At 44.0% G+C, this 230,686-nt stretch carries 197 protein-coding genes, 6 pseudogenes and 1 riboswitch (2 of these 204 cut by a window edge); of the genes and pseudogenes, 172 read left to right on the plus strand and 31 right to left on the minus strand.

All coding sequences use genetic code 11. From position 1 onward, the window contains the following. The 5 genes and pseudogenes from ACTNEW_RS01095 to ACTNEW_RS01115 all read left to right on the plus strand — a co-directional run. Nucleotides 1-220, plus strand: partial view of an AAA domain-containing protein gene (locus ACTNEW_RS01095; protein WP_441056929.1) — the end only. The gene continues 2,984 nt to the left of window position 1, outside the view; the window shows 220 of its 3,204 coding nt (coding positions 2,985-3,204); its start codon lies beyond the left edge, outside the window; its stop codon occupies nt 218-220. 25 nt (nt 221-245) lie between these two features. Further along, nucleotides 246-1,073, plus strand: a complete 828-nt coding sequence (locus ACTNEW_RS01100) for a DNA/RNA non-specific endonuclease (RefSeq protein ID WP_441056931.1) — start codon at nt 246-248, stop codon at nt 1,071-1,073. Between the two features lie 52 nt (nt 1,074-1,125). After that, the gene (locus ACTNEW_RS01105; RefSeq protein WP_441056933.1) at nt 1,126-1,527 is read left to right on the plus strand and encodes a hypothetical protein; all 402 of its coding nucleotides are present in this window, start codon (nt 1,126-1,128) and stop codon (nt 1,525-1,527) included. Next, a pseudogene (locus tag ACTNEW_RS01110) lies at nt 1,517-1,708 on the plus strand (IS4 family transposase); the annotation flags it as partial. The gene ACTNEW_RS01105 and the pseudogene ACTNEW_RS01110, both read left to right, overlap by 11 nt. A gap of 282 nt (nt 1,709-1,990) precedes the next feature. Next, entirely contained in the window at nt 1,991-2,938 is a 948-nt protein-coding gene (locus ACTNEW_RS01115; protein WP_441056935.1) for a hypothetical protein, read from the plus strand. A gap of 184 nt (nt 2,939-3,122) precedes the next feature. Here the strand turns inward: ACTNEW_RS01115 and ACTNEW_RS01120 are convergent, their stop codons facing one another. Then, on the minus strand, nt 3,123-3,566 hold the full coding sequence (locus tag ACTNEW_RS01120; protein WP_441056937.1) for an AraC family transcriptional regulator: 444 nt from the start codon (nt 3,564-3,566) through the stop codon (nt 3,123-3,125). Between the two features lie 75 nt (nt 3,567-3,641). Here ACTNEW_RS01120 and ACTNEW_RS01125 point away from each other — a divergent pair, with 75 nt between their 5' ends. From ACTNEW_RS01125 to ACTNEW_RS01155, 7 genes are all read left to right on the plus strand, one after another. Further along, nucleotides 3,642-3,833 (plus strand): hypothetical protein, encoded by a 192-nt coding sequence (locus ACTNEW_RS01125; RefSeq protein WP_441056939.1) that lies wholly within the window; start codon nt 3,642-3,644, stop codon nt 3,831-3,833. Further along, entirely contained in the window at nt 3,818-4,456 is a 639-nt protein-coding gene (locus ACTNEW_RS01130) for a uroporphyrinogen decarboxylase family protein (protein ID WP_441056941.1), read from the plus strand. Before ACTNEW_RS01125 ends, ACTNEW_RS01130 begins: the two co-directional genes overlap by 16 nt. After that, nucleotides 4,422-5,243, plus strand: a complete 822-nt coding sequence (locus ACTNEW_RS01135; RefSeq protein WP_441056943.1) for a hypothetical protein — start codon at nt 4,422-4,424, stop codon at nt 5,241-5,243. The genes ACTNEW_RS01130 and ACTNEW_RS01135 overlap by 35 nt, the downstream gene beginning before the upstream one ends. Nucleotides 5,244-5,507: 264 nt before the next feature. Continuing rightward, nucleotides 5,508-6,869, plus strand: coding sequence for a uroporphyrinogen decarboxylase family protein (locus tag ACTNEW_RS01140; protein ID WP_441056945.1), 1,362 nt, complete (start codon nt 5,508-5,510; stop codon nt 6,867-6,869). Nucleotides 6,870-7,210: 341 nt separating this feature from the next. Continuing rightward, complete coding sequence (locus ACTNEW_RS01145) at nt 7,211-8,215, plus strand: uroporphyrinogen decarboxylase family protein (protein WP_441056946.1); 1,005 nt, start codon at nt 7,211-7,213, stop codon at nt 8,213-8,215. 26 nt (nt 8,216-8,241) lie between these two features. Beyond that, nucleotides 8,242-9,168: a CobW family GTP-binding protein gene (locus ACTNEW_RS01150; protein ID WP_441056948.1), complete on the plus strand. Its 927-nt coding sequence runs from the start codon at nt 8,242-8,244 to the stop codon at nt 9,166-9,168. A 13-nt stretch (nt 9,169-9,181) separates the two neighbouring features. Beyond that, nucleotides 9,182-9,760: a DUF5714 domain-containing protein gene (locus ACTNEW_RS01155; RefSeq protein ID WP_441056950.1), complete on the plus strand. Its 579-nt coding sequence runs from the start codon at nt 9,182-9,184 to the stop codon at nt 9,758-9,760. A 187-nt stretch (nt 9,761-9,947) separates the two neighbouring features. Here the strand turns inward: ACTNEW_RS01155 and ACTNEW_RS01160 are convergent, their stop codons facing one another. Next, nucleotides 9,948-11,198 carry a PocR ligand-binding domain-containing protein gene (locus ACTNEW_RS01160; protein ID WP_441056952.1) on the minus strand — a complete coding sequence of 417 codons (1,251 nt, stop codon included), beginning with the start codon at nt 11,196-11,198 and terminating at the stop codon, nt 9,948-9,950. A gap of 418 nt (nt 11,199-11,616) precedes the next feature. Between ACTNEW_RS01160 and ACTNEW_RS01165 the strand changes: the two genes are divergently transcribed. From ACTNEW_RS01165 to thrS, 25 genes are all read left to right on the plus strand, one after another. After that, nucleotides 11,617-13,944 carry an ASKHA domain-containing protein gene (locus ACTNEW_RS01165; protein ID WP_441056954.1) on the plus strand — a complete coding sequence of 776 codons (2,328 nt, stop codon included), beginning with the start codon at nt 11,617-11,619 and terminating at the stop codon, nt 13,942-13,944. A gap of 266 nt (nt 13,945-14,210) precedes the next feature. Then, nucleotides 14,211-14,402 carry a hypothetical protein gene (locus ACTNEW_RS01170; RefSeq protein WP_441056956.1) on the plus strand — a complete coding sequence of 64 codons (192 nt, stop codon included), beginning with the start codon at nt 14,211-14,213 and terminating at the stop codon, nt 14,400-14,402. A 102-nt stretch (nt 14,403-14,504) separates the two neighbouring features. Beyond that, entirely contained in the window at nt 14,505-16,247 is a 1,743-nt protein-coding gene (locus tag ACTNEW_RS01175) for a beta-N-acetylhexosaminidase (RefSeq protein WP_441056958.1), read from the plus strand. A 135-nt stretch (nt 16,248-16,382) separates the two neighbouring features. Next, nucleotides 16,383-17,273 carry an aldose 1-epimerase family protein gene (locus tag ACTNEW_RS01180; protein WP_441056960.1) on the plus strand — a complete coding sequence of 297 codons (891 nt, stop codon included), beginning with the start codon at nt 16,383-16,385 and terminating at the stop codon, nt 17,271-17,273. Between the two features lie 178 nt (nt 17,274-17,451). Then, nucleotides 17,452-19,395, plus strand: coding sequence for an EAL domain-containing protein (locus ACTNEW_RS01185; protein ID WP_441056961.1), 1,944 nt, complete (start codon nt 17,452-17,454; stop codon nt 19,393-19,395). Between the two features lie 253 nt (nt 19,396-19,648). After that, the gene (locus tag ACTNEW_RS01190; protein ID WP_441056963.1) at nt 19,649-23,206 is read left to right on the plus strand and encodes a DUF5717 family protein; all 3,558 of its coding nucleotides are present in this window, start codon (nt 19,649-19,651) and stop codon (nt 23,204-23,206) included. Further along, on the plus strand, nt 23,190-24,437 hold the full coding sequence (locus ACTNEW_RS01195; RefSeq protein ID WP_441056965.1) for a DUF5716 family protein: 1,248 nt from the start codon (nt 23,190-23,192) through the stop codon (nt 24,435-24,437). The genes ACTNEW_RS01190 and ACTNEW_RS01195 overlap by 17 nt, the downstream gene beginning before the upstream one ends. Before the next feature lie 13 nt (nt 24,438-24,450). Further along, on the plus strand, nt 24,451-25,233 hold the full coding sequence (locus tag ACTNEW_RS01200; RefSeq protein WP_441056967.1) for a hypothetical protein: 783 nt from the start codon (nt 24,451-24,453) through the stop codon (nt 25,231-25,233). 205 nt (nt 25,234-25,438) lie between these two features. After that, entirely contained in the window at nt 25,439-26,230 is a 792-nt protein-coding gene (locus ACTNEW_RS01205) for a transporter substrate-binding domain-containing protein (RefSeq protein ID WP_441056969.1), read from the plus strand. A gap of 304 nt (nt 26,231-26,534) precedes the next feature. Further along, nucleotides 26,535-27,221, plus strand: a complete 687-nt coding sequence (locus ACTNEW_RS01210) for an amino acid ABC transporter permease (RefSeq protein ID WP_441056971.1) — start codon at nt 26,535-26,537, stop codon at nt 27,219-27,221. An 11-nt stretch (nt 27,222-27,232) separates the two neighbouring features. After that, on the plus strand, nt 27,233-28,018 hold the full coding sequence (locus tag ACTNEW_RS01215; RefSeq protein WP_441056973.1) for an amino acid ABC transporter ATP-binding protein: 786 nt from the start codon (nt 27,233-27,235) through the stop codon (nt 28,016-28,018). Nucleotides 28,019-28,294: 276 nt separating this feature from the next. Beyond that, complete coding sequence (purB, locus tag ACTNEW_RS01220) at nt 28,295-29,728, plus strand: adenylosuccinate lyase (protein WP_441056975.1); 1,434 nt, start codon at nt 28,295-28,297, stop codon at nt 29,726-29,728. Nucleotides 29,729-29,808: 80 nt separating this feature from the next. Continuing rightward, on the plus strand, nt 29,809-31,089 hold the full coding sequence (locus ACTNEW_RS01225) for an adenylosuccinate synthase (protein ID WP_441056976.1): 1,281 nt from the start codon (nt 29,809-29,811) through the stop codon (nt 31,087-31,089). A 217-nt stretch (nt 31,090-31,306) separates the two neighbouring features. Beyond that, complete coding sequence (locus tag ACTNEW_RS01230) at nt 31,307-32,155, plus strand: HAD family hydrolase (protein ID WP_441056978.1); 849 nt, start codon at nt 31,307-31,309, stop codon at nt 32,153-32,155. A 408-nt stretch (nt 32,156-32,563) separates the two neighbouring features. After that, nucleotides 32,564-32,893, plus strand: coding sequence for a sporulation initiation factor Spo0A C-terminal domain-containing protein (locus ACTNEW_RS01235; protein ID WP_441056980.1), 330 nt, complete (start codon nt 32,564-32,566; stop codon nt 32,891-32,893). 69 nt (nt 32,894-32,962) lie between these two features. Beyond that, on the plus strand, nt 32,963-33,643 hold the full coding sequence (locus ACTNEW_RS01240; RefSeq protein ID WP_441056982.1) for a response regulator transcription factor: 681 nt from the start codon (nt 32,963-32,965) through the stop codon (nt 33,641-33,643). Nucleotides 33,644-34,253: 610 nt separating this feature from the next. Then, nucleotides 34,254-35,537, plus strand: coding sequence for a group II intron reverse transcriptase/maturase (gene ltrA, locus ACTNEW_RS01245; protein ID WP_441056984.1), 1,284 nt, complete (start codon nt 34,254-34,256; stop codon nt 35,535-35,537). Nucleotides 35,538-35,818: 281 nt separating this feature from the next. Beyond that, nucleotides 35,819-37,771, plus strand: coding sequence for an alpha-amylase family glycosyl hydrolase (locus ACTNEW_RS01250; protein ID WP_441056986.1), 1,953 nt, complete (start codon nt 35,819-35,821; stop codon nt 37,769-37,771). Between the two features lie 122 nt (nt 37,772-37,893). After that, nucleotides 37,894-39,735 carry a TIR domain-containing protein gene (locus ACTNEW_RS01255; protein WP_441056988.1) on the plus strand — a complete coding sequence of 614 codons (1,842 nt, stop codon included), beginning with the start codon at nt 37,894-37,896 and terminating at the stop codon, nt 39,733-39,735. Between the two features lie 123 nt (nt 39,736-39,858). After that, nucleotides 39,859-40,197 carry a hypothetical protein gene (locus tag ACTNEW_RS01260; RefSeq protein ID WP_441056990.1) on the plus strand — a complete coding sequence of 113 codons (339 nt, stop codon included), beginning with the start codon at nt 39,859-39,861 and terminating at the stop codon, nt 40,195-40,197. 1 nt (nt 40,198) lies between these two features. Then, nucleotides 40,199-41,485, plus strand: coding sequence for a M56 family metallopeptidase (locus tag ACTNEW_RS01265; RefSeq protein WP_441056992.1), 1,287 nt, complete (start codon nt 40,199-40,201; stop codon nt 41,483-41,485). A gap of 259 nt (nt 41,486-41,744) precedes the next feature. Further along, nucleotides 41,745-42,572, plus strand: a complete 828-nt coding sequence (locus tag ACTNEW_RS01270) for an Rpn family recombination-promoting nuclease/putative transposase (protein WP_441056994.1) — start codon at nt 41,745-41,747, stop codon at nt 42,570-42,572. A gap of 1,039 nt (nt 42,573-43,611) precedes the next feature. Next, entirely contained in the window at nt 43,612-44,121 is a 510-nt protein-coding gene (locus ACTNEW_RS01275; RefSeq protein ID WP_441056996.1) for an SEC-C metal-binding domain-containing protein, read from the plus strand. A gap of 162 nt (nt 44,122-44,283) precedes the next feature. Beyond that, nucleotides 44,284-45,030: a YdcF family protein gene (locus ACTNEW_RS01280; protein WP_441056998.1), complete on the plus strand. Its 747-nt coding sequence runs from the start codon at nt 44,284-44,286 to the stop codon at nt 45,028-45,030. Between the two features lie 411 nt (nt 45,031-45,441). Next, nucleotides 45,442-47,403: a threonine--tRNA ligase gene (gene thrS / locus ACTNEW_RS01285; RefSeq protein ID WP_441057000.1), complete on the plus strand. Its 1,962-nt coding sequence runs from the start codon at nt 45,442-45,444 to the stop codon at nt 47,401-47,403. Between the two features lie 152 nt (nt 47,404-47,555). Here thrS and ACTNEW_RS01290 read toward each other — a convergent pair whose 3' ends face one another. Next, the gene (locus ACTNEW_RS01290) at nt 47,556-48,428 is read right to left on the minus strand and encodes a shikimate dehydrogenase (protein WP_441057002.1); all 873 of its coding nucleotides are present in this window, start codon (nt 48,426-48,428) and stop codon (nt 47,556-47,558) included. A 104-nt stretch (nt 48,429-48,532) separates the two neighbouring features. Between ACTNEW_RS01290 and aroD the strand changes: the two genes are divergently transcribed. From aroD to sigE, 3 genes are all read left to right on the plus strand, one after another. After that, nucleotides 48,533-49,309: a type I 3-dehydroquinate dehydratase gene (aroD, locus tag ACTNEW_RS01295; RefSeq protein WP_441057004.1), complete on the plus strand. Its 777-nt coding sequence runs from the start codon at nt 48,533-48,535 to the stop codon at nt 49,307-49,309. A gap of 215 nt (nt 49,310-49,524) precedes the next feature. Next, a complete protein-coding gene (locus ACTNEW_RS01300) occupies nt 49,525-50,376 on the plus strand; it encodes a sigma-E processing peptidase SpoIIGA (RefSeq protein WP_441057006.1) in 852 nt (283 codons plus the stop codon). A gap of 12 nt (nt 50,377-50,388) precedes the next feature. Further along, complete coding sequence (sigE, locus tag ACTNEW_RS01305; protein WP_441057008.1) at nt 50,389-51,114, plus strand: RNA polymerase sporulation sigma factor SigE; 726 nt, start codon at nt 50,389-50,391, stop codon at nt 51,112-51,114. Nucleotides 51,115-51,291: 177 nt separating this feature from the next. Here sigE and ACTNEW_RS01310 read toward each other — a convergent pair whose 3' ends face one another. Further along, nucleotides 51,292-52,188, minus strand: coding sequence for an AraC family transcriptional regulator (locus ACTNEW_RS01310; RefSeq protein WP_441057010.1), 897 nt, complete (start codon nt 52,186-52,188; stop codon nt 51,292-51,294). Between the two features lie 165 nt (nt 52,189-52,353). Between ACTNEW_RS01310 and ACTNEW_RS01315 the strand changes: the two genes are divergently transcribed. From ACTNEW_RS01315 to ACTNEW_RS01425, 23 genes are all read left to right on the plus strand, one after another. After that, a complete protein-coding gene (locus ACTNEW_RS01315; protein WP_441057012.1) occupies nt 52,354-54,345 on the plus strand; it encodes a TIM-barrel domain-containing protein in 1,992 nt (663 codons plus the stop codon). Nucleotides 54,346-54,450: 105 nt separating this feature from the next. Then, nucleotides 54,451-54,984: a prolyl-tRNA synthetase associated domain-containing protein gene (locus ACTNEW_RS01320; protein ID WP_441057014.1), complete on the plus strand. Its 534-nt coding sequence runs from the start codon at nt 54,451-54,453 to the stop codon at nt 54,982-54,984. 191 nt (nt 54,985-55,175) lie between these two features. Then, a complete protein-coding gene (locus ACTNEW_RS01325) occupies nt 55,176-56,483 on the plus strand; it encodes a phenylacetate--CoA ligase family protein (protein ID WP_441057016.1) in 1,308 nt (435 codons plus the stop codon). Nucleotides 56,484-56,596: 113 nt separating this feature from the next. Beyond that, nucleotides 56,597-57,028: an ACT domain-containing protein gene (locus tag ACTNEW_RS01330; RefSeq protein WP_441057018.1), complete on the plus strand. Its 432-nt coding sequence runs from the start codon at nt 56,597-56,599 to the stop codon at nt 57,026-57,028. 268 nt (nt 57,029-57,296) lie between these two features. Next, entirely contained in the window at nt 57,297-58,322 is a 1,026-nt protein-coding gene (locus ACTNEW_RS01335) for a zinc-dependent alcohol dehydrogenase (RefSeq protein ID WP_441057020.1), read from the plus strand. Between the two features lie 135 nt (nt 58,323-58,457). Continuing rightward, entirely contained in the window at nt 58,458-61,103 is a 2,646-nt protein-coding gene (locus ACTNEW_RS01340; RefSeq protein WP_441057022.1) for a family 78 glycoside hydrolase catalytic domain, read from the plus strand. A gap of 153 nt (nt 61,104-61,256) precedes the next feature. After that, a complete protein-coding gene (locus ACTNEW_RS01345) occupies nt 61,257-62,261 on the plus strand; it encodes a LacI family DNA-binding transcriptional regulator (protein ID WP_441057024.1) in 1,005 nt (334 codons plus the stop codon). A 598-nt stretch (nt 62,262-62,859) separates the two neighbouring features. Then, a complete protein-coding gene (locus ACTNEW_RS01350; protein WP_441057026.1) occupies nt 62,860-64,260 on the plus strand; it encodes an L-fucose/L-arabinose isomerase family protein in 1,401 nt (466 codons plus the stop codon). Between the two features lie 244 nt (nt 64,261-64,504). Continuing rightward, complete coding sequence (locus ACTNEW_RS01355) at nt 64,505-65,338, plus strand: transketolase (RefSeq protein WP_441057028.1); 834 nt, start codon at nt 64,505-64,507, stop codon at nt 65,336-65,338. After that, on the plus strand, nt 65,331-66,263 hold the full coding sequence (locus ACTNEW_RS01360; RefSeq protein WP_441057030.1) for a transketolase family protein: 933 nt from the start codon (nt 65,331-65,333) through the stop codon (nt 66,261-66,263). Before ACTNEW_RS01355 ends, ACTNEW_RS01360 begins: the two co-directional genes overlap by 8 nt. Before the next feature lies 1 nt (nt 66,264). Continuing rightward, complete coding sequence (gene glpK / locus ACTNEW_RS01365) at nt 66,265-67,743, plus strand: glycerol kinase GlpK (RefSeq protein ID WP_441057032.1); 1,479 nt, start codon at nt 66,265-66,267, stop codon at nt 67,741-67,743. A 166-nt stretch (nt 67,744-67,909) separates the two neighbouring features. Continuing rightward, on the plus strand, nt 67,910-69,484 hold the full coding sequence (locus ACTNEW_RS01370; protein WP_441057033.1) for an alpha-L-rhamnosidase-related protein: 1,575 nt from the start codon (nt 67,910-67,912) through the stop codon (nt 69,482-69,484). Between the two features lie 259 nt (nt 69,485-69,743). Then, nucleotides 69,744-70,922, plus strand: coding sequence for an SH3 domain-containing protein (locus tag ACTNEW_RS01375; protein ID WP_441057035.1), 1,179 nt, complete (start codon nt 69,744-69,746; stop codon nt 70,920-70,922). Further along, a complete protein-coding gene (locus tag ACTNEW_RS01380) occupies nt 70,912-71,886 on the plus strand; it encodes a radical SAM protein (RefSeq protein ID WP_441057037.1) in 975 nt (324 codons plus the stop codon). The genes ACTNEW_RS01375 and ACTNEW_RS01380 overlap by 11 nt, the downstream gene beginning before the upstream one ends. Nucleotides 71,887-72,224: 338 nt before the next feature. Beyond that, on the plus strand, nt 72,225-74,009 hold the full coding sequence (locus tag ACTNEW_RS01385) for a sensor histidine kinase (RefSeq protein WP_441057039.1): 1,785 nt from the start codon (nt 72,225-72,227) through the stop codon (nt 74,007-74,009). Continuing rightward, the gene (locus ACTNEW_RS01390) at nt 74,006-74,791 is read left to right on the plus strand and encodes a response regulator (RefSeq protein ID WP_441057041.1); all 786 of its coding nucleotides are present in this window, start codon (nt 74,006-74,008) and stop codon (nt 74,789-74,791) included. Before ACTNEW_RS01385 ends, ACTNEW_RS01390 begins: the two co-directional genes overlap by 4 nt. A gap of 186 nt (nt 74,792-74,977) precedes the next feature. Next, complete coding sequence (locus ACTNEW_RS01395; RefSeq protein WP_441057043.1) at nt 74,978-93,130, plus strand: SpaA isopeptide-forming pilin-related protein; 18,153 nt, start codon at nt 74,978-74,980, stop codon at nt 93,128-93,130. A 59-nt stretch (nt 93,131-93,189) separates the two neighbouring features. Then, on the plus strand, nt 93,190-93,411 hold the full coding sequence (locus ACTNEW_RS01400; protein WP_441057045.1) for a hypothetical protein: 222 nt from the start codon (nt 93,190-93,192) through the stop codon (nt 93,409-93,411). Then, nucleotides 93,401-93,955, plus strand: a complete 555-nt coding sequence (gene lepB / locus ACTNEW_RS01405) for a signal peptidase I (RefSeq protein ID WP_441057047.1) — start codon at nt 93,401-93,403, stop codon at nt 93,953-93,955. Before ACTNEW_RS01400 ends, lepB begins: the two co-directional genes overlap by 11 nt. Before the next feature lie 103 nt (nt 93,956-94,058). After that, entirely contained in the window at nt 94,059-95,420 is a 1,362-nt protein-coding gene (locus tag ACTNEW_RS01410) for a DUF7601 domain-containing protein (protein ID WP_441057049.1), read from the plus strand. 4 nt (nt 95,421-95,424) lie between these two features. Beyond that, a complete protein-coding gene (gene srtB / locus ACTNEW_RS01415) occupies nt 95,425-96,468 on the plus strand; it encodes a class B sortase (RefSeq protein WP_441057051.1) in 1,044 nt (347 codons plus the stop codon). Nucleotides 96,469-96,618: 150 nt separating this feature from the next. Further along, the gene (gene srtB, locus ACTNEW_RS01420; protein WP_441057052.1) at nt 96,619-97,353 is read left to right on the plus strand and encodes a class B sortase; all 735 of its coding nucleotides are present in this window, start codon (nt 96,619-96,621) and stop codon (nt 97,351-97,353) included. A gap of 281 nt (nt 97,354-97,634) precedes the next feature. Continuing rightward, a complete protein-coding gene (locus tag ACTNEW_RS01425; protein WP_441057054.1) occupies nt 97,635-100,190 on the plus strand; it encodes a PEP/pyruvate-binding domain-containing protein in 2,556 nt (851 codons plus the stop codon). Between the two features lie 205 nt (nt 100,191-100,395). On the opposite strand, the gene ACTNEW_RS01430 is transcribed toward ACTNEW_RS01425, so the two are convergent. Together ACTNEW_RS01430 and trkA are read right to left on the minus strand one after the other, a co-directional pair. Continuing rightward, a complete protein-coding gene (locus tag ACTNEW_RS01430; RefSeq protein WP_441057056.1) occupies nt 100,396-101,835 on the minus strand; it encodes a TrkH family potassium uptake protein in 1,440 nt (479 codons plus the stop codon). A 12-nt stretch (nt 101,836-101,847) separates the two neighbouring features. Continuing rightward, on the minus strand, nt 101,848-103,206 hold the full coding sequence (gene trkA / locus ACTNEW_RS01435; protein WP_441057058.1) for a Trk system potassium transporter TrkA: 1,359 nt from the start codon (nt 103,204-103,206) through the stop codon (nt 101,848-101,850). Nucleotides 103,207-103,469: 263 nt separating this feature from the next. On the opposite strand from trkA, the gene ACTNEW_RS01440 reads away from it, so the two are divergent. The 6 genes from ACTNEW_RS01440 to ACTNEW_RS01465 all read left to right on the plus strand — a co-directional run bounded on the left by ACTNEW_RS01440 (nt 103,470) and on the right by ACTNEW_RS01465 (nt 108,456). Next, nucleotides 103,470-104,807: an MATE family efflux transporter gene (locus ACTNEW_RS01440; RefSeq protein WP_441057059.1), complete on the plus strand. Its 1,338-nt coding sequence runs from the start codon at nt 103,470-103,472 to the stop codon at nt 104,805-104,807. After that, nucleotides 104,794-105,630, plus strand: a complete 837-nt coding sequence (locus ACTNEW_RS01445; protein ID WP_441057061.1) for a MerR family transcriptional regulator — start codon at nt 104,794-104,796, stop codon at nt 105,628-105,630. Before ACTNEW_RS01440 ends, ACTNEW_RS01445 begins: the two co-directional genes overlap by 14 nt. A gap of 109 nt (nt 105,631-105,739) precedes the next feature. After that, a complete protein-coding gene (locus ACTNEW_RS01450; protein ID WP_441057063.1) occupies nt 105,740-106,633 on the plus strand; it encodes a mechanosensitive ion channel family protein in 894 nt (297 codons plus the stop codon). 169 nt (nt 106,634-106,802) lie between these two features. Next, the gene (gene mscL, locus ACTNEW_RS01455) at nt 106,803-107,198 is read left to right on the plus strand and encodes a large conductance mechanosensitive channel protein MscL (RefSeq protein ID WP_441057065.1); all 396 of its coding nucleotides are present in this window, start codon (nt 106,803-106,805) and stop codon (nt 107,196-107,198) included. 247 nt (nt 107,199-107,445) lie between these two features. Further along, on the plus strand, nt 107,446-108,003 hold the full coding sequence (locus tag ACTNEW_RS01460; RefSeq protein ID WP_441057067.1) for a biotin transporter BioY: 558 nt from the start codon (nt 107,446-107,448) through the stop codon (nt 108,001-108,003). 18 nt (nt 108,004-108,021) lie between these two features. Further along, entirely contained in the window at nt 108,022-108,456 is a 435-nt protein-coding gene (locus ACTNEW_RS01465) for a DUF1284 domain-containing protein (protein ID WP_441058078.1), read from the plus strand. A 63-nt stretch (nt 108,457-108,519) separates the two neighbouring features. On the opposite strand, the gene ACTNEW_RS01470 is transcribed toward ACTNEW_RS01465, so the two are convergent. Next, a complete protein-coding gene (locus tag ACTNEW_RS01470) occupies nt 108,520-109,386 on the minus strand; it encodes a helix-turn-helix domain-containing protein (RefSeq protein WP_441057069.1) in 867 nt (288 codons plus the stop codon). A 284-nt stretch (nt 109,387-109,670) separates the two neighbouring features. Between ACTNEW_RS01470 and uxuA the strand changes: the two genes are divergently transcribed. After that, a complete protein-coding gene (gene uxuA / locus ACTNEW_RS01475; protein WP_441057071.1) occupies nt 109,671-110,741 on the plus strand; it encodes a mannonate dehydratase in 1,071 nt (356 codons plus the stop codon). Further along, nucleotides 110,738-112,351, plus strand: coding sequence for a mannitol dehydrogenase family protein (locus tag ACTNEW_RS01480; protein ID WP_441057073.1), 1,614 nt, complete (start codon nt 110,738-110,740; stop codon nt 112,349-112,351). Before uxuA ends, ACTNEW_RS01480 begins: the two co-directional genes overlap by 4 nt. Before the next feature lie 179 nt (nt 112,352-112,530). Here ACTNEW_RS01480 and ACTNEW_RS01485 read toward each other — a convergent pair whose 3' ends face one another. Next, a complete protein-coding gene (locus tag ACTNEW_RS01485; protein ID WP_441057075.1) occupies nt 112,531-113,805 on the minus strand; it encodes an MFS transporter in 1,275 nt (424 codons plus the stop codon). A gap of 393 nt (nt 113,806-114,198) precedes the next feature. Between ACTNEW_RS01485 and ACTNEW_RS01490 the strand changes: the two genes are divergently transcribed. From ACTNEW_RS01490 to ACTNEW_RS01500, 3 genes are all read left to right on the plus strand, one after another. Next, nucleotides 114,199-115,401 carry an MFS transporter gene (locus ACTNEW_RS01490; protein ID WP_441057077.1) on the plus strand — a complete coding sequence of 401 codons (1,203 nt, stop codon included), beginning with the start codon at nt 114,199-114,201 and terminating at the stop codon, nt 115,399-115,401. 144 nt (nt 115,402-115,545) lie between these two features. Then, nucleotides 115,546-115,983 (plus strand): GatB/YqeY domain-containing protein, encoded by a 438-nt coding sequence (locus ACTNEW_RS01495; RefSeq protein WP_441057079.1) that lies wholly within the window; start codon nt 115,546-115,548, stop codon nt 115,981-115,983. A gap of 1 nt (nt 115,984) precedes the next feature. Continuing rightward, complete coding sequence (locus ACTNEW_RS01500; protein WP_441057081.1) at nt 115,985-116,803, plus strand: HAD family hydrolase; 819 nt, start codon at nt 115,985-115,987, stop codon at nt 116,801-116,803. 39 nt (nt 116,804-116,842) lie between these two features. Here ACTNEW_RS01500 and ACTNEW_RS01505 read toward each other — a convergent pair whose 3' ends face one another. Beyond that, the gene (locus tag ACTNEW_RS01505; protein WP_441057083.1) at nt 116,843-117,730 is read right to left on the minus strand and encodes an AraC family transcriptional regulator; all 888 of its coding nucleotides are present in this window, start codon (nt 117,728-117,730) and stop codon (nt 116,843-116,845) included. Nucleotides 117,731-117,993: 263 nt separating this feature from the next. Here ACTNEW_RS01505 and ACTNEW_RS01510 point away from each other — a divergent pair, with 263 nt between their 5' ends. The 4 genes from ACTNEW_RS01510 to ACTNEW_RS01525 all read left to right on the plus strand — a co-directional run bounded on the left by ACTNEW_RS01510 (nt 117,994) and on the right by ACTNEW_RS01525 (nt 122,985). Continuing rightward, nucleotides 117,994-119,277: a galactokinase gene (locus ACTNEW_RS01510; protein WP_441057085.1), complete on the plus strand. Its 1,284-nt coding sequence runs from the start codon at nt 117,994-117,996 to the stop codon at nt 119,275-119,277. A 40-nt stretch (nt 119,278-119,317) separates the two neighbouring features. Then, the gene (gene galE, locus ACTNEW_RS01515; protein WP_441057087.1) at nt 119,318-120,334 is read left to right on the plus strand and encodes a UDP-glucose 4-epimerase GalE; all 1,017 of its coding nucleotides are present in this window, start codon (nt 119,318-119,320) and stop codon (nt 120,332-120,334) included. A 304-nt stretch (nt 120,335-120,638) separates the two neighbouring features. Next, a complete protein-coding gene (locus ACTNEW_RS01520) occupies nt 120,639-122,150 on the plus strand; it encodes a Na+/H+ antiporter NhaC family protein (protein WP_441057089.1) in 1,512 nt (503 codons plus the stop codon). Nucleotides 122,151-122,370: 220 nt separating this feature from the next. Next, nucleotides 122,371-122,985: a C39 family peptidase gene (locus tag ACTNEW_RS01525; RefSeq protein WP_441057091.1), complete on the plus strand. Its 615-nt coding sequence runs from the start codon at nt 122,371-122,373 to the stop codon at nt 122,983-122,985. 78 nt (nt 122,986-123,063) lie between these two features. Here ACTNEW_RS01525 and hydE read toward each other — a convergent pair whose 3' ends face one another. Then, on the minus strand, nt 123,064-124,116 hold the full coding sequence (gene hydE, locus ACTNEW_RS01530) for a [FeFe] hydrogenase H-cluster radical SAM maturase HydE (RefSeq protein WP_441057093.1): 1,053 nt from the start codon (nt 124,114-124,116) through the stop codon (nt 123,064-123,066). A gap of 148 nt (nt 124,117-124,264) precedes the next feature. Then, the gene (gene mgtE / locus ACTNEW_RS01535; RefSeq protein ID WP_441057095.1) at nt 124,265-125,704 is read right to left on the minus strand and encodes a magnesium transporter; all 1,440 of its coding nucleotides are present in this window, start codon (nt 125,702-125,704) and stop codon (nt 124,265-124,267) included. A 679-nt stretch (nt 125,705-126,383) separates the two neighbouring features. Between mgtE and ACTNEW_RS01540 the strand changes: the two genes are divergently transcribed. Both ACTNEW_RS01540 and ACTNEW_RS01545 read left to right on the plus strand, forming a co-directional pair. After that, nucleotides 126,384-126,890 (plus strand): DNA-deoxyinosine glycosylase, encoded by a 507-nt coding sequence (locus ACTNEW_RS01540; protein ID WP_441057097.1) that lies wholly within the window; start codon nt 126,384-126,386, stop codon nt 126,888-126,890. A 113-nt stretch (nt 126,891-127,003) separates the two neighbouring features. Next, nucleotides 127,004-128,017 carry a helix-turn-helix domain-containing protein gene (locus ACTNEW_RS01545; RefSeq protein WP_441057099.1) on the plus strand — a complete coding sequence of 338 codons (1,014 nt, stop codon included), beginning with the start codon at nt 127,004-127,006 and terminating at the stop codon, nt 128,015-128,017. 284 nt (nt 128,018-128,301) lie between these two features. Here the strand turns inward: ACTNEW_RS01545 and ACTNEW_RS01550 are convergent, their stop codons facing one another. Further along, nucleotides 128,302-129,108 (minus strand): MBL fold metallo-hydrolase, encoded by an 807-nt coding sequence (locus ACTNEW_RS01550; RefSeq protein WP_441057101.1) that lies wholly within the window; start codon nt 129,106-129,108, stop codon nt 128,302-128,304. Nucleotides 129,109-129,326: 218 nt separating this feature from the next. On the opposite strand from ACTNEW_RS01550, the gene ACTNEW_RS01555 reads away from it, so the two are divergent. Then, nucleotides 129,327-130,559, plus strand: coding sequence for a glycerate kinase type-2 family protein (locus ACTNEW_RS01555; protein WP_441057103.1), 1,233 nt, complete (start codon nt 129,327-129,329; stop codon nt 130,557-130,559). A gap of 138 nt (nt 130,560-130,697) precedes the next feature. Here ACTNEW_RS01555 and ACTNEW_RS01560 read toward each other — a convergent pair. Further along, a pseudogene (locus ACTNEW_RS01560) lies at nt 130,698-130,946 on the minus strand (manganese catalase family protein); the annotation flags it as partial. 27 nt (nt 130,947-130,973) lie between these two features. Next, nucleotides 130,974-132,575 carry a recombinase family protein gene (locus ACTNEW_RS01565; protein WP_441057105.1) on the minus strand — a complete coding sequence of 534 codons (1,602 nt, stop codon included), beginning with the start codon at nt 132,573-132,575 and terminating at the stop codon, nt 130,974-130,976. A 624-nt stretch (nt 132,576-133,199) separates the two neighbouring features. Here ACTNEW_RS01565 and ACTNEW_RS01570 point away from each other — a divergent pair. The 14 genes from ACTNEW_RS01570 to ACTNEW_RS01635 all read left to right on the plus strand — a co-directional run bounded on the left by ACTNEW_RS01570 (nt 133,200) and on the right by ACTNEW_RS01635 (nt 144,802). Continuing rightward, the gene (locus ACTNEW_RS01570; protein WP_441057107.1) at nt 133,200-133,457 is read left to right on the plus strand and encodes a TM1266 family iron-only hydrogenase system putative regulator; all 258 of its coding nucleotides are present in this window, start codon (nt 133,200-133,202) and stop codon (nt 133,455-133,457) included. Nucleotides 133,458-133,489: 32 nt separating this feature from the next. Further along, on the plus strand, nt 133,490-134,257 hold the full coding sequence (locus ACTNEW_RS01575; RefSeq protein WP_441057109.1) for an ABC transporter permease: 768 nt from the start codon (nt 133,490-133,492) through the stop codon (nt 134,255-134,257). Continuing rightward, the gene (locus ACTNEW_RS01580) at nt 134,247-134,960 is read left to right on the plus strand and encodes an ABC transporter ATP-binding protein (protein ID WP_441057111.1); all 714 of its coding nucleotides are present in this window, start codon (nt 134,247-134,249) and stop codon (nt 134,958-134,960) included. Before ACTNEW_RS01575 ends, ACTNEW_RS01580 begins: the two co-directional genes overlap by 11 nt. Nucleotides 134,961-134,975: 15 nt before the next feature. After that, nucleotides 134,976-135,935, plus strand: a complete 960-nt coding sequence (locus ACTNEW_RS01585) for an ABC transporter substrate-binding protein (RefSeq protein ID WP_441057113.1) — start codon at nt 134,976-134,978, stop codon at nt 135,933-135,935. Nucleotides 135,936-136,259: 324 nt separating this feature from the next. Further along, nucleotides 136,260-137,231 (plus strand): leucine-rich repeat protein, encoded by a 972-nt coding sequence (locus tag ACTNEW_RS01590; protein WP_441057115.1) that lies wholly within the window; start codon nt 136,260-136,262, stop codon nt 137,229-137,231. Then, nucleotides 137,228-138,583, plus strand: coding sequence for a vWA domain-containing protein (locus tag ACTNEW_RS01595; protein WP_441057117.1), 1,356 nt, complete (start codon nt 137,228-137,230; stop codon nt 138,581-138,583). Before ACTNEW_RS01590 ends, ACTNEW_RS01595 begins: the two co-directional genes overlap by 4 nt. Next, nucleotides 138,573-140,075 carry an ATP-binding protein gene (locus tag ACTNEW_RS01600; protein WP_441057119.1) on the plus strand — a complete coding sequence of 501 codons (1,503 nt, stop codon included), beginning with the start codon at nt 138,573-138,575 and terminating at the stop codon, nt 140,073-140,075. The genes ACTNEW_RS01595 and ACTNEW_RS01600 overlap by 11 nt, the downstream gene beginning before the upstream one ends. Before the next feature lie 33 nt (nt 140,076-140,108). Further along, nucleotides 140,109-140,891 carry a ZIP family metal transporter gene (locus ACTNEW_RS01605; protein WP_441057121.1) on the plus strand — a complete coding sequence of 261 codons (783 nt, stop codon included), beginning with the start codon at nt 140,109-140,111 and terminating at the stop codon, nt 140,889-140,891. Nucleotides 140,892-141,141: 250 nt separating this feature from the next. Then, the gene (locus ACTNEW_RS01610) at nt 141,142-141,576 is read left to right on the plus strand and encodes an acyl-CoA thioesterase (protein ID WP_441058080.1); all 435 of its coding nucleotides are present in this window, start codon (nt 141,142-141,144) and stop codon (nt 141,574-141,576) included. Nucleotides 141,577-141,583: 7 nt separating this feature from the next. Beyond that, complete coding sequence (locus ACTNEW_RS01615) at nt 141,584-141,796, plus strand: hypothetical protein (RefSeq protein WP_441058082.1); 213 nt, start codon at nt 141,584-141,586, stop codon at nt 141,794-141,796. After that, a riboswitch (TPP riboswitch) is annotated at nt 141,757-141,868 on the plus strand. Its footprint overlaps the gene before it by 40 nt. Nucleotides 141,869-142,012: 144 nt before the next feature. Beyond that, a complete protein-coding gene (locus ACTNEW_RS01620; RefSeq protein ID WP_441057123.1) occupies nt 142,013-142,315 on the plus strand; it encodes a thiamine-binding protein in 303 nt (100 codons plus the stop codon). After that, a complete protein-coding gene (locus ACTNEW_RS01625; protein WP_441057125.1) occupies nt 142,278-143,048 on the plus strand; it encodes an ABC transporter permease in 771 nt (256 codons plus the stop codon). The genes ACTNEW_RS01620 and ACTNEW_RS01625 overlap by 38 nt, the downstream gene beginning before the upstream one ends. 34 nt (nt 143,049-143,082) lie before the next feature. After that, nucleotides 143,083-144,039, plus strand: a complete 957-nt coding sequence (locus ACTNEW_RS01630; RefSeq protein WP_441058084.1) for an ABC transporter substrate-binding protein — start codon at nt 143,083-143,085, stop codon at nt 144,037-144,039. A gap of 25 nt (nt 144,040-144,064) precedes the next feature. After that, a complete protein-coding gene (locus ACTNEW_RS01635; protein WP_441057127.1) occupies nt 144,065-144,802 on the plus strand; it encodes an ABC transporter ATP-binding protein in 738 nt (245 codons plus the stop codon). Nucleotides 144,803-144,894: 92 nt separating this feature from the next. On the opposite strand, the pseudogene ACTNEW_RS01640 reads toward ACTNEW_RS01635, so the two are convergent. Beyond that, nucleotides 144,895-145,215 (minus strand): annotated as a pseudogene (locus ACTNEW_RS01640) (manganese catalase family protein); the annotation flags it as partial. 128 nt (nt 145,216-145,343) lie between these two features. On the opposite strand from ACTNEW_RS01640, the gene sdaAB reads away from it, so the two are divergent. Then, the gene (gene sdaAB, locus ACTNEW_RS01645; RefSeq protein WP_441057129.1) at nt 145,344-146,012 is read left to right on the plus strand and encodes an L-serine ammonia-lyase, iron-sulfur-dependent subunit beta; all 669 of its coding nucleotides are present in this window, start codon (nt 145,344-145,346) and stop codon (nt 146,010-146,012) included. Continuing rightward, nucleotides 146,013-146,882, plus strand: coding sequence for an L-serine ammonia-lyase, iron-sulfur-dependent, subunit alpha (gene sdaAA, locus ACTNEW_RS01650; RefSeq protein ID WP_441057131.1), 870 nt, complete (start codon nt 146,013-146,015; stop codon nt 146,880-146,882). A 22-nt stretch (nt 146,883-146,904) separates the two neighbouring features. Here the strand turns inward: sdaAA and ACTNEW_RS01655 are convergent, their stop codons facing one another. The 4 genes from ACTNEW_RS01655 to ACTNEW_RS01670 form a co-directional block, all read right to left on the minus strand. Then, complete coding sequence (locus ACTNEW_RS01655) at nt 146,905-148,347, minus strand: recombinase family protein (RefSeq protein WP_441057133.1); 1,443 nt, start codon at nt 148,345-148,347, stop codon at nt 146,905-146,907. Between the two features lie 169 nt (nt 148,348-148,516). After that, nucleotides 148,517-149,062: a Uma2 family endonuclease gene (locus ACTNEW_RS01660; RefSeq protein ID WP_441057135.1), complete on the minus strand. Its 546-nt coding sequence runs from the start codon at nt 149,060-149,062 to the stop codon at nt 148,517-148,519. Between the two features lie 4 nt (nt 149,063-149,066). Beyond that, on the minus strand, nt 149,067-149,555 hold the full coding sequence (locus ACTNEW_RS01665; RefSeq protein ID WP_441057137.1) for a hypothetical protein: 489 nt from the start codon (nt 149,553-149,555) through the stop codon (nt 149,067-149,069). 4 nt (nt 149,556-149,559) lie between these two features. Beyond that, nucleotides 149,560-150,093 carry a helix-turn-helix domain-containing protein gene (locus tag ACTNEW_RS01670; protein WP_441057139.1) on the minus strand — a complete coding sequence of 178 codons (534 nt, stop codon included), beginning with the start codon at nt 150,091-150,093 and terminating at the stop codon, nt 149,560-149,562. A 141-nt stretch (nt 150,094-150,234) separates the two neighbouring features. On the opposite strand from ACTNEW_RS01670, the gene ACTNEW_RS01675 reads away from it, so the two are divergent. Both ACTNEW_RS01675 and ACTNEW_RS01680 read left to right on the plus strand, forming a co-directional pair. Then, entirely contained in the window at nt 150,235-150,816 is a 582-nt protein-coding gene (locus tag ACTNEW_RS01675; protein WP_441057141.1) for an antA/AntB antirepressor family protein, read from the plus strand. Nucleotides 150,817-150,876: 60 nt separating this feature from the next. Beyond that, complete coding sequence (locus ACTNEW_RS01680) at nt 150,877-151,341, plus strand: hypothetical protein (protein ID WP_441057143.1); 465 nt, start codon at nt 150,877-150,879, stop codon at nt 151,339-151,341. 157 nt (nt 151,342-151,498) lie between these two features. On the opposite strand, the gene ACTNEW_RS01685 is transcribed toward ACTNEW_RS01680, so the two are convergent. Then, entirely contained in the window at nt 151,499-151,870 is a 372-nt protein-coding gene (locus tag ACTNEW_RS01685; protein ID WP_441057145.1) for a hypothetical protein, read from the minus strand. 142 nt (nt 151,871-152,012) lie between these two features. On the opposite strand from ACTNEW_RS01685, the gene ACTNEW_RS01690 reads away from it, so the two are divergent. The 5 genes from ACTNEW_RS01690 to ACTNEW_RS01710 all read left to right on the plus strand — a co-directional run bounded on the left by ACTNEW_RS01690 (nt 152,013) and on the right by ACTNEW_RS01710 (nt 154,088). Further along, nucleotides 152,013-152,165 carry a hypothetical protein gene (locus ACTNEW_RS01690; protein ID WP_441057147.1) on the plus strand — a complete coding sequence of 51 codons (153 nt, stop codon included), beginning with the start codon at nt 152,013-152,015 and terminating at the stop codon, nt 152,163-152,165. A 21-nt stretch (nt 152,166-152,186) separates the two neighbouring features. Continuing rightward, entirely contained in the window at nt 152,187-152,360 is a 174-nt protein-coding gene (locus tag ACTNEW_RS01695) for a hypothetical protein (protein WP_441057149.1), read from the plus strand. Continuing rightward, the gene (locus ACTNEW_RS01700) at nt 152,341-152,664 is read left to right on the plus strand and encodes a sporulation initiation factor Spo0A C-terminal domain-containing protein (RefSeq protein WP_441057151.1); all 324 of its coding nucleotides are present in this window, start codon (nt 152,341-152,343) and stop codon (nt 152,662-152,664) included. Before ACTNEW_RS01695 ends, ACTNEW_RS01700 begins: the two co-directional genes overlap by 20 nt. 5 nt (nt 152,665-152,669) lie before the next feature. Continuing rightward, on the plus strand, nt 152,670-152,852 hold the full coding sequence (locus ACTNEW_RS01705) for a hypothetical protein (protein ID WP_441057153.1): 183 nt from the start codon (nt 152,670-152,672) through the stop codon (nt 152,850-152,852). 294 nt (nt 152,853-153,146) lie between these two features. Beyond that, on the plus strand, nt 153,147-154,088 hold the full coding sequence (locus ACTNEW_RS01710) for an SPOR domain-containing protein (protein WP_441057155.1): 942 nt from the start codon (nt 153,147-153,149) through the stop codon (nt 154,086-154,088). Between the two features lie 165 nt (nt 154,089-154,253). On the opposite strand, the pseudogene ACTNEW_RS01715 reads toward ACTNEW_RS01710, so the two are convergent. The 3 genes and pseudogenes from ACTNEW_RS01715 to ACTNEW_RS01725 form a co-directional block, all read right to left on the minus strand. Then, nucleotides 154,254-154,349 (minus strand): annotated as a pseudogene (locus ACTNEW_RS01715) (manganese catalase family protein); the annotation flags it as partial. Next, nucleotides 154,350-154,634: a spore coat protein CotJB gene (locus tag ACTNEW_RS01720; RefSeq protein ID WP_441057157.1), complete on the minus strand. Its 285-nt coding sequence runs from the start codon at nt 154,632-154,634 to the stop codon at nt 154,350-154,352. Beyond that, on the minus strand, nt 154,631-154,945 hold the full coding sequence (locus ACTNEW_RS01725) for a spore coat associated protein CotJA (RefSeq protein ID WP_441057159.1): 315 nt from the start codon (nt 154,943-154,945) through the stop codon (nt 154,631-154,633). Before ACTNEW_RS01725 ends, ACTNEW_RS01720 begins: the two co-directional genes overlap by 4 nt. Before the next feature lie 259 nt (nt 154,946-155,204). Between ACTNEW_RS01725 and ACTNEW_RS01730 the strand changes: the two genes are divergently transcribed. From ACTNEW_RS01730 to xerD, 39 genes are all read left to right on the plus strand, one after another. Continuing rightward, nucleotides 155,205-156,428 carry an FtsW/RodA/SpoVE family cell cycle protein gene (locus ACTNEW_RS01730; protein WP_441057161.1) on the plus strand — a complete coding sequence of 408 codons (1,224 nt, stop codon included), beginning with the start codon at nt 155,205-155,207 and terminating at the stop codon, nt 156,426-156,428. Nucleotides 156,429-156,551: 123 nt separating this feature from the next. Next, nucleotides 156,552-156,785, plus strand: a complete 234-nt coding sequence (gene acpP / locus ACTNEW_RS01735) for an acyl carrier protein (protein WP_441057163.1) — start codon at nt 156,552-156,554, stop codon at nt 156,783-156,785. Between the two features lie 261 nt (nt 156,786-157,046). After that, nucleotides 157,047-158,498: a glutamate--tRNA ligase gene (gltX, locus tag ACTNEW_RS01740; protein WP_441057165.1), complete on the plus strand. Its 1,452-nt coding sequence runs from the start codon at nt 157,047-157,049 to the stop codon at nt 158,496-158,498. Between the two features lie 13 nt (nt 158,499-158,511). Then, a complete protein-coding gene (locus tag ACTNEW_RS01745; RefSeq protein ID WP_441057167.1) occupies nt 158,512-160,338 on the plus strand; it encodes an ATP-dependent helicase in 1,827 nt (608 codons plus the stop codon). Then, nucleotides 160,335-160,886 (plus strand): 4'-phosphopantetheinyl transferase family protein, encoded by a 552-nt coding sequence (locus tag ACTNEW_RS01750; RefSeq protein WP_441057169.1) that lies wholly within the window; start codon nt 160,335-160,337, stop codon nt 160,884-160,886. The genes ACTNEW_RS01745 and ACTNEW_RS01750 overlap by 4 nt, the downstream gene beginning before the upstream one ends. 80 nt (nt 160,887-160,966) lie before the next feature. Further along, on the plus strand, nt 160,967-161,887 hold the full coding sequence (spoIIIAA, locus tag ACTNEW_RS01755; RefSeq protein ID WP_441058086.1) for a stage III sporulation protein AA: 921 nt from the start codon (nt 160,967-160,969) through the stop codon (nt 161,885-161,887). Then, complete coding sequence (locus ACTNEW_RS01760; protein WP_441057171.1) at nt 161,881-162,399, plus strand: stage III sporulation protein AB; 519 nt, start codon at nt 161,881-161,883, stop codon at nt 162,397-162,399. The genes spoIIIAA and ACTNEW_RS01760 overlap by 7 nt, the downstream gene beginning before the upstream one ends. A 24-nt stretch (nt 162,400-162,423) precedes the next feature. Next, nucleotides 162,424-162,618, plus strand: a complete 195-nt coding sequence (spoIIIAC, locus tag ACTNEW_RS01765) for a stage III sporulation protein AC (protein ID WP_441057173.1) — start codon at nt 162,424-162,426, stop codon at nt 162,616-162,618. Between the two features lie 159 nt (nt 162,619-162,777). Then, complete coding sequence (locus ACTNEW_RS01770) at nt 162,778-163,164, plus strand: SpoIIIAC/SpoIIIAD family protein (protein WP_441057175.1); 387 nt, start codon at nt 162,778-162,780, stop codon at nt 163,162-163,164. Beyond that, nucleotides 163,161-164,303 (plus strand): stage III sporulation protein AE, encoded by a 1,143-nt coding sequence (locus ACTNEW_RS01775; RefSeq protein ID WP_441057177.1) that lies wholly within the window; start codon nt 163,161-163,163, stop codon nt 164,301-164,303. The genes ACTNEW_RS01770 and ACTNEW_RS01775 overlap by 4 nt, the downstream gene beginning before the upstream one ends. Further along, nucleotides 164,300-164,866 (plus strand): stage III sporulation protein AF, encoded by a 567-nt coding sequence (locus ACTNEW_RS01780; protein WP_441057179.1) that lies wholly within the window; start codon nt 164,300-164,302, stop codon nt 164,864-164,866. The genes ACTNEW_RS01775 and ACTNEW_RS01780 overlap by 4 nt, the downstream gene beginning before the upstream one ends. Then, nucleotides 164,850-165,179, plus strand: a complete 330-nt coding sequence (locus ACTNEW_RS01785) for a hypothetical protein (RefSeq protein ID WP_441057181.1) — start codon at nt 164,850-164,852, stop codon at nt 165,177-165,179. Before ACTNEW_RS01780 ends, ACTNEW_RS01785 begins: the two co-directional genes overlap by 17 nt. An 11-nt stretch (nt 165,180-165,190) precedes the next feature. Beyond that, nucleotides 165,191-166,015 (plus strand): SpoIIIAH-like family protein, encoded by an 825-nt coding sequence (locus tag ACTNEW_RS01790; RefSeq protein WP_441057183.1) that lies wholly within the window; start codon nt 165,191-165,193, stop codon nt 166,013-166,015. A 154-nt stretch (nt 166,016-166,169) separates the two neighbouring features. Next, nucleotides 166,170-167,759, plus strand: a complete 1,590-nt coding sequence (locus ACTNEW_RS01795) for a peptide chain release factor 3 (RefSeq protein WP_441057185.1) — start codon at nt 166,170-166,172, stop codon at nt 167,757-167,759. A gap of 111 nt (nt 167,760-167,870) precedes the next feature. Continuing rightward, nucleotides 167,871-168,257 carry an Asp23/Gls24 family envelope stress response protein gene (locus ACTNEW_RS01800; protein WP_441057187.1) on the plus strand — a complete coding sequence of 129 codons (387 nt, stop codon included), beginning with the start codon at nt 167,871-167,873 and terminating at the stop codon, nt 168,255-168,257. Nucleotides 168,258-168,288: 31 nt separating this feature from the next. Further along, complete coding sequence (gene nusB / locus ACTNEW_RS01805; RefSeq protein ID WP_441057189.1) at nt 168,289-168,813, plus strand: transcription antitermination factor NusB; 525 nt, start codon at nt 168,289-168,291, stop codon at nt 168,811-168,813. Next, nucleotides 168,810-170,015, plus strand: a complete 1,206-nt coding sequence (gene xseA / locus ACTNEW_RS01810) for an exodeoxyribonuclease VII large subunit (RefSeq protein WP_441057191.1) — start codon at nt 168,810-168,812, stop codon at nt 170,013-170,015. Before nusB ends, xseA begins: the two co-directional genes overlap by 4 nt. 2 nt (nt 170,016-170,017) lie before the next feature. Then, a complete protein-coding gene (gene xseB / locus ACTNEW_RS01815) occupies nt 170,018-170,251 on the plus strand; it encodes an exodeoxyribonuclease VII small subunit (protein WP_441057193.1) in 234 nt (77 codons plus the stop codon). Next, entirely contained in the window at nt 170,235-171,122 is an 888-nt protein-coding gene (locus tag ACTNEW_RS01820; protein WP_441057195.1) for a polyprenyl synthetase family protein, read from the plus strand. Before xseB ends, ACTNEW_RS01820 begins: the two co-directional genes overlap by 17 nt. A gap of 13 nt (nt 171,123-171,135) precedes the next feature. Then, the gene (gene dxs / locus ACTNEW_RS01825; RefSeq protein ID WP_441057197.1) at nt 171,136-172,995 is read left to right on the plus strand and encodes a 1-deoxy-D-xylulose-5-phosphate synthase; all 1,860 of its coding nucleotides are present in this window, start codon (nt 171,136-171,138) and stop codon (nt 172,993-172,995) included. A gap of 1 nt (nt 172,996) precedes the next feature. Then, nucleotides 172,997-173,806: a TlyA family RNA methyltransferase gene (locus ACTNEW_RS01830; RefSeq protein WP_441057199.1), complete on the plus strand. Its 810-nt coding sequence runs from the start codon at nt 172,997-172,999 to the stop codon at nt 173,804-173,806. A 13-nt stretch (nt 173,807-173,819) separates the two neighbouring features. Further along, the gene (locus tag ACTNEW_RS01835) at nt 173,820-174,680 is read left to right on the plus strand and encodes an NAD(+)/NADH kinase (RefSeq protein WP_441057201.1); all 861 of its coding nucleotides are present in this window, start codon (nt 173,820-173,822) and stop codon (nt 174,678-174,680) included. 11 nt (nt 174,681-174,691) lie between these two features. Then, the gene (gene argR / locus ACTNEW_RS01840) at nt 174,692-175,144 is read left to right on the plus strand and encodes an arginine repressor (RefSeq protein WP_441057203.1); all 453 of its coding nucleotides are present in this window, start codon (nt 174,692-174,694) and stop codon (nt 175,142-175,144) included. Nucleotides 175,145-175,207: 63 nt separating this feature from the next. Beyond that, a complete protein-coding gene (recN, locus tag ACTNEW_RS01845; RefSeq protein ID WP_441057205.1) occupies nt 175,208-176,899 on the plus strand; it encodes a DNA repair protein RecN in 1,692 nt (563 codons plus the stop codon). Between the two features lie 193 nt (nt 176,900-177,092). Beyond that, nucleotides 177,093-178,313, plus strand: coding sequence for a SpoIVB peptidase (gene spoIVB, locus ACTNEW_RS01850; RefSeq protein ID WP_441057207.1), 1,221 nt, complete (start codon nt 177,093-177,095; stop codon nt 178,311-178,313). Beyond that, nucleotides 178,288-178,587 carry a hypothetical protein gene (locus ACTNEW_RS01855; protein WP_441057209.1) on the plus strand — a complete coding sequence of 100 codons (300 nt, stop codon included), beginning with the start codon at nt 178,288-178,290 and terminating at the stop codon, nt 178,585-178,587. Before spoIVB ends, ACTNEW_RS01855 begins: the two co-directional genes overlap by 26 nt. Nucleotides 178,588-178,813: 226 nt before the next feature. Beyond that, nucleotides 178,814-179,317, plus strand: a complete 504-nt coding sequence (locus ACTNEW_RS01860; protein ID WP_441057210.1) for a hypothetical protein — start codon at nt 178,814-178,816, stop codon at nt 179,315-179,317. Nucleotides 179,318-179,454: 137 nt separating this feature from the next. Continuing rightward, complete coding sequence (locus ACTNEW_RS01865) at nt 179,455-179,610, plus strand: helix-turn-helix domain-containing protein (protein WP_441057212.1); 156 nt, start codon at nt 179,455-179,457, stop codon at nt 179,608-179,610. A 111-nt stretch (nt 179,611-179,721) separates the two neighbouring features. Further along, a complete protein-coding gene (locus ACTNEW_RS01870) occupies nt 179,722-180,159 on the plus strand; it encodes a type II toxin-antitoxin system death-on-curing family toxin (protein WP_441057214.1) in 438 nt (145 codons plus the stop codon). Nucleotides 180,160-180,265: 106 nt separating this feature from the next. Further along, nucleotides 180,266-180,991 carry an MBL fold metallo-hydrolase gene (locus tag ACTNEW_RS01875; RefSeq protein WP_441057216.1) on the plus strand — a complete coding sequence of 242 codons (726 nt, stop codon included), beginning with the start codon at nt 180,266-180,268 and terminating at the stop codon, nt 180,989-180,991. A gap of 375 nt (nt 180,992-181,366) precedes the next feature. Beyond that, the gene (gene spo0A / locus ACTNEW_RS01880) at nt 181,367-182,176 is read left to right on the plus strand and encodes a sporulation transcription factor Spo0A (RefSeq protein ID WP_441057218.1); all 810 of its coding nucleotides are present in this window, start codon (nt 181,367-181,369) and stop codon (nt 182,174-182,176) included. Nucleotides 182,177-182,270: 94 nt separating this feature from the next. Next, the gene (glgA, locus tag ACTNEW_RS01885; RefSeq protein ID WP_441057220.1) at nt 182,271-183,716 is read left to right on the plus strand and encodes a glycogen synthase GlgA; all 1,446 of its coding nucleotides are present in this window, start codon (nt 182,271-182,273) and stop codon (nt 183,714-183,716) included. A 293-nt stretch (nt 183,717-184,009) separates the two neighbouring features. Further along, nucleotides 184,010-184,195, plus strand: coding sequence for a hypothetical protein (locus ACTNEW_RS01890; RefSeq protein ID WP_441057222.1), 186 nt, complete (start codon nt 184,010-184,012; stop codon nt 184,193-184,195). Nucleotides 184,196-184,205: 10 nt separating this feature from the next. Continuing rightward, nucleotides 184,206-184,454 carry a spore coat protein gene (locus tag ACTNEW_RS01895; RefSeq protein ID WP_441057224.1) on the plus strand — a complete coding sequence of 83 codons (249 nt, stop codon included), beginning with the start codon at nt 184,206-184,208 and terminating at the stop codon, nt 184,452-184,454. A 454-nt stretch (nt 184,455-184,908) separates the two neighbouring features. Continuing rightward, the gene (gene recA, locus ACTNEW_RS01900; RefSeq protein WP_441057226.1) at nt 184,909-186,027 is read left to right on the plus strand and encodes a recombinase RecA; all 1,119 of its coding nucleotides are present in this window, start codon (nt 184,909-184,911) and stop codon (nt 186,025-186,027) included. 6 nt (nt 186,028-186,033) lie between these two features. Continuing rightward, nucleotides 186,034-186,534, plus strand: a complete 501-nt coding sequence (locus ACTNEW_RS01905; protein WP_441057228.1) for a regulatory protein RecX — start codon at nt 186,034-186,036, stop codon at nt 186,532-186,534. Between the two features lie 82 nt (nt 186,535-186,616). Next, nucleotides 186,617-188,179 carry a ribonuclease Y gene (rny, locus tag ACTNEW_RS01910; protein WP_441057230.1) on the plus strand — a complete coding sequence of 521 codons (1,563 nt, stop codon included), beginning with the start codon at nt 186,617-186,619 and terminating at the stop codon, nt 188,177-188,179. A gap of 184 nt (nt 188,180-188,363) precedes the next feature. After that, nucleotides 188,364-188,981 (plus strand): stage II sporulation protein M, encoded by a 618-nt coding sequence (locus ACTNEW_RS01915; RefSeq protein ID WP_441057232.1) that lies wholly within the window; start codon nt 188,364-188,366, stop codon nt 188,979-188,981. A gap of 234 nt (nt 188,982-189,215) precedes the next feature. Continuing rightward, nucleotides 189,216-190,100 (plus strand): site-specific tyrosine recombinase XerD, encoded by an 885-nt coding sequence (gene xerD, locus ACTNEW_RS01920; RefSeq protein WP_441057234.1) that lies wholly within the window; start codon nt 189,216-189,218, stop codon nt 190,098-190,100. Between the two features lie 211 nt (nt 190,101-190,311). Here xerD and ACTNEW_RS01925 read toward each other — a convergent pair whose 3' ends face one another. After that, on the minus strand, nt 190,312-191,361 hold the full coding sequence (locus ACTNEW_RS01925; RefSeq protein WP_441057235.1) for a 3-deoxy-7-phosphoheptulonate synthase: 1,050 nt from the start codon (nt 191,359-191,361) through the stop codon (nt 190,312-190,314). 222 nt (nt 191,362-191,583) lie between these two features. Beyond that, nucleotides 191,584-192,972, minus strand: a complete 1,389-nt coding sequence (locus ACTNEW_RS01930) for an oligosaccharide flippase family protein (protein WP_441057237.1) — start codon at nt 192,970-192,972, stop codon at nt 191,584-191,586. Between the two features lie 95 nt (nt 192,973-193,067). Between ACTNEW_RS01930 and ACTNEW_RS01935 the strand changes: the two genes are divergently transcribed. From ACTNEW_RS01935 to ACTNEW_RS01955, 5 genes are all read left to right on the plus strand, one after another. Further along, the gene (locus ACTNEW_RS01935; RefSeq protein ID WP_441057239.1) at nt 193,068-193,541 is read left to right on the plus strand and encodes an RrF2 family transcriptional regulator; all 474 of its coding nucleotides are present in this window, start codon (nt 193,068-193,070) and stop codon (nt 193,539-193,541) included. Between the two features lie 75 nt (nt 193,542-193,616). Beyond that, a complete protein-coding gene (gene nifS / locus ACTNEW_RS01940; RefSeq protein ID WP_441057241.1) occupies nt 193,617-194,801 on the plus strand; it encodes a cysteine desulfurase NifS in 1,185 nt (394 codons plus the stop codon). 32 nt (nt 194,802-194,833) lie between these two features. After that, nucleotides 194,834-195,280 (plus strand): Fe-S cluster assembly scaffold protein NifU, encoded by a 447-nt coding sequence (gene nifU / locus ACTNEW_RS01945; RefSeq protein WP_441057243.1) that lies wholly within the window; start codon nt 194,834-194,836, stop codon nt 195,278-195,280. After that, nucleotides 195,280-196,353 (plus strand): tRNA 2-thiouridine(34) synthase MnmA, encoded by a 1,074-nt coding sequence (gene mnmA / locus ACTNEW_RS01950; protein ID WP_441057245.1) that lies wholly within the window; start codon nt 195,280-195,282, stop codon nt 196,351-196,353. Before nifU ends, mnmA begins: the two co-directional genes overlap by 1 nt. A 14-nt stretch (nt 196,354-196,367) precedes the next feature. Next, complete coding sequence (locus ACTNEW_RS01955; RefSeq protein ID WP_441057247.1) at nt 196,368-198,827, plus strand: HAD-IC family P-type ATPase; 2,460 nt, start codon at nt 196,368-196,370, stop codon at nt 198,825-198,827. A gap of 142 nt (nt 198,828-198,969) precedes the next feature. On the opposite strand, the gene ACTNEW_RS01960 is transcribed toward ACTNEW_RS01955, so the two are convergent. Continuing rightward, nucleotides 198,970-199,788 carry a histidinol-phosphatase HisJ family protein gene (locus tag ACTNEW_RS01960; protein WP_441057249.1) on the minus strand — a complete coding sequence of 273 codons (819 nt, stop codon included), beginning with the start codon at nt 199,786-199,788 and terminating at the stop codon, nt 198,970-198,972. Between the two features lie 199 nt (nt 199,789-199,987). Here ACTNEW_RS01960 and gap point away from each other — a divergent pair, with 199 nt between their 5' ends. From gap to ACTNEW_RS02000, 8 genes are all read left to right on the plus strand, one after another. After that, complete coding sequence (gap, locus tag ACTNEW_RS01965; protein WP_441057251.1) at nt 199,988-201,007, plus strand: type I glyceraldehyde-3-phosphate dehydrogenase; 1,020 nt, start codon at nt 199,988-199,990, stop codon at nt 201,005-201,007. Nucleotides 201,008-201,146: 139 nt separating this feature from the next. Continuing rightward, the gene (locus ACTNEW_RS01970) at nt 201,147-202,355 is read left to right on the plus strand and encodes a phosphoglycerate kinase (RefSeq protein ID WP_441057253.1); all 1,209 of its coding nucleotides are present in this window, start codon (nt 201,147-201,149) and stop codon (nt 202,353-202,355) included. 104 nt (nt 202,356-202,459) lie between these two features. Beyond that, complete coding sequence (gene tpiA / locus ACTNEW_RS01975) at nt 202,460-203,209, plus strand: triose-phosphate isomerase (RefSeq protein WP_441057255.1); 750 nt, start codon at nt 202,460-202,462, stop codon at nt 203,207-203,209. Between the two features lie 360 nt (nt 203,210-203,569). After that, entirely contained in the window at nt 203,570-204,865 is a 1,296-nt protein-coding gene (locus ACTNEW_RS01980) for a homoserine dehydrogenase (RefSeq protein ID WP_441057257.1), read from the plus strand. A gap of 223 nt (nt 204,866-205,088) precedes the next feature. Beyond that, nucleotides 205,089-206,630 carry a 2,3-bisphosphoglycerate-independent phosphoglycerate mutase gene (gene gpmI / locus ACTNEW_RS01985; RefSeq protein ID WP_441057259.1) on the plus strand — a complete coding sequence of 514 codons (1,542 nt, stop codon included), beginning with the start codon at nt 205,089-205,091 and terminating at the stop codon, nt 206,628-206,630. A gap of 257 nt (nt 206,631-206,887) precedes the next feature. After that, complete coding sequence (locus ACTNEW_RS01990; RefSeq protein WP_441057261.1) at nt 206,888-208,249, plus strand: MATE family efflux transporter; 1,362 nt, start codon at nt 206,888-206,890, stop codon at nt 208,247-208,249. Between the two features lie 230 nt (nt 208,250-208,479). Beyond that, nucleotides 208,480-210,510, plus strand: coding sequence for a L,D-transpeptidase family protein (locus tag ACTNEW_RS01995; protein WP_441057263.1), 2,031 nt, complete (start codon nt 208,480-208,482; stop codon nt 210,508-210,510). A 21-nt stretch (nt 210,511-210,531) separates the two neighbouring features. Next, nucleotides 210,532-210,831, plus strand: a complete 300-nt coding sequence (locus tag ACTNEW_RS02000) for a DUF3784 domain-containing protein (RefSeq protein WP_441057265.1) — start codon at nt 210,532-210,534, stop codon at nt 210,829-210,831. Nucleotides 210,832-210,966: 135 nt separating this feature from the next. Here ACTNEW_RS02000 and ACTNEW_RS02005 read toward each other — a convergent pair whose 3' ends face one another. Then, nucleotides 210,967-211,620 carry an HAD family hydrolase gene (locus ACTNEW_RS02005; protein WP_441057267.1) on the minus strand — a complete coding sequence of 218 codons (654 nt, stop codon included), beginning with the start codon at nt 211,618-211,620 and terminating at the stop codon, nt 210,967-210,969. Nucleotides 211,621-211,736: 116 nt separating this feature from the next. Here ACTNEW_RS02005 and sfsA point away from each other — a divergent pair, with 116 nt between their 5' ends. The 3 genes from sfsA (at nt 211,737) to ACTNEW_RS02020 (ending at nt 214,611) form a co-directional block, all read left to right on the plus strand. Beyond that, nucleotides 211,737-212,435, plus strand: a complete 699-nt coding sequence (gene sfsA / locus ACTNEW_RS02010; protein WP_441057269.1) for a DNA/RNA nuclease SfsA — start codon at nt 211,737-211,739, stop codon at nt 212,433-212,435. Nucleotides 212,436-212,522: 87 nt separating this feature from the next. After that, a complete protein-coding gene (mutY, locus tag ACTNEW_RS02015) occupies nt 212,523-213,629 on the plus strand; it encodes an A/G-specific adenine glycosylase (protein ID WP_441058088.1) in 1,107 nt (368 codons plus the stop codon). After that, entirely contained in the window at nt 213,595-214,611 is a 1,017-nt protein-coding gene (locus ACTNEW_RS02020; RefSeq protein WP_441057271.1) for a glycosyltransferase family 2 protein, read from the plus strand. The genes mutY and ACTNEW_RS02020 overlap by 35 nt, the downstream gene beginning before the upstream one ends. Before the next feature lie 193 nt (nt 214,612-214,804). On the opposite strand, the gene ACTNEW_RS02025 is transcribed toward ACTNEW_RS02020, so the two are convergent. Continuing rightward, complete coding sequence (locus ACTNEW_RS02025) at nt 214,805-215,494, minus strand: phosphatase PAP2 family protein (RefSeq protein ID WP_441057273.1); 690 nt, start codon at nt 215,492-215,494, stop codon at nt 214,805-214,807. A 434-nt stretch (nt 215,495-215,928) separates the two neighbouring features. On the opposite strand from ACTNEW_RS02025, the gene ACTNEW_RS02030 reads away from it, so the two are divergent. The 8 genes from ACTNEW_RS02030 to ACTNEW_RS02065 all read left to right on the plus strand — a co-directional run bounded on the left by ACTNEW_RS02030 (nt 215,929) and on the right by ACTNEW_RS02065 (nt 227,490). Then, nucleotides 215,929-216,906: a LacI family DNA-binding transcriptional regulator gene (locus ACTNEW_RS02030; protein ID WP_441057275.1), complete on the plus strand. Its 978-nt coding sequence runs from the start codon at nt 215,929-215,931 to the stop codon at nt 216,904-216,906. A gap of 526 nt (nt 216,907-217,432) precedes the next feature. Beyond that, nucleotides 217,433-218,695, plus strand: a complete 1,263-nt coding sequence (locus ACTNEW_RS02035) for an ABC transporter substrate-binding protein (RefSeq protein WP_441057277.1) — start codon at nt 217,433-217,435, stop codon at nt 218,693-218,695. Between the two features lie 128 nt (nt 218,696-218,823). After that, nucleotides 218,824-219,705, plus strand: coding sequence for a carbohydrate ABC transporter permease (locus ACTNEW_RS02040; RefSeq protein WP_441057279.1), 882 nt, complete (start codon nt 218,824-218,826; stop codon nt 219,703-219,705). Further along, entirely contained in the window at nt 219,705-220,565 is an 861-nt protein-coding gene (locus tag ACTNEW_RS02045) for a carbohydrate ABC transporter permease (RefSeq protein WP_441057281.1), read from the plus strand. The genes ACTNEW_RS02040 and ACTNEW_RS02045 overlap by 1 nt, the downstream gene beginning before the upstream one ends. Before the next feature lie 313 nt (nt 220,566-220,878). Further along, entirely contained in the window at nt 220,879-222,714 is a 1,836-nt protein-coding gene (locus tag ACTNEW_RS02050) for an alpha-amylase family glycosyl hydrolase (protein ID WP_441058090.1), read from the plus strand. A 23-nt stretch (nt 222,715-222,737) separates the two neighbouring features. Next, complete coding sequence (locus ACTNEW_RS02055) at nt 222,738-224,237, plus strand: glycoside hydrolase family 32 protein (protein ID WP_441057283.1); 1,500 nt, start codon at nt 222,738-222,740, stop codon at nt 224,235-224,237. Nucleotides 224,238-224,455: 218 nt separating this feature from the next. Then, nucleotides 224,456-226,651 carry a DNA topoisomerase III gene (locus ACTNEW_RS02060; protein ID WP_441057284.1) on the plus strand — a complete coding sequence of 732 codons (2,196 nt, stop codon included), beginning with the start codon at nt 224,456-224,458 and terminating at the stop codon, nt 226,649-226,651. A 164-nt stretch (nt 226,652-226,815) separates the two neighbouring features. Beyond that, nucleotides 226,816-227,490, plus strand: coding sequence for a YkgJ family cysteine cluster protein (locus tag ACTNEW_RS02065; protein WP_441057286.1), 675 nt, complete (start codon nt 226,816-226,818; stop codon nt 227,488-227,490). Here ACTNEW_RS02065 and ACTNEW_RS02070 read toward each other — a convergent pair. Then, nucleotides 227,439-227,570, minus strand: a pseudogene (locus ACTNEW_RS02070) (DUF6783 domain-containing protein); the annotation flags it as partial. The gene ACTNEW_RS02065 and the pseudogene ACTNEW_RS02070 overlap by 52 nt on opposite strands. Between ACTNEW_RS02070 and ACTNEW_RS02075 the strand changes: the two are divergent. Then, a pseudogene (locus tag ACTNEW_RS02075) lies at nt 227,547-227,630 on the plus strand (DUF6783 domain-containing protein); the annotation flags it as partial. The pseudogenes ACTNEW_RS02070 and ACTNEW_RS02075 sit on opposite strands and share 24 nt — an antisense overlap. A gap of 86 nt (nt 227,631-227,716) precedes the next feature. Here the strand turns inward: ACTNEW_RS02075 and ACTNEW_RS02080 are convergent. After that, the gene (locus tag ACTNEW_RS02080; RefSeq protein ID WP_441057288.1) at nt 227,717-227,995 is read right to left on the minus strand and encodes a helix-turn-helix domain-containing protein; all 279 of its coding nucleotides are present in this window, start codon (nt 227,993-227,995) and stop codon (nt 227,717-227,719) included. 163 nt (nt 227,996-228,158) lie between these two features. On the opposite strand from ACTNEW_RS02080, the gene ACTNEW_RS02085 reads away from it, so the two are divergent. The 3 genes from ACTNEW_RS02085 to ACTNEW_RS02095 all read left to right on the plus strand — a co-directional run bounded on the left by ACTNEW_RS02085 (nt 228,159) and on the right by ACTNEW_RS02095 (nt 228,842). Next, nucleotides 228,159-228,293: a hypothetical protein gene (locus ACTNEW_RS02085; protein ID WP_441057290.1), complete on the plus strand. Its 135-nt coding sequence runs from the start codon at nt 228,159-228,161 to the stop codon at nt 228,291-228,293. Continuing rightward, complete coding sequence (locus tag ACTNEW_RS02090) at nt 228,290-228,574, plus strand: DUF1294 domain-containing protein (RefSeq protein WP_441057292.1); 285 nt, start codon at nt 228,290-228,292, stop codon at nt 228,572-228,574. The genes ACTNEW_RS02085 and ACTNEW_RS02090 overlap by 4 nt, the downstream gene beginning before the upstream one ends. Before the next feature lie 88 nt (nt 228,575-228,662). Then, the gene (locus ACTNEW_RS02095) at nt 228,663-228,842 is read left to right on the plus strand and encodes a DUF6783 domain-containing protein (protein ID WP_441057294.1); all 180 of its coding nucleotides are present in this window, start codon (nt 228,663-228,665) and stop codon (nt 228,840-228,842) included. 85 nt (nt 228,843-228,927) lie between these two features. Here the strand turns inward: ACTNEW_RS02095 and ACTNEW_RS02100 are convergent, their stop codons facing one another. Then, complete coding sequence (locus ACTNEW_RS02100; protein ID WP_441057296.1) at nt 228,928-230,058, minus strand: ROK family transcriptional regulator; 1,131 nt, start codon at nt 230,056-230,058, stop codon at nt 228,928-228,930. 340 nt (nt 230,059-230,398) lie between these two features. Between ACTNEW_RS02100 and ACTNEW_RS02105 the strand changes: the two genes are divergently transcribed. Then, nucleotides 230,399-230,686, plus strand: the start of a protein-coding gene (locus ACTNEW_RS02105) for an SDR family oxidoreductase (protein WP_441057298.1). 489 nt of this gene lie beyond the right edge of the window; the window shows 288 of its 777 coding nt (coding positions 1-288); the start codon lies at nt 230,399-230,401; its stop codon lies off the right edge, out of view.

Raw genomic sequence — 230,686 nt, forward strand, 5'->3', positions numbered from 1 at the left:
CGCTATGAAGTTATTGCGTAGTCGTGCTGGGAAAGTGTTTCTGAAGTGTCCTTCTTGTGCAAATATGGAGTATTTAACTCCGGACTTTACAAATTGGTACATCAGTAAGAATTACATTCGATGTCCTAAGTGCAATAGCGGATTAAGGGCATGCCTTGGAAGCTATGGAATATATGTAAAATGTGATAACGGTCATTTTATTAAACCAGATGAAATTTAAAACTATGGATTTGGAGGAGGAAATTGTGAAAGTCTATACAAGAATAGAAAAATACAAAGACCGCTCCAAACCCGTAGATGAACCCCTTTATTATGAGATTGAGTCACCGAAGAAGCGCCATTGGGGAATCATTACTCTATCTCTGCTAATCGTAATAACGATTATAGCTGGCCTTTATTTTGTATTGTCTAACGTAAATACAGTTTCAGAACAGACAGTAAGAAAAGAGATATCACAAAGCATTGTCCAATCTAATCCAGAGTTGATTCCTGAATTCAATGGATTTGATTATGTTGAGTTAAATGATAACCAACCAGGATTCTCGGTGGATGATTATGAGCTAATTAGTGGAGAATACTATTCCTCACTTGATTTTCTGGGCAGGTGCGGGGTTGTATATGCCAATATCGATGCCTCTATGAGACCTACAGAGGAACGAGGCTCCATAGGTATGATTAAACCATCTGGTTGGAATCAGGCAAAATATGAAGGATATGTTGATTCAAAACCTCCATATCTGTTTAATCGATGCCACTTGATTGCATATGCTTTAACCGGCCAGAATGCGAATGAACAGAACTTAATCACCGGAACCCGGTATTTTAACGTTACCTCAATGCTGCCGTTTGAAGAGCAAGTAATGCGCTATCTTGATAAGTCGAACAATCATGTTCTTTATCGAGTAACTCCTTATTTCAAAGGGACGGAACTCGTTGCCAGAGGCGTTGAAATGGAAGCATATTCTATCGAAGATAATGGAGCTGGCGTTTGTTTTCATGTGTTTGTTTATAACTATCAGCCTGGAATAGAAATTGATTATAGAACTGGAGACAGTTGGGTGAAAATGGACTAATAGTGTTTTGGACCAGAGACATGTAAAAGAAAGAAAAAGGGGGTTGTGCATAATGAAATATCAAATTGCAGATATCAGAGGAAAGAATTATATCAAAGTCGGTGCATCAGAAGAATTTTTTGAGAGTCAATCAGAAGAAGATGATTTCCGAGCCAGAGAAAATCTCAAAAAAATTATAGAGCCGTGGCTAAGTGCTGCGTTGCAAACGGATCATCTATCAATGTTAATAGGAGCTGGATTTACAACAGCTGTCTGTCAGATTGCATCTGTAAGCTCTTCTTCAATGAGTACTGCAGACTTTGGAGCATTTGATAGCAAAATAAACTCATATGCTGATAAAGCAGCAACCCGTCTTGGAAGAGGCAAAGCCAATATTGAAGACCAGATAAGGACTGCGATTTCCCTGTTGCAAGGTTACGAAATTGATGGAGGTGAAGACAATCTTCCTTGTTGATGAAATGGCAGACATTACTTTTAGCAGATCACTTGGCATCCTGATGGATGCCTTAATGGCAAGCTTTCAGGAAATCTTAAAGCTCAGCGATGAGCAATTGACAGCTTTTACTGCTGATTTCGAAGCAAGACTACCGAAATATCTGCGTAATGCACTCCATCCAGAGGCTGTGGTGGCATAAATCGCTATTTTGTTAGCTGAAGTATTGAATTTTCAAGGTGCGAAGCCCATTTTAGGTATGGGAAGTCTTAGTCATTTATTATAACGAACGATATTCTTTAGAAAGATTTCATAAATCTCCACCACATTTCGACAAAAATTTTGCATGACATTTTTTATACTGATTGCATCAACGATGGCAAATCGACTATAATAAAAGAAAGGATGCAATCATTAAGTATTTGGATGACTGGAAACTTGATGGCTGCAAAAGGAATTAATGCCTATGCAGGATGAGATCAGAATGAACAAGAAGCACAAGGACCGGCTGTTCCGCAAAATTTTTGAAAAGAAAGAGGATCTGCTTTCTCTGTATAATGCACTGAATGGAAGTGATTATACAGCTCCGGAGGAACTTGAGATCTACACAATGGATAGTTTTGTGTACATGGGAATGAGAAACGACCTTTCCTTCCTCATTGATATGACTCTGAATGTTTATGAGCACCAGAGTACATATAATCCAAACATGCCGCTGCGTGGATTTTTCTATATGAGTTCCGCATATCAGAAATATGTGGCATTGAATAAGCTGGATATTTATTCCAGTAAACGGATCCCGCTTCCTTTGCCGAAGTATTATGTATTTTACAATGGAACAAGGAAAATGCCGGATGAATCCACACTGTTTCTTACAGACAGCATGCCTGGAACGGATGCAGCGGAAAAATCCAGTGCACAGTTTGCAGCCCATATGATCAATGTCAATGCCGGACACAACAGCGGGATTATGAAAAAATGCCCGAAACTTTATCAGTATTCTCTCTTCATAGAGGAGATCCGAATGAACCAGAAGAAGAAAATGGCATTAAAAGAAGCTGTGGAACAGGCAGTAGACAGTTGTATCAAAAAGGGGATTCTGACAGACATCCTGCTTGGAAACAAAGCGGAGGTGACGGATATGATCTTGGAAGAATATGATGAGAATCTGCATATCTCAAACGAAAAAGAAATCAGCTACCAGGAAGGCCTGGAGCAGGGGCGTAAGGAAGAACAGGAGAATACTCTGAGGGAAAAACAAAGGGCAGATCAGGCAAGTCAACAGGCAAAGGAAGCAAGTCAACAGGCAAAAGAAGCCAATCAGCGTGCAGCAGTATTCCAGCTGAAGCTTCAGGGAAAGACAGAAAAAGAGATAGCGGAAGCTATGAATCTGCCTTTTGAAAGAGTGCAGGAGATTCTGAATTTTAAATAAGCATGTGGAACAGGCAGCAGATATCTGTATCAAAAAGGAAATCCTGAATTCTAATGATTATTTGTATGAAAATATCAGAACCGTTATAAGAAGACGTAAGTGCCTTTTTATAACGGTTCTTTAAGTATCCGAATCCTTTTGGCAGATTTCAGTACATCGAAACTGAAACAACGGATACATCTGATCAGATATTTGTTTTCCGATGTACCAGATACTCTCTGGGTGAATACATCGTATATTGTTTAAACACGGTAGAAAAGTAGGTGCTGCTGTTAAATCCCAGCTGCATGGCGATATCAGTAACGGACATTCTGTTCAGGAGCCGGGGTTTGGCTGCCTCTATTTTTTGCTGGTTGATAAATCGTCTTGGAGAAATTCCCATTTGTTTTTTGAATTTCTGCTTGTATTGAGAGCAGGAAAGATTCACAAGAGCAGCCAGTTCCTCCAGGGAAAATTCGCTGGCAATGTGTTCCTGAATATACTGCAGAGTGACCGCTATATCAGAGGATACAGCAGAATGTTCTTTCTGCGAATGGGAAATCAACAGATGAAGGAACAATTGCAGGTAGGAAGCTGTCAGCTGCGGAGTTTCACCTGAATGGGCACATTGAAACGCATTGTGAAGCATGGTCTGTAATTCTGTTTTTTTCGCCTGAATGTGTATTATAAGATGTCAACAATATAAATAAAGGAGAAAAAATGCATGGAAGGACTGAAAAGAGAAGACATCATCCGTGTTATTGAGGGGAAAGGCGCGGCAGAAAGAGTCCCTCTGCTGATGGATATCTGGATCTATGACAATGTGTTTGAGAATGATCCAAATATCTTCTTGGCCGCTGGTTGTATTGCCTGTTTGAGCGGCTATGGTCACTTCGGGGAATGGAAAATGCACTGACGGATTTTTATCTTTATCCGGAAGAAATACATAAATTATTTCGCTATCTGACAGATTTTTATATGCGGGCAATGGAGCGGGCAAAGGACGAACTGGGAGTTGACGGATTCTTTGTTTCGGATGATATTGGAACACAGAAGGGGCCGTTCTTTTCCCTGGATATTTTCCGGGAATTTTTTAAACCTTATTACAAAGAAATCATTGATAAAGCCCATGAACTGGGAACGCATTTCTGGCTTCACAGCTGTGGAAACATTGAACTGTTTCTGCCGGATCTTATCAAGATCGGGCTGGATGTGATTCACCCCATACAGAAATACACCATGGATGAACGGCAGATTTCTGAAAAATATAGAGATAAAATCTGTATCCTTGCCGGATTTGATGTACAGAATACCATTCCTTTCGGAAGTGATGAGGATGTACAGAAGGAAGTACGTTTTTTGAAACAGGCTTATGAGAGACCGGAAGGACGTTTCATGCTGACTATGGGAAACGGTTCTACGACAGACTGGAAAATACACAGCCTGGATGCCTTGTACCATGCTGCTCTGGAAACAAGAATAGACGTGATGGAGGAAAACGAAAATGAATCCGATTATTTTCAGACAGGGAGTCTGTGACCCTCATATACATGTTTTTCAGGATGATGACGGCAGTGCGTACCTGATCGTCGGGGAATGCAGACTTCCGGCACCTTGTAACTGCTATTTTATTGCACGTCTGAATGACGATATGGTAAGTCTGGCAGAGCCTTTGAGACCAATCGAATACAGGGGGAATCCCTGCCCGGAAGACAAACCTTCCATTCATAAATACGGAGGCAGATATTACCTGACACACTCTTCGTTTTATGCCATCTCTGACAGCGTTTACGGCCCTTATCATTATGTGGGAAATACTGGATGCAACATTGATCATGGAAGCTTTTTTACCTATCATAATCAGACATATTTTGCTTCCGGCGGCATGGATAATCCCAACCGGTATCTGAGAGCTTCCTATCTGGCACCCTGTCATTATCGTGCAGGCGGAGGGATTGTCATTGATCAGAAAATCATGGAATATGGATGCGGACAGTATGATGCGGCATGGGATAAAATTAAAGCAGAATGGTACTTTTCTGCATCCCGCGAATGCAAAAAAGAGCTTGCTGACAGAAGTTTTGCAGTGGAACTGAAGAAAGGGGAAAACCTTAGTTTTCCGAATATAGCGAATGTAGAAAAGAATACAAAAATTCAGTTTTGCGGAAGCGCACAGATGCCAGGAAAGGCTTCAGTAATCGAAATCAGGGAGAATGATGCAGAGGGAGAAATTCTTGGAATCTGCGAAATCGGATATGCCGGACCAGAAACGAAAACAGGAATTTACGAATGTAATCTGTCTGCGCAAGGCAGGGAAAGAAGATAAAGGAATCTTTGTGGATTCGTTTGCGGTTGTTCCTAAAAAAATTAAAGTCACCCAAAATAAATACAAAAATCCAGATAAAGCCCGGTGGAATCTTATTAGACCTTGTCTAAGGATTCCTGCTTTTGGAAGTATTTATTGAATTTTAGAACGGAATTTGTCATCTTGTCGGATACTATTGACGATTATAAAATAAAATTTATAATAGAATTATCCGTTAAATCGAGAATAATTACAAAAAGAATTCCAAAAGAAAGGACATAAAAAATGACACCAAAAGAACTTATTTTAGCAACATTAAGACATGAAGAAACCCCTCAGGTCGCATGGGTTCCTTTTGCAGGAGTACATGCAGGACAGCTGATCGGCTGCAATGCGAGAGAAATTCTTTCCAACGGAGATCATCTGTACAATGCACTGATGGAAGTACATAAAATGTACAAACCATCCGGAATGCCCATTATCTTTGACCTGCAGGTGGAGGCAGAATGTCTGGGATGCGAACTCACCTGGGCCGACGATGCTCCGCCATCTGTATCCGCTCATCCGATGGAAGACGACGAAGATCTGGTAACACCCTGTGAATGCACCATTCCGACAAAAGAAGATGGACGTATCCCAATGATTCTGGATGTCATGAGGAGAGTGAAAGAATCTGTTGGTGACGAAACTGCATTGTATGGTCTGATCTGCGGTCCGTTCACTCTTTCCGCCCATCTCCGCGGCAACAATATCTTCATGGATATGTTTGATGATCCGGAAGCAGTGGAAGATTTTCTGGATTATTGCTGTAAGGTTGCAATGCATATGGCAGACTATTACATTGAAGCGGGTATGGATGTGATTGCAGTGGTTGACCCTCTGATTTCCCAGATTTCCTCCAATCATTTTGAAGAATTTATGATGAAACCGTTTACGGAACTGTTTGCACATATCCGTGAAAAAGGTGCATATTCTTCATTCTTTGTATGCGGTGATGCGACCCGAAATATTGAAGTCATGTGCCAGACAAAACCGGATGGAATATCTGTGGATGAAAATGTGAATCTGCTTGCAGCAAAGAAAATTACAGATAAATATAATGTATGTATCGGAGGAAATATACCGCTTACTACTGTCATGCTGCACGGAACACAGCAGGATAATATGAAGTATGTCATTGATCTTCTGGACAGCATGGAAGATAAGAGAAACTTCATTCTTTCTCCGGGATGTGATATGCCTTACGCAGTTCCTGTTGAGAATACGATCGGTGCGGTTCAGGCAGTCACGCAGTCGGATGAAGTAAGAGAAATGGTGAAAAATTATGTAGCTGTGGATGAAGATATTGAGGTAGAACTGCCGGATTATGAACATCTTGAGAAGCCATTTGTGGAAGTCTTTACACTGGATTCTGCCACCTGTGCAGCATGTACCTATATGATGGGCGCAGCCAATGAAGCAAAGGCAGCCTATGGGGATAAAATTGATATGGTAGAGTATAAATTTACCGTGAAAGAAAACATTGCAAGATGCAAAAAAATGGGCGTAAAAAATCTCCCGTCGATTTATATTAACGGCAAATTGAAATTCAGTTCAATTGTGCCTGCCAAAGAAGAGCTGGAAGCTGCGATTAACGAAGTACTGTAAAGCATTTTTCGACCACGCTCTAAGAAAGTCATCCGGCGACGCCTGTTCAGAAATGATTTTATGTAATGTTTTTACAGATGACAAAAAAAGTACAAATAATAAATAAAAAATCATAGAAAAAATATTGGATGCTTCCTATAATGGTTTTATTCTATTAGACAAAGTCTAATAAAAGCGATATGACCTTATAGGGAGCATTTTTTGTATCATAGGAAAGTGCTTTGCATTTTTCCTATGATACAAAAAAGACCTCCGGTATTACAGAAGGAAACTTCGTTTTTCTTAAGAAACAATGAAAATATAATCATAAACTCACCAAAACAGAAAGGAAGAAACAGTCAATGAAACGAAATATGAATGAATGGATGAACGAATATCTTCAGGGCAAAAACCATAAACCATTACCGATCCTCTCTTTTCCGGGAACACAGCTGATCGGAAAAAATGTGGAAGAACTGGTAAGAAGCGGGCACAATCAGGCACTCTGCATGGAGGCAATTGCCAACAAATTTGATACAGGAGCAGCTTTCAGTCTGATGGATCTTTCGGTAGAAGCAGAAGCATTCGGAAGCCCGATTATTTACAGCAAAGACGACATTCCGACTCTGCATGGCGCTTTGATTCATGATGAAGAAGAAGCGGAAGCTCTTCAGATTCCGGAGGTAGGTGCAGGGCGAACAGGAGAGTGCGTTCAGGGAATCAGGGAGGCCAGTGAAAAAATTACAGACCGTCCGGTACTGGCAGGAATTATCGGTCCGTATTCCCTTGCCGGCCGTCTTCTGGATATGACAGAAATCATGATTTTATGCTACGAAGAACCGGAACTGGTAGAAACCGTACTGGAAAAAGCAACCCAGTTTTTGATAGCATATGCAAAAGCTTTCAAGGCAGCAGGAGCAAATGGCATTGCGATGGCAGAGCCTGCCGCAGGACTTCTGTCACCGACACTGATCAGAGAATTTTCCAATCCATACGTAAAGCGTGTCCAGGAAGCAGTGGAAGATGAGAACTTCCTGTTTTTGTATCATAACTGCGGCACCGTCACACCGCTGATGAAAGAACTGGAAGAACTGAATGTACACGCATACAGCTTTGGAAACGCAATTGATCTGGAGGATGCGTTAAAAACACTTCCGTCTGACCGTCTGATTATAGGAAATATTGATCCGGCAGGTGTTATCAGAAATGGAACTCCGGAACTGATCGAGCAGGAAACCAGGGCACTGCTGGAAAAATGCAGCAAATATCCGAACTTTGTACTGGCCAGCGGATGTGATATTCCGCCTCAGACTTCCATGGAAAATCTAGAGGCATTTTTCCGCACAGCAGAGCAGTTCTATCGCTAAAAAAGAAGCTGGAGGAAGAGAAGAAGATGTCAGAATTATATCTGATTACTGGCTTTCTCGGAGCCGGAAAAACGACATTTCTTAAAAATTTCATCCGCCTTTTTGAGGGAAAACGGATGCATATAATTGTAAATGAATACGGGAAAGAAGGCATTGACGGACAGCTTCTGAAGGAGCTTGGAACTGTTCTGGATGAAATCAATAATGGCTCTATTTTCTGTTCCTGCAGACTGGATAAATTTGAAGAAGTGCTGCAAAAGGCACTTCTTGGAAAACCGGATGTCATCATCATTGAAGCTTCCGGATTGTCCAATCCCACCAACGTGCGCAAAATCATGGCACAGGAAGAAAAATTCCCGGGACTGGAGTATATGGGCAGCATTTGTCTTCTGGATGCCGGAAGATTTCATAAGGTTTATAAAACTGCCACAGTTGTCAAAAAACAGATCAGTATCAGCGACATTATTCTGATCAATAAAACAGATTTGGCGACAGAAGAAGAACTGGATTTTGTACGAAAAACGGTGCAGGAACATCGGCCGGATATCCCGATTTTTGAGACCAGCTACGGGGAAATCTGCGATGAGTGGCTGGAAAAGATGAAACAGCCTGTACTGCTGGCAGAAAAACCGGAAATGCAGACAAGAGATATTACTTTGAGAAGTTATATCCTGAAAATTGCAGACACTTTTACGGTATATGAACTGGGAAAATTTGTGGAAATGTTTCTGGAAGATACTTACCGTGTCAAAGGTTTTGTATATCTGGAAGAAAAAAACTGGTTCCTGGATTGTGTGGGAAATCTGTTCAAACTGACCCCCTACGAAAAAGAAGTGCCAGCTCTGAATGAAATCGTAGTCCTCGCGGGAAATGGACTGCCGGCTGCGAAAAGTATCAAAGAAGCTATAAAATGGTATCCGGATAAGATCATAAACTTTGAAACGGCGAAATAAGAGGTGACAGAAAATGGATTATTATGCAGCAATCCGTGAAAAATGTCTTTCATTTTTCCGGGAAAAAGAAGAGAAAAATATCTGGGAGATGGCAATGGCGTGCATGGATCTGGAGGGACTTCCCATGCACTGTCCTCCCCATCATCTGCTGGTTCCGGCAGTGCTTCTGACTGCATGTGCCTGTAAAGAAGGCAAAACAGAAGAGGAACTGGAGAAGATGCTCGCAGAAGCAGACAAGCGTTCCAAAAAGGTTCTGGGCGGTTTCTGCGGCAATTACGGGAACTGCGGGGCTGGCGTAGGTGTGGGTATTTTCCTGAGCATTTATACAAAAACAAGCCCATTATCGGATGTGACCTGGCAGTGGGTAAACGAAGCAACCGGACGGTCTCTTCTGAAAATTGCATCTGTGGAAGGACCACGCTGCTGTAAACGAAATGCGTTTCTGGCATTTGATGAGGCAGTGAAAATCATAAAAGAACGCCTCGGACTGACTCTGGAAAGACCGGAAAAAATCCTCTGTCACTATTATCCAAATAATAAAGAATGCAAAAAGGAGAAATGTCCTTTTTATCCTGGAGAATCGTTGGAATAATCTACAGTTCATGGACACAGAGGGAAAACAGTGTCTGAGCAACTGGAAAAAGACTTTGGATTTTAAGAACAGTATCAGTAAAATAAAAAACGGTACATGAATGGCAGGATGTTTCATTCCTGCCATCTGCATTTGTTGGAAAGCAACTTTCAAACACGTTCTGGTAAAAGGGAATGGATGGAATCATTTACCGGTACTGCTTCGGCGTAAGCCCCGTATATTTCTTAAATACTTTAGAGAAATAACTTTGATCTTCGAACCCTGTTGCAAGAGCAATATCAATGATGGAATGATCGGTATTGGCAAGAAGACGCTTGCTTTCTTCTACGCGGACCATGTTCAGATATTCTTTAAAGGTAGAACCGGTGGACTGCTTGAACAGTGTGGAAAAATACGCCGGATTCAGGTGCACATGGTTGGCAACCTCCTCCAAAGACAGATTATGCGTAAAATTCTTGGAAATATAACGGATGGCCTTTTTGGTGATCTCGTTGCTTTTGCTTGGAATGTAATTAAACATGCTTTCCGTAAAAACGTCGATGGTTTCCTGAAGCTTGTAGCACAGATCATCCAGAGTCCTGATGTTCTGAAGTTCCATGAGGAACTGATTGTTGATTCTCAGGATACTGTCACTTGTGGCACCGCCCTCGATAGCGGCGCGGGAAAGGAGCGAGGAAAGCTCCATCGCCCGGGATTTTACGACTTCCAGATTGTTGCCCTCTGCAAAAAAAACATATCCGAGAAGATCATTCAGAAGCGCTTTGGACTTTTCGGTATCTCCGGTTTTCAGCTTGGTGATCAGCGCCTTTTCTTTTTCGTAAGGATAACTTTTGCTGTTGACGTGAGTAGAAGCTTTATACATCTGGATCGATTCATTGATTTTGGACTGCTGATAAAGCTTATTATGATTCATTACAAACTGATTTTTGCTGTCAGTGACCAGACCGGAACACATATAATAAAGCATCCGGCTGATATAAGTGACTTTGGGGGGTTCAAAAACGGGGAGCGTTCCGGCTTCCTCATACATTTCCAGAATACTTACGGTTGGAATATTATACTTCTTGGAAATGTCCGAAAGCAGCAGGGAATCTGGTGCATCCATAATAAAGGGTCCGGCCAGTATGGAGCCCAGAAGAACATTATTATTCGCCAGCGGAAATACGATATGATTCAGGTTGGAGTGGCAGGAAAAAATGTACGTTTCTCCGAGACTCATCGCAAGCTTGCTGGCATTGGAATGCATTTTGGTGCAGGAATCAGATTTGGGCAGAAAACGCTTGAAAATTTTGCAGTAGCTGTGCGCATCGCCAAACTGATCCAGGATTTCTCCGTTTTCATCCAGAACCTGAATAGGCAGTCCGATACATTGATAAAAAGTCTCCAGAAGCTCGTGGAGAGATTGTTTCTTGATGATAGAATATAAAAGCGGTTCCATAAAACGATCTCCTTATTTCTAAAAAAAATACGAAATAATAATATTTATACATTAATAATACACAAAAAATGGAAAAAATCAAATATATTTTATGAAATTAAAACCGGGAAATGGAGAGTGTAAAACAGATATGGTAATCAAAGAAAACGAAAGTTCTGGAGTGTGTTTGAAATTTGAAAACACACGAGCATCCGAAAAATATATAATTCTCCCAATTTAACTGAAAAAATTACAAACAACATCGCCCGTTATCCTGTATCCTGGGAAATATACAAAAAAACACATAAATTTTCTAAAAAAAACACGGACTGATTTTGTAAATAATTATATAATAATAAGCAGGAAGGTCTGCTGCGAAAGACTTTTACAGCAGCTACTCAGATAAAAAATGCGGAGGAAACCATACAGGAGGAAAAGAATGGAAAATTTTTATGAAATAGATCACCTTGTGCCGAAACTGGACAGGGATTCGGTACTGAAAGCAATGGACTGTTATGAAGACAGTCCTGTATATGAAGAGGTCGTTGACGAATACGAAGAAATCTGTGAGGATATGCTGAAACTGGCAGAACCGGTGGGGATTCTGGGATTTGGCACACTTTCGGAGTCGATTGAAACAAAGCAGTATAAAGCCGGAACACCTGTCATCTATGCAGTTCTCAGTATCGGTGACGGAATCAAGCAGTGCAGTACAAAAGCTTTTCAGGAGGGCGATTATGTCAAAGGAATGCTCTGCGATGCCATTGCGGATGACCTCCTGTTTTCCCTGGAAGGACGTATGATGGAAAAGCTGAAGGAATCTTGTGCAGAACATAAAATGGGGATTCTCAAGCGTCTGGAGGCACCTCATGATATATCCATGGAATCGCAGAGAGTTGCTTGGGAGCATCTGGAATTACAGAGAAGATTCGGCATTGGAATCAGCAGCGGCTATATGTTTGACCCGGTAAAAACATCCTGTCAGGTATTTATTCTGACAGAAGATGAGTCGGTATTTCAGGCACATCATGACTGCAGAAAATGTCCGAATATCCACTGCAAAATGAGAAACATTCCGAAGACAGAAGTAGAAGTCATCCGTGGAAACGAAACACGGCGGATTGTGATGGCAGAAGGTGAATTTATGATGGACGCCCTGATCAGGGAAGGTTTTTATCTCAGCGCGCCATGCGGAGGAAAAGGCCGGTGCGGCAAATGCGGTGTACAGGTTCTGGAGGGCGATGCCTGGATTACACCGGAAGATGAGAAGACTTTTACGAAAGACCAGCTGAATGCAGGGTGGAGATTGTCCTGCAGATTGTATCCCACAGAAGATCTGAAAATCGCATTTACCTTGAACGATGAATCGGTATTTGAGATCCTTGGAGATACTCTGGAGGAAAGAGAGGATTCATCAGCAAACAGCAGGGATGGACATTTGGAAAAGACAGAAGAGGATGAGGCGTCTGTTTCTGGTAAAACTGGGAAATTCGCTGTCTGTAAGAATACTTCCGTCAGTGAGATGGAGGAAAGCGGCTATGAAATCGCGGTGGATATCGGTACCACAACCATAGCCATGGAGCTTCTTGGAAAAGACAGTGGGAAAAAATTACATACCGTAACATGCATCAATGAACAGCGTGCCTATGGAGCTGATGTGATTTCCAGAATTCAAGCCTCTGTAGACGGCAAAAAAGAAGAATTAAAAAACTGTATCCGTCAGATTCTGAGACAGGGAATCCGCAGACTTACCGCAGAAAACGGAATCTCCATGGGAAAAATAGAGAGAATATCCATTGCGGGAAATACAACCATGGAACATCTTCTTATGGGATATGATTGCGATACGCTGGGGGTATATCCGTTTACCCCGGTAAATATTGATTTGACAAAAGGCAGTTATGAAGAAATTCTGGGAACTGCAGGACATCCGACCGTTCAGAATCATGCAGAATGCACGGCGGAGGTGGAATTGCTTCCGGGAATTTCTACGTATGTAGGCGGCGATATTGTGTCCGGATTATACGCCTGTGGAGTTGACAGCAGCGAAGAAATCTGCCTGCTGGTAGACCTTGGCACCAATGGAGAAATGGCGCTTGGAAACAAAGACCGGATTCTGGTGACATCCACAGCGGCAGGACCGGCTTTTGAAGGCGGCAACATCACATGGGGAATCGGAAGTGTGGCAGGTGCCATTTGTTCCGTAGAAATCCACGACCAAAAGGCTGCAGTAAAGACCATTTTGAATCAGCCGCCAGTCGGTATCTGCGGAACCGGCGTGGTGGAAACTGCCACGGAACTGGTAAGAAACGAGCTTGTGGACGAGACGGGGCTGATGGATGAGGACTACTTTGAGGATGGTTTTCCTCTGGCTGAAACAGAGGATGGCAGAACAATCGCCTTTACCAGAAAAGATGTCCGGGAAATACAGCTTGCAAAGGCAGCGGTCCGTGCAGGCGCGGAAACCCTGATTCTTCGCTATGGAATAAGCAAGGACCAGATTTCCAGAGTGTATCTGGCAGGCGGATTTGGCTATAAGCTTGATAAAGAAAAAGCGCTTGCCATCGGTCTTCTTCCTCCGGAACTTGGTGACCGGATTGAAGCAGTGGGAAACAGTTCTCTTTCCGGAGCTGCAAAATACTTAAGAGATCCAGAGGGAGAAAAGAAACTGAAACATCTGGTTGAAATTTCGCAGGAAGTGAGTTTGTCCACAGATAAAGAATTTAATGAATTTTATATGGATTATATGATGTTTGACGGAGAGTAGCCGTTTACAAAATCTGCTTTATCTGATACAATCTTATAAAGCAAAAATTTCTTACAATTTCTACTTATTCAGAGTGCATGAAGCATCTCTTCGAATGTCAGATAAAATCATATCGCATACAGAGAATCTGCTCTGTTTCTTTTAGAAAATTCTTGCTTTAATCCCATAAGTCAGCAGGACTTTTCGATAAGAATCCTCCTGCTATTCCCAAAATAGTAAGGAGGAATGCAATTGGATTATGGAACAAAGGAACCGGAAGTCTTTCAGTGGTATCCGGAAGATATCCTGTAAAATTAATCCGGCATTTGAGAATGGAGCGGGGATATCAGATTGAAAAGGCAGACGAGGGAATTTATTATGTAAAGGGAGATTTCTTCCCGATTCAGATACTTGTCACCAGACTTCTTTCGAAGAAAGAAAATCTGTGGCTCAGAAGCCTGACCAATCATCCGGAATGAAAAAGATATCAATATGCTCAAATCATATAACAAAAAAGCAGCATCCGCCAGTTCAGTTGACGAATTCAGGACGCTTATTGGAAAATAACCGGGGAAAATAAGATGACACAAAACAAGATGACACAAAACAAGAAGATACAAAACAAGAAGATACAAAACTATGGATTCCAGCATTTTGGAACAATGCTGGACTGTTCCAGAAATGCTGTGATGAATGTAAAAAGCATCAAAAAATGGATTGATATCACATGCGATCTGGGCTATAATACCCTTCTTTTGTATACAGAAGACACCTATGAGGTGGATGAAAATCCTTATTTTGGCTATATGCGCGGGCGGTACAGCCAGGAAGAACTGATGGAAATTGACCAATATGCGTCAGAAAGGGGAATGGAACTGATTCCATGTATTCAGACCCTGGCGCATCTGAACGCTATCGTAAGATGGCCTGCGTATGCAGAACATGTGGATACCGATGATATTCTGCTGGCGGGAGATGAGGCAGTATATCAGCTGATCGATCAGATGTTTGCAGCGATTTCCAGATGCTTTACCAGCCGTACCGTAAATATCGGAATGGATGAAGCACATATGATCGGTCGGGGGAAATACTATGATCAGCATGGGGATCATAACCGTTACGAGATATTGCTGGAGCATTTGAAAAAGGTTTCAGATATCGGAAGAAAATACGGATTTACGCTTATCATGTGGTCAGATATGTTTTTCCGGCTTGCAGGAGGAGATTATTACAACAGCGAAGCAGAAATCAATCACAGTGTCAGAGAGGAAATCCCGGATAATGTGAAGCTTGTTTACTGGGATTATTATTCCACACAAAAAGAACATTATGACCGTATGCTTGCTGCTCATAAGAACTTGAAAGAGGATACCTGGTTTGCGGGTGGTCTGTGGAGCTGGACCGGAATGGCACCTCATAACGGGTTCAGTATGAATGCCGCAGATGCCGCGCTGAAAAGCTGCCGGGAAAATGGGATTACCAATGTGATCATGACCCTGTGGGGAGACAACGGCGGAGAATGTTCCAAATTTGCATTGCTGCCTGCGCTGTTTTATGCATCGGAAATTGCGAAAGGAAACACGGACAGGGAAGAGATTCAGAAAAAATTTATGGAGAAATACGGAATTTCCTTTGAAGATTTCATGCTTCTTGACCTCCCTGGAACGCCAGGTGTGTCAGCAGATCAGATCTGCAATGCGGATAAATATCTGTTTTATAATGACTGTTTTACAGGTCTGATGAATTCCACCCTGACAGGCGATGAGAACGAAGAATATGCTTTGTGTGCGAAAAAACTGGAACAGACAGAAAAGAAAGAGCCATGGGGCTATCTCTTTGAAACCGGTCAGGCGCTTTGCGAGTTTCTTTCCATAAAAGCCTGCCTTGGAATAAAGACCCGGGAAGTATACACCAGCTGGAAACAGGAGAGAACAAAAACGGTAAATGCTGAAAATGTAAGTCAGAAATATGCAGAAGACCTGAACATGGAAAACCAGGTACAGGAAACATTAAGATCCCTGATCAGCGATTACCAGATGGCAGTGGAAAAACTGGAAATTTTCTATAAAAAATATAAAACCCAATGGTTTACAGAAAACAAACCGCATGGCTTTGACGTGCAGGACATCCGGATCGGCGGTCTGCTTACCCGTATCCGAAGCTGCCAGGAGCGTCTGCAGCATCTTTATGACGGAGAAATTGACGTGATTGAAGAACTGGAAGAACAGCCGCTGGATCTCGCAGGAAATGGAAAACAGTTTACCCGTAAGCCAATGAACTTTAATGACTGGTCCAGAACTGTCACAGCCAATGTAATTGCCTGATATAGAAGGATACTGAAAACCAAAAGTTACAGCCAGACAGAAAGATACTGCCCAAAAAGTCACAACCTGTCTAAGTGAAATGAAAAAAACTGTAATAATCACACAGAAAAGATAACCGGAAAGGAACAGATGAACATGGAACGCTATACCGTACATACGATTGAGAATGATTACCTGAGAGTTACCGCTTCCGAAAAAGGCGGAGAACTCAAGTCCGTATATGACAAAAAGGCACAGCGCGAGCTGCTCTGGCAGGGGGATGACAGATACTGGGGAGACAGCGCCCCGAATCTTTTCCCGTATATTGCCAGACTGACAGAGGGAAAATACACCTATCAGGGCCAGAGCTATGAGATGAAAATCCATGGTTTCGTGATGTATTCCGTTCTGACATGTACAGAAACGGAACAGGAATTGTGCTTTGAACTGAAATCCAATGAAACGACAAGACAGGAATATCCATTTGAATTCGTATACAGGGTTAGATATCAGCTGAACGATGCAGATCTGAAAGTAATCTATGAAGTGGAAAATCAGGATAGCAAAAAAATGTATTTCGGCATCGGTGGACATCCGGGATTCCAGGTACCTTTTGTGGACGGGACGGAATTTGAAGATTATTATCTGGAATTCGGGAACGATGTCAAACCGCTGAGAGTCCAGTTTTCCAATGACTGCTTTGTACTGGGAAAAGAAGAATATCAGGAGCTTGCAGACGGCGCCCTTTCTCTGAAGCATAACCTTTTTGATGAGGATGCGATCGTTCTGGAGCAGACCGGAGGACATGTGGCACTGAAATGCAGAAAATCACCGGCATCCATTTCCGTGAAATACGAGAATATGAGATATGTGGGATTCTGGCACTGCCCGCGGACAGAAGCACCTTATGTGTGTATTGAGCCGTGGTCTTCCCTTCCGTCACGCAAAAATATTGTAGAAGATCTGGAAAGACAGGAAGACCTGAACAGCCTGATGCCGGGAGAAACCTATCAGAATACATTTTGTATTACGATTCATTCCGCATAAATGCAAGATGTTTTTTTGGTGAAAGCAGGAGACTCGTCTATAGAAAATAAGATGTCTTTTTGTGAAAATAAGATGTCCGCATATAGAAAACAAGATTTCGGTTTGCGGAAATCATGATTGCTTTACTTTGAAATGTGTGCTAGAGTGTAATAAAAAGACAGTATAAAGAGGAATAATTATGGATTTCTCAGTGATGTTGGAAATAGTGGCAGCGCTGATCATTGTTTTGCTGCTGTTATATAGCTTTGACGAAGGAAGCACAGCAAACATCGGAAATCAGAGATTTCGTTTCTGCCTGTACGTGACTCTTCTGGCAATCATGCTGGATGTTCTTTCCGTATATGGCATCCGGGAGTATGAAACATTTCCGGTCTGGGTGAATATGCTGATTTCCAGTTTGAATTATCTGGTTGCCAGTCTGAATTCGGTAGTAATTGCCAGTTATCTTTCTCATCAGATTTTTGAGCATTTTCCGAAACATTTTTGCAGAAAAAAAATAACAATCGTCATCTGGTCTCTGTATGGAATCGTGGTTGCATCAGTAGCGGTAAATCTGTTTAACAATTGTCTGTTCTCATTCGGAGATCAGGGATACATCCGGGGGCCGCTGAACCTTCTGGGATACCTGGTGGTCATGTTTGAAGTAGTGATGGTGGGCTTGTGTTACCTGAAGAACAGTGACATTGCCAGCAGATCCATGCGTAAGGCCATGCGTTCGATTCCTTATGTGGTATGCGGAATCCTGATCTGGCAGCTGATTTGCCGTGACACCATGATGAACGGACTGATCGCGGCAATGGTGGATCTGATTCTGTTTATCAGTTTCCAGAGCAGGCGGAATAATACCGATTATCTTACCAATCTGGGCAACCGGGGAGTTTTCGTGGAGGATCTGGGGGTTTTGTGTGAATCTCAGAAACGGCTTCATATCATTATGCTGTATCTGAATAAATTTGGTCGTGTGAACAGAGAATTCGGGCAGAAGAACGGTGATGAATTTCTGTACGCAGTTGCCCGGTATCTGGACAATCTTTCGCCGGCAGCAAGAGCCTACCGGCTGGGAAGTCTGGAATTCGCCATCATCTGCCGGGAAGAAGAGGATGCCTTGTATTTGTGTACAGTGAATGATATCAGAGAACGATTTGCCAAACCCTGGGAGATTGGTGATATGAAAGCCACCCTTTCCGTATCTGTCTCAGACCTTTATCTGTATGGCACAGCTGAGTCAGGTCAGGAGAGCAGGGAAGCTGATAATACCCGGATCATTGAGCAGCTGGAATACGCCATGCGCCTTGCAAAAGCAGAGGGAGAGAATGGATGGGTTCCTTTTGACAGAAAAGTCCGTATGATGATGGAGAGGCAGAAATCCATCATTGAGCAAATGAGGGAAACCATCGCAAACAAAAGCTTTTCTGTTTATTATCAGCCGATTTACTGCTGGAAGGACGGGCTGTTCTGCTCGGCGGAAGCGCTTGCGCGTATGTCAGATAAGGAGGGAAATCCGATTCCTCCGTCAGAGTTCATTACACTTGCGGAATCCACAGGAATGATCAATGAACTGAACTGGATCATTGTGGAAAAAGTATGTGCGTTTGTGGGAAGCCATCCGGAACTGAAGCTGAAGGGAATTGCGATCAATATGTCCATCCGTCAGTTTATGGAAGAGGGAATGAAGGAAAAGCTGGACCGGATTCTGGACAAATATGGTGTCAGTCATGAGATACTCAAGATTGAAATCACAGAAAGAGTGATTTCCGAGAACCCGGTCAAAGCCAGAGAAATCATGGAGTCCCTGACTGCGGAGGGCATTCGTTTCTACCTGGATGATTTTGGCATGGGATATTCCAATTTTGCCAGTGTGCTTTCTCTGCCGTTTGATACAATTAAGCTGGATAAAACCCTGACGGACAAGGCACTTGGAACACCGAAAGAGCGCCAGATATTCCACTCGCTTGTGGAAATGTTTCTGAAGGCACGTTACAGCATTGTAGCAGAAGGTGCAGAGACAGAAGAAATGGTGGAAGAGCTGAAACGTCTCCAGGTGGATCGGATACAGGGATATTATTATTCAAAACCACTGCCGGAAGAGGAATATCTCCAGTTTATGGAAGATCAAAAATAGAAGGGCTGTGACAGTCCTTCTATTTTTTTGATCAATCAGTCTGGATTCCATCGCCCCTTCCTTGCACTGGCGGAAGTTGTGGTGTATAATTGTTGCTATTAGCAAAGAATATTAGCGAAATATGCCGGGAAAACGAATACATACAGTGCTCATTTCCTGTTTCTGTCAGAAGCGGAATCGCTTCAGGAATCGCATTTTGTCAGGAAACCTCCACCACCTTCCGGCGTATTTCAGAACGATAAGGGGAACTGCTTTGAAGAAAAAGATAGAACAATTGTTAAGTGGGAAATTTGAATATGAAAATCCGGCGCTTTTGTTTTCGCAGGAACGGATCTCCGTCAGACTTAAGGCAGGAGAGACCTTCCGGGGAGACCTGTATTTTGGGACAGAGAACAACGAGCGCATCCGGGGATATGTGACCTCCTCCAGCAGAAGAATGGTTTCGGGAATCGGCAAATTTTCGGGAACCACCATCTGCCTGCCCTACGGCGTGGATGCCACAGGCATGCAGCCCGGCGAAACCATAAGCGGATGGCTGTGCTTTACCACGAACATCGGAGAATACCGCCTTCCGTTTTCCATTGAGACAGAAAAAGAAGAAATCCGAAGCTACGCAGGGGAACTTCATGATACAGAAGCATTCCATGAAATCGCGCGGAAAGATTTCCGGGAAGCATACCGCTTGTTCAAGGACAAGTCATTTTCCGGAATTATGGAGAACCGCAGTCAGAAAGAAAAAGCCCTGTATGCGGGACTTTCCGTCCAGCCTGTCACCTACCAGCATCTGGAAGAATTCCTCATCAGCATGGGATACAAGGAACCGGTCACCATTTCCCTCAAGCAGTCCGGCGGGGAATTTTATGATGTCAGTGAGACCATGCAGGAATCCTTTGATGTCCATAAGACCGGCTGGGGACACCTTCGTCTGGACATCGAAGCCCGCGGAGATTTCCTGGAAGTGGAGCATCATGTAGTGACCGATGAAGATTTCATTGGCAGCAGCTATCAGGTGGAATACGTGATTCGTAAGGATAAACTGGGCAAAGGCAGACAGTTCGGTGAGATCGTGATCAAAAGCCCGTACCAGGAACTGGTATACCCGGTCATTGCATCAAGAGACGGGAAGACCACCGTGGATATCAGTGCCATAGAGAAAAAACACAGACTATCCCTGATGCGCGACTATATCGAATACCGCTGCGGCATCATGGACTTCAAGACCTGGGCAGGAAGTGTCCGCTTTGAGCTGAACCAGCTGCGGGAAGCCGGATGCTGCTATCCGGAATATCAGCTTCTGGAAGCCTACCTTCTTCATAAAGAAGACAATAATCCGGGAGCCATTGAGATCCTGAAACAATTCCGTGACAAATCCTACTCCAGTGAAGATCTGGAATTTGCCGGTGTCTATCTGTATCTGTGCAGCCTTACCGGAATCTACCGTGACAGCGTACAGGCGCTCCGCAGAGTACAGAATTTCTATATGCAGAAAGAAGACAGCCTGATCCTGATGTGGATACAGCTTCAGCTGGACAGCGCATATCGCCGTACTCCGTCCAAGGCCGTATTCCTTCTGGAAGAACAGTTTGACCGCGGATGCAGAAGCCCGCTTCTTTATCTGGAAGCATGGAATTACATCAGTGCAGACATGACCCTCCTTCACCGGATCAGCCGGTTCTGGGTGCAGGTCTTCCTTTTTGCAGGCAAAAAAGGCCTGCTGACAGAAGAACTGGTCATGCGTTTTTCCTATCTGTCCGGCTATGAGAAAAGCTTCAACAGAAGCCTCTACCGGGCCCTGGAACTGGGCTACGAGGCATTTCCGACAGACGATACCCTGGAAGCCATCTGCCGGTATATTATGATCGAAAACCCAAGAAAACCGGAATATTTCCGCTGGTTTTCCCTTGCAGTGGAGCACGGTCTGCGCCTTACAAGACTTTATGAATACTATGTGGAGACCATGGACACTTCTTACCAGAGAGAACTGCCCAAGACCCTTCTGATGTATTTTACCTATAATGACAATACACTGGGGGATTCCCGGAAAGCCTACCTCTACGCCAATGTCATCGCCTACAAAGACAAAGAACCCGGCGTATACGAAAGCTATCGGGAGCATATCCGCAAATTTGCCCGTCAGAAACTGGCGGAAGGCAGGATCAACGAGAATTATGCCGCCATTTACCAGGAATTCTGCATGGATCCCTCCAATGCAAAAGAAGCCCAGGCAGCAGCACGTCTGATGTTTGCCTGCCGTTTATACTGCGATGACAAAAAAGTCCGTCAGGTAATCGTCCGCCACAGCCAGATGGCAAGAGAAGAAGCTTACCCCTGTGTACAGGGCGTGGCATATCCGCGTATTTACACAGAAGACGCCGTGATTTTGTTCCAGGATGAGAAACAGCGCCGCTATGCATCCACCGTGGATTATAATGTGACCAAATTGATCGATGAACGGGAACTTCTCCCCCGCGTTCTGGAAAAAGGCGTGCGGGAACCGGGAACCCTGCTTCACTATTGCGAAAATACAGAACTGAACCGTGAAAACATGGAACTTTTCCAGTACCTGGCAGATTCCGACGCCTACACCGATGCCTACCGGAAAGCCACACGCAGGAAAATCCTGAACTATCTGGCAGCCCATGCGCAGGAAGAAAATCTGGACGAGTATCTGGAAAACCTGAACCTGCGGGAATACACCATGGTAGACCGCAGCACCCTCCTGGAAGTCCTGGTTTCCAGAAGAATGTTTGACAGAGCCATGTATGTGATCCAGGAATTTGGCTACGAAGGCGTGGAATGGGGCAGCCTTCTGAAGCTTACCAGCCGCATGATCCTGCGCAGCGAAATGGCAGAAGACGAGGAGCTTCTGGCACTTGCCAGCGAAGTTTATCGTGCAGGCAAATACGATGAAGTGATCCTTCATTACCTGATGCAGTACCGTTTCGGTCCCACAGACGAGCTGCTGGCAATCTGGAAAAGCGCCCGCGGTTTTGACATGGACACCTACGATCTGGAAGAAAAAATCCTGAACATCCTGATGTTCACCTCCGATTACCGCAAAGAAGGCGAGAACGTCCTGGAAGCCTACGTAAAACAGGCAGGCAAAGAACGGATCATCGGTGCCTACCTGACCCAGCTTTCCTACGGTGTATTTGTCCGCGAATACCCCATGAGCCCGTTTGTCCGGGAATGCCTGGAGCATGCTTTTGAGCGCAAATGGCCGGTGGACGAGGTCTGCCGCATGGCACTTCTCAAGGCTCTGGCAAAAGAAAAAGTGACCGATGCCAGACATCTGGAAATGGAACGGGAGCTTTTGAAGGACTGCGTCGGAGAGGGAAGGGCATTTGCTTTTTACCGGAAACTTCCGCCGGAACTTCTGAGCCCCTATCAGCTGGATGACAAGACTTACGTGGAATATCATGCAAGCCCCATGGCAAAGGTGACCTTATTCTATGCTTTGGATACCGGGCTTGGAATCGGGAAAGAATATAAGAGCGAACCGCTGAAAAATGTTTATGAGGGAATTTTTACCAAAACCTTTACCCTGTTTTACGGAGAAACCCTGCATTATTATTTCCGTATCGAAGAGGACGGCAAAATCCATACCACATCCGAACGTGTTCTTGCCATGAACCGCGTGGATGGAACCCCCATGAGCAAATATCAGCTCCTGAATCAGATGCTGTCCGCACGTAAACTGGACAAAGAACAGGAAGTGACCAGGAGAATGAAGCAGTATCTTCGTCAGGAACAATATGTAAAAGAAATGTTTACCATAGAAAAGGAAACGGAAGATGAACGAAATTCGTGACTTGATGATAGGAATTGATTTTGGGGAAAAATTTTCCCAGATATGTTATTACGACCGCAAAGCGGATGAGGCAAGATCCATCAGCATGAAGGTGGGAAGCAGTCAATATGAGGCACCCAGCTGTCTCTGCCGCAGGATCGAGCAGGGAGATTACTGCATAGGTCTGGAGGCCGAGTACTTTGCCAGAGAAAAAAACGGCATCATGCTGGATAACCTTTATGAACTGTCCGGAAGCACAGAGCGCATCCAGCTGGCAGGAGAAGAGCATGAACCATGGGAATTTCTGTCCATTTTCCTTAAGGGAATGCTGAAATTTCTGGGAATCCTGGACATCGTCAAAAACACCAGATGCATGGTGATCACCACCCCTTCCCTGACACCGGAACGGGTAAAAAACTTCCAGAAAGCATGCGCAGACATTGGTTTTCCGGAAGAGAAATTCATGCTGCTGGACTATGGCGAGAGCTTTTATTACTACATGCTTTCCCAGAAACGGGATACCTGGAACCGGAATGTGGCATGGTATGCGTTCACTCCGGAAAAAGTCACTTTCCGCAAAATGTCCATGACCTCCGCTACAAGACCGGTTCTGGTGCGACTGGAGGAGCCGCAGGAAACCGCTCTCAGTGAAGAGAAGGAAGTAAGAGATTCCGATTTCTGCCAGTTTATCCAGAAAACGTTAGGCATGGAACTTTATTCCAGCATTCAGATCACGGGCAACGGATTTGACACTGAATGGGCGAAACAGTCGGTGAAATCCCTCTGCTACCAGAAACGCAAGGTGTTCTATGGAAACAATCTGTTTGCCAAAGGTGCCTGCGCAGCGGCTGTGGAACGCCTGGAAAAAAAGAACTTCAAAGGCTACCGCTACATGAGCGAGTCTCTGGTTCTGGCAGATGTGGGCATGGATATGAGAGTGATGGGCTCTCCGGCCTATTATCCGCTCATTGAGGCAGGCAATAACTGGTATGACTGCAAAGCCTGGTGCGAGCTGATCCTGGATGATACCGAAGAACTGATATTTACCGTAGCCACCATGGAAAAACCCGAAAAACGCCGTGTGGCCATGAGTCTTCCGGGACTGCCGAAACGGCCGAACAAGACCACCAGACTTCGCGTGGAACTTAATTATGTATCTCCGAAAGAATGCGAGATCACCGTAAAAGACCTGGGCTTTGGCGACCTGTTCCCGGGCAGCGGCAAAGTCTGGAAAGAAACGGCCGCATGGTAAAAGGGGGACGGACATGAGCGGATATATTTTATGCCAGACAAAAAAGGCAGAAACACCATATTTTATCGAGAATATCAGCACAAACATCTATACAATGGAGGAATTGTGCTACTATCTTTATCATAATCTGTATCTGGTGGATGATACAATTATCAATGAGGGGCTGTGCAGCTGGCTTTCCGGGGAACTGGACCTTCCGAAGCTGGCAGCGAAGCTCCGCCCGCATCTTGGCAAATTTGCGGCAGTGGAGGATATCCTGTATCCGATTTTTAAGGAAATCAATTACCTGACTTATGAAGAACTACGCGTTCTTGGCATGCAGCTTCAGAAGCTGAACATCCAGCCGCCTGCCATCCGTGAAAAAGAAAAAGGAGACGCCCTGGTGGAAAACGGCATGTACGTCAATGCCATCCGTGTTTACCAGAAGCTTCTGGAACGGGAGGATCTGGAAGAAGCGAGAGAAGGTCTGACAGAAAGCATTTACCACAACCTTGGCTGTGCCTGCAGTTACCTGTTCCAGATGGAAAAAGCAGTGGAGTGCTTCTGGAAAGCATACGAACAGGGACATGACCGTGCAGCACTGAAATGCTATCTCCTTGCGTTCCGCAGCATCCGGACGCCAAACGAATACGAGAGCAGGCTGACGGAACTGCATGTATCCGGAGAAATCCGTGCAGAAATCAAAGAAACCCTGGATCAGTTCGCGAAGAAACCGGAAAAACAGGTAGATTCCCATCAGGTGGATGAACTGCTGGAGAAATTCACTCAGGAATATCACCGCAGCACCGGGTCATGACAGGATGATTGCCGTGTGAATGATGTGGAAAAAGCATATGCAGATATAAAAAAAGGAATGGTCATATGTTTTTGTACGAAAACAGGCATGAAAATGACAAAAAAGATGAAAGAAAATGATTTTTAAGGTTGACTTTCGCGTGGTAAATTGTTAATATTGTACCGTAATCACCCAAAACAAATAATAAGCGAGGAGATCAACCGATATGAAAAAATTAATTGCAATGTTATTGACATCATCTATGATTTTTTCCATGACAGCCACAGCTTTTGCATCCACAGACGAGAGTGATGCAGCCTATGTAAAAGAGAACGGCAAGCTGGTAGTTGGTATTACCGATTTCGCACCGATGGATTATAAAGAAGAAGGAAGCGATGAATGGGTCGGATTTGACGCTGACATGGCAGCTGCTTTTGCAGAAAGCCTTGGTGTGGAAGTAGAATTCGTAGAAATCGACTGGGATAATAAGATTATGGAACTGGAAGGCAAGACCATTGACTGCGTATGGAATGGTATGACACTGACCGATGAAGTAACCAGCTCCATGGAATGCTCCAATGCATACTGCAACAACGCACAGGTTGTTGTTGTTCCGGAAGACAAGGCAGATCAGTATCAGGATGTTGACAGCCTGGCAGATCTGAACTTTGCAGTAGAAGCAGGAAGCGCAGGAGAAGCAGAAATCAGCGCACTTGGACTGAACTACACAGCAGTAAAAGCACAGTCTGACGCTCTGATGGAAGTATCTGCAGGAACCTCTGATGCAGCCGTAATCGACCTTCTGATGGCAGCAGCCATGATCGGTGAGGGAACCGGATACGAAAGCCTGACTCACACCGTAGAACTCAACAGCGAAGAATACGGCGTAGGATTCCGCAAAGGCTCCGACCTTGCAGAAGCACTGAATGAATTCTTTGCTGCCAGCTACGAGGACGGCAGCATGCTGGAATGTGCTGAGAAATATGGCGTACAGGATGCAGTGATCGAGCAGAAATAATACTGACAGACGAATCATACGAAGATGTATCATATAAAGATAAACCACACAAGGATGATTCATATTCATGTGAACAGAAATAGATAAAAGCATATTTTTAGAGAATAGTTTGTATGATTTGCTATGCCGGACATCAAGAACATCACAACAAAATCAGAAAGAGCGGTTTTTACCGCTCTTTTCTAGCGTTATTCATACTGACAGTTTTATGAAAAAGTATTGAGAAAGACGGACATTTCATAATTAAGAAGACAATAAAACAATAATCAGGCAGTTAGAAAGAAATTAGAAAGCAGGATATGTTATGGAACAGATTATGGAACAGATGCCGATTGTTATCCGCTCGCTGAACATCGGTTTTCTTCAGACATTAAAATTATTTTTCGTAACCCTGATCGGAGCCTTTCCCCTGGGACTGCTCATGGCCCTGGGCTCTACATCACGGTTCAAGCCGCTGAGCTGGGTTATCAAGCTTGTGATCTGGATCATAAGGGGAACCCCGCTGATGATCCAGCTTCTGATCATTTACTATTTCCCCGGACTGGTACTGCACAATCCCATCTGGGGCGGCGGAGAAGGCGGCCGTTTCCTGGCTGCATCCTTTTCCTTCATCCTGAATTACTCCTGTTATTTTTCGGAAATCTACCGCGGAGGCATTCAGGGAGTTCCGGTGGGACAGGAAGAGGCAGGACTGGTGCTGGGCATGACCAAAACCCAGATCTTTTTCCGCATCAAACTTCTTCAGGTAATCAAACGTATTGTGCCGCCTATGTCCAATGAAATCATAACTTTGGTAAAGGATACCTCCCTTGCCCGCATCATTGCACTGCAGGAGATCATCTGGGCAGGGCAGGCGTTTATGAAAGGCTCTCAGGGCATTTCCGGAGCCATCTGGCCGCTGTTTTTTACAGCCGTTTATTATCTGATCTTTAATGGAATCCTGACCATTCTCCTGGGAAGACTGGAGAAAAAACTGGATTATTTCAGGTAGGAGGAGCAAACATGGCAATTTTAGAAGTAGAACATATATGCAAATCGTTTAACCGTACCGAGATACTGAAGGACATCAGCTTTTCCCTGGATAAGGGACAGGTGGTCTCTATTATCGGTTCCTCCGGAAGCGGAAAAACCACACTCCTGCGGTGCCTGAATTTTCTGGAAACACCGGACAGAGGAGTGATCCGTGTCAACAATGAGACACTATTTGATTCCGCGGATCCTTCTACGCAGAGGGAATCCACCATCCGCAAAAAACGGCTCCATTTTGGCCTTGTCTTTCAGTCTTTCAACCTTTTTCCACAGTATACCGCTCTGGAAAATGTGATGCTTGCCAAAGAACTGCTTGCCAAAGAACGGCCGGATTACAAAAGTCGCAAAAAAGAAATCCATGGAGAAATCCGTATACAGGCAGAGGGACTTCTGAAACAGATGGGCCTGGAAAAACGCATGAACAACTATCCCCATCAGCTTTCGGGAGGACAGTGCCAGAGAGTGGCGATTGCCCGGGCACTGGCGCTGCAGCCGGATATTCTCTGCTTTGATGAACCGACTTCTGCACTGGATCCGGAGCTCACCGGAGAGGTGCTGAAAGTCATCAAAGAACTGGCAGACCAGAACACCACCATGATTATTGTGACTCATGAGATGGCATTTGCCAGAGATGTGGCCAATCAGGTAATCTTTATGGATGACGGCTACATTCTGGAGCAGGGCGACCCGAAACAGGTGTTTGAAAACCCGAGAGAAGAGCGTACGAAACAGTTCCTTTCCCGGTTTACACAGGGATGACAGTCCTTATTAACAGCATATGTAACTGTTTTGTATTTTTACAGTTACGAGCAAAAAAAATATTGGGAATTTGGCACAATATGGATCAAAATTCCAGTACGGTCAATGTACGGGAATGATGCATCGGAAAATTCTTCTCAGGATATTCCAGTGAACAGTAACATTTCATCTATCTGTTATAATCCTGCAATTATTTTAGGTTGCTTTTGAGATTTGATTGGTATATAATTTCTACGATACAATGTATACAATAAACGCAAGATCAGGAGAGTGAAGATGAGTACAGACAGATATGTAAGTCCTTTATCAGAACGTTATGCAAGCAAGGAAATGCAGTACATCTTTTCCCCGGATATGAAATTCCGTACCTGGAGGAAATTATGGATCGCCCTTGCAGAAACAGAGAAGGAGCTGGGACTGAACATTACCCAGGAGCAGATCGATGAACTGAAAGCACACGCAGACGATATCAACTACGACGTGGCGAAAGAACGTGAGCGCCAGGTACGTCACGATGTTATGTCCCATGTGTACGCATACGGCGTACAGTGCCCGAAGGCTAAGGGAATCATCCATCTGGGAGCAACCTCCTGCTATGTAGGAGACAACACCGATATTATCGTTATGACAGAAGCGCTGAAGCTGGTTCGCAAGAAACTGGTAAACGTCATCGCAGAACTGTCTAAATTCGCAGATAAATATAAAGCACAGCCGACACTGGCATTCACCCATTTCCAGCCGGCACAGCCGACAACCGTAGGCAAGCGCGCCACACTGTGGACACAGGAATTCCTTCTGGATCTGGAAGACCTGGAGTACGTACTTGGCACCATGAAGCTTCTCGGCTCCAAGGGAACCACAGGAACCCAGGCAAGCTTCCTGGAGCTCTTTGACGGAGATCAGGAGACCATCGACAAGATCGATCCGATGATCGCAGAGAAGATGGGATTTAAAGAATGCTATCCGGTATCCGGACAGACCTATTCCCGCAAGGTGGACACCCGTGTCCTGAACGTACTTGCAGGCATTGCGGCAAGTGCACACAAGATGTCCAATGACATCCGTCTCCTTCAGCATCTGAAGGAAGTGGAAGAGCCGTTTGAGAAATCCCAGATCGGTTCCTCCGCAATGGCATACAAGAGAAACCCGATGAGGAGTGAGCGTATTGCTTCCCTTTCCAGATACGTGATGGTCGATGCACTGAACCCGGCTATCACATCCGCAACCCAGTGGTTTGAGAGAACCCTGGATGACTCTGCTAACAAGAGACTGAGCATTCCGGAAGGCTTCCTCGCGATCGACGGTATCCTGGATCTCTGCCTGAACGTGGTAGACGGTCTGGTCGTATACCCGAAAGTAATCGAGAAACGCCTGATGTCTGAGCTGCCGTTCATGGCTACCGAGAACATCATGATGGATGCGGTCAAAGCCGGCGGAGATCGTCAGGAACTGCATGAGCGCATCCGTGAACTTTCCATGGAGGCAGGCCGCAATGTGAAGGTAGAAGGCAAGGACAACAACCTTCTGGAACTGATCGCTGCAGACCCTGCATTCAACCTGACTCTGGAAGAACTTCAGAAGACCATGGATCCGACCAAATACGTAGGACGTGCCAAAGAACAGACAGAAGCATTCCTTGCCAAAGTAGTGAATCCTGTTCTGGAAGCCCACAAAGACATGCTGGGCGTAAAGGCAGAAATCAACGTGTAAGAGTCCGCGTGCAGAATCAATCAGAAATCTATGCACAGATAGTTAAGTAGTAATCAACACGCAAGGAGGAATATTGTGTTATGATCACAGCAGTAGTGGGAGCGAACTGGGGAGACGAGGGAAAAGGGAAGATTACCGACATGCTCGCTCAGGAAGCAGATATTATCGTAAGATTTCAGGGAGGTGCCAATGCGGGCCACACCATCGTCAACGACTATGGTAAATTTGCCCTTCATACACTCCCGTCCGGTGTGTTCTATGATCACACCACAAGCATCATCGGCAACGGCGTGGCACTGAACATCCCTGTGTTTTTTAAAGAGTATAACGAAGTAGTCAGCAGAGGCGTACCGGCTCCGAAGATCATGATCTCCGACAGAGCACAGATGGTAATGCCGTATCACATCCTGTTTGACCAGTATGAAGAAGAACGTCTGGGCGGCAAGTCCTTCGGCTCTACCAAATCCGGTATTGCCCCGTTCTATTCTGACAAATATGCCAAAATCGGTTTCCAGGTAAGTGAACTCTTTGATGAGGAAGCACTCCATGAGAAACTGGTTCGTGTATGTGAGACCAAGAATGTTCTTCTGGAGCATCTGTATCACAAACCGCTTCTGGATCCGGATAAATTGATGAAAGAACTGATGGAATACAAGAAAATGGTAGAACCGTATGTAGGAGATGTATCTCTCTATCTCTGGAACGCACTGAAAGAAGGCAAACAGATTCTTCTTGAGGGACAGCTTGGCTCCCTGAAGGATCCTGATCACGGAATATATCCTATGGTTACTTCTTCTTCCACCCTCGCTGCTTACGGCGCGATTGGTGCAGGCGTACCTCCCTACGAGATTAAGAAAATCGTTACTGTATGCAAGGCATACTCCAGCGCAGTAGGCGCAGGTGCTTTTGTTTCCGAAATCTTCGGTGAGGAGGCAGACGAGCTTCGCAGAAGAGGCGGAGACGGCGGAGAATACGGCGCAACCACAGGACGTCCGAGACGTATGGGATGGTTTGACTGTGTCGCTTCCAAATACGGCTGCCGTATGCAGGGAACCACAGATGTAGCTTTCACCGTACTGGATGTACTGGGATATCTGGATGAGATTCCGGTATGTACCGGATATGAGATCGATGGCAAAGTCACCACAGACTTCCCGACCACCGGCCTTCTGGAAAAAGCCAAACCGGTTCTGGAAGTACTTCCGGGATGGAAGAGCGATATCCGCGGAATCAGGAATTATGAAGACCTTCCGGAAAACTGCCGCAAATACATTGAGTTCGTAGAAGAGAAGATCGGCTTCCCGATCACCATGATCTCCAACGGCCCGGGAAGAAACGATATTATCTACAGAAATAAATAATTGGCTGGTGTATGGCACTGGGGCATTGCAGAAACGTACATGTGCCATAAAAAATGTTTTTCAGGAAAAAATCAGACAGAAAAGGTGTACACGCCGGGGAATTCCTCCGGCGTGTTTTGCGGCAGCAACAAATCTCAGTGAAAAATGAGGAAATGCTCTGTGATGGAAACAAAAAGCAGTTTCCTGAAGAAAACAGAAAATATGAAGAGAGGATATTATGAAAAACTGGAAACGAATAGCCGCCTTTGCAGCGGTAGTACTGTTACTGATTATATTCTGCCTCCCCATGGTCTTCGCTTTCGGCACGGATGGAGGCTCGCAGTCCGCGTTTCGCGCTTCCCTTGCGGCAGCCATCATGGTGCCGGTTATGGCATACATCTTCCTGCTGGGATACAAGTTCTTTGGCAAGAAGAAACCGGAATCAGAAAAAACAGGAGATTCCAGAGGAGGGAAAGAGCGGATGATCGAAAATATCATTTTTGATGTAGGAAAAGTCCTGGTGGAATTCGACTGGCAGGGTTACCTGAGAAGCTACGGTTTCCCCGAAGAGAAATACGAAAAGATTGCAGATGCCGTTTTCCGCAGCAAAGTCTGGGACGAACGGGACAGGGGACTGTATGACGAAGAGGAATATCTCCGTCAGTTCATTGCCCAGGCACCGGAATATGCAGACGATATCCGTGAGGTCATGCGCAGGAGTCCGGAAACCATCCGCCATTACGACTATGCGGAGACCTGGGTAAAATACCTGAAAAGCCAGGGATATCACCTGTATATCCTGTCCAATTACAGCCGGTATATGCTGGATCACACAATGAAAACAGAAATGCCGTTCCTGAAATACATGGACGGAGCCGTTTTCTCCTGTGAAGTGAATGAAATGAAGCCGGAACCTGCCATCTACCGCAAACTTCTGAAAACCTATGGCTTGGATCCGGAGAAATCTGTCTTTCTGGATGACCGGCCGGAGAACTGTAAGGGAGCAGAGGCAGTGGGAATCCACGCCATCCAGTTCCGGAATTTTAAGCAGGCGGCGAAAGAACTGGAAAAATTACAGGTTGTATAGCGATAGTCAGGCCCCCCCGGTTATTCTCATCTCAGTAAAAGTTGTGGATGGATTGGATCAGGCAATTTGTGCAGACACATAAACGTTAATTCAGGATTTGTTACCCAATATAGTATGTTGCAGAAGGGCTAAGACCGATGTAAAATAAAAGTAACTGGTGTGAAATGATATTTATTGGAAATAAAAAATAGAACAATTTGCGATGTACTGGTTTCCATGAGTGTATTTCGTGGCAGACATCAGTTGCTTTTTACGAAAATTTTACCAATATTTTTACAAAATCTTTACATTCTTCTTTACCGGATTTTTGAGTTTATGGATTATATTCAGAAAGTAGTAAACGATATTCCAGACAAGTTCTGGCTGATAAAAAATGCTCAATAGGGTAAGAAAGGAGAACATAAGAGAATGAAAAAAATATATGGAATCATCAGAAAACTTGGAGTTACTTCCCATTACAAGGGTTACTTTTTTGTTGCAGATGCGATTCGGCTGGCAATGGATTCTCAGGATAAGCCCCTGAGGATTACCAAGGATATCTATCCATATCTTGCAAGAAAATATAAAACTACAACCCTGAGTATTGAACATGATATACGTACTGTGATTAACGTATGCTGGGAAATGAACAGGAAAGGAATGGCTGATATTGCCGGCTATCCTCTGGTTTACAAGCCGACAAACAGTGAATTTATAGATATGGTTGCCTATTATCTCTTATCTGCACAGGAAAGATAAGTCCCTGTAAATGTCGAAGGAAAGTTCAGTATTCACATTGAGATAAATACTTTATTTTTGAGGTGAGTTATGGCAACAATAGCTGTAATTGAAGATAATGTATTAACTGGAGACATGGTAGAAGAGATTTTAGTGGAGGAGGGTTTCCGTGTGATCCGGGCATATTCCGGAACGGAAGCGTTGTATCTGCTGAAACATGAGAAACCTGATTTGATACTTCTGGATTTGATACTTCCGGGTCTTGGAGGTGAAGGAGTATTGGAACATATTAAGGATATTCCTGTTATTATACTGAGTTCAAAAACGGATGTAGAGGATAAGATAAATCTCCTGAACGAGGGTGCCTGCGACTATATAACCAAACCATTTCATAAAAAAGAATTGATCGCCCGTATTCTGGTGCAGCTGCGCAAAGGGCAAATTCCTCGTAATTATGCAGAGGAATCTATCGTATCATTTGGTGATTTAACATTGGATCCCCTGTTGTTGGATGTGACTGTTCAGTCACGGACCGTTAAGCTGACAAAAACGGAATGTGTGATCCTCAAACTGTTGATGAATCATTCCAGGTATATCATTTCCAGAGATTTACTCCTGGATAGTATCAGCTATGAAACACCGGATTGTACGGAGAAGTCTTTGAAACAGCATATTTACAATTTACGGAAGAAGCTGAATAGTATTGACAGTAGTATTCAGATTGAGACTGTGCGGGGCGTTGGATTTAAATTATCCAAGAACAGGGAGTAGTCCTGGAAACAGTCCTGTTCCACCTTATTTGAGGGAGCCATCGGAGGGGAACATTGAGTTCAGGGACAAGAAAAAACAGTTTATGGGAAAGCATCTCGGAAAATCCGGGGTGCTTTTTTCAGTTTGCGCGCCATGGGCGCGCTCTAATGGGTGCAAGTCCCGAACATGCCCAGGTAGTGGGAAATGTATAGCCGAACAGCAAGGGTGTCCACCGTGAGGTGGAATCTGAAGGAAGCTGTAAGCAAATCTCTGGTCCGACGGACAGAAATCGCATATAAGGCTAGGCTACGAGAGATAAGTTGGCTGAAAACAACGAAGTCTAATAACTACCACATTTGTAGTAGCAGAGTAAATGCGGCGGATATATGGAGAGAAAGAGCGCACACCTTAAGCGTGGAGGTCTCACAGAGGTTTCATTTGCCTAGTAACAACGAACTGTGAGAAGTCAGCAGAGCCCATAGTAGCGAAGAAGTCTCGGTAATGGTGATGGAGCAAAGGGGCGAACAATCAATAAGTTTGAGTATGTCTCGTATTGCAGAGATGGCAACATCTGCCGTAACCAATCGGGTAAAAGATGGTCAAATCAAGCGAGACGGAAAGGAAAGAACGCATGGACACAAGTAGTCTAATGGAGCAGATTATATCTAGCGACAATCTCAACAGAGCATATCTGCAAGTCGTACGAAATAAAGGTGCAGAGGGAGTGGACGGAATGAAGTACACGGAACTCAAAGAACATCTAGAAAAGAACGGCGAAACCATCAAGGAACAGTTGAGGACAAGAAAGTATAAACCTCAACCAGTACGAAGAGTGGAGATACCAAAGCCTGATGGAGGTGTCAGAAACTTGGGAGTACCAACAGTAACAGACAGATTTGTACAACAGGCCATTGCACAGGTGTTAACACCAATCTATGAAGAGCAGTTCCATGACCATAGTTATGGATTCAGACCGAATAGATGTGCACAGCAGGCAATCCTAACGGCATTAGATATGATGAATGACGGCAATGATTGGATTGTTGACATTGACTTGGAAAAGTTCTTCGACACAGTGAATCACGACAAGCTCATGACTACAATAGGCAGAACTATTAAAGACGGAGATGTTATCTCTATTATAAGGAAATACCTTGTCAGCGGAATCATGATTGACGATGAATATGAGGATTCTATTGTGGGAACACCGCAAGGAGGAAATCTCTCGCCGTTGTTGGCGAACATCATGCTCAATGAACTTGATAAGGAAATGGAAAAGCGAGGGCTTAACTTTGTACGCTATGCGGACGACTGCATTATTATGGTCGGAAGTGAAATGTCTGCAAACAGAGTCATGAGAAATATTTCACGATTCATTGAAGAGAAACTAGGGCTTAAGGTCAACATGACCAAGAGCAAAGTAGACAGACCAAGCGGACTGAAATACCTTGGATTTGGATTCTACTTTGACACAAGAGCACATCAGTTTAAGGCGAAACCACATGCAAAGTCGGTAGCTAAGTTCAAGAAGAGAATGAGAGAACTCACTTGCCGTAGTTGGGGCGTTAGCAACAGCTACAAGGTAGAGAAACTCAATCAGCTTATTAGAGGCTGGATTAACTACTTCAAGATAGGAAGTATGAGAACACTTTGTAAGGAACTGGATTCTCGAATACGTTTCCGCTTACGAATGTGTATATGGAAACAATGGAAAACTCCACAGAACAGAGCAAAGAATTTGATGAAACTTGGGATTAGCAAGAAGTTTGCATGGTCAACAGCTTATTACGGAGCTCATATAGCACACGTGTGCCAAGGAGGTGCAATGAATATGGCTGTTACAAAAGAGAGACTAACCCGATTTGGATTAGTCTCAATGTTAGATTACTACACCGAAAAGAGTGTTGCTTGTTAAGTTGGTTGAACCGCCGTGTACCGAACGGTACGCACGGTGGTGTGAGAGGTCGGGAAATTTATTTAAATTTCCCTCCTACTCGATTGACTATTTTAGATTTTTCTCACTTCTTTCGGAGAAGAGATTTGATTCTCAAATGCTTGTCTGGCGGTAAATAATATGATAAGATAAAAACGCTTCAAAAGTGGAAACCCGGAATTGATGAATCTGACGGTTCAATGCTTAGAAGAAATTCAGAAAAATCGATATGAAAATACATGAATGACAAGGAAATGGAAATTATGGAAATTTTTGAAAAACGTTTACAGAAGCTGGAAAAAGAACTGCGTAGTCTATACTTTTCTCTCTATGATTCGGAAGAATCCTACAATGAACTGATTAACTCCATGAGAGAAGCCTATCGCGTGAGAAAACCGGAATTGAAAGAACAGGATCTTGTCCGTGAAAAGAATCCGAAATGGTTTTTGGATGAGCGTATGTTCGGTATGACCATGTACCCGACTCATTTCGCAGATGGAATCAATGGAATACGTGAACATCTGGATTATCTTTCGGATCTGGGAATTACCTATCTTCATCTGATGCCGCTGCTGAAAATGCCTTATCCTGATAATGACGGCGGATATGCCATCGAAGATTTTCGTCAGGTAGACCCGAAAATCGGAACTAATGAAGAGCTGGAAGCACTGGCAGATGAGCTTCGCGCCCGCGGCATCAGTCTCTGTCTTGATTTTGTCATGAATCATACCGCTGATACTCATGAATGGGCGATGCGGGCAAAAGCCGGAGAAAAGGAATATCAGGATTATTATTATTGCTACGATACCAGAGAAATTCCGGATAAATTTGAACAGAATCTTCATGAGATTCTGCCTGCAGATGCCCCCGGCAACTTTGTTTATTCCGAAGAAATGGGTAAGTGGGTGATGTCCCGTTTTTATCCATTTCAGTGGGATCTTAACTACCACAACCCAAAAGTTATGCAGGAGAGAATTGAAACAGCTCTTTTCCTGGCTAACCTGGGTGCTGATGCTATCCGTCTGGATGCTGCAACCGGTATCTGGAAAGACACGGAAAATTACACAAGCACTCTGGAACCGGCTTACACGATTATTCGAATTATGCACATTGCTGCGGAGCTTGTATGTCCGTCTCTGATTTTTAAAGGCGAAGTTCTGGTGGTACCATGGCAGGTTCCTAATTTCTTCGGCACTCCGGATCATCAGCGCTGTCAGCTGCTTTATGGCGCCAATGGAATGGCTAATTTGTGGAATGCACTGGCAACGCAGGACACCCGTATGATGAAAATTTTGATGGATCAGTTCCATAGCCTGCCGGATAACTGCAATTTTGTTAATTATATTCGCTGCCACGATGATCTGGGCTGGGCGCTGGATCCGGAAGTCGAGCGTTCTCTGCTGATGGATCCTCAGCTTCACAAAGAATTCCTTTATCACTTCTATGAAGGAAGCATTCCGGGAAGCTGGTCCAGAGGATCCCTGTTCAATTATGATCCGGTGACCAGAGATGCCCGCAGCAATGGCCGTGCTGCAAGTCTCTGCGGAATTGAAACCGCTCTGGAAGCACATGACGAACAGAAAATCCAGGCTGGTATTTCACGACTCCTGCTGCTTAATGCTGCCGGTATGAGTTTTCGCGGCTTTTTGATGATTTATTCCGGTGACGAAGTCGCTCAGCTTAACGATTATACGTTTGAAAAAGATCCGCAGCTGGCAAAGGAAAACCGGAACATTCACCGCAATCCTTTTGACTGGGATTGGGCAGCAAAACGAACCGAACCGGGTACCATTCAGCAAAAGGTTTATGATGGAATGCGCCGGATGGCTGCGATTCGCAAACAGCATCCCTGCTTTGGTGCCGATGCTTATGTTTCCACCTGGGATGCCCGCATTCTGCCGGGAAGAAAGGGATATGATCCGGAAACTCCGTGGATTCAGCCGGTATTTGCCATTTACAGGGAATATAATGGGGAAACCGATAGTGAAAATAGCAGAGAAAACAATGTAGACTGCAGCAGCGTAAACGGCAGAGATAATCACGCAGGTAATATTAGAGAAAAAATGTACTGCCTGTCCAATTTTGCGGACAGAGAAGTGGAAGTTCAGTTGCCGACGGTAACCGGCGTATGGCAGGATCTTTTTACAGGTGAAACCATTGATCCGGACAGGATTTACATGGCACCGTGGCAGTATCGCTGGATTATTTTGCGATGATAAACGAAACGGAAATGTAGGCTTACGCAGACATCACCAATAATAAAAGTATAAATCAGTGAAAAAGTAAGAAACGAAGAGGCAAAGTGGTCGCAGAAGATTCGGAGGAAGGTGAATCATTTATGAATCTTGTCAAATGTGAAAAGGGTCATTTTCAAAAAACGGACAGGCCATATGTATTTATCAGCTATTCGCACAAAAATAATATTCAGAAAGCCGCTGTCTGTAACAAACTTTCAGAAAATCAGATACGTTACTGGTTTGATGATGGACTTCATTCCGGGGATGACTGGAACATGATGATTGCAGAATCTCTGCGCAAAGCCTCTGTATGTCTGCTGCTTTTGTCAGAAGATTCTGCATCTTCGGAATATGTAAAAAATGAATTGAACTTTGCTATGAATCACAGAATTCCGATTCATGTTTTGTTGTTGGAGGAGTTTGTATTTCCATCGGATATTGAGATGATGCTTGGAAGAATACAGATGGTTTTTTTCGAAGAGGGATATATTGAAAAACTGGTTCGTTCATTCCCGCCGGAAGTTCAGATACAAAACTGTGGTCCGGCTGCGGAGGCTGTATCAGAACATCCGCTTTTTGACAGGAAAGGGTTATTATTTGAGTGTCAGGGAACTTCCACTTATCTTGCGGTACATCGGACGTTGGGATACGAGTGCCTCCTGATGGAGGAAAATACAGGAGCTTATTCTCAGAAGGAAATTATCAGTCAGGCAAAAATTGCCGCGAAATTGAAACATCCTCTTTTTCCGGACATCTATGATATCAAATGCACAGGAAATCAGGTTCTTACCTGGCAGGAAAAAAGAAATGAGCAGTTTCTGAGTGAATATCTGAAAGAGCATGTTCTGTCTCAGGAAGAAATTCTTTATTATGCTGAACATATGACAGAAGGTATGAATTATTTATACAAATGCAATCTGGCACTGAAGGATTTTCCAAGGGGAAGTGTTGTCGTACTTGATGGAAAAGACATCGGTCTGTTTCGTATGCAGAATCCTTATTATGGACCGGTAAAGATGTCGGTTGAGAACCGGGAATATTATTTCGAAAAGATGCTTGAGAATCTTGCCATTTTTATATATCAGCTTTGTACAGGGGAAGAACCGGTATTGCCGATCGGAATAGTTCAGTCTGAAAACCTGGAAAAACTTTTTGCCAGAAAAATGAATCTGATTATTCAGAAAATGGTTCGTGAAAATAAGCATACGCGGTACTTGTCATTTGAGGAAGTGTTATCTGATCTGAAGAAAAACAGGATTACACTTTCAGAAGAGATGTTTTTGCGGAAACGCGAAAAGAAATTAAAAGAATATCAGGAACTGAGAGAAAAACGCAAAATGATTTTTACTGAAGCTGCAGAAGAAAAGCTTAATTCCCTTTGGAATTCGAATTCGATAGAGAAAGGAGAAAAACGTAGTCTCCTTTGGAATTCAAGCCCGATAGAAAAAGGAGAAAAACGTAGTCCTTTTTGGAATTCGAATTCGATAGAGAAGGATGGAATGATTCTGGAAATAAATCCGAAAGATTTAGAGCTTTATTCTGAGAAGGGTTTGCCGAATCTGGAAGAACAGTTTGGCTTTGACAGTACGGTAGTACTGTCCAGGCAAGAGGAAAATAAACCAGGATCTGTGGAAGGAAATCCTTCTTTTTCCATTCTCATTTGCGCTACAGGAGAAGTCAGACATTTCCGGAAGGAAAGCATTCTGATCGGAAAATCGAAAGAAAAATGTGATCTGTGTATCAACCAGCCCGCGCTCAGCCGGATTCACGCAAAAATCGAATGCAGAGAAGATGGAACATACAGAGTGACGGATATGGATTCCGTGAATGGGGTGTATTATACGGAGAAGGAAACAGGTGAAAAAAGGAAAATTCAACGGGAGGCGGTTGTTGAGGCCGGGACAGTGATCTGGATGGGGGAGATTGCGGTGAAGGTGATGTAATGAAATTTCGTATATATTAGATTTGAAAAAAGTCAGTTATTGACAATGAACGTTTTAATATAGTAAAATGTATTGACAGAATAATAAATTGTTCATTCGATTTGCGTTAGGGGAAATATTATTTTGAAGAAAAAACTTTATTTCACAATTACGGTGATACTATCCGTATTGTTGTGTGTAGGCCTGGTTTATAATCTTATAGCAGGCGCACCTGTGGGACGTGAAGCTGCTATCAGATATATCATCTGTGCAATAGGTTTTTCTATTATTGTTTCAGGGTTGTCTGGTTACTCTATATACAGAATTTTTAACATCAAAGTGGCAGATGATGATAAAGAAACTGTAAACAAAGCATATCAAGGTTCATTACTGGAATTAGTCAGTGCATTTGAGGAGGAAAATAAAATATCTAAATCAGAAATTGACGACATACGTAAATATCTTGATGATTTGGAGGAATAACATGATTTTGCTGTGGATGTCTATAGCAGGCTCGATTCCTCTGATTGTGTTTCTGATAACATGGTTTATACAGAAAAGCAGCTTTAATTATTCTCTTGGTAAAAGCTTATTATTCATGAGTATGGTATTTTATTTGATACCAGTACAATTGCTTACAAGACTTTTGCCAAACAAACTGTATTACAGCACGGTCATTGAGAAAATCAGAAGCATGAATAGCCTGGATTTTCACTTTGAATATGGCAATTCCACATATGTTGCAATTGATGAGGGCATTTTGTGGATTCCAAATATAGTGCTGTATATTTTGGCAATTTGGTTCGTAATTGTTTTATTCTTTGCGGTATATGAAGTAATCAAGTACAGAAAAACAGTCAGGTATTTGCTGGAAGATTCCGTGGAAAAGAAATATTACATAAACGGAACAGGGAATACGAATATTCTGGTCAGCAGCAATACCAACATACGAACTCCATACACAATTGGATTTATTCATTCAAAAATCATCTTTCCAGAGTTGATATTGGAATCAGAACATTGTGAGTATATTTACAACCATGAAAGAGCACACGAAAGGAATCACGACGCTCTTGTGAAACTCATTTGCCTGATGATTATATGTCTTCACTGGTTTAATCCTTTGACATTTTTGCTTTTGTATTCGTATAGTTACCTGTGTGAATATATAAGTGATGACTATGCTACCAGGGGTTTCACTTTCGAGGAAAGAAAAGTTTATGCAAATCTGCTCTTGGCCGTAGCTGAATCAAACGTAATGCCGATTGTGTGGAGAAGTAACTTTTTTAGCACGAGATTTCTAATCCAAAGGAGAATAACGTATATTATGAAGAAAAGATTTAGTAAATTACAGAAAATGATGACGGTTGTTGTGTCGGCTGTAGCACTGGTAGTTAGTGCAGTGACGGTGTTTGCGTATGAACCGTTGCAGTCGAGTACGGAGGATTGTGTAAAGGACCTTTTTGATGGAGATTCTATGGGATTTTCATTTGAAGATAATGCTGGTATGATAGATGATATTGATATGAAAGGTCATGATGGGTTGTTTGTCACAGAGGACGGCGAAAGTATTGTTCCGGATAATAATTCATCCTATGCAATTTGCAATCATAGCTTCAAGAGTGGAACATATTATAAGCATATTAACGATGGAAATGGTGGATGTACTGTAAAGCTTTATAACGCAGAAATTTGTACCAAGTGTAATTATATAAAACTTGGGACACTGAAAAATATAGTTACATATGCTGTTTGTCCACATAATAATTAATTGATGAAATTGGTGTTGTTTGCCAAGGTATTTGTTTGAACTTAGACAATTCAGATTTTGGATAGTTTTTGTGAGGTAAGAAACCTGAAGGGGAATTATGAGGGTCTGGTGTAAGCTAGATCCTTTATGGTGGAGAAATGTTTTAAAAGAGTCTGTTTTTATCTAGAGATAATCTGAATCCCGGTTGTATTTTCCATAACACTCCGATATAATGGATTTATGCAGAATGCATTCCTGCCATGCAGATTAAGGAGTACTTATGGCAGGGAAGAAATTTAAAGATCTGAATTTAAAAGATGCTTTTCTTTTTGCGGCGGCATTGCAGGATGCGGAGACGTGTCAGATGATTCTTGAGATAATCTTTGGAAAAAAGCTTCCGAAGGTGAATGTCCATGTGGAACATGGTGTGTTTTTCAGCTCTGATTTTCGGAGCATTCGATTGGATGTGTATGCCAGCGATGCGACGGAGATTACCTATAATCTGGAAATGGAGAATTGGGATAAGGAGAGCCTTCCGAAGCGGAGCCGTTATCATCAGTCAGAAATGGATGTCACATGCCTGGAACCGGGAAGGGACTATACAGATTTCAAACCCAGTTATGTGATTTTTATCTGTACATTTGATCCATTTGAGCAGGGATTGTACAGGTATCGGTTTGAGAATCGGTGTCTAGAACGGGATTTTGGACTGGGAGATGAAGCGTACAAGATTTTTCTGAACACTCGCGGAAACAATGATGAGGAAGTGCCGAAACTTCTGGTGGATTTTCTCCATTATGTTGAGAAAAGTAATGACGAATATGTGGAGACAGTGTCAGAAGCAAAGATCGGACAGCTTCATGAAAAAATCCGTAAGCTGAAGGAGAGCAGAGAATGGGAGGCAAGGTATATGACATTTGAGAGGCTTCTTCAGAGAACAGAGGAAAAGGGTTGGCAGGAAGGTTTACAGGAAGGTCGGCAAGTAGAACGGCAGAAAATGTTAAAGCTGATGGAATATATGGTTGCAGCCGGAGAAGCAGAAAAACTTCCTGAACTTACAAAAGATGAAACATTTTTGGAAGAGATGTTGAAAAAATACAATTTATGAGAAAAGTCTATAAAAATCTTTAGTCAGCCGCAAAAAAAAGCGGCTGGCTGTCACCAAATAATCCCATATATTATAAAAGGTATGGCAGATGCATTCTGCAGTTTACAATAAGAAGTGTGCAATTCTGTAATACTTGCGGAATTTATGTATGTATTTTGTCTCAGAGAAAAAGATTCAGATTTCCACTATGGAGACTGCAAGAGCGATTTCACTTATGCAGATAACATTGTCGAAGGTGTGAAGAGGGCTATGCAGGGAGCTCCGGAGAAGAATAACAGAGAAGTTTTGAGGAAGTGTTTAAGTGAAAATAAAGACAGTAATGATACCGATCATATTTTCCTGGAACCAGTATAATCCGCGATAAATACCCATATGTTTCGCCGGTCTGCTTTCCCGATAGTACAGTTGTAAAAGCCTCAGCGTAGCCCGCTACGCCTGCGTTTTTACAACTGTGCTATCGAAAAAGCATCCTCACCGAAACATATGGTTATTTATCGTGGCTTATACTGGTTGCCGAGGCGATTGGAGTAACGGAGTAGTTGTTGAGTCGTTTTCAGATAAATTAGGCCGAAATATTTGCTCAAGGCCGAAGGGGAATGAGCAACAAGAACCTCCGCAGGCATACACCATTGTACATCCGCGGAGGTTATAAGGGGAGGATATAAGTATTTCTACATTTATCTTCGGTAATTGTTCGATTGAAGGGGGTTCCAATGAACATTAGTAGTATGTCCGGCGGGAAAGTTTTTATACAACTATTCAAAAAATAATAATTGGAAATTTCATAAAGCATACTCAGAATCAGGAATATAATCAAAAACTCCTCAGAACAGAAATACAATCAGAAACTCCTCAGAACAGGAATATAATCAAAACCCCTCAGAACAGGAATATAATCAGAAATTTCTCAGAATAGGATTTGTCTTTTGCCGGAAAAGGTGTTATAATGATGCAGAACTGTCGGAAACGGTGTGTTTCCGGTACACTCCGGCAGGAACTGACCGGACAGAAACGAATTTTGGAAAAGAGGAAGAAACAGATGAGTGATAAAACTATCTTAGAGCAGTGGCGTTCCATCGCTTACGATCAGCAGGCTGACCGCAATAAACTCCAGCAGTTCTGGGCTAATTATTTTAACATTGAAAAAGGAATTTATGAGCAGCTTCTTACTGATCCGGATGAAGTAGTAACCGGAACCGTGAAGGAACTGGCTGAGAAATATGGACAGGAAGTTCTGACTATGGTTGGTTTCCTGGATGGTATCAATGACAGTCTGAAGGTGCCGAACCCGATTGAGACCATGGATGAGAATACGGTTGTCAATCTCGGATTTGACAAAGAGCTTCTTTACAAGAACATGGTAGATGCAAGAGCAGACTGGCTGTATGAACTTCCGCAGTGGGATGCAATTTTCACCGAGGAAAAACGGAAAGAACTCTATCTTGAGCAGAAGAAATCCGGTACAGTTGTGAAGGCTAAGAAAATCGGCCGTAACGATCCATGCCCGTGCGGAAGCGGAAAGAAATACAAATTCTGCTGCGGCAGATAATTGCTCACAGACACAGTGGACTGTCGATATATGCGGCAGTCCGTTTTTTTATATTACAGGAAAGTGCTCCGCATTTTCCTGTAATATAAAAAAGCCCTCCGGGCAGAATCGTACGTCGGCGGAGCGGAATTATATAGCTAAAGCAATGAAGGAGGAATGCGGATGCAGGCAGTTTGCATCACATTGAGTATTTTGTGCCTGAGTTATTATCTGGTGCTGGTGATTTATGCGGGAATTACGGCGGATTTTGCCTGGATCTGGATACTGGCGGCAGTGATGCTTGGAGGCACTGGAGGATGCCTGGCATATGGCAAAACACATCCCGGTTTTTTCCCTGTATGGCTGCGTGATACTGGATATACGGTGCTGGCAGTGGGATGCGCGGTATTTCTGTTTCTCTGTGTACAGATTTTTCGTGGAATGACATGGAGCGGAAGCGAAAATCTGGATTATGTGGTGGTTCTGGGTGCGCAGGTAAAAGGCACTGTCCCATCCAGAGCATTGAAGAAACGTCTGCAGAAGGCATTGGAATATGCGCAGAAAAATCAAGATACCATTCTGATTTTATCCGGCGGACAGGGCTCCGGTGAGGAAATCACAGAAGCGGAGTGCATGAGACAGTATCTTGTTGATTGCGGAATCGGTGAAGAACGGCTGATACTGGAAGAAACATCCACCGATACGAAAGAAAACCTGGAGTTTTCCAACCGGCTGACTGGATGTGCAGATGCCCGGACAGGTGTGCTTTCCAACAATTTTCATGTTTATCGCGCAGTAAAACTGGCGCAGAAACTGGGGTACCGGCAGGCAGAGGGAATTGCTGCGCCTTCCGACCCGGTGATGCAGGTACACTATGTAGTGCGGGAAATTTTTGCACTTGTAAAAGAAAAATTAAAAGGGCAAATTTGACCATAAAAATAACATAACAAAAAGTTTTTGATAAAAATCTGTGTTTTTTGTCATGCCTTTCCATGAAATTCTTTGATTCTTGTCATTGACAAACCAGTTTTAGGAATATATAATGGGGTGCATAGCAAAGAACACGATGACGAGACGAGTAAACTGCGGAACGTTCCAGAGAGAGACACAGATGCTGGAAGTGCCTTATCGGGAAACAGTTGAAGACTACCTCTGAGTGGCCCCAATCCGGTCCGGTGATTCCGTTATCATCAAAAGAGTGGCTGAATTATTTCATACACGTTCAGAATGAAAGATTCAGCAAGCAGGGTGGAACCGCGAGCATAAGATAACTCGTCCCTTACAGTGCAGTACGCATTGTAAGGGATTTTTTATGTTAATATTTAAGGAGGATAAAGAATCATGATTATCACATTGAAAGATGGATCCCAAAAAGAATATTCGGAAGCAAAATCAGTGATCGATATTGCTTATGATATCAGTGAAGGACTTGCCCGTGCAGCATGTGCAGGCGAGGTAAACGGAGAGGTTGTAGATCTCCGTACGGTTGTGGACAGCGATTGTGAAGTGAACATTCTTACGGCTAAGGACGAAAAAGGTCTTGCAGCACTTCGCCATACCGCTTCCCACGTTCTTGCAGAAGCAGTACAGCATTTGTATCCGGACGCAAAAGTTGCGATCGGACCATCCATTGACACCGGATTTTATTATGATTTCCAGTGTCCGCCATTCTCCCGTGAGGATCTGGATGAGATCGAAAAAGAGATGAAAAAAATCATCAAAAAAGGTGCAAAAATCGAGCGTTATACCAGATCCAGAGAAGAGGCAATCGCATTCTTCAAGGAGAAAAATGAACCATATAAAGTGGAACTGATCGAAGATCTTCCGGAAGATGCAGAGATTTCCTTCTATTCTCAGGGAGACTGGGTAGATCTTTGTGCAGGCCCTCATCTGATGAGCACCAAGGGTGTCAAAGCGTTCAAACTTCTTTCTTCTTCCGGTGCATACTGGAGAGGAAGCGAAAAGAACCAGATGCTGACCCGTGTTTACGGAACTGCCTATGCATCCAAGGATGAACTGAAAGAACATCTGGAGCAGATGGAAGAAGCCAAGAAGCGTGACCACAACAAGCTTGGCCGTGAAATGAAGCTTTTCACAACCGTAGATGTGATCGGTCAGGGCCTTCCTCTGATTATGCCGAACGGTGTAATTATGATGCAGGAACTGCAGCGCTGGATTGAAGATGAGGAAGCAAAACGCGGATACATCAGAACCAAAACACCTCTGATGGCCAAGAGTGATCTGTATAAGATTTCCGGACACTGGGATCACTACAAGGATGGAATGTTTGTCCTTGGAGATGAGGAAAAAGACAAAGAAGTCTATGCGCTTCGCCCGATGACCTGTCCGTTCCAGTATTATGTATACAAAGCAGAACAGCACAGCTACCGCGATCTGCCTCTGCGCTACGGTGAAACCTCCACTTTGTTCCGTAATGAGGATTCCGGTGAAATGCATGGTCTGACTCGTGTCCGCCAGTTCACGATTTCCGAAGGCCACCTGATCGTCAGACCGGATCAGATGGTAAAAGAATTCAAAGACTGTATTGCGCTTGCACAGTATTGTCTGCAGGTTCTGGGTGTGGAAGAGGATGTTACCTATCACCTGTCCAAATGGGATCCGAATAACAGAGAGAAATATATCGGTGAACCGGAAGTCTGGGAAGAGACAGAAGGCCATATCCGCAACATGCTTCAGGAACTGAATATTCCGTTTGTAGAGGACGTGGGAGAAGCTGCCTTCTACGGACCGAAGGTAGATATCAATGCCAAAAACGTATACGGCAAGGAAGATACCATGATCACGATTCAGTGGGATGCTCTTCTGGCTGAACAATTTGATATGTATTACATTGACGAAGACGGTTCCAAAAAACGTCCGTATATCATTCATCGTACATCCATGGGATGCTATGAGAGAACTCTTGCATGGCTTATCGAGAAATACGCAGGCATGTTCCCGACCTGGCTGTGCCCGGAACAGGTAAGAATTATCCCGATTTCCGAGAAGTTCCATGATTATGCGGCAAAAGTGGAAGCTGCACTGAAAGATAACAATATCCGCTGCTCTGTTGACCAGCGTTCCGAAAAAATGGGCTATAAGATCCGCGAGGCCCGTCTTGCCCGTGTTCCGTACATGCTCATTGTAGGTGCAAAAGAAGAAGAGGAAAACAAAGTGTCTGTAAGAAGCCGTTATCTTGGCGATGAGGGCATGAAAGAACTGGATTCCTTCATCGATTTCATCAAAGATGAAATTAAGACAAAACGTATCCGCAAGATTGAAGTGGAAGAGCAGGCAAAGTAATATAAAAAGGCCGCCGGTGCGAACTGGCGGCCTTATATAAAATTTGCAGGAACTGGAATCGTACTGTGGTGGAAAGGAAATACTTTTCTGAAGCAATTCACCGCGGGCGGAAAGGAAATACTTTTCTGAAGCAATTCACCGCGGGCGGACAGTTATTTCTGAGAGAAAAATTTCTCTTTGATCAGTGCCACTGGCATGTCATGGCCTGTCCAGAGACGGAAGGCTTCGGCTCCCTGATAAAGAAGCATATACATGCCGTTGAACGTCTGACAACCGGCTTCTTTTGCCTGGCGCAGAAGCAGGGTTTCCTGCGGGTTGTAGATGACGTCGGATACAACCAGATCCGGTCGGAAAATGGAAGTGTCCGGAATAATGGAAGCATCTGTATGAGGAGCCATTCCCACAGAAGTGGCATTGAGAAGCAGATAACTCTCGGCAGCAGCGGCTTTCAGTGCAGCGGTGTCTGCATTGTCGTGAAGGACCGCTTCACAGGAGGTGCTGGAATTGATCGTATTCACAAGATTCTGTGTTCTTTCCCGGAAACGGCTGGTAGGGCGGGCAAAAATGTGGATTTTTTTCACTCCGTCCAGTGCAGCCTGTGCACAGATGGCGGTGGCAGCCCCGCCTGCGCCCATCACTGTGATGACTTTGCCGGCAAGGTCGTGTCCGGCGTCTCTGGCTGCCTGCATATAGCCGATGCCGTCTGTATTATATCCGATTAATTTTCCCCCGTCATTGACAACGGTGTTTACTGCGCCGATCATGCGTGCAGCGGGAGAAAGCTCATCCAGAAGTTCCACGATTTTATTTTTGTTCGGCATGGTCAGATTAAAACCGCGGATTCCGCAGGTTTTCAGTCCTGCAACTGCTTCCGGAAGAGTATCCTCTGTGACTTCAAAGCAAAGATATACATAGTCCAGTCCAAGCTGCCGGAAAGCTTCATTATGCATCAGCGGGGAGATGCTGTGAGAAACCGGGCTTCCAAGAAGTGCCGTGAGTCCGGTATGACCTGTAATTGTATTCATAGGTAAATCCTCCATTATGTAATGATTTTTTGCAGGGACATCGTGTGTGTAAGAAAGTACTTTGCATTTTTTTATTTTATTCTACAAGAAAGGAGATGTCAACAATGACAAAACCAATCCAGATCAGGAACTTGATTCTTGGAAACGGATTTCCGAAAATCTGTGTTCCTCTTACCGGTATAACAGCGGAAGGACTCTTTGGTGAGGCCGAAGCTGCCAGAGAGGCAGGCGCCGATCTTGTTGAATGGCGTGCCGATTTTTATGACCATTTATCTGAGACTGCCCTTATGTTGGAAACTCTTGCAAAAATAAACGATATTCTTGGTGAAATTCCTCTGCTGTTCACCATTCGGACAAAAGCGGAAGGTGGAAACCGTGAAATTTCCACAGAGGATTACGTCAGTCTCTGCATTGCAGCTGCAGCCTCGGGAAAAGCAGATCTGATTGATGTGGAAGTGTTTGGAGAGGAAGAGAAGAAAAAGGCGCTGATTTGTGAAATTCAGAAAAAAGGCGCAAAAGTCATTGGTTCCAGCCATGACTTTGAAAAGACCGATGATAAAGAAACACTACTGAGGAGATTTCAGGCAATCGATGCAGCAGGGGCAGATATTCTGAAGATGGCTGTGATGCCGGATGAATTTGAGGATGTGGCTGCCATTATGCAGGTGACCAGTCAGATGACAGCGGAATATACAGAAAAACCGGTGATTTCCATGTCTATGGGAAGCCTTGGCTCCATCAGCCGGATTGCCGGAGAAAATTTCGGTTCTGCTGTGACCTTCGCCACAGTCGGCGCTGCGTCTGCTCCGGGGCAGTTTCCGATTAAAGAGCTTCGCATGATGATGGAAGCTTTGCATGCAAAGAATGACAGCAGCCTGTAATTCGGATTAGTGATCTATGCATGTGAGGTCTGTGATTTATCAATTAATAAATATGCATAATTGAATGATTCGTACCAGTTTTATAGGGAAATGTCGAAACATCACGAGAAATTCTGAGGATATGCTCCCCTGTTTTGACAAAATCCGCACCCCCTGTGACCGTATAATGAGCTCACTTACCAAAGTGAAGGATTGACAGGTCATAGGGGGTTTTTATGTATTATGAAGTATACATAGATGTCGTCTTTGTGACGAATCTCTTGATGGACTATATTCTTTTGCGTCTTGTAGGAAGGCTGTTCCGATGCAGGAGGACACGCGGGAGATCCCTTCTTGCGGCGGCTGTCGGCGCCCTGTTTTCCTGTTTCATTCTGTATGTACAGATGGATGGATTTCTTCCGGTGGTTATTCTTCTTCATGGCGCATGTGCCATGGGAATGATCCGGACAGGTCTCGGACTGAAAAAAGGCAGTCTTTTGGTAAAGGCAATGCTTGCCATGTATCTTATGGCGTTTCTGCTGGGCGGCTTTCTGGAAGCTGCGGCAGCAGGCACAGAGATGACATGGAAAATGTTCGGGCTTCTCGCGGTCAGTGCATATTTGGGGCTGAGCGGCCTGATGTATCTGTCTGACTCTGTTCGTGCGCAGCGAAAGAATATTTATCCTTTAACCCTGTCCTATCAGGGCAAAGTACAGTCTGCTTACGGGTATTATGATACAGGCAATCTGTTGTCAGATCCAGTGAGCGGTGCGCCGGTTTCTGTAATGAAACCGGAACTTCTGGAAACAATGCTGCCGGGAGAATTATTAGACGGGCTGAAACACCTGAATGAGAACCCAGGGGAGGCGGAAAGTACAGAGCTTGTTTTGCTGAAACCCCGATTTCTGCCATACAGGACAGTAGGGCAGGAGGAAGGAGTGATGCTGGCAATCACGCTTGAGGACCTTTGTATCCATACTCCCGGAGAAGTGATTCATGTTTCGGCACCGGTGTTTGCTCTGGCCTTTGAACCTTCTGCTTTGGGAAAAGAGTACAAAGTACTGCTGAATTCCAGATTATTGCATTAGGAGGGGTCACATATGAACACGAACACAGCAGGAAGTTATCCGCTTCCGGTCCTTTCCAGACTGGTTTTTTCCAGGCCGAAGGAGCTTTATTATATTGGCGGCAATGATGTTTTGCCGGCACCGCTGACACCACAGAAAGAAGCTTTTGTGATTGAGGAGCTTGGTACAGAAAAGGAAAAAGAGGCCAAAGCACTGCTGATCGAACATAATCTTCGTCTGGTGGTATACATTGCCAGAAAATTTGACAATACCGGAGTGGGAGTGGAGGATCTGATTTCCATTGGAACCATAGGACTGATCAAGGCAATTAATACATTTAATCCGGTAAAAAATATTAAACTTGCAACCTATGCATCCCGATGCATCGAAAACGAGATTCTGATGTATCTGCGCCGCAACAGCAAGACAAAGATGGAGGTATCCATCGATGAGCCGCTGAATGTGGACTGGGATGGAAATGAACTGCTTCTTTCGGATATCCTGGGAACGGATGATGATGTGATCTCCCGCAAAATGGAGGATGAAGTGGAGATCAGTCTTCTTGGCAAAGCCATCAGCAAGCTTTCTCCAAGGGAACAGACAATCATCCGGCTGCGTTTTGGGCTGAATAATGAAGATGGAAAAGAAAAAACCCAGAAAGAGGTGGCTGATCTCCTGGGCATTTCGCAATCCTATATTTCCCGGCTGGAAAAACGAATTATGAAACGACTTAAAAAAGAAATTATAAAGTACGAATAAAGTGTCAGTAAACAAAAAAGAAACAGATAAATAAGCAAATAAATAAGCAAATAAATAAGCAGATAAAAAAGCTAATAAAAAAGCAAATAAAAGGCAATGGATGTGCCATCGTGATCAAAAGAACCGTCGTCCGGGGAAGAGACCTATTCCGTGGGCGGCGGTTTTTTCAGTATTCTCTCACCTATGTCTGTTTCGGTATTCTTTGGGTGTGCATCCCTTATTCTGCTTGAATTTACGGATGAAATAGCTGACATTCTCGAACCCGCAGTCCAGACAGATGCTGAGGATGGGACTGGTGGTTTCGGTAAGAAGCGTACAGGCATGTTCGATCCGGCAGGAAATCAGATACTGCATGGGAGATGTTCCTGTGATCTCCCTGAAAAAACGGCACAGATACTGAGGATTGCAGGAGATGAGATCTGCCAGGTTCTGCAGTGTTATGGAGCGGGAATAGTGCTGTTCCATATAAGAAACCAGACTTTTGTATCGCACAATTTTCAGTTCGTCTCCGGCAGAAAGATTCTGGTCTGAGGAAAGCAGCAGCCCGTATTCATGCATACGGTTGATAAAGTGCAGCAGAAGAAGCTTGCAGGAAACATACCATTCGTTTTTTTGCTCCAGAGAAAGCTTCATCAGCTGCGCAAGCACAGTCCGGAGTTCTTCATAATGTTCGTCTGTCGGACGCAGAAAGTGAGGCAGAATTTTACGTTTGTCCACAAAAGGGGACAAAACGGATTCCTGCCATTCATCGTGATATGTAAATTCCAGAATTCTGGAATCAAAAATCAGCACTTCATGCCGGGTATCCGGTTCCATACCGGTGATCTGATGCAGATCTTCGCCGTTCAGAAAACAAAAATCTCCTTCTGAGAGATGATATTCTTCAAGATTGATTTCAAAAAGATAAGTCCCTTTGGTAATATAAAGAATTTCCACAGTAGGGTGCCAGTGTCTGGCAACAAAAAAATGATCCGGAAAATCAGTACCGGGACCTGTTTCGAAATGAATTCCTGTGATAGGGTTCTGCTCTGTTCCATGTGTGACATTTTCTTTCAGGGATGAGTCAGGATGCATAGAAACAAACCTCCAAAAGTCAAGATTGTGTTATTATTATACAGAATGGTGCAAGAGGATTCAAGAAAAACAGAGTATAATTATTTGGGAAAAATAGAATAGATTGTTGTGAAGAAAAAAGAAGGATATCATGTTACTGCAAAAAAACACAGGAGGAATCAAACAATGATACGGAAATATGTTTATGGAGAGCCCTTTGATACAGAGGCAGTTACAGAGAAGACAGAAATTTCCGGAGGCATGCCTTCCCATGGGGAAATCTGTACAGAGGACGGGTTTTCCTTTACCCTGGAAATGGATGAAGAGGACATTGTCTATGGTCTGGGAGAAGCAAACCGCGGACTGAACAAGCGTGGATACTGTTATGTCAGCAACTGTTCTGATGATCCGAATCATACAGAGGATAAACGGTCATTGTATGCGGCACACAATTTTATTGTGATTTCAGGCAAAGAGAATTTTGGCTTATTTTTTGATTATCCGGCGAAAATCACCTTTGACATCGGATATACTAAATGCGATGTCCTGAAAGTCAGCTGTGAGACTGCCGATCTGAACCTGTATGTGATTGAAGGAGAAAATGCCTATGATATCGTAAAGCAGTTCCGCGGTATGATCGGAAGAAGCTATATTCCGCCGAAATTTGCGTTTGGTTTCGGACAGAGCCGCTGGGGCTACACGACAAAAGAAGATTTTCGGAAGGTTGCGGAAGGATATCGCAGCAATCAGATTCCGCTGGATATGATCTATATGGATATTGATTATATGGAGAGTTATAAAGACTTTACGCTGAATCAGGAAAACTTTCCGGATTTCCCGGAATTTGTCCGTGAAATGAAAGATCAGGGAATCCGTCTGGTACCGATTATTGATGCGGGAGTAAAAGTGGAAGAGGGCTATTCTGTATACGAGGAAGGTGTCAGGAACAATTATTTCTGCAAACGGGAAGATGGCAGTGATTTTGTGGCAGCTGTATGGCCTGGGGATACGCATTTTCCGGATGTCCTGAATGCAGATGCGAGAAAATGGTTTGGCGATCATTATCGCGATCTGATTAATCAGGGAATCGAGGGATTCTGGAATGATATGAATGAACCGGCGATTTTTTACTCCAGAGAGGGTATGGAAGAACTGAAGGAGATAATCCGGAAGTATGCGGAGGAAGAGATTGAAACCATTCCTGTATGGGAACTGGGGGCGGCCGTGGAAGGTGTTGCCAATAATCCTGAAGACTATAAGAGGTTTTATCATAATGTAAACGGCAAAAAAATCCGTCATGACAAAGTACATAATCTTTTTGGCTATAACATGACAAGGGCGGCAGGAGAAGCCTTCGAGAGAATTGACCCGGACAGACGTTTTCTGATGTTTTCCCGTTCATCCTATGTGGGAATGCATCGTTACGGAGGAATCTGGACAGGCGATAACAAATCCTGGTGGTCTCATATCCTTCTGAATCTGAAAATGATGCCGTCCCTGAATATGTGCGGATTCCTGTACACAGGTGCAGATCTGGGCGGATTTGGGGCAGATGCCACCAGAGATCTGGTACTTCGCTGGCTGGCGCTGGGAGTTTTTACACCGTTGATGCGCAATCATTCTGCACTTGGAACGAGAGAGCAGGAATGCTATCAATTTGGAAATACCGATGATTTCCGCGGAATTATTGAGACACGTTACCGTCTTGTTCCGTATTTATACAGCGAATATATGAAAGCAGCGCTGAATAATGATCTGTATTTTAAGCCACTGGCATTTGTTTATCCGGAGGATGATTTTGCAGTGCGTGTAGAAGATCAGATGATGATCGGCAATGAGATGATGATCGCACCTGTTTATACCCAGAATGCAAAGGGGCGTTATGTATATCTTCCGGAACGTATGAAATTTGTGAAATTTACAAAAGACAATCAGTTCACAGAGGAAGTTCTGGAAAAGGGACATCACTATGTGGAGATTGCGCTGAATGAAGTACCGCTTTTTATCCGGGAGGGAAAATGTATTCCGGTGGCAAAAACTGCGCAGAATGTGGAATCGCTGGATACCGCAAATCTGGAACTTCTCGGTTTTGATGGCGCAGAATATGAACTTTATGAGGATGACGGAGTTCACAAAGATTATGAAAATCCGGAGAATTACAGAACTCTGAAAAAATAATTTATGATAAGATGGATTTTGAATAACTGTGCGTCGGATTCTCATTATTTCGGTGATGAGTCAGATGGACAAATTTTGATAAGAGGACTGCAGAGGAAGAACAAAATGAAATTGGAAAACGGAAGACCGGAAAACACAAATGACAGACTGGAAAAAGAAATCCGGGTATATGACCTGCTGGATTCTCTCGGCGTGGAATATCAGAGAATCGATCATGAAGCTGCTATGACTATGGCGGTATGTGAGGATATTGACAGAGTGCTGGAGGCGACAATCTGCAAAAATCTGTTCCTGTGTAATCGGCAGGAAACGGATTTTTATCTTCTGATGATCAGAGGAGACAAAAAATTCAAAACAAAAGATATTTCTGCTCAGATTCATTCTGCGCGGCTGTCCTTTGCAAAAGAAGAATATATGGAGAAATTCCTGGATATCACGCCGGGTTCTGTAAGCGTGATGGGACTGATGAATGATAAAGAGAACCAGGTGAAGCTTCTGATGGATGAGGATGTACTGAAAGGAGAGTATATCGGATGTCATCCCTGTATCAATACCTCAAGCCTGAGAATCCGTACGCAGGACATGATGGAGCGGATCATCCCCGCCATGCATCATACACCGCAGGTTGTGCATTTATAACCTGTGATTACAATATCAACATTCTGTGCAAAACGACTAAAAAAAACTGCATTCTAATAAAATTTTTGTTTACGTTAATACAATAAAGTGGTATATTTAGTACATCGGAGAATAAATCGAAAAGACAAATGTATCAGTTATTTCATTTACGGTGTGCTGATATCAGAAACGACGCAGAAAGGATAAAAAATATGGAGAGATATTATCAGCCAGAGATTGAATGCGCTTCCAGAGAACAGATTCGGGAGTGGCAGAGTGAACGACTGGTAAAACAGGTGCAGAATGTATGGGATAACGTACCGTTTTACAAAAAGAAAATGCAGGAACAGGGACTGGAACCGGGAGATATCAAGTCTGTTGACGATTTACATAAACTTCCGTTTGTTACAAAGGATGACCTTCGTGACTGTTATCCTTATGGACTCCTGGCACGTCCGTTGAGTGAGTGTGTGAGAATTCAGTCTACCAGCGGTACGACAGGAAGAAGAGTCGTGGCTTTTTATACACAGCATGATATTGATCTTTGGGAGGACTGCTGTGCAAGAGCAATCGTTGCAGCAGGCGGCACCAATGAGGATGTCTGCCATGTAAGTTATGGTTATGGTCTTTTTACCGGCGGCCCTGGACTGAACGGCGGTTCTCATAAGGTTGGATGTCTGACTCTACCGATGTCTTCCGGTAATACAGAACGCCAGATTCAGTTTATGACAGACCTTGGTTCTACGATTTTGTGCTGTACTCCATCTTATGCAGCGTATCTTGCAGAAAGCATTCATGAGAAAGGCGTACGTGATCAGATCAAATTAAAAGCAGGTATTTTTGGTGCAGAAGCATGGACAGAAGAGATGCGTCATGATATCGAAGAGAAGCTTGGAATCAAAGCTTACGATATTTACGGACTGACAGAAATCTCCGGCCCTGGTGTTTCTTTTGAGTGTTCCGCACAGTCAGGCATGCATGTAAACGAAGATCATTTTATCGCAGAAGTCATTAATCCGAAGACCGGTGAAGTTCTTCCGGATGGTGAAAAGGGAGAACTTGTATTTACCAGCATTACGAAAGAAGCATTCCCGCTGATCCGTTATCGTACCCGTGATATCTGCATCTTAAGCAGAGAAAAATGTGCCTGCGGAAGAACACACGTAAAAATGACGAAACCGCTGGGCAGAAGTGATGATATGCTGATCGTAAAAGGTGTCAACGTATTCCCGTCCCAGATTGAGACGGTTCTGATGAACAAGGGATATCCTGCAAACTATCAGATTATTGTTGACCGTGTCAACAACAGTGATACCATTGAAGTACAGGTGGAAATGACTTCGGAAATGTTCTCCGACAGTCTGAGTGCTGTTTCTGCCAAGGAAAAAGAACTGGTTGACGCATTAAAGGCAATGCTGGGTATTTACGCGAAGGTGAAACTGGTAAATCCGAAAGCCATCACGAGAAGTGAAGGCAAGGCAGTGCGTGTCATCGACAAACGTAATCTGTATCAGCAGTAATTTGGTGAAGGATTTGTCGGTTTCTTATTGAGAATTCTGACGGAAATATTTGTCGGTTTCCTGCAGGAAATTCCGACGGAAAAGTTTGTATTTGAAAAAAAGGAGGACTTTCTATGACGGTAAAACAGATATCTGTATTCCTGGAAAATAAACCTGGCAGACTTGCTGAATTTACAGATGTTTTGTCAGAGAATAATATTAATATGAGAGCAATGTCTCTTGCAGAGGCGTCCGATTTTGGAATTGCCCGGGTAATTGTGGATGATGTATACAATGCTGTTACAGTGCTGAAGGACAACGACTATATAGTTTCCATTACCAAGGTTCTTGCAGTGGAAATGCCGGATGAACCGGGAGCACTTTCCAGAGTCATCAAAGTTCTTGGCGACAGTGATGTAAATGTGGAATATATGTATGCGTTTACTGCACGCAAAAAAGACTGTGCTTATATGATCATCCGTGTGGCAGACAACAAAAAAGCAATCGAAGTGCTGCAGCAAAACGGCATTCGTCCTGTATGCCAGGATGAACTGGTTGAATTATAAGAAGCTTCCGGGATGAGTCAACGCGTGAAAGAAAACAGAACAGATTGTTGCTGAGGCCTGCAGAGTGTGCTGCGGTGAATGAGGAGTGATTATTTAAACCGGTACATACGGGAATTTGTGTGTACCGGTTTTTTATTATACCATAGGAAAATGCTCCGCATTTGCAAACCAAACATGCGCTATGACTATTGACAAAAAGCGGAAGGTGAGTAATAATAAAGACAACTTTGATAAAGCGTTTTATAAAACAATATATGGGAGGTTCTTTATGTTACAGCAGATTATGACAAAACCAGGAGAGATTATTTTTGAAGAAGTGCCGGTTCCGGAGGTAGGAGCAGGTCAGGTAAAGGTAAAAATCATGAATATCGGAATCTGTGGTTCTGATATCCATGTTTATCACGGCAAACATCCTTTCACCTCTTACCCGGTAACACAGGGCCATGAGGTTTCCGGTGAAATTGTGGAGCTTGGAGCAGATGTGACAGGACTGACTGTCGGACAGAAAGTGACCATTGAGCCGCAGGTGACCTGTGGAAAATGTCATCCGTGCCGCCATGGCAAATATAATCTCTGTGAAGAGCTGAAGGTTATGGGATTCCAGACAACAGGAACGGCATCCGAATATTTTGTTGTCGATGCATCCAAGATTACTCCGATTCCGCAGGAAATGTCCTACGAGGAAGGTGCGATGATCGAACCGCTGGCAGTTGCTGTGCACGGTGTAAAACAGATGGGTGATGTATCCGGTATGGATATTGTGGTTATCGGAGCCGGCCCGATCGGTAATCTGGTTGCACAGACTGCCAAAGGTATGGGTGCCCGCAAAGTAATGATCACAGATGTCAGCGACCTTCGTCTGGAAAAAGCGAAGGAATGCGGCATTGACGTATGTGTAAACACCAGAAACAAAGATTTCGGTGAAGCGATGGTGGAAGCATTCGGTCCGGACAAGGCAGATGTGATCTATGACTGTGCAGGCAACAATATCACGATGGGTCAGGCAATCAAGTATGCAAGAAAAGGCAGCGTGATTGTCCTTGTTGCAGTATTTGCATCCATGGCAGAAATCGATCTGGCAGTTGCCAATGACCATGAACTGGATATTAAGAGCACCATGATGTATCGCCATGAGGATTATGTCGATGCGATCCGTCTGGTAAATGAAGACAAAGTACATTTACGCCCGCTGATTTCCAAAACATTTGCTTTCCGTGATTTCAAAAAAGCATATGAATATATCGATGCCAATCGTGAGACAACCATGAAAGTTCTGATCAATGTTCAGGAATAACAGGAAGTTATAAATCCAAAGCCCCATAAATGAAACTGTCGGATCGTTTATGGGGCTTTTGGTTCATGAACTGAAGATATTACAGGAAAAATGCAGAGAAACAGAATTTTTATAGAAATAATGGAGGGTATTAAAATGTTGAAAATAACAAAGATTCTTATGGATTATGAAACGTCGCAGGTGGGGATTACCCATATGCCGCAGTTCGGATGGATTCTGGAAAGTGATAAGAGAAATGTGATGCAGGACTCTTACGAACTGGAGATCGCGCTGGATGACGCGTTTGCAGAAAAAGTATATGCCAGCGGAAGGGTAGAATCCGATGCATCAGCCCAGGTTGAACCGAAAGAAACAGACCTGAAATCCCAGACACGTTATTATGTCCGTGTCCGTGCGACAGCAGCAGGAGAAGAAACCGAATGGACGGAAACCTCCTTTGTGACCGGTTTCATGGACAACCGCGAATGGAAAGCAGAATTTGTTTCCGCAGAGGAAGAGGCAGACAAAGACAATTCCAAAGGTACCTATGTGCGCAGAACGTTTTCACTGAAAGGCAAAGTAAAAGAGGCGTTTGCCAGCACCACAGCCCTTGGATTATATAATTTTTATATCAATGGCAAAAAAGTGGGTACAGACGAACTGACTCCCGGATGGACCTCTTACCGCAAACATCTCTGTTATCAGACATATGATGTGACAGAGTACCTGAAAGAAGGGGAAAATGCCATGGGAGCCATGCTGGGCGCCGGATGGTACAAGGGAAAAATGGGCTTTCTGGAAGTCCGCAACAACTATGGCACAAGAACTGCTTTTCTTGCGCAGATGGTGGTGCGTTACGAGGACGGCACAGAAGAAGTATTCGTAACTGACAAAGAATGGACAGGAGCCGATTCTCCGATCGTTTTTGCGGAAATTTATGATGGAGAAATTTATGATGCATCCGGAGAAATTCCGGGATGGTCAGAAGCGGGAGATGTTACCGGAAACTGGAAACCGGTATCCTGTGTGGACTTTTCGAAAGAAGTTCTTGCAGGGCAGGGAAGCGGAAAAGTGGCCGAGATGGATGAAGTATGTGCAAAACGGATCTTTACCACACCGGAAGGAGATACAGTCATTGACTTTGGACAGAATATGACCGGTCATATCCATGTAAAAGCATACGGAAAACCGGGGGATGTGATCGAGCTGCATTGTTTCGAGGTGCTGGATGCGGCAGGAAATGTATATCTGGATAACCTTCGCGGCGCAAAAGAGTCCATGAAATACACCTTTGCAAAAGAAGGCGAAGTAGAATATACCACTACCTTTACATTTATGGGATTCCAGTATGCGAAGATTGTCTCTTATCCGGGCACACCATCAGTGGAGGATTTTACAGCATATACCCTGCATACTAGGATGAATCAGACCGGAAGACTGGAATTTTCCAATCCTGATCTGAATCAGCTTGCACATAATATTCTCTGGGGTCTCAAAGGAAACTTTGTGGATGTTCCGACAGACTGTCCGCAGAGAAACGAACGTCTGGGCTGGACAGGAGACGCGCAGATTTTCTGCAGAACTGCCTGCTTCCTGGAAAATACCTATAATTTCTACAGAAAATGGCTGGTGGATGTGGAGGCAGACCAGACACTGGAAGGCGGAGTTGCTCACGTGGTACCGGATCTTCTGACCGGAAGGCCGGAAATCGTGAATGACTGGCTTCTTGGTCAGGGAAGTCACTCTGCAGCAGCCTGGGCAGATGTGGCAGTCATCAATCCGTGGACCATGTATCTGACATTTGGCGACAAAGAAATCCTGAGACAGCAGTATCAGAGCATGAAGGGCTGGATCAGTTTCATGAAGGAACATGCGGAGGATTATATCTGGAATTATAAGCTGCAGTTTGGTGACTGGGTGGCACTGGATGCGGAAGAAGGCAGTTATTTCGGTGCTACTCCGAACGACCTTACCTGTACTGCATATTTTGCATATTCCACCGGACTTTTTGTAAAAATCGCAGAAGTGCTGGGCAACGAGGAGGATGCAGAGGAATACAGAAAACTTTACGCAAAGATTGTGGAGAAATTCCAGAATACCTTCTTTGATGAAAACGGAGTTATGACCGCACAGACGCAGACGGCTCATATTGTGGCACTCTACTTTGGCCTGACGCCGGAAAACTATAAAGAAACAACCATCAACAATCTTCTGAAGCTTCTGGAAAAAGAAAACGGACATCTGGTGACCGGATTTGTGGGAACTCCGTACTTCTGTCATGCATTAAGTCAGAATGGTCATGTAAAAGAAGCGTACGACCTGCTTCTGAAAGACGATTTCCCGTCCTGGCTGTATCAGGTAAAGATGGGAGCAACGACGGTATGGGAACACTGGGATGGAATGAAACCGGACGGTACCATGTGGAGCCCGGATATGAACTCCTTTAACCACTATGCATACGGAGCCATTGGAGAATGGATGGTTCGCGTGGCAGGCGGTCTGGAAGTGGATGAAACAAAACCGGGTTATAAGCATTCCGTAATTTATCCGAGACTGGGCGGCGGACTTGACTATATGAAGTGTGAATACGATTCTGTCTATGGTACCGTGAAGAGCTTCTGGGAAGACCGCGGGGACAGCGCAGTGCTTCATGTGACAGTTCCGGTAAATACAACTGCGACCATTTGTCTGGACGGAGCAAAAACAGTGACAGATGCAGATGGTCTGGCATTTGCTGATGACGGCAGCGGAATGAAAGCAGAAGCCGGTTCCGGAGAGTATTGTATTTCTTTTGAAAAATAAAAAGTAAACAATCATGTGAAAAATTTACAAAAAAATATAAAAATGGATTTGAAATTTGTAAAAGAAAATGATATAGTGAAATTAATTAAGCATCAGTGATCTTATTTGCCTGACTCTGACAGATTGACCTCTTAAAAGTCAGGAGTTGAAAAGATGAAAGTAAGTATACGCGACTTGAGCAAAATGACCGGCTTTTCTCCGGCAACCGTTTCCAATGCGCTCAATCACAAAAAAGGTGTGAACAAAGAGACTGCTGAAGAAATTTTTCGCGTTGCCAGAGAGACCGGCTATTTAAGTGCAAATGCAGTGACGAAGATCAGACTGCTTATTTTTAAAAAAAATGGCCTGATTATTGATGATACGCCTTTTTTTCAGAGCTTGATTGAAGGGTTTGAGGAGGAGTGCCACAGACTGGGCTACGAAATGGTGATTTCCCGGGCGGATCAGAGAGAACCGGATTATCTGAATCAGGTACAGGAGATTCTCAGAGAGCAGGGAGCGGCGGTTGTTGTTCTTGCTACAGAAATGATGGACGGGGATCTGGAACCATTCCGGAATCCTCCGTGTCCTCTGGTGATTCTTGACCACTGGTCTGAGTCCATGGAACTGAACGCAGTTCTGATCAATAATGCGGATGCTGCCCGTATGATCACAGAACATGTCCTGGATTATGGACATACAGAAGTAGGTTATCTTCGCGGCTCATTCCGAATCAAGGGATTTCGTTCCCGTTTTGTCGGATTTCAGACTGCATTGAAAAAACGCAGGCTGCCTTACCGGGAAGAATATACAGTAACCCTGGGAACTTCTATGAATGATGCATATCAGGATATGCTTCAGTATCTGAAAAAAAATCCGAAGCTGCCTACCGCCTTTTTTGCGGATAATGACATGATTGCCCTTGGAGCTATGAAAGCTCTTCAGGAGAGAGGCTATCGTATACCGGAAGATGTTTCCATCGTGGGATTTGACGACCTGTCTTTCAGTGCGATCTCTTCCCCTGCACTGACAACCCTTCGTGTGCCGAATAAGGAAATGGGCAAGATTGCAGTGCGCAGACTCGTGGAGCTGGTAGAGGGAATAGGCACTGACACAGTGACCAAGACCCAGGTCTGCCCCAGCATCATATACCGTGACACTGTAAAAAAGATGGAATAGATAAAAATATGTTACTGTGAACGGAGTGAACAGTAACAGAAATATTGGAATATGAAAGTCTGGAGAAACATGAAAGTTTCGAGGCTTTCTGAAAAGATTCAGGATAGAGCATTGTGTATGATACATGGTGCTCTTCTTTTTATGCAGAATAATGAAGTAACTGGTAAGATATCTTGTCATTATTGGTCCCCTTCCGGATTTTTCACTTTTTTCTTCCAGTGAAACCTAACTGACAGCGAAAGAGAGTCCCTGAGGGCAGCGTCTCGCTCTGAACGGAGGTTCCGGCGAAAGCAATAATCTCATAACAAAAATAAAATATGTTTAGAAATGTTTATATAAACGTTTAATATCCATGCGTGGAGGAAACAACAAAAACCAGAAATAATCTATGCATTATAAACAAAAACCACGAAATAAGATTGTGAAAAACGATGTTTGCATGAAAAAATAGAAAAAAGGTATTGAAAAAATATATAAACAGTTTATAATAGCGTTTAGAAAGAAGGTCAATCTGCCAGCAAGGCAAAGAACACAAAAAAACATAGAAAACTCAGAAATTCATGAAACCACGCAAAGGTAAAATAAAGGAGGAAACAACATGGATCACATTAAATTAGGTTATGCACCTACAAGAAGAAGCATTTTCAGTGCACCGGATGCTATCAAGTACAGAGGCCTCACAGCTGACCGTCTGACAGAGCTGGGAATTGATTTTGTAGACATTACCGATATCAATGAAGAAGGACTTCTTTACAACGATGACGATATGAAGAAAATCGCCGAGAAGTTCAAAGCAGAAAAAATCGATGGCTTATTCCTTCCGCACTGCAACTTCGGAACAGAATATGAGTGTGCACGTCTTGCAAAAGAACTGAACGTACCGGTACTTCTCTGGGGACCGCTGGATGAGCGTCCGGAGCCGAACGGCGTACGCCTTCGTGATACCCAGTGCGGACTTTTTGCAACAGGAAAAGTATTAAGAAGATTTCGTATTCCGTTTACCTATATGACCAACTGCCGTCTGAGCGACCCGGTATTTGAGAGAGGCATCAGAGACTTTATGGCAGTCTGCAATGTCGTTAAGAAATTCCGCAACATCCGCATCCTCCAGATTTCCACAAGACCGTTTGATTTCTGGACCACCATGTGCAACGAGGGCGAGCTTCTGGAAAGATTCAACATCCAGATTTCCCCGATTCCGATGCCGGAACTGACTGACGAAGTGAAGAAAGTAAAAGCAGAAAAAACAGAAGTTGCCAAAGTTATGGAATACTGCAGAACCAACATGATCATCGACGTCAAAGACGAAGAACTGGAAAATGTAGCGGCTCTGAAAGTTGCCATGAAAAACCTGATCAATAAATACGGCTGCCAGGCAGGAGCAATCCAGTGCTGGAACCAGCTTCAGAGCGAACTTGGCATTATGCCGTGTGCAGCAAACTCTCTTCTGAATGAAGAAGGAATTCCGGTTGTCTGTGAGACAGATATCCATGGAGCAATCACCGCTCTTATGGTAGAGGCAGCAGGCATGGGAGAGACCAGAAGCTTCTTTGCTGACTGGACCATCCGTCATCCTGACATTGAGAACGGCGAACTCCTTCAGCACTGCGGACCATGGCCGATCTCTGTTGCAAAAGAAACTCCGAAGATTACCTATCCGCTGGCATTTGATCATCCGGGAGCAATTACCGCAGAAGCAAAACACGGCGATATCACACTGGCACGTTTTGACGGTGACAACGGCGAATATTCCCTTCTTCTTGGAAATGCCAAAGGTGTTGACGGTCCGAAAGGAATGGGAACCTACCTCTGGATCGAAGTGGAAAATATCAAACGTCTGGAAGCAAAAATTGTGGAAGGACCATATATCCATCACTGTGTCGGCATTCACAAGGATGTTGTTCCGGTGCTTTACGAGGCATGTAAATATATCGGCGTGAAACCGGATCTGTACGACCCGATCGAGGAAGATGTAAAAGCTTACCTTCGCGGTGAATGATTTGCATAGAAGCAGGCAGAGCAAGGCAGAGGGAACAGCAACAGGAAGCGTTCGTTTTATCATAGGAAAGTGCTTTGCGTTTTCCTATGATAAAATAAAGCCCTCCGGGCAGGATCGCACTGCGGCGGAGAGAAAATATATTGCTAAAGCAATCCGCCGCAGGCGGAGAATCCTGCATAGCAGGATTCTATCTTATCTGCTTTGCCCGGACTGTTCAGATATATAACAGAAAGGAAAATAAAAAATGGAAAACCTGACCGCTTTATCTTATGATTTAAGAAAAGATGTCATCGAAATCATCTGTGCCGGAAAAGCCGGACACATTGGCGGTGACATGAGTGTCATTGACACATTAATTACCCTGTATTTCAAACAGATGAACATCAGCCCGGAGAATATGGATGATCCCAACCGTGACCGTTTTGTCATGAGTAAAGGTCATTCGGTAGAAGCCCTTTATGCAGTTCTTGCGAAGAAAGGCTTTTTCACACTGGAAGAAGTTCTGGAGAACTTCAGCAAATTCGGTTCCAAATTCATCGGTCATCCGAACAACAAGCTTCCGGGTATCGAAATGAACTCCGGTTCTCTGGGACATGGACTTCCGGTATGTGTGGGCATGGCTCTGGCAGGTAAGATGAATCATCAGGATTACCGTGTATATACCGTAATGGGTGACGGTGAACTTGCAGAAGGTTCCGTATGGGAAGGTGCTATGGCAGCAAGCCATTACAAACTTGACAATCTCTGTGCAGTGGTAGACCGCAACCGTCTGCAGATTTCCGGAAATACCGAAGATGTGATGCATCACGACGATCTTCATGAGCGTTTCAGAAGCTTCGGATGGAATGTGATCGATGTCAAAGACGGCAACAGCATTGATGAGCTGAACGCTGCTTTTGACGAAGCAAAGACCGTAAAAGGAAAACCGACCGTACTTATCGCCAACACTGTAAAGGGCTGTGGTTCCCCGGTTATGGAAAACAAAGCGGCATGGCATCATCATGTACCGAGTGAGGAAGAATATACACAGATCATGAAAGATCTGGAAGCAAGAAAGGAGGCTGCTCTTCATGAGTAAGATTGCTAATAAACAGATGATTTGCGAAGTCCTGATGGAGGCAGCAAAAACAGATAAAGATATCGTTGCACTGTGCAGCGATTCCAGAGGAAGCGGTTCCTTTACTCCATTTGCAGATACCTATCCGGAGCAGTTCGTTGAGACCGGTATCGCAGAACAGAACCTGGTAAGTATTTCCGCAGGCCTTGCAAAATGCGGCAAAAAAGCTTATGCAGTTTCCCCTGCATGCTTCCTTTCCACCAGAAGTTATGAGCAGGCAAAAGTTGACGTAGCTTACTCCAACACAAACGTAAAACTGATCGGTATCAGCGGCGGTGTCAGCTACGGCGCATTGGGCATGAGCCATCATTCCGCACAGGATATTGCAGCTATGGCAGCTATTCCGAATATGCGTGTTTATATTCCGAGTGATCATCTTCAGACAAAGGAACTGGTAAAAGCTCTTCTGAAAGATGAGAAACCGGCTTACATCCGTGTAGGACGTAATGCTGTAGATCCTGTTTATGAAGAAGGCAATGTTCCGTTTGAAATGGACAAAGCTACCGTTGTATGCGAAGGTACAGACGTTGCCATCATCGCATGCGGTGAAATGGTAAAACCGGCCAAAGACGCTGCAGAAATCCTGAAAGAACAGGGAATCAGCGCAACCGTACTTGATATGTACTGTGTAAAACCGCTGGATAAAGATGCAGTGGTAAAGGCAGCTGAGAATGCAAAAGCAGTGATCACAGTGGAAGAAGCATCTCCATTCGGCGGTCTTGGCTCCATGGTAAGCCAGGTTGTGGGAAGTGAATGCCCGCGCAAAGTGATCAACATGAGTCTTCCGGATGCACCGGTAATCACAGGAACCTCCAAAGAAGTTTTTGATTATTATGGATTAAACGCTGAAGGCATTGCCCAAAAAGCAGCGGAACTGGTGAAATAATATGAGTAAATATGTATTGGGAATCGATCAGAGCACGCAGGGCACCAAGGCACTTCTGTTTGATGAAGAAGGAAGCCTGATCTGCCGCAGTGACGTGCCTCATAAACAGTATATTGACGAGAGGGGCTGGGTAGAGCATGATCCTGAAGAAATCTACCGCAATACCCTTTCTGTTGTAAAGATTCTGGTGGAAAAGGCCGGAATCGACAAAAATGAAATTGTGACACTTGGTATCAGCAACCAGAGAGAAACGGCGATGGTATGGGATCGTGCCACAGGAAAACCGGTATACAATGCGGTGGTATGGCAGTGTGCCCGCGGCGCGGAAATCTGTGCGAAGATTGAAGCAGCAGGACACGGAGAGATGATCCGCTCCCATACAGGTCTTCAGCTTTCTCCGTATTTCTCTGCTGCCAAGATTGCCTGGGTACTTCAGAATGTGGAAGGTGCACAGGAAAGAGCAGACAGAGGAGAGCTTTGCTGCGGTACCATTGACAGCTGGCTGGTATATAAACTGACCGGCGGCAAAGAATTCCGTACCGATTATTCCAATGCCTCCCGTACCCAGATGTTTAACATCACTTCTCTGGCATGGGATCCGGAGGTATGCGGCCTGTTTGGAATTCCGGTATCCTGTCTGGCAGAGCTGACAGATTCTGACGGCGAGTATGGTATGACGGATTTTGACGGATTCCTGGATGCACCGATTCCGATCCGTGGTGTCCTGGGTGACTCCCATGGAGCACTTTTCGGACAGGGATGTGTAGAAAAAGGTATGATCAAAACTACATACGGCACAGGTTCTTCCGTTATGATGAATATCGGCAAAGATCCTGTATTCAGCAAACGTGTGGTAACTTCTCTCGCATGGAAACTGAACGGAGAAGTAAACTACGTGCTGGAAGGAAATATCAATTATACAGGTGCAGTCATTACCTGGCTGAAGGATGATCTGGAATTGATCACTTCCCCGGGCGAGACAGAAGCACTTGCGCTTGCCGCAAATCCCAAGGATAAAACCTATCTTGTTCCTGCATTTACAGGGCTGAGTGCTCCTTACTGGGACAGCGAAGCAACCGGTATCATCAGCGGTATGACCAGAACCACCAAACGGGCGGAAATCGTCCGCGCAGGTCTGGACTGTATTGCATATCAGATCACAGATGTGATCGAAGCCATGAGCGAGGAGTCCGGGATTGCGATCGGCGAACTTCGTGTAGATGGCGGTCCTACCAGAAACCGTTATCTTATGCAGTTCCAGAGTGATATGGCGCACGTGACGGTACAGGTTCCGTCTGCAGAAGAATTATCCGGTATCGGAGCTGCCTATGCGGCAGGAATCGCAGTGGGACTTTATGTACGCGATGAAGTGTTTGCAAAAATGAGCCGTACAAAATTTGAGCCGGCTATGGATGCAGAAACACGCAATGAGAAATACGAGGGATGGAAACATGCCGTATCTCAGGTCCTGACTAAATAAAGAATGGATGGAAGAAAAGGGCAGCAGCTGTGGTGAATTGTGCAGTTGCTGCCTGTATTGCTGTGGAAAGAAATGTGATTTTCTTTGCAAAACCGGCACTTAATTTTGGCGGAAAGCAGTAATCAGAGCTGGTTATAACGAAAAAGAAAAACAGGGAGGTATAAACATGGGAGATCAATTAATCAGCATTATTCCGGATATGGAACGAAAAACAGTAGATGCATTTGTAAACAAGGCTGTGGAGCTGGATCATCCGCTTCTGGAAAAAACAGTGAAGCCGGTGCGTCTGGTGGAAATCGGAAGAGATGAAAAAGGAAACGGAGTTCCCGTATCAACAGAAGCAATCGAAGAGATGCCCGGTAAGCTTCTTAGAAAAGGCGACAGTATCTGCATGGATTTTGGTGATCATTATGTGGGATATGTGACGCTGAAACTGAAGTCTGCAGGAAGTCCGCAGGATGCACCGGCATTTCTGCGCCTGAAATTTGCCGAGATCGCCAGTGAGATTCTGGATGATTCTTCTGTCTATGAGGGATGGATCAGCAAAGGATGGATTCAGGAGGAATTTATCCATATTGATGTGCTGCCCTGTGAACTGAAGCTGCCGAGACGTTATGCTTTCCGTTACCTGGAGGTTCTGGCAATTGATACTTCACAGAAATTCCAGGTGGTGGTGGAAGATGCGGAAATGACAGCAGTTTCTTCCGTTTCCATGGAGGATGTGAAACCAATCGAGGGGATTTCGGAGGATCTTCAGAAAATTGACCGTGCCAGTCTGAAAACGCTTCAGGACTGTATGCAGCATGTGTTTGAGGACGGACCGAAGCGTGACCGCCGTCTGTGGATCGGTGACCTTCGCCTGCAGGCAAAGGCAAATTATGTGACATTCAAAAATTATGATCTGGTAAAACGCTGCATGTATCTGTTTGCAGGTCTTACGAGAGGGGACGGCAAGATTGGCGCATGTCTGTTTACAGAGCCGGTAATGCAGGTAGATGATACGTTCCTTTGGGATTATTCGCTGTTTTTTGTATCCATTCTTCATGATTATTATCAGGAAACAAAAGATCTGGAAATTGTAAAGGAACTGTGGCCGACTGCCTATACACAGATCCGTCTTGCTCTGGACGATATGAAAGATGGGGTGCTGGATACTTCCGAAAATCCGATGGTGGCATTTATTGACTGGAAAGAGGGACTTGACCGTCAGGCTGCCGCACAGGGGGTATGGATTTACTGTCTGCGACACGGAAAGGTGCTGGCACAGCTGGCAGGAGATACCAGCGCACTGGAAGAACTGGATGGTCTTTTGAATGATGCAGTGGAAAAGGCAGTTTCTCATTTCTGGGATGAAGAACAGGGCTTCTTTGTAAGCGGAGAAACCCGTCAGGTGTCCTGGTCCAGTCAGGCATGGATGGTGCTTGCGGATGTGTTTGATCAGGAAAAGAGCCGGGAACTGATGCTGCATCTTCTGGATGTAAAGCCTGCTATGGGTGTGATGACACCATATGCTTACCATCATGTGATCGAGGCACTTCTCCATGTGGGAGAAAAGGACAAAGCTCTGGAACTTATGAGAACCTACTGGGGCGGTATGATCGATCTTGGTGCAGATACGTTCTGGGAAGCATTTGATCCGGAAGATCCGCTGGCTTCTCCTTACGGAAATATGCAGGTAAACAGTTTCTGCCACGCATGGAGCTGTACACCGGCATGGCTTTTGAGAGAATATTTTGAATAAAGAATTGGTATATGATAAGAACCTCTGCTTTTTCATGGGAAAAGCGGAGGTTTTTTGCAAGGTGCGATTGGTGATACGCAGAAATTATTCGTTCCGTAATAATTCGTATGTTGACGGTATCGGGATTTTCTGTGAACAGTAATACAAAATGCTTCAAAAAAATTAAAATAATTGTAAAAAAGAGTTCCATTTCTATGGGAATTGGTATACAATCATGGTATGAATTGACATTTTGTCAATAAATCAGGAGGAAATATCGATGAAGAATCAGATAGTGAAACGAATGATATATGCGTCTGCAGCGGCTATGCTGTGTATGAGTACACCTGCAGCGGTTTTGGCAGAGGAAGCAGCGGCGCAGACAGAGCAGGCGGCTGAGAATGCTGCGGAAGGTGCAGCGGAGAATTCTGCAGATGCCGGCGAAGAAAAGGAAGAAGAACGTATTCCGGAAGATGTAACTGTATCTCTTCAGACTGGAGATGTGGTAGTAAAGAACGAAACCAAACGTTTTTTTGCAAATGCTGAATATAAAAGAGCAGAATCCAAAGTTGTGGAAATGGAAACTGCAGAAGAAACAGCAGATACGCAGGATGAGGGAACAGAAGTGGTAGCACAGACATGGAACCTGATCCTGACAGAAGAACCTACAGTGGAAGAAGTGGATGGAGAGAAGAAAGAAAAGGCAGGGGAAGTACATACGTTTGATGATGTGAGAGCAGATAAGTGGACAGACCCTGTACTGACCGAAGAGTTCGGATTTCTTTATATCAAATATACGGATGAAAACCTGGAAGAGAAGGAAGCTGCAGAGACCGCAGAAGAGAAAGAACTGGAAAAACCTGTGACGATTTATGTCACAACAGAGGTGAATGTTCGTCAGAGTGCAGATGTGGAGGCAGATCTGGTGACAGTCACCACATTCGGAGAAGAATGGACGGCAGTTGCATCTGTACCAGGCTGGGTCAAAGTGGAAAAAGATGGAAAGACCGGATATGTCCGTCATGAATATGTGACCGATGATAAGGCGAAACTGGAGGAATTGAAAAACCAGAAGGCAACTCCGACATCTGTACCAGAACAGAAGGATTACCAGCAGTCTCAGAGCAGCAGTCAGGATGCAGATTATTCTTATGATCAGTCTTCAGGCTCTTCATCTGGAAGTTCCTCATCCGGAGGTTCTTCATCCGGAAGTTCCTCATCCGGAAGTTCTTCCTCAGGCGGACAGTCGGGTTCCGGAAGTTCTTCCAATGGCAGTGATGTGGACTATGTGGAGGAACCGGTAGATCCTGATGAAATATTCGAACCGGATACTCCGGAAACGCCTGAGGAACCGGATACTCCATCAGAGCCGATTGAAGATCCGTCTGCATCAGAGGATATCGGAGATGCAGGAGAAATATACGAGAGCGGTACGGAAGAGGCAGCAAATGAAGCCTGAGCAGATGGAAATGTTATTGCGGGACTGTACGCTCTGTCCCCGTGAGTGTCATGCAGATCGTCTGCATGGAAAAAAAGGGTATTGCGGCATGGGAAGCACGGTAGTGGCTGCCCGTGCCGCTTTGCATATGTGGGAGGAGCCCTGTATTTCCGGAAGCAGAGGTTCCGGAGCTGTGTTTTTTACAGGATGCGGGCTGAAGTGCTGCTTTTGTCAGAATCGTGATATTGCTATCGGAGACAGTGGGCTGGAGATTTCGACGGAAAGACTGGCGGATATTTTTCTGGAACTGGAACAGGAAGGTGCTGCAAACCTGAATCTGGTGACAGGGGCGCATGATGTGCCTCAGATTTTGACTGCTCTTGAGATTGCACAGCAAAAAGGATTTGATCTTCCTGTGGTTTATAATTCCAGCGGATATGAAAAGGTGGAAACACTCCGGCTGCTGAACGGTTATGTGGATGTGTATCTTCCGGATCTGAAATATATGGAGTCAGAACTGGCGGGAGCTTTTTCTCACGCACAGGATTATCCGGAAAGAGCGAAAGCTGCGATATGCGAGATGGTCAGACAGACAGGACCCTGTGAATTCGGAGAAGACGGATATATCAGAAAAGGTACGATTGTCCGTCATCTGATTCTGCCCGGTCACACCAGAAATTCCATAAAAGTGCTGGAATATCTTCATGAAACTTACGGGAATGAAATTTATATCAGCATTATGAATCAGTTTACTCCGATTTATCATCAGGAGAACTATCCGGAATTGAATCGCAGAGTGACAGCAAGAGAATATGAAAAGGTTCTGGATGCGGCTGTGGAACTGGGGATTGAAAACGGATTTTTCCAGGAAGGGGAAACGGCAAAAGAAAGCTTTATCCCGGCTTTTGATTACGAAGGTGTTCAAACACATTCTAAAACGGAAGACAGAGTGAAAATAAAAAAGGGTGAAAATAAAAAAGAATAGAAACAGTGAAAGAATAAAAAATCCCATAAATGGAAGGAGGCCGGTACTTACGTACCGGCGCGTATGAAAAAGAAAAATATTTAATAGAAAGTGTTTCGCTTTCTATGCAAAATACTATAAAAAAGAAATGTGAAAATTCTGTGATGAGCATTTGAAAAAAATGTGAAAATATAGGGGAATTGTCAAATAAGGTTTTCTATGTTATCCTATTAGGAAACAAGGACTGCAGCAGAAAAATGTTGGCGGTCGGCAGGAAACCATCAATACAGATATTATGCACAATGAGGTGCTTTGCAGCGAGGGTGGCGGCAGAGCACCTTTTTAAAGAGGTATAAAAGTTGAAAAAGATAAAAAAAATTACAATTCTCCAGATTCTTCTAATTAGCATGATGGCAGTTGTCCTTCTGTTCGTTTGGATAAAAAGCAGCCAGGCAGCTATGTCTTTTCCGCTACCTGCGAAGTTTTTTGGAGAATACTGCCAGGGCGACGGGGAATGGGAAATATTTACAGAGAAAACCAGTCTGTCGGCCATGGATGGAGACGTGACGTTGCGGGGACATTTTGAATATGAGCTTCCGGAAGGAATGGAAATGTGTCTGTATGTAAATCATATAGGCTATCGTCTGTCTGTGAACGGAACGGTGATTGATGAAAATGCTGCCATGACGCAGAAACTGATTCCGGATTATTGCGGAAGAGTATGGATGACATTCGTCTCTCCTGGCATTACCGCTGAGGATGAAGTGGAAATTACGCTGCATAATCCTCATACATATGGGAACTCCCATGCATACAATGAGTTCCTGGGGATGATGTTTGCTGGCTCGGATACAGTCGTAAAACATTACCTGGATCCATACTGCAGTCCCTTTCGAACATTTGGAATACTTCTGATTAGCATGTCTATCCTGCTGGCAGGAGGAGCGATTGCCTCTGTTTTTCTTCGAAGTAAAGGGACATCGTTTTTATGGAGTGGAAGCACTGTATATTTTTGCGCAGGACTATATGTATGCCTGGATACGGCGGATTGCTTTTTTGAGCGGGGGACGCTGGCCTTGTTTACCTATTCACAGGCGCTTGTCATGATGTTGTTTCCCTTTTTCTTAAGCCTCGTGGCAATGGAATGCATGCGAAAAAAGGAAAGAAAGACGGCAGAAAGGGCAATTGCGATTTCCGGAGTGTTTGATCTGACGCTGATGATATTATCTGTCAGCGGTTTTGCAGTGATTTATGATCTGACAAAGTACTGGGTGATTATAGAAGTTGTCTTTTGTGTTCTGTTTTTTATTTTGTGTATCCGGTCAATGAAGGATACAGGAAAGAGAAAGAAGACTGCACTGGCTTTCTTTGCGCTTCTGTTTCTCACGTTGCTGTTCGATATGGCAGGTCTGGGAGAAAGTGTGTATTCTCGTGCGGTATGTACAAAAACGATATTTATGGTGATGACAGTGCTTTATATTGTGCTGTTGATCCGAGATGTCATTGTGAATCGGAAAGAGGTTGCCCGTATGGAAAAACTGGACAAGGAACTGGAGGAGAGCAGGATAGCCGTTATGCTGACTCAGATTCAGCCTCATTTTTTATATAATTGTCTGAATACGATTTATTACCTGTGCGGCAAAGATGCAGCGATGGCACAGCAGGCAATCAGTGATTTTTCTGATTATCTGCAGATAAATCTGAAATCTTTGAATCAGAAACATCTGGTTCTTTTTACGAAAGAGTTAAAGCATGTAAAAACATACCTGAAGCTGGAACAGCTCCGGTTTGAGGATGATCTGCATATTGTTTATCAAATCGGCCCGGACAACTTCAGCATTCCGGCTTTGTCCCTGCAGCCTCTGGTGGAAAATGCGGTAAAGCATGGGATCTGCCCGAAAGAAGGAGGCGGAACCGTGACCATCGAAACATGGGAAACAAAAGAAGACTTCGTTATTGCTGTAAAAGATGACGGCGTGGGCTTTGATGTGCAAAGCATCATAGAAGAAGGCGGGAAACATATCGGAATAGACAATGTCCGCCGTAGATTATGGGCAATGAGTAAAGCAATACTTGAAATAGACAGCTTACCCGGAAAGGGAACAACAGCCACGATCCGAATCCCAAAGGAGGTGACCAGATGAGAATTCTCGCCGTAGATGATGAGAAAATAGCTTTGGAAGTATTGGTATCTTCCATAAAAAATGCAGACCCCTCTGCAGAGGTGATAAGCTTCGACAATCCGAAGGATGCTTTGGAATTTGTAAAGGATACCCCATGTGAGACTGCATTTCTGGATATTCAGATGCGGCACTACAACGGCATCCGGCTGGCACAGGAGATGAAGATTCTTAATCCGCACGTGAATATCGTATTTGCCACCGGATATGACGAGTACATGGAGGAAGCATTCGGCATGCACGCCAGCGGCTATGTGCGAAAACCCATCACTCCGGAAAAGGTATGGCGGGAATTGACGGATCTTCGTTATGTCCCCAGGACGAAAGGAAAAAAACGAGTGCGGTTCCAGACATTCGGATCTTTCGAGATGTTTGTAGATGAAAAAACGGTGTCATTCAGGTACGACAAGACGAAAGAAATGGTGGCATACCTGGTTGACCGGGAAGGATCCTTGTGCAGCAACAACGAAATCATGGCGCGTTTGTGGCAGGATGACCACCATGCCAGCTATCTGCGAAGGTTGAAAAAAGACCTGATGGATACCATGGGTGATTTGGAATGTGCGGATATTGTGGTACAGGCATGGGGAAGAATCGGCATTCTTACGCAAAAAGTGGACTGTGATTATTACGATTGGAAAAAAGGAAAACCATACGCGTTGAATGCGTATATCGGGGAATATATGGCACAGTATGAATGGGCAGAGCTGACCAACGGGGGGCTTGCACATTCGAAAAAAAAGTAACCTTGGAAACGCCTTTCATTATTTGGTGTAACACTTTTGTAACGGTTGATGTGTTAAAATAACATCAAATGTTTTGTGATTTTTGTGAATAATGGATATTATCAGATAACAGCATCTGTGGATCCGATTTGCAAAGCGTAAAAATAGTTTAATTTCGTGTACGACTGGGAATGAAGGGCAATGAGAATGGGTAAATCTTTAAAAAAAATGATGTGTGCAGTATTGTCGGCTGCACTGTGCTTTTCCAATCTGAATATAACTGCAATTTCAGCAGAAGCGGTATTTGATTCCTCAATGACTTCCGAAGATATCCTGATTTCAGATGGAACAGAGGAAAATGGGACAGATCTGATTTTTGATGATGGAAGTGATGCGGACTTTTCCGATGGTATGGAAGAAGCGGGGAACGGTTCTGCTGCCGAAAATCAGGAAGAGAATGCAGCAGAGGAAGAGGAGAATATCATCTATGATCCGGTAAACCGGATTCATGAAACGGATCAGCTGGAGGTGAAGCTGACCGACTGGTGGTATAAAAACCCGCAAGGCGAAACGCAGAAAATAGAAACAACGGTATCATCAGAAGAAGAGAAGAACAATGTTGTCTGTGATCTGTCACAGATAAAGGAAGATAATTATTCGGAAGCGGGCTTCGATCTTTCCTTCACATTTTTAAAAGAAGGAGAGGAGCGGAATGTGCAGGCATCGGATTATCTTTCCTTTACGCTGCCTGCATGTTTTAAAGAACTGTCGGTTACGGGAGCGCAGGAGGATTATTATACATACACCCTGCAAGAGCAGGAAGATCATTCCTATAAGATGACGGTTACTTTCCAGACCATTCCGGAAACACCGGATATAAGCGGAACGATACATATGGCGTTTTCTCTGGGGGAGACAATGGAAAATGAGGCAGGAAGCACCTGCCTTTTTGTGCTGCAGGGAAATCAGACTCAGCCGATGGCAAGTGTATCCTACGAAGTGATTTTTCCGGAGCAATCAGTGGAAGAAGCCGCCGGGGAAGATACGGAGGAAAATGGGGAAGAAGATACAGAAGAAGATACAGAAGAAGATACAGAGGGAGATGGCGTGAATGCTGCGCAGGGTGAGGAAGAAGAACATGCGGAGGATTTTGCGCAGGAGAATACAGAAGAGGGCGTGGAGGATTTTACGCAGGAGAATACAGAAGAAGGAGTGGAGAATTCTTCGAAGGAGAACACAGAAGAAAATGCCGGTAATTCTGCGGAAGAAAACATGGAAGAGGAAGAACCGGATGCTGCAGCTATGCCAATGTTGATGACGGTTGGAGATAACGGAGAAGAGTCTTCGGTGGAAGCCGTGGGTGAATCGGAAAATGGAAGCGATACCGGTTCACCGCTGGTTCAGGGAGAATTCAGTGTTTCCGGGACAATTGCATTTGATGAAACACTGAATGGAACAGACTGGCGTGAGCTGGTGCGCCCGAATGAGTTTGATACAGATAATACGATTAGGATCGTGCTGTCTTATACGGATAATAATGGAGCACGACAAAGTATTGAAACATATGCACAGGACAATCTTTCCACGGATAATTTTTATTTGAAATTTACCCATGATGGAGAAGGCGGAGGCGACTTTGTCATCGAGCATGTGCCGAAGACAGTGACGGTTGCTGATGTAGAATATCAGGTAGACAGCTATGAGATAGATATTGCACCCAAGCAAGAGTATTATCAGAGTAAAAACATCATCGATATTAAATTTAGGGATTTTGGTGATAAGACAAAAGTGATTGGTACGTTGAATCTTAATCTGAAATATCAAACACTTACTCTGCAGCCGACGGTGAAGCCAGATGGTGGAACGGATAATCCGGCGTTTAAAATGAATGTGGTATTTAAAAACGGGATTGAAACAAATATTGCCGCGTCAGGTGGAAAAAGGCTGTCCTATAATTCGTACGAATCCCAGCCATCCACAATTTTTGTTCCGCTGGGAATTTCCTATCAGGTGACACAGGAGGTTACTTCAGGGTACAAATTTGATCAGAATTATACAACCACGATTACCGGGGCAGAATCAGAGCGTCCAATCATTTCAACAGGTGCAACCGCAACAGGACAAATCGAGGAAGGAAAGAATATCACGATATCTACGGTAAACTATGCCCAGAATGTTTCGGTTGGTTTCTATGTAAAATGGAATGACAATAACTCTGCAACGCGTCCGGCAGCGTTGACTAAAGAGAATTTCATTTTACAGTATCGAACAGGAGAGGGAGAATGGACAGAGATTACAGAAGATCGTTTAAGTGAACTTGGAATGGATCAAATGCCCGGTTTTGATGATTCGTTGGCTCTTACGGGGAAATTTTCTTTTACAGGGCTGCCGGCAGTAGACGCAGAGAATCGGTCATTGACTTATCGTGTGGCGATAAAAGAGAACCAGGTTCCGAACGGATACATTGCCACTCCGTTGGTTGTTGAGAATGCAGGTACTTTTACATTCAGGGAAACCACAAGCTTTACTGCAGATATAGTATGGAATGATGACAGCAATACAAAAAATCTGCAGCCAAAAACAATCGACAGTCTGAAGCTTTACCGAAGAGCCGAAAACGGGACTTATGAATTGGTATGTGATACGATTCAGGATGACTCTATAACTAAGAGTGGAAATACCTGGACTGTTTCATTGAACGATCTGCCCAGATACAATGACCAGAATCAGGAATATGATTATGTGCTGGTGCAGGGAACCATTGGTACAGACAACGTTGTTCAGCAGAAGTCCATTGAAAACTACAAAACGTATTATGATAACGGTTCCGGAAGCTATGGAAATGATGTTTCCCTTTGCCATAACAATGGAAAAATAACAGAAGTTCTTTATGATACGATTGATTTTACAGCAAAGAAAATATGGCTGGATCCACATACAAATAAAAGTGATCGTCCAACAACAAATGATCGGCCAACAACAAAGGTAACTCTTTGGCGATATGTGAAAAGTGAGGCAAAGGATCTTGACGCTGCCTATCAGAATGGTAAGGCAGCCCAGGTCGTATTCCAGAAGGAAAACGACGGTCAGGATAATATTGTCGAAAATATAGTCTCCTATTCGCTTAATACAAGTATTAATGAGAATACAATTAAGTTTAATTCTGCTTCGGTTACTGGATTGAGCGCAAGTTATACATTTCCCCTCTATGATGATCAGGGCAGGGAGTATGTGTATTTCGTCAGGGAAACTCTCACAGGTGAGAATGAAGAGAATTATGAAATACAATATAAGGACAAAGACGGCACGGTTCATACGAATGGTACGTTAACTGGCGGTACCATTACCAATATCCGCCGTGAAAAGGCAGCAGTGGCTATCACAAAAGTATGGCAGAATCCAGCTGACCTTGCCAGTATTTCGGGTACACAGGTACAGATGAAAATCGAAGCCCCTTTGCTTGGAGCAGCAGAAGAAAATCCAAAATATAAGGAACTGACAGTATATTCCGATACGAGGAATTCATATGAGAAGCTGAATGAAAACGACAAAGCCACAGCTCAGACGGCATCCGGTTTTTCCTCCAGCATTTCTTCGGCAGAGGTTGTTTATTATGTGAATATCTACGACGAATCCGGCAGACCTTATGATATGACTAAGGCAAAGATCCGGGAGGTGATCACGAAAGATGGTCAGACGTTGACTTTGGGTAGAGACAGTACATTTACAATGGGTGAGGACACTTATAAAGCCAGTACACAATATGTAGAGCAGATTGTGCTTGCGGATGGAACAAAGCAATTCACTTATACCCAGAAAAATACCATTACAGGTACCAGAGATTATACAATTATAAAGAAATGGGATGAAAGTATTTCACCGGAAAAATACGCTGACATTGCTTATGTAAATTTCACACTCCAGCGTCGTACCACCAGGGATAATCCGGATGGAACACAGGCTGCTTTTGAGACGCTTGAAGGGAATTATCAGATAAACCGTGTGGATGGGGAAAAAACATGGACAACAGTTTTGCATGATCTGCCTAAATATGATGACGAAGGGTATGCGTATGAGTACCGTGCTACAGAAGTAAGCTTCACGAAAAATGATGGAACAATATTTACTACGACTGAGGCCTATAATGATCCGGATCGTGGATGGTCGGTGAATCATGATCGTACTCCGGATCAGACAACAGCTATCAACTATATCAGTACCAGCGGGAGTGGCTTCTTCCAGGTGAGCAAAAACTGGGTAGATAATGGAGACACGGAGAACAGAAAGCCTGTGACGGTACGAGTCTATTATAGGGAGAATCTGTTAAAACAGTTGACGGATTTACAGGAAACCAACAGTGAGAAAGATGCTGATATTGTAGATTTGACGCAATTAACACACTTTAAAGAATATACAATTACCAGTGCCAATAACTGGACCATCAATATTTCTTATAATGATTTGCATGATGCGACGGGTACAGAAGATTTAGAGGATGCCATTAAGAACAACTGGCAGAACTATATTGTGGTGGAATACCGGATCGGAACAGAGGGAACAGGGACAGAAACTACCGAAGCTGCAGGTGACGGAGCGCAGCCGGCACAATATACATACGGCGTATTGAAAGCAGCAGTCAGCATGACAAAGAGTGCCACAGACGAAACCGGCGAAACGAGTAGTGAGAATGCATATTATTCTTTTGCCGGCACCGCGGAGAATGCCAGCCGCCTGTATAAGACGACGACTTTGGTTGATGACAGCAATCATTATGGTCATGTGTACATCACAAATACCCGTATCGGCACAACAGATATCACAGTAACAAAAACCTGGAGGGATGACAGCGATGCTACCGGTAACCGTCCGTTATCTGTAGAGTTTCAGCTTTATCAGGATGGAAGCGCGTATACTTCGATTCCGGATACCGTTTCCATAACCGGAACCTCCGAAACAGTGGTAGAATTAAATCGTGAGACAGGTGTGGTAACGATTCGAAATCCTAAGGAGGATTCGTGGTCGTTTACCTTAAGCGGACTTTTCATGTTTAATTCCCATGCCGTGCCGCATTCCTATGACATAGAAGAAAAAGTGCTGTCTGCAGGAAATACGTCGAACAGTTATATTCAGGAACAGGGAACAACTGTGGTAACTGGAACAGACAAGAACCAGAATTATGCCTTTTCTTTTACCAACACGATTACCGGTATGATCAGCCATGTTGCCTACAAGTACTGGAAGGATCCGGATCCGGCGTCTTATGCGGCGAATCGGCCGGACTTGTATCTTTCATTGTTCCAGTATTTAAAAAGCGAGAAGAAAGCAAACCCGGATACGGAACTTAGTAATCTGGAATCTTATAAAAAATATACAGATTATAAAGACCAGATCTGGACACCAGAGAAGACGGATAGTAACTCATCAGGAGATTATGAAAAAGAATACAACTGGAAGATTACGATCAAAGATCTGCCGCAGTTTGATGAGAATGGAAATGAGTATGGCTATGTGTTCGTGGAATCCATGAACAATGATGGACAGACTGTACTGGGTAAATATGTGGGTACCTCTGAAACAAAACAGATTAGCGGAAGCAGTGACACCTATGAAGTTTTTACGAATGTGATTCAGGATTACATGACAGTAAAGGGACTCAAAACATGGACTGGTCTGGAGGGTTACCATATCGATAATAATGATCTTCCCGACCCGTTGATTTCCCTGTACTGTACGACCGATTCCACAATTACAAATATCCAGAATTGTACAGACGAACAGATTGCGGAATGGGTGAAGGCTGAAAAAATTATCTTGGTGGACACCACCCATTTGGATGCGAGTAAGACAACATATGCCTTTCCCACAGAAAACGGAGTAAAAATAGGTGGTTTTGTCCAGGAAGTAAACGGCAAACGGATGCTGCCAAAATTTGATCAAAACGGCAAGCGATACACCTACCTTATCCGAGAGACCATCGAGGATCCCATTGCCAGTCAGCTTTATACCAAAACGAATGCAAACGGTACCCTGGCGAATGTGTTCCGCAAGGATTTAAACCGCCGTACGATCACGGTCACAAAAACATGGTTAGGTAGAGAGAATCTTGCAGACAATGAAAAGAAATATCCTTCTGTTACCTACACACTGTATCGTTACGAGGCAGGAGAAGAAGAAACAACCACTGAAAAAATCGCAACACACAAGATCGATGCCAATGATTTTGTTGGGACAAATGGAGCGGCGAGCTATGTATTTGAGGATTTGTTGGTTTATTCTCCAGCAGGAGTACAGTATTGCTATTATATAACCGAAAATGAAGCGACAGAAAACAAAATAAATGGTTATAGCATAGAATACATAGACGAAACAGGGATAAGAGAGAATACCCTTGTGGGCCAGGAAATTGTGACAGGACCCACCACAACAGTAACAATCACCCAGGATCAGCTCGATCAACTGAAGAAGAACAACCGAATCGATGTCATCAGCCTTCCGAGTAAGTGGAATGACACAAATGCGGCAATTGAGGACAAGAATGTTTCAGTTGGAACTTGCAATGTGTATAACCAAAAAGGAAACATTAAAATTTCCGGTGTAAAAGAATGGAACGATTATGAAGACATGGAAGGTCTCCGCCCGGATTCGATTACGGTAAAATTGACACGTCATACCAATAATGAAAGCGGACAAAACAATAAGGTTATTTCAACAGAGGTTACGCTTGAGGTAATGGATAATGAAGATGAAAGCCTGAAAACACCTTATATTGTCTGGAGTAATACGAATACCAGCAAGTGGAAATATACCATTTATAATCTGGAACGTTATGCTCCCAATGGTATGCCTTACATTTATACTCTGTCAGAAGAAAAGGTTTCGGGATATAAACAGGCGAATTCTGTAACCAGTACAGCGAATTCCGATGCGCTTACGATGACAGCGATCGATAATCGTTTCGAAGGTACTTATTATGTCCGCAAAAACTGGATGGACGGCTACAATAAATACAATCTTCGTCCTGCGAATATTACAGTAAAATTGCAGAGACGCAAAGAAGGAGAGGATTGGGAAGATATTCTCTGGGATAAGAGCTACGGATCCTATGATGCAACCAGCGGTACATGGACAGGTCTTCCAAGTGTGATGACGAATAAATCCGGGAAACAAATTGTTTCTGTAACCTTGACCTCAAAAAACGAGATTAACAATACGAGACACAGTTCCTGGCAATATACGTTTACCAATCTGCCGACACAGTACAAAAAAAACGACAACACATATGGAACTTATGAGTACCGTTGTGTGGAAACTGCAATTGGTGGTGTGCCTGTAGAAGAGGATACGGATGGCAAATTAATCGCAGGCGCATATGAGTGTAACTATACAACGCAGACGGAGACAAAAACAGTCATCGAAAATACGCTTAAATCCACGTCTCTTGTGGTTACGAAGGAATGGAAAGGCGATCAGGAAGACCTGTACAATTCGCGTCCGGAATCACTGACTTTTAAGCTTCAGAAGAGAGGCTATATTGTTAATCATGAAGGGGAAGCACAAAGCCTCACATCGGAAGAAACGGGTAAATTGTCGGAATGGAAAGATGTTATGCTTGCAGACAATACTCCTTATACGTTTACGATTTCTTCCAGAGATAATTGGACAACAACCCTGGAGGATCTTCCGGTTGCAGAGATTTATTTGGATGAAAATGGAACCAGCTATACAATCTATTCGCTGTATTTCCGTGCGGTAGAAGTGCATACGGATGATAATAGCACAAGTATAGGAACCAAACCGGATGGCGCACAGAACTATACAGATGTTACGAACTATGAGCTGGGCAGCGCTGAGAATCCAAATCTTGATCATTACTATGATACGGAAAATAGCTATAACGTAAGCAATATTAAGAACCAGCTTATTTGGGACAATCAAGCGGAAACGATCACCATTAATAAAATCTGGCATCGCGTACAAGGAGAGTCTGTCACAGCGGAATTTGAACTTCTGTATAAAAAAGTAAACGAAACAGAGTGGCATTGCTACGGCGGCCAGGAACTGAAGAAACAGCAGAGCTCCCAGGAAACTCCGTCGAATGAACTGTCACAGAACACAAAGGACTGGTCTGCACATACAGAAGCGAATGGATGTAAGTTACAGAAAGTTACATCTACAGGAACCGATAAAAAAGTTATAAACTGGACAAACCTTCCGAAATATGATCGATCTGGAAACGAGCTTGTCTATAAAGTAGTGGAGCATCCCATTGAAGGATATCGGACAGATGTGGAAGATAATATGGCAGAGGGGTCTTCGTATGCCACGGAGTATACCTTCACAAATACAGAACTGCAGAACTATACGGTAGAAAAAGTCTGGCAAAATGTGGACTATGCCCAGAAGACGAAGAATGGTTTTACAGCAGAATTTAAGCTTCAGCAAAAGATTGGTTCCAACGGAGCATGGACAGATATTTCCGGCAGTGAGATTACTCTGACCAGCACAAGTGCAAATGATGATAAACAGAAGTATACATGGACGAATCTTCCGAAATATAGCTACAAATATGAGAACAATGTGGTGTCATGTGAGGAAATTACTTACCGTGCTGTTGAGACAAAGATCAATGGCATAGAAGTAGAAAGTAATACAAATGGATCGTATATAGTTTCCTACAAATACGGAGGAGAGTCCGCAGAAAATGCTGTTTCTGCATTTGGAGATACTGTAACGAAAGCCACTAACCGCATGATTTACGGATTTGTGAACTTAAGTAAGACGGCGGCTTATTTAGCAATCAATGATCAAGGTAATCCGGACATTACGGAGGAAAACGTAAAATTAGCAGGCGTGAAATTCAATATCTATGCGGGAACGGACACCACTGCAACTCCATATGTTTCAAATGTAACGACGGATGAAAATGGAAATCTAATTAATTCTAATGGAACGTATGGTGATGAGGGTAAATATCTGGTTTCAGGTACCTATACCATAGTAGAAAGCGAAAGCAATCCTGATTTTAGTATCTGGTCAAAAGGTATCAGTTTCACTGTTGGTAAAGGTGAAAAAGACGGCAGAGACAATTTGACAGATACTGGAGAACATGGAACAGCATGGATTAGTACGACTAGTACGCCAAGCCTTAATAGTCTGTTATTTGGATTGACGGTAAAATATATAGCAGCCACTGGTTCAGAACATACTTTTAAGGATAACTGTACGGAGAATAAAGACGGCGGTAGTGCTGCAGTAAACCTGGAAAGCCGTGGTGTTTTAACTTTCACGAAAAAGGGAGAAAACGGCGGCACATTAATCTCCCACAGTGGTGCAAGTGGGGAACAACAGGCATACTTTGGTGTGTATACAGATGAGACTTGCCAAAATCAGGTAGCCGGAATGAGACCGTCTGAAGCCTATGGAACAACCATGATTCTGACAAATTTAGCATTAGATGGTTCAGTACTAAATAGAAATAATGAAAAGGGTATACCATACTTGAGACGATTTGGAAACGAAAGTTTGTCGTACAAGGATTATCCATACACTCTTTTGTCAGGAACATATTATATTAAGGAACTTGTTGCTCCTGCTGGTTACAAATTGGACAAAACCATACGAAAAGCAGTGATTTCCAAGATATCAAGTACTGCATTGGATACAGATCTTTCGAAGGTTTACCAAAGTAATAAAGCGCAGATCATGCTTGCAGGAGATACAACAGGTACAACCGATTATAAATGGAGTAATGATCCAAATGTTGTGAAACTGTATAAGAGAGATCAGTACGGCAGAAACGTCACTTTAAAGAATAACGGTTATCTGATACTTTCCATTTGTGATGGAGAAGGTGAGAATAATACGTTTCCTACTGGTGAGAAATCTATCTATCTATATCAAAGCAGTACGACACCAGCAAAAAAGATGGACGGCAGCACAGCGGCTCTTTCGAATCATGTGGTGTATACAAAAGATAGAACCATTGATGGGAAGTCAGTCGAAGTCGGTGAATGGATCATCACAGGTTTGTTGGAAGCAGGAAAAGAATACATACTGTCAGAACCTGAAGGCAGCATTCCAGACAATAATATCGGGGCACAATCCATCACATTCCGCATGAAAGAAGATGGAAGTATCGAAGTAGCTCCATATACAAGACCAACGGAAAATGATACATCAGATACCATTCCGAAAGATAATCCTCTGCAGGTAGATGGGCAGGATTATAAGAATTATTATAAATCCGGTACAACGGAAAATGTAGTGGTTATGCGTGACGTATCCCGTTATCTGAAAGATGTTGCACTGGAGAAAAGGGATTCTGTAACAGATGCGGTAATTCCCAACATTTCATTTGAACTGTATAAATATGATGGGAAAGATGAAAATGGAGTGCAGTCGGTTTTAGAAGATGGAGTATATCTGACTACAAACAGCGCAGGAAAGATTGTTCTGTATGAACAGGATGGAAAAATCAAAAACAAAATCACTGGCTGTGCACTAAAGTATGGTCTTGATGTTGGCAAGTATTACTTTAAAGAAGTGGAGCGTGGAGCATCAGATAAATATCGTCTTGTTGATGACATTTTCTTTGAGATTACACCGACGCAAACGGCTGGTAATAAGGAAGACTATAGTGACTATGCCAAAGTAACATTCACTACAAATAATCATGTTTCCCAGACACAGTCAGATGGAAAAACAGCAACAGTAACAAATGATCCGGTAGATAATACAAAGATCTTGAATTTGAGTAAGGTAGATAGCCAGGATAGTACAAAGAAACTTGAAGGTGCAAGGTTTGTTTTGAAATATACTTCTGTTAACGATGGTGATCCGGGAGCAGATATACAAAAAGAAACGAAATGCATGATAGGTGCCGACAGAAATCTCTTCTGTCTTGACGAAAGTGGAGAACTCACATCTACGAAGCCGGATATTTCCAGAAAAGGAACGTATACATTAATAGAAACACAGGCACCGGATGGTTACATGACTCGAACAGAAAATGGCAGTCCAGTCACGATGGTTACTTTCCGGGTGGATTCAGATAACACAATCAAAGAGATTCAGCGCTACAGTGGAGCAGGTGATCTTGTAAGTTATACGATATCCAAGGATGCAAACAATGAGAAAACCTCTCTTAATCTCATTGTAAAGAACGAAAAAACTCTTGTTTCTGCTGCCAAGCGAAATGACATCGAAAGTGGAACAAAAACAAAGAATCAATGGTCATTTGGCGGAGAGCTTTTAAGTGGTGCCACATTAGAAATCTACGAAGGCACAGATATCATTGATAAAAAGAAAAAGGCGACATTAAGCAACGGACAGAGTAAATGGAATTGGATTGCTCCATCAGGAGAGACGACAACAGGCTCAATTTTAGAAGCAGGAACCTTGAAGGAAAACACCATTTATACGCTGCATGAGGTTGCGGAATACACTCCTGTGGGATATCTCACAGCCAATGATCTTTACTTCAAACTGTTTGGGACAACCACGACTACGGTGAACAATACCTCTTATGTGATTTCACAGCTTTATGTATGGAAGGGAGATGGAACACCAAAGAATCTTGATACAAGCGGATGGACGAAGCTGAAAGCGGATTTAAAAAATGATAGTACATCTGTTTTGAACGTCCTTACCATGGTAGATGAAGCCATCATCGCACCGTTGGATATGCAAAAAGTAGTCAATACAAGTGGAACCAAATCGGTATTGCCGGGAGCAAAATTCTTGGTTGCAGATGGAGAAGTTGATCTTAGCGGCAGAGATGTAGATGAAACACTTAAAGTCAATAGTACATATCCTGCAAACGCACTTGGAATTGCAGTGACGGATGCCAACGGCTATCTTGTATGGGAAAAGATCTTTGAAGAAGGATATAATTCAAAACATATCTTTACTGCAGCAGGAAAACGCGCAGAAAATGATACGGATGGGGCATTAAATAATACGATCATTCTCCAGCAAAATGCGAATGGTTACACATTTACGGAAATCTATGCTCCTGATCAGGCATACAATCAGCATGAAAGCTTTACGGTAAAAATCACGGCTCAGAATTATAATGAGTACAAGACAGATAAAGGATATGATACGGATGAGTATATCGACATCAAGGATGCGTCTGGCAAAGCAGGTAACACAGTAGATTCACTTTCAGACAGAACCACTTATGCTGCAGATTTTAAATATGCGTACGAAAATCCTGGATTTAAAACAACCCTCCAGCTCTATAAATATGATGCAGAACACCCTGAAATAACTGTTGCTCACGATAATTATTCTGCTATCGGCATGAAGGGAGTTACCTTTACATTATATAAGAAAAAGACAAATGGTGAAAATGAAAGCTTTGTTGAGGTGGGTGACTATACCACCGGCGATAACGGCTTACTATCCATTGATATTCTGGAAAAAGGAACCTATAAGCTGGTAGAAACAAGTACTCTCACAGGGTACCAGTTGAACGAAACAGAAATAATCTTCACGATTGTCAACGAGGACTATGAGAAAACCCTGACCTATTCTAAAGATGAGAGCAATCGCAATCATACTACAGTGATTCGTGATCGTAATGGTGCAGCAATTGCAGGTACAACTGTTTACGACTTGCCAAACTACAGAAATCATGGTTCTGTAACTCTGACAAAGGTGGATGCAGATTCACAGGTGAAACTGAACGGGGTGAAATACACGCTGACGAGGATTTCTCCGGATGTAAATGCAAATGTTGACAAGTATTTCCCGTCATCTGAAGTAAGCAGTCTTACCGTAGAAACCGGTTGGGAGTACACAAACATAGCCGGGGCCACATCTGAAAGCGAGATTGGGAAAATTGACAGGCGCAGTACTAATCCGGGCGTTCTGGCTATCCAGGACCTCCAGTGGGGAACCTACACTCTGGTGGAGCAGCAGGAGAACGATGGATATATTCTGGATACAAAGTCCTTTACCTTCACCATTTCCGCAAATAGTCTTAATCAGATCGTGAAAGATAATGGAAATGATACAGTAGGAAATACCAAGAATAAGCTGACTATCAAAAAAACGGCACTGGATGGCAATACCTTGCTGAATGGAGCGGAGTTTATTCTTTATCCGGTTACAATCACTGATGATGAAAATGGTGGAACCACAAAAACTATGGGAACTGATCCTGCAAGGTTCTATGCTTCTGCAGGTGATGCTTCTAAATCCGAATCGTTCACTATTACCGCCGGTGACACGACGATCTACGGCCTTACCAAGGGAACTTATGTCCTTCGTGAGACAAAGGCACCGGACGGCTATGAACTGGCAAAAGATGTGATCTTTACCATGTCTGCGGATGGTGTTATTTCTGGAGTGACAACTTGTACCGTTGGAGAGGATAACCGGATTACAGAAGATGTAAATGACAGTACGGTTGTAACAGTCGCCACAGATGGCGCTGGAACTTCCAACGCACATAGTAAGCTGACAGTAAAGGATGCACCGATCGAAGTCAGCCTGAAAAAAGTCGATGCAGAAACTATTGTAGCAGGGCTTGGCGGGGCAAAATATCAGATTATTGGTACAAAATTTGCATCCAGTGCGTTGGATAATCTGGATGAAGCCCGGTACACAAAAACAACAGAAGAGGGTAAAACGTATGTAACGTTACCGCTAACAGTAGATACAGGTATTGTGGAAATCCCGTCGGCGCTTCTTGTGGCAGGAGAAACATATTCGATTCGCGAAGTGACAGCTCCTGACAGTTTCGAGTTGGGCGTGGATGTGACGATTACAGTCAATACAGATGGTACCGTTACCCTTGCTGAAAATTCAGGAAACAACGCACAGACGGTTATGCTGAACGATGGTGGTTCGGTTGACCCTGCTGGAACGATTGTGGGTATACGTCTTGAAGACACTCCGATCAAAGTCGTCATCAACAAAACCTTTGAAGGTGCTGATCATATGGCTTTGACAGAAGGTGCGGTATTTAAAATCACTCCAGCAAAAGGCAGCTCTTTTGCTGGAACGACTGCAGGAAAAGATGCAGCAGAAAACGGATACCTTCAGGAAGGTATTACCGGTTTCACGAAAACAGCAAACACGGTATATCTGAAAGTGACGGTAGACACCAGCGGTGAGAACAAAGGCAAGGGAACCATGGAAATTCCCAAAGGTCTTTTGAAACAAGGACAAAGCTATATTCTCACGGAGGTAGCTACATCTGCAGGATATCAGTTGAGTGATGCCACGAATCATAATATTACCTTTACTGTTGAACCGAACGGAGTCATTACGTTTAAGGAACAGAAAGAAGGAGCGACAACCTTTGAAGGAACGGATACAGATGCATTAAATGTAAAGAATACCCGCATCAATTTCTCAATTGTAAAAACCGCAAACGAGACGACATCGGAGTATGACCTTACAAATGTTCAGCTTACTCTCACAAGAGTGGATGAGGATGGTAATCATTTAACCGGTGCAGATGCATACACCAAGACATGGCCGACAAATGAGGAAATCACCAATCAATCAAAGTGTGCGACAACCCCGGAAAGCTTTGTAGGTTTGGCAGCAGGCTGGTATAAGCTTACAGAAAGCAACAGACCGGCAGGTTATTTACAGGCAGAACCACTTTACTTTAAGGTTTACCAGGATAATACGGTGCAGCTGGCTAAGATCAATGCTTCAGGTAAGCTTGAGCTTGACACAGCAGGCGTAGATGATGTGATTACTGAGATAGAAGGTACGAATTGTTATTTAGTAACCATGAAAAACACCCTGATTCGTGGTCATGTGGAATGGACGAAGGTATTTCAGGACACAACTACCGGAGTCCAAGATGCCGTATTCACCATGTACAAAGTGGTTGGTGAAAAAGATGCGGTTCCCGGGCAGGGAACTTCCGCAGGAGGCGGTACAGCCGGGACAGATCCGGACGTTGTCATCGCATCCGGGCTTCGTACCAATGCAGAGGGGAAATGGACTTCTGTAGGAAATACCACAGATCAGTTTGATCCGGAAGCATGTAATTCTGGTACAAGTATTGGTATTGAGAATGTAATAGCAGAGGATACCTTATCAAAAGGTCTGACCGTAGGTCGATACTACCTGGTTGAGACTGAATGCGACAGTGCATATCTGGATAAGGATACGCCAACAAGAACATACGAGTTCGAAATCAAAGATGCCGAAGGCAATGCAAATTCACAGAGCAGTCATTATGATCCAACAAGTGACAATGTAGTGATATTGGATACAGATTCTGGAAAAACCGGAGAACAGCCGATTAGCAACGTCCCATATAAGGCGGCATTCACGTTCTGGAAAACAGAGGACGCAGCTCACAATTATGCTGGAATTAAAGATGCAAAATTTGAAGTATGGTACAGCGGCACTTATGATGAAGAGAATGGTCATTACGTGTACAGGCAGCTGGTCAATTCTGAATCGGATCTGTTGTTTACGACAGATGCAGATGGAACGATTACCGTAAACGTAGACAAGAAAGGCTGGTATCTCATCAGAGAATCAGACAATGCCGGGTATGAAGTATCGGATATCTTCTATGCATTTAAAATGACAGATGAAGAGTATAGTGAGACTTCTGTTCCAGTATTGTTGAAACATACAGACGCTGGTATGGCTGGTACACCAGAGGTACATGCAAAAACAGATGCAGGTATTTATCTGGAAGGAGTTGAAGTCCCTGTTCCTGCAGCACAGATAAAGAAGCTTGTTGTTTCATCTGCAGCAGATTCATTTACAGCTGGTGAGGGTATCGAAAATACCAGAAAAAAAGTCAATATCAAACTGACGAAGGTTGATAACGTTTCAAATACTACAAAACTGGAAGGTGCCGAATTCGATTTATATAAGGCAGCAGATGTTGATGCAAGTGGAAAGCCAAAAGCTGACTCAACGCCAGTGGCACAAGCAAAGACGGATGCTGACGGTGAACTTCTGTTTACAGGACTCGATTGGGATGAAGTGAGTGCTTCGACAACCTGGGGGCACTACATTCTCATAGAGACAAAAGCTCCGGACGGTTATCATACAAGAAACAATATCTCTGTGAATCTGACAAGAGAGCTGTTTACAGCAGAGGGCACATCGGATCCGCCGGTTTATGTGATTGCTCCAGATGCTTCCGCTAATGAGCAGATGAAACTGCGAATCGTCAAACAAGATGAATCCGGCAATAGTCTGGATGGTGCAAAATTTGCAATCTATCATGCGGATGATGTCACGGTGAAGCAGGATAAGACAGTAGAGATACGCGTAGACCGCACAACAGGTAATGCAGCGGCTCCGGTAGTTCCTGAATTTACCACAGCATCAGGAATCATAGACCTCTCCGGTTATCTGATCGGCGGCAGCAGTTATGCATTAGTGGAGCTTTCCCCTCCGAATGGATACAAAGTATCTCCACCGGTATTCTTTACGATAAATAAAGCGGGCGTGATTTCAGAGATGACAGATCATCCGTTGAATGAGGATCATTCAGATTGTGGAGTAACGAACTGTGTGGTAATCACTCCGGCAACGATGAACACCACAGATGGAACTTACGCAACTGTAAATCAAATCCAGATGAAAGATTCCAAAATCCAGGTATTTGTCTCAAAGAAAAATCTGGGAGACGATTTATTCCTTGAAGGAGCCAAATTCACGGTTACAGGTAAGTTTGCTGATGGAGGAACATCGAAAGAGATAGTCATTGACAAGCCCGCAGAAGGTACGACAAGCACTCTTTGTTCAGCGTTAACGGGTATGCTGATTGCCGGTGAAGAGTATACATTTACGGAAACTACTGCACCAGGCGGATATGAGCTAATGACGGCGGTAGTGACGGTGGATGAGTATGGAAGGATTACAGTTAAGAGTGCCTCCTTTGGGACGGCATCTTCAAAAGACATTACAAATGTGCATAAGGAGAATGCAGAGGTAACTTTCAGAGATACGCCGGTAGAGATTCAGATTAAGAAGGTTGATCAGGAGGACGCTTCGAAACTTCTTGAGAATGCGAAATTTGTTTTAAGTCCAGATCCAACTGCTCAGACAAATGGTACTGCGAATGCGTTTGCGTATGATCCTGCGAATGATCCGTCAATAAAGACAGAGAATGGAAAAGTTGTACTTACCACAAACAATAGTGGAATCGTAAGTATCCCATCCGCATTGCTGGTGATTGGACATACCTATGTTCTGGAGGAAACAGTGGCTCCAGATGGTTATGAACTGGCCGGAAAGATCGTTTTTTCGGTAAACAATAATGGTTCCCTGACTGTCCAGACCATAGACGGTAAGCAGGTAAATGGTGGCAGCGGTACTTTGATTGATCTGGGCAGTGGAGACACATCAGAACCAGTAACCGACCCGGATAAAAATGGTGTAGAACAGATTACCATAACCAATAAGATGATTGATGCACGTATCATCAAAACTGGGGATGAAGTTGATTCAAATGGTAATATAACGCAAAAAGGATTAAATGGCGTTAAGTTTACTTTGGAGCCAAAAAAAGGTTCTGCATTTGCCAAAACACCGACAGCACTTGTATCATCAGAAAATGATGTGGAACTTGTGACAGCAACGGTTTCAGGTATTGATGGTGTGATTGATATCGAAAAGGGTATCTTAAAGCAGAAGAATACCTATATTCTAAAAGAAGTAAGCACAGTTGATTCTTATTACCTGAGCAATTCAGCCAGAGCTGGGATTGAGATTTATGTGAACACAGACGGTTCACTTGTTATTGGTGGAGAAAACGGCAGTAAGACGAAAGAACCATATAGCATCATAGAAGATGCAAATAAGGATTCAACGATTACTGTAGTAAACCCGCTGGCGACAAGCTTTTCTATCACGAAAGAAGTATCAGGAAACATGGGGGATTTGTCCGGGACATTTGAAATCACGATTCAAGTGAAGGAACCGGATGGAACCATCATTAAAAACGATGATGGAAAAGACACGACAGTTGTTACGCTTAAGAGAACGGAAGTATATGAATCAGATGGCAGTGCAGGTGTGACGGCATCGAAATATCCGACATATGGCAGCATTCCGGTAGGATCAACCGTCACTATGACAGAGCCTGCGGGAGAAGGCTATTGGGCATTGGCAACAGTTACGTCTGAAGGGATTGCACAAATTGAAACGAATGCTGACCATAAAGGAACAGCAGTTGTAACGCTGAATCCAAACGGTGCACCGCAAAAAGTGAACATTCTTTTGACCAATCACAAAGACGCAGCAATCGATGTAGGCGTCAACACGGAAAACCAGTCGCCATGGGCATCCCTGGCACTGCTCTTGCCGGCTGTCTGGCTGGCATACCGCAGCAGGAGAAAACGCAGGGGAGGTGAGTAAAAAATGAATCGTTTACAGATTCCCTCCCCTTGCGGGAAAAGAAAGGAGGTTTCTCCTTAGTGGAAAAAGAACCAATCAGTGAAACGCACAAAGATATCGTCAGATGGATTCAAAAACTGAAATTCAAAAAGAAGATTTTCGGAGGCGTTGACGAGGATGATGTATTAAAAAAAATAGGGGAACTAAATAGTCTCTACGAAACAGCTTTGCTCAATGAGCGGGCCAGGTATGATGCACTTCTTGCACAATACCAGGGAGGTGCTTCCGAAAATGGAAAATGACCAAAACCTTCACCCTCTGGAAGATGTGAGAAGGCAGATCAGACAAAAAAGGTATCGCCTTGCAACCCGCCGTGACTATGCATCTCTGTTAAAAAATATGGCACTTATGGCTGTTTTGATACTGGTTGCATTCAGTCAGGTGTTTTTCATCACAGTTGCCAATGGGACAGATATGTACCCGGCCATATTGGACGGAGATATCATACTTGGCTACCGTCTGGACACCAAGTATCTGAAAAATGATGTGGTTGTGTGTGAAGTAGATGGAAAAGAAGTGATCGGCAGGATCGTTGCCAGGGAAGGCGACAGCGTTAATATCACAAAAGAAGGCACCCTCTTTGTAAACGGAACCGAGCAGACAGGGGAAATCGCATTTCCTACCGATCCCGGAAAACAAACCTATCCATACACCGTCCCGGAAGGCTGTGTCTACCTTCTGGGCGACTACCGCACAAAAAGCACCGACAGCAGAGACTTCGGGCCGGTGGAAACAAGCAGCATCAAAGCAAAGGTGGTAAGCATCTTCCGAAGAAGAGGAATCTGATGCCACCCGGTGTTCAAAGTCATAAAAATGCGAGGAAGAAGAAATTGAGAGGGCGGCATAAGTCCCAACAAGAACAGTCAGAGACGGATAGAAAGGTCTGAATATGATTAAAGAAATTATGAAAAGAATAGCGGTTCTTGCCCTGTCAGGAACCATGACGCTGGGGATGAGCGTGAGTGTGTTGGCGGAGGGTATAACATCCAACTTGAATGCAAGTAGAGAAAACATATCTGACACATCAACAATTTATCTTATTAAAGATTATGTAGCAGGATCAGAAAACCAAGCTGCTGCGGGTGAGGAGATTGAAGCTGGGAAAATACCGACAGAGAGTCCGGAGGAAACATTTACGTTTACCATCACCAGATATGGTTTATGGAACGTAGGCCAGGATGGAAATGGTCAAGACAAATATTCAAAAAATGCAATGCCTACATTTATGAATGGAACGGATGAGTCTGCAACTAACAGTTTTACAATTAATGCAGGTAAGGCGGCTGCTGAAAATAGCGATGATTTGAGGGTAGCACTTACTGTTCCGACATATGAGGCTGTTGGTGACTACTGGTATCAGGTTGTTGAAACGGATAACAATATTGCTGGTGTGATTTACGGTACCAACGATAACTCTGCTGATGATAGAGGCAAGAGTAATAATGGGCATGATGCTGTTTATTATATTCATGTACAAGTAACAAATGGTGCAACAAAAGGAAATTATATCCGAACTGTAACACTTCATAAAACAGCTCCAAATATTGAATCTGTTGCTACAAATGCAGAGTATGAACAATGGTATGAAGCCAATAATGAAAATACAGAACAACAACCCGCCAAAAAGATAAATGATATCCAGAACAAATACTATGCCGGACAGTTGAATATCACGAAAGAAGTTACGGGAAATGCCGGAGATAAGAATGAGCTTTTCCAAGTAACAGTTGTATTTACGAATTCTTCTAAAGCTACGATGAATAGTGATATTACATATAAGAATTTCTATAACGAATCAGGAGTTCTGCAAACGGCTGCAACATCTATCGGTTGGTTGAATGCTGCTGCTGATAGTACTAAGACAGTATCGTTTTATGTAAAAGACGGTACAACTGTGACATTTGACAACATTCCTTACGGTGTTTCTTACAAAATTACAGAAACACAGCCGAGCGATGATAAGTATACACATAGTTTTGCCTATACAGATTCAGATGCTGCAGATGTTTTTAATGGTTTACGCACAGTCGCAGATTTTGGTACATCAGAGAAGAGTAATTGGAGTGATGCCATAGCAACTGGATCAATCAGCGATGATTCTGATACTGTAACCATCACCAACGACAAGGAATCCGCTATCGATATCGGCGTCATCACCTCCAACGCGCCATACTTCACAATGCTTATTTTCGCAGCAGCAGTCCTTGTCCTTTTTGTGCATCGTCGTAAAAATAACCTAGAGGAGTACTGACCTTATGAGCAGGATTGTCCTGAAACTTTTGAATGGAATATATGGATGGATCATTGGCACTGTCCTGATGGCGTCCACAGTATATGCAGGGTATTCCATATGGGACAATGCCCAGGTGTACCAGGCGACGGAAAATGTGCAGGATCAGATCCGCAAGTTAAAGCCCGGGGAAGAGACGGAGGGTGGTCCTGGATTCGAGGAACTGCGGGATCTGAACAAAGATGTGGTCGCATGGATTACTGTGGATGGCACCAACATTGACTATCCGGTTTTGCAGGGAGACACCAACCTCACCTATATGAACAAGGATGTGTACGGGGAGTTTTCCCTGTCGGGCAGTATCTTTCTGGATACCAGGAACAAAGCGGATTTTTCGGATAATTATTCCCTGATTTATGGGCATAACATGGATGAACATCTCATGTTCGGAGATCTGGCTCTGTTTAAGGAAAAGGATTTTTTCAAAAAAAACACCACAGCCACACTCATGGTTCCCGGGGAAAGCTGGGATATGAATGTGGCGGCGGTCCTGCAGATTTCTGCAGGCACGGAGGAAATATTCAATCCGGATATCTGGAAAGACAACCTGGATGGCCTCGGCGTTTTTTTGGAGACCAACAGTATCTGGTATCACCCCAGTATTACGGAGCAGCTGAAAAACCGTCCGGATGCTATGGAGGTGGTGGCTCTGGTTACTTGCTCGGATGGAAGCACCAATGACCGGACTGTATTGCTCCTTGTGCGCGGAAAACCGGAAAGCGAGCCAAACGAGAATCCGCAGCAAAAACCGGGTGAAGGGCAGGATATCCTTCCGGGAGATTCCAATCCCGATTCTGCCAATGGCTCTCATACCGCATCCGCAGGCGCACAGACTTCCGTTTCTTCGGGCGAATCAGGTTCCACGGATGACATCCAGGGAACCGGGCCAAAGAAGACCGGAGATTACCAGAACCCGGATTTCTGGAAAAAAGTAATCATAGGTGTAATTGTTTTCATCCTTTTGTTTGAAGCAGCAGAGCATTTTTTTAGCCGCAGACGGGGGGATTAAAGAAAAGTGAAAAAGCCCTCCGGGCAGGATCGCACTGCGGCGGAGCGGAAATATATTGCTAAAGCAATCCGCCGCAGGAGGAGAATCCTGCAAAGCAGGATTCTTTCTTGGAATAATTGGCTCTGCTGGAACTATAGAGGAAAACAGACCATGAAAAAACTAAAAAAAATCATCTATCCCCTCTGTGCCGTGATTCTTCTTATTGCAGCATGGAATTTGTGGGAGATACGACAGTCTACAGAAAAATCAACCGCTCTCTACCAGTCACTGGCGGATCAGGCTCACGACAAAGATGTCCGGGCAGGATATGATCCTATAGTAAATCCCTGGATCGTGGATCTGCAGAAGCAAAACAAAGATCTGGCAGGTTGGCTGCGGATTTCCGGAACAAATATCGATTATCCGGTTATGCAGACCGGGGAAGATAATGACTTTTATATGAATCATGATTTTGACGGCAGAGAGGATCCTCATGGAACCCCTTTTCTGGATGTGAATTGCAGAATTGGACAGTCGGAAAATCTGATTATCTATGGTCATCATATGAAGGATGGAACTATGTTCCAAAATCTGATGTTTTATAAAGCTGCAGAGTTTTGTGAAAAAAATGGAGTAATCCAGTTTGATACGCCGATAGAGAGTGCACAGTATCAGCTTCTTTATGTTCTTACGATGTCAGAAAAAGAAGCCATGGATTTTCCTTATTATCAATATATAGATCTGTCGGAAGAAAAAAACTACGAGGAATTCCTGAATCAGTGCACCAGGTATGCCATCTGGTCTGCTGAAGAAATTCCACAGACATGTGCGGGGCTGCTTACGCTTTCTACATGCGAGTACTCCAAAGAAAACGGAAGATTGGTAGTTGTGGCTGTGAAGATGTAAAGGGATGACTGTCTCTTTGCCTCAATAGAATCAAAAACTGCTCCATTATTCCCAAGGAAAAGGATTTTCTAATGTCAAGGTAAGAAAGCAGAAATATCTTGACATTTTGTCTGAGAGGAAATATGATTTTAATAGAAACAAAGGCGTTTTGCAGAGGTGCAGAGCGTCTTTTTTTGCGTTTTGCAGCAGAATCGGTTTATATAACTGATGAAAAACAGCAGTGTGTGCAGAAATGATGATTCTGTGTGAATGGATGAGAAGAAGCAGGGAGGAAATCGATTATGAAATATCACGAAAAAGTAAGTACCGGTATGGCAGGTTTTGACAAGACCATTGATATGCTCCGGATGGGAGACAATGTGGTCTGGCAGATCGACAAGATCGATGATTATCTGGAAGTGGTGCGGCCTTATATCCGAAAGGCACGGGAAGACCACCGGAGAATTGTATATTTCCGTTTTGGAAGTCATCAGCCGGTTCTGGAGGAAGCAGACGATATTAAGGTTTATGAAGTCGATGCAGGGAATGGATTTGAGCAGTTTGCCACAGACATTCACCAGATCGCGGAGCGGGAAGGAAGAAAAGTTTTTTATGTATTTGATTGTCTGACGGAGCTTTTGAAATTCTGGTATTCGGATCTGATGATCGGGAATTTTTTCAAAGTAACCTGTCCGTATCTTTATATTATGGATACCGTTGCTTATTTTGCAATAATGAGAAACCGGCATGTGTTTGATACCATTGCCAGAATCCGTGAGACGACCCAGTGTCTCTTTGATCTTTATATGATTCAGGGGAATATGTATATTCATCCTCTGAAAGCGGACGGACGTTATTCACCTACGATGTTTTTTCCGCATAAGATCGAAGGAGATAAATTTACCAGCATTACATCCAGTGCACAGGCGGCAGAATTGTTTTCGGATTTTGAATGGGATAAAAATCGTCTGGATTACTGGAACGTGACGATGGACCGTGCCAGAGATCTTCTGAATGAGCCGAAAGAGAAACAGGAGGACATGAAGAATCTGCTGATCAGTCTTTTTATCGGGAAGGAAACAAGGATACGGGAGCTTTGTAGAAAGCACTTTACTCTTCGGGATTTGCTGAAAATCGTTTCCAGAGAGATAGGAACGGGTTACATTGGCGGTAAAAGTGTCGGTATGCTTCTTGCCAGAAAGATTATTAAAAATGCACAGGGAGAAATGGCTGAAATCCAGAAGTTCCTGGAACCGGATGATTCGTTCTTTATCGGTGCAGATGTATATTATACTTATATCGTCCAGAATGGATGGTGGGAGATGCGTCTGGAACAGAAAACAGAAGAAGGCTACCTGACCATGGCAGAGCAGTTTCGGGAAAAACTGCTTACAGGTGGATTTCCGGAAATTATTGAGGAGGAATTTGTACATATGCTGGAGTATTTCGGACAGTCACCGGTAATTGTGCGTTCCAGTTCTCTGCAGGAGGATAATTTTGGAAATGCGTTTGCTGGAAAATATGAAAGCGTATTCTGCGTCAATCAGGGAACACCGGAGGAACGTCTCCGGGCATTTGAGGACGCGGTGCGCCGGGTTTATGCCAGTACGATGAATCCGGATGCTCTGCAGTACCGCCGGCAGAGAGGGCTTGCGTATAAAGATGAGCAGATGGCGATTCTGGTACAGCGTGTTTCCGGAGATTATTACGGCGATTACTTTTTCCCTCATGCAGCAGGAGTGGGAAATTCCTCCAACCTTTATGTGTGGGATAAAAATATGGATATGGATGCAGGGATGCTGCGTCTGGTGTTTGGTCTTGGGACAAGAGCGGTGGATCGTGTCATTGGAGATTATGTAAAAATAGTGGCACTGGATGATCCGTCCAGGCTTCCGCTTCTGACCGCCCGGGATGAGCGGAAATATTCTCAGCATCATGCGGATGTACTGGATCTTCGGAACAATGTGTGGTGCAGCAGAGAGATCGGAGAACTTCTGAAAGAAGATATTCATGTGAAGAAAACGCTGTTTCTCACTATGGATTATGCAGAAGCAGACCGTTTGCGGGAACTGGGATATACCAATCTGCCTGTGCCTTTTACGGTGAATTTCCGCCGCATGCTGACACAGACAAGATTTCCGGAGATTATGCGGAAAATGCTGTGTCTTCTGTCAGAGGCTTATGATTATCCGGTAGATGTGGAGTTTACTGTGAATTTCCAGGATGAAAAGAATTTCTTTTTTAATCTTGTGCAGTGCCGTCCTCTGCAGACGAGAGGGCTTGGGAAAACTGTGGAGATTCCCAAACTGGATTCTACAGAGGAATGTCTGTTTTATTCGGAAGGGAATTTTATGGGCGGAAATCTGCGAGTGGCTCTGGATAAAGCGATTTTTGTGGATATTCATGAATATCTTGCCTGCCCGGAACAGGATAAATACCAGGTTGCGAGAATGATTGGCAGGCTGAACCAGATTCTGAAAGAGGAGCATGTGCTTCTCATGGGACCGGGAAGATGGGGAACTACCACACCGTCTCTGGGCGTTCCCGTACATTTTACGGAAATCAGCAATATGACAGCTATGTGCGAGATTTCCTATCAGTCAGAAGGGCTGATGCCGGAGCTTTCCTATGGCAGTCATTTCTTCCAGGACCTGGTGGAATCCGGAGTCTTTTATCTGGCATTGTTTAAGGAGCAGAAAGATGTGATTCTTCATGAAGAGAAACTGATGGAAGCGGAGAATCTTCTGGAGACAATCCTTCCGGAAGCAGCCGCATATGCGAAGGTAATCCATGTAGTGGATGTAAAGGGAATGGAACTGTATTCGGATATTTCCTGCCAGAGAGTATTCTGTAAATAACAGAAAATTTGACGGAACGGTTGTTGATAAAAATTATAAAAAGACAGAAATAAAAATCCCCCGGAAGTACATCTGTATTTTTAGTTCAGACGGTACTGCCGGGGATTTTTGTCTAGAGCGTGTTTGAAAATTCATTCCTGTCATATGCACGCCCTACTTTGCGGGAAATAAAGGAGTAATTTCCATTTTTCTATGATATAAAAAATCAGAATTTTTTCCAGGTATCTTTGGAAAACAGCAGAAGCATGGGGAAAATCTCCAGTCTGCCGAGGAGCATATCGAAGATCAGCACAATTTTGGAAAGACAGGAAAACATGTTGAAATTTCCTGTGGGTCCCACCAGCTCCAGACCGGGACCGATGTTGTTCAGTGTGGCTGCCACACTGGTAAAATTGGTGATCAGATCGAATTCATCCAGGCTGATGAGCAGCACGGAAACTGCGAAGATCAGCACATAGGTAGTGATGAAAATATTTGTGGAACGGACAACTTCATGAGGGATGGATTTGCCGTCCATTTTTACTTTTTTGACCGCATTGGGGTGGAGGTAGAGGACTACTTCCTTGCGGATGGATTTGCACAGAATCAAAAAGCGGGAAACCTTGATTCCGCCGCCGGTACTTCCCGCGCATGCGCCGACAAACATAAGGAGCACCAGAATGGTCTTGGAAAATCCGGGCCATACATTAAAATCCGCGGTGGCAAATCCGGTTGTCGTAATAATGGAACTTACCTGAAAGGCTGCATCCCTGAGTGCAGTGCCTATATTGTCATAAAGCCCGTGGATATTCACGGTAATGGCAAGAATGGCAACAGCAATAATGCCAAGATAATACCAGACTTCTTCAATATGGAGCGCATGCAGGAATTTCCTGGCCAGCAGCAGATAATAAAAGCTGAAGTTGATTCCGAATAAAATCATAAAAACAGTAACAACCACCTGGATGTAGGTGCTGTAACCGGCGATACTGTCAGCCCTGACACCGAAACCACCGGTACCGGCGGTACCAAATGCGGTACAGATTGTATCAAATACCGGCATACCGCCCAAAAGAAGAAAAATGATCTCTGCAATGGTGATGCCGATATAAATGGTGTACAGAAGCTTGGCTGTGGACTGCACCTTGGGTACCAGCTTGCTGACGGAAGGTCCCGGGCTTTCGGCACGCATCAGGGACATGTGATATCCGCCGGTCAGAGGAAGCAGGGACAACAGGAAAACCAGAACTCCCATTCCGCCGATCCAGTGGGTAAAGCTTCTCCAGATCAGCATGCAGTGGGAAAGGGTTTCCACGTCTTCCAGAATACTGGCTCCGGTAGTGGTAAAACCGGAAACAGTCTCAAATACTGCATTGAGATAGTTGGGAATACTTCCGCCGATGGTAAAGGGAAGTGCCCCTGTGAGACTCAGGACAATCCAGCTGATTGCCACTGTGACGCAGCCTTCCTTTGTATAAAAGACTTTGTTGACGGGTTTCTTCCTGGTGATCAGTGTTCCTGCAATCATGCAGAAGACAATGGTAATGAGAAAGGCAAATCCGTCTTTTTCCCCGTATATCAGGGATGTGACAAGAGGAAGCAGCATAAAGCCGGCCTGGAAGCGCAGGATATATCCTATAATATAAAGAATCATCGAATAATTCATATCAGGTCTCCTTTATTTGTCCAGGATGTCGCGGATATCCCGCAGACCCTTATTGGTTGTAACAATAATGACAGTGTCGCCGACCTGAATGGTATCGTGGCCTCTTGGAATCCGTATCGTTCCGTTGCGGTTCAGACAGCCTACCAGAAGGTTCTTCCTGAGATTCAGTTCAGACAGAGGAATGCCCACTACCTGAGAATTTTCGTGAATGGCAAATTCCAGTGCTTCTGCCTGGTTATCCAGAATGTGGTAAAGAGTTTCCACATTACTTCCGATACTGTTCTGCATGGCGCGGACATACTGAAGGATGTAATCGGCGGTGATATATTTGGGGAAAATAATACTGCCGATATCCAGCGAATCGATGATATCGTCAAACTCCAGCCGATTGACCTTTGCCACCAGCTTCGCACGGGAAACGGTTTTGGCAAAGAGGGCGAGAAAGATATTTTCTTCATCCAGATTGGTCAGGGTAACCAGGGATTCTGTCTGCTGAAGTCCCTCTTCAAGAAGAAGACGCCGGTCTGTGCCGTCCCCGTTGATAATCGTAGCGTCCGGCAGCAGGTCACTTAATGTTTCGCAGCGCGCCTTATCCGTTTCAAGAATCTTCACGCCGATTTTCATGGAAAGAAGCGCTTTTGCAAGATAATAGGAAATGGTTCCGCCGCCTACGATCAGGGTGTTTTTTACCTGGTTCGTTTTCAGTCCGATCTTTTTGAAAAACAGGGCTGCATTCTGCGGGGAAGCAATGATGGAAACCAGATCCCCGTTGTGGATGATGTGATTACCGCCGGGAATGGATACGTTGTCTCTGCTTTCCACTGCGCAGAACAGGATATCACAACGGAATTTTTCCGTAATTGCCAGGATGGACATTCCATCCAGACCAAATTCCGGCATAACCTTGAATTTCAGAAGTTCCACACGGCCTCTGGCAAATGTATCGATCTTGATGGCGGATGGAAAACGCAGAAGCCGGGAAATTTCCTGTGCAGCTGCAGCTTCCGGATTGATGATCATGGAAATGCCAAGCCGTTCTTTGATAAAGCCGATTTCCTGATTGTAGATCGGATTTCGTACACGGGCAATGGTATGACAATGGCTGGTCTTCTGTGCCACCAGGCAGCAGAGCAGGTTCAGCTCGTCGGAGGCGGTTACTGCGATGAGAATATCGGCAGTTTCGATTCCGGCTTCCATCAGGATGTTGATACTGGCACCATTTCCCACGATTCCCATGGCATCAATGTTTTCTGTAAGCTGATTGATTTTGTCCGGGTTGGTATCGATCAGCGTAAGTTCTGTTTCTTCTTCCTGCAATTGTTCTGCGAGAGTACGGCCGACTTTGCCGCACCCAACAATAATAATTTGCATAATTCCTCCAAAAAACGCAAAATGATTTTTTCAATGCTGATATTTACAAAAATATATGTTAATAGCAAAGGGTCAAACATACTTTGACCCCAGAGCCATTATATCACTGTACAGAAGTTTTTCAAATAGAATTTTCAGAAAGAAGAATAAGATATTGGATCGTATTTTTCTGGAAATTGGAAAATATCATTGAGTCTGCAACTGTTGCAGGGTTTATGATTCGGGTAGATAGCAGGAGAATAAGGAAGAGGAGATAACAAAAGATGAAAGAAAACAATCTGACAGAAGGAAGTATCCTGAAAAAATTACTGGTATTTGCGGTGCCGTTTCTGATTGCCAATGTGCTGCAGTCTCTGTACGGGGCAGTGGATCTGTTTGTGGTGGGCAGATATTGTACGGCAGAAAGTGTTGCAGCTGTTTCCACCGGTACGCAGGTGACCCAGATTATTACCAGTCTCGTTACAGGACTGACACTTGGAAGTACAGTGATTATCGGACAGTTCAAGGGTCAGGGAAACGAAGCACGGGTGAAACAGACGATCGGAACGACATTGACGGTTTTTGCGGGAGTTGCCCTGTTTCTGACGGTGGTGATGCTGGCTTTTGAGAGGCCGCTTCTGACGATTCTCAGAACACCGGAAGAGTCTTTTGGGCTGACAATGCAGTATGTGGCAGTGTGTCTGCTTGGAAATATTTTTATCTGCGGCTATAATGCCATCAGTGCGGTTCTGCGGGGATACGGGGATTCAGCAAGACCGATGATGTTTGTCGGAATCGCATGTGTGATCAATATTATTCTTGATTTTGTATTTGTGAAATATTGCGGGCTGAATGTGACGGGAACAGCACTTGCCACGGTTCTCTCTCAGGGAGTCAGCATGTTTATCGCAGTGGCATATCTGAAAAAACACGATTTTCTTTTTGATTTCAAGCCTGCCAGCTTCCGGCCGGTCTGGAGCATCGTGAAAAAACTGGCTTATGTGGGGATTCCCATTTCGTTTCAGGAGCTGATGGTGCGTATCTCTTTTCTGTATCTGATGGCAATGATGAACACCTGTGGGGTCTACGCTGCATCTGTGGTGGGAATCGGAAGCAAATATGATGTGTTTGCCATGCTGACTTCTACTTCCATGGCAAGTGCGCTTGCGGCTCTTACAGCGCAGAATATGGGAGCCGGCAAACCGGAGCGTGCCAGAAAATCCCTGTGGTACAGCCTGGGAATTGCGGTTGCGGTATCCTGTCTGTTCTGGGTGTGGGCTCAGGAAAACCCGCAGTCCATGATCGGGGTCTTTACCGGTGACAGCAATGTGATCGCAGCAGGTGTGCCGTTTTTCAGATCCTGCAGTTACGATTATATTATGACAGCTCTTGTGTTTGTATTGAACGGGTATCTGAACGGACAACAGAAGACAGTCTGGACAATGGTGAGCTGTACCTTTGGTGCCGTGTGTCTGAGAATTCCCATGGTGTATTACTTTGCGAAATATTTCGGAAATGACCTGGGAATGCTGGGAAAAATTGCCCCTGTTGTTTCCGGGATCATGGCATGTTATACTTTCGTATATGTATGTTACGAGGGAAGAAAACATGAAAAACAATGAATTATTTCAGATTGGTGAGGTTTCCAGACTGTTTCATGTCAGTGTGAGTATTCTGCGTCATTACGATAAAATCGGTCTGCTGAAACCGGAATTTACAGATGAGGAGACCGGATACCGGTATTACAGTACCAGGCAGTTTGAATGTCTGAATACGATCCGGTACCTGCGGGCGCTGGATATGCCTCTGGAGCAGATCGCGAGATTTCTGGAGAACCGGGATACGGATCATATAAAAGAGCTGCTGCGCAGACAGAAAGATGAGGTACAGAGGCGGAAGCAGGAACTGGAGCTGATCGAAAAAAAGATTGACAACCGCCTGAATCAGCTGGAAGATGCTCTGGCTTCGGAACTGAATTTGATCCGGCTGGAAAACAAGCCGGCCAGACGGATTGCAACGGTGAAAGAAAAACTGATGCCGCGCAGTTATCTGGATCTGGAACGGAGCATCCGGCAGTTGGAAGCACAAGAGGAAAATACCGTGGTATTTCTGGGAAAGGTGGGAGTAGGACTTTTTGCGGAACATTTGCGCTGCAGGCAGTATCTGCCCTATGATCTGGTTTTTATCATTCTGGATGAGGAAGACCAGTTTCACGGGGAAACCACGCTGCTGGAAACGGAAACCTGTGTGACGCTGCGGTTTCAGGGAAGCCATGAACAGGCTGCACAGCATTATGAAAAGATGATGGATTACATAGATGCCCATGGATATGAAGTCCGGGGATTTTCCATGGAACTTACCATGATCGACTATGGTCTGACAAATGATACATCGAAATTTGTGACGGAAATACAGATTCCGGTTGGGAGAAAAGAAAATGTGTGATATAATCGTGCTATCCTAAATGGAAGATGATGTTTCTGCAGATTTTGTTTATATGAAGTGGTAATGGACATGTATGCAAAGCGGATTCATACGAAAAGGAGAGGATTGTTTGGAAATTATTCAGAATGCAGATGTTCAGGATATCAATGTAGAGCAGGTAAAAGCGGAAGCCGGCAGATTTTATGCATATCTGCAGGAACAGATGCCGTCGATCATCGGATTTTGTCTGAGAGTGGTGCTGGCAATCATGGTGTTTCTCGTTGCGAGGAAACTGATTGCCTGGGTACTCAGCGTTTTGAAAAAATCACTGACGAATATGAATGTGGATGAAGGTGTTATCCAGTTTGCCTGTTCCATTGCCAAACTGGTACTTTATCTTCTGGTGATCTTTAATATCGGTATCAGCCTGGGGGTCAAGGAATCTTCAGTAGCTGCGCTTCTTGGAACAGCAGGTGTGACGGTCGGTCTTGCTTTGCAGGGCGGTCTTGCCAATGTGGCCGGCGGCGTGATGATTCTTTTGTTCAAACCGTTTCAGGTAGGGGATTATATCATACAGGATCAGGCGAACGGCTGTGAAGGAACCGTTTCCAAAATCGATATGTATTATACAACTCTGTTGTCTGTGGATAATAAGAATATTGTAATACCAAACGGAACACTGGCGAACAGTACAGTCATCAATGTGACGGCGAGGAATCACCGCAGGCTGGAGATCAAAGTCGGTATTTCCTATCAGTCAGATATTCATCAGGCACGTAATATTCTGGAAAAAATCCTGCTGGATGATCCGGATACCAAGACAGACACTGAGATGGTGGTATTTGTGGATGAATTGGGAGAGAGTTCTGTGATCATGGGACTTCGTGTGTGGGTGGAAACTGAACAGTACTGGCCGGTGAAATGGAGACTGAACCAGAAGATCAAGGAAGAGTTTGATGCTCAGGGGATTGAGATTCCATACAGGCAGATGGATGTCCATATTCACCATGAGGAGGAAAAATAGGACGTTATTGTTTTAGTGGAAATCCGTCTTAAAAACTATACACGTCTGACAAATTATGCTATAATAATATATCTTTGCAGCGGAAAGCGAATGAACTGCGGATATACAGCAGTCTGTGCTGACCGTAAGAGAAAAATGAAAGAATCAGGAAAGGGTAGGAAAGCGTATTATGAAGAAATTCATGGAAGAATTTAAGGCATTTGCTCTGAGAGGCAATGTCATGGATATGGCTGTCGGTGTTCTGATCGGTGGTGCATTTTCCGGAATTGTGACATCATTAACGGATAATTTTATCACACCGATTCTGAATTTTGTAACAGGACAGGCGGTATACAGCCTGAAGGATATTGCCGGATTCGGTTCGAACTTTCTGGCAGCGGTGGTGAATTTTATTATCATGGCATTCATTCTGTTCTGCCTGATGAGAGGAATCAACAAACTGATGTCCATCGGTAAGAAAGAAGAACCTGCAGAAGAAACTACGAAGGTATGTCCGTTCTGCAAAAGTGAGATAGCTATCGACGCGACCAGATGTCCGCATTGTACATCAGAACTGAAAGACTGATTAATTGTTACATAACAATCCCGGACAGAAGAGTTGAAACAGAATATTTGTGAAAAAAGAAACAGCGGCCGTATTTTAGGAAAGTTTACGGCTGCTGTTTTTTCTATATGCTGGATTGTAAACTTTATATAATAAAAGGTTGACAATGGAAAAACCATATGATAAATTGTTAACAGTTATTCGATAAAAAGCAGTTTTTCTGCAGAGAACGACTGCAAATGAGTGATACAAGAAGGAGGAGTTTACAATGACAACAGCAGCAGCTTCAAGAAGCAAGACTTACGACATGGTATACATTGCAATTTTTGCCGTATTAATGGCAATCTGTTCCTGGATTTCCATTCCTATGACCGTGCCGTTTACCTTACAGACATTCGGAGTATTTATTTCCGTTGGAATTCTGGGAGGAAAACGAGGAACCGTGGCCGTTCTGGTATATATTCTTCTGGGAGCCATCGGCGTTCCGGTGTTTGCCGGATTCAGCGGAGGATTCGGAGTTCTGCTGAATACCACAGGCGGATATATCATCGGATTTTTATTCTCTGCACTTGTGATGTGGGGAATAGAAAAGGTTTTTGGCAGAAAACCGGTTATGCAGATTCTTTCCATGCTCGTGGGGCTGATCGTGTGCTACGCAATCGGTACTGCATGGTTTATGGTCGTTTATTCCAGAGCAAACGGAGCAGTAGGACTCGGTACTGTTCTGGGATGGTGCGTGATTCCATTTATTATCCCGGATCTGGTAAAAATCGCACTGGCATTTGTCCTTTCTGCAAGACTTCGTCAGTATGTGCCGCGGGCCTGAGGAATTGCTGTGAACGAAATGAACAGGAATTTTGAAAGTACTTTGAACCGGGCAGACAACTATGCGGTGCCGCTGCGGCCTCATCACGGGATGTGTCTTGCCTATTTCAAAGGATATGGGTATAGTGACGATTTTCAAAAGCATATGGGAGAAATGCTGGAATTTCTGGTAAAGAATATTCCGGTAAAACTGAGTTTGGAGGTGGATGAAATCTGCTCTGCCTGTCCGAACAACCAGAATCATCACTGCAAAGATGCACAGTGTGTGAAAAGATTTGACAAAGGAGTGCTGGAACTGTGCGGACTGGAAGAGGGAAGGGAACTTCTGTTTCTGGATTTTGTAAAGATCGTGCAGGATAAGGTTCTTGCCCCCGGGAGACGTCCGCAGATCTGTGGAAACTGTCAGTGGAACGAAATCTGCAGTGCAGAAAACAGCAGATGGGAAGCCCTCTGATTACAGCAGGTTTGGAGAATAACATCACCGGATCGCTGTATGTCTGATCTGCGCAGAGTCAAATCATTGCATGAAGCAGTCTTTATACTCTTTCGGTGACATGCCGTATTCTTTTTTGAACGCACGGAAAAAACTGGAATAATCTTTAAAACCGCACATAAGATACGCTTCGCTGATACTGGTGTGACCCAAGATGGCGTCACGGCAGACAGCGAGGCGTTTTTTTATAATATACTGGTGGATGGACATGCCGATATTTTCTTTAAAAATATGTGCGATGTGATATTTGCTGACATAGAATTCCCTGGCCAGACATTCCAGAGAGAGCTCTTCATCCAGATGTTCTTCAATATAGATGCAGAGATTCTGATAAAGAGAGCGCTCTTCTTCAAATTCCAGGGGATGATTCTGTTCGTAGACAACACGGTTCAGATGCAGGATCAGATCATCCACACAGAGAGGAATCTGTGAATGGCGGCCAAAACGGTCAGATTTCATTTCCTCGATCAGACGGATCACCTTGGACTGAATGATATTAAAAGCAATTCTGTCATTATGAAACAGATATTTTTTGGATGTCTGGACATACTGCATCATATAGACATAATCAGGAGAAAGTTCCAGAAGATGATTGCAGTATTCCTGACTGATCCAGAAAACGAATCTCCGGTAGGGAATGGTAAGATTGTGAATGACAGCTCTGTGTCGCACATTGGGAGGAATCAGGATGACATCCCCGCAGGTCAGGGGAAGCTGTTCGTTTTCAATTTGTATACTTACATTGCCTTCCAGAAAAAAATAAAATTCATAGTAGTCGTGTGCATGGGTAGTTACTTTGATGGGAGCAGTGTCACTGTAGTAGTAGATCTCAAAATCCCTGGAGAGCATATACTGGCGTGTACTGAACTGGGTCTGCAGTCTTTTTTTCATGGATTTTCTCCTCCTGTAAACAGAAATGTCTGCTGTTCAGATATTGTAGATTACAGGAAAGTGCTTTGCATTTTCCTGTGATATAATAAAGAAACATGATGGATTGCCATTCATTTGCCGGCGTACTATTGTTAGAATATCATAAAATCGCAATTTTTACAATGTGTACAACAATTCCGTCAATGGAATTTTCAGAGAGATTGTCCTATAATCAAATCATCAAAAAAATGCTGATATAAAGAGACAGGGAAAAACAGGCATACAAAAAGGAGAGGTAAACAATTATGGAAATGACATTAAGATGGTATGGTTCCAAATTTGACACAGTTACACTGGAGCAGATCCGCCAGATTCCGGGAGTTACAGGCGTCATCACAACGTTGTACGATACAGCACCGGGTGAAGTATGGAGCCGTGAGAGAATCCGCGCAATGAAGGAAGAGGTAGAGGCCGCAGGTCTTCATGTGGCAGGAATTGAAAGTGTCAATGTTCATGATGCCATCAAAACAGGTGCAGCAGACAGAGATGTGTATATTGCAAATTACATCGAAACTCTGGAAAACCTTGGAAAAGAAGATATTCATCTGGTATGCTACAATTTTATGCCGGTATTTGACTGGACAAGAACAGAACTGGCACGTGTGAGACCGGACGGTTCCACTGTTCTGGCATACACGCAGGAAGCAGTCGATGCACTTGATCCGGAAAAAATGTTTGATTCTATCGCAGGAGATATGAATGGTACCGTAATGCCGGGATGGGAACCGGAGCGTATGGAACATGTCAAAGAGCTTTTTGCCATGTACAAAGATATTGATGATGAGAAATTATTTGAAAATCTGAAATATTTCCTGGAAAAGATTATGCCGGTATGTGACAAATATGATATTAATATGGCAATCCACCCGGATGATCCGGCATGGAGCGTATTCGGACTTCCGCGTATTATCATTAATAAGAAAAATATCCTGCGCATGATGCAGATGGTAGATAACCCGCATAATGGTGTGACATTCTGTTCCGGTTCTTACGGAACCAATCTGGAGAATGATCTTCCAGACATGATCCGTTCCCTGAAAGGAAGAGTTCATTTTGCCCATGTGCGCAACCTGAAATTCCATTCTCCGACAAACTTTGAAGAAGCAGCACATCTTTCTTCTGACGGTACATTTGATATGTATGAAATTATGAAGGCTCTTTATGATATCGGATTTGACGGACCGATCCGTCCTGACCACGGACGTATGATCTGGGGCGAAGTTGCCATGCCGGGATATGGCCTTTACGACAGAGCTCTGGGCGCAACTTATCTGAACGGACTCTGGGAAGCAATTGAGAAAGGAGCAGCAAAATGATCTTAAGCGCAGAAGGATTAAAGAATAAAGAAGCATGGGAAGCTGCCGGATACAGCCTTCCCCGATATGACCGCAAAGCGATGATCGCAGCAACCAGAGAAAATCCATTCTGGATCCATTTTGGTGCAGGCAATATTTTCCGTGCATTTCAGGCAAATGTTGTACAGAATCTCCTGAACGACGGTGTACTGGACAGAGGATTGACAGTAGCAGAAGGTTTTGACTACGAAATTGTAGAAAAAATGAACCGTCCTCATGATGACTATTCCATTCTTGTTACCTTAAAAGCAGACGGATCTGTAGAAAAAACAGTGGTAGGCAGCATTGCGGAATCCTGCATTCTGGATTCCGAAAACGACAGCGAATATACCCGTCTGAAACAGATTTTCCGTGCGGATTCTCTGCAGATGGCTACATTCACCATTACAGAAAAGGGATACAGCCTTGTAAACGGGAAAGGTGAGCTTCTTGCAGCGGTAGAGGCGGATTTTGCAGCAGGCCCTGAAAAACCGGCAAGCTATATGGGAAAGGTGGCAGCTCTTCTTTATACACGTTATCAGTCCGGCGAAAAACCGATCGCTATGGTGAGCATGGATAACTGTTCCCATAACGGGGATAAGCTTTATGCGGCTATTCATACTTTTGCAGAAAAATGGACAGAAGCAGGACTTGCGGAAAAAGGATTTCTTGCTTATGTGGAAAACAGGGAAAAAGTGACGTTCCCATGGACCATGATCGACAAGATCACTCCTCGTCCGGATGCTTCTGTGGAAGAAATTCTGAAGAAGGACGGAATCGAAGGCCTTGATCCTGTTATCACATCCAAAAATACCTATGTAGCTCCTTTTGTAAACGCAGAAGAGTGTGAATATCTGGTCATTGAGGATGCGTTCCCTAACGGACGTCCGCAGCTGGAAAAGGGCGGTTTGATGTTTACGGACAGAGAGACCGTAGACAAGGTGGAAAAGATGAAAGTCTGCACCTGCCTGAATCCGCTTCATACAGCTCTGGCTGTTTTCGGCTGTCTTCTTGGCTATGAAAAGATTTCTGAAGAAATGAAAGATTCGGAGCTGAAAAAACTGGTGGAAGTCATCGGTTATCAGGAAGGTCTTCCGGTTGTGGTAAATCCTGGCATTCTGGATCCGAAAGAGTTTATTGATACTGTATTGAATGTCCGTATCCCGAATCCGTTCATGCCGGATACACCTCAGAGAATTGCAACCGATACGTCTCAGAAGCTGGCTATCCGTTTTGGAGAAACAATCAAAGCCTATCAGGCATCTTCTGAACTGAATACAGAAGACCTGAAACTGATTCCGCTTGTATTTGCAGGCTGGCTGCGTTATCTCATGGGAGTCAATGACGAGGGCGCAGAGTTTACCCTGAGCCCGGATCCGCTTCTGGATACGGTTCGTCCTTATGTGGCAGGAATTCAGCTGGGTACAGACATTCATGCGGAGGAGATTCTGAAACCGGTTCTGGAAATGAAAGAAATTTTTGGTGTGGATCTTTATGAGACTGGTATGGCAGAAAAAGTCTGCGGATATTTCCGTGAACTGACAGCAGGTCCGGGAGCTGTCCGTGAGACGCTGAAGAGATATACGAAATAAATGTTGTATAAAAGCTTTGGGAAAGTTTATAAAAGTGTATAAGAAAAACGCATCTGTCCGTCCATTCAACTGGAAGGCCGGATGCGTTTTTTTGGATGCTTACGGCAGTGTGTTTGAAAGAACTGAGATATCAAATTAATGGATTCTTCTTACGGGATTCCTGAGAAATGATACTGCTGTTAAAAATTTTTCTTTCCGGAATCCGCAGCAGCGAGTACATTTTCGTTCAGTTTTACCGAATATCGGAAAAGAATGATACCGATCAGGAACAGCAGAGCGATCATTCCTACTCCCTTGCTGATATCACCGGTAAGCTGGGATACAATACTTACGATGGCAGTTCCCACAAAAGAAGCGCCTTTTCCGCAGATATCCAGAAAACCGAAATATTCACCGGACTGTTCAGCAGGGATAATCTTGGTAAAATAGGAACGGGACAGTGCCTGTATACCGCCCTGGAACATTCCCACCAGAACTGCCAGGATCCAGAACTGCAGCTGCGTTGTGAGGAACATGGCAAATACGGTAATGCCCAGATAGGCTGCAATACAGATCGTAATCAGAATGTCACCGGGATATTTGGCAGAGAGACGTCCAAAAATAATGCAGCAGGGGAAAGCAACAAGCTGTGTGACAAGAAGCGCCAGCAAAAGACCGGTGCTGCCCAGTCCAAGGGCAGATCCATAGGCAGTTGCCATATCAATGAAGGTGTAAACTCCGTCAATATAAAAGAAAAATGCAAGCAGGAAAACAAAAATCCGTTTTTCATTCCGGATATTTTTGAAAGTTCTTCCAATTCTGCGGAAGCTTTCGGCGACTGCATGTTTCTGCGGTTCTACATAATACTTCTGTTGATAGTTTCGAAGCAGAGGCACTGTCATGCCAAGCCACCACAATGCTGTGATCACAAAGGAGAGAGCCATGGCAACGGTCATGGAAATGCCAATGCTGCCAGAACCGAGAACCAGCAGAAGGCATACGGCAAAGGGAATACAGCTTCCGATATATCCCCATGCGTATCCCTGCGAAGATACATGATCCATACGGTCTTCTGTAGTGACGTCGGAAAGCATGGAATCATAAAAAATGATGCTGCCGGAATATCCGATTTTGGCGATCAGAAAAATGACAAGAAAAGCAAGCCATTGTTTGGCCAGTCCCATGGAGACACATGCGATCAGTCCGACCAGAAGGGACAGGAGAAAGAGAGGCTTTTTGAATCCCTTTGTATCTGCCAGTGTTCCGAGAACCGGTCCGAGCAGAGCAACGATGAGCGTGGCAGCGGAAGCCGCATAACCCCAGTAGGCAAGATATTCTACAGAGGAAAGACCGCCGCTTTCCGCGAGACTGTTGAAATAAATAGGGATGATGGTGGATACAAGAAGAATAAAAGCGGAATTTCCCACATCATAGAGAATCCAGCTTTTTTCTTTTTTGGTCAGTTTCAGATTCATGATCGTTTCCTTTCTTTTGTGTCCGTTGTTCGTACATTGTAAAATAAATAACTGATACATCTGATTTACCGCACATCTCAAAATACTCTGCGTAGATTGGATGAAATACAATGATACATATCTGCATTGTAGCATACTTTTTCACGTATGGGAAGAATGGGATGCTATGGAATTTTCAGGCAATTTCTGTATGAAATGCAGGAAGAACATTTATCAGACTCGAAGCAATACCGGAAGATTACGGGAAATTGACTATGGAAAAGGGACAGAGTATATGCTAAAATAACACAATGATGAGGAAAATACGGTTACCTTTTGCAGTAGGATTTACGTTGAAAAGTAACCAAGTCTTCTTGATAATAACGTATGAAGAGAGAAAAAGAGGAATTCGTCATGAATACGAGAAAAAATGAGAAAAACCTGACACCTGGATATTCGTTCATTCAGGGATTTTACTGGATTAATTTCGCAGCAATCATGGGATTTTCCAGCCTTTATCTGCTGAACTGCGATTATTCGAATACCCAGATCGGCATCATCATTGCTGTGGCAGGAATGATATCTGCGATTCTGCAGCCGGTGATCGCAAGTTATGCAGACAGGCCGTCCAGTATTTCCATCAAAAAGATGATACTGTTCTTTTCCGTTGTTCAGATTATTCTGGCGGTACTGGTGCTTCTGACCTATCAGAAAGTCTTTCTGTTGACGGGGCTTTTTTACGGCTGTCTGATTACACTTCTGCAGCTTTTGCTTCCATTGGTGAATTCTCTTGGCATGGAGAGTATCAACCAGGGCAGAAACCTGAACTTTGGTGTGGCCCGCGGAATGGGATCGGTTGCGTATGCGATTTTTTCCTACGCGCTGGGAATTGTGATTGCAAAAACAGGCGCACGATTTGTTCCTGTTTCGATTATTGTGATGTTTTCTGTTCTGGTGGTCAGTCTGCTTTTGTTTCCATTTGAAAAAGCAGAGAAGAAATCTGCAAAATCCGGTGGGAAACACAGTTCCAATCCCTTTGCATTTTTTATGAAATACAAGAGATTCAGTGTGGTGCTGGTCGGATGCGTGCTTGTCTATATCAGCCATGTGCTTCTGAATAATTTTACCTTTCAGATCGTAGAAAGCAAGGGCGGCGGAAGCGAGGAAATGGGATTTGTTATGGCGTTTGGTGCTCTCGTGGAATTGCCGACACTGTTTGGCTTTGGCTTTATGATGAAAAAAGTCCGATGCGACATCTGGTTCCGGATATCCGGTATTTTCTTTATGCTGAAAACGCTGGGAACGCTTCTTGCTCCGAATATTCCGGTGTTTTATGCAGTACAGATTTTCCAGATGCTGGGATGGGCATTGATTGCCGTGTCCTCTGTTTATTATGTGAATTCCATTATGGATGAGCAGGACGCGATCAAAGGGCAGGCTTACATGACTATGACCTATACACTTGGAAGCGTGATCGGCGCGCTTCTCGGAGGTGCACTGATCGATATGGCCGGCGTGAATATGATGCTGGTATTCGGTACAGCTGCCGCAGCTGTGGGAATGGTGATCATGCTGGCGGCTTCCGAGAAAGGAAGAAACCCAGATAAAGTGAGATAGGATGATTCCTGTGCATCGTGAAGTGTGTTTCCGAAAGATAAAAACAGCACGTTTCATGAGCTGTCAGGTAACCTGCCGTGACGTTGTTTTTTTTAAAAACCTGTAGTAGAATAACGGAAGACTAAAAAGAAAAGAGGAATCAGTATGGAATTAGCAACTTTACAAAAAGATATGATCGCAGCAATGAAAGCAAAAGATAAACCGAGAAAAGAAGCCATCTCCGCACTGGTATCTGCGGTAAAAAAAGCAGGAATCGATGCAGGATGCAGAGATGATATTCCGGGTTCCATGGTGGATCAGGTGATTTTGAAAGAACAGAAAACCGCGAAGGAACAGCTCGATACCTGTCCGGCAGAAAGAACAGATCTGAAGGCAGAATATCAGTTCCGTTATGATGTGATTTCCGAGTATGCTCCGCAGTTAATGTCTGCAGAAGAAGTAAAAGCATTTCTTGAGGAAAAATTTGCAGATCTTCTTGCCGGCAAAAACAAAGGAATGATCATGAAAAACGTAATGCCTGAACTGAAAGGAAAAGCGGACGGCAAGGTGATCAACCAGGTTGTTGCCGAGCTTTGCAAATAATATGGGGAAAATTATTTTTCTGGATATAGACGGAACGATCCGCTGGTTTGACGGAAGTGTTCCGGACAGTACGGTTTATGCCATTCAGGAGGCAAGGAGACGCGGACATGAGGTGTGTGTCTGCAGCGGACGCCCGTTAAGTCTGATTGAAAAAAATATTCTGGATATCGGATTTGACGGGATCGTATCCTGCGCCGGAACCTATGTGATGTACCGCGGACAGTGTGTGAGAAGTGTCAGCTTTGATCCTGCGACGGTTCATGAACTTTGTGAATATCTGGTGGAGAAGGACTGTATGATCGAACTGCAGCGTTTTGACCAGACGTTTCTTTTGAAGAGATTTGTCAGCCGTTACGAGGAGATGGGCAGAAATATGATGGCAAGTCTCGGGGAAGATGCGAAAGAACTGGAGCCGTATCCCGGTCTTGTGGAACAGGATACGGATGTGAAGAATGTAGAAAAGGTCATGTTCTTCAGCCAGAAAGTCCCGTATGAGGAAATTTATCATGAATGGTCGGACAGGGTGATCATGACTCCTTTCAGTATTCCCAATGCGGAACGCTGGGGAGGAGAGATTTCACCGCTGAATGTGAATAAAACTTCAGGAATCCTCAGTATTCTGGAACACAGTGATTATTCCAGAGAGGATGTCATCGCGATCGGTGACAGTGACAATGATGTGGATATGCTGGAATTTGCGGCAGCAGGAATTGCCATGGGAAATGCTACACAAAGTGCTGCACAGGCAGCTGACTGGCAGACAGCCCCTCTTCTGGCAGACGGGATCCTGAAAGCATTCCGCAAACTGGAACTCATTTGAACAACGTTCCCCTTCCCTGAACGTTCTCTTTTCCTGGAATTACTGGGAAAGTTTCAGATATTCCCTGGGTGAGTATCCCATTTTCTCCCGGAATACACGGGAAAAATAAGAAGGACTGGAAAATCCGCATTGTATGGCTGCTTCTGTTATCGTTCCGTTTCCGCAGGACAGGAAGTCCAGACTCTGTTCGATCCGGTAATTCAGCAGATAATCAAACAGAGATTCCTTCATGTGCTTTTTAAAAAATCTGCAGCATTCACTGGGACAGATGCTGACTTCCGAAGCAATGTCATCCAGAGTGATTTTTTCCTGATAATGTCCGTGAATGTAGGTGAGAATCTGTTTCAGACGGTCCATATTTTTCGCATCTGCCGGATTGTCTTCGGTTTTGCCGACATGTCTGCAGACGATTCTCCAGATATCCATCAGAAGGAGATAAATTTGGAAATCAAAATCCGATTCTTCTTTCTGATGGCTATATAGATATTCGATTTTCTGCAGGCTTGTGAGAATGTGATTCTGCCATTGTCCGGATGTGGTGAGGGCAAGGCAGGGGATAGAAGGATTCTCTACGATACGGTCTGCATATTTTTCTTTCAGGAAACTGTTTTTGTATCCTTCCAGAAGTCTCGGATGGAAAGTGATCGATACATAATGGCAGTCCTCGTCATTGACCGGATGACCGGTGTGGAGCATGTTGGAATTGCACAGAAGGCCCTGGCCGGGTTTCAGTTCATGTACCTGCTCATTGACCTGGTACCGGATCTGGCCCTCCAGAACATAGGTCCATTCCAGTTCTGTATGCCAGTGCCACATGAAGGAACGCCGTTCATAGTTAGAAAGCCGCTCATGGCTGACTCTGACCGGAAATCCATACGTTCCGTGGATTTTAATTTCTTTCTGATTGCGGTCTGTCTGAATCTGCATATCTGTTTCCTTTTCCTGTTTATGATTTCTTACGATATTTTGTCAGGTTTTCCCTGTTTTCTCTGGTTTGCAAAATAACCTTTTTTATGATTCATCCTGTTGTCAGTGATAATATCTCATTGTTAGTGGTAATATCTCAATATAGTGCAAAAAGTGTCCAAAATAATCCTAGCTTTCTCTTCTGATTCTCATTATAATAACATTAACAACAAAGTCAAGATGAGCTGGCAAAACTATCATAATGTAAAAGGAGTACGTCCACGATGAGAGCAGAACAGGTGAAAGAGTTATTAAAAAAGGATTCTTCCGTACAGCTTCTGGAGCAGATGTATGGTAAGGGAAAAGCAGAAGAGAATGCAGCGCGTTATGTGCTGGTGGCGGAAGGCTTTTCCAGAACATTCGGAGACAGAGAATTTGAATTCTTTACTTCTCCGGGAAGAACAGAAATCGGCGGAAATCATACAGACCATAATCAGGGAAAGATTCTTGCCGGAAGCGTGCAGATGGACTGTGTTGCAGCAGCTGCAGCCAATGGAACAGAAAAAATCCGTATGATCAGTGAAACTTATAAACAGGATCTTGTGATTGATCTGAATCATCTGGAACCGGGCAGTCAGACGACGGGAACACTTCCTCTTATGAAAGGGGTTCTGGCAGGTCTTAAGAACAGAGGATTTGAGATTCATGGATTTGATGCCTATGTAACCAGCAATGTAATCGGGGGTTCCGGTGTAAGTTCTTCTGCATCTTTTGAAATGCTGGTATGTTCGATCGCAGATTACCTTTTCAATCATTACACCAGAGATGTGGTTTCCTATGCAAAAGCCGGACAGTATGCAGAAAATAAATACTGGCTGAAAGGTTCCGGCCTTCTTGATCAGATGGCCTGTGCGGTAGGCGGAATCATTACCATTGATTTTGCGAACACGGAAGAACCGGAAATGCGAAAGGTAGACTGCAATTTTGATGATCTGAATCTTGATCTTGTGATCGTAAATACAGGAAAAGGCCATGCGGATCTGAGTGCAGAATATTCTTCTATCCCAAATGAGATGAAGAGCGTGGCAAACTATTTCGGAAAAGAAGTTCTGGCTGAAGTAGAGGAAGCAGATGTCATTGCCAATGTAAAAGATATCCGGGAAAAATGCGGTGACCGTGCAGTTCTTCGAGCTTTTCATTTCTTTGAGGAGAGTAGCCGTGTGGATGATCAGGTAGCTGCACTGGAGAGCGGCGATAAAGAACGTTTTCTTCAGGAGATCACAGCTTCCGGAAATTCCTCCTGGAAATGGCTGCAGAACTGTTATCTGAATGAGACTCCGCAGGAACAGTCGATCAGCTGTACACTGGCACTTACAGAGCTTTTCCTGAAAAAAATCAAGGGTGGTGCCTGCCGTGTTCATGGAGGTGGATTTGCCGGTGTTATCGCAGCATTTATCCCGAAGGAACATACGGAAGAGTACTGTCAGTATATCAATAAGGCTCTGGGAGAAGGCTCCGCTTTTGTGATGCATATCCGTAAGCAGGGCGCAATCCATCTGGAGTTTTAAGAAATAAAAATAACTAAATCCATATAAGGAGGATATGACAATGGCAATTTTAGTAACAGGCGGCGCAGGATATATCGGAAGCCATACAGTTGTAGAACTTCAGAATGCCGGATACGAAGTAGTGGTGCTTGACAATCTGAGCAACTCCAGTGAAAAATCTCTGGAACGTGTAGAAAAGATCACAGGAAAACCGGTAAAATTCTATAAGGCAGATATCCTTGACAGAGAAGCCCTGAATCATATTTTTGATACAGAAGAAATTGATTCCTGTATTCATTTCGCAGGACTGAAGGCAGTCGGAGAATCCGTAGCGAAACCATGGGAATATTACGAGAATAATATTGCAGGAACCCTTACCCTTGTGGATGTGATGAGAAATCATGGTGTGAAAAATATTATTTTCTCTTCTTCCGCAACCGTATATGGAGATCCGGCGATCATTCCGATCACCGAAGAGTGCCCGAAGGGACAGTGCACCAATCCTTATGGATGGACCAAATCCATGCTGGAGCAGATTCTTTCTGATATCCAGAAGGCAGATCCGGAATGGAATGTGGTTCTTCTTCGTTACTTTAACCCGATTGGTGCTCATAAGAGCGGAACAATCGGAGAAAATCCGAATGGTATCCCGAACAATCTGATGCCTTACATCACACAGGTTGCAGTCGGCAAACTGAAAGAGCTTGGCGTGTTCGGCAATGATTACGATACACCGGACGGAACCGGTGTCAGAGATTACATTCATGTAGTGGATCTTGCAAAGGGCCATGTAAAGGCTCTGAAGAAAATTGAAGACAATTCCGGACTCAGTATTTACAATCTGGGAACCGGCAAAGGCTACAGCGTTCTTGACATTGTGAAAAACTTTGAAGCAGCAACCGGAGTAAAAATTCCGTATGTGATCAAGGATCGCCGTCCTGGTGACATTGCCACCTGCTATTCCGATGCATCCAAGGCAAAGAGAGAACTCGGATGGGAAGCAGAATATGATATCAAGGATATGTGTGCGGATTCCTGGAACTGGCAGTCTCATAATCCGAACGGATACGAGGACTGAGAAAGGGATTCTTCCGAATCATGTCTGAGCAATAAGGCATAAGCTGCTGACCGCAGGGAATGATGATATGCTCCCCCTTAAGTAGACAAGGTAAATAAAGTCTGCTTAAGGGGGATTTTTATTTGTTTGTTTTGACGAAAATATTTTTTAGAACTGAAAAAACAATGTATAAAAAGTATAAAAATATTGTATATTTTGTAACACCATGGTATAATTGAGCAACGTTTTAACGCGGAGTCTTCGGCAGCAGATGGCAAATGTCTGTATTCCGTAAGACAAAATGATTAATGGGAGGAAAGATTTTATGAGTAACTCTATGTTTATCGGGACCTGGTGGGCGCTGGTTCCGCCTGTTCTGGCAATTGTCCTTGCCTTTATCACGAAGGAAGTGTACAGTTCGCTGCTGATCGGCATTATCGTTGGTGTGCTGTTTTATACAGGATTCGTGCCGTGGGATGCGTTTAATGCCTTGTTTGATATTATGAAAGAGAATATGAACCTGAATATTCTGATCTTTGATATTATGCTTGGTATGATTATTGTGCTTATGCAGAAATCGGGAGGTTCCGCTGCTTACGGCAGCTGGGCGGGCAAGAAGATCAAGAGCAAAAAATCCGCACTTCTTGCAACCAGCGGTCTGGGAATGCTGATTTTTGTGGATGATTATTTTAACTGTCTGACAGTCGGTTCCGTTATGCGTCCTGTTACAGACCGGTATAAAGTATCCAGAGCCAAGCTTGCATACATCATTGATGCAACAGCAGCACCGATCTGCATCATCGCACCGATTTCATCCTGGGCTGCCGCAGTAAATTCCTATGTTCCGGAGGATGCGGGAATTACAGGTTTCCAGCTGTTTCTGAGAACCATTCCCTATAATCTGTATGCACTTCTGACAATTGTGATGGTTCTTTATATTACCTGCCGCGGCTTTGATTTTGGTCAGATGAAGATCCATGAAAGAAACGCAGCAAAAGGAGATCTGTTTACCAGCGGAGCAGAAGAATTTGACAATGTAGCAGAAGAAAAAATCTCATCCAATGGTAAGGTGTATGATCTTGTGCTGCCGATCGCTGTTCTGATTGTTTCAGCAGTTGGTGCAATGATCTATACCGGTATGCTGGGCGGAGCAACCAATCTGATCGATGCTTTTGCCGGATGTGATGCGGAAACAAGTCTTATTTTTGCGACCTTTATTACGGTGCTTTTTATGATGGTTCTGTATCTTCCGCGTAAGGTTGTAAGCTTCAAAGAATTTATGAACAGTCTGGTAGAGGGATTCAAGCTGATGATTCCTGCTGTCATGGTACTGATTCTTGCATGGACCCTGAAAGGTGTGGGTGATGCCCTCTGTCTTGGTGATTTTGTAAGTGGTGTTGTTGGCAATAATGCATCTGCCAGTGTTCTGGTTCCGGTTATCATGTTTGCAGTGGGACTGTTTCTGGGATTTTCCACAGGTACTTCCTGGGGAACCTTTGCGATCCTGATCCCGATCGTGGTTTCTCTGTTTGGAGGACAGAATCTGGAGATGATGATTATTTCTGTATCTGCAGTTCTTGCAGGTGCGGTATGCGGTGATCATGTATCCCCGATCTCAGATACGACAATTATGTCATCTGCAGGTGCACAGAGCAATCATATCAATCATGTGTCTACGCAGATGCAGTATGCGATGGTTGTTGCCGGAGTATGTGCAGTCGGCTATGTAATTGCCGGAATCTGCAAAAACTGGATCATTACGCTGGCATTGAGTCTGATTATTCTGATTGCTGTTCTGGAATTTATCCGTGTATACAGTGCGAAACAGGATGCCTGATATTTAAGTACAGCGAATAATTTTCAGTCATTTGTTTTTCGCTGTTCCAGTGTATAAACCGGAACCGGAGTGAATAAAAAAGCTCTGGTTCCGGTTTTGTGCTGATGGACACGGTGAGAATACCATACTGCATTTTTTAGAATTTGTAAAAGGAAAATAAACAAGCTGAAAATTATCAAACACGTTCTGGAAGCAGAAAAGAAAACAGGAGTTGTGAGAGATGAAAATTGAGGTACCTTACATTGATCAGAGTAAAAAATATCCCACAGGATGTGAAAGCGTGACTGCAGTCATGCTTTTGCATTATCTGGGATATGAGATTTCGGTTGATGAGTTTATCCGGAAATATCTGGAAAAAAAAGATTTTGAAATAAGAGACGGCATCATGTACGGACCGGATCCGTGGAAATATTTTGCAGGAAGTCCCTATGATCCGGATTCCTTTGGATGTTACGCACCTGTGATCTGCAGAGCGCTTGAACAGATCGTGGGAGACCGTTATGAGGTTGTGGATGAAACAGGGAAGAATCTGGATGAGCTGGCAGAAACCTACCTGAAGCAGGGAATGCCGGTCATCCTGTGGAATTCAATCAACATGCGGGAACCGGTGATCGGACCGGAATGGAAACTTCTGGATACAGGCGAGACCTTTACCTGGATTTCCAATGAACACTGCATGCTGCTGGTTGGAGAAGACAGGGAACATTATATTTTTAATGATCCATATGAAAACCGCGGCGTTATTGCATGTCCAAAGGAAATCATCAGGGACCGGTATGAAGCATACCATCGTCAGGCAGTTGGATTGAAAAAACGCTTCCGGTACATGGAATAAAAAAAGAACCAGCCATATCTAGTATAAGCCACAATAAGGTATTTATCGTGGCTTATACTAGATATGGCTGGTTATCTGCTATCTGCGGACATCGCCCCGGTCTGTGGCAAGTTCGTATCCCACAGACTGGATGCGTCTGCTGAGACAGTTTCTGCATTCGGCAGCTTCATCGCCTGTGCAGATCTTATTATCGTAAAGTTCGTATTTTTTTCTCACAGAAACAGGAGAGAGGTTGGGCATGACAACATTCGCACCTGCGAGAATCCCCATTTCTCTGCCTTTGGGATGAATGGTTCCCAGCGCTGTCGTAGCAGGCAGAAGGACATAGGGAAGGATCAGGCGGATGATGGAGAGAAGCCACAGGGTCTCTTCCAGTGTACCGGCTGACTGGCTGGCAAATGGGGTATCCTTATGAGGGATAAACGGTCCGATCCCACACATGTCAGGAGAAAAATCTTCCAGAAATTTCAGATCTTTGGCCAGTGTTTCCGGTGTCTGGAAGGGGGAACCCACCATAAAACCGCATCCGACCTGATATCCGATCTCTTTCAGGTCACGAAGGCAGTTCATTCGGTGCTCAAATGACATTTCCTGCGGATGAAGCTGTTCATAATGCGTTTTGTCTGCGGTTTCATGGCGCAGAAGATAACGGTCTGCACCGGAATCGAATAATCTCTGATAACTGTTCCTGGAGCGCTCTCCGAGAGAAAGCGTGACAGCACAGTCGGGATATGCCTGTTTGATCCGGGAGATGAGTCCGCACATTCTGTCATCGTTCCAGAATCCATCTTCTCCGCCCTGCAGTACAAAGGTGCGGAATCCCAGTTTATATCCCATATCACAGCATTCCAGGATCTGCTCTTCCGTAAGGCGGTAGCGTTCACACTGGTGGTTGGAACGGCGAATGCCGCAGTACAGGCAGTCATTTTTGCAGATATTGGTAAATTCGATCAGACCGCGCACGTAAACCGAGGTTCCATAAATATCTTCCCGGATATGGCGGGCTTTGGGCGCAATGTAGTCCATGGATTCCTGTGTACGGTTCCGAATAAGAAATGCGTATTCTTCCAGGGAGAGAGAATGCTGCGTTTCCAGCCTGTCAATCAGGTCAGTGATCTGTCTGTCGATCATAAGAACACCTCTTTTCTTCTGTGATTTGTTTGGTACATTGTAAATGCAATAACGGACACCGCTGATTTGTCTATGTTGGTTTTATTATATCCTGTCTGTCAGGGATGTCAAGAAATAAAATACCTATATGAATGATATGAAAAAATAATTACCCCGCAAGCCCCATGACCTGAATCAGGAGAAGCCAGCTCAGCCCGTAATAGGAAACGACTGCCACCAGGTCGTTGACGGTGGTGATCAGCGGACCGGAGGCAACGGCAGGGTCAATATTGATTTTCTTGAAAAAGAGCGGAATACAGGTGCCCACAATGCTGGATATGATCATTGCCAGAAGAAGCGAACATCCGATACAGGCGGATACCGCAAAGGCAAAAGCAGGATCTTTTCCCTTGAACAGGCAGATGTAGACGCCGATAAAACAGAAGGAAAGAATGCCCAGAATGATGCCGTTGTTCGCGCCGATCTTCATTTCCTTTCCGACGAGGGAAAGCTTCTGGCGGGCGGTGAGGGACTCATCCATCAATACCCGGATCGTGACTGCCAGGGACTGGGTTCCCACGTTTCCGGCCATATCAAGGATCAATGACTGGAAACACATGATCAGTGTCAGCTGGGATACGACTTTTTCAAAAACACCGACTACAGAGGAAACCAGCATGCCCAGTCCGAGGAGAACCAGAAGCCATGGAAGACGCTTTTTCATACTGTCTTTCAGCGGTTCTTTCAAATCTTCTTCTGCGGTCAGGCCGGCAAGTCGTGCATAATCTTCTCCCATTTCGTCATCTACAACCTGAATGATATTCTGGGAAGTGATGACTCCGAGAAGATGATTGTTGTTGTCCAGAACCGGGATGGAGTTCTCTGAGTAATCTTTCAGTTTTTCGATACAGTCATCAATGGATTCCTGGCCGTAGACATAAGGATAGGATGTCATGATCAAATCGTTCAGGTCATCCGTCTGTCTGGCGATGATCAGTTCTTTGAGATCAATCGCACCATAAAATGTATCATTATCTTCCACTACGAAAAGGGTGGAGATGTTGTCGTTGCGTGATGCCTGGCGGATGAGTTCGCTCATGGCCTGTTTTACGGAAAGTTCTTTTTGAATAATGATGCAGTTTGTGGTCATTTTACTTCCGATTTCGTCCTCATCAAAGGAAGCAATGAGGGCGATGTCCTTGCGCACCCGGACATCCAGAAGCTCGATCAGAAGTGCGCGTTTGCTTTTGTCAAGTTCCCGGAGAATTTCCACAGCAGCATCTGCTTCCATGCTGGAGAGGACAGCAGCAGCTTTTTTCAGATCCATTTCATTCAGATAACGTCCGGCATCCTGCTCATCTGTATATTCAAACATTCCGGAGAGCATATCCAGATCCAGGATTCTGTAAAGTTTCCTCCGCTCGGCAGGTGAAAGAACCGGCAGTACATCTGCAAGGTCATTTTCATGATAATCATCCAGCTGGGCACACATGACTTTTGGCGAAGCATTGCTGCGGATGATCGTTAAAATTTCGTTTTTGTAATCCGGTTTTGAAACCGTTTTTTCTGCTTCGAAAGAAGCATTGGATTCCAGAATTTTGTTTTCCATTGTTACGTCCTCCTTATCTTTTTGTTGCTAAAGTGATAATTGCACGCCAAAAAAAGATGCAGGATGATATTCCTCCACTGGAAACCGCAGGATTAAGAGTGTGTTTGAAAAATAAGCAGCTGATACATCTGACTTGTTTTTCTTATTATCGTATATTCGTGTGTCATTAATGCAAAAAAATATACGGGGATGAATATTTCTGATCCTGCAGTCGTTTATGAAATTTGTTATATAATTATCAGGGAAAAGAGCAGAAACGCCGGAAAATAAATCGGAAATTTCAGATTATTCTGATTCGATAAAAACGATACCAGACAAATTACGTGTTACTGTTCATTGTGTTTCCACTAACAATAACACTCCAATTTCCAAAACATACAAACAGAAGGGAACGGTTCTGTGATAAGGCCGGTTCCCGAAACTGCTCCGGATGATTCTGTTCTTATGCATCTACTTCGACCATGACTATCACAACTTTCCATTCTGTTCACATCCTTTATTTTGTATTTATACGGTTTTCAGATTCCGTATGTGTTCATTATAATGCATGGAGAGAGGGATTTCAATGTTATTTTTATGAAGGACGAACATCCGATATCCAGTTTACGAATGAAAGCAATCGGCTATCAAACTTATTTTTGTAAGAAAAAAATAGAAACAGAGAGGTAAAAATGAAATTATGGAATATGAACATATTGTCCATCCTTTTGGACCATTATTCGATAAGAAGTCAAGAGTTCTGGTACTTGGAAGCCTTCCATCTGTGAAATCAAGGGAGCAGCAGTTTTTTTACGGGCATCCGCACAACAGGTACTGGCCCGTGCTTGCAGCAGTTTTTCAGGAACCGGTTCCGAAAACAATAGAAGAAAAGAAGGAGCTTGCTCTGAAGCATCATGTTGCTATGTGGGACACGATTTACAGCTGCGACATCAGAGGATCCAGTGACAGCAGTATTAAAAATGTGGTTCCTACGGATCTGAGAAAAATTCTGGAGGAATCGGAAATTTCACATGTGATCTGCAACGGAAAAACATCCGGGAATTATTATCACAGGTATCAGGAAAAACAGATCGGGATTCCGGCGATTGTACTTCCTTCTACAAGTCCTGCAAATGCGGCATGGAATCTGGAACGGCTGATTGGGGAGTGGAAAGTATTGAAAGAATTGTTGTCGGAGAGAGTATGAGTATCAGTTAATTTTTTTGAAGATTATTTAATGGTTATTCAATTGTGGAATAATCTTAATTCTGGTATGCTAGTTTTAGCAAAGGCCAATGCGACCAAAGAGGAGGATTGGATATGGAATTAGGGCAAGTGATTCGAAAATACCGAAAAAAGAAAAACCTGACGCAGGAAGAAATGGCAGCACGGCTTGGTGTGTCTGCACCGGCAGTAAATAAATGGGAAAATGGAAATTCCATGCCGGACATTATGATGCTGGCACCGATTGCGAGACTTCTGGGTATTACGACGGATGAATTGTTATCTTTTTCTGAAGAATTGACGGAAAAGGAAATAAAAGATATTGTTGACGAGGCTGACAGAAGGCTAAAAGAACAGTCTTTTGAAGAAGCATTTTGCTGGGCAAGACAGATTATAGAAAGATATCCGAACTGTGAGATGCTCATATGGCAGATCGCGGTCATATTCGATGCCAGAAGAATGATGAAGGAAGTACAGGATGAGGAAATATATGATCCGATCATCTGTGCCTGGTATCAGAGGGCACTGGAAAGCCGGGATGAGACGGTACGTCAGAGGAGTGCTGATTCCCTGTTTAGTTTTTACCTGAGAAAAAATGAATATAAAAAAGCAGAAGAATGTCTGAGATTTTTTTCTGAACAAAATCCGGAGAAAAAAAGGAAACAGGCACAGATTTACAGTGCAGCAAATCAGATCAGGAAGGCTTATCAGGCATACGAAGAACTGTTGTTTGCAGATTATCAGATGATAAATGCTACCCTGCAGGGATTGTATCTTCTGGCATTGCAGGAAAATAATTTTGAAAAAGCACATCTGTTTGCAGACAAGCAGTCGGAAGCTGCAAGGTGCTTTGACATGGGCAGATATCATGAAGCTGCCAGCCAGCTGGAAATTGCAACGCTGGAAAAAGATGCGGATACTGTCCTGTCGATCATGGAAGAGATGCTTGGCAGTGTGAATGATATCAACAGTTTTACGAAATCACCGCTTTATGAGCATATGAAGTTTAAAGATGTCAATGAAGATTTTCTGAATGAATTAAAAAATAATCTGAGACAATGTTTTCAGGATGAAGAAACCTATGGTTTTTTGAGAAAGGAAGAAAAATGAAATCCGGAAAGGGGATTATATGGAAATCAGAGTTCTTCGTTATTGTATGTCTCTGTCATATCCACGGTTGCAGTGCGCCTGTTACTGTCCTGTATTTTAGGAATCGCACTGCAAATGGGTGTCATTGGTATTGCGATTGCGATGGTCTGTGACTGGATCATTCGGGCGGTACTATTCTTCCGGCGGCAGAAATCCGGGAAGTGGAAAAAATTTCGGGTAATATAAAAAAACTGAGAGATTCAGCAGGTAGTACGGTAAGTTTGCAGTACTGGAGAGCTTTCCTTTTATTCAAAAGAAAGAACTTCTCCATCATTCGGAACCAGCAGGTTTCCGTGATAGAATTCCCGTCCTTCTGCGGTGTATTTTTCTTTTCTGTGGGCAATGTCCTTGTCCTCTGTATGCCACAGAACGAGATTGGGGATATTTAATTCTTCTGCAAGTTTGCAGGCATCCATGACGGTACTGTGATGCTTTTCGTATGGCTTGAAAATATCACGCTGATCATACAGGCAGAATGCTTCATGGAGCAGCCAGTCAGCTCCCTGCACATAGGGATGCAGAGTTTCCCGATAAGGTTCATCGCCCGGGAAAGCCAGTTTGATCCCATTTTGCATCTGAATCTGATAACCGAACTGTTTTTCTTTGGCAGAACCGATATCAAAAAAGGTGAAGCGGTCTTGGAGGATTTCTTTCTGCCCGCCGTTTTCCACTGTATGGAATAAAATCCGGGAACCAAAATGGTCAGTGAATTTTTTGCCAATAGTCAGACGGGAAAGAGTCTGGATCGTATCCACCAGCTCATAATGGCAGTAAATATGCAGATTGCCTTCGTATTTGGATTTGTTCATGCTGGTGGCAATCATACGGATCATCCAGACCATACCGAGAATATGGTCGTTGTGGGCATGCGTAACAAAAATGTGATGAATCTTTTCCAGCGGAATGTTCTGTTTTTCCAGAGCCAGAAGAATACCGTTGCCGCCGCCGGCATCAGTGAGAAAATATTCTTCGCCGTTTTTCATAGCGAAGCAGGTGTTATAACAGTGAATGGCCTGGGCATTGCCAGTACCGAGAACAATTAAGTTTTCCATGGTAATTTGTCTCCTGTGTGGATATGATGACCGAAAGATGGCTTTCTATTCATTATAAACGAATAATAGTAGGATGCAAGCTTTTTCCGGATTTTATTGTAAACGTAGCTTGAGAAGAACTGTACAGAGGTGTATAGTAAAGAAGACGAAGAGTTTTGGTAAAGTGCTGGATAAGGATAACATGAAATGAGAGGAACACGAGGAAGGGAATATGCAGAATGAAAAAGAGTTTGAGAGAGAAAGCAGATCAGATCATCCGGGAATCCCTGGGTGCAGTGATGCCGGACCGTGCCGTTGAGAAAGCCCTGGAAAATTTCCAGGGCTGCGGCGGTCGTACGGTTCTTGTGGCAGCAGGAAAGGCTGCATGGCAGATGGCTGCAGCAGCTGTGCGTGTATTGGGACAGGTGGATGATGGAATTGTCATCACCAAGTATGATCATGTAAAAGGAGAAATTCCGGGAGTGGAGTGCCGGGAAGCCGGACATCCGGTTCCGGATGAAAACAGCTTTTTTGCAACAGAAAAAGCACTGGAAAAAGTCAGCGGTCTGACAGAAAAAGATACGGTTTTGTTTCTGCTTTCCGGCGGTGGAAGTGCATTGTTTGAGAAGCCGCTGATTCCGGGAGAGGAACTGCAGGATATTACCAGACAGCTTCTGGCATGCGGTGCGGATATTGTAGAAATGAACACTATACGCAAGCGTCTGTCCGGTGTAAAGGGCGGCCGTTTTGCCCTGGCGTGCATGCCTGCCAGGGTAAATGCCATTGTGCTCAGCGATATTCTGGGAGATCCGCTGGATATGATCGCATCAGGTCCGGCATATCCGGATACTTCTACCTGTCAGCAGGCAGATGCAATTATCGAAAAATATCACCTGAATCTGTCGAAAAAAGCGCAGGCACTGATGCAGGAGGAAACACCCAAGGAGCTCGCCAATGTGACTACGCAGATTACAGGAAGTGTTCGTGAACTGTGTGAAGCTGCAGGAAAAGCTGCGTCAGCACTTGGATATGAACCTGTTCTTCTGACCGATGAACTCTGCTGCGAGGCGAGAGAGGCAGGAAGTATGCTGGCAAGTATCCTTCGTACCCATGCAAAGGATGGGAAACGTCTTTGTTATATTGCAGGAGGGGAGACAGTAGTGCATCTTACCGGAAAGGGAAAAGGCGGAAGAAATCAGGAACTGGCTCTTGCCGCGGCACCGGGAATTGCAGGGATTCCCAATGCCTGTGTATTTTCCGTGGGAAGTGACGGAACAGATGGGCCAACAGATGCGGCCGGTGGTTATGTAGACGGAGATACCCTGGATCGTCTCAAAGAGAAGAATCTGGATGTCTTCACTGTTTTGTCCAATAACGATGCCTATACCGCTCTGGGAGCAGCGGGAGGCCTGATTATCACAGGACCGACAGGCACGAATGTGAATGACGTTGCCGTTGCAATGCTGGGTTAACCGGGAATTTTGTACAGAGTATTTTGGGCGCAATTTTCCTGGCATGGCAGGATTCAGGCGCATGGTTTGAACGACAATCTGGTTACATAAGAATACTGCCGGAGCGGTGATCATTCACCTGTCCGGCAGTATCTGCGTTTATTTGCAATTTTCACAATCTTTGCAGTCTTTGCAGGTTTCCATGCATGGTACATCAAAGCTCGGATTGAAAGCATAAAAGTTTTTGGAATCCAGCTGTTCCTGGACACTTCTGAGAGCTTCCCCGAAGCGCTGGAAATGGACGACTTCCCGGGCGCGGAGAAAGCGGATGGGGTCTGCGATTTCCGGAATATCCCGGACTACCCGGAGGATATTATCATAAGTGGAACGCGCTTTCTGCTCTGGGGCGAAAGGAAAAGAACAACTTATTTCATGTCAAAAATTCCAGTGAATCGTGATGGGGATTTTCTCTGTACCGGAGATACGTCTTTCTACTTCTATATAGTCAATTGTTGTTTCGATGAGTTCCCGATTCAGGTCTTTGAATTGTGTGTATGGTTCCAATTTGTGAAGGGAAGAGTTCTTTGCCGGCTCCTCTGTTTTTTCATTTATCTGCAGCCCAGATAAGGCGTTTCGGGTATCGGAGAGAAGTATTTCCAGGCGATTTTTATCATCGGAAAAATCATGGGAAAATGATAAGAATTCGCTTTCTGTAATAATACCTCTGACTTTGTCCAGATATAAATTCTGAAGGGCTGTCTGGTACTCAGATATTTTATTTAGGTACATGGAAATATTGGTTTCCAGCTGTTTTTTTTGTCTGGAAATATCGGGGGTGTATAGCTGTTTAATGGAGGATAGTTGTGCGGCTAATTCATTTTTATCAAGATATTCTCTGGCGAATTGATTGAATTCTGTGATCACTGTCTGCTTTAAAATTTCCACGGAAATAAAAGCACCGGTACAGGACTCTTTTGCTATATGATGATTGGGACACTGCAGGTAATATCTGTTGTGGCTTTGGGAAGAGCGCATGATATATCCACAGTATGCACACCGGACTTTTCCGGCAAACAGACCGGTTTTTCCGTTGGAAAAGGGTTTGGTTCGCTTGCGGAGAAGGCTTTGTACCTGGTTCCAGAGATTCTGGTCTATAATCGGTTCGTGGGTGTTTTTGACACGGTACCACTCACTTTGGGGACGTGGTCTGTTCTGCTTGGTTTTGTAAGAAATGCTCCCGTATTTTCCCTGTACCATATTGCCGATATACATTTCATTCTGAAGCATATGAGCGATGGCAGAGTATTTCCACAAGGTACTGTTTGGGGTTCGGGGCTGCCAGTAGTGAAGACCATGCAGTCGTTTGTATTCGGTCGGATTCGGGATGTGACGCTCATTCAGAAGCCGTGCGATGGCTGTTTTTCCGTATCCCTGCGAAAACAGAGTAAAGACCTCACGTACTACAGAAGCAGCTTCTTCATCAATGAGAAGATGCCCTTTCCGGTCCGGATCTTTTTGGTAGCCATACAGGGCAAAAGCTCCGATATGCTGTCCTTTTTTTCTCTTGTCGGTCAGGACGCTCCGGATGTTGTCCGACATATCTTCCAGATACCATTCGTTGACCAGACCGTTGATCTGCCGGGATTTTTTGTTTCCTTTGTTGGAGGTGTCTGCATGGTCAACAATACTGATAAAACGGATTCCCCACAGCGGAAATAATCCGTGAATGTATTTTTCTACCAGCTCCAGTTCGCGGGTAAAACGGGACTGGGTTTTGCAGAGAATGATGTCAAATTTCCTATTTTCCGCATCTTTCAGCAGGCGGTTGAATTCCGGACGTTTCCGGTCGGAACCGGTATAATCGTCATCGCTGTAGATATCATAGATCGCCCAGCCCTGCTCATGGGCAAAGCTAACCAGCATGGATTTCTGATTCTGAATACTTTCGCTGTCGCTGGTTTCGGACGATTTGTTCCGGTCTTCTTCCGATAAGCGGCAGTAGATGGCTGCTGTTTGATGAAGGGAGGGGTCAGTCATGCGGTTTCTCCCTGGGACAAGCTGGTTGTTTTATATGTTTGTTTTTTTCTGACAGAGGAATCAGAGAGAGCCACAGTTGTGTAAAGGATTCTTTGGAAGGAGTGTTTCCGCCGCTTTTGAAAACATTCTTGCAGATGATCCGGGTTTGCTTTCTGCCCATAAAACGCCTTCCTTTTTGGGGTTATGAAAATGTATGCGGGAGTGCCTGTACCATATGTGTGATCATGAACAGTGTGAAGTAACACATAGGAAAAGGAAACATCGGGAATTTTCAATTTTTACTGGATATCCCGGAAATTATCTGATATAATAAACATATCGATGAAATTTGAAAAGAAAATAGTTGAATCGTTCTGAATGACAAGGATTTCCTCATCACAAAGCCGATTGCATGATTCAGGCAGCTGCCTGGGTTTTGTTTGTGTATGAATCCTTCTGCATTTGGAGCGGGAGGATTTTTTTTATATTAAAGTGTTCCGCATTTTCCTGTAATATAAAAAAGCCCTCCGGGCAGGATTCTTTCTTGTACAAAAAATAAGAGATGAATTTGTTGTTTTTGTGCAGAAAATAACGATTCATTTATTAAAAGAGATACGTATTTGTTGTCTAATGGAGGAAACAGCAATGGAAACAAGAGTTGCAGTCATTGGAATTATTCTGGAAAAGCCGGATTCCGTAGAAAAAATGAATGCGGTAATTCATGAGTATTCGGAATACATTGTAGGAAGAATGGGGATTCCTTACCGCCAGAAGGGAATCAATATCATCAGTATTGCAGTGGATGCACCGCAGGATATCATCAGTGCTTTTTCAGGAAAAATCGGTCGTATTGAAGGTGTTACTGCGAAGGCTGCATATTCGAATTATATATTTAAGGAATAAGCGGTCTTTAAAACAATTGTGAGGTACACGCTGTGATTAAGAAAATTCATCAATTCCTGAAACCATGGTATGTGATTATTCTGCTTTTCATTCTGTGGTGGGTGGTTTCAGTGCTGGAAATCTGGAATACATATTTGCTTCCCACACCATGGAAAGTGGGAGCCACTTTTTTGAAAATGCTGCAGAAAGGCGAGATTTTTGAGGCGATTCTGGTAAGCTTTAAGCGTGTTTTGACCGGATTTTTTATATCATTCGCACTGGCTTTTTTTATGGGAATGCTATCTGCATACCTGCCCGGACATGCGGCATATCTGAAGCATGTCAGTAATTTTCTGCGGAATGTTCCGCCGCTTTCCATGATCTCTTTGCTGATTTTATGGTTTGGTCTTGGAGAAACTTCCAAGCTGATCATCATTGTCCTTGCCTCCTTTTTTCCAATGACAATGAATATCAGCAAGGGATTTGTGGAATGTGACAGGCGACTGATTGAGGTGGGAAAATCAATGGGATTTTCCAGATGGAAGCTGTTTTTTCGTATCATCCTGCCTTATGCGAAAGAAGATATTCTGGTTGGAATGCGTATCGGATTGGGATATAGCTGGCGGGCGCTGATTGGCGCGGAAATGTTTGCGGCAGCATCAGGACTGGGCCATATGATCGTGTTTGCACAGCAGATGTCGCGGTCAGATAAAGTCCTGATCGGTATTTTCCTGATCGGGATTATCGGCTGCGTCTGTGATAAGCTGTTTTCTGTATTTATCCGTAAAGTTTGTGTAGGCGGTGAGAAAAATGGGTCATGATATTCAGCTTCAAAAGATAGAAAAATCGTTTCTGGTGGAAGGACAGCGTCTGGAGGTTCTGAAAGATTTTAACCTGACAGTTCCCCATCATGCCATAACGGTAATTTTGGGAAAAAGCGGGTGCGGAAAGACAACGCTTCTTCGGATTATTGGTGGGCTGGATCAGGATTTTCAGGGTACGGTTACTTATCCGGAGAAGTCAAAAACTGCGATTGTCTTTCAGGAACCGCGCCTGATGCCATGGCTAACCGTATGGAAAAATATCGTTTTCGGATTGAAAAAAAAGGAAATCAGGGAAGAGAAAATCAGAGAACTGATTGACCTGACAGGCTTGTCCGGATTTGAACATGCACTGCCATCACAGCTGTCCGGAGGTATGGGACAGCGCACGGCAATTGCAAGAGCTCTGGCTGTTTCACCGGAGTTTCTTCTGATGGATGAGCCATTTGCAGCACTGGATTATTTTACCAGAAGCAGTATGCAGCAGGCGCTTCTGGATATTCACAAAAAGAATGACTGTGGAGTGCTTTTTATCACGCACAGTATTGAGGAAGCACTGACGATTGGTGATCATATCGTGGTTATTGATCAAAAAAAAGTGAAGAAAGTTTATCATCTGAAAGAGAAGCCGGAACAGAGAAATCTTCTGGCAGGAGAGATGGCTGATCTTAAAGAGGATATTCTTCAAAATATCAATTCATAAAAAGGAGATATGCAAATGAAAGCGAAAAAAACAATGTCACTCTTACTTACGGCAGCAATTACACTGTCTTCCCTGACAATGAGCTCTCCGTCGATGGTTATGGCGGAAGAACTGGATTCTATAGCTGTAACCTATGTTACCTCCCCATTGAATGTTCCGTCTATTGTGGAAAAAAATCACAGTATTTTTGCGGAAAATATGAAGGATCTGGGAATTGAATCCGTAGAATATTCAGATCTGACTTCCGGTGCTGACCAGACACAGGCACTTGCATCCGGAGATATTCAGTTCCTGTATGCAGTAGGTGCAACGTCTGTTATTTTATCAGCAGCAAACGGTGCAGATATTAAGATTATTTCCATGTACAGCCGGTCTCCGAAGGCCTTCTGTCTGTTCTCCAATGATGAGAGCATTGCATCCCCGGCAGACCTGAAAGGGAAAACCATTGCAGGCCCGCAGGGAACCATTCTTCATGAGCTTCTGGTTGCATATCTGGCATCCGGAGATATGACGATTGATGATGTAAACTTTGTAAATACCACGATTCCGGATGCGATGGCAGCATTAAGCGGCGGAAGCGCAGACTGTGCACTTCTGGCAGGGGCAGCAGCCTATAATACTGCTTCCGGTGGTGCGCATCTGGTAACAAACGGGGAGGGTCTTGTAGAAGCAACGATTGCCTGTGCAACGACCAACAAGTTTTATACAGAGCATCAGGATGTAGTGGATAAATTCCTGGAAGCACAGAAAGAAGTACTGGATTATATGGATGAAAATCCGGATGAAGCAATGGAAGAGGCAGCGGAATTTCTGGATCTTGAAGTAGATGCAGTCAAAGAAATGTATGAATACTATGACTTTGATATGACGATTAAAGATTCCGATATTGAAGCGATGAAATCTACCATGGAATTCATGTTGGATACAGAAATGATCGAAGAAGAAGTGGATATTGAGGAACTCGTGATTCGCTGATGGTATGTTGGATGGTCTGACAAAATTGTAGATAAATTGATGTTTTGCTGAAAGAAAAGATGCAGGGAAGCTCGGTAAATTGCTGAAGTTTTCCTGCATCTTTTCGATTTACCAGAGCAATTTTCAAACACACTCTAGCTGTGGACATGTCTGTAGAAAACTGTGTTTTTCAGTCATATCTGCAGGAATGTATGATTTGGGGTCTGGGCGTATAGAATGTATGATTTTGGGTCTGGGCTTATTGACGTTTTTCACCGAAATGTGTATGATAAAATCGTTGTATATTAAGAAGAGAGAATCCGGCATCAGCCGCAGGGGAATATCATGATTTTTCTATATGAAAATGCAAAAAACGGATATAAGATAACAAGAGTTTTCGGGCAGAGTGAGGTTGTGGAAATTCCGGAGTTTATCAGGGAAATCCCAGTCACAGAACTTGGTGATTATACATTTTCGGACAGGATGGACCGGAAAGATTTTGAAAAAATGCTGTTGCATGGGAATTTGTGCCATGAAGACGGAACAAAGGTAGAATCGGCAGCTCATCTGCCGGAAATCGCAGGAGAACGTCTTCAGGAACTGAAGCTTCCGCAGGGGCTTACGAAGATCGGAAGATATGTATTTTATAATTGCCGTAATCTGCAGAGACTAAGCTTTGGCGGAAATCTTACAGATATCGGGGCAGGCGCGCTGACCGGATGTCACAAAATCAATCAGATTGAAGTAGAAATCGGGGAAGAGGGAAGCTCTTCTTTACGGGAAATTCTGACGGAACTGCCGGAAGAATTGTGTGTGGATATCATAAAAAACGGGGAAACAGGGCGCTTCTGGTTTCCGGAATTTTTTGAAGAGGGTGTGGAAAATACACCGGCAAGAATTCTTGAAAATCATGTACATGGAAGCGGAATTCGATACAGGAACTGTTTTGTCCATAAAAAACTCCATGTTCTGGAATACGATCGTCTTTTTGAATATGCAAAAGCCTGGGAGAATGAAAAACTGGTGATTTCCCTGGCTCTGGACCGGATTTTGCATCCCATGGAATTGTGTGAGGATGCCCGAATCCGTTATGTTCATTATCTGAAAGAACAGATTCAGCCAGCCGTAAGTCTGCTTGCCGGGAGAAAAGAATATGCGTTTATCAGAACAATTCTTAGGGAAACAGAGCCATCCGGCGAGACTGCCGGGGAGCTTTTGGACCGGGCAGGACAGCAGGGAGATGCCGAACTGGTCAGCATCCTTATGGATTATCTTCATCGACATACAAAGAAACAGAGAAAGGTATTTGAACTGTGAAAGAGATTAGAAGCCCCATACAGGAACTACAGAAAAAAGAGGAAGAGAGACTGGATATCTGTCGGGATATCCTGAAAAATGCGAGAAATGAACTGTATGCTTCCATGCGTTTTATGGATGTCGCACTGGCTTCCCTGAAGCCAGAACCATCGTTTCAGACAGGGACGCTCGGTACGGATGGCGAATTTCTATATTTTGAACCGGACTGGCTTATTCAGGCGTTTCTGAACCGGAAAACAATGATCAACAGGCTGTATCTTCATGAACTGCTCCACTGCCTTTTCTGTCATGTGTGGAATGGAAAAAATCGAAATTCCAGGTTATGGAATCTGGCATCTGATATAGCTGTGGAATCAATCATTGATGAACTTTATCAAAAAGCAGTGTATCTGCGTCCGGGCAGTTTTCGCCGGGAAATCTATCTGGAACTGCGAGCATACAAAAAGATACTGACAGCAGAAGTGATTTACCGCATTCTGGAAAATACACCGCAGGAACCGGGGAAAATTGCCAGAATGGAGCAGGAATTCCGTCTTGATGATCACAGCCGCTGGGAAGATGGAAAGACAAGAAACGGGACACCGAACCGGCAGAAGCAATGGGAAGATATGCGTCAGAAAATGCAGACAGAAATGGAGACAATTTCCAAAGAAGCAGCTTCTGAGTCAGGAAGTCTTCTGGAACAGCTGCAGATTGAAAACCGGCAGAGATATGATTACAAAGCCTTTCTCCGAAAGTTTTCCGTACTCAAAGAAGAGATGAAAGTGGATATGGATGCCTTTGACTATATCTTTTATCATTACGGTCTTGAGACTTATGGGAATATGCCTCTGATTGAGCCTCTGGAAACAAAAGAAATGAAAAAAATCGAAGATTTTGTGATTGTCGTGGATACTTCCATGTCCTGTAAAGGAGATCTGATCCGGCATTTTCTGGAAGAAACATATGGAGTTCTTTCGGAATCTGAGAGCTTTTTCCGACAGATCAACGTTCATATTATTCAGTGTGATGACCGGATTCAGGAGGATGTTGTGATCCATAACAGCAGGGAAATGGAAACGTATCTTGCCGGATTTACGGTGAAAGGTTTTGGAGGTACGGATTTCCGTCCACCTTTTGAATATGTGGAACAGCTTCGCCATGCAGGGGCTTTTACAAAGCTTCGGGGACTTATTTATTTTACGGATGGATATGGTCTTTTTCCTGTAAAGATGCCGCCCTATGATACTGCTTTCATCTTTATGAAAGATGATTACCGGGATGTGGATGTACCGCCCTGGGCGATAAAACTGATCATTGATCCGGAAGAACTTGGAGAGGAAGAGAGGACAGCAGAAGACTATGAATATTAAACGTGCAAAACAGGAACTGATTGATACGGTAGAGGCATATCTTTTAAAAGATGAGTACGGAGAATACGTGATTCCGAAGATCCGCCAGAGACCTGTTTTGCTTCTGGGAGCCCCGGGAATCGGAAAAACGCAGATTATGGAACAGGTGGCCAGGGAATGTCAGGTGGGGCTGGTGGCATATACAATTACGCATCATACGAGACAGAGTGCAATTGGCCTGCCGTTTATTTCTCATAAACGCTATGACGGAAAAGAATATGCAGTTACAGAGTATACCATGAGCGAAATTGTTGCCAGTATTTATAATAAAATTGAAGAAACAGGGCTGAAAGAGGGAATTCTGTTTATTGATGAGATCAATTGTGTTTCCGAGACCCTTGCACCGGCCATGCTGCAGTTCCTTCAGTGTAAGACATTTGGAAACCATGAGATCCCGGAAGGATGGATCATTGTGGCAGCAGGAAATCCTCCGGAATATAATAAATCGGTTCGTGAATTTGATGTGGTCACTATGGACCGCGTGAAAAAGATTGAGGTGGAACCGGATTTTCAGGTATGGAAAGCGTATGCGTATCAGGAGAACATTCATCCCTGTATTCTGTCGTATCTGAACCTTCGTACAGGGTTCTTTTATAAGATGGAGACAACGGTGGACGGCAGACAGTTTGCAACTCCCCGAGGCTGGGAAGATCTGTCGCGGATGATTTCTGTATATGAAAAACTTGGAAAAGATGTCACGGCAGATGTTGTGATCCAGTATATCCAGCATCCGAAAGTGGCGGGGGATTTTGCCGGATATTATGAACTGTATCGGAAGTATGAAGCGGATTATCAGATTGATGAGATCCTTCAGGGAAAAAGCTTTGAAGGAATGATCAAAAAAATCGCCCATGCATCCTTTGATGAGCGCATGAGTGTAGTGAATCTTCTGTTCTCCGGAGTGGGACAATTCATTCGAAAAGCCGTTCAGATGGAAGAAATTATGGAGAAGGTTTTTGAGACTCTGAAGATGATTCGGGAAGTAATCGATGGAAGTAAAGAGCCGGAAATGATTATCGGACAGCATATCGAATTACTGCGTGAGGAGTGGGAAAAACGACGTACTGCGGAGCTTCTGAATCGCCGGGAAGACCGCTGTTATCGCAGGGCTCTGGATGTATTGAACAAATATAAAAATAAAGTGGCGGAAGCGGGAAATGCAGATGGCAGAAGCGCTTTTGAGATTATGAAACAGGAATTTTCCATGGATCGAAGAGCACTCGACATCCTGTTTGACCAGGCAGGAAATGTTCTGGAAAATACGTTCGATTTCATGGAAACAGCATTTCTGAACAGCCAGGAAATGGTTGTATTTATTGCGGATCTGAATACAGATTTTTACAGTATCCGGTTCCTGCAGGAATATGAATGCGAACGATATTATCAGTATAATAAAGAGATGCTTTTTGAAGATGTGAGTACGGAAATCCGGAAAAGAATTGAAGCTTTGTAAGAAAATAACTATGTACTGGAGGGTGAGGAAACAATGAATATGGAAGTATTTCGAGGCGTGATGATTCCGTTTATGGGAACTGCGCTGGGAGCAGCCTGTGTGCTGTTTATGAAAGGAAAACTGAATGTATCGGTACAGAGAGCGCTGACAGGATTTGCAGCCGGAGTAATGGTGGCGGCATCTGTCTGGAGTCTTCTGATTCCGGCTATGGAACAGGCAGAAACAATGGGAAGCTGGGCGTTTGTTCCGGCGGTTGCCGGTGTGTGGCTGGGAGTGCTGTTTTTGCTTTTGCTGGACCGGATTATTCCGCATTTACACCAGAGCAGTGAGGAGCCGGAAGGACCAAAATCGAGTCTAAAAAAAACAACCATGCTGGTACTGGCTGTTACCCTTCACAATATTCCGGAAGGTATGGCAGTCGGTGTTTTATATGCCGGATGGATGGCAGGAAATGATACGATCACAATGGCGGGAGCACTTGCATTATCCATTGGAATCGCGATTCAGAACTTCCCGGAGGGAGCGATTATCTCCATGCCTCTTCGGGCAGAAGGAATGAGTAAGCAGAAGGCTTTTTTACATGGAGCACTGTCTGGAATCGTAGAGCCGGTGGCTGCACTTCTTACAATGTGGGGTGCGAGTCTGATCGTTCCGATTCTTCCGTATCTTCTCAGTTTTGCAGCCGGTGCGATGCTGTATGTAGTAGTGGAAGAACTGATTCCGGAAATGTCAGTAGGGCATCATTCCAATCTGGGAACCGTCTTTTTTACTGTCGGTTTTACAGTGATGCTGGCGCTGGATGTGGCACTCGGGTAAGGATGTTTCTGGTTGATAACAACATAACATACAGACTGCATCGGGAGGCATAATTATAAGGGCGTGAGAAATAAAAAAAGGAGCAGGATGCAGATGTCTGGAATGAATGTTCAAACACGCTTTAAGAAAAAAAGATAGATATGTAAAAGAAAACAGGGTGAAATATATGGCAGAAAATAAGATAGGAAGTATGAGCGAAAATATGGCGGAAAATAAGACGGAAAATTCCACAGGAAATATGACAGATAAGATGGCAGAAATTAAGCCGTATGAACATAAAGTTCAGTATTATGAGACGGATCAGATGGGCATTGTACATCATTCCAACTATATCCGGTGGTTTGAGGAAGCGCGCACATACGTGCTGGAAGAGATAGGATTTGGCTACCGGGAGATGGAAGAATGCGGAGTAATGAGTCCTGTTCTGGAGGCAAATGCGGAGTACAAAACCATGACTCATTATTCAGACAGGGTACTGATTGATACGAAGGTAGTTGCTTATAATGGCATCCGGCTTCAGCTTGCTTATACAGTCAGAGACAAAGAAACAGGAGAAGTGCGCTGTACCGGATACACAAGACATTGTTTCCTAACTCCGGAGGGCAGACCGCTTTCCTTAAAACGTTCTTATCCGGAAATCCACAGGATTTTTGAAGGTTTGATGGAAATTTCCGATAAATTGTGACACACATCTGTCGGAAAGCAAGTTTCAAACACACTCTGGGAAAGTTTCAAGCACACTTTGGGAAAGTTTCAAACACACTCTGAGAAATATCAAACACTCTCCGGGAAATGTGCTGTCAAACGCACTTTGTGAAAATGTGCTTGACATTTTGTCCAGTCGTGGTAAAGTAGTTAATCAAATAATCATTTACAGGGGTGCTGGTGAAGACCGGCTGAGATAGATACCGTATTCGTATCGGACCCTACAACCTGATCTGGGTAATGCCAGCGGAGGGATGAGCGTCAGAAGCTCTGTAATGGATGAATCAGCTCCCGCGGTATCTGCCTTGCAGGAGCTTTTTTATTGTATGGAACAGGAACTGTTCTGCATTTTCCTGCGATATAAAAAGCCCTCCGGGCAGTGTTTTTTTCGCGGGCAAAGAAAAGGAGGAAACAAAATGAACGCAAGTGTAGCAATTCAGGTACTTCCTGAAGCAAAAGATGATGAAGAACTGATCCGTGTGGTAGATGAGGTGATTGCCTACATCAAAAGCACAGGGCTGAACTGTTATGTGGGACCTTTTGAGACTGCAATTGAAGGAGATTATGATGAATTGATGGACATCGTAAAAGAATGCCAGCACATCGCAATCAAAGCAGGAGCTCCTTCTGTAGCAGCTTATATCAAAGTCACCTATCGTCCGGAAGGAGAGGTGCTCACCATTGAGAAAAAAGTTTCAAAGCATCACCTCGAAGATTAATACGATTGCTGCGATTCTGATTCTCCTGATAATCTGGCAGACGGTATCGGCTCTTGGAATTGTTCCGGGCTACATGCTTCCGTCTCCGGTACAGGTAGTAAAAGCATTTATCCAGGAGTTTCCGCTTCTGATGGAAAATGCAAAAGTCACCCTTCTGGAAGCGTTTATCGGACTTGCCTGCGGTGTTTCATTTGGTTTTGTTATGGCAGTTCTGATGGACAGGTTTGAGGTGCTTTATAAGGCATTTTATCCGCTTGTCGTGCTGACTCAGACGATTCCGACAGTGGCTGTGGCACCGCTTCTGGTATTATGGTTCGGTTATGAAATGCTGCCGAAAATCATTCTGATCGTAATTGCCACATTCTTCCCTGTTACGGTGGGAGTTTTGGATGGATTCCGGAGTGCAGATAAGGATACCATGAATCTGCTGCGTTCCATGGGAGCTTCGGAATTTCAGATTTTCCGTTATGTGAAACTTCCGGGGTCTATGGGACAGTTTTTTGCAAGCCTTCGGATCTCCGTTGCATATTCTGTCGTAGGTGCGGTGATTTCTGAGTGGCTTGGTGGATTTTCAGGACTGGGAGTTTATATGACCAGGGTTAAAAAGGCATTTTCCTTTGACAAAATGTTCGCAGTAATTTTTTTAATTTCACTGATCAGTCTGCTTCTGATGAAGCTGGTGGATTTTTTACAGAAAAAATGTATGCCATGGGAGGATACAAAAAATGAATAAAAAGAAAATAATGGCAGCAGGAATGGCTGCAGCAATGACCGTTTCCATGATGAGTGCAGTTCCGGTTTATGCGGAAGAAGCAGAGACCGAGAAAATCACATTTGTTCTGGACTGGACTCCGAATACGAATCATACAGGACTCTATGTGGCTGAGAGTCAGGGATTTTTTGAAGAACAGGGCCTGGAAGTAGAAATTGTCCAGCCGCCGGAAGATGGTGCAGATGCTCTGGTAGCATCCGGAAAGGCACAGTTCGGTGTTTCTTTCCAGGATACGATGGCGCCTGGGGTGGCAGGGGAAAATGTTCTTCCGACTACTGCTGTAGCTGCATTGATCCAGCATAATACCTCAGGAATTGTATCGCGAAAAGGAGAGGGAATGGATACTCCCAGGGGAATGGAAGGAAAGAAATATGCGACCTGGGACAGTCCTGTGGAAAAAGCAATGATTCAGAACGTAGTAGAAGAGGACGGCGGTGATTACAGCAAGGTAGAAATGATTCCAAGTACTGTTACCGATGAAGTTTCCGCACTGCAGTCAAAATCTGTGGATGCTATCTGGATTTTCTACGGATGGGCAGGCGTTAAGATGGAACTGGAAGGTCTGGAGACAGATTATTTTGCATTTAAAGATATTAACCCGGTATTTGACTATTATACACCTGTTGTAATCGCAAATAATGATTTCCTTGCCAGTGAACCGGAAACTGCAAAGAAGTTCCTGACAGCACTGAGAGATGGATATGAATATGCAATCGAAAATCCGGAAGAAGCTGCAGAAATTCTCTGTGAAGCTGCTCCTGAGCTTGATCAGGAGCTTACTGTGGCAAGTCAGAATTATCTGTCAGAACAGTATAAAGCTGAGGTAGAACAGTGGGGATATATTGATCCGGAAAGATGGAACGGTTTTTATCAGTGGCTGAATGAGAATGAACTGGTAGAAGATGAAATTCCGGAGAATACCGGATTTTCCAATGATTACCTTCCGGAATAATCTCGAATCAGAAAGGTTTTGAGAGATGTCAGAACTAATCGTAAAAAATGTCAGCAAATCCTTTGACGGCAGGAAAATCATACAGAATGTCAATGTGACTCTTCATGAGGGAGAACTGGTATGTCTTTTGGGTGTGAGCGGCGGGGGGAAAACCACGCTGTTTAATGTGATTTCAGGGCTAACGATACCTGATGAAGGACAGGTATTCCTTGATGGTGAAGAAATTACAGGAAAACCGGGAAAAATCAGTTATATGCTCCAGAAAGATCTGCTTCTTCCATATCGTACAATTGAGGATAATGTGGCGCTTCCCCTGGTTATTAAGGGAATGAGCAAAAAAGAAGCAAGAAAACAGGCAGCTCCCTATTTTGCGGAGTTTGGTCTGGAAGGTACGGAAAAAAAGTATCCACGCCAGCTTTCCGGCGGTATGCGTCAGAGAGCTGCTCTGATGCGTACCTACATGTTTTCCAGAAATGTGGCACTTCTGGATGAACCTTTTTCTGCGCTGGATACTATTACAAAGAGCAGTATGCATACCTGGTATCTGAATATTATGGAGCAGATTCATCTGTCTACACTGTTTATTACTCATGATATTGATGAGGCGATTCTTCTGTCAGACCGGATTTATCTGCTTACAGGCAAACCTGGAGAAATCACACAGGAAATTGTGATCAGAGAGCCAAAACCCCGCAGAGCAGACTTTAATCTGACGGAAGAATTCCTGCAGTATAAGAGACTGATACTGGAAAAAATCGGATAAGTTTCGGAAAAGATGAATCCGGTAATTTTAAATCCTGACTGAGAAGACAAGTTCTTTCTGGTCAGGATTTTTTGTTTTTACAGGAACGCACCATCTGCTGCAAGATTTTCAAACAAATCGGTAATCGGATCTCCTTTGCTCTGGAATTCGCAGGCATTAAAGGGAACTCCTCCTGCAGCCTGCGGCCAGATGCCTACGGTATGGTCGATATAATATGGACCAAAACCGGATTTCTCAATTTCTTCCATGGAAAGATTCCTGGTAAGCTGGTGAACGATGGTGGAGACCAGCTCGAGGTGAGCAAGTTCTTCTGTACCTACATCGTTGAGTACTGCCGAAGCCATACGGTTTGGCATGGTAAATCGCTGGGAAAGGTAACGCATGGAAGCGCCAATTTCTCCATCCGGTCCCCCTTATCCCCGTAACCTATCGCATGGACTGGCAGCAGAGAAAAGCAAAGGAACAGCCATTTGCGGATAGTATTTCCGGGGAAGATTTGGTATACTAAATACAACAAAAATTTCCCCGGAGGAATAGATTTATGAGTATCTTTGATATTTTGGGACCGATTATGGTAGGTCCGTCCAGTTCCCACACGGCGGGGGCTGTGCGGATCGGATATATTACAAGGGTTCTGCTGGGAAGCCCGGTGGCAGAAGCGAAGATCGGACTTCACGGCTCTTTTGCGGCCACAGGAAGAGGACATGGAACGGATCGGGCACTGATGGCAGGTCTTCTGGGAATGCAGCCGGACGATATGCGTATTCCCGGGAGTTTTGAAGAAGCGGAAAAAGAACATGTAAAGTTTTCTTTTCATGATATGCAGATTTCCGGTGCGCATCCCAATACTGCCTTTCTGGAGGTAAGAGGAACCAGCGGCAAGGAGCTGAAGGTGCAGGCTTCTTCCCTTGGAGGCGGAAGAGTTATGCTGAATAAACTGGATGGAATTGAGGTAAACTGTGCCTGTGAGAGTCCGACTCTGATCGTCCGCAATCAGGACAAGCCTGGATATGTGGCAGAAGTTACCACGCTTCTGACCCAGCATTCCGTAAACATAGCAACGCTGAACCTTCACCGTGACAAAAAAGGCGGAAATGCAGTTATGGTGATCGAGTCGGATCAGCCGATTCCTGCAGATGTTATGGAACGGCTGGAAGCAATGGAAGGTATTTTAAAAGTGACCTATCTTATGAGCAGGGAGGAAGCATAAATGGCATATCAGTCTTTGCAGGAAATTGTAGAAACAGGAAACAGCCGAAGTATTCCTTTTTGGAAAGTGATTCTTCTGGATGATATGAATGATCGGTCTGTGACAGAAGAAGAGTCTGTGGACACCATGAAAAAAATGTGGAGCGCTATGCTGGAGGCCAGTGATCAGTACGAAGGAACAATGCTTTCCAAGAGCCGTCTTGTGGGCGGGATGGGAGCGCAGATGGAAACATACAGGACAAGTCAGGAACCGCTCTGCGGAGATTTTATGGCAAAAGTAATCTCTCAGGCACTTCAGATGGGAGAGTCCAATGCGTGCATGAAAAGAATTGTGGCGGCACCTACTGCAGGGGCATGCGGTGTTCTTCCGGCTGTGCTGATTCCTCTTTACAGAGAAAAAAAGATTCCGGATGAAAAGGTTCTGGAGGCACTTTATACGGCAGCAGGAATCGGCCAGGTGATCGCTGCCCGTGCCTTTATCGCCGGGGCAGCAGGCGGCTGTCAGGCGGAGATCGGGGCAGCTTCTTCTATGGCAGCGGGAGCACTGGTGCACCTTCGCGGAGGAGATTCCAGTCAGATCATTCAGGCAGCGGCAATGGCTTTGAAGAATCTTCTGGGACTTGTCTGTGATCCGGTCGCAGGGCTGGTGGAAGTACCCTGCGTGAAACGTAATGTGATCGGGGCAGTCAATGCGCTTTCCTGTGCGGATATGGCTCTTGCAGGAATTACTAGCCGCATTCCGCCGGATCAGGTAATCGATGCTATGAAAGAAATCGGAGAGTCCATGCATGTTTCTCTTCGGGAAACCGGAGAAGGAGGCGTGGCCAACACACCGGCAGCGAGAGAAATCGCGCAGAGACTCGGAATGTAAGTAGGATGGGAATCGCAGCTTGTCAGGAACTGTATAAGTGAAAAGTGAGGGTATTCGTTTTTTTATCATAAATGATTTCTTCAACAACAGATCGGATGAAGGTTCCTTTTATTTCGTAAGAAATATCATCATCTTTGAGAATGTCATATACGGTGCGGACTTTTGACAAATAGTGATCTTTGGTTACTTTTGGAGGTTCTTCTTTTTGTGCAATTTCTGCCAGGAGCGATTCCAGACGTTTCCGTTCTTCGAGAAGGCGGGTTTTGTTTTCTTTATATTCTTCCAGAGAATCCACTCCGGATTCGTAAGCATATCTGATGCGCTGTTCGCGTTGAGACAGCTTCTCCAGTTCTATTTGATAATACGTTTCTTCACAAGTTTCCTCATCTGATTCGGGAGGAATATAAGAAAACGTGAATTCTGCTCCGTTCAGGATTTTTTCAAAATATTCCAGCACACCGGAGATCAGATTCTTTTCAGATATGCCGGAGCTTTCTTTATGCATTCCTTTGGAATATTTCCAGCATTGAAAAAAAGGATACCTGCAGTGATTATATGACAGGCTGGAACCGCAGACAGAACATTTTACCAGCCCGGAAAGCCAATGCCTGCAGGTGGATACACTTCTTCGTTTTTGAGGCCTGAATGTTTCTGTGTAGGTGTTTTGGGCTTCCCGGAACAGCTCTTCGGAGATAAATGTCTCATGGGTCCCTTGTGTTTTGATCCCATTCCATTCCAGCTCTCCGATGTAAAATCGATTTTGCAGTATATAAGCGATATTGCGCTTTTCAAACAGGCTTCCGCGTTTGGTGCGGATTCCCATGTCGTTGAGCTGTCTGGCGATTGCAGTTGGTTCCTTGTGATAGTGGCAGTACTGTTCAAATATATATTTTACCGTACGTGCTTCATCCGGATCCACGACAAACGGATTTCCTCCGCCTACAGCTTTGTATCCCAATGGAGGAGCAGCCTGGTATCCGCCGCGCATGGCTTTTTCGGTCATTCCACGGACAACCTCTCCGGACAGATTGATGGAATAGTACTCATCCATCCATTCAATGATGCGCTCGATCAGACTGCCGAATGGACCGTCAATCAGTGGCTCTGTGATGCTGACTACATCCACATTGCACTGTTTGCGGAGCATGGATTTGTACACGATGGATTCTTCCTGGTTCCTGGCGAAACGGCTGAACTTCCAGAGAAGGATCATGTTGAAGGGGGAAGGCCTGGACTTGGCCAGAGAAATCATGCGCTGAAATTTCGGACGTTTGTCAGCTTTTCGTCCGGAAATGCCATTTTCCATAAAAATATGCTCCGGCTTGACCAGAATTTTATTCTTCTTTGCATAATCCAGCAGAAGACGTTTCTGGGCATCGGGAGATAACTCCTCCTGTTTGTCAGTAGACACCCTGATATAAAGTGCTCCGGTGCGGTAATCGGGGACAGAAGATTGTTTTGGCATAATATCACCCTTTCATTTTATGAAATTTTGGGTATAAAAAATACACCCTGTTCATTTGGAAGGATGTATGGTATAATACTGGTGTTGAAGTAGTGTGACCATGCATCCTTTGGGTTGACAGGTTACATCTATGTAAAGCCGTTCCTGTTGGCGCAGGGGCGGTTTTTCTTTATTTGAGTAAATCTGAGATTATTATCTGCAGATCACCATAGATTCCAACTACCACAGGTTGGTCAAAAGGAATGATCATGGGAGCTGCGTCTTCTTCATAACGGTAAACAGTAGTGCGCTCTTTTGCTGGATCTACGATCCAGTATTCTCGAACTCCGGATTCTGCATATTTGGCATTTTTTATATTGTAATCCATCCGGCGGCTGCTCGGCGACACTACTTCAACAATGAAATCTGGCGCTCCATTGCATCTGTGATCTGTTATTTTACTTTTATCGCAGATGATACTGATATCTGGCTCCACATAAGTTTCGTCGTTTGCAGTGAGGTTCACGGCGAATGGAGCGGGGATGACATCACAGAATCCACCTTTTGATTTGATATGGTTTGAGAAAATTACAGTGAAGGCACTTATTAATTTCTGATGCACATAGCTTGGCGGTGCCATATCATAAAGCCGGCCGTCGATCAGTTCTGCACGCTGGCCTTCCGGAAGGTTCCAGTAGTCTTCGGATGTATAGGTTTTGTCCTTTGGTAATGGCATGGTATCACGTCCTTTCTGTATAGAGTATTGGCTTGGTAGCTATTTTCATAACAGCAAAATACGGAATAAAGTAAATGATATAGTTATCTAATTTTACAAATTCACCATATTTTGATTTATAACAATCAATGGCTTCTTTCAGATACTCTTCTGCGAAATCCAGATATTCAGCCATTTCATATAAGTTCCGTGCACCGGATTCATAAGAGTTAATAATTCCCATTAATCCGACTTTTAGATTGTATCCGTATAATCTGGCACGGTATTCCTGCTTGCGGTTCATAGTGTCGGATTGATCAAGAATATCACCTGAAGAAGTATAGTAGTGTCCGAGCTCTTCTGCCAGAACGCAGGATTTTTCTACGGTCGTATCAATGCCTGAACGGATGGCTATACGATTTTTATATATTCGCCCATCACTTCCGGTCAGGGGCTTTTCCATTACGGTCAGCCCCTCATTGTCTGCGGTATCTAATAGTTCTTCGTAGGTCAAAAAATCACTCCCATTCAGAATCATCCATCATGATGTCATCATCATGTTTTCTCATATCTTCAGTTACTTCTATATCAGTACGTTCATGGGCGGCGGCAAGCAGGGAACTTGATTTTAAAATTAGTTTCTGAAGCATCTTTCGACAGAATTCTTCTGATTGCTCTACCAATGAACTGTATTCATCGGGAGTAATTTTGATAGAAGTAATTCCATTTGAGAGAATATATCTTTCTTCATCACTAGACCATTCATATGTCCATCCTAATCCACGTAATTGATAATAGAGAGCATTAATTTTGTCCTCAAATTGTTGAGATTCTTTATCCCATTCTTTTTTTTCCCATCCCATTAATTGTGTAGGTGTAGTATCTAGAGCTTTTGCAAAAGCTATTATTTTACTACGAGTAAGATCAACTTCGCCTTTTTCAATTTTTGCGATAGAAGATCGGCTCGTATATCCTGTTAGTTTCGCAAGTTCATCTTGAGATAATCCTTTTTGTTCGCGCAATTCTTTTATATTTTTGTATAATTCTATCATTTGGGTGTCACCTCCTGGGAACACTATAACATATATGTGAAAAAAATTCAACAATATTATAAAAAAGTGTTGACACAAGTTCATCATAATGCCATATTGAAGAAGTGAATTAAATTCAACAAGAAAGGAATGACTATTTAAATGAATGATATTTTTAACGAAGTATTCAGTACACCAGATACCAGCAAACAGACACCGATTGAGATTGCCCTTGGTGTAGATGAACAGGGAATGACAACAGCTACAAAGTTGTATGGATTTTTGGAACTGAATCCAAGTAATTATTCAAAGTGGTTTAAGAAAAACATTATCGAGAATCAGTTCGCAGAGGAAAATGTTGATTATTTCCGGTTCGTACTGAAGTACGAGTCGGGAGATAACTTTAGTAAGGAACGTCAGGATGCACGCCTTACCGCTAGCTTCGCAAAGAAGCTTTCTATGATGCAGAAAAACCAGAAAGGTGAAGCTGCTAGAAACTATTTCGTAGGAATTGAAAATGGTGCAAAGAAACTGACTAGGGAAAAAGTATATGAAACAAAAGCCACATCTCTTGGCGAGATAGCTTCATTCAACAAGGAAATGGACAAGCGAATGGAGAAACAGGGATCGGCGCCATGGAAGATTTGTGAAGCGTTCAAAATGGTATCGGAACAGTTTGGCATTCGACTCCCAGATGACTTTGTAAAGATTCCAGAATATGAGCAGATTAGCTTTCTGGAATAGATTCAAGCACATGTTTCGATGTTCCAGTAGAGTATTTTGCGGAGTGAGGAGGTGGGAAGCATGGAATTTGGAAGCATTATGATGAACAATGGAGAGATTTTTGATGGAAAAAAGATTGGAGAATTTACCGAATTTATTATCAATAAGTTCTCCGAAGAAGGATTGTCCTACGATGAGTCGACGATCGTTTTGAAAAAGGCCAAAGATACATTGGGAGAATATTGCTTTGTTTCAAAGCATGGAGCGAAGAGAAAAGGAGATTCAGAGTATACCACAAATGACAGAGGCGACATGTCGTTTGATAAAACGATGGATAATGATATAGGAATCCGTTCGTTAGAGGTAGATCTTGATAAGGGAATTTTGATGATTAACGGGAAGAATGTAACGGAACCCGTGATGACAACTCTTACGGGGCCAGATGGGTGGCCATTATGCAAATTGTTTAATGCGAATCTGGAAACTGGTCATCCGGAAGAGTGCGATAAATTAGAAATAAACTACGAAGAATACAGAGGGAGATGAAGTTATGGAATTCTTCTGCTTAGCTTGTTGTTTTGTTGGTACGAGCCTACTCATATCATCAATTGTTGTTAGTGCTGTAAGTGAAAACAGAACATTATACAAAAGCTTATTATTAATTGGCGAAATAATAGCGTTTTTTGGATATGCACCTGTATTTTTAAAACTCTTTTGAGAGTAAACGGATGCATCGTTCATATAATTTATCTGTTGATTTTGAGGCACCGTCCTGAAGAACAATATTAGCAAGTGAGAAAAGAGAACGCCGAACAGATCTGCGTTTGCAGACAGCGGCTAATTTAAAAGATGATTTATAAAAAGCCAAGGCAAATCCTTCTTTATCATTGCCATATTGACACTTGGAATATGAATCGGAAAAACTTTCACAAAGTTTCAAGCGTTCTTCGATAGTGTGGTTCATTTTTGAGATTTTATAGTCCTTAACAGAAATGATAAGAGTGGTAATAGTTGGAGCGATAATGGCAGCCAACGCGGTAATGTACGAGGCTAAAACTGTAAAATCGTTATCCATAGAAAACCCTTTCTTCTTAATGTACTCGGCATGGCAGTGCCTGTACTTAGATTATAGGAGATTCAGAACAAAATAACAATACTACCGTAAACGGGAGTAACCGGTACAAACAGTTGGTCATATCATATCGGGAGGTGATTTGATGCAATTAAATATAGTAAGCATGGTGAAAATCAACGGGCAGTGGGTCGGACAGGAAAAGATTCCAGAGGAAAGATTTGCTGAGATGGTTGCTATAGCAATGAATAGAGCAGGGAAGGCGATTGGAACAAAAGTACAGAAGACCGCCAGCTAAGGCGGGAAGGAGGGACAAGCCTTGAAAAGAGATTTAATCGACAGCCTGATGGCCGGATGGATCCTGAGTTACATGCCAATCTGGGAAGTAACTACGGTACAGAAGATTGTGATTGCATTTGGCTCATCTATTTTATGTTACATGTTCATGCTGTTTTTCAAAAAGGAGAAAACCAATGAGGAAGAAGACCGTTGACGCACTGATCGAGATGGGAGTTCCGGCTAATTTATCCGGATTCCATTATATCTGTGACGCGATAGAGTTTTATGCCCAGGATGAATCCTATATTTTATCCGGGACCACAGCTCTGTATAAGAAAATTGCCGAAATGCACGATACGACCTGGACAAGGGTGGAGAGATGCATAAGAACGGCTTTTGAGAAAGCAACTACATATGGAAACTTGGATTCACTGAATAAGTACATGACTGCAGCACAGAAGCCGACAAATGGAAATCTGCTCGCATGCCTGTATCTGAAAGTGAAGGATTGGGGGTGAAAAAAATGCACACTTACATAATTATCAAAGAAGATTTCTTCACCGGGATCCGCGGAAAAAGAAAGAAAACGATCTGCAAGAACCAGACATTAAAAGTCGGAGTCCTGTACATGCATCTCGGAAACGGATTAAAAGGATGCTGGAGAGTCCTGGAAGAAAAAAATGAGCCCCAGGGCGGCAACCCGTAAGGCTTATCTGCAAAAACCAGTGAACAGATTGGAACTCATACATATTTCGCATTTCGTCCGTTACGTCACGGATCAAGCATTGCTCTTACAACACCAATCACTCTTACAATCTCAAATTTTAAGCTTGAGAAAGGCACTTTACCAACAGATTGGTCACCCGCTCCAGAAGACACCGACGCATCCATCGCATCCGTCAAAACAATAGCAGAACAGACCGCAGATAGGTTCACTTGGGTTGTGGAGAGCGGAACTTCTTCGACCGACTTCACCCTTACCGATCGAACAGCAACCCTTGTGGCAGATGTGATTAATCTGCAAGGGCTTGTTACGTTTGACGGGCTTAGCAGTTCCGCGAAGAGCAGTATTATTGATAGCGTGCAGGTTGGTGGAAGAAATTTGATTGTCCGTAAAACGCTTACGAATGGTTATCCGTCTCAATCAACTGGCGCAATGATGTCCACAGACTCGCAATTTAGAACATCAGATTTTATAGAGTTAAAAGGTGGAGAATTTTTTACGATATGTTGGAGAAAAGATGGAGGAATAACCGAACAATGGCTTGGATTTTTTTATTACAAATCCGATAAAACATATATTTCATGTAATGACTATAAAAGAACGGGAAATCCAGTAACAATTACTGAAATATCTCCAGACGAATGCGGGTATATACGAATTTATTGGAAATATTCAATAGGTGGAACAATAAAGCTCGAACTAGGCAACAAAGCCACCGACTGGACACCAGCTCCAGAAGATGTGGATTCCAGTATTTCAGCCGTCGATACTGCCTTAGCAAATCTGTGCTACGACAGCAATAAGACCTATATCAATGGCGGCAAGATTTACACAGGGACAATCACCGCTACGCAGATTGCGTCCAAGGCTATCACCGCCGACAAACTCAACGTCACATCCCTGTCTGCCATCAGTGCCAACCTTGGCTCTGTCACCGCTGGAAGCATTAATATCGGTTCTGGGAAGTTTATAGTAACCAGTGCAGGAGCGTTGACTGCGACAGGGGCGACAATATCTGGAAAGATTACGGCGACTGAAGGAATCATTGGTGGGAAGAACATTTCTGCGAAAACAGAGACAGGAACGTCAAATAAAGTGGAATCCGATGCCGTAAAATATTATGTACAGGCCGGAGCGTTCAAGAACAAAGACAAGGCTCAGGAACTGGTGGACAAGCTGAAGAAGGCCGGATTCGATGCGATTATTAAGGTTGCGTGATGTCGAATTTTATCGAGATAGTGACCAAATAATAGTAGACATTCGGTGAAATACATGTTATTCTCGTTATATGAGAGAAAAGTATAAAATACAAAAGATAAAATGATTCACAGCCTGGCAATATTAATTTTTGCCGGGCTGTTCCTGTTATAGGTTACAGAGGTAAGGCCCCCCATACTGACTCATAATATATTGTGCCAGCCTGGCATTCGGGGTTTTGATGTTGACAGGATACTGAAGCCGTTTTTCATAATTCCACATTTATTTTAAGCCTCCTTCCTGTTCCCATGGGAACGGCTGCTCCATCCATTTCCAGGTATCGCTGTCTGTTTCCAGGGCGTCATCGACGGTAAGAGGACCGAATTCTCTTGCATACAGAGTCATCAGTTCCCGGCGCCTGGAAGCGACAGTTTTGAAAAAATCCATTGCCTGTTTGTCACACGGGTGGGTATCGAGAAAGAGATGAATGTCATTTACCGCGAAGCTTACTTCATTGATTTCCTGAAGAAGCTGTTTTTGGTTCAGAGATCTGTTTTCGGACATCATTTTCGGACACCTCGCTTTCCGCAGAATGGTCTGCAAAGTTCCGGGAAAATTGTGCCCACATGAAGTGCATGTTTTAAATCAAAGGTTTTCGAGAAAGTCTGGCATGGGACGTAAGCCATGGCGGGCGGCAGGCTTTTCAGGTGGGAATACATTTCTTCTTCGTGTGATATTGTGCCGGGCATCCGGCAGCTGCATTCGGCAGCTTTTTGACAAGATCTGTGTGTCATACGTTCGTTGTAAGGCATTCTGTTCATGCCGCAGGTAGTGCGGTAAGGACGGCCGGAAGAACGGCCCATCTGATAATTTTCCATGAAAAAATCCTTTCTGCTGCAAAATTCAGTTACGCTATATTTTATGTCATAGAAACAGAAAGGTGTGCATACTGCGGAAAACAGCAGCTCCCGGATTTACAATAATTAGACATTTTTATCATTCCTGTGTAAAAAACAGGAGGAACCGGTTCTGTGAAAACTTGCACAGATAACATCCCCATGCTATAATGAAAATCAACACAGGCTGACAGCAATCAGAAAGGTTTGTCAGTCAATTTCAGAAAAGCTGGGTGATGCAATGGATAAAACCGGAAAATCCGTAACTGCATTATTTGACAGGATCAACAGAGGAAAGAAAAATGTGAAAAACACCAGAAAGCCAACGACGAATTATTATGATTACAGTCTTGTGGCAGTGATCATTCTTCTCACCTGTTTTGGTCTGATTATGCTTTACAGCACAAGTGCCTATATTGCAGAACTGGATTACAATGATGATATGTATTATTTTAAGAAACAGGCCGTGATTAGTCTTGTCTGTCTGATCGCTGCAATACTGATTTCAAAGATCGACTACCATATCCTGACTTATTTTACTACGATTCTTTATGGCCTGGCAGTCGTTCTGATGCTTCTGGTAAGGACACCTCTGGGACATACGTCACATGGTGCCAGACGGTGGCTGAAGATCGGACCGATACAGTTCCAGCCTGCGGAAGTCGCCAAGATTGCGGTGGTTGTCTGCCTGTCTTATATGATTGTAGCGATGGGTAAGCAGATCAGGACTCTCAAGGCCTGTATGGTTCTTGCAGGTATGGGAGGCGCTTTGGGACTGGTGGCATATGTGGCAACAGATAACCTCAGTACGGCAATTATTATCTGCGGGATTACAGCGGGAATGATTTTCGTTGCGCATCCGGATACCAGGCCATTTGTGATTTTATTGATCATCGGGATTGTTCTGATAGTCGGACTGGTATTTTTGCTGAATGCCCTTGTGGATCCTGCGTCCAGCGGAAGTTTCCGTATCAAACGTATTCTGGTCTGGCTCCATCCGGAAGCCTATGCATCAGGTGATGGATATCAGACTCTGCAGGCTCTGTATGCAATCGGTTCAGGAGGACTTCTGGGAAGAGGACTTGGCAACAGTATCCAGAAGCTGGGAAATGTTCCGGAGGCGCAGAATGATATGATTTTTTCGATCGTCTGCGAGGAACTGGGAATTCTTGGAGGGCTCATTGTCATTATACTGTTTGCGTATCTTCTGTACAGACTGTTTTTTATTGCACAGAACGCTCCGGATATGTTTGGTTCTCTGATGGTCAGCGGGATTTTTATTCATATTGCGCTGCAGGTTGTTCTGAACATTGCGGTAGTGTTGAACATTCTGCCGAATACCGGTGTAACGCTGCCGTTTATCAGTTACGGAGGAACCTCTGTTTTGTTCCTGATGTCCGAGATGGGGCTGGCCTTAAGCGTGGCCCGACAGATCAAATTTCAGGAGCCGGAACGACTGTTATAATCAGCCAGACATAAAGGTCTGTGAAATAATGGAAAATACTATTGACAAATGCCCCTGCAGCATATATACTTTGGGCATCAAAATTATCACAAAGCAGGATGTTTGATAAAGGAGAGAAAAGCAATGTTAGAGAAAATGAAAGAAATTATATCTGAACAGTTAAATCTGGATACAACCGATGTTACACCGGAGACTTCCTTTAAGGACGATCTTGGTGCAGATTCCCTTGATCTTTTTGAACTGGTTATGGCTCTGGAAGAAGAGTATGACCTGGAGATCCCGACAGAGGAATTAACAGATCTTGAGACCATCGGTGATGTGATGAACTATCTCAGAAAAAAAGGCGTAGAAGCTTAAGAAATAAACAACAAGGATCTCCCTGCAGCCACAGTGCTTCGGGGAGATTTTTTCTCTTGTCTGTAAATACATCTATCAGGGATTTTTCCGGAGACCGGCTGATTCTTCTTAGTGATGGGGAACATTTTGCAGATTGAAAGGCAGATTTGGTAATCTACGGAAAACCTATGGACATTCTGAAAGATATGGTGCTATAATAAGCCGGAATTGGACATCTGTGGGGGCACAGATGTGACAAAAAATGAACAGGAGAATCATATTATGAGCAAGTTAAGAACCAGATTCGCACCGAGTCCGACAGGAAGAATGCATGTCGGAAATCTGAGAACAGCATTATATGCATATCTGATCACGAAACATGAAGGAGGAGATTTTATCCTTCGTATTGAAGATACGGATCAGGAACGATATATGGAAGGTGCGGTGGATATTATTTACCGTACTCTGCAGAAGACAGGACTGCTTCATGACGAAGGACCGGATAAAGACGGCGGCGTGGGACCGTATGTTCAGAGTGAACGTCAGGCATCCGGCATGTATCTGAAATATGCGCAGCAGCTTATTGAACAGGGTGACGCATATTATTGCTTCTGCCAGCAGGAAGAGCTGGAGAGCATGAAGCGTGTGGTAGCAGGCAAGGAGATTTCCATTTATGACAAGCGCTGTCTGCATCTGCCGAAAGAAGAGGTGGAGAGACGCCTTGCTGCGGGGGAACCTCATGTGATCCGTTTTAATATGCCGACAGAAGGAACCACCACATTTCATGATGTGATCTACGGGGATATTACAGTCAATAATGAAGAACTGGAGGATCTGATCCTGATCAAATCTGATGGATACCCGACTTATAATTTCGCTAATGTAATTGATGACCATCTGATGGGAATCACCCATGTGGTAAGAGGAAATGAATATCTTTCTTCTGCACCGAAATACAATCGTATTTATGAGGCATTCGGATGGAACATCCCGGTTTATGTACACTGTCCGCTGATCACCAATGAAGAGCATCAGAAACTTTCCAAGCGTTCCGGTCATTCTTCCTATGAAGATCTGGTGGATCAGGGATTTCTGACAGAAGCAATCGTAAACTTTGTGGCACTTCTTGGATGGAGTCCGCAGGAAAACCGTGAGATCTACAGCCTTCCGGAGCTTGTGGAGGCATTTGATTATCACCATATCAGCAAATCTCCGGCAGTTTTTGATATTACCAAGCTTCGCTGGATGAATGGAGAATATATCAAGAAAATGGATCCGGATGCTTTTTATGAAAAAGCGCTTCCATACATGAAAGAAGTTCTGAAAAAAGATTATGATTTCAGAAAGATTGCTGCCATGGTACAGACCAGAATCGAAGTATTCCCGGATATTCCTGCTCTGATCGATTTCTTTGAGGAAGTACCGGAATATGATGTATCCATGTATCGTCACAAAAAAATGAAAACAACAGAGGAAAGTTCTCTTGCTGTGCTGCAGGAAGTTCTTCCGGTTCTGGAAGCGCAGGAAGATTATACCAATGATCCTCTGTATGCATCTCTGAGTGAATTTGTCAAAGAAAAAGGCTACAAGAACGGTTATGTGATGTGGCCGCTTCGTACCGCAGTATCCGGTAAGCAGATGACTCCTGCCGGTGCTACGGAAATTATGGAAATTATTGGAAAGGATGAAACCATCCGCCGTGTAAAAGCTGCTGTTGAAAAACTGCAGCAGTAATCGAGTAAAAAGAATGAAGAGAAATCCATCTCAAAAAAGGGCAATCGCCCACCTGTCGGGACCGATGATGGTCCTGGCAGGCCCCGGTTCGGGGAAAACCTCCGTGATAGTGGAACGAACTGCATATATGATCAGTGAGGGGAAGATACCGGCTTCTTCTGTTTTGGTTGTGACTTTTTCCAGAGCGGCAGCCAAAGAAATGAAAGAGCGGTTTTTGAAATTTACCGGTCTGGAACGTACAGGTGTAACCTTTGGTACGTTTCATGGGGTATTTTATGGCATTTTGAAACAGGCATACGGACTTTCTGCTGCGAATATCCTTTCGGAAGAGGAGAAATTTGATATTCTGAAAGAAATGACGCTGCAGTATGGAGGAGATCTTGCGGAAGAAGGAGATTTTCCGGAAGAAGTGGCAAAAGAGATCAGCGTGGTGAAGGGCGGCAGAATCTCTCTGGAACATTATTATTCTTCCTGCTGTCCGGACGAAGTTTTCCGCCATATTTATGAAGGATACCGCAAAACCTGTCGGGCAAGAAGAAAACTGGATTTTGACGATATGCTTCTGTATTGTTATGAACTGTTTGAAAAAAGACCGGATATCTTGAAAGCATGGCAGAACAAATTCCGATATATACTGGTTGATGAGTTTCAGGATATCAATCAGCTTCAGTATGATATTGTCCGTCTCCTTGCAAAACCGGAGGATAATCTGTTTATTGTCGGGGATGATGATCAGTCGATTTATCATTTCCGCGGAGCAAGACCGGAGATTATGCTGAATTTTACAAAAGATTATCCAAAAGCGGAAACGGTTCTTCTGGATGTGAATTACCGTTGTACAGACAGTATTCTGAAAACTGCCCTGAAGGTTGTGGACTGCAATAAAAAGCGTTTCAAAAAGAAACTGTCTACGCCAAATGAGACTGGCGAACCAGTTTTATGCCGGGAATTTGCCAATCCCAGAGAAGAGTATCTGGAAATTGTTCAGGAATTGAAAAAACGTCTGGAAAAAGGGGAGAACCTGGAAGATACGGCGATCCTTTTGAGAACGAATCAGGAAGCAGAAGGGCTGGTGGGGGCGCTGATGGAATATCAGGTGCCTTTTACCATGAAGGAACAGCTTCCCAATCTCTTTCGGCACTGGATCTGCAGAAATCTTCTGGCATATCTGCATATGGCGTCAGGCGACCGGAGCAGAAAAACATTTCTGGAAATCATGAACAGACCGAATCGATATATTTCCAGGGATGCTCTGCAAAAGCCGGAGGTTTCTTTTGATGACCTTCGGGAATATTACAGAGACAAAGACTGGATGTGCGACAGGATCACGACTCTGGAAACACATTTGCGGATTCTTGGTACCATGCCTCCTTATGCATGTATCAATTTCATCCGAAAGGGAATGAAATACGAAGAATACTTGCAGGAATATGCCATGTATCGTAAAATGAAACCAGAAGAACTGACGGAAGTACTTGACAGGATCATGGAAAGTGCAAAAGGGATGAAGAACCTGAAGGAGTGGGAGACCTATATTCAGGATTATACGGAAAAGCTGGCGGAACAGGCCAGAAAGCAGGAAACACGAAAAGAAGGAGTGGTGATTTCCACCCTTCATGCATCCAAGGGGCTGGAATACGATCAGGTATATATTCTGAATGTCAATGAAGGAAGTATTCCCTATAAGAAAGCAGTTCTTGAAGAAGCGCTGGAGGAAGAGCGCAGGCTTTTTTATGTAGGTATGACGAGAGCAAAGAAAAAACTGGTATTATGCTATGTAAAACGTCAGTATGAAAAGGATCGGGAACCATCCCGGTTCCTTGAGGAGGCAGGAAGATGAATGGGGTTATTTATTTTACAGAAATTCCGGAGAAATACAGAAATAAGAATATGGAGCATATGATCGGGGAGAAGGTTCTGGAACAGGGACTGCTTCAGGAATACGGCAAAAAACTTGCCTATGAGCCGAGAGCATTGGGAGAACATGGAAAGCCGTTTTTTACACTGGAACCGGGAATCCATTATAACATCACACATTCCGGAAAGTATGTGGCATGTATCTTTGCCGGACAGGAAGTCGGGATCGATATCCAGGTGCATCGTGCGGTAAACCACCAGGACAGAATGCTGAGAAGGATGGTTCCGGAGAAAATGATCGAAGAAATTCAGAACAGTCCGGATCCTGAGAAAGCATTTTTTGAGCAGTGGGTTTTGCGGGAAGCATATATCAAGTGGACTGGAGAAGGTCTGTCAAAAGATCTTCGGAACATCCGCATGGAAAGCGGTGCCTATGTGATGCTGGATATGGAGCCCGGCTACAGCGGTGCAGTATGGTCGGCACATCCGCTGGAACTTCGCTGGGAACGCGTGGACATTGAACTTCCCTGAAACATGTGGGAAGGAACTGTATCAAAAGAAGAATGAAAACAGGATTGTCCACATATAGTAAAGATAAAGAGGTGAGATAGATAGAACCAACGCAGATTCAGAACCTTTTTGCTGGGAATATCCGGCAGCTTCTGATCGAAGCGGACCTGGATTATGATAAATTATATGAAATACGTCTTCGGGTGGGGCGGCCGTTGTTTCTGACGTACGACGGAGGAGAATGTTTTCTTCGAAGCAGCGGGCAGGAACAGTACCTGGTCACCAGAGAAGATCTGCAGGAAACGCTGGAATATGTGACAGGATATTCGCTGTATGCATATGAAGAGGAAATACGTCAGGGATTTCTGAGTGTACAGGGTGGTCACAGGGTAGGTGTTACCGGTAAGGTCATTCTTGACGGCAACCGGATCCGCGGCATGAAATATATTTCCTGTATCAATGTGCGTCTTGCCCACCAGAAAATCGGCTGTGCAGATGAAATCATGCCCTATATCAGACAGGGAGACTGGGTAGCCAATACGCTCATTGTCTCTCCGCCAAGATGCGGGAAGACCACGCTGCTTCGGGATATTATCCGACAGCTCAGCAATGGAAATGAGACAGTTTCCGGAATGACTGTGGGAGTCGTGGATGAAAGAAGTGAGCTTGCAGGATGCTATCAGGGAGTTCCGCAGAATGATCTTGGTATGAGAACGGATGTACTGGATGGATGTCCGAAGTCGGAAGGCATGCAGATGCTGATCCGGTCTATGTCACCGCAGGTGGTGGCTGTGGACGAACTTGGGCGGGAGGATGATTATCACGCAGTGGAATCTGTTATCCACAGCGGATGCAAGCTGATCGCCACGGCTCACGGAAACTCCATGGAGGATGTACTGAGTCAGCCATTGTTTCAGAAACTTCTGGCAGCCAGAGTTTTTGAACGTTATATTGTTCTCGGACGAGGCAGTTATGCCGGTGTGGTGGAAGCGATTTATGATGCGGAAGGCGCTTTATGCTGAAAACAGCGGGAATGATTCTGATTCTCACAGCAGGAGCCGGGCTTGGCTTTTGCAGAAGTTATGAATTGTCCTGCAGGGAAAAATCTCTGGAGGAAATTTTACTGATGATACGCTGGCTGAAAGGAGAAATCTGCAGCAGACATGCATCGCTTCATGATGCTTTCTGGGATGTATCCGTTCGGATGAATGGACAATACAGAGAATTTTTAAGAAAAACAGCAGAAAAAACAGAAACATCTTCCGGAATGCGGTTTTCGGAGATTTACAGGGGCTGTGCTGTGGAAATTCTCGGAGAGCTTCCACTGTCAGAAAGGGAATGGGAGCTCTTTTTGTCTCTGGGAGAAAAACTGGGGTATCTTGATCTGGATATGCAGAAAAAACAGCTGGAATTTCTCGAGGAGGAGCTTGGGCGTTCCAGAGATGACTTACGGGCGGAAATGCCGGCAAAAAAGAAAGTATATCAAAGTCTGGGGGTTCTGGGAGGTATCCTTCTGGCGATTCTGATCTGGTAGTCCCGGCCTGGAAGGGAGGCTTGTTTGGAGGTCAGTATTATTTTCAAAATAGCGGCAGTCGGAATTCTTGTCTCCATTCTCACACAGGTGCTGAAACACAGCGGAAGGGATGAACAGGCTTTTCTTGTAAGCCTTGCGGGACTTTTGATTGTATTGTTCTGGATCGTTCCCTATATTTATGATCTTTTTGAGAGTATTCAGAAATTGTTTATGCTTTAGAGCGTGTTTGAAAAGTCGGAAAGCAATTTTCACACACACTCCAGAGCAAAAATAAATGATAGATGATATCATCCCGAATGTTTTTTTTGCTGTACCGGAACGTGGTTTTTCTATCAGATTGTTTATGTGTATCAGGAGGAAGAAAGAAGGGAGCTGCCGGTGGATATTGTCAGAATTTCACTTCTGGGATTAGGCGGCGTGATGCTGAGTTTCATGCTGAAAGGTACCAAACCGGAATATTCCGGATTTGTCACGATGGGAGTGGGGATTCTCATTCTTTCTCTTGCAGTGGGAAAACTGGAGTATCTGTTTGATTCCATCCGGAGGATCAGGGAAAATCTGGATATGGATGCGGATTATTTTGTTACACTGGTGAAGATGCTCGGGATTACTTATATCGGACAGTTTTCCGCAGGAATATGCAGAGATGCGGGATGTCAGGCAACAGGTGCGCAGATTGAACTGTTCTGCAAACTGTCGGTGATGGTTCTCAGTATGCCGGTTCTTCTGTCTCTGATCGAGACAATTCAGGAGTTTCTGACATGAGATTCCGTGTGGTGCTGCTGGAAATACTGATGATTTTAGGGCTGTTTATGATTTATTTGCCTGAAGAAGCGTACGGCTCAGAATTCCAGGAAGAACTTCTGGGTGAAATGGATTTTACGGAAATACAGAAGATGATGGATGAGATGCTGGGAGAAAACAGCTTTTCCCTTGCAGAAGCAGCCAGAGGGCTGATGTCGGGAGAACAGGTCTTTTCGAAAGAGGCAGTGCAGGAATTTCTGCGCAGTCTTTTTTTTTCGCGGTTTCAGCAGGAAAAAGGACTTTTTGTAAAGTGTCTGGTGCTGATCCTGATGGCAGCTGTGTTCTCGAATTTCGCATCGGTACTTGACAGCGGTCAGATAGGGGAGGTCAGTTTTTATGTAGTCTATCTGCTGCTGTTTATGCTGCTGATGGACTCTTTTTCCCGGATGAGTCTTTCCCTTGCACAAAAGCTGTCCTGGATGACGCAGTTTATGAAAGGTCTTGCTCCGGCATATTATATGGCTGTGGCTGCATCTGTGGGAGCGTCAACAGCCGTTTTGTTCTATGAAGGAGTCTTGCTGCTGGTATGGCTGGTTCAGTGGATTCTTCTGTCCGTGTTTCTGCCCGGAGTAAATCTTTATGTGCTGATCCTTCTGGTCAATCATTTGTCAAAAGAGGAAATGCTGGGAAAACTGGCAGAACTTCTGAAAACAGCAGTGGAATGGGGACTGAAAAGCCTGCTGAGCCTGACTGTCGGGCTTCAGGTGGTCAGGAGTCTGGTAGCTCCGGTGATCGATTCTCTGAAACGAAGCGCGCTGGGAAAAACAGCCGGTGCACTGCCGGGGATCGGGAATGCAGTAAATACGGTGACAGAACTGGTTTTGACGGGGGCTGTTCTGGTGAGAAACTGTCTGGGAGTGGTATTTCTGGCAGTTTTACTGATCGCTGCGGCAGAACCGGTGATTCATTTTGGATTTATGTCCCTTTCTTTTCGGTTCCTGGCAGCTGTTTCCCAGCCGGTTTCGGATAAGAGGATGGTGGAATGCCTGAGTACACTGGGAGAAGGCTGTGCTCTTCTTTTACGGATTCTGTTTACTGCAGAAGTGATGTGTATCCTGACCTTTGTGATTCTTATGTCTGGATTTGGGGGAGCTGCATGAAAGAAGAAATCTATCAGTGGATGAAAAATCTGGCCGTTTTTTATATTCTATTTACCGCATTTCTTCATCTGGTTCCGGATAAAAAATATGAGAGATATGTGCGTCTGTTTATGGGATTTCTGCTGATCGCAATGATGTGTACACCGGTGTTTGCACTTTTGGGAAAAGGTGAGGAACTGTTTGCGGACTTTACGCTTCATTATGACAGGGAAACGCAGCTGATGGAACAGGAAGAGGCTGAGCGGATGCAGATTCTTTACCTGAAAAAAGGTTATCAGGCACAAATTCAGGAAAATATCAGGAATGCTCTGGAAAATACAGGAATAAACCTTGTGGATGCTGCCGTACATATAGAAGGGGATCGTGTGTCTGCAGTTCTCACAGTACGGGAAAAGCCGGATGAAGAACAGAAAAGGAGGGTGGCTGATGCTCTTTGGGAATCATGCGGAATCGGGGAAGGAGACTATACGTTCCGTATTTCAGCGGATGGGGAGAACACAGTGGATCATACTTCTGCTTCTGGGCCTGCTTTTGGCGGCAGCGGCAATGCCTGTCTCTCATGATTCAAAGAAGGAAGGTTCCCTCGTTGCAGCAGATAAAAGCGGGCAGGAAGAAACAGAAAAATCAGAACTTGAGAAAAAACTTGAGGATTTGCTTTCCAGTACAGAGGGAGCAGGAGAGGTGCGGGTTATGCTGATGACGGGAACAGATGGGAATACGGGATCTTTCTACGGAACGCAGGAAACGGAAGTGACAGGAGTGCTGATTGCTGCACAGGGAGCCGATAATCCGGTTACTGTGCAGAGGATTCAAAAAGCGGTGATGGCATTATTTCAGATTGAAGCCCATAAAATTAGTATTATGAAAATGAAATGAGGAGAGGGAAAGTGAAAAAAATCATGAAAAAGAATCAGGTGATCATTACATCACTGGCAATTCTTATTGCGGTGGCCGGGTATCTGAATTTTGCAGATGTGGATCTTGGATTCAAAGACAAAGAAACCAGTACAGACAGCAGCACGATTCTGGAGGAGGTGGATTATGATCTGACAGACGAAACAGCGCTTCTGGATGAGAACGGAGCAGCTGATACGGAAACCGGATCGGGAGATACCAGTACTCCGGGAGAAGCAGTACTTACCGGTGCATCCGGGTTTGCGGCTCAGGCAAAACTCAGCAGAGAACAGATCCGTTCACAGAATAAAGCGGATCTGCAGGAAATCATCAACAATGAGGAAATTGCGGATGAACAGAAGCAGGAAGCCATCAGCACCATGGTAGCAATGACCGATATAACAGAAAAAGAGGCAGCTGCGGAGCTTCTTCTGGAGGCAAAAGGGTTTGAAAACGTGGTGGTAAATCTTACCGGGGAGACGGCAGATGTGGTAGTTCCGGATGTTTATCTGGATGATGCAAGGCGTGCACAGATCGAAGATATCGTAAAACGAAAGACCGGAATTGCGCCGGAAGCAATTGTGATCACACCGCTGAGTGAGAGTGAAGCTGCAGAAGAAACTTCTGCCGGGGATGCAGGAATCTATGAGGAAGATACCAGTGAGACATCAGGAGCTTCCTATGCAGAGGAAGATGTGGAGACATCCGCAGATATTTATGAAGATACAGAAACATCCGCAGATATTTATGAAGATGCGGAAACCGCGGCAGATATCTATGACGGATATGAAATTGAAACGGAAGGAATTTATGACTGATGCAGGCGGGAGAGCTTTATGAATGAAATAGTGGAAAGAATTTATGACTGAAATATCCTTGACAGTCAAGCTTTCGTTATATAAAATAAAGAGATGTTGGGGTCAAAACGAGATTTGACCCCTTTGATACATAGAAAATAATAGGAGGCCAACCGTGTCGAAGTATACGAAAGAAATAGAAAAAAGAAGAACGTTTGCGATCATATCCCACCCGGATGCCGGCAAAACTACTTTAACAGAAAAATTCCTGCTGTATGGCGGTGCCATCAATCTGGCCGGAAGTGTCAAGGGCAAGGCTACGGCCCGTCATGCAGTATCCGACTGGATGGAAATCGAAAAGGAGAGAGGTATTTCCGTTACTTCTTCCGTACTGCAGTTCCATTATGACGGATATTGCATTAATATTCTGGATACTCCGGGACATCAGGACTTCTCTGAGGATACGTATCGTACGCTGATGGCGGCAGATTCTGCTGTCATGGTCATCGACGGTTCCAAAGGTGTGGAAGCCCAGACCAGAAAATTGTTCAAAGTATGCGTCATGCGCCATATTCCGATTTTTACATTTATTAATAAAATGGACCGGGATGCCAATGATACTTTCGACCTTTTGGATGAAATAGAAAAAGAGCTGGGAATTGCAACCTGTCCTGTAAACTGGCCGATCGGTTCCGGTAAGAAATTCCGCGGTGTCTATGACAGAAATACGCATAAAGTGCTGATCTTCTCAGATACCCAGAAGGGTACCAAAGAGGGAAAAATCGAAGAGATCGATATTGATGATCCGAGACTGGAAGAACTGGTGGATCCGGAACAGAAAGAACAGCTGATGGAAGAAATCGAGCTTCTGGATGGTGCAAGTGCGGATTTTGATCAGGAACAGGTAAGCAGAGGAAATCTGACACCGGTATTTTTCGGATCTGCGCTGACAAACTTCGGTGTAGAGACATTTCTGGAGCATTTCCTGAAAATGACTACATCACCGCTGCCAAGAATGTCAGATGAAGGTGAAATCAATCCGATGTCTGATGATTTTTCTGCATTTGTATTTAAGATTCAGGCAAATATGAATAAAGCGCACAGAGACCGTATTGCGTTCATGCGGATCTGTTCCGGTAAATTTGATGCATCAGAAGAAGTGTATCATGTGCAGGGAAATAAAAAAATGCGTCTTCTTCAGCCGCAGCAGATGATGGCAGAGGCCCGTCATGTGGTGGATGAGGCTTATGCGGGAGATATCATTGGTGTTTTTGACCCGGGTATTTTCTCCATCGGTGACACGATCTGTGCACCGGGGAATAAGTTTGCATTTGAGGGAATTCCTACATTTGCACCGGAGCATTTTGCAAGAGTGCGTCAGATTGATACCATGAAACGGAAACAGTTTGTGAAGGGAATCAATCAGATCGCGCAGGAGGGTGCGATTCAGATTTTCCAGGAATTTAATACAGGTATGGAAGAAATTATTGTGGGTGTAGTCGGTGTCCTTCAGTTTGATGTGCTGAAATACCGTCTGGAAAATGAATACAATGTGGAAATTCGCCTGGAAAATCTGCCGTATGAGCATATCCGCTGGATCGCAAACAAAGAGGAAGTTGATGTAGCGAAGATCACCGGTACTTCTGATATGAAGAAAGTAACTGATCTCAAGGGTAATCCGCTTCTGCTCTTTGTAAATCCGTGGAGTGTGGGTATGACGCAGGACCGTAATCCAAACTTAATATTGACAGAATTCAGTAAATAACCCTTTTCATTTTTCGGCTGATTTGTTATAATAAAAAAAGCAAAAAACGTAACGGAGCGTATCTGCCTGCATCTGTAAAGGATGGGGCAGTAACCTTTAGGAGGAGTTAGAATGGCTGAAAAAAGAACAACATATAAAATACAGGATATCGGCGGTGTTGGTGAAGTACAGATCGCAGATGAGGTAGTTGCGATCATTGCAGGTCTTGCTGCTACAGATGTGGAAGGTGTTGCATCTATGGGCGGCAACATTACCAATGAGCTGGTCAGCAAGCTCGGCATGAAGAATCTTTCCAGAGGCGTGAAGGTGACGGTGCTGGAAGGCGTGGTCACAGTAGATCTGACACTGAATATTGAATTCGGTATGAATATTCTGGAGACCAGCAAGAAGGTTCAGGACAAGGTAAAAACTTCCATTGAGAGCATGACCGGACTGGAAGTGGCAGATGTCAATATCCACATTGCCAGCGTAGATATGGAGAACGAAAAAGGAAAGTAACCCTTTCCTTTTTTCTATATTAGGAGGAATTATGAAAAGAAGGGAACAGAGAGAACATGTATTTAAACTGCTGTTTATGACGCAGTTTAATTCCGAAAACGAGATGACAGAACAGGTAAATCTTTATTTTGAAGGCCTTGAGGAGCCGGATGATAAGAGCCGTATAGCGATACAGGAGCAATACAGTAGTGTACTTGCACATCTGGAGGAGATTGATGGTGTTCTGAATGAATACAGCCGTGGATGGAAGACGGACCGTATGAACCGGGTGGATCTGAGTGCACTTCGCCTTGCTGTATATGAGATGAAATACGAAGAGGATGTGCCGGTTGGAGTTGCCATCAATGAAGCTGTGGAAATCGCCAAATGTTTCGGAGGCGAGACATCCGGTTCCTTTGTCAATGGTGTTCTCGGCAAGATTGCCAGCGGAAGAAAAGACGATGCAGAAGAACACAAAGCTCCTGTGAGAAAAGAGCACAGGGCGAAGCACATTATTATCAATAAAGCAGATAAAGAAAAAAAACAGACGGCAGATACGGCTGCTGAGGTAGAATGAAAACCATTTATTCCGTCGGACAGGTGAACCGTTATGTGAAAAATATGTTTGTGCAGGACTTTCTTCTGCAAAAGATTTATGTAAAAGGGGAAGTGTCCAACTGTAAATATCATACAAGTGGTCATATCTATTTTTCACTGAAAGATGAGACAGGAGTGTTAAGCTGTGTCATGTTCGCCGGTCATAGACGCGGGTTGTCTTTCCGGATGAAGGATGGAGACCGTGTGGTCGCAGGCGGTACTGTGGATGTCTATGAAAGAGACGGCCGTTATCAGCTTTATGCCAAAGAAATCACTCTGGAGGGAGCGGGAGCTCTTTATGAACGATTCCTTCAGCTTAAGGCTGAGCTGGAAGACATGGGAATGTTTGCGCAGGAATATAAACAGCCGATACCGAGATTCATCAGAAAGCTTGGTGTAGTGACCGCACCTACGGGAGCGGCAGTGCAGGATATCCGTAATATTTCTCTGCGGAGAAATCCCTATCTGCAGATGATTCTGTATCCGGCTCTCGTTCAGGGAGAGGGCGCTGCAGACAGTATTTCCAGAGGAATCCGTATGCTGGATGAAGCTGGCGTGGATGTGATCATTGTGGGAAGAGGCGGTGGTTCGATTGAGGATCTGTGGGCATTTAATGAAGAAAAAGTGGCGAGAGCCATTTTTGAATGCCGTACGCCGGTGATTTCCGCTGTGGGCCATGAGACGGATTTTACGATTGCGGATTTTGTGGCGGATCTTCGTGCCCCAACCCCGTCTGCAGCAGCAGAACTTGCGGTGGATGACTATCGGAGCCTTGTGGAATCTGTGCGGGCTTACGGGGAACGTCTGAACCGTTCCATGCGGGGAAGAGTGGAGCTGATGCGCAGCCGTCTGGAACAGTATCAGGTGAAACTTCAGTATTTGAGTCCGGAGAACCGGCTCCGTGAAAACTGTCAGAGGCTTGCGGATATAGATGACCGGATCCGGGAGGCTTTTGACAGGCGGATGCAGGACAGCAGACACAGGCTGTCGATCTATCTGGAACGTTTTTCGGGTCTTTCCCCGCTTAAGAAGCTGAATCAGGGATATTCCCATGTGGCTGATGAAGAGGGAAAAACAGTGACAAGCGTTACGCAGGTGCGGCCCGGTGACAGACTGACGATTTCTGTGACGGATGGAAGCATGGAAGCCGTTGTGGACAGACTCAGAAAGGAAGAACGGTAAGAATGGCAGAACCAGAGATGGAAAAGATGAAGGAAAAGACTCTTGAAGATGCATTTCTTCAGCTGGATGAGCTTGCAGACAGACTGGAAGACAGAGAAACTTCACTGGAAGAGTCTTTCCGTTTATATAAACAGGGAATGGAATTATTGAAATACTGCAGCGATAAACTGGATACAGTAGAAAAGAAAATGCTGCAGATGGATGAGGATGGGACGTTACGTGAATTTTCAAGATGAACTGAAATACAGGATCGACAGGATAGAAGAAGTGATCCGGAAATACCTTCCTCCGGAAGAGGGATTTGCCAAGAATATGGCGGAAGCGATGAATTACAGCATGTGTGCAGGCGGTAAACGTCTTCGCCCGCTGCTCCTTATGGAGACCTGCCGGATGTTTGGCGGTGACCTTCAGACGGCGGAGCCATTTATGGCAGCTATGGAGATGATTCATACACACTCTCTGATCCATGATGATCTTCCGGCGATTGACAATGACGATTACCGGAGAGGAAGACTTACGACACATAAGGTATATGGCGAGGCTATGGGCGTACTGAGCGGAGTAGCCTTGCTTAATTATGCCTATGAGACCATGTTTCGGGCATTTGATCTGGCTCCGGAGAATCCCGGAATTGTGAAAGCACTCCGGATTATGGCGCATAAGACCGGTCTGTATGGAATGCTGGGCGGTCAGAGTGTGGATGTGGAGAATGACGGCAAACCTGTCAGCCAGGAGATGCTGGATTATATTTACTGTCACAAGACTTCGGCACTTCTGGAAGCAGCTATGATGACCGGTGCGGTACTGGCTGGCGCAGATGAAAAGCAGACTGCAGTGATCGAGCAGGCTGCTGCAAAGATCGGGCTTGCTTTTCAGATACAGGATGATATTCTGGATGTGACAAGCACCAGTGAGGAACTGGGCAAACCGGTACACAGTGATGAAAAGAATAATAAAACGACATATGTGACGCTTTTTGGACTTGAGGAAGCTTCGCATCAGGTGGAAGAACTTTCCGGGGAAGCGATCCGGCTTCTGGACAGTCTTGACCAAAAAAATGAATTCCTGACGGAATTGATCCATTATCTGATCAGCCGCAGGAAATGAAAGAAGGATACCAATGATTCTGGAAAAAATCAAAAAACCCAATGATATTCATAAGATTGCACTGTCGGATTTTCCTCGTCTTGCAGAAGAAATCAGGGGCTTTTTAATAGATTCTGTGAGCAGGACAGGAGGCCATCTGGCTTCCAATCTTGGTGTTGTGGAACTGACACTGGCACTTCATAATGTGCTGAATCTTCCTCACGATAAAATTATCTGGGATGTTGGACATCAGGCGTATACTCATAAGATACTTACCGGAAGAAAGGATGAATTTGACCGGCTCCGCATGGAAGGCGGCATCAGCGGATTTCCTAAGAGAAAAGAGAGCCCCTGTGATTCCTTTGATACAGGTCACAGTTCCAATTCCATCTCTGCGGGACTGGGATATGTAAGGGCGCGAGATCTGCTGGGACAGAAGCATCATGTGGTTTCTGTGATCGGGGATGGTGCGCTGACGGGCGGTATGGCATATGAAGCACTGAATAATGCTGCGGATCTGAAGACGAATTTTATCATTATTCTGAATGATAATAATATGTCTATTTCCAAAAACGTGGGCGGTATGTCCAGCTATCTGAGCGCTCTGCGCACGGCGGAAGCGTATACCGGGTTTAAGATGAATGTGACCAGAAACCTGAAAAAAATTCCCGGAGTTGGCACTGCGGTAGTAGATACCATGCGCAGGACCAAGAGCAGTATCAAGCAGCTTTTTATTCCGGGAATGCTTTTTGAAAATATGGGTCTGACTTATCTGGGACCGGTAGACGGCCATGATATGCGTCAGATGATGAAACTGTTTAACGAGGCAAAAAGGGTGGAAGGTGCTGTTGTGGTACATGTCCTGACCGAAAAAGGCAGAGGCTATGAACCGGCGAGAATCCATCCGTCCAGATTTCACGGGACAGGACCTTTTGATGTGGAGACAGGAAAGGAACTGAAGAAACCGGCAGCTCCGTCTTATACGGATGTTTTTGCCGAATCCATGGTGAAACTCGGAGATAAAGAAAAACGTCTGGTAGCCATTACGGCAGCCATGCCGGAAGGAACCGGGCTTAAGAAGTTTGGAAAGACTTTTCCGGACAGGTTTTATGATGTGGGAATTGCAGAAGAGCATGCAGTAACATTTGCGGCCGGTCTTGCACTGGGCGGAATGATTCCGGTGGTTGCCGTGTATTCCTCGTTCCTTCAGAGAGCGATAGATCAGATTCTTCATGATGTGTGTATGCAGAATCTGCATGTGATCTTTGCGCTTGACCGTGCCGGCATCGTGGGTGCGGATGGTGAGACGCATCACGGCTGTTTTGATCTTTCCTATCTCAGCATGATTCCCAACATGACAGTTCTGGCGCCTAAGAATGGATGGGAGCTGGAGGCAATGATGGAGTTTGCTGTGAAGCATCCGGGACCATGTGCAATCCGGTATCCAAGAGGCGCGGCATATCAGGGACTGGAGGAGTTTCAGGCTCCGATAGAATACGGAAGAAGTGAAATCCTGCAGAAAGGCCGGGAAGTGGCGGTCCTTGCTGTAGGATCCATGACTGAGACCTGTGTAAATGTCTGTGAAACACTGAGACAGGATGGATACGATCCCACTCTGGTGAATGTGAGGTTTGTAAAACCATTGGACACTGCATTGCTGGATCAGATTGCAAAAGATCACCGGCTGTTTGTGACGGTGGAAGAAAATGTGAAAAATGGTGGATTTGGAGAACATGTGGCATCTTATCTGGAAGCATGTCATCCGGAAGTGCGGACTTTGAATATTGCAATCTGGGATCGTTTTATTACCCATGGCACTGTGCCGGAATTAAAAGCAAAAATCGGCCTGACGGAAACAGATATTGTGAGGGCTATTGAAGAATACGAGGACTGATATGAAGAAACGACTGGATCTTTTGATGATGGAACGTGCACTGGCACCCTCCAGAGAAAAAGCAAAAGCATATATTATGGCCGGAGACGTTTATGTGGACGGACAGAAGGAAGATAAGGCCGGAACCATGTTTCCGGAAACAGTAAAAATCGAGGTGAGGGGCAATGTCCTTCCTTATGTGAGCCGCGGAGGCCTGAAACTGGAAAAAGCCATGAAGCATTTTGGTGTGGCACTTGCCGGAAAGGTGTGTATGGATGTGGGAGCATCTACAGGTGGTTTTACAGACTGTATGCTGCAGAATGGAGCAGAAAAGGTGTATTCCATCGATGTTGGCTACGGGCAGCTGGACTGGAAGCTTCGCAATGATCCGCGCGTGGTCTGTATGGAAAAAACAAATATCCGCTATGTGCTTCCTGAACATCTTCAGGAGCCGGCAGATTTTTCTTCTATTGATGTGTCTTTTATTTCTCTGACAAAGGTACTGCTTCCGGTGCGGAATCTTCTTACAGAGGAAGGAGAAATTGTCTGTCTGATCAAGCCGCAGTTTGAAGCAGGAAGAGAAAAGGTAGGAAAAAAGGGCGTGGTAAGGGATCCTGCAGTGCATCAGGAGGTTATCGAAAAAGTGCTGGATTATGCAGCGGGTATTGCTTTGGAACCGCATCACCTGTCCTTTTCCCCGATTAAGGGTCCGGAAGGGAATATTGAATATCTTCTTCACCTGAAAAAACGTCCGGAGGGAACAGAAATCGTTTCCGGACTTACAGAACTTCCCGCAGAGATTGTAGCGGAGGCTCACAGACAACTGGATTGAGGAAGTACGAAGTATGGATAATTTTTATATGATAACCAACAGCCAGAAGGATGAAGGATTGGAGCTTACAGACAGTATTGTCTCCTATTTGACAGAACACGGAAGACACTGTCAGGTACAAAAAGCCGTCCGGAAACTGGATGGACCTTACCATTATACAGATCCGGATCAGATTCCGGAAGAAACAGAATGTATCCTTGTGCTTGGCGGTGACGGAACCCTTCTGCAGGCTGCCAGAGATGTGGTACATAGGGGAATTCCTCTTCTTGGAATGAATCTGGGCAATCTTGGTTTTCTTGCGGAAGTGGACAGGCAGTCCGTATATCCGGCTCTTGATCAGCTTATGTCAGATGACTATGAAGTGGAAGAACGGATGATGCTGGAGGGAACCGTTTACAGAGGAGAAGAAATTCTGGGAAGTGATCTGGCCCTGAACGATATTGTAATCTGCAGGGAAGGTCCTCTTCGTGTTGTACGGTTCAAAAACTATGTAAACAATGAGTATCTGAATTCTTATAATGCGGATGGAATCATTATTTCCACACCTACAGGTTCCACGGGCTACAGCCTTTCCTGCGGAGGCCCGATCGTGTCCCCCAGTGCGTCCATGACGATTATGACGCCTATTGCACCGCACACACTGAATTCCAGAAGTATCATTTTTCCGGAGCAGGATGTGATCACGGTGGAGCTGGGAGAAGGAAGAAGACAGAATGAGGAAAAGGGACTGGCATCTTTTGACGGAGACAAAGAGATTCCCATGGTGACCGGAGACAGAATTGTGATCCGGAAAGCCGGTGTAAGCACCAGAATCCTGAAACTGAATCATTTAAGTTTTGTGGAAGTAATCAGGCAGAAGATGCGCAACAGCTAGGAGGATCAAAGGTGAAAGTAGCAAGACATGAAAAAATAATCGAGCTGATTCAGCAGTATGAGATTGATACACAGGAAGAACTTGCAGCCAGACTGAACGAAGCTGGATTTAAAGTAACTCAGGCAACGGTATCCAGAGATATTCGTGCCCTGAAAATGACAAAAGTTGCCGGAAGAGACGGAAAATCCCATTATGCGATTCTGGAGAATACTCAGGGAACACTGGGGGATAAATATACCAGAGTGCTTCATGATGCTCTGACATCGATTGATATCGGGCAGAATATCATCGTGATTAAGACGGTTTCCGGTATGGCCATGGGGGTGGCAGCAGCTCTGGATGCGCTGAAATGGCAGGAGATTCTGGGCTGTGTCGCCGGGGATGATACGGTTCTGTGTGTGACCAGGTCGACCGAGGAGGCACAGACGGTAAAAGAGAAATTAAAGGGTATTTTAAAACGATAGCACTGCGGCGGAGAGGAAATAGATTGCTAGAGCAATCCGACGCAGCACGATCAGGAGGACGAAATGCTGGTACATCTTCATGTAAAAAACCTTGCACTGATAGAAGAAATTGAAGTGGAATTTGGACCCGGTCTGAATATCCTCACCGGTGAGACCGGTGCCGGAAAATCCATCCTACTGGGTTCCATGCAGCTGATTCTCGGAAGCAAAATCTCCAGAAATATGATTCGGGAGAATGCTCCGTATGCTCTGGTGGAACTTCTTTTTCAGGTGGAAAATCCAAAAGCGGAGGAATCTCTCCGTGCACTGGATATTTTTCCGGAGGATGGACAGGTCCTGTTATCACGGAAAATAATGGACGGAAGAAGTATCAATAAGATTAACGGGGAAACCTGCACAGTCGGTCAGATGAAGGCGGCTGCAACCTGTCTTCTGGATATTCACGGACAACATGAACACCAGTCACTGCTGTATCCGGAGAAGCAGCTGGAGATTCTTGATGCTTATGGTAAGGAGAAAATCCAGCCGGAAAAAGAGAAGGTGAAAGCTGCTTATCAGTCATACCGCAAAGCGCTTCGTGCCCTGAAAGAACTGGATATGGATGAAGAACAGCGCAATCGTGAAAAAGCATTTCTTGAATTTGAAATTGAAGAAATCGAGCGTGCACATCTGACGGAAGGGGAAGATGAAGAACTGGAAAAACTGTACCGTAAACTGAGTAACGGGAAACGGATTGCAGAGACACTGCAGACGGTTCATGGCCTGACTGGTTATGATGGGCAGAACGGGGCGGGAGAGACGATTGGATCGGCTCTTCGGGAGCTTTCCAGAGTGACAGAATATGATTCCGAACTTGAAAATATGGAGTCATCCCTTCAGGAAATTGATGCGCTGGTCAATGATTTTAACAGAGAATTGTCATCCTATATGGAAGATCTGACCTTTGATGATGAGTCATTTTACGAAACAGAGCAGAGACTGGATCTGATCAACGGACTGAAATCCAAATATGGTCAGAGTATTGAAGAAATTCAGCTTTACCTGAAAAAACAGCAGGAAAAACTGGAAAATCTTATCAGATATGAGGAACGTTTCCAGGAAGCAGAAGAACATCTTGCTGAAACAGAAAAAATACTGGAAACTGCATCGTATGATTTGTCTGAAATCAGGAAAGAATACAGTCAGCAGCTTGTCGGAAAAGTAATCGAAGGATTGCAGGATCTGAATTTCCTGGATGTGAATTTTGATATTTCATTTAAAAAGAAATCGTCTTATTCAGACAATGGTTTTGATGAAGTGGAATATGTGATCTCCACAAATCCGGGTGAAAACCTGAAGCCACTTGGAAAAATCGTATCCGGTGGTGAGCTTTCCCGAATCATGCTTGCACTGAAAGCGATACTTGCAGACCGCGATCAGATTGAGACACTGATTTTTGACGAGATCGATACCGGTATCAGTGGAAGAACCGCGCAGAAAGTATCTGAAAAAATGGCAGTTATCGGAAGGCATCATCAGGTGCTTTGTATTACCCATCTTCCGCAGATCGCAGCGATGGCAGATACTCATTTTGAGATAGAGAAACATCTTCGGGGTACAGAAACGATTACGGAGATTCATCCGCTGGAAGGAGATGCATGTCTGAAAGAGCTGGCAAGACTTCTCGGGGGTGCCGAGATTACCGATGCAGTTCTGGAAAATGCAAGAGAAATGAAAGAATTGGCACGTGTACATAAAAATACAAGACTGAAATAAATTTTTTTCCCGCATACTAAGAGAGGATATCCGAGAGGGTGTTTCTCTCTTTTTCTTTTGTGCGAAAAAGTTTGTCTGATAAAAAGGGTTAGCTGATATGGGAAGATACTGACAGCAGAAATTTGCTGTTCATCAGAATCATGCCGATTTTGGTATTTTACAGAAAATATACTTAGGAAAAGGATGTGGCGAGATGGAAAGAAAAAGGAAATACAGGCGTTTTATTCTGTGGTGTCTCTGTCTTGATCTGCTTGCAATGGGAATTACGGGCTATCGCTATCTGGACAGAAAAATTCCGGACGAGATTCGGGTGGAACGGGGCATGGAAGATCACGTAGAAGCAATGCTTGCCCGGCCTTTCGTAACATTTGAAGATGCAGTGACCGTGTCCGGAGAGGGAAGTTATCTGCTTCCCTGCAGGCTCATGGGAGTGGTTCCGTTCAAAAATGTAAAAGTGATACCATCGGACAGTACCAGTGTATATGTCAGCGGCAGTACGGTTGGGCTGTATATGGAAACGGAGGGTGTGCTGATCGTCGATACCGGAGAAATCACCACGGACAGCGGGACGACGGAGGAACCTGCAAAAAATATCGTAAAGTCAGGGGATTATATTGTTTCCCTGAATGAGCAGAAGATTTCATCAAAAAAGGAACTGATGGAAGATCTGTCTCTCCTGGATGGAGGAGAAGTGACTCTGGATGTCCGGCGGGGAGATGAGACGATTCCGGTTTCCATGACTCCGGTAAAGGATACAGAAGGAAAATATAAACTCGGTATCTGGGTAAGAGACGATACACAGGGGATCGGAACTCTGACATATATCGATTCCTCTGGAACATTTGGTGCGCTTGGGCACGGCATCAGCGACGTAGATACAGGAGAACTGCTTGAAATCCGGGAAGGAGAGCTGTATCAGGCAGAAATCCTGGGTATTCAGAAAGGAAGTAAGGGAAGTCCGGGGGAACTTGCCGGCCTGATTCGTTACGAACCGGGACAGATTATCGGGAAAATTGGGAAAAACAGCGGAAATGGAATTTATGGAGAATTTAATGCGAATGCTGTATCGGAAATGTCCCTGATGGAACTGGCGATTGCCTATAAACAGGAAGTGGAAATCGGTCCTGCCTCTATTGTGAGCAGTGTGGACGGAACTGCAAAAATGTATGATGCGGAAATTACCAAAATTGATATGAATCACGAGGACAGCAACAAAAGTTTTGTCATACAGGTTACAGATCCTGAACTCCTGGAAATAACCGGAGGGATCGTGCAGGGGATGTCGGGGTCACCTGTGATTCAAAATGGGAAGTTTGTGGGGGCTGTCACTCATGTATTCGTGCAGGACTCCACAAGCGGGTATGGAATCTTTGCGGAGACGATGCTGGATGAGGCGGAATCGTGCTATGGATGAGTACACCTTACAGGCGCTTTCCAGAGCATTAACACACCTTATTTTCCGAAATGGAGTAGTGGAAGATTTGCATGCTGAGGGAGTATGTCTGGATGATAAGACCATGAAGCAATTGAATTGTGATATTAACAATCGTGTTTATACTTTATTGATAATCTGGTTTAATGGGATTGGTGAAGAAATTGACAGTCTTGAGCGTACACTGAACTTTTTGGAAAAGTATTATGGATTAAATTGGAAACCGGCAAAGTATGTGGATTTGTTGATACGATAAAAACAGAAGAAATACAAGCAGACAGGGTGATGAGGATGTCATTGCGTTGTCTGCTTTTTTGAACAGAAATTTAGATTGTATCTCTTTATTATAGAAATAGAACCACGCATTGCGAAAAATAAAAAATATGATAAGATAGATTTCATATTAGAATCGAAGTAATGGAATTTTGTGTTTTTAATAGATATTTCGATGCGGGAAAATAACAGAGTCGGAGGATACATAATTGGCTAAGAATGTAGTTATTATTACCGATCCAGAATATAAGAAAACTGTTTTGATTCATGATGTACGTTTTAAAGGCAAATCTAAAGAAGAATGGAAAGAAATAGAAAAGTATTTAAAGGAGTATATCGGCAAATATTATGAGATTAGTGAAACGGCAGAGAAAATATATATCGGTACGGATTTCCCTGATGAATTTGCGCATGGAAAAGACAAAATGGTATTGAAAGGCGCGAATTTAAAGGCAAAAGCAAATGCAGCGCAGGCTGTGGGAGAATTAATACAGATTGCAGAGAACAAATCTGTTTCATTAGATTATAATGCAAAGCATGGGAAAAAGGCAAAATTTGGTTGGTATCGTTATGATACCGGACTGGCTTTGCCGGTTTATAATGATGATGGTGAGATAGAACGATATAACATTTATAAGTTGAGAATGCTTGTCAGGCATGATGAAGATGGAAAAATGTACTTATATGATTTTTTGAGAACAAAAAAGAAATGAGTAGCCCGCTTAAGTAAAAACTGTACGGTCGTAAAACCCATTTCCTGTGTATTATAATACTCGATTTATATTAATGTGTCAATAAGTTCGACATGATATTAATAAAACTATATTTATAAATGGGAGTGATAAAAAGCATGGAATCAGCAAATAAAATACGAGAACTCAGAGAAAAAACAGGAATGACCAGAAAGGATTTTTCCATACATATAGGAATTCCTTTAAGAACAATCGAGGACTGGGAAGCAGGGCGCAGAACACCGCCGGAGTATATTCCAAGGTTGATCTTATAATATATTCAAAAAATGATTTGGAGGAGTTGGTCAGTTGGGATTATTTGATGCCTTTAAGAAAAAAATGTTTTTTGCCAGAAGCGCGTGATAGTTTATAAAAGTCGATTGGTTATGTATTTTATTCCGGCAGGAATGAAAGGAAATCGTGCGACCTATGTTCTTTCTTACGAGGAATGTATGGAAGTAATCCACAGCATGAGATTTGGTGATGAATCTGATCTGTTTGGCAGGGAAAAGGATGATTCTTTTAAAGGAAGTATTGGCAACATTTATCAGTCTTTTGGCGGCATCGAGATTTATGAATCACTGGAAGAAAAGGCGGCAAATCTTTTGTATTTTGTGACCAAGAATCACAGCTTTTTTGACGGAAATAAAAGAATTGCAGCAACCATGTTTTTGTACTTCCTGGACAAAAATGAGGCTCTGTTTGCGGATGGAAAAAAGAAGATAGCGGATGCAACGTTAGTTGCGCTGACGATCATGATAGCAGAATCAAGACCGGAAGAAAAAGAGATGATGATTAACGTTGTTATGAATTGTATGTTGTAGAATGGCAAATTTTTATTGCGAAGATCAAAAAGAAAGCATGTTATGCTGAATGGAATAATCAGCACATATTTTTTGAAATTCATTATTAGAACAGGCGGTGGTAAAGATGATTACTTTTTTAGGTTCCGGATCCGCATTTAATCCTCTGTTGGGAAATACAAGTGCTTATTTTGTGAGGAATAATCAGTTATTTCTGATTGATGCAGGAGAAACTGTTTTCAGAAAATTATATGAAATGAAATTACTGGAACGATACCAGGATATTTATGTTATTATCACACATACTCATGCAGATCACGTGGGCAGTCTTCCTTCTGTTATTTCCTATAGCTATTTTGTATTGGGTAAAAAGGTCAAAATTATCCATCCGGAACGATCATTAACAAAATTGCTGGAGATGATGGGGATTACATCGGATGCCTATGAACTGCTGACGGATGAAACCAATCTCATAGGAGATATAAAAATAAAAGCAATTTCTGTAAAGCATGCGGACAACATACGATGTTATGGTTATGTATTGGAATCTGGTGACGAACAGGTTTATTACAGCGGAGATTCTTATGAAGTGCCAGAGGTGATTGTGGAAGAATTTTTTGCAGGGAAAATACAGACAATCTATCAGGATACAGCAGAATTTTCTTCAGATCATCTGTCTCATTGCCCGTTGAGTACATTAGAGGAGATTTTTCCTGTCGAGATGAGAAAGAATATTTACTGTATGCATTTTTTAAATGATTTTCATAAAAAAATCGAAGAAAAAGGATTTCAATACGTTCAGGCAAAGAATCAGGATTCTTTCGGACGGATGACCTCTGAAAATATTGAGTGAATGTGTAGAATCCTGTCTTGTTGATTGGGGGAGATAAAAGTAAAATAGGCTCTGAAAAAAACAGACTGCAGAATGCTGCAGGAGAAAGCTGAAAATCAGCGGATGCGCCAGAAATTCTTCAGATACATCAGGAAATCTTTGTCAAAGAAAGAGATTTTGAGTACGGATTTTATGAAAAGAAAAGAAGAAACAGGACGAAAAAAAGCTGCCTATGTAGAAAAAAAGACCATATGAAATGTCGAAACAGGACGAACGAAAATGCCCTGTTTCAGCCACTTTCGGCTTGATTTCCACATCACCGTTCTACTATAATGTCCTTGATGTGCAAGAGAAACTGAAAAATATGCAGAAGTTGGTTAGGAGGAGACGGGCCTCATGGAGAAATTAAATGTGGCAATTGCAGATGATAATGAGAAAATGGTAGAAGTACTTGGTCGGATGATCGAAGAGGATAAAGACCTGGAGCTGGTCGGAAAAGCACATAATGGAGAGGAGATATGCAATATCATCAAAGAGAAGGAACCGGACGTGGTAGTACTGGATATTATCATGCCGAAGGTTGACGGACTTTCTGTTATGGAACGCTTTCATCACGAAAATACATGCAAAAAAGTCCCTGCATTTATTGTCGTTTCTGCAGTCGGACAGGAGAGAATCACAGAGGATGCTTTTTCGCTTGGAGCGGATTATTATATGCTGAAACCTTTTGATAATGAAATGCTGATAAACAGGATCAAACATATTCGCAGAATCAGTGACAGAAAAACAAGAGAATTCAGCCGTCAGAATATGGTGATGGAAAATCCGGATACATATTCTGTAAAAAATCTGGAAACAGATGTTACCAATGTGATCCATGAGATTGGTGTTCCGGCGCACATCAAGGGCTACCAGTATCTCAGAGATGCCATTATCCTGTCAGTGAATGATATGGAAATGCTGAATTCCATAACAAAAGTTCTGTATCCGACGATTGCCAAAAAACATCAGACGACTCCAAGCCGTGTGGAAAGAGCCATCCGCCATGCGATTGAAGTGGCGTGGAGCAGGGGAAAAATGGATACGATCGATGAGCTGTTTGGCTATACGGTAAGTACGGGAAAAGGCAAGCCGACAAACTCCGAGTTTATTGCGCTGATCGCTGATAAGATACGTCTGGAATATAAAAATCACTCTTTCCATTAGAATTATTATACGTTATAATAGATTTAACGGTGTTTGCGGAAGCAGACATTTCCATTCGGAATATAAGGTTGTCACCAAGGAGGGGTAGTTACAGATGAAGAATATTTTATTTGCAACATCGGAAGCGGTACCATTTATTAAAACAGGAGGTCTGGCGGATGTAGCAGGCGCCCTGCCGAAATGTTTTGACAAGCGCTACTTTGATATTCGCGTTATTTTACCGAAATATGCCTGTATGAAACAGGAATGGAAAGATAAAATGGAATATGTGACTCATTTCTACATGGATCTGGGGTACAAGAACTGTTATGTAGGGATTCTCCAGATGGAGTATGACGGTATCAAATTCTATTTTATTGACAATGAATACTATTTCAGCGGTCCGAAACCATATGACAGTGCACCGTGGGATCTGGAGAAATTTGCATTTTTCTCCAAGGCAGTTCTGTCGGTTCTTCCGGTAATCGGTTTCCGTCCTGACATTATTCACTGTCACGACTGGCAGACAGGCCTTGTGCCGGTATATCTTCATGATTCGTTCCAGCAGAATCCGTTTTTCCGCGGAATTAAAACAGTCATGACGATTCATAACCTGAAATTCCAGGGTGTGTACGATGTGCAGACAGTGAAGTCCATTACAGGTCTTTCTGACTATTATTTTACATCTGACAAACTGGAAGCATACAGAGATGCAAATTTCCTCAAAGGTGGTATTGTCTATGCGGATGCGGTGACAACAGTCAGCAATACATATGCTGAAGAAATCAAGACTCCGTTTTATGGAGAAAGACTGGATGGCCTGATGTGTGCACGGTCCAACAGTCTGCGTGGAATCGTAAATGGTATCGATTATGATCTGTTTAACCCTGAGACAGATCCGCATATTGCGAAGAATTACAACGCAGCCACATTCCGTAAGGAAAAAGTAAAAAATAAGATTCAGCTTCAGAAGGATCTTGGCCTGACAGAAGATCCGAAGACCATGATGATCGGTATTGTTTCCCGTTTGACAGATCAGAAAGGATTCGATCTGATTGCTTATGTCATGGATGAACTTTGCCAGGATGATGTACAGATTGTTGTTCTTGGAACAGGGGATGAACGTTACGAAAATATGTTCCGTCATTTTGACTGGAAATATCATGGCAAGGTTTCTGCGCAGATTTATTATGATGAACCTCTGTCACACAGAATTTATGCATCCTGTGATGCATTCCTGATGCCTTCCCTGTTTGAGCCGTGCGGTCTCAGCCAGCTGATGAGCCTGCGTTACGGTACGCTTCCGATTGTCAGGGAAACCGGCGGTCTGAAAGATACGGTAGAACCTTACAATGAATACGAAGGAACAGGTACAGGCTTCAGCTTCCGCAATTACAATGCACATGAGATGCTTGCGACTGTCCGTAATGCTGAGCGTGTCTATTACGAGAAGAAACGTGAATGGAATAAGATGGTTGACCGCGCGATGGCGGCTGACTTCTCGTGGAAGAATTCCGCACGCCAGTATGAAGAAATGTATAACTGGCTGATCGGGGAATAACCTATATAGAAAATGAAACTGTCTGATTGGAGAATAAACTTCAAAAAAATGAGGCTGTCTGATTGGAGAATAAACTTCAAAAAAATGAGGCTGTCTGATTGGAGAATAAACTTCATAAAAATGAAGCTGTCTGATCAGAGAATAAGTTTTAATAAAAATGTGACAGGAATCACAGGGATGAATAGAACTGAAGTTATCTGAGATACTATGAATTGTGAGTATCTGTTCAGCATGCATGACCCTGCAGGGATGCTGTGCAGATATGAGTGAAAAATATGTGAGGAGGCACAATCATGACAGATATTTCAGAACTTGATTTACAGAATCTGCGCCACCTGATCGGCGGCTATGACACCACCCACTGCAAAATGCAGGATTATGCTCAGAAAGCCGAGGATATGGAAGTAAAACAGTTTTTCCAGAAATCCGCACAGTCTGCTCAGCAGACAAAACAGCAGCTGATGCAGTTTTTACAGTAGGAGGTGCATTATGGACGAAAAAACAATGGTGGCAGATACCCTTGTGGGAATCAATGGTGAACTGGTACGTTACGGAGAGATGATTTCCCAGACGGAAAATCCTCAGCTGAAGCAGACTCTGAAACAGATCCGCAACCAATGCGAAATGTCTCAGGAAGAAATCTACAAAATTGCCAGAGCAAAAGGCTATTATGTTCCGGCTTCAAAAGCAAGTAGAGAAGAAGTGGACCATGTGCGTTCTATTCTGATGCAGGGCTGAAGATTTTTATTCGCAGTAAGAATGCTGACACAGCATTCGTGAAGAACTTGTGCAGTCAAATAGATAAAGTAAACAGTGTAATCATCTAAAAGCAGGAGAGAAGAATCGTTGGCAGATTCTTCCCTCCTGTTTTTTCATATTACAGGAAAGTGCTCTGCATTTTCCTGTAATCTAAAAAGGCCCTCCGGGCAGGATCGCACTGCGGCGGAGAGGAAATATATTGCTAAAGCAATCCGCCGCAGGCGGAGAATCCTGCAAAGCAGGATTCTTTCTTGCATTGGATACAGAAAAAGAAGAATATGCAAAATGATTCCGCAGTTCCTGTTTTTTCTGCGTAAAATGTCGAAAGAAAAGGAAAGAACACGCTTGACAAGAAAGGTGTTTTATAATAGTATGTATGTAGAAAACACGAACATAGGTTCGTTAATAATACAGCATAAGGAGAATGCAGATCATGATCAGTGAAGAAAGACAGAAGGCGCTGGAAGCAGCCCTTGGACATATTGAGAAGCAGTACGGCAAAGGCTCCGTTATGAAACTGGGGGAATCCGGGGCACAGATGCAGGTGGAAACGATTCCGACAGGTTCCCTGAGCCTTGATATCGCTCTTGGCGTGGGTGGAGTTCCCAAGGGACGTATTATAGAGATTTACGGACCTGAGTCCAGTGGTAAGACGACAGTAGCGTTACATATGGTAGCTGAGGTGCAGAAGAGAGGCGGTATTGCCGGATTTATTGATGCAGAGCATGCTCTGGATCCGGTATACGCCAAGAATATCGGCGTTGATATTGATAATCTCTATATTTCTCAGCCGGATAATGGAGAACAGGCACTTGAGATTACAGAAACCATGGTGCGCTCCGGGGCTGTGGATATCGTGATCGTGGACTCTGTAGCAGCGCTGGTACCCAAAGCCGAGATCGAAGGAGATATGGGAGACAGTCATGTAGGACTTCACGCCAGACTGATGTCTCAGGCTCTTCGTAAACTTACGGCTGTTATCAGTAAATCCAACTGTGTGGTGATCTTTATCAATCAGCTTCGTGAAAAGGTAGGTGTAATGTTTGGCAATCCGGAGACAACGACCGGTGGACGTGCACTGAAATTCTATGCTTCTGTCAGAATGGATGTCAGACGTGTGGAAACTCTCAAACAGGGTGGTGAGATGGTTGGTAACCGCACCAGGATCAAGGTTGTTAAAAACAAGGTCGCTCCGCCGTTTAAACAGGCAGAGTTTGACATTATGTTCGGTACAGGTATTTCCAGAGAAGGAGACATTCTGGATTTGGCAGCAGAATGTTCGATCATTAATAAAAGCGGTGCATGGTATGCATATAACGGAAACAAGATCGGCCAGGGTCGTGAGAATGCCAAAATTTATCTGAAAGAGCATCCGGATGTCTGTGAGGAAGTGGAGAAACAGGTAAGAATTCATTATAATCTGCTTCCGGGAGAAACTGCTGAAGCTGCACCGTCTGATGAAAAAAATGCTGATAAGAAAACGTCCAGAACGGCAGCTGTGAAGACGGAGAAAACGGAGGACATGGAATCTCTGCCGGTAGAGGAGGAATAATCTCATATGCCTTTTACCGGAGAAGAACGAAAGAAAGCCTGCATGAAAGCCATGAGGCTTCTGGAACATATGGACCGCACGGAGAAGGGATTGACGGATCGATTGAGACAGGCCGGATTTTCAGATGATGCGGTGCAGTATGCGATGGATTATGTGAAGTCCTATGGATATATCAACGATGCACGATATGCCAGAAATTATATTGCGTACAGACTGGAGACAAAGAGCAAACAGCGCATTCTGCAGGAATTGGGTCAGAAAGGGATAGACAGGGAAGTCGCTATGGCCGCGTGGGAAGAAACTGCAGAAATCGAGGAACCGGATGAAAAGGGACTTCTTCGCCGGACTGTAGAGAAGAAATATCCGTGTCATACAGAACTGGATGAGAAAGAAATGCGCCGTCTTTATGGTTATCTTGCACGCAGAGGGTTTTGTTCCTGCGATATTTTTTCCGTTCTTGAGGAGATGAATATTACACAGAAGAAAAAAAGTTTAACAATTCCTTAGAAAAACTTGACATAATTCTCAAAAACAGATAAACTTGTATTGTTGTATTTGTACAATGAAAACTAAATAAGGAGGTGCTCCTGTGACAGGCACAACTATTATTGTTGCGATTGTCGCTGTGGTAGTCACACTGCTTATTGCGGTTCCAGTTACTTGCAAGATTGCTGTTGAAAACAAGGTCAAAAAAGACTCTGAAGTGATCGGTACAGCAGAAGACCAGGCAAGAAGCATCATAGATGAAGCTTTGAAATCGGCTGAAACGAAAAAAAGAGAAGCTATGTTGGAAGTAAAGGAAGAATCTCTCCGCACAAAAAATGAACTGGAGAGAGAAACCAAGGAACGAAGAAACGAACTGCAGAAATACGAGAAGCGTGTCTTGTCAAAAGAGGAATCTGTTGATAAGAAGGCGGATGCAGTAGAGAAGCGAGAGGCAGAGTGCACAGCAAAAGTCGCTGAATTGCAGAAAAGGGAAAAGAAAGTTGAAGAACTTGAACTGAAAGGAGTACAGGAACTGGAACGAATTTCCGGTCTGACCTCCGAACAGGCAAAAGAAGAGTTACTCAGAAGTGTAGAAGATGATGTCAAGGGAGATGTGGCAAAACTCTACAAGGAATTGGAGAACCGTGCAAAGGAAGATGCCAACAAGAAAGCGAAAGAATATGTGGTCAATGCTATTCAGAAATGTGCAGTAGACCATGTGTCTGAAGCGACGATTTCTGTTGTACAGCTTCCAAGCGATGAGATGAAAGGACGTATCATTGGTCGTGAAGGACGAAACATTCGTACATTGGAAACATTGACAGGCGTGGATCTGATCATTGATGATACTCCGGAAGCAGTCGTACTGTCAGGTTTTGATCCGATTCGTCGTGAAGTTGCGAGAGTGGCATTGGAAAAACTGATTGTCGATGGACGTATTCATCCGGCAAGAATTGAAGAGATGGTTGAAAAAGCTCAGAAAGAAGTGGAAGCTCAGATTCGTGAAGATGGAGAGACTGCAGCTATGGATGTAGGCGTTCATGGTATTCATCCGGAACTGCTGAAACTTCTCGGACGAATGAAATTCCGTTCCAGTTATGGACAGAATGCTCTGAAACATTCTATTGAGGTTGCTCAGCTGTCAGGACTTCTGGCCGGAGAAATTGGTGTAGATGTTCGAATCGCAAAACGTGCCGGACTTCTTCATGATATTGGAAAATCCATTGACCATGAAGTGGAAGGATCACATATTCAGATTGGTGTGGATCTGTGCAGAAAGTACAAGGAATCAGCAATCGTCATCAATGCAGTTGCAGCACATCACGGTGATGTGGAACCTGAGTCTCTGATTGCATGTATTGTTCAGGCAGCAGATGCGATTTCCGCTGCAAGACCTGGTGCGAGAAGAGAAACTCTGGAAACTTATACGAACCGTCTGAAACAGTTGGAAGATATTACCAATGAGTTCAAAGGTGTAGACAAGTCCTTTGCCATTCAGGCAGGCAGGGAAATTCGTGTTATGGTCGTTCCGGAACATGTCAGTGATGCTGATATGGTTCTGTTGGCAAGAGATATTGCCAAACAGATTGAGGCAGAACTGGAATATCCGGGTCAGATCAAGGTAAATGTGATTCGTGAAAGCCGAGCTGTAGATTTCGCGAAATAAGCTTTCGTGTCAGAATCGATATTCCAGAATTTCCGATTTATAAAGAATAAATAAAGCCGTACGGAATAATTCGTGCGGCTTTTTTATATGAAAGGAAAGTGCTTTGCATTTTCCTTTCATATAAAAAAGCCTTCCGGGCGGGACTCTTTCTCATAAGTTCTAATTTGGAGACAGCAGACGTAGAATGGTACAGGGTGAAGTTATGGGAAAAAGAAAAATAAAGGTGGTACGTGGAGTATTACCTGTATGGCGTTTGATGATTATTGGTTTTTTAGTGGGAATATTGCTTCCGAATATTATTTGGAAATTGGAATGGCGGCAGAAAGCACTGGCATCAGCTTATTTGCTTGCAGCGTTTGAGGGAAAGAATCTGGCTGAATTTGATTATTTCCAGTATGTTCTCAGAATGCGTGGAAGTATGTTTTTAATCATGGCACTGTGTGGGATTTCTGTATTTGGGGTACCATTATCAGTGCTTGCAGCACTGTTTCAGGGAGCTGGAATCGGGTTGATCCTGACAATATCGATTCTGCAGTTTGGACTGGCAGGAGGAGCGATGGGGGCAGGACTTCTTTTACCTCAGTATCTTTTGTATGTTCCTGCGTTTGGTTATCTTTTGTCTGCAATATATCAGCAATCTCTTGATATATGGAGAAATAAAGGGTTGTTTCCGCAGCGAATATACAGATATCTGTTTGAGGTTTTTCTGGCTGGAATCGTCTACATGACGGGCATTTTTCTTGAAGCGTATTGTAATCCATGGGTGTTTGAAATGTTTACAAAAAATTCATATTTCCTGTAAAACAGAAATTTTACCAGATGTAGTAGAGGTTTGCCATAACTGTTTCGATATTTTGTATTTTGCCGTCGAAAGCGCATATTTTCGCATGTTTTCTGGCGAAAAAAGGGTTTGATTTTATGTAAAATAACAAGTATAATACAGGTAAATTTTTTGAAAAATGGTTTCGCAAGTTTAGAGTGTGTTTGAAAACAGGATTGCGTTATTTTACTATATTACAGAAGCGGGATAAAGAGAATGGAAAGAGTCATACGGGAATTTATTTCATATTTGCATAATACGAAAAGGACTTCGACGAATACGGAAGTTTCTTATCAGAGAGATTTGAAAAAACTGGTTTCCTACCTGCACAGTAAGGGGATTCAGGAGATTACAGAGGTAAGCGAACTGGATCTTCAGGGATATATTCATGAACTGGAGCGGGAGAATTTTGCTTCATCTACAATATCCAGAAGTGTGGCATCGATCAGGGCGCTATTTCAGTACCTGCAAAAAGAAGGTGTGATCAGAAATGATCCGTCAGATGTGCTGAAACCACCCAAGGTAGAGAAAAAGGCTCCGGGGATATTGTCTGTAGAGGATGTGGATAAACTTCTGAAGCAGCCGGATACAGTTACTCCCAAGGGGATTCGCGATACGGCAATGCTGGAATTGCTTTACGCGACTGGCATGCGTGTCAGTGAACTGCTTCGGCTGACTGTTGATGATCTGAATCTGGAATTTGGTTACGTGAATTGTCATGACAATGGGAAGGAACGTGTGATTCCGATTGGGAATGTCAGCAGGAAGGCTCTGATGCATTATATGGAGTCAGCAAGACCATATTTTGTAAAAAATGAAAATGAAAAAGCATTGTTCACCAATTGTTCCGGCAAAGCCATGAGCCGCCAGGGATTTTGGAAAGTATTGAAAGGATATGCGGATGAAGCCGGTATTCAGGGGGACATTACTCCGCATACACTGCGTCATTCTTTTGCTGTACATATGCTTCAGAATGGAGCGGATGTGAAAAGTGTGCAGGAAATGATGGGACATTCCGATATTTCCACTACGCAGATTTATCTTGGTATGAATATGAATAAAATGAGAGATGTATATATGAAAGCCCATCCGCGGCATTGATGGATGGTAAGTTGCTAGAGCGTGTTTGAAAATTGCTTTCCGACAGATGTGGGTCACAATTTTCAAACACGCTCTAATATATCAGTTATTGATTTTCTGGTCTATAAAAAATCTCCGGTTCTGTAATTTTTGCAGGAACCGGAGATTTTTTTATTAATCACAAGAAAGTGCTTTGTATTTTCCAGTAATATGAAAATGATGCATAAAAACATCAGCACATTTCAGCAATATCATACAGCAGTTTTTCGGATTCTTCCCATCCGAGACACGCATCTGTGATGGATTTGCCGTAAACATGTTCGCAGCCGATCTTCTGATTGCCTGGTTCGATGTAGCTCTCGATCATCAGACCTTTGACCAGTTTGTGAAGTTCCGGTTCAACCTTACGGTTGTGAAGAATTTCTTGAGCAATACGAACCTGCTGTTCATACTGTTTGCTGGAGTTGGAGTGATTGGTATCCACAATAACAGCCGGATTTTTCAGATTCTTCTGCTGATATTTCTCCAGAAGAAGACGCAGATCTTCGTAATGGTAATTGGGGATGGCTTCTCCGTGTTTGCTGACAGCTCCGCGCAGAATCGCATGAGACAGTTCATTGCCTGTGGTTTCCACTTCCCAGCCTCTGTAGATAAAACGATGAGAACCCTGAGCAGCTACAATGGAGTTCAGCATGACACTGAAGTCACCGCTGGTTGGATTTTTCATTCCGGCAGGGACATCCATTCCGCTGACTGTCAGACGATGCTGCTGGTCTTCCACAGAACGTGCGCCTACAGCTACGTAGGACAGAATGTCAGAAAGGTAACGGTAGTTTTCCGGATAAAGCATCTCATCTGCGCAGGTAAAGCCGCTTTCCTGGATCGCATGGATATGCATCTTGCGGATGGCGATGAGACCTGCCAGCATATTTGTTTCCTTCTCAGGGTCCGGCTGGTGAACCATTCCTTTGTAGCCTTCGCCTGTTGTTCTTGGCTTGTTTGTATAAACTCTTGGAATAATCAGTACTTTATCTGCAATTTTGTCCTGAACCTTACGGAGACGGAGCAGATAGTCAATGACAGCATCTTCATTATCAGCGGAACAAGGTCCTATGATAACAAGGAATTTATCGGATTTTCCGGTAAAGACATCGCGGATTTCCTGGTCACGTTGTTCTTTCAGGGCTTTAATGCCTGCGTCAATGGGATACTGATTGCGGATCTCTTCTGGTGTTGGTAATTTTTTAATAAATTCGAATCCCATGTTTGTTCTCCTTTGCATTTCGTTATTCCGCAATATTATAAACGATTCTGAGAAATTTGTCGATAGGTAATTTAATGTATTACCGCATAAAATCGATAAAGTAAATGCCGGTAGAACGAACAGAAAGTATCGGTAAAACAAACCTGAAGCAAACATAAAGCAAACATAAAACAAGCCTGAAACAAATATAAAGCAAACATAAAAAAGCCTGAAACAAACAGATGAAAGCAGAAGAAATATTTATGGGTGCCGGGAAAACAGCAATGCTTTCAGATGCAGAGCCGACAGTACGGATTCGCTGATGAGGATTCCGTATAAATATCCGCGGATACCGATTCTGGGGACAGTAAGCAATACAAAAGAGATGCGGATGCATTGTCCGGCTGCATTGTGGATCAGGCAGATACCGGGTTTTCCAAGCCCGTTGAGAATGCTGGAAAGTGTTACATTCAGATAGAGGAACGGGCAGATGAAGGACAAAATATGGATATAATTTCCAGCAGTGGGACTTTTGAACAGAAAAATTCCAAGCAGCTTTCCGAAAAAAAAGAACAAAAACCAGCACCCGATGCCAAGGAGCAGACAATACAGACTGGCTTTGGAGGTAACATACCGGATTCGTTTTTTGTACCCGAGAGCCTGAAGTTCCGCAATGGATGGCATGAGCATCACAGAGGCGGAATTCGTGATCGCTGATGGAAAAAGAATCAGCGGCATGGCCATTCCCGTAAAAATACCGTAAACACTCAAAGCTTCTGCGGAATTCATTCCAAACGCGCGAAGCTGCTGGGGGAGCAGTACGGCCTCAATGCTGCCGAGGAGTGTCAGAAGTACTCTGTTGAGCGTGAGAGGGACGGACATGCGGAAAAGATCTTTCAGATCCGGAATAAAATTCTTCAGCAGAAAAGGTGAATAATGATGAATCTGAAAATGATGTCCGACACACAAAAGAGAAGAAATGACTGCCGCACATTCTCCGGCAAGAGCTCCGCCCACTACAATCACAGGAGTGATTTCCTTTCCTTCGGAGAGAAAGATGAGGAAGAGAAGGTAGGAGATGCCTACGCGTACAATCTGCTCAAGAAGCTGGATCGATGAGGGGATTTCCGCTTTCTGCTGTGCAAAGGAATAGCTGTTGATACAGGAATGAAGCGAACTCAGTGGAAAATTGAAGGATAGGAGTCTGATCAGTGACATGGTACGCGGCTCTTTCAGAATCTGTACCGCAAAAAAGTCTGCATTCAGATAAAGAATTGCCGATATACTGCATGACAGGAGAAACGCGCTGATCGTACCGGTGATGAATTTGTCCCTGGCTTTGTCTGGCTTTCCGACAGCAAATTCTGCGGCAGCCAGACGGGAGATCGCAGTCTGGATGCCTGTAGTGGAAAGTGCCATGACCAGAGTCTGTACCGGCATAAGAAGCTGAGAGAGTCCCAGTCCCTGTGCACCAATTGTATGTGAGAGGAATATTCTATAGAAGAACCCTATGAGTTTTGTGAGCATTCCGGCACAGGTAAGAATCAGAGTTCCTTTTAAAAAGTGTTGTTTCGACATATGAGACCGACCGTACTGCGTTTTATAAAAAGGATCGGTAAAGCGCAGCGGATTATTTCCCTTTTTTGCCATTATATGCAGAAAACTGCCTTGACAGAACGGAAGGTTTCTGTTAAAGTACTAAATAGAAATCCGACGAAAACACTAGGAATTAAAGAGGTGAGAAAATGAAACTGTCAACAAGAGCCAGATATGGGCTTCGGGCACTCATCGATCTTGGACAGAACTGTCAGAATGAGGCGGTTTCTATTCAGAGTATCGCCGGCAGGCAGAATATATCGGAAAGTTACCTGGAACAGCTTATGGCCAAGCTGAAAAAGGCAGGACTTGTGGAAAGTACCAGAGGGGCTTTCGGCGGCTATCGCCTTGGAAGACCGGCAGAAGAAATATCGGTAGGAGATGTGCTGCGGGTGCTGGAGGGAGGACTGGAAGCTGTGGACTGTCCGGGGAACAGTGCTGAGGGAGATTGTGACGGCGCGGATCTGTGTGTGGCGAAATATGTATGGAAACGGATCAACGACAGCATCACCAATGCGGTAGATACCCTGAGCCTGCATGAGTTGATAGAAGAGAGCCTGCGGATACAGGAATCTAACAGTACAGCCGGGAAAAATCCCGGGTGCAGAAGTGTTTCGAAATAAATCAGAGATATAACAAAAGTCGATTTCAAAAAAGGTGCGGCAGACGCCGCTTTAAAATAGCAGGAGGACAAAACGATGGAAAAAATGATTTATCTGGATAATGCAGCAACTACCAGAACAGCTCCGGAAGTTGTAGAGGCAATGCTTCCGTATTTTTCTGAACTGTATGGCAATCCTTCCAGCGTGTATGATTTCGCAGGCAAGAGCAAGGAAGCCATCACCAGAGGAAGACAGCAGATTGCGGATGTTCTGGGAGCGAAGAAAGAAGAAATTTATTTTACAGCAGGCGGTTCGGAGGCTGATAACTGGGCCCTGAAAGCAGCCTTTGAAGCATACAAAGCAAAAGGAAATCACATCATTACCACGAAGATTGAGCATCATGCAATTCTGCATACCTGTGAATATCTGGAAAAAGAAAGAGGAGCCCGTATTACGTATCTGGATGTAGACGAAAATGGAATGGTTCGTCTGGAGGATCTTGAAAAAGCGATTACTCCCGAGACAATCCTGATTTCTGTCATGTTTGCCAACAATGAGATTGGAACCATTCAGCCGATTAAGGAAATCGGTATGATCGCAAAGGAACACAACATTCTTTTCCATACAGATGCTGTTCAGGCATTCTGTCAGGTTCCAATCAATGTGGACGAGTGCGGAATTGATATGCTGAGCTCCAGCGGCCATAAGATCAATGGCCCGAAGGGAATCGGTTTCCTTTATATCCGTAAGGGGGTAAAGATCCGTTCCTTTGTTCACGGCGGCGCACAGGAGCGGAAACGCCGTGCAGGTACGGAGAATGTTCCGGGTATTGTAGGTTATGGCGCCGCAGCAGAGCGTGCAGCAAAATCCATGGAAGAGAGAACCGGAAAAGAAATCGAACTGAGGGATTATCTGATCAGAAGAATTACGGCAGAGATTCCTTATGTGAAATTAAACGGACATCCGGAGAAAAGACTTCCGAATAATGTGAACGTCAGCTTCCGGTTTGTGGAAGGAGAATCACTTCTCCTTATGCTGGACAGTTACGGAATCTGCGGATCCAGCGGTTCTGCCTGTACTTCCGGATCTCTTGACCCGTCCCATGTGCTGCTTGCCATCGGGCTTCCGCATGAGATCGCCCATGGCTCCCTTCGCCTGACACTTGGAGAAGATACCACGAAGGAAGATCTGGATTATACAGTGGATAAATTAAAAGAGATTGTGCAGAATCTGAGAAATATGTCACCATTGTATGAAGATTTTGTAAAAAAGATGAAATAATAATAAAAATACTTTGTTTGGAGGAAGAAAAGATGTATAGTGATAAAGTAATGGACCATTTTCAGCATCCGCGTAATGTGGGAGAAATCGAAGATGCCAGCGGCGTAGGCACAGTCGGCAATGCCAAATGCGGAGATATTATGAGAATTTTTCTGGATATTGACGATGAGACACATATCATCCGTGACTGTAAATTTAAGACATTTGGCTGCGGCGCAGCAGTGGCGACAAGCAGTATGGCAACCGAAATGGTAAAAGGCAAGACAATTGAAGAGGCTATGCAGGTGACAAACAAGGCAGTAATGGAAGCCCTTGACGGGCTTCCGCCTGTAAAAGTTCACTGTTCCCTGCTGGCAGAAGAGGCTATTCATGCAGCTCTCTGGGATTATGCAGAGAAACATGGCATTGTGATCGAAGGTCTTGAAAAACCAAAGTCTGATATCCATGAAGGAGAAGAAGACGAGGACGAGGAATATTAATGGATAAAGAAAAAATAGTCGTGGGACTTTCCGGAGGTGTGGATTCTTCGGTAGCTGCATATCTTCTGAAAGAAGAAGGATATGAAGTGATCGGAGTGACCATGGTGAATTTCCGGGGGTCAGATTCCGCAGAAGATGGAGACCGAATCGCAGGAGATGCCGCAAGTGTGGCGGAATTTCTTGGTATTGAACATCATGTGGTTGATTTTTGTGCGGAATTTAAAGAAAATGTCATCGATTATTTTATAAAAGAATATCTTTCCGGCAGAACTCCGAATCCATGTGTGGTCTGTAATCGTTCTATTAAATGGAAGGCGATTATGGAACAGGGGGAAAAACTCGGTGCGAAGCTTCTGGCAACAGGTCATTATGCACAGACAGAGCTTTTGCCAAACGGCAGATATGCTGTAAAGTGTTCCGTAACTTCCGCCAAAGACCAGACGTATGCACTATATGGCCTGACTCAGGAACAGCTTGCCCGAACCAGAATGCCGCTGGGAGCTTATACAAAGGAAGAGATACGCGCAATTGCCGCGAAGATCGGACTTCCTGTGGCAGACAAGCCTGACAGCATGGAAATCTGCTTTATCCCGGATAAGGATTATGCGAAATTCATTGAAGAGCATACGGATGCGGTTATTCCAAAGGGAAACTATATCAATGCATCCGGAGAAATACTGGGCAGACACGAGGGAATCATTCATTATACGATCGGTCAGCGAAAAGGACTGAATCTTGCAATGGGACATCCGGTGTTTGTGACGGAGATCCGGCCGGAAACCAATGAAGTTGTCATTGGGGAAAACGAAGATATTCTGATACCGGTACTGAAATGCAGCAATTTGAATGCCATGGCAGTACCTGAATTTACCACAGGCATGGAAGTGACAGCAAAGATACGCTACAATCACAAAGGAGCTCCGGCTGTTCTGGAACGGACAGGGGAGGATGAGCTTCTTGTGAGATTTCGGGAACCGCAGAGAGCCATCACACCGGGACAGGCAGTGGTATTTTATCAGAATGGATATGTGGCCGGCGGAGGACTGATTGACGGAGCGGTAAAAGAATCATAAAGTGTGGTGGAGAGATGACAGGACTTACAAACGAACAGGTAAATCAGAGAATTGAAGAAGGACAGGTAAATGCCAACGAAAACCCGAATACCAGAACATACAAACAGATCATACGTGAAAACACGCTGACGTTTTTTAACTTTCTGAATATTGTACTCCTTGTTCTGGTATTGCTGGTGGGATCCTATAAGAATTCCATGTTTGTATTTGTGATCATCATAAATACAGTGATTGGAATAATCCAGGAAATCCGGGCAAAAAAGACCATTGATAAGCTGGCCATTCTGGCACAGAGCAAAGTCTCGGTACTGAGAGAGGGTGCAGTGAGCAGCATTTCCACAGAAGAACTGGTGCTGGATGATTATATTCTGCTGAAAACAGGAGATCAGGTTCCGGCAGATGCCAGAGTTCTGGAGGGAAGTCTGGAGGTAAACGAATCCCTTCTTACCGGCGAAGCAGACAATCTTGCTAAGAATGCAGGAGACGAATTGTTTTCCGGCAGCTTTGTTACATCCGGTGAGGCATACTGCCAGGTCGTTCATGTGGGCAAAGATAATTATGCTGCCCAGATTACCAGTGAGGCCAAGGAATTTAAACGCCATAATTCAGAACTTCGCAATTCACTGAATGCAATCCTGAAGGTGATCAGTATCATTATTGTCCCTCTGGGAATCCTGTTGTTTTACAAGCAGTATTATCTGGTGGGAGACAGTATCGGAGGGGCTGTAGTAAGTACGGTTGCAGCTGTTCTGGGTATGATTCCGGAAGGACTGGTGCTGCTGACCAGTGTGGCTCTGACACTTGGCTCGCTGGTTCTCGCCAGGAAGCAGACACTGGTGCAGGAACTGTACTGCATCGAAACCCTGGCACGTGTAGATACGCTCTGCCTTGACAAGACCGGTACAATTACGGAAGGCAGCATGTGTGTGGAATATATTCTGCCATTTATGGAAGAAGATACGCCGGAAACAGTAAAAAATGATATCAATTTGGAAAAATGTTCAGAAGAACTTTCTCATACAGAAACTGTATATCCGCAGCCGGATCAGTCATTTGTACGAGAAATCGAGGAAATTATGGGCAATCTGATGGCTGTTCTGAAAGATGAAAATGCTACAGCAGATGCTCTGCGTAAGAGATTCCGGATTAAGAAAAATCTGACACTGAAATGTGCAGTTCCGTTTTCCTCAGACAGAAAATACAGCGGCGCTTCTTTCGCTGGTCAGGGAACATTTCTGATGGGAGCAGCGCAGTTCCTGTTTCCGGAAGGAAATGAGACTCTTACAGGGCTTTGCGGACGTTATGCAAAGGAAGGGTTTCGTATTCTGGTTCTTGCTCACAGTGAGACAGAGGCAGAGGGACCGGAACTTCCGGAAGGTCTGAAACCGATTGCGCTGTTTTTGCTTACGGATGTGATCCGGGCGGAAGCTCCGGATACGCTGCGGTTTTTTGACAGTCAGGGAGTGGATCTGAAAGTAATTTCCGGTGATGATCCTGTTACTGTTGCATCCATTGCCAAAAAGGCAGGACTCAAAAATGCAGACCGTTATGTGGACGCAACGACTCTGTACACACAGGAGGATCTGGAGCAGGCAGTTGCCGAATGCAGTGTGTTCGGACGTGTGACACCTCAGCAGAAAAAAGCCATGGTACAGGCTCTGAAGGCACAGGGGCATACGGTTGCCATGACCGGTGATGGTGTAAATGACGTTCTGGCACTTAAGGAAGCGGACTGCAGCGTGGCAATGGCACAGGGAAGTGATGCGGCAAAGAATATTGCCAATGTGGTGCTTCTGGACTCTAATTTTGCGTCTATGCCGCACATTGTGAATCAGGGCCGACGGGTTGTGAACAATATTCGAACGGCAGCCTCGATGTTTCTGATCAAGACGATTTTTTCGGTGTGCCTGTCATTACTGACGATCTTTTTTGGAAGTGCTTATCCTTTTGAACCGATTCAGATGTCGCTGATCAGTGCATGTGCAGTGGGAATACCAACCTTCCTGCTGGCACAGGAAAATAATTATGATAAGATTGATCATACATTTTTGCGACATGTCTTTATGAATGCATTTCCTGCTGCGATTACTATTACAGCCTGTGTATTTGTGATCATGGAAGTCTGTCAGGGTGTTTATCGCTCTACTGATATGCTGAATACAGCATGCTTTCTGGTGACAGGATGGAATTATATGGCTGCTCTGAAAACCGTATATGCTCCGCTGAATACGTATCGAAAAGTAATTATTTACGGAATGCAGTTTATATTCTTTATGTCATCGGTAGTTCTTCAGAATCTTCTGACACTTGGAACTCTGGAATATGGAATGATTGTTCTTGTGTTTATTCTGATGACATTCTCGCCGATTGTCATAGAAATTATTACAGCATGGCTGAAAAAAATGTATGCCAGATCTCTGGATAAGGAAAATCCGGGTAAATTTTTCGAGTTTCTTGCAAAACTTCAAAAATAAAAAGCATGAAAAAAGAATCCTGAAGAGCAGGATTCTTTTTTTATGTAAAGATAAAAGGTAAAGATAAAGGCCTGGCGCCTGTTTGAAAATTCATTACCGGCATCTGCACGCCCCGCAAATTGTAACGTACATCTGTCAGAATTTAAAGTCTGAGAAATTCCGGTTTCCGGTTATGGAAAACAGTATAGTAAGAAAAACCGCACTGCCGGAGAACTTCCGCTGCTTTGTCAAAGGAAAAAGCAATTTTGTCGGGAGTGTGTGCATCTGCACCAATTGTAATAATCTCTCCGCCGAGCTGGCGGTAGCGCCGTATGATCGCTGTACATGGATTGGGCTCCCCGAGACCGTAATGGTAGCCTCCGGTATTCAGTTCTATGCCCACGCCTTTGGAAATCAGTGTACGAAGGATCTCGTCCAGAATATCCTGATATCTTCCATAGGAATATTCACTGTTTTTGCCGGGGCCATAGCGTACGACATAATCAATATGTCCATAAACATCCATTTCCGAAAAGCATGAGAGGTTCTCCAGAATAGATTCGAAATATTCCATATATGCGGCAGATTCTTTGCGCCCCTGGAAAAATTCCGGATAATAAGGGTCGTAACCGTGAACCACATGGGAGGAGCCGATGACGAAATCAAAAGGGACCTCCTGCAAAAGTCTGTGAAAATCAGGTCCCAGATGCATCTGAAGTCCAAGCTCAATGCCGAAACGGATGTCAAGCTTGTCCTGATACTTTTTTTTTAGCGCGTATAATTTCGTCTGATAGGCAGGAATATCCAGGAAAAAATCCAGATGGTCCGGTGCTTCCGGGTAATCGGGATCCAGATGTTCGGTAAAGCAGATTCCTTCAAGACCGCAGTCGATGGCTTTGCGGATCATTTCTTCCATTGGTGTATCTGAATCTGCTGAAAAAGAGGAATGCATATGGCAGTCCCATCTGATCTGATCTGACATAGTGAAATCTCCTTGTTTATATGAGTGTTGCGGGTTTATCAAACCCATTATATCACAAATTTGTATTTTACATGTATTTTTTCTAAAATGCTCTTGAATTTTTGTATGAAATTCGGTACAATATGCCATAGGTTGATGTTTCTTTAACAATTAAGGAGATATCATAATTAACCACTTAATTCATAGGAGGAATTTTATCATGGCAGTAAAAGTTGCAATTAATGGATTTGGCCGTATCGGTCGTCTTGCATTCCGTCAGATGTTTGGAGCAGAAGGATTTGAAATCGTAGCAATCAACGATTTAACATCCCCGAAAATGCTGGCTCACTTATTAAAATACGATTCCACACAGGGAAGATACGCTAAAGCTGATACAGTAACAGCTGGCGAAGATTCCATCACTGTTGACGGAAAAGAAATCAAAATCTATGCAAAAGCTAACGCTGCAGAACTTCCATGGGGAGAAATCGGCGTAGACGTAGTTCTGGAATGTACCGGATTCTACACCTCCAAAGCAAAAGCTCAGGCACATATCGATGCTGGCGCTAAACACGTTATCATTTCCGCTCCGGCTGGTAACGATCTTCCTACCATCGTTTACAATGTAAACCATATGGGTCTTACAAAAGAAGACAAGATCATCTCCGCAGCTTCCTGTACAACAAACTGCTTAGCACCAATGGCTAAAGCATTAAATGACTGTGCACCGATCAAATCCGGTATCATGTGCACAATCCACGCTTACACAGGCGATCAGATGACTCTTGACGGACCGCAGAGAAAAGGCGATCTGAGAAGATCCCGTGCAGCTGCAGTTAATATCGTTCCGAACAGCACTGGTGCTGCAAAAGCTATCGGTCTTGTTATTCCTGAACTGAACGGCAAACTCATCGGTTCCGCTCAGCGTGTTCCGACCCCAACCGGTTCAACAACTATCTTAACAGCAGTTGTTGAAGGTGAAGTTACAAAAGATCAGATCAATGCAGCTATGAAAGCAGCAGCAAACGAATCCTTCGGATACAACGAAGACGAAATCGTTTCCAGCGATATCGTAGGAATGACCTATGGTTCTCTGTTTGATGCTACTCAGACAATGGTTCTTCCACTTGACAATGGCACAACAGAAGTACAGGTAGTTTCCTGGTATGACAACGAAAACTCCTACACAAGCCAGATGGTTCGTACAATCAAACATTTCGGAAAACTGCTTAACGCATAATCCAGGCTTGAGAGAAGTATAGACTCACCCAAGGGTCCGGTCTGAAAAGGACCGGACCCTTTTATCATTTCATATGAAACAGGGGTTCTGATATTTTGCCCCTGACATCTTAATCAGTTAATAAGGAGGAATTACAGTCATGGGATTAAATAAAAAATCTGTTGATGACATCAATGTGAACGGCAAAAAAGTCCTTGTTCGCTGCGACTTTAATGTACCGTTAAAGGAAGGCAAAATTACAGATGAGAACCGTCTTGTAGCAGCTCTTCCTACAATCAAGAAACTGGTTGCTGACGGCGGAAAGATCATTCTCTGCTCTCACCTTGGAAAACCGAAGGGAGAACCGAAACCGGAACTTTCTCTGGCACCTGTAGCAGTTCGTTTAAGCGAGCTTCTTGGCCAGGAAGTAAAATTTGTTCCGAGCCCTGTAGTAGTAGATGACAGTGTAAAAGCTGCTGTTGATGCTATGAAAGACGGAGAAATCATCCTTCTTGAAAATACCCGTTATCGTGCAGAAGAGACCAAGAACGGCGAAGCATTCAGCAAAGATCTTGCTTCTCTTGCAGATGTATTTGTAAACGACGCATTCGGAACCGCTCACAGAGCACACTGCTCCAACGTTGGTGTAACTCAGTTCATCGATACCTGCGCAGTTGGATATCTGATGCAGAAAGAAATCGATTTCCTTGGCAATGCAGTAGAAACACCGGTAAGACCGTTTGTAGCAATCCTCGGCGGTGCAAAAGTAGCTGACAAGCTTAATGTAATCTCCAATCTTCTGGAGAAATGCGATACTCTGATTATCGGCGGCGGTATGGCATATACTTTCCAGAAAGCAAAAGGACTGGAAGTAGGAACATCTCTTGTAGACGATACCAAGATCGACTACTGCAAAGAAATGATGGAAAAGGCTGAAAAACTCGGCAAGAAGCTTCTTCTTCCGATCGATACCACAATCGCAAAAGAATTCCCGACCCCGATCGATGCTGAGATTGAAGTGTCTTCTGTAGATGCAGACGCTATCCCGGCAGACATGATGGGCCTTGATATCGGACCGAAGACAGCAGAAATGTATGCAGATGCAGTGAAATCTGCCAAAACAGTTGTCTGGAACGGACCGATGGGTGTATTTGAGAATCCGATCCTTGCAAAAGGAACAATCGCAGTTGCAAAAGCACTTGCTGATACAGATGCTACAACTATCATCGGCGGCGGCGACTCCGCTGCAGCAGTAAACCAGCTTGGATTTGGCGACAAGATGTCCCATATTTCCACCGGCGGCGGTGCATCTCTGGAATTCCTGGAAGGTAAAGAACTCCCGGGCGTTGCAGCAGCAAACGATAAATAATCGGATAACAATTGTAAAAATCCGCTTTTCCAAAGATACTGGAATTATCAGGGGAAGCGAAACAATTGAATGATGTAAATAAAACCCCACAGGAGGATATAAAAATGGCAAGAAAGAAAATTATTGCTGGTAACTGGAAAATGAACATGACTCCAAGCGAAGCAGTTGCTCTTGTTGAGACACTGAAACCGCTTGTACAGAATGACGAAGTAGACGTTGTATTCGGCGTTCCTGCAATCGACATCGTTCCTGTAGTAGAAGCCTGCAAGGGAACTAATATTGCAGTTGCAGCAGAGAATATGTACTTCGAAGAAAAAGGCGCTTACACAGGCGAAATCGCTCCGGCTATGCTGGTAGATGCAGGCGTTAAATACGTAATCCTTGGACATTCCGAAAGAAGAGATTACTTCGGAGAGACAAGTGAAGATGTTAACAAAAAAGTTCTCAAAGCTCTGGAACACGGTATCACTCCGATTATGTGCTGTGGTGAATCTCTGGCTCAGAGAGAGCAGGGAATCACAATGGACTGGATCCGTCAGCAGGTAAAAGTTGGTCTGCAGAATGTAACTGCTGATCAGGCAAAAACTATCGTAATCGCTTACGAGCCGATCTGGGCAATCGGAACCGGCAAAACTGCTACAAGCGAACAGGCTGAAGAAGTTTGCAAGGGCATCCGTGAATGCATCGCAGAAATCTATGACACTGATACAGCAGAAGCTATCCGTATTCAGTACGGCGGATCTGTAAATGCTGGAAATGCAGCAGAACTGTTCGCTATGGCTGATATCGATGGCGGTCTGGTAGGCGGCGCTTCTCTGAAACCGGATTTCGGAAAGATCGTTTGCTACAAATAATTATAATATGATACAAGGGTCAAAAGCACAAAGTGCGGAGAAATCCGTGTATCAGAGGGGGCAAAATACCTTTTGACCCCATCATCATAATATGAAATAACGAAAGCACCGCAAAATGCTGTGTCGTTGGGATGAAAAGTCCTGATGACGGGTAATCTGCGGTGCTTTTTACTGCTGTCACAGGAAAAATGAATTGCTGCGCATCACGAAGTATATTACTGTGGAAAGAATGAACAGCAGCAGCTTTTGGAGTGTTCCATCTCTCCGGATGGAAATTGCCTTGACAAATTTCCATTTATATCCTACTATAAAAAACAGTTTATATGTACCAACGAGATATTGGAAAGGAGCTATTCCCTAATGGAAAATAAAGTCATCAAAGCCGCTCTTCTCGGTCTTGGAACCGTTGGAACCGGTGTTTATAAGGTATTAAAAAATCAGGAAGCCGAGATGGAAGCCAAAATCGGAAAAAAGGTGAAAATCGCGAAAGTTCTTGTCCGCAATCTGGAGAAAGCCGCAGCTAAGGTGGAAGATCCTTCCATTCTGACGAACAGGTGGGATGAAATTCTGGGCGATCCGGAAATAAGCATTGTGATTGAGCTGATGGGCGGTATCGAACCGGCCAGAACCTATATTCTTTCAGCTTTAAATGCAGGTAAGCATGTAGTTTCTGCGAACAAAGATCTGATCGCTGTTCATGGCAAGGAACTTCTGGATGCAGCGGAGAGAAATCATGTGGATTTTCTTTTTGAAGCTGCCGTTGCAGGCGGTATTCCGATCATTCGTCCGCTGAAACAATGTCTGGCAGGCAATCACATGACAGAGGTAATGGGAATTGTCAATGGAACCACAAACTTTATTCTTACCAAGATGACACAGGAAGGCATGGAGTTTAAAGATGCTCTGGCACTTGCAACAGAACTGGGCTATGCGGAAGCTGATCCGACTGCAGATATCGAAGGCCTGGATGCGGGACGCAAGGTAGCGATTCTTGCCAGTGTTGCATTCAATTCCCGTGTAGTATTTGATGATGTTTATATAGAGGGAATTACCAAGATTTCTGCGAAAGATATCTGTTATGCCAAGGAAATGGGCTGTGATATCAAGCTTCTCGGTGTTGCACGACAGGATGAGGATGGAGTGGAGGCATATGTATGCCCGATGCTGATTCCAAGCAGCCACCCGCTTGCTTCTGTCAATGATTCCTATAATGCAGTATTTGTTCACGGGGATGCTGTGGAAGATGCCATGTTCTTTGGCCGCGGTGCCGGTGAACTGCCTACAGCAAGTGCTGTTGTGGGAGATGTTTTTGATATTGTGCGCAATATTCAGGCAGGATGCTGTGCACGTATCGGATGTACCTGCTATAAGGAACTTCCGGTAAAGAAGATGGAAAATACTTATAACCGTTATTTTATGCGTCTGAAGGTAGAAAACCGCTGTGGTGTGCTGGCTGAGATCACAGCAATTTTTGCAAAGTATCATGTCAGCGTAGCACAGATTATCCAGAAAGACACCAGAACAGAAGGCTGCGCAGAAGTGGTTGTGATCACAGATAAAGTACGCGAAGGAGATTTCCGTACTGCGATGGCAGAAATGAGCAACCGGGAGTCTATCCGCAAGATTTCCAGTCTGCTTCGTGTTTATGGAAAATAAAAAGTAATCTAGGGGAGATTTCTGACGTAAATTTTTCAGTGTAAGAGAACCGGATTTAACAGAAGAAAATTCTTGAAAAATCTCAGATTTTTGATACTATATAAAAGAAGGAAACTGTCGCCTGTGCGACCAGCTGCGGCGGTACTGGTCATCTGTTTTTCGATGTACTGGCAAAACAATTCCGTTTTCCAGCGGAAAAATTTACAAATAAAAGGAGAACATTATGAGCAAAAAACCAACCGTATTAATGATTCTTGATGGTTACGGATTAAATGACAAGCATGAGGCAAATGCTGTATATGAAGCAAAAACCCCGGTTATGGACAAATTAATGGAAGAGTATCCATTTGTAAAAGGTTATGCAAGCGGAATGGCAGTAGGTCTTCCTGACGGTCAGATGGGTAACTCTGAGGTAGGTCATCTGAATATGGGCGCAGGCCGTATCGTATATCAGGAGCTTACCAGAATCACAAAAGAGATTCAGGATGGCGATTTTTTCAAAAATGAAGCACTTCTGACAGCTATGAGAAATGCAAAGGAGAACGATTCTGCAATTCATTTCATGGGACTGCTTTCTGACGGCGGTGTTCACAGCCATAATACACATCTTTACGGCCTGCTTGAAATGGCTAAGAGAGAGGGCCTCAGCAAAGTATACGTACACTGCTTCCTGGACGGCCGTGATACACCTCCGGCATCAGGTAAGGGATATGTTGAAGAACTCCAGGCTAAGATGAAAGAAATCGGTGTCGGCGAGATTGGTGTTGTTTCCGGACGCTATTATGCAATGGACCGTGACAATCGCTGGGATCGTGTAGAACTTGCTTATAAAGCTCTGACAAAAGGCGAGGGCGTAAAAGGCACAGATGCTGCAGAAGCTGTTCAGGCATCCTATGATGACGGTAAGACTGATGAATTTGTACTTCCTACAGTAATCGAAAAAGACGGCAAACCGGTGACAGTTATTTCTGATAAAGATTCCGTTGTATTCTTCAACTTCCGTCCGGACCGTGCCCGTGAGATCACCAGAGCATTCTGTGCAGATGATTTCCAGGGATTCGAGAGAGAGAAGAGACTGGATCTTACCTATGTATGCTTTACAGAATACGATGATACGATTCCGAACAAGATTGTTGCATTCCATAAAGTACAGCTTCAGAATACCTTTGGTGAATATCTGGCAGCACATCATATGACTCAGGCCCGTATCGCGGAAACTGAGAAATATGCGCATGTAACCTTCTTCTTTAATGGCGGTATTGAAGAGCCGAATGAAGGAGAGGACAGAATTCTTGTAAAATCCCCGAAGGTTGCAACTTATGATCTTCAGCCGGAAATGAGTGCGCCTGCAGTTTGTGACAAACTGGTAGAGGCAATCAAATCTGATAAATATGATGTGATCATTATCAACTTTGCGAACCCGGATATGGTTGGTCATACCGGCGTGGAAGCTGCTGCGGTCAAAGCAGTAGAAGCAGTGGATGCATGCGTCGGCAGAGCAGTAGAGGCAATTAAAGAAGTTGACGGACAGATGTTCATCTGTGCTGACCACGGCAATGCAGAACAGCTTGTTGATTATGAGACAGGTGATCCGTTTACTGCTCATACCACCAATCCTGTTCCATTTATCCTTGTCAATGCAGATCCGAAATATACTCTTCGTGAGAATGGATGTCTGGCAGATATCATTCCTACTCTGATTCAGTTAATGGGTATGGAACAGCCGGAAGAAATGACCGGAAAATCCCTTTTGATCGAAAAATAATTGTGATAAAAAGGATTCGTGATTATTACAAGAAAACCCCTGCGAGAGCGGGGGTTTTCTTGTGATTTCAGAGAAAATGACAGAAATGAAAATGAGTACTTGCAACAGCTGGAAGTTTTTACTATAATACGCCTCGTACGAAAAAATGAGATTGTCAAAGCACAGAGGTGCAGTGATAACAGATATGCCTGTCGGTTGTGATGGTCAGGCATGGAAGAATGAAATTTGTAAAATAAACAGTATTGGAGACAGAATAAATGAAGACAGACATGACAACAGGGAAGCCAATGAAAATGATTATTGATTTTACGATTCCTGTTTTTGTAGGAGGAGTTTTTCAACAGTTTTATAATATGATGGATGCGATCATTGTTGGGAAGTTTGTCGGGACAAAAGGCCTGGCTGCAGTTGGCTCAACGGGTACGATCATGTTTCTGATTCTTGGATGTCTGATGGGACTGACTGCCGGATTCACTGTCATCACAGCGCAGAAATTCGGTGCGGGAAAAATGCGGGAAATGCGTCAGACAGTCGGAAATGCGGCAATCCTGTCAGCAGTGATCTCGCTGATCATGACTGCGGTAAGTGTGATCGGTATGAAAAAACTGCTGATCTTTATGCACACACCGGATGATATTTTTCAGGATGCTTATGTGTATATTATGATCATATGCGGAGGTATTTTTGCTCAGGTACTGTATAACCTTGTGGCTAGTATTCTCCGTGCACTTGGAAACAGCAAAACGCCATTATATTTCCTGATTCTTTCCGCTCTTTTGAATATTGTACTGGATCTCCTGTTTATTGTTGTATTTCATATGGGAGTAGCAGGAGCGGCATGGGCAACCGTGATTTCACAGGGCGTTTCCGGGATACTTTGTGTCCTGTATATTGTGAAAGCTGTTCCGGAACTGCATCTGGAAAGAGATGACTGGAGACTTCGCAGAAATATTTCCAGAAACCAGATCAGTGTGGGGATTCCAATGGGACTTCAGTATTCTATTACTGCAATCGGAACAATGATGGTGCAGTCCGCTCTGAATATTCTCGGATCTTATGCAGTGGCTGCATTTACAGCAGGAAATAAGATTGAAAATATTTTTGCACAGGCCTTTGTGGCAATCGGTACGACCATGGCTACCTATAATGCCCAGAATATCGGTGCCGGAAAGCTGGACAGAGTACGCACGGGATTCCGGTGCTCTCATATCATTGGTGTTGTTTATGCGATTGTTACGGGATTGATTCTGATTTTCTGGGGAAAATATTTTTCCTATCTGTTTATCTCAGATAATGCGGCAGAAGTTGTTCCGATGGTGGATATTTATGTGAAATGCGTAGGCGTTTTCTTTATTCCGCTTCATTTCGTAAACTGTCTGAGAAACGGTATCCAGGGAATGGGATATGGATTTCTGCCCATGATGGCAGGGGTGGCAGAACTGACTGGACGAGGCGTTACAGCAGTCATTGCTGCGGGTCATAAGAGCTATTTCGGTGCCTGTATGGCAAGTCCGATCGCCTGGGTTGTGGCGGCAGCGCTATTGATTTTTATGTACTTCTTTGTAATGAAGGATATGAGCCGGCGTTTGGGATTTGGCAGGGAAATAATAGAAAAATAACAGAAAAAATAACGGTTACAATATAGACAATAGCAGAGGGTATAATATCAGCCATGCGAAAGAGGGCGCATTATGTGAAATCTTGCAGCATGGCTGAAATTTTTTTATGAAAATATGAAATATGAGTGCAAAATAATGGAATTATGTTATAATGTAGTGGATGCGGCATGATATATGCAGTTTCATCAGAAATGTATTTTATATGCTTGTTTTTGAGGAGAGTATTGTGAATGAGTGACGAAAAGAAGAGAAAGATTTTTGCTGATGGAGACAGACATCAGGAAGAACCTGATCTGGACGAGTTTGATGGAGACATTTTTGACGAAGACTTCACAGACGGAGACGATTCTGCAGAAGAATTTGCAGATGAGGAAGAACTTGAAGAATACGATGAGGATTTTTCCGTAGAAGATGAGGAAGATTTTTCAGAGGGATATGGTGACTCCGGGGTGTATGAAACGGATTCAGAGGAATATGAGGATTCTGATGAGTATGAAGCAGATGAAGAGGAGTATGAGGATTCTGATGAATACGAAGCAGATGAAGAGGAATACGAAGATTCTGATGAGTATGAAGCAGATGAAGAGGAGTATGACGATTCTGACGAATATGAAGAAGAATACGATGATTCTGAGGAGTACGAGGCAGATGAAGAAAAGGTTCTGAAGTTCCAGCCCATGGATAAGGGAAAACCGCAGTACCTGGATGAGGAGAAGTCTGTTAGGAAGAAGCATCAGGGAAACAGAGGAAAATCTGCCCGTCCGAAGCCGGTCGTATATGTTCCGATCGATGAAAGTGAGATGCAGATTCCGGAAATCCCTGCAGATAAGAAATCTTCAGGCAAGAAACATAAGGGGCTGAAAGTTATAGGTGTTGCAGCTTTGATGGTTCTGGTTTCGGCAGGATGTGCCTATGGCGGGATTTCGTATTATTATTCCGATAAATTTTTTGACGGAACGACGATCAATGGAATGGATTGTTCCAGAAAGACTCCTTATGAAGTGGAGCAGATGATCGCACAGAATGTGGAAGATTATTCCATTCAGGTATCTTCGAGAAATCTGGAACCGCAGACGATAGACGGAAGTCAGATAGAATATACGTATGTTTCCAATGGTGAAGTGATGAAGCTTCTGGAACAGCAGAAGCCCTATGAATGGATCAGAGGTCTTTTTGAAAAGAAAAGCTATACAACATCCGAGAATATTACATTTAATAAAGAGCTGCTTCAGAGCCAGGTGCTTGCTCTGAACTGTGCGCAGGAAGAAAATCAGGTTGCACCGGAAAATGCATATGTGGCTTTTACAGATACGCAGTTTGAGATTATCCCGGAAACAGAAGGTAGTGAACTGGACGTAAAAGAAGCGTATCATATTCTGGATGAAGCGATTTCCGGAAAACAGGAAACAGTGGATTTTGCAGACAGTGAAGATGCGTATGTGGCTGCCGCGGTTACCAGTGATGATCCGGGACTTCAGGCAACCCTGAATGCCTGCAATAACTTTACCAGAGCAAGTATTACCTATACTTTTGGAGAGCAGACTGTGACACTGGATGGTTCTACCATCAAGGACTGGCTGGAATTTGATGATAAAGGACAGTATGTGCAGGATGATGCAGCTTTTCAGCAGCATGTCAGAGATTATGTAGCACAGCTTGCAGCGCAGTATGATACGGTTGGCACAGAACGTGAATTTTATACAACCAGCGGAAGAACGGTATATGTATATGGTTCTGCATATGGCTGGAAGATCGATCAGGATGCCGAGACGGCTCAGCTTGTTTCGGAAATCCAGTCCGGAACACAGACTACAAGAGATCCGGTTTATTCCATGACGGCGAATACCCGTGGATATAATGATATCGGAAGCACTTATATTGAAGTGGATCTGTCAGATCAGCATATGTATTATTATCAGAATGGAGCAATTATTTTTGATTCAGATATTGTATCCGGTAATATGAGCTACAGTGACCGTCAGACACCATCCGGTATCTACACGCTTTATTACAAAAAGAGTCCGGATGTATTAAGAGGACAGAAGGATGAGAATGGTAAATATGAATATGAAGTAGATGTACAGTACTGGATGCCGTTTAACGGCGGAATCGGTTTCCATGATGCACCATGGCAGCCGTATTTTGGCGGTGACCGTTACCTGACGGGCGGTTCTCATGGCTGTATCAATCTGCCGAGTGAGAGTGCAGCAACTCTGTACAATATTATTCAGTATGGTGTTCCTATCGTCTGCTTCTACTAATGAGAAAGGTCTGGTAAAAAAATGAATAACAGGACATTGGATTATATTCTTGCAATCGGGGCGATTGTGGTCGGGATTTTGCTTTTGTGCGGAAAAGGTGATATGTTTATGGGCGGAGGCAATGTTCAGGAACGCCGCAAACAGTATGACCAGAAAAAGATGGAAAGAGCCTCCGGAGTTGCAATGATCATTATTGGTATCGCAACAGGAATAGATTCCTTCACCACCAGCCTTGCAGCCAAAATCATCTATACGTTATTTCTGGTGATTGTACTGGTTGTGCTGGTTGTATACTACAGAAAAAAATGCAGAAAGAAATGACTGGCTGTTTCTGCAACAGAAACAGCCGCAGAAAAAGGAGCACAGGAACAAGTCCCATGCTCCTTTTTGTATCGCAGGAAAGTGTTCCGCATTTTCCTGCGATGCAAAAGAACCTGTAAATCAGGATTTTTATTATCAGGAATGAGAGATACACAGTGGTATCAGATCCATCGGTTTCTGAATGACCGCGTATGGTTCCGAAACATTGCCGAAACCGTAGGAAGCAAAAATAAAGGGAACTCCGGCTTTCCGGCATGCCTCATAATCGCCCATGGTATCTCCGACATAAACAGGGGAATTCAGATGGTAGTCATCTACGATCCGGGTAATGTTTTCGGCTTTGGCCATTCCGGTATCTCCGGGACAGAGATGACCTTTGAAATATTTGGAGAACCCTGTGGCCTGCAGGAAGACTTCAATATAGCCGGCCTGGCAGTTGCTGACAATAAACAGAGGATATTCTGCGGAGAGTTTCTGAAGTGTCTGTTCAAGGTCTTCGTAAAGAGGAGCGCATTCTTTTAATAAAGCTTCATGTTCAGCCTGACAGCAGGCATCGATCACACGAAGCTGTTCCTCTTCACTGAGATCGGGAAACAGGGCTTTGGCGATATCCGGAAGCAGCTGGCCAAACAGGGTCATGAGTTTTTGAGAAGTGATTTCTATTTCCATGTGTTCTTTTTCGCGAAGGTACTGTGTCCAGGCTCTGGCAACAACATCTGTGGAATCCCACAGAGTACCGTCCACATCAAATATAATACTGTCCATCGTATGTCCGGCAGATATTTCCATTCAGGGAAAAATCTGCATTTCCTTTCTTTTTTAGGACAATTTTAAATGAGAAAAGGTAAAAAAGCAACTGTATTTTTTCAGGTTTTCATGTTATATTATTGGCGTGAGGTTACAGAATGAAATATGAAAATATAAAAACAGGGAAATTTCTGGACAGACCGAACCGTTTTATTGCACATGTGGAGCTTGATGGTCACACGGAAACTGTCCATGTAAAGAATACCGGAAGATGCAGGGAACTGCTGATTCCCGGTACCGAGGTGATTCTGGAAGAGAGCGGGAATCCCAACCGCAGAACGAAATACGACCTGATCTGTGTGAAGAAACAGGGACGATGGATCAATATGGATTCCCAGGTGCCGAATAAAGCAGCCAGAGAATGGCTGGAGGGAGGCGGCCTGTTCCCGGAAGAAATTACGGTATATTCGGAGAAAACATATGGAAACTCCCGCTTTGACCTTTATGTGGAATCTGCGAGGCGAAAAGCTTTTATTGAAGTGAAGGGCGTTACGCTGGAGGAAGGGAATATTGCCCGCTTTCCTGACGCACCTACACAGAGAGGTGTGAAGCATGTGGAGGAGCTTGCCAGATGTGTACAGGAAGGCTATGAAGCGTATTTGCTTCTTGTCATTCAGATGGACGGTGTATCTGAATTTCGGCCAAACTGGGTCACTCATCGGGAATTTGGGAGAGCACTGGCTGCTGCCAGGAAGCAGGGAGTCAGAATCCTTGCATACGACTGTCGGGTAACGCAGGATACTATCGAAATACAGAATCCTGTACCGATTAATCTGGAGGAACCCTATGCCGGATGAAAATAAAAAGCCACTGCGGAATGAGCGGGAGAACCCGCTTCCGAATGAACAGAAAGAAGTTTACGGAATGAAGAGGAAAGGCTTTTGATGAATGAACAGAATAATTTTCTGCTGAACGAGATGAAAACACCTCTGCTGCAATGGTACAGAGAAAACAAACGGGATCTTCCATGGAGAGATCAGAACAATGCATATTATACCTGGGTTTCAGAAATTATGCTCCAGCAGACCCGTGTGGAAGCGGTAAAACCGTATTTTGAACGGTTTATCAGAGAACTCCCGGATATTCCTGCACTGGCAGCATGTCCGGAGAAAAAACTGATGAAGCTGTGGGAAGGGCTTGGCTATTACAATCGTGTCAGAAATATGCAGCAGGCAGCAGTAACTGTGACAGAAAAATATGAAGGGAAGCTTCCTGAATCCTATGAGGAGCTTTTGTCGTTAAAAGGAATAGGGAGTTATACAGCAGGAGCAATTGCCTCTATTGCCTATGGAATAGCGGTTCCGGCTGTAGACGGCAATGTGCTGAGAGTCATTTCCAGAATTACAGAAAGCCGTGAAGACATTATGAAGCAGTCTGTGCGCAAAAAGATGGAAGAGCAGCTCAGGGAAATTATGCCGGAAGAGTGTCCGGGTGATTTTAACCAGGCACTTATGGAACTGGGAGCTGTCGTCTGCGTGCCAAACGGTCCTGCAAAATGCAGCAGCTGTCCTGTAAGGGAGTGCTGTCTGGCCAGTAGGAATGGCACTGTTCAGGAACTTCCGGTGAAAGCTTCGAAGAAGGAACGAAGAATCGAAGAGCGTACAGTTCTTGTGATTCAGGACGGGGAGCAAACTGCTATTTCCAGACGTCCCGGAAGAGGTCTTCTGGCAGGATTGTATGAATTGCCGAATTTTGAGGGACACTTAAGCCGGGAAGAAGCTTTGAGAACCGTTCAGGAGCTGAATCTGGATCCTTTGAAAATTGAACCACTGGAACCGGCAAAGCATATTTTTTCTCATATCGAATGGAGAATGACGGCTTACAGGATACGGGTATCTTCCCTGGAGTCATACAAAGGAAAAAAGCTGATTTTTGTGGACAGGAAACAATCGGAAAAACAGTATGCCATACCATCTGCGTTTCGTGCATACGTGGGATATATGAAGGAGGAAAATGATGAAGATTTTAAGTATCGCGATTCCGTGCTATAATTCGGAAGCGTATATGGAGAAGTGTGTGGATTCTCTTCTGGCGGGAGGAGAAAATGTGGAGATTCTGATCGTGGATGATGGTTCTTCAGACCGAACAGCCGAAATCGCAGACGCATATGCGGAAAAGTATCCTTCCATTGTCAAAGCAATCCACCAGGAGAATGGAGGACATGGACAGGCTGTCAATGCAGGAATCCGCAATGCAACCGGTCTTTATTTTAAGGTGGTGGACAGTGATGACTGGGTCAATAAAGAAGCATATGAAAAAATCCTGCAGACGCTGGAAGAACTGATCCGCGGACCAAAGACAGTGGATCTTCTGATCAGTAATTTTGTTTATGAAAAACAGGGTGCAACCAGAAAAAAAGTGATGCAGTACCGTCATTGCCTGCCGCAGAATGAAATTTTCGGCTGGGATGCAGTGAAGCACATGCCGAAGGGAAAATATCTTCTGATGCATTCCATGATCTACAGAACGAAACTGCTTCATGACTGTGGTCTGGAACTGCCGAAGCATACATTTTATGTAGACAATCTGTTTGCGTTTGAGCCGCTCCCGTATGTGGAAAATCTTTATTATCTGGATGTGAATTTCTACAGATATTTCATCGGAAGAGATGATCAGTCTGTTAATGAAAAAGTGATGATCCGAAGAATTGACCAGCAGATCCGTGTAAATAAGCTGATGGTGGATGCTTTCCATAAGGTGAAATTTACGAATAAACGGCTTCGCGCTTATATGGTAAGTTATCTGGATATCATTACTACGATTTCCTCCATTATGCTGATCCGATCCGGTTCTAAGGAAGCTCTGGAAAAGAAAAAAGAACTTCTGGAATATATCCGTGAACAGGATCGCTGGTTATACAGACGTCTTCGTTACAGCCTGTTTGGAAATGCATCAAACCTTCCGGGAAGAGGAGGACGCAAGGTTTTTGTGACAGGATATAAAATCTGCCAGAAATTTTATGGATTTAATTGATGAGATACAGAATTATACGGTATTTATGGGATAAGTGGTGAAAAATCCGCAGGAAAAAGAAATAACAGATTAACAGAGTAACAGATAAACAAATAAACAAATAAACAAATAAACAAATAAACAAATAAGCCCCTGCGCCGGGAAATGTCGCTTTTTTGTAGCATTTCCTGATGCAGGGGTTTTGTTTTATATATTACAGTTTGTAATTTTTGCGTCTTCCTTTATAAGAAGTCCAGGAAGGTGCAGTGGATGTTTCCAGAGCCTTCTGCGGATAGAAAACAAGATATCCGAACAGAGCCAGTGTAGCACCCATACATACATCGATGACCGAGTGCTGTTTCAACAGCATGGTGGACATAATGATCAGAATGGTCAGTACCAGTGAAGCGCGTTTTACAGTTTTGCAATCTTTCAGTGCTTCACAGGATGTCAGAGACATATGTATTGCCAGTGAATTAAAAACATGAATACTCGGAAGTACATTTGTTGAAGTATCTGTCCGGTACAGCCATTTCACCGCATCCGTAAAAATATTGTCTCTTGGAAATTCTGCAGGACGAAGATGAAGTACATTGGGATATACATACGAAACAATCAGGAAAATAGTCATTCCCATCATCATATTGCAGATCAGCTGGTAATATTCTCGCTTGTTTTTGTTAATAAAGATGAAGTATGCTACGGTTCCGATCATATATGGAAACCAGAGCAGATAAGGTACAATAAAATATTCGCAAAATGGTATCATATCGTCAAAAACCGTATGTACAACATGATAACCGTGAACGGGCATACGTTCCAGATAAAAGAACAGTACCATATAGACAAGGCTGTAAGTTGCTATAACTAAACCATGCTTGTATTTTTTGATAAATTCTAACAAAGTTCCACCTTCCTTAAGTTCTGTTGTTATTCATCAGTGCGACATTATAGCACAGAAAGACTGTCTTTTAAAGTACAATTCCCGGAATTACCCGAAGAAAATAACGGGAAAAATCAGATGTTATTAGTCTATATGCACAATAAAAGAATCATATGCTTCCCTGTATGGGAAACTATCCTGTCCCTACTATAAATCATCCATATGATAGCACCTGTAATCTCTGTTTTCAAATGAAATTTTTGTAAAAATTAGAAAATTACGGTGAACAGTGAGGAAAACGGCTATTGGTCATTGTAATAATCTGCAAAGAATTTGAATAGGAATACTTCAGAATTCCGATATAAATTTTGTTTAAAAAGATGACTAGCGGTTGACATATCAGTCTTTTGAATGGTATATTATAGACAAACAATTGTACCGATTGGAGTGAAACTATGGCTACTTTGAAAGATGTTGCCAGAGAGTCAGGACTGACAGTTGGTACAGTGTCCCGGGTATTGAATAACAGAGGATATATCAGCGAGAAGACAAGACAGAAAGTGTACGAGGTCATGGAGGAGCTGAATTATCAGCCGAATGAGATGGCACGTTCTCTTTCGAAGCGAAAGAGCAATACCATAGGAGTCATTGTACCGCACATCGTACATCCCTATTTTGCGAAAATGATCAGTAATCTGGAACTGGCAGCTTATGAACATAAATACAAAATTCTTCTGTTTAATTCCAAGGGAAAAGAGGAGAAAGAAGAAGAATATATTGAAATGTGCAGGAGCAACCGCGTTGCAGGAGTCGTGCTCTGCAGTGGAAATATCGGCACAGAGAAATTTAAGAATCTGGATTGTCCCCTGATTACATTTGAACGTTTTATCGATGGGGGAACTGCCGGAATTCTGTGTGATAATTATCAGGGAGGAGTACTGGCAGCTCAGCGCCTGGTTGATGGAGGATGCAGACATATTCTTCATATCGGAGGTGTAAATGAAGTTCGTATGCCTGCGGATGACAGGAAGACAGCATGTGAAAAGGTCTGCAGAGAGAACGGAGTGAAATTCTGGGACGTGGATCCGGGACAGTGCTTTTATAATGATATGAATTATTATCAGGTGATTCGTGAAGCTCTGAAGGAGCATCCGAATACAGATGGGATTTTTGCGGGATCGGATGTGATTGCGGCACAGGCAATTCAGATCTGTCATGAAAATGGAATCTCAGTACCGGAGCAGATGAAAATTGTGGGATTTGATGATGTCAATATTGCGTCTCTTACGATTCCGGGGATCACCACGATCCGTCAGCCGGTGAAGGAAATGGCAGAAGCAATCATCAAGACACTGGAATCTGCATCGAAAGGAAAGATGGTTCCTGCCCAGACTGTATTTCCGGTTACTCTGGTAGTTCGCGGAAGCGCCTGAGAAAAATGAATAAGCGGCTGTTGACAGAACAGTGATGTAAAAAGACTGATGCGAAGAACGTCAGTCTTTTTTTTGTATCACAGGAAAGTACTTTGCGTTTTCCTGTGATGCAAAAAATCTCTCCGGGCAGAATCACACTGCGGAGGAGAGGAAATATACTGCTAAAGCAATCCGCCGCAGGCGGAGAATCCTGCAGAGCAGGATTCCTTCTCATTTGAAACAATGCCTTGTATTTTTCTGTAAAAAAAATCTTTCAGGATATATGACATAATATGACAAGCGGTAAATACATAAAAATACGAAAAAATCAGAAATTAAATACAACTCATAGAAATGAAAATAAAATTCTGAAAATTAAATTATTCATAATAGACAAAATAAGAAAGCTAAATTAGTATATATGTAACAAACTTACAATTTGCGTGTGTTTTTTATATGATAAACGATTGACATATATTAAGCGGTTGTGATACTATTCAATCATCAAGAGAAACGCAATAAAAACATAATCAAGGAGGATTACAAAATGAAAAAAGCAGTTTCTTTCGCAATGGCAGTTGCAATGACAGCATCTCTTACAACAGTAGGTGCGGTACCGGTACTGGCAGATGATGTTTCCATCACAATCTTCAACTCCAAAACGGAAATCCAGAGCCAGATGGAGGAGAAAGCGGCAGAATATGCAGAGGAGAAAGGTATCGACGTAGAAGTTTACTACTCCAACGATACAGTAGCTGCTCATATGGCAACCAGATATGCATCTGAAGATCCATATACTCTGAGCATGGTAGATGCAAAAGATGTTTATTCTCTTGGAAAAGAGCACGCACTTGATCTGAGCGATCAGGAGTGGGTAAATGATACAGATTATGAAATCAGTGTTGATGGTACAGTTTACGGATTCCCGGTATGTGTAGAAGCACGTGGTCTGATGTACAATGCTGATGCAATCGAAGCAATCACAGGTGAAACCTTCAATCCGGATGATTACAAAACTCTCGATGCATTCAAAGAACTCATTGCAAAACTGATCGAGGGCGGCATGGAAACTCCTGTTGGAATCATGAAAGAAGACTGGTCACTTGGTGCTCATTTCCTTTGTGAAGTATATGAAGAGCAGGAAGATGTAGAGGGATTCATCACATCTCTTCATGAAGGCAGCGCAGATCTTATCAACAATGAAAAATTCAATTCTCTGATGGATACTTTTGATGTCCTGATGGAAAACAACTACGCAAAAGATTCTCCAATCGCAGCAGAACGTGAAGTATCCGAACAGAAACTTGCTGAAGGCGAAATCGCATTCATGTTCGGCGGTAACTGGGACTGGTCTGTAATCAATGCTTATGATTACACAGAAAACATGGGATTGATGCCTGTTCCGCAGAATACAGAAGACGGAACCAATGAAAAACTCGTTGGCGGCGGTTCCAAATATTTCTTCATCGACAACTCCGATAATACATCTGAAGAACAGCAGCAGGCAGCAAAAGACTTCCTGAACTGGCTTGTATATGATGAGGCTGGACAGAGCTTTATCGCAACAGATTGTGCACTTGTACCTGCATTCTCCAACAATGCAATCGAAGTATCTGATCCTCTTGGAAAATCTGTAAAGAAATATGCTGATGAAGGCGCTCTGATCCCGAACTACGATTATGCTCCGGATGATCACTTCTCTATCTGTGGTGCTTCCTTCCAGAAATATCTTGCAGGTCAGATCGACCGTGCAGGTTTCGCAACTGAAATCGAAGATTATTGGAAAGCAACTACTCCGGTTGAGCACTAATAATTCTTGAGCATTCATCAAGAAATGATTCTGAGGTGCCGGTGAAATCCGGCACCTCGTATTCTCTGAGCTGATCCTGCCGGGTCAGTCCGGCAGAAGGAAATGATGGAGAAAAGGAGAGAGAAAGCATGAAACGAAACACCATGTCATATAAAGTAAAACAGTTTCTCATGTTTGCCGGACCGGCGACAGTACTGTTTTTTGCCGTGGTAATTCTTCCCTTTGTCTATGGTCTGTATCTGACTTTTACAAGTTGGGACGGCATTTCAAAGACAAAGCCATTTGTTGGATTAGCGAATTATCTTGCAGCGTTTAAAGATGCTGCTTACTGGCAGGCCCTTGGAAGAACTTTTATCTATTCAGCAATCGCTGTTATTCTGGTCAATGTGGTAGCGTTCCTGCTTGCTTATCTGGTAACAAGCGGAATCAAAGGACAGAATTTTTTCCGTGCAGGTTTCTTTGTTCCGAACCTGATCGGTGGTATCGTTCTTGGTTATGTATGGAAATTCGTATTTAACCGTGCACTGGTATCTGTTGGACAGGCTCTTTCAATTGGAGCACTTTCTACTTCCTGGCTGGCAACAACCAATGGAGCAATGCTCTGTCTGATCATTGTTTCTGTATGGCAGTATGCAGGTTATATGATGCTGATTTATGTAGCTGGTTTTATGAGTGTACCGAAGAGTCTTATGGAAGCAGCCCAGATCGACGGATGTACGAAATCTCAGGCAACATGGAATGTTACAGTACCTCTGATGAGAGCTTCTTTTGTACAGTGTCTGTTCCTGACTATCACACGATGCTTCATGGTTTACGATGTAAACCTTTCCTTAACAAAGGGCGAACCGTTCAATTCTTCTGTAATGGCAGCAATGCACGTTTACAATCAGGCGTTTACATATAAGAATTACGGAACAGGTCAGGCTGAAGCACTGATTCTCTTCGTTGTATGTGCAATCGTAGGTGTAACTCAGGTTTACATTGGTAAGAAAGGGGAGGTGGAAGCATAATGGATGCAAATGCACAGGCTGCACAGAAAAAAAAGGTATCTCATGCAATTATGATGATTGTGTTGGTAGCAGTATTCTTTTTATTTATCTTCCCTCTGATACTGGTAATTATCAACGTATTTAAGACCAAGGCAGATATTACTTCCAATCCGCTGGCACTGATCGGAGCACATGGCTTTACGATGGAAAACTTCCCGAAAGCTATGGAAAAGATGAATTTCCTTGTAGTATTCAAAAACTCTCTGATCGTTACCGTATGCGCAACAGTACTGACACTTCTGGTGTCTTCCATGGCTGCTTTTGTGATCGTACGAAACAACTGGAAAGCATGTAATCTGTTATTCTCCGGAATGGTAGCTTCCATGGTTATTCCTTTCCAGGTATTGATGATTCCTCTGGTTTCCCTCTATGGCGGAATTTTTGGAGTACTGAACAGCCGTATCACCCTGATTCTGATGCATGTAGGTTTTTCAGCATCTATGGCAACATTCATGTTCCATGGAGCAATTCGTACGAATGTCCCGATGGAACTGGAAGAGGCAGCGTTTATTGACGGATGTACCAGATGGCAGACATACTGGAAAATCGTATTTCCGCTTCTGAAACCGACGATTGCAACTGTAGCGATCATAGATGCGATGGCATTCTGGAATGACTACCTTCTTCCGAGCCTTGTTCTTGGACGTAAGGAATTATACACCATTCCGATTGCAACACAGGTATTCTACGGAACCTATTCTACAGATATGGGTCTTGTAATGGCAGCTCTGCTCCTTGCAATGCTTCCAATCTTAATCCTGTATCTGTTCCTGCAGCGTTACATTGTTGAAGGCGTTACATCAGGTGCCGTAAAAGGCTAAAGATTTTTCTTACGCGACAGGAATATAGAAGTGTATTCCTGCCGCGTTTTTTGCTTTGATTATATACACCTTAAGGAGGACATTCATGCAGAAAAGGAAAAAGAGACAGGCTTCTGCAAAGTCTGCTGTAAATAAAAAACCTGAAAATATGAAACCTGCAAATGAAAAGGTTACGACTATGAAACCTGAGAAGGAAACAGTTGTGATTGCACAGCCTGAAATTAAAAAAAATACAGTTGTTCAATCTGTAAATGAGAAAACTGCAGCTGTGAAAACTGAAACAGTGAAAATTTCTGCAGATACAGTAAAAAACATGGAAGATGCAGAATATCACCGTCGGTTTGAAAAACATGTTGATGAACTGAAATGGCTTTACATGGAAGTTTACCAGAATGAATGGATGTTTGATGAACTTTGTAAACAGATGTACCGGTTCTACATAGAGAGAAAAGCATCATTGAAGCAGATGGACCGTGATCGTGAAAAAGAGCCCAACTGGTTCAAAAAGAACGATATGCTGGGAATGATGCTCTATGTAGATAATTTTGCAGGAAATCTGCAGGGAGTGAAAAGCAAACTTGACTATCTGAAAGAAAGCAATGTCAATTATGTACATCTGATGCCGCTTTTGAAGACACCGAAGGGACGTTCTGACGGCGGATATGCAGTTGCTGATTTCCGGGAAGTACAGCCGGAACTGGGAACCATGGATGATCTGCGGGAAGTGACAGATGCCTGCCATGAGAGAAATATGAGTGTTTGTATGGATTTTGTCATGAATCATACATCGGAAGATCATGAATGGGCTGTCCGTGCCAAACAGGGCGACGGAGAGTATATGAGCCGTTATTTCTTTTTCCATAATTTTGATATCCCGGCTCAGTTTGAAAAAACAGTTCCGCAGGTATTTCCTACATCTGCTCCCGGAAACTTCACCTATTGTCCGGAGAATGGTCATTATGTCATGACAACCTTTTATCCGTATCAGTGGGATCTGAATTACCGTAACCCGAGAGTGTTTAATGAAATGATGTACAATTTCCTGTTCTTTGCAAATGCAGGAATCGATGTCATCCGTATTGATGCCGTACCATATATCTGGAAGGAACTGGGAACTGACTGCAGAAATCTTCCGAGGGTTCACACCCTTGTACGTATGATGCGTATGATCGGAGAAATCGTATGCCCGGGAATTCTTCTTCTCGGTGAAGTAGTTATGGAACCATCCAAAGTAACACCGTATTTTGGCACTGTGGAAAAACCGGAATGCCATATGCTCTATAATGTAACGACGATGGCAACAATGTGGAATTCCCTTGCCACCAGGGATGCAAGACTTCTGAAACGCCAGATGGATATCCTTGCGGCACTTCCGAAGGATTATGTGTTCCTGAATTATCTGCGCTGTCATGACGATATCGGCTGGGGACTGGATTACCCGACTCTTCGCAGCTGGGGAATGGAGGAACGTCCTCACAAACAGTATATCAACGATTTCTTTACCGGTGTGGCAGAAGGAAGCTACAGCAGAGGCGAGCTTTACAATGCAGATCCGGTGACCGGCGATGCCCGTTTCTGCGGTACTGCAGCCTCCATGTGTGGTGTGGAAAAAGCCGGATTTGAGCAGGATGAAGAACAGATGCAGCATGCCATTGCCAGAGATCTGATGCTTCATGCATTTATGTTTACTCAGTCCGGAATTCCGATGCTCTACAGCGGTGATGAAGTTGGTCAGACAAATGACTACACTTACAAGGAAGTTCCGGATAAAGCTCCGGATTCCCGTTATATCCACAGAGGAAAATTCAACTGGGAACTGGTTGACCAGATAAAAGAAAACGGCAGTGTTTCTGAAAAAGTTTACCATGGACTGGAAAAACTGGAGGAAATCCGTGCAAAGGAACCGGTATTTATGTCCAATGCGGTATTTTATACACTGGAAACTTACGAGCAGTCTATTATCTGTGTTGTAAGAGAATATGAAGGAGAAAGACTGATCGGTCTTTTCAATTTCAGTGAATTTGACAAAACTGCCTGGATTAATGAGGCAGATGGTGTTTATCAGGATCTTGTTACCGGAAAAGAAATGGTTGCAGTAGCTGTTGGCGTTCCGGGAAATGGATTCTTCTGGCTGAAACGGAAAAATTAACTAACAGAGGGTGAAGAGGCAAAATGACAAGTCAGACATTGCGTGATGCGCGCAGATACGAGGAAACTTACGAAAAAAGAATCAAAAAAGAAGACCGTCCGGAATTCCATTTTTCTTCAAGAGTGGGATGGCTGAACGATCCCAACGGTTTTTCTTACTATCAGGGGAAATATCATCTTTTTTATCAATATCATCCCTATGATCCGTACTGGGGTCCCATGCACTGGGGTCATGCGGTAAGTGAGGATTTGCTGCACTGGGAATATCTGCCTGCAGCACTGGCTCCGGATCAGCCTTATGACAGAGACGGATGCTTTTCCGGCAGTGCTGTGGAATTGCCGGATGGACGTCAGCTTCTGATGTATACCGGTGTGAAGAGAATTCCTAAGGAAGACGGCGGGTTTGTGGATGAACAGACCCAGTGTCTTGCTGTGGGCGATGGCATTGATTATGAGAAATGCGAACAGAATCCTGTACTGGATGAGAAGGATATTCCGGAAGGATGCAGCAAAGCAGATTTCCGTGATCCAAAAATGTTCCGGAATGAAGACGGCACTTACAGTATGGTGGCAGTAAACCGTGCTGCTGATGGAAGCGGACAGATTCTTCTTTATAAGAGTGAGAATGGCTTCCACTGGGATTTCAAAAGTGTTGTAAAAGAAAATCAGCATCGTTTCGGCGTGATGTGGGAATGCCCTGATCTTTTTAAACTGGATGGAAAAGATGTGATCATCTGCAGTCCGATGGATATGCTTCCGGAAGGATTTGAATATCACAATGGAAACGGAACACTTTGCCTGATCGGTACTTTTGATGAGGAAACAGGAAAATTCCAGGAAGAACATCATCAGACGGTAGATTATGGAATTGATTTTTATGCGCCTCAGACTATCCGTACGCCGGATGGACGAGTAGTTCTTCTGGGATGGATGCAGAACTGGGATACCGCACGTCTGCAGCTTCCGGATACAGCATGGTTCGGTCAGATGACAGTGCCGAGAGAGTTATCCATCCGAAACGGAAGACTTTATGAGAATCCGATTCGCGAACTGGAAACGCTTCGCCGCAATCGTGTGGAATATCAGGATGTGACAGTGGCAGATGGGGTTATCTCACTGGATGGTATCAGCGGCAGAAGAGTGGATCTGGAACTGGAGCTTTCTCCGGCGGATGAGGAAAAAGTATACGAGAAGTTTGCTGTCCGTTTTGCACAGGACGATGTGTATCATACAGCAGTCAGCTTCCGGCCGCATGAATCCATTCTGAAGCTTGACAGAAAATTCAGCGGTTCCAGAAGAGCTGCAATCCATCAGAGAAGAAGCCTTGTCCGTTCCGAAAACGGCAGACTCAAACTTCGTCTGATTCTGGACCGCTTCAGTGCGGAAGTCTTTGTCAATGACGGAGAACAGGTGATGACTATCACCATGTATACGGATCAGGCGGCAGACAGAATTTCTTTCTTTGCTGACGGAGCAGTAAAAATGAATGTGGTAAAATATGACCTTATTACGGATGCGGAATAAGGACATGAAAGAGAAGATCGGGTGATCGATTTTTGGAGAGTCTGGCAGAAATGCCAGACCCTTTTTGCGTTTGCGCGCCATGGGCGCGCTCTAACGGGTGTAAGTTCCGAATTCGCCCAGATAGTGGGAAGTGTATAGCCGAACAGCAATGGTCTTTCGATGGACTGTGAGGGAAAAATGTGTTATACTAGTTACATTTCATCGGAAAGGATTGTAATATGAAATCTTTAGTAATTGCAGAAAAACCTTCCGTTGCCAGAGATATCGCGCGGGTGATCGGAGCCGGACAGAAGGGAAACGGATTTCTGGAAGGCAGAGAATACGTTGTGACATGGGCTCTCGGACATCTTGTGACACTGGCAGATCCGGAAGAATATGATAAAAAATATATGAAATGGGAAATGTCCACACTTCCCATGATGCCGGAGAAGATGAAACTGGTGGTGATCCGGCAGACCTCGAAACAGTATCAGGCAGTGAAGACCCAGCTTTTCCGTAAGGATATCGGGGATATCATCATTGCCACAGATGCGGGAAGAGAGGGCGAACTGGTGGCACGGTGGATCCTGGAAAAATCTGGCTGTCATAAGCCGATCCGGAGACTATGGATTTCTTCGGTTACGGACAAAGCCATCAGAGAAGGATTTCAGAATCTGAGAGACGGACGGGAATATCAGAACCTGTACCGTGCAGCGGAAGCAAGAGCAGAGGCGGACTGGCTGGTTGGCATGAATGGAACGAGAGCACTGACCTGCAGGTACAATGCGCAGCTTTCCTGCGGGCGTGTACAGACTCCTACCCTTGCCATGATCGCAAAGAGAGAAGAAGAAATCAAAAACTTTAAACCGCAGGAATATTATGGGGCTGTTTTGCAGTGCGGTGATGTTCAGTGGACCTGGAAAGATTCCGCAAATGGAAGCTATCGTTCTTTCCGCAGGGATAAGATGGAAAAAATTCTTTCAGATACGTATACCGGCATTCTGGAGGTTACTTTCGTAAATCGCAAGGAAAAGAAGAGTTTTGCACCGGGACTTTATGACCTGACCACCCTTCAGAGAGAAGCAAATCAGCGCTACGGTTTTTCGGCCAAAGAAACGCTGAATATTATGCAGCGTTTGTATGAAAACCATAAAGTTCTTACCTATCCGAGAACAGATTCCAGATACATCGGCAGGGATGTGGTGCCGACAATCAAAGAGAGACTGAAAGCCTGTGGGACAGGTCCCTATAAAAAGCTTGCAGGTGCTCTTCTGAATAAGCCGCTTCAGACAAACAGTTCTTTTGTGGATGACAAAAAAGTCAGTGATCATCATGCAATCATTCCGACAGAACAGTTTGTGCAGCTGGATCATATGACAAATGAGGAGCGGAAGATTTATGATATGGTAGTGCGCAGATTTCTCAGCGTCCTTTATCCGCCGTTTTTATATGAGCAGGTGACAATGGAGGGAAAAGCTGCAGGACATACCTTTACAGCCAGCGGAAAAGTGATCAGAAGTGCCGGATGGAAAGAAGTTTATGAAGGAAGTTATGAAGAAAATGAGGAAGAAACGGAGGAGTCGATTCCAAAGGATCAGAAGCTTCCGGTGATCCGGGAGGGGGAACATCTCAGGATTGAGAAAGCTTCTCTTACATCGGGAAAGACGAAGCCGCCGGCACGGTTTACAGAGGCTACCCTGCTGGCTGCCATGGAAAATCCAGTGAAATATATGACGACCAGAGATGCACAGGCAGCAAAAACACTGGGAGAAACAGGCGGACTTGGAACTGTTGCCACAAGAGCGGATATTATCGAAAAGCTTTTCCATTCCTTCCTGATGGAGAAAAAAGGAAACGAAATTCACATCACATCCAAGGCGAAACAGCTTCTGGAACTGGTTCCGGAGGATCTGAAAAAGCCGGAGCTGACTGCTGACTGGGAACGCAAGCTCAGCGATATTTCCAGAGGAAAAATGCGTCAGGAGACATTTCTGGAAGAAATCCGGGGATACACGTGTGAAATTGTAGATGAGATCAAAACAGGGGATGGTACTTTCCGGCATGAGAATATCACAAATAAGGTCTGTCCGCGCTGCGGCAAACACCTTCTGGCTGTGAACGGCAAGAACAGTAAAATGCTGGTATGTCAGGACCGTGAATGCGGCTATCGGGAAACCGTATCGAGGACCACAAATGCCCGTTGTCCGAAGTGTCATAAACGAATGGAAATGATTTTGAAAGGAAAAGAAGAAACGTTTGTCTGTGCCTGCGGATATAAAGAAAAGCTTTCTGCTTTTCAGGCGAGAAGAGAAAAAGAGGGTGCGGGCGTCAACAAACGGGATGTGCAGAAATACCTGAAACAGCAGCAGAAAGAAGCAAGAGAACCGGTAAATAATGCATTTGCACAAGCTCTTGCAGGAATTAAGCTGGAATAGGATGAAAGATGGAGATATTCTGGAAAACTTTATGATATCGAGAATATGGATTCTGGAAAGCTGTATGGCATCGGGAAGATGCTGGTATTTCGGAAAGCTTTATGACATTGGAAGGAAATACCAGATTGGTAATAATAAAAAAATAACATATGAGGGAGAGGCATATGCGACGGGAAGTAGCTATAGAAGAGATTTCAGATGGAAGATTATACGAACTGAATGATATGGTCAAAGCAGACTGCCATGATTGTGCGGGCTGCTGCGACTGCTGTAAGGGGATGGGAAACAGCGTGGTGCTGGATCCTCTGGATGTGCACCGGCTTTCCGCGTATCTTAAGAAAGAACCGGAGAAACTTCTGGAAAGAGAAATTGCGCTGGATGTGTTTGATGGAAATATTCTTCCGCATCTGTGCATGACCGGACCAGAGGAAAAGTGTGTATTCCTGAATAGAGAGGGCAGATGTTCCATTCATCCGGCGCGTCCGGGATTCTGCAGGCTTTTTCCGCTTGGAAGATATTATGAGGACCACAGTTTTAAATATTTTCTGCAGATCCATGAGTGCCCGAAAACAAACCGAAGCAAGATTAAGGTTCGAAAATGGATTGATACGCCGGATCTGAAGCAATATGAGAAATATATTACAGATTGGCATTATTTTCTGAAGGATGTGCAGGAAGTTCTTTATGAAACGGAAGACACGGAGCTGATCAGAAATCTGAATCTTTATGTGGTAAATCGGTTTTATCTGAAACCATATGACAGCAGAACTGATTTTTATCCGCAGTTTTATGAGCGCCTGAAGGAAGGAAAAGAACTTCTGAGTCTAGAGTGTGTTTGAAAATTGCTTTCCGACAGATGTGCGTCACAATTTGTAGGGAATTTTCCTCAAATGAGGGAGGCATAGCGGGCTATGTTGACCGAATGCGAGGCAAATTTCCTGCAAAGTGGGGCGTGCAGATGACGGGAATGAATTTTTAAACAAACTCTAGGAGCAGAATAAGGTGAGAAAATAGGCCGCAGCAGAAAGAGGTTTCAGCAGAATACATGTGCAGAAACTCTTTCTGTTACGGCCGTTTCTTTTTGAGGGGATAGGGCTGTTTCGCATCGGTACGATCCAGCAGATAATCAACGCTGACATTATGGAAATCTGCGAGTTTACACAGCAGTTCCAGAGGAATCGCGTGTTCTCCAGTTTCATATCTGGAATAGGTGCGCTGGCCGACATTCAGAAAATGTGCCATGTACGTCTGGGTCAGATCCTTATCCTCTCTCAGTTCCCGGATTCGGCGGTAGACCACCATCTTCACCCCTTTATCTTTGGTAAAAATGCAAAACAATTCCATTGTACCTGACAAAACGGCAGCCATTAAATTTAAAGGGCTTTTATAGTAAACCGCGATTAGAATCATAATACAAGGATTGCTTTACATACTGTAAAATACTATATCTTAGACCAAATTAGGTAATTGGATAATAGACCGAATAAGACTAAAAAATAAAGGAATTGTGAGAGAAATAATTGCAGATATAGAGAAAAAATCACAAAAATATTCGAAAACATGTAATAGGAAAAAAGTTGGAGATATGACAAAAGCAATAGGAAGCAGGGAAAAACAACAGGAGAGGAGTGGTATGGCGTGAATCCGCAGATTGTACAGGGAATAGGAGGGTATCTGCTTGGCATGAATCTTCTGACCTGGATGCTTTATGGCATCGATAAACAAAAAGCACGCAGAAGAAGATGGAGAATACCGGAAAAAACACTGCTGTTTCTGGCAGCAGCCGGAGGGAGCGTGGGAGCTCTGACAGGAATGTATATGTTCCATCACAAAACGAAGAAATGGAAATTCAGACTGGGTGTGCCGCTGATTCTGCTGCTGCAGCTGGTTGCGGCAGGTATGGTATACAGTTATTTTCGGTAAGGAAGAAAACATTCAGATTTTGGTAGATATGGAAGGCAAAAGGATAAGTCAGATGTATTGGAACGTGTTTGAAAATTCTCCCTGACAGATGTGCGTCACAATTTGTGGGGAATTTGACTCAAATGAGGGAGGCGTAGCGGGCTATGTTGACCGAATGCGAAGTAAATTTCCTGCAAAGTGGGACGTGCGGATGGCGGTAATGAATTTCCCTTGTCTGGAAAAATCTCCTGCAAATTGTGATGCACATCTGTCGGAAAACAATTTCTAATAGATCTGACAGGAAATCGCAGAATTAAAAATGGACACTGCGTTTCTTATTATAATAAAATCAATAGATACAGACACCGGATCCCTTATAAGGTCTGCAGAAATTCCTGAACAAAGGGCAGGGCAGATCCTCTGGAAACGGCATCCACGCGGCATTTTCCCGGAAGAATGTAATCTGCCGGATCTCCAAATGTCGAGAGAGAGAATACTTCACGCCGCAGAAAATCTACATCCTGATCTTCGAAATAGGGGGTAATATGTCCTCCGAGGATAATTGTATTTTCGATAACCATGTGAAGATTGTTGATCAGTACGGCAAGGTCATGGAGGTAAGTATGCCAGCGGTTTATGCATTCAGAATTACCGGCAGATTTCTGTTCGAAAAAGCTGTCAAGTTTCTGGAAGTCAATGGTGCCTTCCAGAAGAGCAGAAGCAGAGCAGTAACATTCTGCACAGCCGCGTTTGCCGCAATAACATGGCTTTCCGTCCGGCACGAGTATCATGTGTTCAAAAGTACCGGATTTGCCGCTGATTCCGCGCTGAAGTTTTCCTTCCAGAATAACGGCGCCCCCGAGATGATCTCCGAGAGACAGATAAATCGCATTTTCCAGGGCAGGATTATCCCAGAGTTCGCTGATCGCTGCACATTCCGCGTCATGGATGAAACGGCACGGTGCCTGGAAAAAACGTTGAAATGCATCGATCGTCAGCCCGGTACAGTCGAGAATGCGGCCATAGATCACAGTGCGGCCGTCGGAGGAAACCAGACCCTGAATGCCCAGACCAATGCCGAGAAGCTGATCGGCCGGAATATTTTGTTTCTTTAAAAATGAATAGATATTGCTGCTTAATGTTTCAAAATAATCATCCCCTGTGGAAAACTGCAGCGGGATTTTTTCTTTTGCTATTTTATGACCGGAGAGATCGATGGCAACAAGAAAGGCCATGTCTCCGAGAATTTCAACACCGATAGCAATTCGGGCATTCATGACTGCTGAATAGGCGGTAGCTTTCCTGCCGATATTGGAACTGAGCTGTCCGGCTTTTTCGATGAAACCTTCTTCAGAAAGAGAAGTCAGATGCTGAGTGACAGTGGGAAGACTCATGTTCAGCGCATTGGCGATGGATTGGCGGGAGCTTCCCGGATTGGTGTAGATAAAATGATAAATGTCTGAACGATTTTTCTTTTTGATGTCTGATAAAGAAAACTTTTCCATAGATCAAATCCTCCAGGTATAATGGTGAATTCATTTCGTAAAATGAATTCACATATTTGTTATTATATCAGAACTCATTTTGAAATGCTACCGTAAATACGGAGTCTTTTATTGCCGAAGGAACTCTGAAATGAATTTTCAAACACACTCTGGAGATGCTGAACAAATAATCATATGGCTAATAGGAAGGTATCATGGAATGTAACTAAAATTTACCTGACATTTTTGTCTGTAATTACATATTGCGAAAGAAATGATTTTGTTATATTATAAAAATATATTAAATAAAATGATTTTATAAAATAAGCGAACATAATTAAAGCGAAAAGGAGAATACATTATGGGAATTATTGAGAAAATGAGACTGGACGGCAAAAAAGGCTTTGTTACAGGCGCTGCAAGAGGAATTGGCAAATGTACTGCTACTGCATTTGCAGAAGCAGGCGCAGATGTGGCAATCGTTGATATTGACATTGAAGAGGCGAAGAAAACAGCAGCAGAGCTTGCTGAGAAAACCGGAAGAAAGGTGATCGCCATCCAGACAGACTGCACAGACAAGGAACAGGTGGATGCTATGGTCGCTCAGGTTGTGAAAGAACTGGGCGGACTGGATTTCTGCCATAACAAT

Source organism: Blautia sp. HCP3S3_G3 (assembly GCF_052063365.1).
Classification (GTDB): domain Bacteria; phylum Bacillota; class Clostridia; order Lachnospirales; family Lachnospiraceae; genus Blautia_A.

Bases quoted from the DNA above. Each gene is read 5' to 3' on its own strand.
- ACTNEW_RS01635 (WP_441057127.1), top strand. From the start codon at position 144,065: ATGTCAGAACTAATCGTAAAAAATGTCAGCAAATCCTTTGACGGCAGG.
- ACTNEW_RS01105 (WP_441056933.1), top strand. From the start codon at position 1,126: ATGAAATATCAAATTGCAGATATCAGAGGAAAGAATTATATCAAAGTC.
- ACTNEW_RS02005 (WP_441057267.1), bottom strand. From the start codon at position 211,620: ATGGAAATATCTGCCGGACATACGATGGACAGTATTATATTTGATGTG.
- sdaAB (WP_441057129.1), top strand. From the start codon at position 145,344: ATGAGTATCTTTGATATTTTGGGACCGATTATGGTAGGTCCGTCCAGT.
- ACTNEW_RS01460 (WP_441057067.1), top strand. From the start codon at position 107,446: ATGACAACAGCAGCAGCTTCAAGAAGCAAGACTTACGACATGGTATAC.
- ACTNEW_RS01290 (WP_441057002.1), bottom strand. From the start codon at position 48,428: ATGAATACAATTACAGGTCATACCGGACTCACGGCACTTCTTGGAAGC.
- ACTNEW_RS01675 (WP_441057141.1), top strand. From the start codon at position 150,235: ATGAATGATATTTTTAACGAAGTATTCAGTACACCAGATACCAGCAAA.
- ACTNEW_RS01350 (WP_441057026.1), top strand. From the start codon at position 62,860: ATGGATCACATTAAATTAGGTTATGCACCTACAAGAAGAAGCATTTTC.
- acpP (WP_441057163.1), top strand. From the start codon at position 156,552: ATGTTAGAGAAAATGAAAGAAATTATATCTGAACAGTTAAATCTGGAT.
- ACTNEW_RS01490 (WP_441057077.1), top strand. From the start codon at position 114,199: ATGAATACGAGAAAAAATGAGAAAAACCTGACACCTGGATATTCGTTC.
- purB (WP_441056975.1), top strand. From the start codon at position 28,295: ATGAGTACAGACAGATATGTAAGTCCTTTATCAGAACGTTATGCAAGC.
- ACTNEW_RS01915 (WP_441057232.1), top strand. From the start codon at position 188,364: ATGGTACAGGGTGAAGTTATGGGAAAAAGAAAAATAAAGGTGGTACGT.
- ACTNEW_RS01225 (WP_441056976.1), top strand. From the start codon at position 29,809: ATGATCACAGCAGTAGTGGGAGCGAACTGGGGAGACGAGGGAAAAGGG.
- ACTNEW_RS01140 (WP_441056945.1), top strand. From the start codon at position 5,508: ATGACACCAAAAGAACTTATTTTAGCAACATTAAGACATGAAGAAACC.
- ACTNEW_RS01830 (WP_441057199.1), top strand. From the start codon at position 172,997: ATGAAGAAACGACTGGATCTTTTGATGATGGAACGTGCACTGGCACCC.
- ACTNEW_RS01345 (WP_441057024.1), top strand. From the start codon at position 61,257: ATGAAAGTAAGTATACGCGACTTGAGCAAAATGACCGGCTTTTCTCCG.
- ltrA (WP_441056984.1), top strand. From the start codon at position 34,254: ATGGACACAAGTAGTCTAATGGAGCAGATTATATCTAGCGACAATCTC.
- ACTNEW_RS01600 (WP_441057119.1), top strand. From the start codon at position 138,573: ATGAATATTAAACGTGCAAAACAGGAACTGATTGATACGGTAGAGGCA.
- gpmI (WP_441057259.1), top strand. From the start codon at position 205,089: ATGAGCAAAAAACCAACCGTATTAATGATTCTTGATGGTTACGGATTA.
- ACTNEW_RS01785 (WP_441057181.1), top strand. From the start codon at position 164,850: ATGCCTGTCTCTCATGATTCAAAGAAGGAAGGTTCCCTCGTTGCAGCA.
- ACTNEW_RS01970 (WP_441057253.1), top strand. From the start codon at position 201,147: ATGGGATTAAATAAAAAATCTGTTGATGACATCAATGTGAACGGCAAA.
- ACTNEW_RS01875 (WP_441057216.1), top strand. From the start codon at position 180,266: ATGATTACTTTTTTAGGTTCCGGATCCGCATTTAATCCTCTGTTGGGA.
- ACTNEW_RS01320 (WP_441057014.1), top strand. From the start codon at position 54,451: ATGAAATTGGAAAACGGAAGACCGGAAAACACAAATGACAGACTGGAA.
- ACTNEW_RS01775 (WP_441057177.1), top strand. From the start codon at position 163,161: ATGAGATTCCGTGTGGTGCTGCTGGAAATACTGATGATTTTAGGGCTG.
- ACTNEW_RS01160 (WP_441056952.1), bottom strand. From the start codon at position 11,198: ATGGAACCGCTTTTATATTCTATCATCAAGAAACAATCTCTCCACGAG.
- ACTNEW_RS01115 (WP_441056935.1), top strand. From the start codon at position 1,991: ATGAACAAGAAGCACAAGGACCGGCTGTTCCGCAAAATTTTTGAAAAG.
- ACTNEW_RS01465 (WP_441058078.1), top strand. From the start codon at position 108,022: ATGAACAGGAATTTTGAAAGTACTTTGAACCGGGCAGACAACTATGCG.
- ACTNEW_RS01545 (WP_441057099.1), top strand. From the start codon at position 127,004: ATGGAATTAGGGCAAGTGATTCGAAAATACCGAAAAAAGAAAAACCTG.
- glgA (WP_441057220.1), top strand. From the start codon at position 182,271: ATGAAGAATATTTTATTTGCAACATCGGAAGCGGTACCATTTATTAAA.
- sigE (WP_441057008.1), top strand. From the start codon at position 50,389: ATGAACACGAACACAGCAGGAAGTTATCCGCTTCCGGTCCTTTCCAGA.
- ACTNEW_RS01130 (WP_441056941.1), top strand. From the start codon at position 3,818: ATGGAAAATGCACTGACGGATTTTTATCTTTATCCGGAAGAAATACAT.
- ACTNEW_RS01630 (WP_441058084.1), top strand. From the start codon at position 143,083: ATGACCGTTTCCATGATGAGTGCAGTTCCGGTTTATGCGGAAGAAGCA.
- ACTNEW_RS01375 (WP_441057035.1), top strand. From the start codon at position 69,744: ATGAAGAATCAGATAGTGAAACGAATGATATATGCGTCTGCAGCGGCT.
- ACTNEW_RS01720 (WP_441057157.1), bottom strand. From the start codon at position 154,634: ATGATGTCCGAAAACAGATCTCTGAACCAAAAACAGCTTCTTCAGGAA.
- ACTNEW_RS01520 (WP_441057089.1), top strand. From the start codon at position 120,639: ATGAGTAACTCTATGTTTATCGGGACCTGGTGGGCGCTGGTTCCGCCT.
- ACTNEW_RS01705 (WP_441057153.1), top strand. From the start codon at position 152,670: ATGCACACTTACATAATTATCAAAGAAGATTTCTTCACCGGGATCCGC.
- ACTNEW_RS01540 (WP_441057097.1), top strand. From the start codon at position 126,384: ATGGAATATGAACATATTGTCCATCCTTTTGGACCATTATTCGATAAG.
- ACTNEW_RS02095 (WP_441057294.1), top strand. From the start codon at position 228,663: ATGTGCGTCACAATTTGTGGGGAATTTGACTCAAATGAGGGAGGCGTA.
- ACTNEW_RS01410 (WP_441057049.1), top strand. From the start codon at position 94,059: ATGATTAAAGAAATTATGAAAAGAATAGCGGTTCTTGCCCTGTCAGGA.
- ACTNEW_RS01255 (WP_441056988.1), top strand. From the start codon at position 37,894: ATGAATCTTGTCAAATGTGAAAAGGGTCATTTTCAAAAAACGGACAGG.
- ACTNEW_RS01555 (WP_441057103.1), top strand. From the start codon at position 129,327: ATGAAAAAGAGTTTGAGAGAGAAAGCAGATCAGATCATCCGGGAATCC.
- ACTNEW_RS02030 (WP_441057275.1), top strand. From the start codon at position 215,929: ATGGCTACTTTGAAAGATGTTGCCAGAGAGTCAGGACTGACAGTTGGT.
- ACTNEW_RS01275 (WP_441056996.1), top strand. From the start codon at position 43,612: ATGAGTGATAAAACTATCTTAGAGCAGTGGCGTTCCATCGCTTACGAT.
- ACTNEW_RS02000 (WP_441057265.1), top strand. From the start codon at position 210,532: ATGAATAACAGGACATTGGATTATATTCTTGCAATCGGGGCGATTGTG.
- thrS (WP_441057000.1), top strand. From the start codon at position 45,442: ATGATTATCACATTGAAAGATGGATCCCAAAAAGAATATTCGGAAGCA.
- xseA (WP_441057191.1), top strand. From the start codon at position 168,810: ATGAAAACCATTTATTCCGTCGGACAGGTGAACCGTTATGTGAAAAAT.
- ACTNEW_RS01690 (WP_441057147.1), top strand. From the start codon at position 152,013: ATGCAATTAAATATAGTAAGCATGGTGAAAATCAACGGGCAGTGGGTC.
- tpiA (WP_441057255.1), top strand. From the start codon at position 202,460: ATGGCAAGAAAGAAAATTATTGCTGGTAACTGGAAAATGAACATGACT.
- ACTNEW_RS01265 (WP_441056992.1), top strand. From the start codon at position 40,199: ATGATTTTGCTGTGGATGTCTATAGCAGGCTCGATTCCTCTGATTGTG.
- ACTNEW_RS01370 (WP_441057033.1), top strand. From the start codon at position 67,910: ATGGGAGATCAATTAATCAGCATTATTCCGGATATGGAACGAAAAACA.
- ACTNEW_RS01780 (WP_441057179.1), top strand. From the start codon at position 164,300: ATGAAAGAAGAAATCTATCAGTGGATGAAAAATCTGGCCGTTTTTTAT.
- dxs (WP_441057197.1), top strand. From the start codon at position 171,136: ATGATTCTGGAAAAAATCAAAAAACCCAATGATATTCATAAGATTGCA.
- ACTNEW_RS01855 (WP_441057209.1), top strand. From the start codon at position 178,288: ATGAGGCGGAATCGTGCTATGGATGAGTACACCTTACAGGCGCTTTCC.
- ACTNEW_RS01310 (WP_441057010.1), bottom strand. From the start codon at position 52,188: ATGCATCCTGACTCATCCCTGAAAGAAAATGTCACACATGGAACAGAG.
- ACTNEW_RS01870 (WP_441057214.1), top strand. From the start codon at position 179,722: ATGTATTTTATTCCGGCAGGAATGAAAGGAAATCGTGCGACCTATGTT.
- ACTNEW_RS01230 (WP_441056978.1), top strand. From the start codon at position 31,307: ATGAAAAACTGGAAACGAATAGCCGCCTTTGCAGCGGTAGTACTGTTA.
- ACTNEW_RS01750 (WP_441057169.1), top strand. From the start codon at position 160,335: ATGAATGGGGTTATTTATTTTACAGAAATTCCGGAGAAATACAGAAAT.
- ACTNEW_RS01835 (WP_441057201.1), top strand. From the start codon at position 173,820: ATGGATAATTTTTATATGATAACCAACAGCCAGAAGGATGAAGGATTG.
- ACTNEW_RS01470 (WP_441057069.1), bottom strand. From the start codon at position 109,386: ATGAAAAAAAGACTGCAGACCCAGTTCAGTACACGCCAGTATATGCTC.
- ACTNEW_RS01990 (WP_441057261.1), top strand. From the start codon at position 206,888: ATGAAGACAGACATGACAACAGGGAAGCCAATGAAAATGATTATTGAT.
- ACTNEW_RS01390 (WP_441057041.1), top strand. From the start codon at position 74,006: ATGAGAATTCTCGCCGTAGATGATGAGAAAATAGCTTTGGAAGTATTG.
- ACTNEW_RS01200 (WP_441056967.1), top strand. From the start codon at position 24,451: ATGAGCGGATATATTTTATGCCAGACAAAAAAGGCAGAAACACCATAT.
- ACTNEW_RS01585 (WP_441057113.1), top strand. From the start codon at position 134,976: ATGAAAGCGAAAAAAACAATGTCACTCTTACTTACGGCAGCAATTACA.
- ACTNEW_RS01725 (WP_441057159.1), bottom strand. From the start codon at position 154,945: ATGGAAAATTATCAGATGGGCCGTTCTTCCGGCCGTCCTTACCGCACT.
- mgtE (WP_441057095.1), bottom strand. From the start codon at position 125,704: ATGGAAAACAAAATTCTGGAATCCAATGCTTCTTTCGAAGCAGAAAAA.
- ACTNEW_RS01980 (WP_441057257.1), top strand. From the start codon at position 203,570: ATGGAAAATAAAGTCATCAAAGCCGCTCTTCTCGGTCTTGGAACCGTT.
- nifU (WP_441057243.1), top strand. From the start codon at position 194,834: ATGTATAGTGATAAAGTAATGGACCATTTTCAGCATCCGCGTAATGTG.
- ACTNEW_RS01700 (WP_441057151.1), top strand. From the start codon at position 152,341: ATGAGGAAGAAGACCGTTGACGCACTGATCGAGATGGGAGTTCCGGCT.
- ACTNEW_RS01425 (WP_441057054.1), top strand. From the start codon at position 97,635: ATGAAATATCACGAAAAAGTAAGTACCGGTATGGCAGGTTTTGACAAG.
- ACTNEW_RS01235 (WP_441056980.1), top strand. From the start codon at position 32,564: ATGAAAAAAATATATGGAATCATCAGAAAACTTGGAGTTACTTCCCAT.
- ACTNEW_RS02080 (WP_441057288.1), bottom strand. From the start codon at position 227,995: ATGGAATTGTTTTGCATTTTTACCAAAGATAAAGGGGTGAAGATGGTG.
- ACTNEW_RS01250 (WP_441056986.1), top strand. From the start codon at position 35,819: ATGGAAATTTTTGAAAAACGTTTACAGAAGCTGGAAAAAGAACTGCGT.
- nifS (WP_441057241.1), top strand. From the start codon at position 193,617: ATGGAAAAAATGATTTATCTGGATAATGCAGCAACTACCAGAACAGCT.
- ACTNEW_RS01195 (WP_441056965.1), top strand. From the start codon at position 23,190: ATGAACGAAATTCGTGACTTGATGATAGGAATTGATTTTGGGGAAAAA.
- sfsA (WP_441057269.1), top strand. From the start codon at position 211,737: ATGAAATATGAAAATATAAAAACAGGGAAATTTCTGGACAGACCGAAC.
- srtB (WP_441057052.1), top strand. From the start codon at position 96,619: ATGAAAAAACTAAAAAAAATCATCTATCCCCTCTGTGCCGTGATTCTT.
- ACTNEW_RS01905 (WP_441057228.1), top strand. From the start codon at position 186,034: ATGCCTTTTACCGGAGAAGAACGAAAGAAAGCCTGCATGAAAGCCATG.
- ACTNEW_RS01925 (WP_441057235.1), bottom strand. From the start codon at position 191,361: ATGCAAAGGAGAACAAACATGGGATTCGAATTTATTAAAAAATTACCA.
- ACTNEW_RS01155 (WP_441056950.1), top strand. From the start codon at position 9,182: ATGGATTATTATGCAGCAATCCGTGAAAAATGTCTTTCATTTTTCCGG.
- ACTNEW_RS01480 (WP_441057073.1), top strand. From the start codon at position 110,738: ATGATCTTAAGCGCAGAAGGATTAAAGAATAAAGAAGCATGGGAAGCT.
- ACTNEW_RS01960 (WP_441057249.1), bottom strand. From the start codon at position 199,788: ATGTCAGATCAGATCAGATGGGACTGCCATATGCATTCCTCTTTTTCA.
- ACTNEW_RS02100 (WP_441057296.1), bottom strand. From the start codon at position 230,058: ATGGAAAAGTTTTCTTTATCAGACATCAAAAAGAAAAATCGTTCAGAC.
- xerD (WP_441057234.1), top strand. From the start codon at position 189,216: ATGGAAAGAGTCATACGGGAATTTATTTCATATTTGCATAATACGAAA.
- ACTNEW_RS01355 (WP_441057028.1), top strand. From the start codon at position 64,505: ATGGAAAACCTGACCGCTTTATCTTATGATTTAAGAAAAGATGTCATC.
- spo0A (WP_441057218.1), top strand. From the start codon at position 181,367: ATGGAGAAATTAAATGTGGCAATTGCAGATGATAATGAGAAAATGGTA.
- ACTNEW_RS01325 (WP_441057016.1), top strand. From the start codon at position 55,176: ATGGAGAGATATTATCAGCCAGAGATTGAATGCGCTTCCAGAGAACAG.
- ACTNEW_RS01495 (WP_441057079.1), top strand. From the start codon at position 115,546: ATGGAATTAGCAACTTTACAAAAAGATATGATCGCAGCAATGAAAGCA.
- ACTNEW_RS01890 (WP_441057222.1), top strand. From the start codon at position 184,010: ATGACAGATATTTCAGAACTTGATTTACAGAATCTGCGCCACCTGATC.
- ACTNEW_RS01680 (WP_441057143.1), top strand. From the start codon at position 150,877: ATGGAATTTGGAAGCATTATGATGAACAATGGAGAGATTTTTGATGGA.
- trkA (WP_441057058.1), bottom strand. From the start codon at position 103,206: ATGCAAATTATTATTGTTGGGTGCGGCAAAGTCGGCCGTACTCTCGCA.
- ACTNEW_RS01590 (WP_441057115.1), top strand. From the start codon at position 136,260: ATGATTTTTCTATATGAAAATGCAAAAAACGGATATAAGATAACAAGA.
- ACTNEW_RS01120 (WP_441056937.1), bottom strand. From the start codon at position 3,566: ATGCTTCACAATGCGTTTCAATGTGCCCATTCAGGTGAAACTCCGCAG.
- ACTNEW_RS01895 (WP_441057224.1), top strand. From the start codon at position 184,206: ATGGACGAAAAAACAATGGTGGCAGATACCCTTGTGGGAATCAATGGT.
- ACTNEW_RS01440 (WP_441057059.1), top strand. From the start codon at position 103,470: ATGAAAGAAAACAATCTGACAGAAGGAAGTATCCTGAAAAAATTACTG.
- ACTNEW_RS01270 (WP_441056994.1), top strand. From the start codon at position 41,745: ATGGCAGGGAAGAAATTTAAAGATCTGAATTTAAAAGATGCTTTTCTT.
- ACTNEW_RS02035 (WP_441057277.1), top strand. From the start codon at position 217,433: ATGAAAAAAGCAGTTTCTTTCGCAATGGCAGTTGCAATGACAGCATCT.
- lepB (WP_441057047.1), top strand. From the start codon at position 93,401: ATGGAAAATGACCAAAACCTTCACCCTCTGGAAGATGTGAGAAGGCAG.
- gltX (WP_441057165.1), top strand. From the start codon at position 157,047: ATGAGCAAGTTAAGAACCAGATTCGCACCGAGTCCGACAGGAAGAATG.
- ACTNEW_RS01315 (WP_441057012.1), top strand. From the start codon at position 52,354: ATGATACGGAAATATGTTTATGGAGAGCCCTTTGATACAGAGGCAGTT.
- aroD (WP_441057004.1), top strand. From the start codon at position 48,533: ATGACAAAACCAATCCAGATCAGGAACTTGATTCTTGGAAACGGATTT.
- ACTNEW_RS01165 (WP_441056954.1), top strand. From the start codon at position 11,617: ATGGAAAATTTTTATGAAATAGATCACCTTGTGCCGAAACTGGACAGG.
- ACTNEW_RS01610 (WP_441058080.1), top strand. From the start codon at position 141,142: ATGGCAGAAATTAAGCCGTATGAACATAAAGTTCAGTATTATGAGACG.
- mnmA (WP_441057245.1), top strand. From the start codon at position 195,280: ATGGATAAAGAAAAAATAGTCGTGGGACTTTCCGGAGGTGTGGATTCT.
- ACTNEW_RS01865 (WP_441057212.1), top strand. From the start codon at position 179,455: ATGGAATCAGCAAATAAAATACGAGAACTCAGAGAAAAAACAGGAATG.
- ACTNEW_RS01205 (WP_441056969.1), top strand. From the start codon at position 25,439: ATGAAAAAATTAATTGCAATGTTATTGACATCATCTATGATTTTTTCC.
- ACTNEW_RS01280 (WP_441056998.1), top strand. From the start codon at position 44,284: ATGCAGGCAGTTTGCATCACATTGAGTATTTTGTGCCTGAGTTATTAT.
- ACTNEW_RS01760 (WP_441057171.1), top strand. From the start codon at position 161,881: ATGCTGAAAACAGCGGGAATGATTCTGATTCTCACAGCAGGAGCCGGG.
- ACTNEW_RS01580 (WP_441057111.1), top strand. From the start codon at position 134,247: ATGGGTCATGATATTCAGCTTCAAAAGATAGAAAAATCGTTTCTGGTG.
- srtB (WP_441057051.1), top strand. From the start codon at position 95,425: ATGAGCAGGATTGTCCTGAAACTTTTGAATGGAATATATGGATGGATC.
- recN (WP_441057205.1), top strand. From the start codon at position 175,208: ATGCTGGTACATCTTCATGTAAAAAACCTTGCACTGATAGAAGAAATT.
- ACTNEW_RS02045 (WP_441057281.1), top strand. From the start codon at position 219,705: ATGGATGCAAATGCACAGGCTGCACAGAAAAAAAAGGTATCTCATGCA.
- ACTNEW_RS02055 (WP_441057283.1), top strand. From the start codon at position 222,738: ATGACAAGTCAGACATTGCGTGATGCGCGCAGATACGAGGAAACTTAC.
- ACTNEW_RS01430 (WP_441057056.1), bottom strand. From the start codon at position 101,835: ATGAATTATTCGATGATTCTTTATATTATAGGATATATCCTGCGCTTC.
- gap (WP_441057251.1), top strand. From the start codon at position 199,988: ATGGCAGTAAAAGTTGCAATTAATGGATTTGGCCGTATCGGTCGTCTT.
- ACTNEW_RS01565 (WP_441057105.1), bottom strand. From the start codon at position 132,575: ATGACTGACCCCTCCCTTCATCAAACAGCAGCCATCTACTGCCGCTTA.
- ACTNEW_RS01240 (WP_441056982.1), top strand. From the start codon at position 32,963: ATGGCAACAATAGCTGTAATTGAAGATAATGTATTAACTGGAGACATG.
- ACTNEW_RS01335 (WP_441057020.1), top strand. From the start codon at position 57,297: ATGTTACAGCAGATTATGACAAAACCAGGAGAGATTATTTTTGAAGAA.
- ACTNEW_RS01175 (WP_441056958.1), top strand. From the start codon at position 14,505: ATGACACAAAACAAGATGACACAAAACAAGAAGATACAAAACAAGAAG.
- spoIVB (WP_441057207.1), top strand. From the start codon at position 177,093: ATGGAAAGAAAAAGGAAATACAGGCGTTTTATTCTGTGGTGTCTCTGT.
- ACTNEW_RS01395 (WP_441057043.1), top strand. From the start codon at position 74,978: ATGGGTAAATCTTTAAAAAAAATGATGTGTGCAGTATTGTCGGCTGCA.
- ACTNEW_RS01605 (WP_441057121.1), top strand. From the start codon at position 140,109: ATGAATATGGAAGTATTTCGAGGCGTGATGATTCCGTTTATGGGAACT.
- ACTNEW_RS01360 (WP_441057030.1), top strand. From the start codon at position 65,331: ATGAGTAAGATTGCTAATAAACAGATGATTTGCGAAGTCCTGATGGAG.
- ACTNEW_RS01505 (WP_441057083.1), bottom strand. From the start codon at position 117,730: ATGCAGATTCAGACAGACCGCAATCAGAAAGAAATTAAAATCCACGGA.
- hydE (WP_441057093.1), bottom strand. From the start codon at position 124,116: ATGATCGACAGACAGATCACTGACCTGATTGACAGGCTGGAAACGCAG.
- galE (WP_441057087.1), top strand. From the start codon at position 119,318: ATGGCAATTTTAGTAACAGGCGGCGCAGGATATATCGGAAGCCATACA.
- ACTNEW_RS01510 (WP_441057085.1), top strand. From the start codon at position 117,994: ATGAGAGCAGAACAGGTGAAAGAGTTATTAAAAAAGGATTCTTCCGTA.
- ACTNEW_RS01300 (WP_441057006.1), top strand. From the start codon at position 49,525: ATGTATTATGAAGTATACATAGATGTCGTCTTTGTGACGAATCTCTTG.
- ACTNEW_RS01150 (WP_441056948.1), top strand. From the start codon at position 8,242: ATGTCAGAATTATATCTGATTACTGGCTTTCTCGGAGCCGGAAAAACG.
- mutY (WP_441058088.1), top strand. From the start codon at position 212,523: ATGAATGAACAGAATAATTTTCTGCTGAACGAGATGAAAACACCTCTG.
- ACTNEW_RS01330 (WP_441057018.1), top strand. From the start codon at position 56,597: ATGACGGTAAAACAGATATCTGTATTCCTGGAAAATAAACCTGGCAGA.
- ACTNEW_RS01380 (WP_441057037.1), top strand. From the start codon at position 70,912: ATGAAGCCTGAGCAGATGGAAATGTTATTGCGGGACTGTACGCTCTGT.
- ACTNEW_RS01210 (WP_441056971.1), top strand. From the start codon at position 26,535: ATGGAACAGATTATGGAACAGATGCCGATTGTTATCCGCTCGCTGAAC.
- ACTNEW_RS02060 (WP_441057284.1), top strand. From the start codon at position 224,456: ATGAAATCTTTAGTAATTGCAGAAAAACCTTCCGTTGCCAGAGATATC.
- ACTNEW_RS01745 (WP_441057167.1), top strand. From the start codon at position 158,512: ATGAAGAGAAATCCATCTCAAAAAAGGGCAATCGCCCACCTGTCGGGA.
- ACTNEW_RS01135 (WP_441056943.1), top strand. From the start codon at position 4,422: ATGAATCCGATTATTTTCAGACAGGGAGTCTGTGACCCTCATATACAT.
- ACTNEW_RS01995 (WP_441057263.1), top strand. From the start codon at position 208,480: ATGAGTGACGAAAAGAAGAGAAAGATTTTTGCTGATGGAGACAGACAT.
- ACTNEW_RS01445 (WP_441057061.1), top strand. From the start codon at position 104,794: ATGAAAAACAATGAATTATTTCAGATTGGTGAGGTTTCCAGACTGTTT.
- ACTNEW_RS02020 (WP_441057271.1), top strand. From the start codon at position 213,595: ATGAAGATTTTAAGTATCGCGATTCCGTGCTATAATTCGGAAGCGTAT.
- ACTNEW_RS01670 (WP_441057139.1), bottom strand. From the start codon at position 150,093: ATGATAGAATTATACAAAAATATAAAAGAATTGCGCGAACAAAAAGGA.
- uxuA (WP_441057071.1), top strand. From the start codon at position 109,671: ATGGAAATGACATTAAGATGGTATGGTTCCAAATTTGACACAGTTACA.
- ACTNEW_RS01215 (WP_441056973.1), top strand. From the start codon at position 27,233: ATGGCAATTTTAGAAGTAGAACATATATGCAAATCGTTTAACCGTACC.
- ACTNEW_RS01125 (WP_441056939.1), top strand. From the start codon at position 3,642: ATGGAAGGACTGAAAAGAGAAGACATCATCCGTGTTATTGAGGGGAAA.
- ACTNEW_RS01570 (WP_441057107.1), top strand. From the start codon at position 133,200: ATGGAAACAAGAGTTGCAGTCATTGGAATTATTCTGGAAAAGCCGGAT.
- ACTNEW_RS01930 (WP_441057237.1), bottom strand. From the start codon at position 192,972: ATGGCAAAAAAGGGAAATAATCCGCTGCGCTTTACCGATCCTTTTTAT.
- ACTNEW_RS01730 (WP_441057161.1), top strand. From the start codon at position 155,205: ATGGATAAAACCGGAAAATCCGTAACTGCATTATTTGACAGGATCAAC.
- ACTNEW_RS01800 (WP_441057187.1), top strand. From the start codon at position 167,871: ATGGCTGAAAAAAGAACAACATATAAAATACAGGATATCGGCGGTGTT.
- mscL (WP_441057065.1), top strand. From the start codon at position 106,803: ATGAAGAAATTCATGGAAGAATTTAAGGCATTTGCTCTGAGAGGCAAT.
- ACTNEW_RS02050 (WP_441058090.1), top strand. From the start codon at position 220,879: ATGGAAGATGCAGAATATCACCGTCGGTTTGAAAAACATGTTGATGAA.
- ACTNEW_RS01145 (WP_441056946.1), top strand. From the start codon at position 7,211: ATGAAACGAAATATGAATGAATGGATGAACGAATATCTTCAGGGCAAA.
- glpK (WP_441057032.1), top strand. From the start codon at position 66,265: ATGAGTAAATATGTATTGGGAATCGATCAGAGCACGCAGGGCACCAAG.
- ACTNEW_RS01620 (WP_441057123.1), top strand. From the start codon at position 142,013: ATGAACGCAAGTGTAGCAATTCAGGTACTTCCTGAAGCAAAAGATGAT.
- ACTNEW_RS01935 (WP_441057239.1), top strand. From the start codon at position 193,068: ATGAAACTGTCAACAAGAGCCAGATATGGGCTTCGGGCACTCATCGAT.
- ACTNEW_RS01500 (WP_441057081.1), top strand. From the start codon at position 115,985: ATGGGGAAAATTATTTTTCTGGATATAGACGGAACGATCCGCTGGTTT.
- ACTNEW_RS01525 (WP_441057091.1), top strand. From the start codon at position 122,371: ATGAAAATTGAGGTACCTTACATTGATCAGAGTAAAAAATATCCCACA.
- nusB (WP_441057189.1), top strand. From the start codon at position 168,289: ATGAAAAGAAGGGAACAGAGAGAACATGTATTTAAACTGCTGTTTATG.
- ACTNEW_RS01185 (WP_441056961.1), top strand. From the start codon at position 17,452: ATGGATTTCTCAGTGATGTTGGAAATAGTGGCAGCGCTGATCATTGTT.
- ACTNEW_RS01180 (WP_441056960.1), top strand. From the start codon at position 16,383: ATGGAACGCTATACCGTACATACGATTGAGAATGATTACCTGAGAGTT.
- ACTNEW_RS01655 (WP_441057133.1), bottom strand. From the start codon at position 148,347: ATGCCAAAACAATCTTCTGTCCCCGATTACCGCACCGGAGCACTTTAT.
- ACTNEW_RS02065 (WP_441057286.1), top strand. From the start codon at position 226,816: ATGCGACGGGAAGTAGCTATAGAAGAGATTTCAGATGGAAGATTATAC.
- ACTNEW_RS02040 (WP_441057279.1), top strand. From the start codon at position 218,824: ATGAAACGAAACACCATGTCATATAAAGTAAAACAGTTTCTCATGTTT.
- ACTNEW_RS01340 (WP_441057022.1), top strand. From the start codon at position 58,458: ATGTTGAAAATAACAAAGATTCTTATGGATTATGAAACGTCGCAGGTG.
- sdaAA (WP_441057131.1), top strand. From the start codon at position 146,013: ATGGCATATCAGTCTTTGCAGGAAATTGTAGAAACAGGAAACAGCCGA.
- ACTNEW_RS01485 (WP_441057075.1), bottom strand. From the start codon at position 113,805: ATGAATCTGAAACTGACCAAAAAAGAAAAAAGCTGGATTCTCTATGAT.
- xseB (WP_441057193.1), top strand. From the start codon at position 170,018: ATGGCAGAACCAGAGATGGAAAAGATGAAGGAAAAGACTCTTGAAGAT.
- ACTNEW_RS01685 (WP_441057145.1), bottom strand. From the start codon at position 151,870: ATGGATAACGATTTTACAGTTTTAGCCTCGTACATTACCGCGTTGGCT.
- ACTNEW_RS01550 (WP_441057101.1), bottom strand. From the start codon at position 129,108: ATGGAAAACTTAATTGTTCTCGGTACTGGCAATGCCCAGGCCATTCAC.
- recA (WP_441057226.1), top strand. From the start codon at position 184,909: ATGATCAGTGAAGAAAGACAGAAGGCGCTGGAAGCAGCCCTTGGACAT.
- ACTNEW_RS01660 (WP_441057135.1), bottom strand. From the start codon at position 149,062: ATGCCATTACCAAAGGACAAAACCTATACATCCGAAGACTACTGGAAC.
- ACTNEW_RS01955 (WP_441057247.1), top strand. From the start codon at position 196,368: ATGACAGGACTTACAAACGAACAGGTAAATCAGAGAATTGAAGAAGGA.